Annotated in this window: 213 protein-coding genes, 3 pseudogenes, 1 riboswitch and 2 other annotated features (2 of these 219 only partly in view); of the genes and pseudogenes, 186 read left to right on the plus strand and 30 right to left on the minus strand. The window is 28.2% G+C overall.

The window, feature by feature from the left end; all coding sequences use genetic code 11:
* The 4 genes from BLS77_RS02185 to BLS77_RS02200 form a co-directional block, all read left to right on the plus strand.
* Positions 1 to 873 carry the 3' portion of a YeiH family protein gene (locus BLS77_RS02185; RefSeq protein WP_089966498.1) on the plus strand. Its footprint begins 138 nt before the window's first position, so the window shows 873 of its 1011 coding nt (coding positions 139–1011); its start codon lies beyond the left edge, outside the window; its stop codon occupies positions 871 to 873.
* Positions 874 to 1202: 329 nt separating this feature from the next.
* On the plus strand, positions 1203 to 2411 hold the full coding sequence (locus tag BLS77_RS02190) for an NADP-dependent isocitrate dehydrogenase (protein WP_089965342.1): 1209 nt from the start codon (positions 1203 to 1205) through the stop codon (positions 2409 to 2411).
* Between the two features lie 194 nt (positions 2412 to 2605).
* Positions 2606 to 2782, plus strand: coding sequence for a small, acid-soluble spore protein, alpha/beta type (locus BLS77_RS02195; RefSeq protein WP_089965343.1), 177 nt, complete (start codon positions 2606 to 2608; stop codon positions 2780 to 2782).
* 214 nt (positions 2783 to 2996) lie between these two features.
* Complete coding sequence (locus BLS77_RS02200; RefSeq protein ID WP_167867145.1) at positions 2997 to 3458, plus strand: DUF3284 domain-containing protein; 462 nt, start codon at positions 2997 to 2999, stop codon at positions 3456 to 3458.
* Between the two features lie 138 nt (positions 3459 to 3596).
* Here BLS77_RS02200 and BLS77_RS02205 read toward each other — a convergent pair whose 3' ends face one another.
* Positions 3597 to 4829: an aminopeptidase gene (locus BLS77_RS02205; RefSeq protein ID WP_089965347.1), complete on the minus strand. Its 1233-nt coding sequence runs from the start codon at positions 4827 to 4829 to the stop codon at positions 3597 to 3599.
* A gap of 317 nt (positions 4830 to 5146) precedes the next feature.
* Between BLS77_RS02205 and glsA the strand changes: the two genes are divergently transcribed.
* The 4 genes from glsA (at position 5147) to BLS77_RS02225 (ending at position 9994) form a co-directional block, all read left to right on the plus strand.
* Entirely contained in the window at positions 5147 to 6067 is a 921-nt protein-coding gene (glsA, locus tag BLS77_RS02210) for a glutaminase A (protein WP_089965349.1), read from the plus strand.
* Positions 6068 to 6209: 142 nt separating this feature from the next.
* Entirely contained in the window at positions 6210 to 8819 is a 2610-nt protein-coding gene (polA, locus tag BLS77_RS02215; protein WP_089965352.1) for a DNA polymerase I, read from the plus strand.
* A 14-nt stretch (positions 8820 to 8833) separates the two neighbouring features.
* The gene (gene coaE, locus BLS77_RS02220) at positions 8834 to 9433 is read left to right on the plus strand and encodes a dephospho-CoA kinase (RefSeq protein ID WP_089965354.1); all 600 of its coding nucleotides are present in this window, start codon (positions 8834 to 8836) and stop codon (positions 9431 to 9433) included.
* Between the two features lie 12 nt (positions 9434 to 9445).
* Positions 9446 to 9994 (plus strand): lytic transglycosylase domain-containing protein, encoded by a 549-nt coding sequence (locus BLS77_RS02225; RefSeq protein WP_089965357.1) that lies wholly within the window; start codon positions 9446 to 9448, stop codon positions 9992 to 9994.
* 123 nt (positions 9995 to 10117) lie between these two features.
* Here BLS77_RS02225 and BLS77_RS02230 read toward each other — a convergent pair whose 3' ends face one another.
* A complete protein-coding gene (locus BLS77_RS02230; protein ID WP_089965360.1) occupies positions 10118 to 10993 on the minus strand; it encodes a 50S ribosomal protein L11 methyltransferase in 876 nt (291 codons plus the stop codon).
* Positions 10994 to 11101: 108 nt separating this feature from the next.
* The gene (locus tag BLS77_RS02235; RefSeq protein ID WP_089965362.1) at positions 11102 to 11857 is read right to left on the minus strand and encodes a flavin reductase family protein; all 756 of its coding nucleotides are present in this window, start codon (positions 11855 to 11857) and stop codon (positions 11102 to 11104) included.
* 299 nt (positions 11858 to 12156) lie between these two features.
* On the opposite strand from BLS77_RS02235, the gene BLS77_RS02240 reads away from it, so the two are divergent.
* On the plus strand, positions 12157 to 14145 hold the full coding sequence (locus BLS77_RS02240; RefSeq protein WP_175490742.1) for a methyl-accepting chemotaxis protein: 1989 nt from the start codon (positions 12157 to 12159) through the stop codon (positions 14143 to 14145).
* A 57-nt stretch (positions 14146 to 14202) separates the two neighbouring features.
* Here the strand turns inward: BLS77_RS02240 and BLS77_RS02245 are convergent, their stop codons facing one another.
* Positions 14203 to 15498: a D-alanyl-D-alanine carboxypeptidase family protein gene (locus tag BLS77_RS02245; protein WP_089965367.1), complete on the minus strand. Its 1296-nt coding sequence runs from the start codon at positions 15496 to 15498 to the stop codon at positions 14203 to 14205.
* Between the two features lie 273 nt (positions 15499 to 15771).
* Here BLS77_RS02245 and BLS77_RS02250 point away from each other — a divergent pair, with 273 nt between their 5' ends.
* Positions 15772 to 16515: a polysaccharide deacetylase family protein gene (locus BLS77_RS02250; RefSeq protein WP_089965369.1), complete on the plus strand. Its 744-nt coding sequence runs from the start codon at positions 15772 to 15774 to the stop codon at positions 16513 to 16515.
* A gap of 180 nt (positions 16516 to 16695) precedes the next feature.
* Here the strand turns inward: BLS77_RS02250 and BLS77_RS02255 are convergent, their stop codons facing one another.
* Entirely contained in the window at positions 16696 to 17433 is a 738-nt protein-coding gene (locus BLS77_RS02255) for a type 1 glutamine amidotransferase (RefSeq protein ID WP_089965372.1), read from the minus strand.
* A 12-nt stretch (positions 17434 to 17445) separates the two neighbouring features.
* Positions 17446 to 18804: a Mur ligase family protein gene (locus BLS77_RS02260; protein WP_089966500.1), complete on the minus strand. Its 1359-nt coding sequence runs from the start codon at positions 18802 to 18804 to the stop codon at positions 17446 to 17448.
* A gap of 258 nt (positions 18805 to 19062) precedes the next feature.
* On the opposite strand from BLS77_RS02260, the gene BLS77_RS02265 reads away from it, so the two are divergent.
* Positions 19063 to 19989 (plus strand): alpha/beta hydrolase, encoded by a 927-nt coding sequence (locus tag BLS77_RS02265; RefSeq protein ID WP_089966502.1) that lies wholly within the window; start codon positions 19063 to 19065, stop codon positions 19987 to 19989.
* Here BLS77_RS02265 and BLS77_RS02270 read toward each other — a convergent pair.
* Entirely contained in the window at positions 19979 to 20179 is a 201-nt protein-coding gene (locus BLS77_RS02270) for a hypothetical protein (RefSeq protein ID WP_089965374.1), read from the minus strand. The genes BLS77_RS02265 and BLS77_RS02270 overlap by 11 nt on opposite strands.
* A 282-nt stretch (positions 20180 to 20461) precedes the next feature.
* On the opposite strand from BLS77_RS02270, the gene BLS77_RS02275 reads away from it, so the two are divergent.
* The 6 genes and pseudogenes from BLS77_RS02275 (at position 20462) to BLS77_RS02300 (ending at position 28212) form a co-directional block, all read left to right on the plus strand.
* The gene (locus BLS77_RS02275; RefSeq protein WP_089965377.1) at positions 20462 to 20896 is read left to right on the plus strand and encodes a GNAT family N-acetyltransferase; all 435 of its coding nucleotides are present in this window, start codon (positions 20462 to 20464) and stop codon (positions 20894 to 20896) included.
* Between the two features lie 221 nt (positions 20897 to 21117).
* Positions 21118 to 22467 (plus strand): TrkH family potassium uptake protein, encoded by a 1350-nt coding sequence (locus BLS77_RS02280; protein WP_089965379.1) that lies wholly within the window; start codon positions 21118 to 21120, stop codon positions 22465 to 22467.
* Positions 22468 to 22792: 325 nt separating this feature from the next.
* Complete coding sequence (locus BLS77_RS02285; RefSeq protein ID WP_089965382.1) at positions 22793 to 24523, plus strand: ABC transporter ATP-binding protein; 1731 nt, start codon at positions 22793 to 22795, stop codon at positions 24521 to 24523.
* Positions 24520 to 26301 (plus strand): ABC transporter ATP-binding protein, encoded by a 1782-nt coding sequence (locus BLS77_RS02290; RefSeq protein WP_089965384.1) that lies wholly within the window; start codon positions 24520 to 24522, stop codon positions 26299 to 26301. The genes BLS77_RS02285 and BLS77_RS02290 overlap by 4 nt, the downstream gene beginning before the upstream one ends.
* 127 nt (positions 26302 to 26428) lie before the next feature.
* A pseudogene (locus BLS77_RS02295) lies at positions 26429 to 26752 on the plus strand (AAA family ATPase); the annotation flags it as partial.
* Between the two features lie 506 nt (positions 26753 to 27258).
* The gene (locus BLS77_RS02300; protein ID WP_089965390.1) at positions 27259 to 28212 is read left to right on the plus strand and encodes an L-lactate dehydrogenase; all 954 of its coding nucleotides are present in this window, start codon (positions 27259 to 27261) and stop codon (positions 28210 to 28212) included.
* A 62-nt stretch (positions 28213 to 28274) separates the two neighbouring features.
* Here the strand turns inward: BLS77_RS02300 and BLS77_RS02305 are convergent, their stop codons facing one another.
* Entirely contained in the window at positions 28275 to 29099 is an 825-nt protein-coding gene (locus tag BLS77_RS02305; protein WP_089965392.1) for an RMD1 family protein, read from the minus strand.
* Between the two features lie 227 nt (positions 29100 to 29326).
* Complete coding sequence (locus tag BLS77_RS02310) at positions 29327 to 29836, minus strand: ferritin (RefSeq protein ID WP_089965395.1); 510 nt, start codon at positions 29834 to 29836, stop codon at positions 29327 to 29329.
* Between the two features lie 475 nt (positions 29837 to 30311).
* On the opposite strand from BLS77_RS02310, the gene BLS77_RS02315 reads away from it, so the two are divergent.
* The 19 genes from BLS77_RS02315 to BLS77_RS02405 all read left to right on the plus strand — a co-directional run bounded on the left by BLS77_RS02315 (position 30312) and on the right by BLS77_RS02405 (position 61076).
* The gene (locus BLS77_RS02315) at positions 30312 to 35039 is read left to right on the plus strand and encodes a CehA/McbA family metallohydrolase (RefSeq protein WP_089965398.1); all 4728 of its coding nucleotides are present in this window, start codon (positions 30312 to 30314) and stop codon (positions 35037 to 35039) included.
* Between the two features lie 78 nt (positions 35040 to 35117).
* On the plus strand, positions 35118 to 36260 hold the full coding sequence (locus tag BLS77_RS02320) for a YibE/F family protein (RefSeq protein WP_089965401.1): 1143 nt from the start codon (positions 35118 to 35120) through the stop codon (positions 36258 to 36260).
* A 161-nt stretch (positions 36261 to 36421) separates the two neighbouring features.
* Positions 36422 to 37960, plus strand: coding sequence for an ATP-binding protein (locus BLS77_RS02325; RefSeq protein ID WP_089965403.1), 1539 nt, complete (start codon positions 36422 to 36424; stop codon positions 37958 to 37960).
* Between the two features lie 23 nt (positions 37961 to 37983).
* On the plus strand, positions 37984 to 38673 hold the full coding sequence (locus BLS77_RS02330; RefSeq protein WP_089966504.1) for a response regulator: 690 nt from the start codon (positions 37984 to 37986) through the stop codon (positions 38671 to 38673).
* A gap of 292 nt (positions 38674 to 38965) precedes the next feature.
* A complete protein-coding gene (locus BLS77_RS02335; RefSeq protein WP_089965405.1) occupies positions 38966 to 40387 on the plus strand; it encodes a flavocytochrome c in 1422 nt (473 codons plus the stop codon).
* Positions 40388 to 40436: 49 nt separating this feature from the next.
* Positions 40437 to 40781, plus strand: coding sequence for an FMN-binding protein (locus BLS77_RS02340; protein ID WP_089965407.1), 345 nt, complete (start codon positions 40437 to 40439; stop codon positions 40779 to 40781).
* A 114-nt stretch (positions 40782 to 40895) separates the two neighbouring features.
* Positions 40896 to 40981, plus strand: a riboswitch (cyclic di-GMP riboswitch).
* Between the two features lie 177 nt (positions 40982 to 41158).
* Positions 41159 to 42931, plus strand: a complete 1773-nt coding sequence (locus BLS77_RS02345) for a tetratricopeptide repeat-containing diguanylate cyclase (protein ID WP_089965410.1) — start codon at positions 41159 to 41161, stop codon at positions 42929 to 42931.
* Between the two features lie 88 nt (positions 42932 to 43019).
* Positions 43020 to 43502 (plus strand): flavodoxin domain-containing protein, encoded by a 483-nt coding sequence (locus BLS77_RS02350; protein WP_167867116.1) that lies wholly within the window; start codon positions 43020 to 43022, stop codon positions 43500 to 43502.
* 101 nt (positions 43503 to 43603) lie between these two features.
* Complete coding sequence (locus BLS77_RS02355) at positions 43604 to 44563, plus strand: TRM11 family SAM-dependent methyltransferase (protein ID WP_242873914.1); 960 nt, start codon at positions 43604 to 43606, stop codon at positions 44561 to 44563.
* A gap of 164 nt (positions 44564 to 44727) precedes the next feature.
* On the plus strand, positions 44728 to 45375 hold the full coding sequence (locus BLS77_RS02360) for a DedA family protein (protein WP_089965416.1): 648 nt from the start codon (positions 44728 to 44730) through the stop codon (positions 45373 to 45375).
* A gap of 221 nt (positions 45376 to 45596) precedes the next feature.
* The gene (locus BLS77_RS02365; protein WP_089965417.1) at positions 45597 to 46364 is read left to right on the plus strand and encodes a MerR family transcriptional regulator; all 768 of its coding nucleotides are present in this window, start codon (positions 45597 to 45599) and stop codon (positions 46362 to 46364) included.
* A gap of 56 nt (positions 46365 to 46420) precedes the next feature.
* On the plus strand, positions 46421 to 47101 hold the full coding sequence (locus BLS77_RS02370) for a pseudouridine synthase (RefSeq protein WP_089965420.1): 681 nt from the start codon (positions 46421 to 46423) through the stop codon (positions 47099 to 47101).
* Positions 47102 to 47768: 667 nt separating this feature from the next.
* A complete protein-coding gene (locus tag BLS77_RS02375) occupies positions 47769 to 49505 on the plus strand; it encodes an ABC transporter ATP-binding protein (protein ID WP_089965423.1) in 1737 nt (578 codons plus the stop codon).
* A gap of 15 nt (positions 49506 to 49520) precedes the next feature.
* Positions 49521 to 51293: an ABC transporter ATP-binding protein gene (locus tag BLS77_RS02380; RefSeq protein ID WP_089966506.1), complete on the plus strand. Its 1773-nt coding sequence runs from the start codon at positions 49521 to 49523 to the stop codon at positions 51291 to 51293.
* A gap of 548 nt (positions 51294 to 51841) precedes the next feature.
* The gene (gene ptsG, locus BLS77_RS02385; RefSeq protein WP_089965425.1) at positions 51842 to 53881 is read left to right on the plus strand and encodes a glucose-specific PTS transporter subunit IIBC; all 2040 of its coding nucleotides are present in this window, start codon (positions 51842 to 51844) and stop codon (positions 53879 to 53881) included.
* Between the two features lie 243 nt (positions 53882 to 54124).
* Positions 54125 to 56053, plus strand: coding sequence for a sensor histidine kinase (locus BLS77_RS02390; RefSeq protein ID WP_089965428.1), 1929 nt, complete (start codon positions 54125 to 54127; stop codon positions 56051 to 56053).
* Positions 56054 to 56057: 4 nt separating this feature from the next.
* Positions 56058 to 58073, plus strand: coding sequence for a sensor histidine kinase (locus BLS77_RS02395; RefSeq protein ID WP_089965430.1), 2016 nt, complete (start codon positions 56058 to 56060; stop codon positions 58071 to 58073).
* Positions 58074 to 58263: 190 nt separating this feature from the next.
* A complete protein-coding gene (locus BLS77_RS02400) occupies positions 58264 to 58830 on the plus strand; it encodes a TspO/MBR family protein (RefSeq protein WP_089965433.1) in 567 nt (188 codons plus the stop codon).
* Positions 58831 to 58910: 80 nt separating this feature from the next.
* Positions 58911 to 61076, plus strand: coding sequence for a type IA DNA topoisomerase (locus tag BLS77_RS02405; RefSeq protein ID WP_089965436.1), 2166 nt, complete (start codon positions 58911 to 58913; stop codon positions 61074 to 61076).
* Positions 61077 to 61169: 93 nt separating this feature from the next.
* On the opposite strand, the gene BLS77_RS02410 is transcribed toward BLS77_RS02405, so the two are convergent.
* The 3 genes from BLS77_RS02410 to BLS77_RS02420 form a co-directional block, all read right to left on the minus strand.
* A complete protein-coding gene (locus tag BLS77_RS02410) occupies positions 61170 to 62396 on the minus strand; it encodes a DEAD/DEAH box helicase (RefSeq protein WP_089965439.1) in 1227 nt (408 codons plus the stop codon).
* Between the two features lie 85 nt (positions 62397 to 62481).
* Positions 62482 to 63195, minus strand: coding sequence for an LrgB family protein (locus tag BLS77_RS02415; protein WP_089965442.1), 714 nt, complete (start codon positions 63193 to 63195; stop codon positions 62482 to 62484).
* On the minus strand, positions 63195 to 63569 hold the full coding sequence (locus BLS77_RS02420; RefSeq protein ID WP_089965444.1) for a CidA/LrgA family protein: 375 nt from the start codon (positions 63567 to 63569) through the stop codon (positions 63195 to 63197). Before BLS77_RS02420 ends, BLS77_RS02415 begins: the two co-directional genes overlap by 1 nt.
* 415 nt (positions 63570 to 63984) lie before the next feature.
* On the opposite strand from BLS77_RS02420, the gene BLS77_RS02425 reads away from it, so the two are divergent.
* The 18 genes from BLS77_RS02425 (at position 63985) to BLS77_RS02510 (ending at position 84007) form a co-directional block, all read left to right on the plus strand.
* Positions 63985 to 64947, plus strand: coding sequence for an ABC transporter substrate-binding protein (locus BLS77_RS02425; protein WP_089966508.1), 963 nt, complete (start codon positions 63985 to 63987; stop codon positions 64945 to 64947).
* A gap of 173 nt (positions 64948 to 65120) precedes the next feature.
* Entirely contained in the window at positions 65121 to 65888 is a 768-nt protein-coding gene (locus BLS77_RS02430; RefSeq protein ID WP_089965447.1) for an ABC transporter ATP-binding protein, read from the plus strand.
* Positions 65881 to 66669, plus strand: a complete 789-nt coding sequence (locus tag BLS77_RS02435) for an ABC transporter permease (protein ID WP_089965449.1) — start codon at positions 65881 to 65883, stop codon at positions 66667 to 66669. The genes BLS77_RS02430 and BLS77_RS02435 overlap by 8 nt, the downstream gene beginning before the upstream one ends.
* Before the next feature lie 98 nt (positions 66670 to 66767).
* Positions 66768 to 67637, plus strand: a complete 870-nt coding sequence (locus tag BLS77_RS02440) for a tetratricopeptide repeat protein (protein WP_089965451.1) — start codon at positions 66768 to 66770, stop codon at positions 67635 to 67637.
* A gap of 269 nt (positions 67638 to 67906) precedes the next feature.
* The gene (locus BLS77_RS02445) at positions 67907 to 69667 is read left to right on the plus strand and encodes a tetratricopeptide repeat protein (RefSeq protein WP_089965453.1); all 1761 of its coding nucleotides are present in this window, start codon (positions 67907 to 67909) and stop codon (positions 69665 to 69667) included.
* Positions 69668 to 69788: 121 nt separating this feature from the next.
* Positions 69789 to 70901 carry a hypothetical protein gene (locus BLS77_RS02450; RefSeq protein WP_089965456.1) on the plus strand — a complete coding sequence of 371 codons (1113 nt, stop codon included), beginning with the start codon at positions 69789 to 69791 and terminating at the stop codon, positions 70899 to 70901.
* A gap of 84 nt (positions 70902 to 70985) precedes the next feature.
* Positions 70986 to 71876: an undecaprenyl-diphosphate phosphatase gene (locus tag BLS77_RS02455; protein ID WP_089965459.1), complete on the plus strand. Its 891-nt coding sequence runs from the start codon at positions 70986 to 70988 to the stop codon at positions 71874 to 71876.
* A gap of 294 nt (positions 71877 to 72170) precedes the next feature.
* Complete coding sequence (locus tag BLS77_RS02460) at positions 72171 to 73271, plus strand: 6-phosphofructokinase (protein ID WP_089965461.1); 1101 nt, start codon at positions 72171 to 72173, stop codon at positions 73269 to 73271.
* Positions 73272 to 73523: 252 nt separating this feature from the next.
* Positions 73524 to 74303 (plus strand): serine hydrolase, encoded by a 780-nt coding sequence (locus BLS77_RS02465; RefSeq protein ID WP_089965463.1) that lies wholly within the window; start codon positions 73524 to 73526, stop codon positions 74301 to 74303.
* 235 nt (positions 74304 to 74538) lie between these two features.
* Positions 74539 to 75465, plus strand: coding sequence for an aspartate carbamoyltransferase (gene pyrB, locus BLS77_RS02470; RefSeq protein WP_089965466.1), 927 nt, complete (start codon positions 74539 to 74541; stop codon positions 75463 to 75465).
* Positions 75466 to 75903, plus strand: coding sequence for an aspartate carbamoyltransferase regulatory subunit (locus tag BLS77_RS02475; protein ID WP_089965468.1), 438 nt, complete (start codon positions 75466 to 75468; stop codon positions 75901 to 75903).
* 12 nt (positions 75904 to 75915) lie between these two features.
* Entirely contained in the window at positions 75916 to 77112 is a 1197-nt protein-coding gene (locus BLS77_RS02480; protein WP_089965470.1) for a dihydroorotase, read from the plus strand.
* 11 nt (positions 77113 to 77123) lie between these two features.
* On the plus strand, positions 77124 to 78008 hold the full coding sequence (pyrF, locus tag BLS77_RS02485) for an orotidine-5'-phosphate decarboxylase (protein WP_089965471.1): 885 nt from the start codon (positions 77124 to 77126) through the stop codon (positions 78006 to 78008).
* A gap of 63 nt (positions 78009 to 78071) precedes the next feature.
* Entirely contained in the window at positions 78072 to 78809 is a 738-nt protein-coding gene (locus BLS77_RS02490) for a dihydroorotate dehydrogenase electron transfer subunit (RefSeq protein ID WP_089966510.1), read from the plus strand.
* Positions 78810 to 78950: 141 nt separating this feature from the next.
* Positions 78951 to 79847 carry a dihydroorotate dehydrogenase gene (locus BLS77_RS02495; protein ID WP_089965473.1) on the plus strand — a complete coding sequence of 299 codons (897 nt, stop codon included), beginning with the start codon at positions 78951 to 78953 and terminating at the stop codon, positions 79845 to 79847.
* A gap of 110 nt (positions 79848 to 79957) precedes the next feature.
* The gene (gene pyrE, locus BLS77_RS02500) at positions 79958 to 80518 is read left to right on the plus strand and encodes an orotate phosphoribosyltransferase (protein WP_089965475.1); all 561 of its coding nucleotides are present in this window, start codon (positions 79958 to 79960) and stop codon (positions 80516 to 80518) included.
* 230 nt (positions 80519 to 80748) lie between these two features.
* On the plus strand, positions 80749 to 82749 hold the full coding sequence (locus BLS77_RS02505) for a methyl-accepting chemotaxis protein (RefSeq protein ID WP_089966513.1): 2001 nt from the start codon (positions 80749 to 80751) through the stop codon (positions 82747 to 82749).
* 409 nt (positions 82750 to 83158) lie between these two features.
* The gene (locus tag BLS77_RS02510) at positions 83159 to 84007 is read left to right on the plus strand and encodes a YcdB/YcdC domain-containing protein (RefSeq protein ID WP_089965476.1); all 849 of its coding nucleotides are present in this window, start codon (positions 83159 to 83161) and stop codon (positions 84005 to 84007) included.
* Between the two features lie 39 nt (positions 84008 to 84046).
* On the opposite strand, the gene BLS77_RS02515 is transcribed toward BLS77_RS02510, so the two are convergent.
* Complete coding sequence (locus tag BLS77_RS02515; protein WP_089965477.1) at positions 84047 to 85462, minus strand: alanine/glycine:cation symporter family protein; 1416 nt, start codon at positions 85460 to 85462, stop codon at positions 84047 to 84049.
* A 323-nt stretch (positions 85463 to 85785) separates the two neighbouring features.
* Positions 85786 to 88482, minus strand: coding sequence for a transglycosylase domain-containing protein (locus BLS77_RS02520; RefSeq protein ID WP_089965479.1), 2697 nt, complete (start codon positions 88480 to 88482; stop codon positions 85786 to 85788).
* Positions 88483 to 88588: 106 nt separating this feature from the next.
* Between BLS77_RS02520 and yunB the strand changes: the two genes are divergently transcribed.
* A complete protein-coding gene (gene yunB / locus BLS77_RS02525; RefSeq protein ID WP_089965482.1) occupies positions 88589 to 89251 on the plus strand; it encodes a sporulation protein YunB in 663 nt (220 codons plus the stop codon).
* A gap of 171 nt (positions 89252 to 89422) precedes the next feature.
* Here the strand turns inward: yunB and hpt are convergent, their stop codons facing one another.
* The gene (hpt, locus tag BLS77_RS02530; protein WP_089965484.1) at positions 89423 to 89950 is read right to left on the minus strand and encodes a hypoxanthine phosphoribosyltransferase; all 528 of its coding nucleotides are present in this window, start codon (positions 89948 to 89950) and stop codon (positions 89423 to 89425) included.
* Between the two features lie 97 nt (positions 89951 to 90047).
* Between hpt and hflX the strand changes: the two genes are divergently transcribed.
* The 6 genes from hflX to BLS77_RS02560 all read left to right on the plus strand — a co-directional run bounded on the left by hflX (position 90048) and on the right by BLS77_RS02560 (position 96350).
* On the plus strand, positions 90048 to 91847 hold the full coding sequence (gene hflX, locus BLS77_RS02535) for a GTPase HflX (protein ID WP_089965487.1): 1800 nt from the start codon (positions 90048 to 90050) through the stop codon (positions 91845 to 91847).
* 163 nt (positions 91848 to 92010) lie between these two features.
* On the plus strand, positions 92011 to 92220 hold the full coding sequence (locus BLS77_RS02540; RefSeq protein WP_089965490.1) for a heavy-metal-associated domain-containing protein: 210 nt from the start codon (positions 92011 to 92013) through the stop codon (positions 92218 to 92220).
* A gap of 192 nt (positions 92221 to 92412) precedes the next feature.
* Positions 92413 to 93315 carry a nucleotidyltransferase domain-containing protein gene (locus tag BLS77_RS02545; protein WP_089965492.1) on the plus strand — a complete coding sequence of 301 codons (903 nt, stop codon included), beginning with the start codon at positions 92413 to 92415 and terminating at the stop codon, positions 93313 to 93315.
* 63 nt (positions 93316 to 93378) lie between these two features.
* Positions 93379 to 94782, plus strand: coding sequence for a MocR-like pyridoxine biosynthesis transcription factor PdxR (gene pdxR / locus BLS77_RS02550; protein ID WP_089965496.1), 1404 nt, complete (start codon positions 93379 to 93381; stop codon positions 94780 to 94782).
* Positions 94783 to 95430: a YigZ family protein gene (locus BLS77_RS02555; protein WP_089965498.1), complete on the plus strand. Its 648-nt coding sequence runs from the start codon at positions 94783 to 94785 to the stop codon at positions 95428 to 95430. It abuts the gene before it with no gap.
* Positions 95431 to 95612: 182 nt separating this feature from the next.
* Positions 95613 to 96350, plus strand: coding sequence for a YebC/PmpR family DNA-binding transcriptional regulator (locus tag BLS77_RS02560; protein WP_089965499.1), 738 nt, complete (start codon positions 95613 to 95615; stop codon positions 96348 to 96350).
* A gap of 132 nt (positions 96351 to 96482) precedes the next feature.
* Here the strand turns inward: BLS77_RS02560 and BLS77_RS02565 are convergent, their stop codons facing one another.
* Positions 96483 to 97955 (minus strand): methyl-accepting chemotaxis protein, encoded by a 1473-nt coding sequence (locus BLS77_RS02565; protein ID WP_089965500.1) that lies wholly within the window; start codon positions 97953 to 97955, stop codon positions 96483 to 96485.
* A 218-nt stretch (positions 97956 to 98173) separates the two neighbouring features.
* Here BLS77_RS02565 and BLS77_RS02570 point away from each other — a divergent pair, with 218 nt between their 5' ends.
* The 16 genes from BLS77_RS02570 (at position 98174) to BLS77_RS02645 (ending at position 118166) form a co-directional block, all read left to right on the plus strand.
* Positions 98174 to 99112 (plus strand): polysaccharide deacetylase family protein, encoded by a 939-nt coding sequence (locus BLS77_RS02570; RefSeq protein ID WP_089965501.1) that lies wholly within the window; start codon positions 98174 to 98176, stop codon positions 99110 to 99112.
* Positions 99113 to 99409: 297 nt separating this feature from the next.
* Entirely contained in the window at positions 99410 to 100153 is a 744-nt protein-coding gene (gene sufC, locus BLS77_RS02575; RefSeq protein ID WP_089965502.1) for a Fe-S cluster assembly ATPase SufC, read from the plus strand.
* Positions 100154 to 100177: 24 nt separating this feature from the next.
* Positions 100178 to 101587 (plus strand): Fe-S cluster assembly protein SufB, encoded by a 1410-nt coding sequence (gene sufB / locus BLS77_RS02580; RefSeq protein WP_089965504.1) that lies wholly within the window; start codon positions 100178 to 100180, stop codon positions 101585 to 101587.
* Between the two features lie 11 nt (positions 101588 to 101598).
* A complete protein-coding gene (gene sufD, locus BLS77_RS02585; RefSeq protein WP_089965505.1) occupies positions 101599 to 102705 on the plus strand; it encodes a Fe-S cluster assembly protein SufD in 1107 nt (368 codons plus the stop codon).
* A complete protein-coding gene (locus tag BLS77_RS02590; protein WP_089965506.1) occupies positions 102695 to 103924 on the plus strand; it encodes a cysteine desulfurase in 1230 nt (409 codons plus the stop codon). Before sufD ends, BLS77_RS02590 begins: the two co-directional genes overlap by 11 nt.
* 5 nt (positions 103925 to 103929) lie before the next feature.
* The gene (gene sufU / locus BLS77_RS02595; protein ID WP_089965511.1) at positions 103930 to 104352 is read left to right on the plus strand and encodes a Fe-S cluster assembly sulfur transfer protein SufU; all 423 of its coding nucleotides are present in this window, start codon (positions 103930 to 103932) and stop codon (positions 104350 to 104352) included.
* Between the two features lie 209 nt (positions 104353 to 104561).
* The gene (locus BLS77_RS02600; protein WP_089965513.1) at positions 104562 to 106964 is read left to right on the plus strand and encodes a hypothetical protein; all 2403 of its coding nucleotides are present in this window, start codon (positions 104562 to 104564) and stop codon (positions 106962 to 106964) included.
* Positions 106964 to 107890, plus strand: a complete 927-nt coding sequence (locus BLS77_RS02605) for an ABC transporter ATP-binding protein (protein WP_089965515.1) — start codon at positions 106964 to 106966, stop codon at positions 107888 to 107890. Before BLS77_RS02600 ends, BLS77_RS02605 begins: the two co-directional genes overlap by 1 nt.
* A 14-nt stretch (positions 107891 to 107904) precedes the next feature.
* On the plus strand, positions 107905 to 108774 hold the full coding sequence (locus tag BLS77_RS02610) for an ABC transporter permease (RefSeq protein WP_089965518.1): 870 nt from the start codon (positions 107905 to 107907) through the stop codon (positions 108772 to 108774).
* A 12-nt stretch (positions 108775 to 108786) separates the two neighbouring features.
* Positions 108787 to 110337, plus strand: coding sequence for a pectinesterase (locus BLS77_RS02615; protein WP_089965520.1), 1551 nt, complete (start codon positions 108787 to 108789; stop codon positions 110335 to 110337).
* Positions 110338 to 110426: 89 nt separating this feature from the next.
* Positions 110427 to 111410 carry an AAA family ATPase gene (locus BLS77_RS02620; RefSeq protein ID WP_089965523.1) on the plus strand — a complete coding sequence of 328 codons (984 nt, stop codon included), beginning with the start codon at positions 110427 to 110429 and terminating at the stop codon, positions 111408 to 111410.
* A 3-nt stretch (positions 111411 to 111413) separates the two neighbouring features.
* Complete coding sequence (locus tag BLS77_RS02625) at positions 111414 to 112298, plus strand: DUF58 domain-containing protein (RefSeq protein WP_089965525.1); 885 nt, start codon at positions 111414 to 111416, stop codon at positions 112296 to 112298.
* Between the two features lie 15 nt (positions 112299 to 112313).
* Positions 112314 to 114101 carry a vWA domain-containing protein gene (locus BLS77_RS02630; protein WP_089965528.1) on the plus strand — a complete coding sequence of 596 codons (1788 nt, stop codon included), beginning with the start codon at positions 112314 to 112316 and terminating at the stop codon, positions 114099 to 114101.
* Positions 114102 to 114113: 12 nt separating this feature from the next.
* On the plus strand, positions 114114 to 116933 hold the full coding sequence (locus BLS77_RS02635; RefSeq protein ID WP_089965531.1) for a VWA domain-containing protein: 2820 nt from the start codon (positions 114114 to 114116) through the stop codon (positions 116931 to 116933).
* A 71-nt stretch (positions 116934 to 117004) separates the two neighbouring features.
* A complete protein-coding gene (locus tag BLS77_RS02640) occupies positions 117005 to 117643 on the plus strand; it encodes a hypothetical protein (RefSeq protein WP_089965533.1) in 639 nt (212 codons plus the stop codon).
* Positions 117644 to 117830: 187 nt separating this feature from the next.
* Positions 117831 to 118166, plus strand: a complete 336-nt coding sequence (locus tag BLS77_RS02645; protein WP_089965535.1) for a YddF family protein — start codon at positions 117831 to 117833, stop codon at positions 118164 to 118166.
* A gap of 98 nt (positions 118167 to 118264) precedes the next feature.
* Here the strand turns inward: BLS77_RS02645 and BLS77_RS02650 are convergent, their stop codons facing one another.
* Complete coding sequence (locus tag BLS77_RS02650; RefSeq protein ID WP_089965537.1) at positions 118265 to 119437, minus strand: hypothetical protein; 1173 nt, start codon at positions 119435 to 119437, stop codon at positions 118265 to 118267.
* Between the two features lie 887 nt (positions 119438 to 120324).
* Between BLS77_RS02650 and rpsU the strand changes: the two genes are divergently transcribed.
* The 5 genes from rpsU to trpB all read left to right on the plus strand — a co-directional run bounded on the left by rpsU (position 120325) and on the right by trpB (position 124465).
* Positions 120325 to 120501 (plus strand): 30S ribosomal protein S21, encoded by a 177-nt coding sequence (gene rpsU / locus BLS77_RS02655; protein WP_089965540.1) that lies wholly within the window; start codon positions 120325 to 120327, stop codon positions 120499 to 120501.
* A gap of 328 nt (positions 120502 to 120829) precedes the next feature.
* The gene (locus BLS77_RS02660; protein WP_089965543.1) at positions 120830 to 121369 is read left to right on the plus strand and encodes a flavodoxin domain-containing protein; all 540 of its coding nucleotides are present in this window, start codon (positions 120830 to 120832) and stop codon (positions 121367 to 121369) included.
* A gap of 218 nt (positions 121370 to 121587) precedes the next feature.
* Positions 121588 to 121971, plus strand: coding sequence for a hypothetical protein (locus BLS77_RS02665; RefSeq protein WP_089965546.1), 384 nt, complete (start codon positions 121588 to 121590; stop codon positions 121969 to 121971).
* A 201-nt stretch (positions 121972 to 122172) separates the two neighbouring features.
* Positions 122173 to 122691 carry a DUF6241 domain-containing protein gene (locus BLS77_RS02670; RefSeq protein WP_089965548.1) on the plus strand — a complete coding sequence of 173 codons (519 nt, stop codon included), beginning with the start codon at positions 122173 to 122175 and terminating at the stop codon, positions 122689 to 122691.
* Between the two features lie 130 nt (positions 122692 to 122821).
* Positions 122822 to 123060: a binding site (T-box leader), on the plus strand.
* A 220-nt stretch (positions 123061 to 123280) separates the two neighbouring features.
* Positions 123281 to 124465, plus strand: a complete 1185-nt coding sequence (gene trpB / locus BLS77_RS02675; protein WP_089965550.1) for a tryptophan synthase subunit beta — start codon at positions 123281 to 123283, stop codon at positions 124463 to 124465.
* Positions 124466 to 124571: 106 nt separating this feature from the next.
* Here trpB and BLS77_RS02680 read toward each other — a convergent pair whose 3' ends face one another.
* Entirely contained in the window at positions 124572 to 125750 is a 1179-nt protein-coding gene (locus BLS77_RS02680) for an iron-containing alcohol dehydrogenase (RefSeq protein WP_089965553.1), read from the minus strand.
* Positions 125751 to 126120: 370 nt separating this feature from the next.
* Positions 126121 to 126435: a heavy metal-binding domain-containing protein gene (locus BLS77_RS02685; RefSeq protein ID WP_089965555.1), complete on the minus strand. Its 315-nt coding sequence runs from the start codon at positions 126433 to 126435 to the stop codon at positions 126121 to 126123.
* Between the two features lie 374 nt (positions 126436 to 126809).
* On the opposite strand from BLS77_RS02685, the gene BLS77_RS02690 reads away from it, so the two are divergent.
* From BLS77_RS02690 to BLS77_RS02755, 14 genes are all read left to right on the plus strand, one after another.
* Positions 126810 to 128144: an APC family permease gene (locus BLS77_RS02690; RefSeq protein WP_089965558.1), complete on the plus strand. Its 1335-nt coding sequence runs from the start codon at positions 126810 to 126812 to the stop codon at positions 128142 to 128144.
* A 205-nt stretch (positions 128145 to 128349) separates the two neighbouring features.
* Positions 128350 to 128871, plus strand: coding sequence for a translation initiation factor IF-3 (gene infC / locus BLS77_RS02695; RefSeq protein WP_089966514.1), 522 nt, complete (start codon positions 128350 to 128352; stop codon positions 128869 to 128871).
* Between the two features lie 21 nt (positions 128872 to 128892).
* A complete protein-coding gene (gene rpmI / locus BLS77_RS02700) occupies positions 128893 to 129090 on the plus strand; it encodes a 50S ribosomal protein L35 (protein WP_089965560.1) in 198 nt (65 codons plus the stop codon).
* Positions 129091 to 129120: 30 nt separating this feature from the next.
* Positions 129121 to 129480, plus strand: coding sequence for a 50S ribosomal protein L20 (gene rplT, locus BLS77_RS02705; protein ID WP_089965563.1), 360 nt, complete (start codon positions 129121 to 129123; stop codon positions 129478 to 129480).
* Between the two features lie 292 nt (positions 129481 to 129772).
* Positions 129773 to 130441 (plus strand): potassium channel family protein, encoded by a 669-nt coding sequence (locus tag BLS77_RS02710; protein WP_089965565.1) that lies wholly within the window; start codon positions 129773 to 129775, stop codon positions 130439 to 130441.
* 14 nt (positions 130442 to 130455) lie between these two features.
* On the plus strand, positions 130456 to 131241 hold the full coding sequence (locus tag BLS77_RS02715) for a TrmH family RNA methyltransferase (protein WP_089965568.1): 786 nt from the start codon (positions 130456 to 130458) through the stop codon (positions 131239 to 131241).
* Between the two features lie 117 nt (positions 131242 to 131358).
* Positions 131359 to 131579 (plus strand) — a binding site (T-box leader).
* Positions 131580 to 131653: 74 nt separating this feature from the next.
* Complete coding sequence (gene pheS, locus BLS77_RS02720; protein WP_089965571.1) at positions 131654 to 132673, plus strand: phenylalanine--tRNA ligase subunit alpha; 1020 nt, start codon at positions 131654 to 131656, stop codon at positions 132671 to 132673.
* Between the two features lie 91 nt (positions 132674 to 132764).
* Positions 132765 to 135146, plus strand: a complete 2382-nt coding sequence (pheT, locus tag BLS77_RS02725; RefSeq protein ID WP_089965574.1) for a phenylalanine--tRNA ligase subunit beta — start codon at positions 132765 to 132767, stop codon at positions 135144 to 135146.
* Positions 135147 to 135306: 160 nt separating this feature from the next.
* The gene (locus BLS77_RS02730; protein ID WP_089965576.1) at positions 135307 to 136314 is read left to right on the plus strand and encodes a cell division protein ZapA; all 1008 of its coding nucleotides are present in this window, start codon (positions 135307 to 135309) and stop codon (positions 136312 to 136314) included.
* 206 nt (positions 136315 to 136520) lie between these two features.
* Positions 136521 to 138872, plus strand: coding sequence for a U32 family peptidase (locus BLS77_RS02735; protein ID WP_089965578.1), 2352 nt, complete (start codon positions 136521 to 136523; stop codon positions 138870 to 138872).
* A 114-nt stretch (positions 138873 to 138986) separates the two neighbouring features.
* Positions 138987 to 141344, plus strand: a complete 2358-nt coding sequence (locus tag BLS77_RS02740) for an endonuclease MutS2 (RefSeq protein WP_089965581.1) — start codon at positions 138987 to 138989, stop codon at positions 141342 to 141344.
* 268 nt (positions 141345 to 141612) lie between these two features.
* Positions 141613 to 142062 carry a 2-thiouracil desulfurase family protein gene (locus tag BLS77_RS02745; protein ID WP_089965583.1) on the plus strand — a complete coding sequence of 150 codons (450 nt, stop codon included), beginning with the start codon at positions 141613 to 141615 and terminating at the stop codon, positions 142060 to 142062.
* Positions 142063 to 142064: 2 nt separating this feature from the next.
* Complete coding sequence (locus tag BLS77_RS02750) at positions 142065 to 143033, plus strand: hypothetical protein (RefSeq protein ID WP_089965587.1); 969 nt, start codon at positions 142065 to 142067, stop codon at positions 143031 to 143033.
* A 193-nt stretch (positions 143034 to 143226) separates the two neighbouring features.
* A complete protein-coding gene (locus tag BLS77_RS02755; protein ID WP_242873916.1) occupies positions 143227 to 144375 on the plus strand; it encodes a M15 family metallopeptidase in 1149 nt (382 codons plus the stop codon).
* 120 nt (positions 144376 to 144495) lie between these two features.
* Here the strand turns inward: BLS77_RS02755 and BLS77_RS02760 are convergent, their stop codons facing one another.
* Positions 144496 to 145962 (minus strand): aminotransferase class I/II-fold pyridoxal phosphate-dependent enzyme, encoded by a 1467-nt coding sequence (locus BLS77_RS02760; protein ID WP_175490745.1) that lies wholly within the window; start codon positions 145960 to 145962, stop codon positions 144496 to 144498.
* 214 nt (positions 145963 to 146176) lie between these two features.
* Between BLS77_RS02760 and BLS77_RS02765 the strand changes: the two genes are divergently transcribed.
* The 8 genes from BLS77_RS02765 (at position 146177) to BLS77_RS02800 (ending at position 155472) form a co-directional block, all read left to right on the plus strand.
* Positions 146177 to 146785 (plus strand): 50S ribosomal protein L25, encoded by a 609-nt coding sequence (locus BLS77_RS02765; RefSeq protein WP_089965589.1) that lies wholly within the window; start codon positions 146177 to 146179, stop codon positions 146783 to 146785.
* A gap of 128 nt (positions 146786 to 146913) precedes the next feature.
* On the plus strand, positions 146914 to 148638 hold the full coding sequence (locus BLS77_RS02770) for a phospho-sugar mutase (RefSeq protein ID WP_089965592.1): 1725 nt from the start codon (positions 146914 to 146916) through the stop codon (positions 148636 to 148638).
* Between the two features lie 133 nt (positions 148639 to 148771).
* Positions 148772 to 149860 (plus strand): tetratricopeptide repeat protein, encoded by a 1089-nt coding sequence (locus tag BLS77_RS02775; protein WP_089965595.1) that lies wholly within the window; start codon positions 148772 to 148774, stop codon positions 149858 to 149860.
* Positions 149861 to 150004: 144 nt separating this feature from the next.
* Positions 150005 to 150733 carry a WecB/TagA/CpsF family glycosyltransferase gene (locus BLS77_RS02780; protein WP_089965597.1) on the plus strand — a complete coding sequence of 243 codons (729 nt, stop codon included), beginning with the start codon at positions 150005 to 150007 and terminating at the stop codon, positions 150731 to 150733.
* Complete coding sequence (murJ, locus tag BLS77_RS02785; RefSeq protein ID WP_089965599.1) at positions 150733 to 152268, plus strand: murein biosynthesis integral membrane protein MurJ; 1536 nt, start codon at positions 150733 to 150735, stop codon at positions 152266 to 152268. Before BLS77_RS02780 ends, murJ begins: the two co-directional genes overlap by 1 nt.
* A gap of 10 nt (positions 152269 to 152278) precedes the next feature.
* Entirely contained in the window at positions 152279 to 153556 is a 1278-nt protein-coding gene (locus BLS77_RS02790; protein ID WP_089965601.1) for a glycosyltransferase family protein, read from the plus strand.
* 112 nt (positions 153557 to 153668) lie between these two features.
* Positions 153669 to 154823 (plus strand): glycosyltransferase, encoded by a 1155-nt coding sequence (locus BLS77_RS02795; RefSeq protein WP_089965603.1) that lies wholly within the window; start codon positions 153669 to 153671, stop codon positions 154821 to 154823.
* 1 nt (position 154824) lies between these two features.
* Positions 154825 to 155472, plus strand: coding sequence for a cyclodeaminase/cyclohydrolase family protein (locus BLS77_RS02800; RefSeq protein WP_089965605.1), 648 nt, complete (start codon positions 154825 to 154827; stop codon positions 155470 to 155472).
* 62 nt (positions 155473 to 155534) lie between these two features.
* Here the strand turns inward: BLS77_RS02800 and pdaA are convergent, their stop codons facing one another.
* Positions 155535 to 156317 carry a delta-lactam-biosynthetic de-N-acetylase gene (gene pdaA / locus BLS77_RS02805; RefSeq protein WP_089965607.1) on the minus strand — a complete coding sequence of 261 codons (783 nt, stop codon included), beginning with the start codon at positions 156315 to 156317 and terminating at the stop codon, positions 155535 to 155537.
* 280 nt (positions 156318 to 156597) lie between these two features.
* Here pdaA and ychF point away from each other — a divergent pair, with 280 nt between their 5' ends.
* From ychF to BLS77_RS02910, 21 genes are all read left to right on the plus strand, one after another.
* On the plus strand, positions 156598 to 157695 hold the full coding sequence (gene ychF, locus BLS77_RS02810) for a redox-regulated ATPase YchF (protein ID WP_089965609.1): 1098 nt from the start codon (positions 156598 to 156600) through the stop codon (positions 157693 to 157695).
* A gap of 362 nt (positions 157696 to 158057) precedes the next feature.
* Positions 158058 to 158486, plus strand: coding sequence for a division/cell wall cluster transcriptional repressor MraZ (gene mraZ, locus BLS77_RS02815; RefSeq protein WP_089965610.1), 429 nt, complete (start codon positions 158058 to 158060; stop codon positions 158484 to 158486).
* An 11-nt stretch (positions 158487 to 158497) separates the two neighbouring features.
* A complete protein-coding gene (gene rsmH, locus BLS77_RS02820) occupies positions 158498 to 159430 on the plus strand; it encodes a 16S rRNA (cytosine(1402)-N(4))-methyltransferase RsmH (RefSeq protein ID WP_089965613.1) in 933 nt (310 codons plus the stop codon).
* A 40-nt stretch (positions 159431 to 159470) separates the two neighbouring features.
* Positions 159471 to 159968 (plus strand): hypothetical protein, encoded by a 498-nt coding sequence (locus tag BLS77_RS02825; RefSeq protein WP_089965616.1) that lies wholly within the window; start codon positions 159471 to 159473, stop codon positions 159966 to 159968.
* Positions 159969 to 160013: 45 nt separating this feature from the next.
* Entirely contained in the window at positions 160014 to 162212 is a 2199-nt protein-coding gene (locus BLS77_RS02830; RefSeq protein WP_089965619.1) for a stage V sporulation protein D, read from the plus strand.
* A 106-nt stretch (positions 162213 to 162318) separates the two neighbouring features.
* Positions 162319 to 163761 carry a UDP-N-acetylmuramoyl-L-alanyl-D-glutamate--2,6-diaminopimelate ligase gene (locus BLS77_RS02835; protein ID WP_089966520.1) on the plus strand — a complete coding sequence of 481 codons (1443 nt, stop codon included), beginning with the start codon at positions 162319 to 162321 and terminating at the stop codon, positions 163759 to 163761.
* 14 nt (positions 163762 to 163775) lie between these two features.
* Complete coding sequence (locus tag BLS77_RS02840) at positions 163776 to 165140, plus strand: UDP-N-acetylmuramoyl-tripeptide--D-alanyl-D-alanine ligase (protein WP_089965622.1); 1365 nt, start codon at positions 163776 to 163778, stop codon at positions 165138 to 165140.
* Positions 165141 to 165175: 35 nt separating this feature from the next.
* The gene (gene mraY, locus BLS77_RS02845) at positions 165176 to 166150 is read left to right on the plus strand and encodes a phospho-N-acetylmuramoyl-pentapeptide-transferase (RefSeq protein WP_089965625.1); all 975 of its coding nucleotides are present in this window, start codon (positions 165176 to 165178) and stop codon (positions 166148 to 166150) included.
* Positions 166151 to 166233: 83 nt separating this feature from the next.
* Positions 166234 to 167352: a stage V sporulation protein E gene (gene spoVE / locus BLS77_RS02850; RefSeq protein ID WP_089965628.1), complete on the plus strand. Its 1119-nt coding sequence runs from the start codon at positions 166234 to 166236 to the stop codon at positions 167350 to 167352.
* 151 nt (positions 167353 to 167503) lie between these two features.
* Positions 167504 to 168268 carry a cell division protein FtsQ/DivIB gene (locus BLS77_RS02855; protein ID WP_175490746.1) on the plus strand — a complete coding sequence of 255 codons (765 nt, stop codon included), beginning with the start codon at positions 167504 to 167506 and terminating at the stop codon, positions 168266 to 168268.
* A gap of 170 nt (positions 168269 to 168438) precedes the next feature.
* Complete coding sequence (locus BLS77_RS02860; protein WP_089965634.1) at positions 168439 to 169164, plus strand: DUF881 domain-containing protein; 726 nt, start codon at positions 168439 to 168441, stop codon at positions 169162 to 169164.
* Between the two features lie 15 nt (positions 169165 to 169179).
* Positions 169180 to 169530 carry a small basic family protein gene (locus tag BLS77_RS02865; RefSeq protein WP_089965636.1) on the plus strand — a complete coding sequence of 117 codons (351 nt, stop codon included), beginning with the start codon at positions 169180 to 169182 and terminating at the stop codon, positions 169528 to 169530.
* Positions 169531 to 170238 (plus strand): DUF881 domain-containing protein, encoded by a 708-nt coding sequence (locus tag BLS77_RS02870; protein ID WP_089965639.1) that lies wholly within the window; start codon positions 169531 to 169533, stop codon positions 170236 to 170238.
* 80 nt (positions 170239 to 170318) lie between these two features.
* Positions 170319 to 170975 (plus strand): YggS family pyridoxal phosphate-dependent enzyme, encoded by a 657-nt coding sequence (locus BLS77_RS02875; RefSeq protein ID WP_089965640.1) that lies wholly within the window; start codon positions 170319 to 170321, stop codon positions 170973 to 170975.
* 12 nt (positions 170976 to 170987) lie between these two features.
* Positions 170988 to 171440, plus strand: coding sequence for a cell division protein SepF (locus BLS77_RS02880; RefSeq protein WP_089965643.1), 453 nt, complete (start codon positions 170988 to 170990; stop codon positions 171438 to 171440).
* Between the two features lie 51 nt (positions 171441 to 171491).
* The gene (locus BLS77_RS20705; protein ID WP_175490747.1) at positions 171492 to 171716 is read left to right on the plus strand and encodes a YggT family protein; all 225 of its coding nucleotides are present in this window, start codon (positions 171492 to 171494) and stop codon (positions 171714 to 171716) included.
* Complete coding sequence (locus tag BLS77_RS02890) at positions 171716 to 172486, plus strand: YlmH family RNA-binding protein (protein WP_089965648.1); 771 nt, start codon at positions 171716 to 171718, stop codon at positions 172484 to 172486. The genes BLS77_RS20705 and BLS77_RS02890 overlap by 1 nt, the downstream gene beginning before the upstream one ends.
* Before the next feature lie 17 nt (positions 172487 to 172503).
* Positions 172504 to 173106, plus strand: a complete 603-nt coding sequence (locus BLS77_RS02895) for a DivIVA domain-containing protein (RefSeq protein ID WP_089965650.1) — start codon at positions 172504 to 172506, stop codon at positions 173104 to 173106.
* A gap of 131 nt (positions 173107 to 173237) precedes the next feature.
* Entirely contained in the window at positions 173238 to 174149 is a 912-nt protein-coding gene (locus BLS77_RS02900; RefSeq protein ID WP_089965652.1) for an RluA family pseudouridine synthase, read from the plus strand.
* Between the two features lie 82 nt (positions 174150 to 174231).
* Entirely contained in the window at positions 174232 to 174777 is a 546-nt protein-coding gene (gene pyrR / locus BLS77_RS02905) for a bifunctional pyr operon transcriptional regulator/uracil phosphoribosyltransferase PyrR (protein WP_089965654.1), read from the plus strand.
* Between the two features lie 96 nt (positions 174778 to 174873).
* Entirely contained in the window at positions 174874 to 176031 is a 1158-nt protein-coding gene (locus BLS77_RS02910) for a THUMP domain-containing class I SAM-dependent RNA methyltransferase (RefSeq protein ID WP_089965657.1), read from the plus strand.
* A 94-nt stretch (positions 176032 to 176125) separates the two neighbouring features.
* On the opposite strand, the gene BLS77_RS02915 is transcribed toward BLS77_RS02910, so the two are convergent.
* On the minus strand, positions 176126 to 177865 hold the full coding sequence (locus BLS77_RS02915) for an Rqc2 family fibronectin-binding protein (protein WP_089965660.1): 1740 nt from the start codon (positions 177863 to 177865) through the stop codon (positions 176126 to 176128).
* Positions 177866 to 178097: 232 nt separating this feature from the next.
* Between BLS77_RS02915 and BLS77_RS02920 the strand changes: the two genes are divergently transcribed.
* The 35 genes from BLS77_RS02920 (at position 178098) to BLS77_RS03090 (ending at position 206487) form a co-directional block, all read left to right on the plus strand.
* Positions 178098 to 179081, plus strand: coding sequence for a hypothetical protein (locus tag BLS77_RS02920; protein WP_089965662.1), 984 nt, complete (start codon positions 178098 to 178100; stop codon positions 179079 to 179081).
* Positions 179082 to 179203: 122 nt separating this feature from the next.
* Entirely contained in the window at positions 179204 to 180595 is a 1392-nt protein-coding gene (locus tag BLS77_RS02925) for a GspE/PulE family protein (RefSeq protein WP_242873917.1), read from the plus strand.
* A complete protein-coding gene (locus BLS77_RS02930; RefSeq protein ID WP_089965666.1) occupies positions 180564 to 181622 on the plus strand; it encodes a type II secretion system F family protein in 1059 nt (352 codons plus the stop codon). Before BLS77_RS02925 ends, BLS77_RS02930 begins: the two co-directional genes overlap by 32 nt.
* Positions 181619 to 182113 carry a type II secretion system protein gene (locus BLS77_RS02935; RefSeq protein WP_089965669.1) on the plus strand — a complete coding sequence of 165 codons (495 nt, stop codon included), beginning with the start codon at positions 181619 to 181621 and terminating at the stop codon, positions 182111 to 182113. The genes BLS77_RS02930 and BLS77_RS02935 overlap by 4 nt, the downstream gene beginning before the upstream one ends.
* 22 nt (positions 182114 to 182135) lie before the next feature.
* Positions 182136 to 182594, plus strand: a complete 459-nt coding sequence (locus tag BLS77_RS02940; protein ID WP_089965671.1) for a type IV pilus modification PilV family protein — start codon at positions 182136 to 182138, stop codon at positions 182592 to 182594.
* A complete protein-coding gene (locus BLS77_RS02945; RefSeq protein ID WP_139164807.1) occupies positions 182554 to 183069 on the plus strand; it encodes a PulJ/GspJ family protein in 516 nt (171 codons plus the stop codon). Before BLS77_RS02940 ends, BLS77_RS02945 begins: the two co-directional genes overlap by 41 nt.
* Positions 183060 to 183527 (plus strand): hypothetical protein, encoded by a 468-nt coding sequence (locus BLS77_RS02950; protein WP_089965676.1) that lies wholly within the window; start codon positions 183060 to 183062, stop codon positions 183525 to 183527. The genes BLS77_RS02945 and BLS77_RS02950 overlap by 10 nt, the downstream gene beginning before the upstream one ends.
* A 29-nt stretch (positions 183528 to 183556) precedes the next feature.
* Positions 183557 to 184231, plus strand: a complete 675-nt coding sequence (locus BLS77_RS02955; RefSeq protein ID WP_089965679.1) for a hypothetical protein — start codon at positions 183557 to 183559, stop codon at positions 184229 to 184231.
* The gene (locus BLS77_RS02960; protein ID WP_089965681.1) at positions 184182 to 184598 is read left to right on the plus strand and encodes a hypothetical protein; all 417 of its coding nucleotides are present in this window, start codon (positions 184182 to 184184) and stop codon (positions 184596 to 184598) included. Before BLS77_RS02955 ends, BLS77_RS02960 begins: the two co-directional genes overlap by 50 nt.
* Positions 184588 to 184947: a hypothetical protein gene (locus tag BLS77_RS02965; protein ID WP_139164808.1), complete on the plus strand. Its 360-nt coding sequence runs from the start codon at positions 184588 to 184590 to the stop codon at positions 184945 to 184947. The genes BLS77_RS02960 and BLS77_RS02965 overlap by 11 nt, the downstream gene beginning before the upstream one ends.
* A 159-nt stretch (positions 184948 to 185106) precedes the next feature.
* Positions 185107 to 185664, plus strand: coding sequence for an elongation factor P (efp, locus tag BLS77_RS02970; RefSeq protein ID WP_089965686.1), 558 nt, complete (start codon positions 185107 to 185109; stop codon positions 185662 to 185664).
* A 189-nt stretch (positions 185665 to 185853) separates the two neighbouring features.
* Complete coding sequence (locus BLS77_RS02975) at positions 185854 to 186219, plus strand: CD1247 N-terminal domain-containing protein (protein ID WP_089965689.1); 366 nt, start codon at positions 185854 to 185856, stop codon at positions 186217 to 186219.
* A gap of 215 nt (positions 186220 to 186434) precedes the next feature.
* Positions 186435 to 187397 (plus strand): stage III sporulation protein AA, encoded by a 963-nt coding sequence (spoIIIAA, locus tag BLS77_RS02980; RefSeq protein WP_423231022.1) that lies wholly within the window; start codon positions 186435 to 186437, stop codon positions 187395 to 187397.
* Complete coding sequence (gene spoIIIAB, locus BLS77_RS02985) at positions 187385 to 187903, plus strand: stage III sporulation protein SpoIIIAB (RefSeq protein ID WP_089965691.1); 519 nt, start codon at positions 187385 to 187387, stop codon at positions 187901 to 187903. The genes spoIIIAA and spoIIIAB overlap by 13 nt, the downstream gene beginning before the upstream one ends.
* A 20-nt stretch (positions 187904 to 187923) precedes the next feature.
* Positions 187924 to 188121 (plus strand): stage III sporulation protein AC, encoded by a 198-nt coding sequence (gene spoIIIAC, locus BLS77_RS02990; protein ID WP_089965694.1) that lies wholly within the window; start codon positions 187924 to 187926, stop codon positions 188119 to 188121.
* Between the two features lie 9 nt (positions 188122 to 188130).
* A complete protein-coding gene (gene spoIIIAD / locus BLS77_RS02995) occupies positions 188131 to 188514 on the plus strand; it encodes a stage III sporulation protein AD (protein ID WP_089965697.1) in 384 nt (127 codons plus the stop codon).
* A 9-nt stretch (positions 188515 to 188523) separates the two neighbouring features.
* The gene (spoIIIAE, locus tag BLS77_RS03000; RefSeq protein WP_089965700.1) at positions 188524 to 189762 is read left to right on the plus strand and encodes a stage III sporulation protein AE; all 1239 of its coding nucleotides are present in this window, start codon (positions 188524 to 188526) and stop codon (positions 189760 to 189762) included.
* A 2-nt stretch (positions 189763 to 189764) separates the two neighbouring features.
* Positions 189765 to 190355, plus strand: coding sequence for a stage III sporulation protein AF (spoIIIAF, locus tag BLS77_RS03005; RefSeq protein WP_089965703.1), 591 nt, complete (start codon positions 189765 to 189767; stop codon positions 190353 to 190355).
* 10 nt (positions 190356 to 190365) lie between these two features.
* Positions 190366 to 190974 carry a stage III sporulation protein AG gene (gene spoIIIAG / locus BLS77_RS03010; RefSeq protein WP_089965706.1) on the plus strand — a complete coding sequence of 203 codons (609 nt, stop codon included), beginning with the start codon at positions 190366 to 190368 and terminating at the stop codon, positions 190972 to 190974.
* 38 nt (positions 190975 to 191012) lie between these two features.
* A complete protein-coding gene (locus BLS77_RS03015) occupies positions 191013 to 191612 on the plus strand; it encodes a SpoIIIAH-like family protein (protein ID WP_089965708.1) in 600 nt (199 codons plus the stop codon).
* An 89-nt stretch (positions 191613 to 191701) separates the two neighbouring features.
* Positions 191702 to 192103, plus strand: coding sequence for an Asp23/Gls24 family envelope stress response protein (locus tag BLS77_RS03020; protein WP_089965710.1), 402 nt, complete (start codon positions 191702 to 191704; stop codon positions 192101 to 192103).
* A gap of 332 nt (positions 192104 to 192435) precedes the next feature.
* Positions 192436 to 192840 carry a transcription antitermination factor NusB gene (gene nusB, locus BLS77_RS03025; RefSeq protein ID WP_089965713.1) on the plus strand — a complete coding sequence of 135 codons (405 nt, stop codon included), beginning with the start codon at positions 192436 to 192438 and terminating at the stop codon, positions 192838 to 192840.
* 24 nt (positions 192841 to 192864) lie between these two features.
* Positions 192865 to 193713, plus strand: coding sequence for a tetrahydrofolate dehydrogenase/cyclohydrolase catalytic domain-containing protein (locus BLS77_RS03030; RefSeq protein WP_089965715.1), 849 nt, complete (start codon positions 192865 to 192867; stop codon positions 193711 to 193713).
* Positions 193703 to 194902, plus strand: a complete 1200-nt coding sequence (xseA, locus tag BLS77_RS03035; protein WP_089965718.1) for an exodeoxyribonuclease VII large subunit — start codon at positions 193703 to 193705, stop codon at positions 194900 to 194902. The genes BLS77_RS03030 and xseA overlap by 11 nt, the downstream gene beginning before the upstream one ends.
* Before the next feature lie 12 nt (positions 194903 to 194914).
* On the plus strand, positions 194915 to 195136 hold the full coding sequence (gene xseB, locus BLS77_RS03040) for an exodeoxyribonuclease VII small subunit (protein WP_089965721.1): 222 nt from the start codon (positions 194915 to 194917) through the stop codon (positions 195134 to 195136).
* Positions 195126 to 195995 (plus strand): polyprenyl synthetase family protein, encoded by an 870-nt coding sequence (locus BLS77_RS03045; protein ID WP_175490777.1) that lies wholly within the window; start codon positions 195126 to 195128, stop codon positions 195993 to 195995. Before xseB ends, BLS77_RS03045 begins: the two co-directional genes overlap by 11 nt.
* A gap of 21 nt (positions 195996 to 196016) precedes the next feature.
* Positions 196017 to 197873, plus strand: coding sequence for a 1-deoxy-D-xylulose-5-phosphate synthase (gene dxs / locus BLS77_RS03050; RefSeq protein ID WP_089966525.1), 1857 nt, complete (start codon positions 196017 to 196019; stop codon positions 197871 to 197873).
* A gap of 11 nt (positions 197874 to 197884) precedes the next feature.
* Positions 197885 to 198694, plus strand: coding sequence for a TlyA family RNA methyltransferase (locus BLS77_RS03055; RefSeq protein WP_089965725.1), 810 nt, complete (start codon positions 197885 to 197887; stop codon positions 198692 to 198694).
* 185 nt (positions 198695 to 198879) lie between these two features.
* Entirely contained in the window at positions 198880 to 199731 is an 852-nt protein-coding gene (locus BLS77_RS03060) for an NAD(+)/NADH kinase (protein WP_089965727.1), read from the plus strand.
* A 1-nt stretch (position 199732) separates the two neighbouring features.
* Entirely contained in the window at positions 199733 to 200182 is a 450-nt protein-coding gene (locus BLS77_RS03065) for an arginine repressor (RefSeq protein ID WP_089965730.1), read from the plus strand.
* Between the two features lie 22 nt (positions 200183 to 200204).
* Positions 200205 to 201905 carry a DNA repair protein RecN gene (recN, locus tag BLS77_RS03070; RefSeq protein WP_089965732.1) on the plus strand — a complete coding sequence of 567 codons (1701 nt, stop codon included), beginning with the start codon at positions 200205 to 200207 and terminating at the stop codon, positions 201903 to 201905.
* Positions 201906 to 202075: 170 nt separating this feature from the next.
* Positions 202076 to 203266, plus strand: a complete 1191-nt coding sequence (spoIVB, locus tag BLS77_RS03075) for a SpoIVB peptidase (RefSeq protein ID WP_089965734.1) — start codon at positions 202076 to 202078, stop codon at positions 203264 to 203266.
* Positions 203267 to 203715: 449 nt separating this feature from the next.
* Positions 203716 to 204519, plus strand: a complete 804-nt coding sequence (gene spo0A / locus BLS77_RS03080; RefSeq protein ID WP_089965737.1) for a sporulation transcription factor Spo0A — start codon at positions 203716 to 203718, stop codon at positions 204517 to 204519.
* Positions 204520 to 204836: 317 nt separating this feature from the next.
* Entirely contained in the window at positions 204837 to 205601 is a 765-nt protein-coding gene (locus BLS77_RS03085) for a DeoR/GlpR family DNA-binding transcription regulator (protein ID WP_089965739.1), read from the plus strand.
* A 97-nt stretch (positions 205602 to 205698) separates the two neighbouring features.
* Entirely contained in the window at positions 205699 to 206487 is a 789-nt protein-coding gene (locus BLS77_RS03090) for an HAD family hydrolase (protein WP_089965741.1), read from the plus strand.
* A 116-nt stretch (positions 206488 to 206603) separates the two neighbouring features.
* Here BLS77_RS03090 and BLS77_RS03095 read toward each other — a convergent pair whose 3' ends face one another.
* Positions 206604 to 206798, minus strand: coding sequence for a hypothetical protein (locus BLS77_RS03095; protein WP_089965743.1), 195 nt, complete (start codon positions 206796 to 206798; stop codon positions 206604 to 206606).
* 248 nt (positions 206799 to 207046) lie between these two features.
* On the opposite strand from BLS77_RS03095, the gene BLS77_RS03100 reads away from it, so the two are divergent.
* From BLS77_RS03100 to scpB, 6 genes are all read left to right on the plus strand, one after another.
* Positions 207047 to 207565, plus strand: coding sequence for an NUDIX domain-containing protein (locus BLS77_RS03100; protein WP_089965746.1), 519 nt, complete (start codon positions 207047 to 207049; stop codon positions 207563 to 207565).
* Between the two features lie 451 nt (positions 207566 to 208016).
* Complete coding sequence (gene spoIIM, locus BLS77_RS03105; protein ID WP_089965749.1) at positions 208017 to 208643, plus strand: stage II sporulation protein M; 627 nt, start codon at positions 208017 to 208019, stop codon at positions 208641 to 208643.
* Between the two features lie 81 nt (positions 208644 to 208724).
* On the plus strand, positions 208725 to 209603 hold the full coding sequence (locus BLS77_RS03110) for a tyrosine-type recombinase/integrase (RefSeq protein WP_089965752.1): 879 nt from the start codon (positions 208725 to 208727) through the stop codon (positions 209601 to 209603).
* Between the two features lie 255 nt (positions 209604 to 209858).
* Positions 209859 to 211121 carry a D-alanyl-D-alanine carboxypeptidase family protein gene (locus BLS77_RS03115; RefSeq protein WP_089965754.1) on the plus strand — a complete coding sequence of 421 codons (1263 nt, stop codon included), beginning with the start codon at positions 209859 to 209861 and terminating at the stop codon, positions 211119 to 211121.
* Positions 211122 to 211312: 191 nt separating this feature from the next.
* Positions 211313 to 212059 carry a segregation/condensation protein A gene (locus BLS77_RS03120; protein ID WP_089965756.1) on the plus strand — a complete coding sequence of 249 codons (747 nt, stop codon included), beginning with the start codon at positions 211313 to 211315 and terminating at the stop codon, positions 212057 to 212059.
* Entirely contained in the window at positions 212052 to 212672 is a 621-nt protein-coding gene (gene scpB, locus BLS77_RS03125) for an SMC-Scp complex subunit ScpB (RefSeq protein ID WP_089965758.1), read from the plus strand. The genes BLS77_RS03120 and scpB overlap by 8 nt, the downstream gene beginning before the upstream one ends.
* 102 nt (positions 212673 to 212774) lie before the next feature.
* Here the strand turns inward: scpB and ytfJ are convergent, their stop codons facing one another.
* Positions 212775 to 213269 (minus strand): GerW family sporulation protein, encoded by a 495-nt coding sequence (gene ytfJ, locus BLS77_RS03130; protein ID WP_089965760.1) that lies wholly within the window; start codon positions 213267 to 213269, stop codon positions 212775 to 212777.
* Positions 213270 to 213350: 81 nt separating this feature from the next.
* On the minus strand, positions 213351 to 213953 hold the full coding sequence (locus BLS77_RS03135; protein WP_089965763.1) for a DUF2953 domain-containing protein: 603 nt from the start codon (positions 213951 to 213953) through the stop codon (positions 213351 to 213353).
* A 136-nt stretch (positions 213954 to 214089) separates the two neighbouring features.
* Here BLS77_RS03135 and BLS77_RS03140 point away from each other — a divergent pair.
* Positions 214090 to 215022, plus strand: a pseudogene (locus BLS77_RS03140) (D-alanyl-D-alanine carboxypeptidase family protein); the annotation flags it as partial.
* Positions 215023 to 215319: 297 nt separating this feature from the next.
* Here BLS77_RS03140 and BLS77_RS03145 read toward each other — a convergent pair.
* Positions 215320 to 215637, minus strand: coding sequence for a DUF1540 domain-containing protein (locus tag BLS77_RS03145; protein ID WP_089965768.1), 318 nt, complete (start codon positions 215635 to 215637; stop codon positions 215320 to 215322).
* 351 nt (positions 215638 to 215988) lie between these two features.
* Here BLS77_RS03145 and BLS77_RS03150 point away from each other — a divergent pair, with 351 nt between their 5' ends.
* The 4 genes from BLS77_RS03150 to BLS77_RS03165 all read left to right on the plus strand — a co-directional run bounded on the left by BLS77_RS03150 (position 215989) and on the right by BLS77_RS03165 (position 219600).
* Entirely contained in the window at positions 215989 to 217353 is a 1365-nt protein-coding gene (locus BLS77_RS03150) for an MATE family efflux transporter (protein WP_089965771.1), read from the plus strand.
* Between the two features lie 181 nt (positions 217354 to 217534).
* Positions 217535 to 217690, plus strand: coding sequence for a zinc-ribbon domain-containing protein (locus BLS77_RS03155; protein WP_089965773.1), 156 nt, complete (start codon positions 217535 to 217537; stop codon positions 217688 to 217690).
* Positions 217691 to 217771: 81 nt separating this feature from the next.
* Positions 217772 to 218920 carry an AI-2E family transporter gene (locus BLS77_RS03160; protein WP_089965775.1) on the plus strand — a complete coding sequence of 383 codons (1149 nt, stop codon included), beginning with the start codon at positions 217772 to 217774 and terminating at the stop codon, positions 218918 to 218920.
* A 41-nt stretch (positions 218921 to 218961) separates the two neighbouring features.
* The gene (locus BLS77_RS03165; RefSeq protein WP_089965780.1) at positions 218962 to 219600 is read left to right on the plus strand and encodes a pentapeptide repeat-containing protein; all 639 of its coding nucleotides are present in this window, start codon (positions 218962 to 218964) and stop codon (positions 219598 to 219600) included.
* A gap of 117 nt (positions 219601 to 219717) precedes the next feature.
* Here the strand turns inward: BLS77_RS03165 and BLS77_RS03170 are convergent.
* The 4 genes and pseudogenes from BLS77_RS03170 to BLS77_RS03185 form a co-directional block, all read right to left on the minus strand.
* A pseudogene (locus BLS77_RS03170) lies at positions 219718 to 220230 on the minus strand (FAD-dependent oxidoreductase); the annotation flags it as partial.
* A gap of 36 nt (positions 220231 to 220266) precedes the next feature.
* Positions 220267 to 221901: a recombinase family protein gene (locus BLS77_RS03175; protein WP_242873918.1), complete on the minus strand. Its 1635-nt coding sequence runs from the start codon at positions 221899 to 221901 to the stop codon at positions 220267 to 220269.
* Between the two features lie 198 nt (positions 221902 to 222099).
* Positions 222100 to 222528, minus strand: a complete 429-nt coding sequence (locus BLS77_RS03180; RefSeq protein WP_089965782.1) for an ImmA/IrrE family metallo-endopeptidase — start codon at positions 222526 to 222528, stop codon at positions 222100 to 222102.
* Positions 222529 to 222624: 96 nt separating this feature from the next.
* The gene (locus BLS77_RS03185) at positions 222625 to 223101 is read right to left on the minus strand and encodes a helix-turn-helix domain-containing protein (RefSeq protein WP_175490748.1); all 477 of its coding nucleotides are present in this window, start codon (positions 223099 to 223101) and stop codon (positions 222625 to 222627) included.
* Positions 223102 to 223248: 147 nt separating this feature from the next.
* Between BLS77_RS03185 and BLS77_RS03190 the strand changes: the two genes are divergently transcribed.
* The 15 genes from BLS77_RS03190 to BLS77_RS03250 all read left to right on the plus strand — a co-directional run.
* Positions 223249 to 223494 (plus strand): helix-turn-helix domain-containing protein, encoded by a 246-nt coding sequence (locus BLS77_RS03190; protein ID WP_242873919.1) that lies wholly within the window; start codon positions 223249 to 223251, stop codon positions 223492 to 223494.
* A gap of 44 nt (positions 223495 to 223538) precedes the next feature.
* Positions 223539 to 224024, plus strand: a complete 486-nt coding sequence (locus BLS77_RS03195) for a hypothetical protein (protein WP_089965788.1) — start codon at positions 223539 to 223541, stop codon at positions 224022 to 224024.
* A 25-nt stretch (positions 224025 to 224049) separates the two neighbouring features.
* Positions 224050 to 224247: a hypothetical protein gene (locus tag BLS77_RS03200; protein ID WP_089965790.1), complete on the plus strand. Its 198-nt coding sequence runs from the start codon at positions 224050 to 224052 to the stop codon at positions 224245 to 224247.
* Between the two features lie 40 nt (positions 224248 to 224287).
* On the plus strand, positions 224288 to 224461 hold the full coding sequence (locus BLS77_RS03205; protein WP_242873920.1) for a Com family DNA-binding transcriptional regulator: 174 nt from the start codon (positions 224288 to 224290) through the stop codon (positions 224459 to 224461).
* A gap of 2 nt (positions 224462 to 224463) precedes the next feature.
* Complete coding sequence (locus BLS77_RS19695; RefSeq protein WP_175490749.1) at positions 224464 to 224613, plus strand: hypothetical protein; 150 nt, start codon at positions 224464 to 224466, stop codon at positions 224611 to 224613.
* 122 nt (positions 224614 to 224735) lie between these two features.
* Positions 224736 to 226475 (plus strand): AAA family ATPase, encoded by a 1740-nt coding sequence (locus BLS77_RS03210; protein WP_089965797.1) that lies wholly within the window; start codon positions 224736 to 224738, stop codon positions 226473 to 226475.
* A 9-nt stretch (positions 226476 to 226484) separates the two neighbouring features.
* Positions 226485 to 227582 (plus strand): YqaJ viral recombinase family nuclease, encoded by a 1098-nt coding sequence (locus BLS77_RS03215; protein WP_089965799.1) that lies wholly within the window; start codon positions 226485 to 226487, stop codon positions 227580 to 227582.
* An 11-nt stretch (positions 227583 to 227593) separates the two neighbouring features.
* Positions 227594 to 227812, plus strand: coding sequence for a hypothetical protein (locus tag BLS77_RS03220; RefSeq protein ID WP_089965801.1), 219 nt, complete (start codon positions 227594 to 227596; stop codon positions 227810 to 227812).
* Positions 227813 to 227849: 37 nt separating this feature from the next.
* Positions 227850 to 228734: a recombinase RecT gene (locus BLS77_RS03225; protein WP_089965804.1), complete on the plus strand. Its 885-nt coding sequence runs from the start codon at positions 227850 to 227852 to the stop codon at positions 228732 to 228734.
* A gap of 78 nt (positions 228735 to 228812) precedes the next feature.
* Complete coding sequence (locus BLS77_RS03230) at positions 228813 to 229571, plus strand: phage replisome organizer N-terminal domain-containing protein (protein WP_242873921.1); 759 nt, start codon at positions 228813 to 228815, stop codon at positions 229569 to 229571.
* 18 nt (positions 229572 to 229589) lie between these two features.
* Positions 229590 to 229787, plus strand: a complete 198-nt coding sequence (locus BLS77_RS03235) for a hypothetical protein (RefSeq protein WP_089965808.1) — start codon at positions 229590 to 229592, stop codon at positions 229785 to 229787.
* On the plus strand, positions 229756 to 230064 hold the full coding sequence (locus BLS77_RS03240; protein ID WP_089965810.1) for a pyrophosphohydrolase domain-containing protein: 309 nt from the start codon (positions 229756 to 229758) through the stop codon (positions 230062 to 230064). The genes BLS77_RS03235 and BLS77_RS03240 overlap by 32 nt, the downstream gene beginning before the upstream one ends.
* 90 nt (positions 230065 to 230154) lie before the next feature.
* A complete protein-coding gene (locus BLS77_RS03245) occupies positions 230155 to 230466 on the plus strand; it encodes a hypothetical protein (RefSeq protein WP_089965812.1) in 312 nt (103 codons plus the stop codon).
* The gene (locus tag BLS77_RS19700) at positions 230467 to 230637 is read left to right on the plus strand and encodes a hypothetical protein (RefSeq protein WP_175490750.1); all 171 of its coding nucleotides are present in this window, start codon (positions 230467 to 230469) and stop codon (positions 230635 to 230637) included. It begins immediately after the preceding gene.
* Positions 230634 to 230686: the start of a hypothetical protein gene (locus BLS77_RS03250; RefSeq protein WP_089965814.1), read on the plus strand. It continues 1102 nt past the right edge of the window; only the first 53 of its 1155 coding nucleotides appear in the window; it begins with the start codon at positions 230634 to 230636; the stop codon falls past the right edge of the window. Before BLS77_RS19700 ends, BLS77_RS03250 begins: the two co-directional genes overlap by 4 nt.

Here is a 230686-nt window from a genome sequence, read left to right on the forward strand (position 1 = left end):
AACACTATTTTTCATAAAAAAGTATTTGACTTAGGTACTAAATTTGCAGAAAAAAATTTATTGAATTATTCAATTATTTTAATGGGGGCAAATTTAAATATAATGGAAATAGCAGCATTAGGATTAAATGGAGTAACCTTTATAGTTATTCAAATGACTTTAACAATATTAGTTGCATATTTCATAGGTAGGAAGCTTGGCTTTAACAAGAAGTTTTCGTTGCTAATGGCTTCAGGTAATGCAGTATGTGGTTCCTCAGCCATTGGAGCAACAGCTCCAGTTATAGAAGCAGATGAATCAGATAAAGTAATATCTATAACAATAGTAAATGTTGTAGGAACAATATTAATGGTATTATTACCTTTAATAACATCAGCACTTTATAATAACTCAGTTTTAGAAAGCTCAGCTATGATGGGTGGAGTTTTACAATCTGTTGGACAAGTTATTGGGTCAGCTAAATTCATAGGGGAAGATATAGTTAGGATGGCAACAGTATTTAAAATTATAAGAATTATACTTTTAGTTGCAGTTGTAATTATATTCTCTAAAATAGATGTTAATGAAGATGTGAAAAGTAAAAATAATAATAGTTCTAAAAATGAAAAAGAAGTTAGTGTTGGCATTCCATGGTATATAACTGGTTTTTTCATAGTTAGTATAATTTACACTTTAGGATTAGTTCCGGGAGTGTTATCATCCTTATTTAAATGGATAAGTGGGAACTTTGAAATTATAGCTCTAGCAGGGATAGGTATGAGAGTTAAGATAAAAGACTTAATAAACGAAGGTCCTATGGCTATGCTTTATGGGGGAATAGTAGCAGTTTGCCAAATAGTATTTGCAATAGTACTTATTAAAATATTAATATAGAAAAAATGTGTATAAGGCAATTTCAAAACAAGAACGTGAATGAAAATAAAATAAACTTGCAAAATAAAAGCTTAATCTTAAAAAAAGATTTAGCTTTTATTATCTTATTAAACCATAAAGTGTATAAAACGGGTTAAGTAATGGGGTATATAGGGCTGGATTAATAAAGATAATATATTTATTAAATTTAAAAATGAATAATATATAAAAAAATAATTCAAAAAGTTATTAAATAGAGAAAATTTTCAATATTTTAAATTGATATTAAATGGCTGATAAGTTATAATGTTGATAATAAATTAAAAAAACAATATTAGGGGGGCATAATTTTGAAAAAGATAAAAATGATTAATCCATTAGTTGAAATGGATGGAGATGAAATGACAAGAATACTATGGGGCATGATTAAGGATGAACTATTAAATCCGTTCATTGATTTGAGGACAGAGTATTATGATTTGGGGCTTGAATATAGAAATGAGACTAATGACAAAGTAACAGTAGAATCCGCAGAAGCAATTAAAAAATATGGGGTAGGAGTAAAGTGTGCAACTATAACTCCAAATGCAGACAGAATGAAAGAATATGATTTAAAAGAAATATGGAAAAGTCCTAATGGGACTATTCGAGCTATTTTAGATGGGACAGTGTTTAGAGCCCCAATTACTGTAGATTCAATTAAACCTTATGTTAGAAATTGGGAAAAACCCATAACAATTGCAAGACATGCTTATGGTGATATATATAAAGATGTAGAAATGAAAATTGAAGGCAAAGGAAAAGTAGAATTAGTTTTTACACCTGAAAATGGAGAAGAAAAAAGAGAACTAATCCATAACTTTACAGAAAGTGGTGTAGTTCTTGGTATGCATAACTTAAATAAATCTATTGAAAGTTTTGCAAGAAGTTGCTTTAACTTTGCATTAGATATAAAGCAAGATTTATGGTTTGCCACTAAGGATACTATTTCAAAAAAATATGATCACACATTTAAAGATATATTTAATGACATATATTTAGCAGAATATGATGAAAAATTTAAAAAGATGGGAATTGAATATTTTTATACATTAATAGATGATGCTGTAGCAAGAGTTATAAAATCAGAAGGTGGAATGATTTGGGCTTGTAAAAATTATGATGGAGATGTTATGAGCGATATGGTAGCAACCGCTTTTGGATCACTTGCGATGATGACATCAGTACTTGTTTCACCAGAAGGGAATTATGAGTACGAAGCAGCGCATGGAACAGTTCAAAGACATTATTATAATCATTTAAAAGGACAAGAAACTTCAACAAATTCAATTGCAACAATATTTGCTTGGTCTGGTGCTTTAAGAAAAAGAGGAGAACTTGATAATCTTAAAGAATTAGTTAACTTTGCAAATAAATTGGAAGAAGCATCTCTTCAAACTATTAATGAAGGTGTAATGACTAAGGATCTAGCATTAATATCATCACTTGAAAATAAAATTATAGCAAATAGTAGTGATTTTATTAAAGCTATAAGAGTTAGGTTAGAGAAGTTAGTATAAGGCAACTTCATATAATATAAAAAAATTTAAAATGAGATTATATTATATTAAAGGACTTTAAATCAAGGAATAGATAAAGTTGCCAGCATAAAAAACTAGTTTAAGCTAAAAATACTAAGGTAAGGGACTGAAGAAAAATAGATTAGTTATTTTTTAAAAATCCCTAAGTATTAAAGTTTAAAGGAGTGTTTTAAATGGCTGATAAGGATAAACATAAGAGAAATAAAAAAGTGGGACAAAAGACTAAGGCAGAACTTAGAAAAATGAAAGTAGAAACTGCTGATGAAGTTGGATATTCAAAAGAATCAACTAAGCTAGGTAAGGATAAACCAAGAAGTGAAGATGATAACCATAAAGTAACTAAAGCATAAAAATATTAATTAAGGTATTTAAACCTCACGACTATCCTAAGGGCAAAGACGTGGGGTTTTAAATTTGAAAATATATTAGGCATATTCAAAAAGATAACCTATTAATATTAGTATAGTTTATTATATTAGAGGTTTATATAGAAAATTTAGTTAAAATATGTAATAATCATAATAGGACATGCTAATTAAAATTTTATTTAGGGAGATGAAAGAAATGAGTAAGTTTAAAGAAACAAAAAGTTTTGATTATCCTATTGAAGATGTTTTTAAAGGTTTTATAAAAATTACAAAAAGAGAATTTCCAAAGTTTAATGAAAAAAATCCTATAGGGATTAAACATAGTAGAGTAGTTAAGGATAATGGTAATAGAAAATTAAAAATGTTAATGGAAATAACTAAATTTGAAAAAAACAAGGTTTATGAAATAACAAGTAAAATAAATAATGATAGATATATATCAAGATATACTTTTAATAAAGTAAATGAAGAAAAAACTACGGTTATGCTAGAAGAAGAACAGCATGTTAAAGATTTTATGTCAAAGATTGTAGTTATAATTCAAAGTTTTTTAGGAACAAATAAAATTAAGAAAAAAATAACTAGAATGTCAACTGGAGTTACAGAAGAAATAGAATTGATGAAAAGTAAGATGGAAAAAAATGCGAAGAAATATTAAGGAAGCTTTAAAAAATAACCACTTAGAATTTTTGATTGGTTATTTTTTTAGATCCCTAAGATGATTATAAGAATAAGAAAAAGCTAGGGAATTTATTAATTTCCTAGCTTTAGAGAGGTTTAATAATTTTTTAATGTATTAAAAAGCCCAGTTTCCATTTTTAAATATTGTTACAGAATCTTTATTTTTGGTAATACCTGTTATTTCTAAATCATCAGTACCTATCATAAAGTCCACATGAATTATAGAATTATTTACATTGTTTTTAGCTAATTCTTCATCAGTCATTTCAGTTCCGCCAGCTAAGCAACAAGGGTAAGCTTTTCCAAAAGCAAAATGACAAGCTGCATTTTCATCAAATAAGGTATTGTAGAATACTATACCTGAGTTTGAAATTGGAGAATCCATAGGCACTAATGCTACTTCACCAAGATATTTTGCACTTTCATCACTATCTAAAAGTTGTTTAAGTACATCGCCCCCTTCTTTAGCACTGAAATCTATAACTTTACCATCCTTAAAAGTAAGTGAAAAGTCATTAATTAAATTTCCACCATAACTTAAGGGTTTTGATGATACAACTCTTCCATTAACACCATCTCTTTTTGGCAGTGTAAATACTTCTTCTGTTGGCATATTTGCATTAAACTCTATGCCAGAAGTGCTTTTCTCACCTCCACCAAGCCATAAATGGCCTGTCGGTAATTCAACAGTTAAATTTGTGCCCTTATTGTTTTTGTAATGTAATGTTTCAAAAGAGTTTCTGTTTAAAAATGATATTTTTTGATTTAGATTTTTATTATGATTAACCCAAGCTTCAACAGGATCTTCGGTATCAACACGAACTACACTAAAAATAACACTCCAAAGCTTTTCCATAGCTTCTTCAATAGTTAACTCGGGGAAAATTTTCGATGCCCAAGCTTCTGAAGGAACTGAAAGTACACACCAACGAACTTTATTAGACATTGCCTTTTCATAATATTCTTTTAATGCTAATTGTTTCGCTTTTTGAGTGGCTGCAATTTTTTCAACTGGAACACCTTTAAAGGCATCTGGGTCAGATGAGGATATTGAAATAAAGTTTGCACCGTCTCTTGCATAGGAATTATAAGATTCAGAAACCCAATTAGGAACATCTGATAAAGTTTCGATTGAACTATTATTTAAAATTATTTTTTGCATTTTTTGATCATTGTAATGAACAACTACATTTTTAGCACCCTCTTTGTAAGCAGCTGTTGCAATGGCTCTTGCAAACTCAGAGCAGTCTATTGGAGAATTAATAACTAGAGTATCATGAGTTTGAATATTAACTCCCATTTTAACAGCTAATGTAGCATATTTTTTTAACATTTGATTTTCACTCATTTAGTTCACCTCTTATTTTTAGTCGCTTTCAAAAAAATAGATTAACTTAATAGTCTATTTTATAAAAAAGTGCCTTTTTTATATAGTATTAATTTTCTCACACTTAATAAAGTGTGTCTAGTAGATCTCAAACATTATTTTCCTTGTATATAGGTATTATTATTAATATAATAGTAATACTTACTTAGAAAGTTTCAAAAAATATCAGTCAGATTAGGCTTGTTATTTTTTGTAAGATACCTTAGAGAATAAGCCATATTAATATTAATACTTAAATTAATATGCAAAAACAAAAGATTAGGAAAGAGGTGTATTGCATGTTTAATTTATTAACTACATTAGTAGATAATAATAGAATATATGGAAAACAAGGAAAGTTAGCTTCCTATATACCATCACTTTTAGAGGCTGACCCAGAACATTTAGGAATATGTATTGTTGAACTAAATAGTGGAAGAGAGTTTCATGCAGGAGATTGTGATACAAAGTTTACTATACAAAGTATTTCAAAAGTAGTAAGTTTGATTTTAGCATTAAGTGATAATGGTAGAGAAAATGTATTTAAAAAAGTTAATGTGGAACCAACGGGGATGGGTTTTAACTCAATAATTAACCTTGAAGTTAGAAATAAAAAGATACCTTATAACCCGATGATAAATGCAGGTGCAATTGTAACTACTTCACTTATTTATGGACAAAGCAAAGAAGAAAAATTTGAAAGAATAATAGAATTTTTAAGAAGAGCTACAAATAATCAAAACATAAGTATAAATGAAGAAGTTTATGAATGTGAAAAAATTACTGGAGATCGAAATAGATCATTAGCATATTTTATGAAAAGTAATAAGGTTTTAGAGGGTAATGTTGAAGAAATTTTAGACCTTTACTTTAGACAATGTTCAATTGAAGTAACAGCTCGTGATTTAGCTAGATTTGGGGCTGTTCTTGCAAATGATGGGTTAGCTCCTTGGAACGGTCAAAGATTAATGTCTAGGGATGTTTGTAGAATAGCAAAAACTATTATGGTTACTTGTGGAATGTATGATGCCTCAGGAGAATTTGCAGTAAAAGTTGGAATACCAGCAAAATCTGGTGTTGGTGGAGGAATTTTAGCCACGGTACCTAGAAGTTATGGAATTGGAATATATGGACCCTCATTAGATAAAAAGGGCAATAGTATAGCGGGACTTAGACTTATTAAAGATTTATCAGATGAGTTAGATTTAAGTATATTTTAATACTAAAAAGTTAATATTTATTAATGTATATCAAGATAAATAGTAGTGTGGTAGTATTTATTTCATATAACTAAATGAATAATGATTTTTATAGTTATAAATAGTATAATTAAATTAAATACACTAAACATTGGAGGAAAAAATGGAAAGATTACTTATTTTAGATTCGAACAGTCTTTTAAATAGAGCTTTTTTTGCAATCCCACCACTTACAACAAGTGAAGGGGTAAATACAAATGCAGTTTATGGATTTTTCAATATGTTGTTTAAGATTAAGGAAGAATTAAAACCAGATTACATAGTTGCAACTTTTGATAGAAAGGCGCCAACATTTAGACATAAAGAATTTGACGAATATAAAGCTGGAAGAAAAAAAATGGCTCCAGAACTTGCGGAGCAATTTCCATTAGTTAAGGAGATACTTTCATTATTATCTATTACTATTCATGAAATAGATGGATTTGAGGCAGATGATATAATAGGTTCCCTTGCAAAGAATGCAGAGGAAAATGGAATAGAAGTATTTATAGTAACAGGAGATAAGGATGCTCTTCAATTAGCATCAGAAAATATAAATGTAGTTATAACTAAAAAAGGTGTAAGTGAAACAGCAATTTATGACTACAAAACTTTTGTAGAAGAGTTTGGAGTAACACCAAATCAATTTATTGATGTTAAAGGGTTAATGGGTGATAAATCTGATAATATACCAGGAGTTCCAGGAATAGGAGAAAAAACTGCCTTTAAGTTAATTCAAACTTATGGTTCTGTGGAAGAGGTATTAAATAATATAGATAATATTAGTGGTAAAAAACTTAAAGAGAATTTGGAAACTTATAGAGAACAAGCAATTTTCAGTAAAAAGTTAGCTACTATAATGACAGAGGTTCCTATAGATTTTGATTTTGATGAAATTAAAAGTCAACAAGAGTACAATAGGGAAAAACTTATAAAGTTATTATTTAAACTTCAATTAAAAACATTAATACCTAAATTACCAGAATCAAATAAAGAAGAAAAAGAAGAAGTTATTATAGATGTAAAAGAAGTTAACACGCTTCAAGAATTAAATGATGTAATAAATAATTTAAATGAAAGAAGTTACATTACTTATGAAATAAGTAATGCCTCTAAATACTCAGAAATAAACTTAGATAATATGATGATTTATGATGGCGAAATAGTTTCTTCAATTAATATGAAAGAAATAATTGAAGAAAATAAAGATGGAAGCATGCTAGCTTTAAAAAACTTTATGGAAAATGAAAAAATATTTAAAGTAATAAATGATGGTAAAAATTTAGTTACAGTATTAAATAAAATGGGAATAAGCATAAAAAGTTTTGATTTTGATACTGCAATTGCAGCTTATCTTATAGATTCTGCAAAATCAAGTTATCCAATAATAACTCTTGTAAATGAATATCTAGGAGAAGAAATTACAGGAGAAGGTATTTCTTTAAAGGGTAACATTGTAATTAAAATGAAGGACTTATATGAAGTTTTAAAGAATAGGATAAAAGATGAAGATATGGATGAGTTATATTACACAATTGAACATCCATTAATATTTGTTCTGTCATCTATGGAGACTTTAGGATTTAATATTAATAAAAATAAATTAGATGAATTATCTGTTATTTTTAAAGAAGAGATAAAGAGAACAGAAAAAGAAATTTTTGCATTATCAGAGGAAGAGTTTAATATAAGTTCACCAAAACAACTTGCAAAAATATTGTTTGAAAAGTTGGATTTACCTGTAATTAAAAAAACTAAAACTGGATATTCAACAAATGCAGAGGTTTTAGAAAAATTACAAGATAAACATGAAATAATTCCTAAAATAACTTATTATAGAACTATAACAAAATTAAACTCAACATATGTTGAAGGGTTAAAAAATGTAATTGATAAAGATGGATGTATACATTCAAGTTTTAATCAAACTGTAACAACTACAGGAAGATTATCAAGTACAGAACCAAACCTTCAAAATATTCCAATTAGACAAGAAATGGGAAGAGAAATTAGAAAAGTATTTATTCCTATGTCAGAGGGGGATATATTATTATCTTGTGATTATTCTCAAATAGAGCTTAGAGTTCTTGCTCATATGGCAGAAGAGACTAATATGATTGATGCTTTTAAACATCATACTGATATTCATACTAAAACTGCTTCAGAAGTGTTTAAAGTGCCTATAAATGAAGTTACATCAATAATGAGAAGCAGAGCAAAAGCTGTTAACTTTGGTATTGTTTATGGAATAAGCGATTTTAGTTTATCTCAAGATTTAAAAATAACTAAAAAAGAAGCTTCAGAATATATGGAAATATACTTTGAAAGATATCCGAAAATAAAAGGTTTCTTAGATACAGTAATGGAAGAGGCTAAAGATTTAGGTTATGTTTTAACACTTCTAAACAGAAGAAGATTTATTCCTGAAATAAAATCTTCAAATAGAATAGTTAAGGCTCTTGGAGAAAGGCTTGCAATGAATGCACCAATTCAAGGTAGTGCTGCAGATATAATTAAACTTGCTATGGTTAATGTGTATAACACATTAAATAGTAGAAACTTAAAAAGTACAATGATACTACAGGTTCATGATGAACTTATTTTAAATGTAAAAGCAGATGAACTTGAAGAAGTTAAAAAATTAGTTAAAGAGGAAATGGAAGCGGTACTAAAACTTTCAGTGCCGTTAGATGTAGATATGAATTTAGGAAAAACATGGTATGAAGCTAAATAAGGGGGCTTAATTAGATGATTAAAATAGGGTTAACTGGAGGAATTGGATCAGGTAAAAGTACAGTATCTAAAATATTAAAAGATAATGGGTTTTCTATTATAGATGCAGATATTATAGCAAAAGATGTGCTTTTAAATTTTCCTGAAATTCTTGAAAAAGTTAAAATTGAATTTGGTTCAGGATTTTTTGACTGGAGAGGGGACTTTAGACGTAAGGAATTTGGAAATCATATATTTAGATTCCCAAAGGAAAGAAAAAAATACGAAGCTATGATCATGCCCTATATAAAAAAAGAAATTTATGAGGCGTTAAATAAAGAAAAAAAATTAAAGAAGAAACTAGTTATCTTAGATGCACCAACATTAGTAGAAAATAATTTGCAAGATGAAATGGATTATATAATAGTTGTTTGGGTAGATAATAATACTCAAGTTCAAAGAATAAAGCTTAGAGATAGGCTTTCAAGAGATGAGGCAATAAATAGAATTAATTCTCAATTGTCATTAGATACTAAAAAATCATTTGCAGATATGATTATTGATAATAATAAAGAGTTGGTAGCAACAAAAGAACAAGTAGATGGCTTAGTAGATTTTTTAAAGAAAATTTGTTAGCAAGGAGACGTTATGAAGTTTAGACGAATTTTGATAATTTTAATAGCATTAGTTATAACTTATTTTTCATTAACATTTATAATGAAAGAATATGTTTTCCCTTATAAATACAGTGAATATGTAGAAAAATTTAGTGAAGAATATGACATAGATCCATTACTAGTATTATCGGTAATTAAAACAGAAAGTGATTTTAAAGAAGATGCTTTGTCTATTAGAGAGGCAAAAGGTCTTATGCAAATTATGGATAAAACGGGGGAGTGGGCAGGAAAAGAAATAGGAATGAATTATTTTCTTCCTAATATGCTATTTGATCCAAAGATTAATATAAGGATGGGTTGTTGGTATTTAGCAAATTTAGAAAGTGAATTTACAGATTTAGATTTAGTAATAGCAGCTTATAATGGCGGTAGTGGGCATGTGAAGGAGTGGCTGGAAAATAAAGAATATTCTAAGGATGGTAAAAAATTAGATTATATACCTTTTCCAGAAACTAAGAAGTATGTAGATAAGGTGAAAACTAATTATAGTATTTATAAATATCTATATAGTAAAGATTAGGCATGCAAAAAATAGACCTATATAATTTATTAGAAATATTATGAAAAATAAGTCCTGTGGCAATGGCCACAGGACTTATTTTTATAAGGCACTTTAAAGCTGTACCTTGATCTATTATTTTTGTTAAACATCTAAGTTTAATTTGAATATTGCTGTTACCCATTCATTTGTCTGATGGTTTTCTAGTAAAGTAAATCCATAATTTTTAATTTTTTCTTCCATGGAGTCATAGCTCCATGTTACAAGACCAGATACTAGTATTTTACCATTTGATGATAAATGAGATTTTATGAAGTCCATAAACATTATAGTTTCTTCACCGCCAATGTTTATGTATATCCAATCATATTCATCTTTAACAGTAACTTCGTTAGATAAAGCATCACCTACTAAAACTTCTATGTTGTATAACCCATTAAGAGAAGCATTTAACTCAACTTCATCTTTTACATCTCTAATATCTAATGCAGTAACACTAGATGCCCCTACAATAGCTGATGCTATTGATAAGATACCAGAGCCAGTCCCTATATCTAAAACAGTTTTATCATTTAAATTTAAGGTGTTAAGTAATACTTTAAGTATATCTTGAGTAGTTTCATGAAGTCCTGTACCAAAAGCCCCTTGAGGAATAAAACAAATTTTGTTCTTATTTGGGAAGTCTTCAGAAACACCTGCTAAAACCCAATTATCATCTATATGTACAGCTGGAAATTCATAAGTTGAATAATCATAATTTATTTCTTCAATGTTTACAATTTTACTATTAAGTAAAGTAGAAACTTGTGTTTTAAAACCTTCAAGATCCTTAGACTCTCCTTCAAAAGATACCTTAAAATCAATTATTTCATTTTCCTTTTCTAAATAACCATATCCGAAATCATCTGTTGTTATTTCAAGTGGAGTTTCATAAAAAGTATTGAAAATATCATTAATTTGTAGTAATTCTATTTTTTCATCTAATTCATTTGAATTAATTTTATAAGTTAGTACGTACATTTATATCCCCCTTATTAATGCATATAGGTAATATTTAATTTGCTATTATTCATTATAATACAAAAAAAAATTAAGTCAATGGACAACCCTGTTGTTAAGTTAAGGAAACTAAATTCTGGATTTTTTCTTCTTTGAAGGGAAAGATTTTTTACCAGATTTAACAGTTATATTTGAATTTTTAGGCTTTGTTTTTTTTGAATTTATAGTAGCCTGTTTGTTTATATTATTTGTAGAAGACTTTTCAGTTACATTTTTTATAAGTTTATCTTTGCTCAAAATAGATTTATCTTCTTTTAATTTAGGTTTTGCAACAGAGAAACCAAAGCTTCCAATAGCATTTTTACTCATTGGATAATATTCGCCATGACAATAGGTAATTAAATCACCTTTTTCAAAATGTAGTTTTCCCTTTTCGTCCATAAGATTTTCATTAATATGAGATCCTATAACTTCAGCTACAAACATATCATGAGTTCCAAGTGCAGTTATACTTTTAACTTTGCATTCTATTGCAACAGGACATTCATCTATATAAGCTGCATTTACATGAGTTCCTTCTTTCATGGTAAATCCCATTTCTTTAATTTTATCGAATTTTCTACCAGGTTTAACTCCGCAATAATCAACAGCCTTAACTATTTTTTGACAAGGCATATTTATTATAAATTCCATACTTTCTTTTATATATTCATAAGATAACCTCTCAGGTCTAATAGATATTGAAACCATAGGTGGTTTTGTACAAATAGTTCCCCCCCAGGCGATGGTAAAAACATTATCTTTTCCTTCTTTATTTCTTGAAGTAATTAAAACAACAGGTACTGGATTTAAAACCACACTACCTTTAAAATCAACTTTATTCATATTATTCTCCTTGCGAGTGAACTAAAATAAAATAACAAGTTAAATATTCTAAGAATATTTTGTGTTAAGTGAAGAACCATAACTCAAAACAAACCCAAATATTACTAGTTATTTTTAAAAGCTCCCTAAGTATATTTAATAAAAATTATATCATAATATGATTATTTTTGTTAGGTATGTTATTATAAATTATTAATTGAATTTTTTATGGAAATTATTGCTTTTTAGATATCTATTAAGTTTTAATATAAAAATACGAAAAATATTTATGAAAATATTATAAAAGGGGAGAAATGGTAATGTTAAATAAAGATGGTATTAAGATTAAAAAAGTTAAAAAATTAAAAACTAAGATTTTTTCATTAATGATTATTGTTACATTAATTCCGATTCTACTTATTTACTTTGGTTTATATGCAGTTTTTTCAAAACAAGTTAGTGATGAGTTTATAGTAGAAGGTGATAATTTATCATTAGTAGCTAGTGACAACATAAATAATAAATTGATGGGTATTGAAAGAACACTTAAGGCGTTAGACTCGTATACAACAATTGATAGTGCTAAAAAAAATATTACGAATTTAAAGGATAACAATAAAGATTTACTTAATGGTATATTTGTATCAAATGAAAATAAATTTATTGTGTACCCTGAGGATGATATAAGCAAAGATATAAATTTCACAGAACGTGACTGGTATGTTAATGCTGCTAAAGCTCCAGAATCTGTTTATATAAGTGAAGTATATAATGATGTTGTAACAAAAAAGCCAGTTTTAACTATGTCAAAAGCAGTTGTTAAAGATGGACAAGTTAAAGGTGTTGTTTCAGTAGATTTAGATTTAGCTTCTATTTCAGAAGAAATTTCTAAAATAACCTTTAAAAATGGTGGAGGAATAGTTTTATTAGATAAGAATTCGACTGTTATAAGCCATGTAAATAAGGAACTTATTGGTCAAAATTATAAAGATATAAGTTCTACTGGTTTAGAAAATGAAAATAAAGAAAATGGGTTAATGAAGTACTCTGTAGAAAATGAAAAACTTGTAACATATTATACAGATATTACAGAGTTGAAATTAAAAATATTAATTGAAAAAACTAATAAAGATTATAATGAAATATTAAATACAAATAGGTTAACATGCATTATAGCAAGTATTATAGCTCTTATAATAATTATTATACTTGTACAATTATTTTCTAAAGCTATAGATGTGGCAGTGAGGAAAATTAAAGAAGATACATTAAAAGCAGCTAAAGGTGATTTTACAGGAATGCTTGAGGTTAATACTGGTGATGAATTAGAAGAACTTGCGAGTAGTTTTAATGATATGAAAGAAAATGTAGCTGATTTAATAAATGATGCATACATATCAATTAGTGAGGTTAATTCTTCATCAACAAATTTAGCTACTATGAGCGAAGAAGTAGCAGCGTCTATGGGGCAGGTAGCATCTACAATAGAAGAAATTACAAAAGGAAGTATGCAATCGGCAAGTAGTCTAGAAAATTTATCAACAGATATGGATGAAGTTTCATCATCAATAGATAATATTAACAATGAAATACAACAAGTTAATAATGAAGGTGTAAAGACTAAAGGGTTAAGTGAAGATGGGGTTAAAATAATATCACTGGTTAAGGAAAAATCAAATCAAACTAAAATATCAACTAATAATGTAAATGAAGAAGTTTTACTAGTATCAGTAAGCGTTCAAAAAATAGCTAAAATGAATGAAACTATTGCTCAAATTACAGAACAAACTAATCTTTTAGCATTAAATGCAGCTATTGAAGCAGCCAGGGCTGGAGAGTCAGGAAGAGGTTTTGCAGTAGTAGCTGATGAAATAAGAAAACTTGCTGAAGAAACATCAAAGTCTGCAAAAGAAATTGATGGAGTTATAAAAGAGGTAATGGATAAGGTTATTATAGCTGTTGAAAGTGTTTCAGAAGCTACAGTATCTGTTATGGAGCAAGAAGAATCAGTTAATAAAGCTGAAGAAATATTTAAAGAAATTATTAGTTCTATATTAACAGTAAGCAATAAGGTCGAAAATATAACAATAGATATTAAGGCTCTTGATAAAGGCAAAGATAATATAATAGAACAAATACACAATTTATCTTCTATAGGTGAACAAACAGCAGCAGGATCAGAAGAAGTATCAGCATCTTGCGAAGAGGTTGCAACAGCTACAGATGAGATTGCATCAAGTTCTACATTGCTTAAACAATTAGCTGAACTTTTAGAAGAGAAAATTTTACAATTTAAATTTAAAAAATAGATAAAATTTAATTAAGAAATCTTCAAAAAATAAAAAGTGCCCTAGGGCACTTTTTATTTAATATCTATTTCTATTTCGCTTTCTCTTTCTCATATTAATTATTCGTGAAATAAGAAGGAGTAATACTGTTATAATTACTATAATAAGCAATATAGCTAAATAGAAAGTTAAGTTTGATTTTAGTAAGTCTGATGCAGAAACTTTTACAGTTCCTTTAACTTCTTCTGTGTGACCGATTGTTGTAAATGTTAATGGTACTTCTGTGCCACCAGTAACTTGCCAAGCGTTTTTATCTTCAGCTTTATAAGAAATATTAGCTGTTTTATCATTTAAATCATTCTTGTAATAATTTACATCTTGAGATAAAACTATTGGAGCAGTAATTTTTTTAGAAGGACCAAAGAATCTAAATAATTTATATTCTAAATCAACAGTTCCAACTTCCTCATTAGATTTTTTATATATTTCTTTTTGTGCGTCATAACCGTATTTAGCAATTGCAGAGGTATCATGAAATACATTCATACCATCAGCCCCATATTCTGATCCTAAAACAACAGTAACTAATTGTCTGCCATCTTGTTCATAGTATCCAACAAAGCAATGACCTGCTAGCTCTTCAGTTCCAGTTTTCCCACCTATATTACCATCTATACCAAGGTTTTTATTTCTAGTTTCAAGGGGTACTGGTGAACCTGTTATATTTATTGAAGCAGGAGTAGTTTTTGGTGCTAGTGTTTCTCTAACCCAATCATTTTTAAATGCTTCTTTTGCTATGACAGCTAAGTCATAAGCTGTTGTATAATTAGCATCTGTAACTTGTTTATTTGGATTTAAAGATTCTAATCCGTTTGGATTAATGAAATTAGTATCTTTTAGCCCAAGTTCTTTCACTCTTTCATTCATTAAAGATACGAAGCTTTCTACATTTCCAGATACTGAGTCTGCAATCATATAAGCAGTATCGTTTGCTGAGTATATAAGAAGTGCTTCCATAACATCATCAGCAGTTAATGTTTCTCCAATATTAATTTTTTTATATTTTGCAAGGTTTACACCACCATCTTGAGTTGCAGCAGATGCTGTAAATGGAATCTTATCTGTCTTTGCTTTGCTTTCTGCAAATAATAATCCTGTTAATAATTTTGTTGTACTTGCAAGAGAACTCTTCACATCTGCATTTTTAGAATAAATAACTTCGCCTGTTTCAAGGTCCATAGTTAGTGCCGACTGACCAGTTACATTTGGAGCGGGCACATTATTCGTTTCTGCAGTAACCTTATTAGCTAGTGGTGCTAATAAAGATATGGAAAGAGCTAGTGCTAATGATTTAAGTATGTTTGTTTTTTTCAAGTTCATCTCCCCATCTCTATATAAAATTTTACGCCCAAAGGGCATATGGTATGTTATAGTATAACACTTACTTTACATAATAACAATATTCATAAGAATCCTATTTTACTTGGTACAGAGCTGAAAGAATCTGACTAGTTATTTTTTGGAAATATATTATTTTATTTAAGCTGTAAAAGTGGATGAATTTACTATTATATTAAAAGAATTTAAGGGGCAGAATACTAGTATATAAGTAAAGGAAAATAATTACTTGAAAAGGGAGGTTTGAAAATGAAAAAAAACAAGGGATTTTTAGTTATCCTTACATTGGTTTTAATATTAAGTTGCATAATTTCTAAACCAAGTTATGGAGCAGAAATAGGAAAAGATAAAAAAACAGTTTATCTAACTTTTGATGATGGGGCATCTCCTGCATTAACAAATGAAATAATTAAAGTTCTTGAGAAAAATAATATAAAAGCTACTTTTTTTGTTGAAGGAAATAATGCGAGAACAAACAGCGGAGTAATAAAAAAAATAAATGAAAGTGGAATGAGTATAATACCACATATAGATACACATGAATATAATAAAATTTATTCTAGTGCTAATAGTTACTTTGATGATTTGAAAAACTGTGAAAATACTATTTTGAGTTTAACTGGAAAATCAAATTCAAAATTTATAAGAATTCCAGGTGGTTCAGATAATACAGTAGATAGTCCTAATGTGCTAGCTGAAATTAAAAGCAATATAATTAATAGTAATAAATATTATATAGATTGGACAGTAGATACACAAACTACACAAACAAATATAGATTTTATAGAATCTCATATTAGAGAGTGTGGAGGTTTATATAAAGTTGAAGTAGTATTAATGCATGATTTGCAAAATAAAGTAGCAACAGTTAAATCACTTCAAAATACTATAGATTTCTATAATGAAAAAGGATATGAGTTTAAAAATTTAGATAATATAGAAGAATGCGAAATTAATTATCTTAAAGATATAAGAGTTATTAATAAAAAGTAGAAATTATGGAACTTCAAAAAAATAACTAGTCAAGATGCATTATAAAAAACTCCTCCCTGTAATTTTTAATAAAAATTACAGGGAGGAGTTTTTTTATTTAAACGTCACTAAGATACATGAGTAGTCTCTATTTGTTTTTTGATATGCTTAGGAATCTCAAAGAAACAGACCAAAGTCGGACTACTTATTTTTTGAAGATCCATTAAGTCTATTAATCATAACTTCCTTAGCTTTTAACTCTAAAGTGTCATCTAAAGAAGCTAAAGTAACTTCACCATATTTCTTATCTAAAGCGATTTTCAAGAATCTGTCAGCAAGTTCTGGATTCTTTGCTAGTAGAGAACCGTGAAAATATGTGCAAAATGTATTTTTATAAACACAACCTTCGTATCCATCACTACCATTGTTTCCAAAACCATGCAGGCATTTACCAAAAGGCTTTAAGTCATTTATAAAGGTTTTACCAGAATGGTTCTCAAAACCTACATAGGTTTCATTAAACTCCTTGTTAAAGATAACAGTGTTACCTATAAAACGTGTATCTCCAGCTTCTGTATAAATATCTAAAATACTTAAACCTTCAATTTTTTCACCACTTGGTAATGTATAGTATTTACCAAGAAGTTGATAACCGCCACATATTGCAAGCAACATTTTACCTTCTTCAATATATTTTTCGAGTTCGTTTTTTTTATTTGTTTTTAAATCATCAGATACTATTGATTGCTCAAAGTCTTGACCACCACCAAAGAATACTATATCAGTTTCTTCTTTATTAAAGTTATCATTTAACGAAACATCAATTATATTAACTTTTATGCCTCTAGCCAAAGCTCTATGTTTAAGTATTAGTATATTACCAACATCACCATAAACATTAAGAAGATCAGGATATAGGTGACAAATATTTAATTCCATATTAAAACCTCCTTACCAAAGTTTTTTGATATAACCCTTTGAATAAAGGTGTTTTCTAAAGTTAATCATAGCAGTATAAGTTGCTAAAACATAAATTTTATCACTTTTACTAGTTTTGATTTTTTCAGTTAACTCTTCAAAGGTTTCTTCTAATATAAATAGATCAGGATTTAAACCTGCAACTTTTAATCTAACTGCCATATCATAACATCTCATTCCAGAGATAAGAACTTCATTAATATCTAAAGTATGAAGTTTTTCAAAATCAACATCCCATATCCATGATACATCACGGCCATCAGCATAATTATCGTTTAATAGGAATGCTGCTCCAAATGAATCTTTATTTAAACATAGAGTATCTAAAGCTTGATTATATCCAGCAGGATTTTTAACAAGAATAATCTTTACATCCTTACCATCAATATTTAAAATTTCTTGTCTACCAAAGCTTGAACTTTGATTTTCTAAAGATGATTTAATAACACTATCTTTAATTCCAAGTTCTTTTGTAATTGCATAGGCGTTTAATGCATTATATATGTTATAAACTCCTGATTGGCTTATTAAAATTTCTAAATCACCAAATTTTACAGTAGAACTTTCTGGTGTAAGATCTAAAATTTCATCTACGGAATATTTAAGTTCTGCTCTTTTATAACCACAGCCTGGACAATGAAAATCACCTAAATGATTATAAGTAATGTAGTTGTAGCTATATGGAGATTTACAGAACTTGCAAAATTTTGCGTCTGCATTAACTTCTATAGTTTTATTCTCATTTAATATTGCATTGAAGCCATAAAAAACAGTAGGGTTAGGTAATTTTAAATCACCAAGTAAAGATTCATCACCATTAAGCACAAGAGTAGAAGATGGAACTTTTGGTAGACCTTCTAAAATCTTAGTTAAAGTAGTATAAACTTCACCATATCTGTCAAGTTGATCACGGAATAGATTAGTTACTGTAATAACTTCTGGAGTTATGTGATCTGTAATATATTTTACATTAGCTTCGTCAACTTCAATAATTGCATAAGTATCTTTAACTTTATTAAAGAAACTATAATTATCTATGAAAGTTGTAACAATACCAGAATAAAGGTTAGCACCTGTATTATTTGTAATAACCTTGTGTCCATCCTCTTTTACTATGTTATAAATCATACTTGTAGTTGTAGTTTTACCATTAGTACCTGTAACTAAAACTACTTTATATCCTTTTGAGACCTTAGCTAATATGTTTTTATCTAGTTTTAATGCAACGTGGCCAGGAAAAGTTGTTCCACCTTTTAGCAAGGTTTTTGTTAGAAAAATTGTAAATTTTGAAACGATAATACTTAAAATTGATTTAATACTAATTGTCTTCACCACCTTAATAGTACTCAACATCTTTAGTTTATTATACAATGCCTAAGATGCCTTCCTAAATATTATCTACAATAATATTTAGTGTTAATCATTTATATAAAATAAAATATAAAATCTAATCAATAGTATATCATAAAGTTTAAAAGTAACCAATTAGCTAATAGTCAAATTTTATTCTTTCAGCTCCATAAATTGACAATGTAAAGCTTTAAGAGCATAATATTGATAATAATATTGATGAATGGAGATGAAGAAATTATGAAACAGTTTAGTTTTATAGATTCAGAAGGGTTAAATATTAGTTGTTATAAGTGGGTTCCAGATAACGAAGAGGTTAAGGGCGTAGTGCAAATTGCTCATGGAATGGCAGAAACAGTATTAAGGTATGATGAATTTGCAAAGAAGATATGCGATGCAGGATATATAGTTTATGCTCATGATCATAGAGGACATGGGGGAACAGCAATATCAAAGGAACTTTTAGGATACATAGCAGAGGTAGATGGGTTCAATTGGATGGTAAAGGATATTAAAGAATTGACAGATATAATAAAAAAAGAAAATCCAGGAAAAAGAGTAATATTATTTGGACATAGTATGGGATCTTTTCTAAGCCAAAGATATGCAGAACTTTATGGAAATGAAATAGATGCACTTATTCTTTCAGGAACTAATGGAAAACCAAAGAATTATACAAAGGTTGGTTTAACTGTTGCAAAAATAGAAATGCAAATAAGAGGAAGAAAAGCGAAAAGTACATTAATGGACAAACTTTCTTTTGGTGATTTTAATAGTAAGTTTAAAAATACAAGAACAGGTTTTGATTGGTTATGTTCAGTTGAAGAAGAAGTGGACAAGTATATAAAGAATGAATATTGTGGATTTATTTGCACTACATCTTTTTACTATGATTTAGTAAAGGGTCTTTGGAAAATTCATGAGGAAGAAAACTTGAAGGCAATACCAAAGGAACTTCCAATATATATATTTGCAGGAGATAAAGATCCAGTAGGATATGAAGGAAAAGGAATTGTGAACCTTTATGAAACCTATAAAAGCCTAAATATAAAAGATGTAGAATATAAATTATATAAAGACGGCAGACATGAAATGTTAAATGAACACAATAAACAGGTAGTTATGGATGATGTTATAAAATGGATAGATAAAAAAATTAAGTGGTAGTATTATCTTGTTTTAAGGATAATAGAAGCTGTTGCTGAGCTGCAATAATAAGCATTAAAGATCCTGTTCCTACAAGAAAATTTCCAAGAACATTTATTTCATTAGCATCTTTATCCTTAGAAAGTGAAATAGCTACTGCATTTGATAAAAGTAGTAAATCTTCTGGGCTTAAATTATCTAAACATATCATTAAATAATACACTCCTATTTAAGAAAGAATAATTGTTAAAAGTTCAATTAATATATAATATGATAAGTCTATAGAGATTATGAGTATTTATAATTTGCTACTTATTTATTAGAGGGAATTTAGTTAGCTAGTAAACTATTGCTATAAGAAAATAAATGGTATAATAATATGAAAATAAAATTGATAACATTTTAGTTAGGTAGCCGAAAGAAAATAATAAGTGAAATTTTGAAAATTAGTCATGAAAGTAAATATATTTTGTTAAGTAGAGAGGGAGAACCTATGAGAAGAGTAGAAAAAAAAGATTTTGAAGTTTTATTTAAATGGAGAAATGATGAGGATGTAATAAAGAATTCCAGAGAAGGTAAAGGTAAAAATTTAGAGGAATTTACTAAGTGGTTTGAAAGTGAAATGAATAATAAATTTTCTTATATGTTTATATTAGAAAATAAAAACGAATATATAGGACAAATAAACTTTGAAATAGTAAAAGGGGAAAGTGTTATAAATTACTCAGTGGACAAGAATTTTAGAAACAGGGGATTTGGAAAGGAACTAGTAAAACATATAGAAGAATTTATATATGATAATTTAGAAGAAGTTAAAAAAATAGCTGCATATATAAATACTAGCAATACTTCATCAATAAAAATTTTTGAAAGCTTAGGATATACTAGAGAAATAGATGGAAAATATTTCGTTAAACTAGTGAAATGATAGGTAGGTATTTATAAAAAAATATTTTGCAAATAAATTAATATTTTTTTGGTAAGATATTATCAAAAACAGGGAAAGATAAAGTATAAAACTAATGACAAAGTTAAATCTAAGTTAAATAAGTTGAAAAATAGTGAATAAATGTTAAATAGTGAGTATAATTAAATCTATTACATTTAGGTATGATAATTTATTTTAAAATATTATTTTGGAGTGATTCTATGAAGTTGGAATGGAAAATGAAAGAAAAAAAATTTAGTGAAGTACAAATACTAGCATTGGGATTTGTTGTATTAATTTTCACAGGAGGGCTAGTATTAACTTTACCTATATCATCTGCAAGTGGAGAATGGACAAATTTTTTAGATTCATTGTTTACGGCTACATCAGCATCTTGTGTTACGGGACTTGTAACGCTAGATACTGGAACCCATTGGAGTTTGTTTGGGCAAACTGTTATAATGCTTCTTATTGAAGTTGGTGGATTAGGGTTCATGTCGTTTGCAACATTTTTTGCTATTTTATTAGGTAAAAGAATTACTTTAAAAAATAGATTAATTATGCAAGAGGCTATGAATACTTTTAGTATTCAAGGACTTGTTAAAATGGTTAAATATGTTTTAATGTTTACATTTGCAATACAATTATTTGGAGCATTACTTTTATCAAGTCAGCTAATACCAGAGTTTGGATTTGCAAAAGGGCTGTTTTATAGTGTGTTTCATTCAATATCAACATTTTGTAATGCAGGTTTTGATTTGTTTGGTAATTTTACTAGCTTAACAGGCTATTATAATAATCCAGTAATTCTATTAACAATTGGTGCTTTAATAGTTATTGGAGGATTAGGATTTACTGTTTTAATTGAAATTTATAATTATAATGGTAAAAAGAAGTTCTCTATACATACTAAAGTAGTTTTATTAATGACTACAATATTAATTGTTGGCGGAGCAATTAGTATATTTTTATTAGAATATACTAATCCAGAAACGCTAGCACCAATGGGATTTAGAGATAAGGTTGTAAACTCAGTTCTTGCTTCAATAACTCCAAGAACTGCTGGGGTTAATAGTATATCAACTGATGGAATGACATTAGGCGGAAAATTTTTAACTATTCTACTTATGTTTATTGGAGGCTCTCCAGGATCAACTGCTGGGGGTTTAAAAACGTCAACATTTGGTATAATAATATTTACAGTTATTTCTGTTGTTAAAGGAAGAGAAGATACAGAAATTTTTGGAAGAAGATTTTCTAAAGAATTAGTATATAAAGCTTTTGCTCTATTATTTATAGGTATGACACTTGTAATGGCAGTAACTATGATGTTAACAATAACAGAACCAGGTGAATCATTTATTTCACTTTTATATGAGGCGACATCTGCTTTTGGAACTGTAGGATTAACAATGGGCGTAACTACAAGATTAAGTAGTGCAGGGAAATGCATAATAATTGTTATGATGTATTTAGGCAGAGTTGGACCACTTACAGTAGCGCTGGCTTTAACACATAAACATAAAAAATCTAGATATAAATATCCAGAAGGAAAAGTACTAATAGGTTAAAAATAGATAAGTGTTTTAAAAAAAATATCTTCAAAAACCGTACACTTAAAATTGTGTGCGGTTTTTTTTATAGTTTAGATAAAATAATAAAAAGGTATAAATGTATAATTTTACAATATGTGTGTAATGAAAAATTAAGTTTGTAGATAAAGAAATGGTTTTCATAATAAAAAAAGGATAAATAATTAATAATTATAAAAAAACCATTAGAAATAATAACCAAAGTTGTGTACAATTAAAGATAGATAAGCAAAATGCAACAAATTATAATTTAAAGAATATATATAGAAGTTATAATGAGTTTTTACAGAAGGAGTAAAAAAGAATGAAATTAATATTAAAATATTTAAAGAAATATAAATTGCTTGTTTTATTAAATGTAATATCAGTATTTGGATTTGCATTAGTTGAACTTGGAATACCAACTATAATGGCTAAGGTAATTGATATAGGAATAGTTAATCAGGATATATCCTATATAAAACGAAGTGGACTTATAATAGTAGTAATTTCTATAGTAGGAGTTATGGGAACCATATTACTTGGATATTGTTCTTCAAAGATTTCTAGTAGTATAACACGGGATATTAGAGATGATATATTTGAAAAAACACAAGAGTTTTCTCATAGTGAATATGATAAATTTGGAATATCATCAATGATTACTAGAACAACTAATGATGCTTTCCAATTATTACAGTTTACAAACACACTTCTAAGATTAGGATTACTTACACCAGTTATGTTTACTGTTAGTTTAGTAATGATTCTTATAACAAGTTTACCTCTATCTATAGTATTAGCGGTAACAATACCATTTATATTAATTGGGGTAGTAGTTATAGCTAAAATTTCTCATCCATTATCAGAAACACAACAAACAAGTTTAGATAGATTAAACAGAATATCAAGAGAAAATTTAACTGGTATAAGGGTAATTAGGGCCTTTGGAAATGATAATCATGAAAAAGAAAGATTTGCAGAAACTAATAATAATTATACAGATGTTTCTAAAAAGATACATAAACTTATGGCAGTTTCTCAACCAAGTTTCTTTTTCTTGTTAAATTTAGCAATTATAGCTATATTTTGGGTCTCAAGTAAAATGATAAATACAGGAAGTTTACAAGTTGGACAATTAGTTGCATTTATAGAATATTTATTTCATGCAATGTTTTCTATTATGTTGTTTTCAATGGTATTTATTATGTATCCAAAAGCACAGGTTTCAGCTAATAGAATTCAAGAATTGTTAGATGCTAATCCTCTTATTAAGAATCCTAAAAATGGTGTTAAAGATACAAAGATAAAAGGTGAAGTAGAATTTGAAAATGTTACATTTACTTATCCAGATGGGGAAGTACCTGTACTTAAAAATATATCCTTTAAAGCGAAAAAAGGAGAAACAATTGCATTTATAGGAAGTACTGGTAGTGGGAAAAGTACCCTTATTAATTTGATTCCAAGGTTTTATGATGTTACAGAAGGTAGTATCAAAATAGATAAAGTAGATGTTAGGGATTATGACTTGAAATCATTACGTAAAAAGATTGGATTTATACCTCAAAAAACATTGTTATTTGCAGGAAGTATAGGTAACAATATTAAGTTTGGGAAAAGAAGCGCAAGTAAAGAAGAAATGGAGCATTCCGCAAAGGTAGCGCAAGCTTATGACTTTATTACACATAAACCTAAAAGATTTGATGAATTAATAAGTGAAGGTGGAGCTAATGTATCGGGAGGTCAAAAGCAAAGACTTTCTATTGCAAGAGCATTAGTTAGAAGACCAGAAATATATATATTTGATGATAGTTTTTCGGCCTTAGATTTTAAAACAGATGCAACACTTCGCGCTAAGTTAAAAGAAGAAACATCAAATTCAGTAGTTTTAATAGTTGCTCAAAGAATAGGGTCTATTATGGATGCTGATAAAATTATAGTTTTAAATGAAGGTGAAGTAGTGGGAATAGGTATTCATAAGGAATTATTAAAAACTTGTGAAATATATCATGAAATTGCATCATCTCAACTTACAGAGGAGGAACTTGCACAATGAAAGAAATAAAAAAGACAATAAGAGATCTTGCTCCTTTTGTAAAACCTTATAAAGTACCATTTATGGTTGCTATTTTATTTGTAATAACAGCAGCTGTTTTTACGGCTATTGCACCAAGAACAGAAGGACTTATTATAACTCAACTTACAAAAGATGTACTTAATATTGGAAAAGGGATTGAAAACGCGTCTGTAAACTTTAGTTACATTATAAAAGTATTAATCTTATTATCAGGTGTATATATATTTAGTGCAACATCAACATATATAGCAAGTTTTTTATTAACTAATGCTATTCAAAACACCATGAGAGATTTAAGAAATGCTACTTCAGATAAAATCAGAAGACTTCCAATAAGTTATTTTGATAAAAATAGTTATGGAGATGTATTAAGTCGTATTACAAATGATGTAGATACAATTTCTAATGCGCTTCAACAAAGTTTTGTTCAAGTAGTAAACTCGGTGTTATCTGTAACACTAGCACTTACAATGATGTTTATAATTAATGTAAAAATGGCATTTTTAGCAATGCTTATAATACCAATAAGTTATTTTGTATCTAGATTTATAGTTGGTAAATCACAAAACTTATTTGAAAAACAACAAAAAGCTTTAGGGAAATTAAATGGTAAAGTTCAAGAAATGTACACTGGATTTAACGAAATAAAATTATATGGTAAACAAGAGGATTCTATAAGGGACTTTAAAGAAGTAAATGAAGAACTTCTTGAAAATGGGTTTAAAGCTCAATTTATATCAAGCATAATGTCACCACTAGTATCTCTTGTAAGTTATTTGGGAATTGCAGCAATTGGAGTTGTTGGAGCAATTAATGTTATTGCTGGAACAATTACAGTTGGTAATCTTCAAGCGTTTATACGTTATATATGGCAAATAAATCAACCTCTAAGTCAAGTAACTCAATTATCATCTGCAATACAATCAGCATTTGCAGCAGTTCACCGTGTATTTGAAATATTAGAGGAAGAAGAAGAAACACCAGATAAAGAAAATTCAATTAAACTAGAAAATCCAAAAGGAAATGTTACTTTTGAACATGTTAAGTTTGGATATGGAGAAGATAAAACTTTAATACATGATTTAAGTGCAGAAGTTAAAAGTGGACAGATGGTTGCAATAGTTGGGCCAACTGGAGCTGGCAAAACTACACTAATAAATCTATTAATGAGGTTTTATGATATTCAAGGTGGAGCTATAAAAATAGATGGAGTGGACACTAGAGATATGACTCGTGAGGGTTTACGATCAATCTTTGGAATGGTTCTTCAAGATACTTGGTTATATAATGGAACTATTCAAGATAATATAGAATACGGTAGATTTGGAGCAGCTAAAGAAGAAATAGTAGCAGCTGCAAAAGTTGCTAATGTTCATCACTTTATAAAAACACTTCCAGATGGATACAATATGTTCCTAAATGAAGAAGCTTCAAATATATCACAAGGAGAAAAACAACTGCTAACAATAGCAAGAGCTATAATATCCGATCCTGCAATACTAATACTAGATGAAGCAACAAGTTCAGTAGATACAAGACTTGAACTACTACTTCAAAAAGCTATGAAAAATATAATGAAAGGCAGAACAAGCTTCGTTATAGCACATAGACTTTCAACAATACGTAATGCAGATTTAATTCTAGTAATGGATGAAGGAAATATTATAGAACAAGGAAACCACGAAGAACTAATGAAAAAAGGTGGTTTCTACGAGAATCTATATAATAGCCAGTTTGGAGATAAAGAAGAAGACTAAGGCATCTCCAAATATATTTAGAAATAAGCCAATGATATAAAAATATCATTGGCTTATTTTATAATATTTTATATAAGGCATAGTAAAATAAATACAAAAGAACTTATAGATAATGATTTTGAGGAAGCATCAGATGTTTTTAAGCTTTATAGGAATGTTTAGAAATAAATATTTAGATAGAGAAATAGGTCGTGATTATACTTTTAAATCAGTTATATTAGTAGGAGTATATGATGTGAAAACATTGAAATTAAAGCTAAGACAATCACAAGAATCTAAATATAATTCACCGTGGAATATAGTTATTGATTTTAATGTTGATATGGGCTTTTCGGAAAAAGAAATTTCAACAATGTTAGATGAATATTCAAAAATCAGTAAGATTATATTAGAAGAAAAAAATACTTTGTTTGATTCATTAATAAAAAAACTAGAAAATTATGAAGAATTATATAAGTATATAGAAGATATATTAGGGAAAGGTAGATGTATCAAATAAGATATTTAAAGAATTAATATATAATTATATGGTATCAAAATTAGAAAATACCTATAGTAAAATGGACAGATATAATTTTAAAGATCAGTTTCTACAACCAAATGGAGGCTTAGATATCGAAAAGATACTTAAAAGGTTCCAACAATTTATGAAAGAACAATAATCATTAGATATTAATGATTTAGATAAGGGATATTTAATTGTATTTAATTTCAATAAGGGAAAAGAATTTAAAGAAGAAAGATTACAAGTTAAAGGTAAGGATATTTTTGAGATTTTTGTTTAAATGGATGTAAGATTTGTTAAAAAGAAAAATAATTGTTAAAAAAATAACCTTATCTATTGATAATTATTATTAACTAATATATAATTAAATCATAGTAAAAGGATAAGAATTAAATAAGAAATAAGATGCGTTTAGCAAATATTAAATTAAAACTAAAAGGGAGATGAAGGTAATGATAAAAACTAAAACAAATAAAATTTCTATAATTGGTGCAGGGTTTGTAGGATCTGCTACAGCTTTTGCTTTAATGCAAGATGGAATTGCTTCGGAAATTGTTATTGTTGATATAAATAAAGATAAGGCTGAAGGGGAAGCTATGGATTTAGCTCATGGAGCAGCCTTTGTGAAATCAGTTGATATTAAAGCTGGGGATTACGCAGATACTAAAGATTCGGATATTGTAATAATTACTGCAGGTATAGGTCAAAAACCAGGTGAAACAAGGTTAGATATTATAAATAAAAATCTAAAGGTATTTAAATCAATAGTACCTGAAGTTGTTAAATATAGCCCGAATTCTATATTGCTTGTAGTTTCTAACCCTGTAGATATTTTAACTTACATAACTTATAAATTATCGGGTTTCCCTAAGGAAAGAGTTATTGGATCAGGTACAGTATTAGACACTTCAAGATTAAAATATATGTTATCAGAGCATTTTGATATTGATGCTAGAAATGTACACACTTATATTATTGGTGAACATGGAGATTCCGAAATTACAGCATGGAGTTTAACTAATATTGCAGGTATGGATGCTGATAGTTATTGTCAAACTACTTGCACAAAATGTGATGGTAGCTTTAAAAAGCAAATACCAGAGCAAGTTAAAGATGCTGCTTATGACATAATTAATAGGAAGGGATATACAAATTATGCAATAGCATTAGCTGTTACAAGAATTACAGAAGCAATACTAAGAGATGAAAATTCAATTCTAACAGTTTCATCATTATTTAATGGACAATATGGTATTGAAGATTTATATCTTGCAATTCCTACTATAGTAAACAGAAGCGGTGCAAGAAGAATACTTGATGTTAAATTAGCTAAGGATGAAGAAGAAAAGCTAGTTGAGTCAGCTAAAATACTAAAAGAACATTTATCAAAATCAGAAATCAAATAGAAATCTAAAAACCTAGAAATAATTAAATTTCTAGGTTTTTGATAAATACAGGTAGTTATTTATCAACCTATAAACCAGTACAGAAGCTTTAGTACAGGTTCTTTAAAAGCAAAAACTACTTCTATGAATATTAAGAGTATAACTATAATTTCTAATTCAGTAGCTTTTTTTGAATGACTTAAGTTTGCAAAAACTTCAGTAGTGTTTAAAAGTGCACTAAATTTATCATTAAGATTTTCATATCTATCATTAAGCTCAAAAAGATCCGCAAGATCATCAAAAAGCATCTTTGCTTCTTCATTTTTCCAAGCTACAGCAGGTTTATCAAGTAGCATAATATAAGAAATTGTATTATTTTTAAGAGAAAGTATATGTCCTATTATAGTGGCAGCTTCTCTTTCTTTTATACTTAGCTTTCCCTTTTTTAAAGACTCAGTTACTTTTTCAACTTCATCAAAAATAACATCTATTCTTTTTTCTATGGTTTCAAGCGCTACAGATTTAGCTAAAACTAGGGCAGTAATATCTAAATGATAGACTTCTATATTCTTTAAAAATAAATCGTCATAGGTTAACTCCATTTTTTCTTCTTCGTGGTTTAATAATCTATATTCATCAATACAATTATACTTAATTTCATTATTAACATTTTTAAAGCTACCTTCTATAGCTTTGATAGTTTTTAAAAATGATTCTATTTCATCGTCACTATAATTAACAAAGACAGCAGAACCAAAATGATAGAGATAAATCACTTGGGTGTCATTGCTTTTTATTATTAAGGGTTCTTCCCATTTTATTTTTTTATTTATATTATAGTATTTTGATATAACACTTATATTAAATTCACCACAAACAGACATGGCTTTAAAGTTGAAATTACTCATAGTATATCACTCCTAATAATATCTAGTGTTGACTAAGGGACAGAGGTTTATTCGTCATATTTTATTCGTAAAGACCATATTGAAAGATAACAATTCAATATTGGATGAATATAAAATTATGGATTTAAGCATAATGAAAAAAACGGGGTAAATTACCCCGTCAAAAATTTTCTATAAATATTAATAGATAAATGTAGAGATATTTTAAAAAATAATAAGCTAATATACTAAACTTTTGCTTGAGGAGTGAAAATTCTTGTTGCTAATTCATCATCTAACATATAAAGAGCAGCAGGGTTTCCTTCAACTCTCCTAAGTTTCTTGATTAATGAATTAAAAGTATTTTCTTCTTCAACTTGCTCATCTATAAACCATTTTAATAGGCTAATAGTAGAATGTTCTCTTTCATCATTAGCTATATCAGCTAGGTTATAAATCTTTTTAGTTACTATTTGTTCATGCTCATAACCGGTTTGAAAAACATCTAATAGGTTTTCATATTTTATTTGTGGTTGAGGAATAGTTTCAAGTTTAACCTCACCATTTTTTTGGAATATATATTCATAAAATTTTAGGGCGTGGGAAAGTTCTTCTTGAGCTTGAACTCTAAAGAAGTTAGCAAAACCACTTAAGTCAATTGATTCTGTATAAGCAGCCATTGCTAAATAAGTATATGATGAGTAGAATTCAAAGTTAACTTGATCATTTAAAACTTTTAATAAATTTTCACTTAACATAAAGTTTTCCTCCTAAAAGTAAATTAAACTATTGTTAATAACTATTATAAAATTAATAGTTATATAATTTAAATTATTCTATAATAAGTATTAAACAAAAGTCTTTATATAAATATTATAATAGTTGTTATAAAAATAAGCAAATTATGAGAAAAAAATAAAATAAAATAACTATTCTTGAAAGGTATTAACAACTTAATTTTATTTTATAAGGACGTCTTGCTATATTAATAATAAACTAATATTAGAACATTATATATAAGGAAAAATATGATGTAATTATAAAATAATAACTAAACATATATTTACAAACAAGTAAAAAGTATATATACTTAGAAATAAATACAGATATTATATTAGTTTAATTAAAATTATTTTAATATGTGTATAAGGATAATTATAATATAAAAAGGAGGGAAGGTTACGTATTATAAAAATATTAAATATATTTATATAATCTAAGGGGGAAGTACTAGTGAAAAATAAAAAGACCAAACAAATAAGTTGGCTTTTAGTTTTGTCAATGACTTTTGTAAATGTTTTCTCAACAACTGTTCCAGTTTTTGCAGCAGAGGTTGAAGATGAGGTATTGTTATTTCAAGGTTTTGATGAATTACCTAATGTACCAGCTGGATGGACTTTGAATTTAGGTTTAACAGGAGATAAGCCTAGTGATAAGCCTTATAATTCTGTTACAGGAGGAAGTGAAAAAGCACCTTCATTAGCTATAAAGGGGACAAAAGCTAATGCAATCATTACTCCAACTATAAAAAATGAAGTTGATAGAAAAGCTTCATTTTGGGTAATGGGAAATCCTACAAACAATACGATACCTATGAGTTCAGTGTTGAAAATTCAGGGAATGACAGAGGGAATGACAGTAGAACAAGGAGAAGATTTAAAGGAAATAATTATTTCTAATAATACTCCACAAAAAATAGAAATAGCTTTCCCTAAAAAATATTCTAAAATGAAATTTTCTTACCAAAAAGTTGGTGGAAACATCGCACTTGATGACTTTAAAGTTGTAACAGCAAAAACATTTGAGGTTGTAGAAGTACAAGCAGTAAAATTAGATAAGACTATTGCAGCAATAGAAGCTGGTCAAGAGTCTTTAATTGGTCGTACGTTAGAGCCTGCCAATACTACTCAAACTTCATTGAAATGGACATCTTCAGACCAAACTGTATTAACTGTTGATAATGGAAAAATAAAGGGAATAAAACCAGGAGAAGCTACAGTTACAGTTGAGTCAATAGATAAGCCTACAGTTAAGGATGAAGTTAAGATTGTAGTTAATAAGGCTCAAGATAAAACAGGTCCAGAGGTTATTGAAAAAGTACCAACTGGAAGTTTGAAAAATATTAAGAGACCTGAAATTAGTGGAAAATTTATTGATGAATCAGGAATTGATTTGAAATCATTAAGTATATTCTTAAATGAAAAGGATATCACTAAGGATTGTACTGTAAATGAAGGTGGATTTAAGTTTTTACCTAAAGAAGACTTAAGTGATGCTAGCCATAAGGTAAGTATTAGGCTTGCAGATAAACTTGGAAATAAAACAGATGATAGTTGGAATTTTAGTTTAGGAATAGAAGGGAAAAATCTTTATTTTGGACAATTACATTCACATACAAACCTTTCAGATGGAACAGGAACAATAGATGAAGCCTATGAGTATGCAAAAAATAATGCTAAGGTAGATTTTTTAGCGGTAACTGATCATTCAAATTGGTTTGATAATGATGTAAAGGCAAATATAAACGATGGATCAGCAAGTGCTAAGTGGACTCAAGGTCAAGAAGCTGCAAAGGCACATACTGAAGATGGAAAATTCATAGGTATTTATGGCTATGAAATGACTTGGTCAAAATCTACTGGTGGATGGGGGCATATGAATACCTTCAATACAAAAGGTTTTGAAACAAGAACTAATAGTAAGATGGACTTAAAAACATATTACGATACTATAGGGAAGGTTCCAGAATCTATAAGCCAATTAAATCATCCTGGAAAAACATTTGGGGATTTTGGAGATTTTGCATTTTATTCAAAAGCAGCAGATAAGGTAGTAACGTTAATAGAAGTTGGTAATGGAGAGGGCCCTATTAGAGGTAGTGGATATTTTCCAAGTTTTGAATATTACACAAGAGCTTTAGATAAAGGCTGGCATGTAGCACCTACAAATAATCAAGATAACCATAAGGGTAGATGGGGAAATGCTAATTCAGCTAAGACTGTAATAGAAGCACCTTCATTAAATAGAGATGATTTATATCAATCAATGAGAGATATGAAGGTTTATGCTACAGAAGATGAAAATCTTAAGATTGATATGACAGTAAATGATAGTCCTATGGGAACTGTTTTAAAAGGAGCAACAAACTTAAACTTTAAAATAAATGCAAAGGATATTGAGGCTAATGATAAAATAGCTAAAATATCTATTATATCAAATGGTGGGGTTGTTGTTACTTCAAAGGAATTTGATACTTCAGATGCAACATGGAACTTTGACTTAAAACCTGAGAATTCTTATTACTATGTAAAGGTTGAAGAAAAGGATAAAGATATAGCTGTAACAGCACCAGTATGGACTGGAGAGAATACAGCAGTTGGGCTTACAACATTAGAGGCTGATTCAGAAAGATCAATATTAAATGAAGAGGTTCAATTAAAAGCATCATTATTTAATAATGATACTAAAGATTATAATGATGTTAAAGTAGAGTATTTCCTATCACAAAATGATAAGGAAGAAAAACTAGGAGACGTAGTTATTCCAAATTTAGGCGCAGGAAAAACTGAATTAGTTAACTACAAATGGACTCCAAACAAAACTGGTGATTATACTATCACAGCAAAAACATCTTTATTAGTAAATGGAGAAACTAAAAACTTTTTACTTAGCACTAAACATTCAGTAGTAAATAGTGCTGATCTTATTAAAGTAATGGTTGATGGTTCAAAACAAAATGACTATGTAGATGGAAAATATAAAAATATGATGACAGGATTTAAATCCATGATAGAAAAAAATGGTGGACAATATCTTTTAAATAAGGATGTAATAACAGAAAAAACATTAGAAAATATTAAGCTTTTTGTTATAACCGATCCACAAGGCACTGAATTTAAAGATAAAACAACAGGTAAAATAACTCTTTCACCACAAAAATATTCTGAAGATGAAATAAAAGCTATAAAGAATTTTGTTGATAAGGGCGGAAATCTACTTATATCTGGAAAAGCAGATTATGGTGATGGAATAGGAGAATATAGTAATGATAAACAATTAAATCCTATATTAGAAGCCGTAGGTGCAAATTTAAGAATGAATGATGATCAAGTTATAGATGAGGTTACTTTTAGTAATCAAACATTTAGATTAGCATTTACTAAGTTTAATCCAAGTAAATATGGAATAACAAAGGACATACCAGAAGCACAAAAGTATAGTTTTTATAGTGGGTGTTCTGTTATAACAAAGAAAGATGCAGATAAATCAAAGGTTGAATTTTTAGTATCTGGACATGATACTACTAAAAATTCAGATGCAGATAAGGCTGGAGATGCTGAAATCACTGAGCCAGGAAAAGTGAATGTTCTAGGAGCAGAAGAACTTGCAAATGGTTCTAGAATTATGGTTGCAGGATCATCATTTTTCTCAGACTATGAAGTAACTGGTGATGATGTTAATGCAAATGTTAAAATAGCTGAAAACTCATTAAAATGGTTAGCTCCACAAAAAAAGGCTGAAAAGATATCTATAAAACAATTTAGAGATATTGCAGATAAAGAAAAAGGCCAAAAGTACACTATAGAAGGAACTGTAACATCTCAATCAGAGGCTGTTGCACCAAAAAATTCTTTCTTTGAAGTAATATATATTCAAGACGAAACAGCAGGAATAACAGTGTTTGGAGTTTCTAAAACACCGTTACAAATTGGACAAAAAGTTAGAATTACTGGAATTACGGGATCTTATGAAAACGATTTACAAATAGCTATAGGTAATGAAACTGATGATTTAGAAATAATAGATAATGATATTAAACCAATAGATCCTAAGGTAATGACTACAAAGGATACTATGCTAAAGAGTAATGAAGGGTTATTAGTTAAAACTGTTGGTAAGGTAGAAAAAATTGTAGGTGATAGTCTATATATTAATGATGGTACAGGACTTGCAAGAGTACATCTTAATGGCTATATTTGGGATGGAAAAGATGAAAGTAAAAAGGGTAAATGGGATCAAAATATTAAGGTTGGTGACCAAGTTTCAGCCATTGGATTTGCAGCAGTAGATCCTGAAGGAAATAGAATAAGAGTTAGGAATTCTGGAGAAATAGTTAAGGAACAGGATACTAAACCAGTTGATCCGACTAAGCCAGTTGATCCAACTAAACCAGTTGATCCAACTAAGCCAGTTGAGCCAACTAAACCAGTTAATCCAACTAGACCAGTTAATCCAACTAGACCAGTTGAGCCAACTAAACCAGTTGACACAACTAAACAAGAATATAAAGAAACTGTAAGCAATGGAACTAAGACATTAGTAATAAGTAAAATAGATAAAAAAGATGCGGAAAATGTTATAGATTGTAAAGTAGACTCAAATACTGAAGAAGTAGTAGTTGTGATTGAAGATATACAAGCTATAAAAGAAGGAAAAGGATCTATACTAGTTAACATTGGAAATATAGAAATAAATCTTCCATTTGCAACTATTGATAAGGATTTATTAGTTCCAGGATCAAAAGTAATATTGAAAAATAAGGTTATAGATAATTCTGATATAGTTAAAAACTTAAAAGGCGTTAAAAAAGTATATAGCTTTGATCTTGTTATAAAAGATGGAGACAAAGAAACTGCTATTCATAACTTTAAAGATGGATTTGCAGAAATTACAATTGCATTAAGTGATGATGAATTAAAAGGATTAAATAAAGATAATCTTACAGTATTCTATTACAACGAAGAAACTAAGAAATTTGAAATTATGGAAACAAGAGTAGTTGGTAATAAAGTTATATTTAAAACAAATCACTTCTCACAATATGTAATAGCTGAAAAACAAGATGGTAACAGTTTATTACCTATGACAGGAGGAGTAAATACAACTAATATTATTTTATTAGCACTTGCACTTATTGGAATAGGAGCATTTGCTATTAGAAGAAAAAAAATTCAAGTATAAGGGCTCTGAAAGAAAATAACTAAAGTAAATAGAGCAGAAATTTCTGCTCTATTTTTCAAAAATTAAAAGGAGGAAACCATGAAAAACTTAAAGAACTATTTACCAATAATAGTTGTAACAATAGTCTCAGTAATAATTGTAGCTATATCAAGTTCTATATATGATGGTGGATTCTTAAATGATAAGATGAAAAAAAATGTTTCTTATGAAAAAGCTATTGTGAAAAGCATTCAATCTGAAAAAATGCAAAATGATACAAAGCTAGATTATATAGAGGTTGGTACACAAGATATTTCCTTGGAAATTCAAAGTGGAGAATATAAGGGACAAATATATAATGTGAGAAACTCTGTTAGTAGATTATATAATATGAAAGTAAAGAGCGGATCTGAAGTTGTGGTTACTGTAGCTAAGGAAGATGGACAAATTAAAGATATTTCATTGTATACCCATAAAAAAGACACAGTAATGATAACGTTAATAGTTATATTTGCAATTCTAATAGTAGTAATTGGAAAAATGAAGGGATTAAAGTCGTTAGTAGCATTAATATTTACCTTCATAAATATAATTTATCTTATGGTACCATTAATGTTTAGAGGGGTTAGTCCAATATTAGCAGCTATTTTAGTTTCATTAGTGATAACGATTGTTACATTGTATCTTTTGAATGGTAATAGCAAAAAGACATATGGAGCAATTGCTGGAACCATGATTGGTATAATAACAGCTGGGATAATTGCATATATAGCTGGTAACTTATCTAATTTATCAGGTATTAATATGGAAAATACTGAAAATATACTTTATGTAGCAGAAAATTCAGCGTTAAAAGTTAATGGACTTATGTTTGCTGGTATTTTAATTGCGTCACTTGGAGCTATTATGGATGTTGCCATATCTATAGCATCATCCCTTAGTGAAATATATGAAATAAATTCAAAGCTTACTGCTAAGGATTTATTTAAATCTGGCATGAATATAGGAAAAGATATGCTAGGAACCATGTCAAATACATTAATACTAGCCTTTGCAGGTGGAAGTTTAAGTCTTATTATACTTTTATCTTCTGCAAATATGAATTCACTTCAACTTTTAAATTTAGATGTATTATGTACTGAAGTAATACAAGGGATTAGTGGGAGTATTGGAATAGTTTTAACTGTGCCTTGTACAGCATACATATGTGCAAAACTATTTAAAATATCCTTAAAAAAATAATGAAAATAGAGGTAAAAGATAATAAAGTGATTTTTTCACCTTATTAAAATCTTGAACCTCTATTTTTATGTAGAAAAATAAATATATAAATATTTTTAATTTTATTTCATAGATAATTTGCTATAATTAAAAATGAATAAAATATAATAAGGAATGATTAAATGAGCTTAGAAAAGAAAATTACAAAATTAGTAGTAGGAATATTTATAGCAGTTGTGTTAGTTATAAGTGTTTTTTCACTAGCTGTTATAAATTCTAATTTGACAACTGCATTAAGTAAAAGGCTTACTGATACTGCTTTTGTTATAGCTGCAAATCCAATAATACAGGAAGAACTTTCAAAGGGAACAGATCCTACATATTTAAAAGTGCAAAACTTTGTAGAGAGAATGAGACTAAAGATAGATTTATTATTTATAAGTGTAATAGATATGAATAGCGTTAGATATTCTCATCCTATACCAGATAATATTGGAAGAAAATTTTTAGGTGGGGATGAAAAAAGAGTAATATCAACAGGAGAAGTTTATGTTACAGAGAGTCATGGACATTTAGGAAATTCTATAAGAGCGTTTGCACCAGTATATAAGGATGGGGTACAGGTTGGAGCCGTAGCTGTGGGCATATTAAAAAGAGATTTAAGAGAAGAAGTAAGAGAGTATTTCTTTGAATTAATACCTGTATTTTTAATAGCGTTACTTATTATAATATTTTTAGCAAAAAAGCTAGCGAAGAATATTAAAAATGATATTTATGGGTTGGAACCGGAAGATATAGCAATTCAGTTAAGAGAGAAAGAATCTATTATAAATAATATGGAAGAGGGCTTAATAGCAGTAAATAATTTAGGACAAGTAACTGTTATTAATAAAAAGGCTCTTAATATGCTAAGAATAAAAGATGAAAGGGATATAGATGAAAAAATAATTAGTTTATTAAATAAAGCAATTTATAGAAGAAGTAGAATATTTAATAAAGAAATAAGACTTAGTGAAGACATTATTATTATGGCTAATTTTTATAGTATAGTAGGAGAATATGGGACTGTAGTAGGAGCTATTGCCAGTCTTCAGGATTTTACTAAGGTACGTAACATGGCAGAGGAATTGACAGGGGTAAAAGAACTAACATGGAACTTAAGGGCTCAAAATCATGAATTTATGAATAAACTACATACTATTGCAGGGTTAATTCAATTAGAAGAAAATGATAAAGCAATAGAATACATATTTGCAACAACAGAAAAAAGAGGACTGATTACAGATAATTTAAGTAAAATAAAGGAACCATCAATTCAAGGATTATTATTTTCAAAATATAATAGAGCAGATGAAATGAAAATAAAATTTGAGATAGATGAGAAATCCTATTTAAATAACATAAATAATAATGTGAAAGTTCAAGAATTGCTAACGGTTATAGGCAATATTATAGAAAATTCAATTGAAGAACTAAGAGTACAAAATGATGGCTGGATATATTGTGGTATATTTGAGGAAGAGAAAATTAAAATAGTGGTTAAAAATAATGGTAGAAAAATAGATGAAGATACTAAGAAAAAAATATTTGAAAGAGGTTATAGTACAAAGGGTGAAGGTAGAGGTTTTGGATTATATAATATAAAAACTATCGTAAATAATTTAGGCGGAGAGATTAGATTAACTTCAGATGAAATAACAGTATGGGAAATTATAGTTTAAAGATAGTTAAGGGAGCTGAATGTATGATTAAAGTTATTATAGTAGAAGATGATCCTATGGTAAGAGAAATAAATATTAAGTTTTTAAGTAAGGTAGATGGATTTCAAGTTGTAGGAGAAGCTAGTAATATTGAAGGAGCCAAAAGTATTATTAATAATATAGAAGCAAACTTAATATTATTAGATGTTTTTTTGCCAGATGGAAAAGGTTTGGATTTGTTGAAATGGATTAGACTAAATGAAATACAAGTAGATACAATTTTAGTAACAGCAGATAAGGGAAGAACATCCGTTGATGAGGCCTTTAAATATGGAGCGGTAGATTATCTTATAAAACCATTTAAATATGAAAGATTTAAAGAAGCTTTATCAAAATATAGAGAAAGATTTAATAGATTTAAAAAACTAGATAGTCTAGATCAAGAAATTATAGATGAGTATATTTTTAAAACAGCCCCTGGTAATAAGTTGCAAAAACAGGATGAAGTAGAGATAAATAAGGGTTTGAATATAAAAACATATAATAAAATAGTACAGTTTATGAAAGGTAATAAAGAAGCAAAGTTAACAGCGGAGGAAATTGCAAATGGGAGCGGACTTGCAAGGGTAACAGCAAGAAGGTATTTAGAAAAAATGGGAGAAGAGGGAAAAGTAGATATTGTTCAAGAATACGGAAGAATAGGAAGACCCACTAATTTTTATATAATAAAATAAAAATAGATCAGAATTTTAGAGGCCACTGAAAAATTCTTGTTTTTCAGTGGCCTTGAATTTATTAGTTATTTTTTGAAGTCCTCCTTAGACCAAAAAGACCAAAATAAACAATAAGACCATAATATTGATTGTTTAAAAATTAACGAATATACTATGGTCATAAGCAACAGTATAAAAATTTGGTCTATATGGTCTAAGTCACTTTTGAAAAAATAATATACTGATTTACTAGTATATTATTGTTTTAGAGTGCCTAAAACAAATTAATAATATTAATTAGGAGGATACACTTATGAAAAAGAAAATTTTAGCGTTAGTAATGACAGTTGCAATACTTGTACCAACAGCATTAATTGGTTGTGGTAGCAAGACAGAAACTGCAGATATTGTAATTATAGGAGCAGGTGGTGCTGGTTTATCAGCAGCGGTTCAAGCAAAACAAGATGGATTAGAAAATGTTGTTCTTTTAGAAAAAATGCCGATGGTTGGTGGAAACACTAATAGAGCTACTGGTGGATTAAATGCAGCAGAAACTCCACAACAAAAGGCTAAGAATATAGAAGATTCAGTAGAAGTTATGATAGAAGATACTATGAAGGGTGGATATGAAAAAAATAACCCTGAATTAGTTAAAAAATTAGCTAATGAAGCTAAGGATTCTGTTAAGTGGTTAACAGATTTAGGCGCAGATTTATCAGATGTTGGTAAAATGGCAGGAGCTACAAATTACAGAACTCATAGACCTACAGGTGGAGCTGCAGTAGGAGCACATCTAGTTGATACTTTAAAGATAGCAGCAGAAAAAGAAAATGTAGATTTAAGATTATGGAATGATGCTAAGGAAATAGTTTTAGATAAAGAAGGAAATGTTTCAGGAATCAAAGTAACTAATAAAGATGGTAAAGAATACACTATAAAAACTAAAGCTGTAGTTTTAACAGCTGGTGGGTTCTCAGCTAATCAAGAAATGGTTGTTAAAAACAATCCAGAACTAAAAGGATTTGCAACAACTAACCATAATGGTGCCACTGGTGATGGTATTATTTTAGGAGAAAAAGCAGGTGCTTCACTAGTTGACATGGTAGAAATACAAACTCATCCAACTGTTGTACCAGAAAAGGCAGTAATGGTAACAGAAGCTGTAAGAGGTAACGGTGCAATACTTATAAATAAAGATAGTAAAAGATTCACAAGTGAATTATTAACAAGAGATGTTGTTTCAAAGGCTATATTAGAACAAAAAGATGGCGTAGCATATTTATTCTTTGATGATGGTTTAAGAAAAAGCTTAAAGGCTACAGAAGAATATTTTAATATGGGATTAGTTACAGAAGCAGATACAGTAGAAGAATTAGCAGAAAAATTATCATTAGATAAAGCTACAATGGCTGAAACAGTAAAAAAATATAATGATGCAGTAGTAGCTAAAAATGATTCGGAATTTAAAAGAGATGACCTTCCAAGACAATTAAACGAAGGTAAGGTTTATGCAATACTTGTAACACCAGCAGTTCATCACACAATGGGTGGATTAAAGATAAATACTAATGCAGAAGTATTAAACACAGAAAACAATGTAATTCCAGGATTATTTGCAGCAGGAGAAGTTACTGGAGGCGTACACGGTGGTAACAGATTAGGTGGAAATGCTTTAGCAGATATAGTTACATTTGGTAGAACAGCAGGAAAGAATGCAACAGAATTTGTAAAATAGTAACATTTAAATATTAGAATAGAGATAATATAACTAGGAGTGATTTAATATGAAGAAGATAACTACAATATTAGCAACTATAGCAATATCAGCATCTATGTTAGTTGGATGTGGTGGTGGAAAATATAATGATGGTACTTATACTGGAGAGGGACAAGGTGCTTCAGGGAAAATAAAAGTTGAAGTAACAGTTCAAAAGGGTAAAATAGCAGATATAAAATTAGTTGAACATAATGAAACTAAAACATTAGTTGATGGAGTTAAGGATAACGTAATTCCAGAAATAATAAAAAAACAATCAGTTGAAGGTGTAGAAGCTGTATCAGGAGCTACAAATTCATCAAAGGGAGTAATAGAAGCTGTTAATAAAGCAATAGAAACAGCAGTAAAATAGGGAAAAAAATTTACTATGCCTATAATGGATTTTAAAAAATCTGTTATAGGCATTTTTCATATTAATATTTAGTATATATATTAAATATATGATATAATATATATACTAAATATATAAAACAATGGGCAAATTTAGAGAAATCTAGAGGCGCAAAGCTAAAGGGGCTAAGGGATTTAAAACTATGCCAGCCAGTTGCTAAAGGACTTTTTGCAAGGACTTTATAATAGATATAAACCTATGTAAATATGTTTTTAGAATTACCCTTTATTTTTAATAAGGGGTAATTTTTTATTTTTATAAGAGATATATGAGCTCAGTCTTACTTTAGATAATAAATAACTAAAATAAATTATAAATTTTAAGGGGTATGGTATCTAATGAGTAATTTAAGGGGGAGAAAAAAATCAATAATAGTAATATCAATACTTATAATAGTAATATTAAAAGTATTAGTAGCTAGGAACTTTAAGGGTGAAGTAAATAGCGAAGTAATTAAAAATAACTTAAAAATAAGAATAAATGAATGTAAGTTTGTTTATGAGAATATGGAGGAAAGTGAAGAGAAATATAAAAAATTACTTGAAACAGAGGAAGAATCATTTAAAAAAGGTGTATATTCCTCAGCGTTAGTACAATTTTATATAATGAAAAATGATGATGAAAAAATCATTAAATATGGGAAGGAAGCAGTGGAAAACTATAATAAAGTTAAAGGGGGAGAATATTATTCAATTGAGGAGAAAGAAAATTTAGCATGGGCCCTGTTTAAAACAGGTAAATATTCAGAAAGTTTGCAAAAAACAAGTGAATTGATTCAAATAATTACTTCAAGTGGCAATGAAATTTTAACAACTGATGAACTTAAAGATACAGAAGCATTTGTATATTCAATGCTTTTATGTATATATTCGAAATTAGGAATATTTGATAAAGCAGAACTTTATTATAATAAGCTATGTGAAATAGAATTAACTCCTCAGTTACAAGCTTCAAAAGGCGATAAAATAGCTATGAGTAAAACTATATATGCAGAAGAAATTAGTGATTTAGATTTAATGAAAAAGTATGCAGAAGAATGTTATGAAATACGCTTAATGTATGATAAAGAAAAGGGAAATAAATCAGCAGATTCAGTAATTTTAAATTTAGCAATTGCTAATGTAAAGCTTGGTGAATTTGAAGTAGCTATTAAACAGATAAAAAAATCTGAAGAGTTTTTTATTAGTGTTGGTGATTCTGATGGAATAAGTAACACATATTTTGTTTATGCACAATATTATGCGAAAGTAAACCAAAATGAATTAGCAATAGAATATTATAAAAAAACAATTAACTTATATAATGAATTAGAAGATTATTATAACTTACAACTTAGTGTTTATGAATTTATAAAATTTTTAAAAGAGAATGATAAAAAAGAAGACATTAATAAATACTATGAGATTTTTTATGATATATCAAAGAAAATAAGTGAAAGTAAAGATATAAACGAATTATTATCACAAATTATTAATAAAAATTATGAGTTAAATAATAACGCATTAGAGCTTTTAGAGAATGAATCAAAATCAGATAAAAGGAATATAATTATAGGAGGTATAGTGATAATTGTACTTAGTGCAATGGTTATAAGAATGGATTTTCTAATTAAAAAGAAAGATGAAAGTGAAAAGATACTGGAAAAAGTAGCAAATACTGATTATTTAACTGAAATTAATACTAGAGCTTATGGAGAAAAACTTATTTTAGATGAAATAAATAAAAATAACAAATTTTCTATGGCTATAATAGATATAGATAACTTTAAAAATATAAATGATAGCTATGGGCACATTTTTGGAGATGTTATATTAAAAAAAATCGCAAAAAAACTAAAAGAAAGCATAGATAGTAAGGATATTATTGCTAGGTTTGGCGGAGAGGAATTTATAATAGCATTTGTAGGTAAAGATAAGGATGAAGCAAAAGAAATATTAGATGAAATAAGAATAGATGTTAATAATATAATCTTTGAACATAATGTGAAGGCTTCATTTAGTGCAGGTATTGAAGAATGGGATAAAACAAGTTTTGACTTAGTTATAAAAAAAGCAGATGAATTACTTTATAAAGCAAAAAGAGAAGGAAAAAATAAAGTTGTTAATAGATAATTATTTACTACATCTCTAAACAATAACAAGTTAGTATTCTTGTATTTACTAATATGCCTAATAAAATAAGAATTTAATGGAGGTATTTATGAAAATTACTATTGTATACGGAACAAACTATGGTACGTCTGAAAAGGTTGCTAATATTCTTAAAGATAAATTAAAGGGGCAAGTCACCCTTGTAAATATTAAAACCTCACCTAACGTAGATTTAAGTAAAATAGATAAGCTTATAATTGGAGGATCAATTAAAATTGGACAAATACCTAAAGAGTTGAAAAGATGGATAAACAATAATTTATCTGAAATTATAGCTAAAAAACCTTACTTATATATGTGTGCAGGAGAAGAAGATGAGGAAAAGTTAAAAGCAATATGGGAAATGAATTATCCGAAAAAAATATTAGAAAGTGCAGTATGTAAAACCTTTGTTGGAGGAGAGATGGACATTACTAAGTTAAATTTCTTTATGAAGACATTATTGAAAATAGTTAAAGGTAAATTAGAAAGTAGCTCTAATTTAAAAGATGATTCTATAGAAAATTTATCTAATTTAATAAACAGTAAATAGTATTTAGAGGGTCTTAGTCAGACGAAAAAAATAAGAAAAATAAGAATAGGTTTCATAATTAACGGATTAACTATATAATCTTATATATAAATAAAAAAGAGGTGTTTACAATAGTTAAACAATTAGTAACAAATGATATAAAAGAATATTTTTATAGTGTAAATTATCCAAGTTATGAAAAAGATTTATGTAATATAGAAATGAAATCTTTATTTAATAAAATCCCAGAAAATAAATATATTTTCTCGCATCATTATGTGGACCCATCAAGAAGTCCTTTTGTAAAAGAAAGTATATCAGTAATATATTCAGAAGATACATTAGAAGATATAGTGAAAAAAATTGTAGATAATAAATTAGCTTATGATGACTTTAAGGTGTGTTATATAAAAATTGAAGGTGGAGACATTGGATATAAGGAAAGGCTTAGGAGTGTACGAGAAATAGGATTAGTTGTTATAGGAGAATCAGAAATGTATAAGCCCAAAGTTACCCTTGGAGTAACTAATGTTGATGGCAAATGGATATTTGGAATATACGAAAAAAATAACTGTGAATGGTATAATCATGATAAAAAGCCTTATTCGTATTCTAATTCATTAACTTTAAGAATGTCTAGATCATTAGTTAACATAGCGGTAGGTAATGATTTAAACTGTAGCATAATTGATCCTTGTTGTGGAATTGGTACAGTTGTTATAGAAGCACTTTCAATGGGACTTAACATTAAAGGTTATGAAATTAATAAAAGTATTTCTAATAATGCTAAGAAAAATTTAGAGTTTCTAAATTTTGAAGAGGTTATAACAACAGGGGACATGCATACTATAGAAGAGAGATTTGATATAGCTATTGTAGATATTCCTTATGGCATATTTACACATACAACACTTAAAGATCAGACAGATATTATAAAAACTGCACGAAGAATTGCAGACAAGGTTATTATTGTTACATTTGAAGAAATGGATGATTTAATAATTTCATCTGGATTTAATATTGTTGATAAATGTACGTTAGCTAAGGGAACTTTTATAAGATACATAAATATATGTAATTAGAATAGTGCATTAAAAGTTATTATTACTTTTAATGCACTATTTTTTTATCTAGTATAAGTAGAATATTAAAAATTAAAGTTGAATTTAAGCTGGACTTAAGTTAAAATATCTAAAATGCAATTAAAAAATTACATTTTAGAGTATAGAGAGAGAGGTATGATAAAATGGAAGCGATAAAATGGTTTATTGATGTGTTTATGCATTTAGATATATATTTAGAGGGAATCATAAATACTTATGGAATGTTAACGTATGTATTGTTATTTCTAATAATATTCTGTGAAACAGGATTAGTAATTACTCCTATTTTACCAGGTGATTCTTTAATTTTTGCAGCAGCAGCATTTGCAGGTCTTGGAGTTTTAAACATATTTATCTTAATAGGAGTAGTTGTAGTAGCAGCTATATTAGGAGATGCAGTTAATTATCTTATAGGAAATAAATTGGGTGATAAACTTATAAATAATGGGAATAGATTTATTAAAAAATCATATATAGACAAAACACATTCTTTTTATGACAAGTACGGCGGTAAAACAATTATAATTGCAAGGTTTATTCCAATAGTGCGTACTTTTGCACCATTTGTTGCTGGCGTTACTAATATGAAATATAAGGAATTCTTATTATTTAACGCAATTGGTGGTGTGTTTTGGGGGTTATTAGTATCTGGAGTAGGATATTTCTTTGGAAATATTAAATTTGTACAAGAAAACTTTACAATAGTAGTATTGGGAATTATATTTGTATCTATTTTACCAGCTATAGTAGAAGTGGTTAAACATAAGATGTCTAAAAATACTGAAGTTTAAAATTTATATTAATAAGGCAAGAAAACCCCATGTACAAGTGAAGTACACGGGGTTTGTAATATTGATACTAATTTAAGGCATTTACAGAAAAATAAACCAATCCAATTCGACAGTCTATTTGCTGCCTTGATTAATTATTTTTCAAGTGCCTTAAATTAAAATAAACTGTTGACATTAACCCTACGTAAAGGGATATAGTTATATTATAAGGAGGTGACAGCGTGGAATATACGGTGCAAAAATTAGGAAAGTTAGCAGGTATTAGTACTAGAACCCTTAGGTATTACCATGAAATAGATATTCTAAGACCAGCAAGAATTAATTCATCAGGATATCGTATTTATGGTCAAGCAGAAGTTGATATGTTGCAGCAAATATTATTTTATAGAGAGCTTGGACTAGGATTAAATGATATAAAAAATATAATAAATGAACCGACCTTTGATGGAGGAAATGCATTAGTAGAACATCGCAGGAAGCTCCTAGAAAAAAGAGAACAATTAGATTTGTTAATAGCTAATGTTGATAAAACTATAGTTTCTCAAAGTGGAGGGATTAATATGAAAAATAAAGAAAAATTTGAGGGATTTAAAGAAAAAATGATTTCGGATAATGAAAAGAAATATGGGAGTGAAATACGTAGCAAATATGGTGATGATGCTGTAAATAAATCAAATCAAAAAATAAAAGGTATGACGCAAGAGCAACATGATGAAGTTACAAGACTTGAAGAGGAGATTACTTTAAATCTTAATGAAGCCTTTAAAACTGGAAATCCAGAGAGTGAAATTGCTCAGAGGGTAGCAGAGCTGCATAAAAAATGGTTGTGTTATTATTGGGGAACTTATAGCAAAGAAGCTCATGCAAATATTGCACAAATGTATGTATGTGATGAAAGATTTACAGCTTATTATGATAAAGAAAATCCAGGCGCAGCTGAATTTTTAAGAGATACAATTTTAATTTATACAGGAACGAATCAATCATAAATTAATCAAATAAAATAAGGAATATTTATTGTTCCATAAAGGATTGAATTTTTAACATGAGGATAAATAAACTTTTAAGTAATATGGGTTTTTGTTCAAGAAAAGAAGCTAGTAGATTTATTGAAGATAATAGAGTAATAGTAAATGGAGAACTTTGCATACAGGGGCAATGGGTAGAGGAAGATGATGTTGTTTTTATTGATAATGAACTTATTACTCCTAAGGAAAAAATTTATATTGCATTAAATAAACCCGTAGGGATTACTTGTACAGCAGAAAAGACAGTGCAAAATAACATAATTAGTTTTATGAATTATAAGGACTATATATTTCCTGTAGGCAGACTAGATAAAGAATCTCAAGGATTAATATTAATGACAAATGATGGAGACCTAGCAAATAAAATTTTAGAATCAGAAAATGAACATGAAAAAGAATATATAGTAACTGTTAATAAGCCTTTTGATGATGAATTTATAAAAGGAATGGCTGAGGGAGTAAACATTCTTGGAACTTTAACAAGAGTTTGCAAAGTTACTAGAGTTAATGAGGATACTTTTAAAATTATTTTAACGCAAGGACTTAATAAACAAATTCGTAGAATGAGTAAAGTTTTTGGATATACTGTTATAGGTCTTAAGCGTATTAGAATTATGAATATAAAAATTAATGGTATAGAAAATGGTAAGTGGAGAAATCTTACAGAGGAAGAAATATTAGAACTTAGAAAGTGTTAATACAAATCTTTCATTATCTTAAAGGACATGTATCTGTGAGTCAAGTAGCTATTTTTTTGAAGATTTTTTAATAGGAAATGAAAGTAGCATATCTGAAAAGGTTGAAAATAGAATATCATAAATATGGAATTAGATGAGTTATATATTTTTATAGACTTTTCGATACTGCTACTATGCAATTAAAATAAAAATATAGAAAATATAGAAAATATATTGACAAAATACAATAATATACAATATACTAAGATAGTAGTTTGAAATATAAAAATTACAAAAAATAGTAAGGAGGTAGGATTATGTTGGATTTAATGTTTGGAATTAAAAGAACAAACAATAAAAATAAAAAATTATATAATGTGAGAAATATTTATAGCCCTATCTCAATAGTAGAGTATAAAGCTAATTAGCTTTAGGTTTTATTATAATTTAGCTTTTGAAAAAACAAAGGTTATGGGCTATTGCTCATGACCTTTTATTATTTTATATTTTAAGATGTATATTAAGTGATTCTTGGCTTTAGATGAAATTTACTTGAAATGAAAATATACTCTTTAATATAGTTTAAGGTCATGGTGAATCCATGACCTTTTTTGATTCTAAGTAGAAAATAGGTTGTTTCAAAAAAATGACTTATAGAAGTAAACAGAATAAAGAGGGGGAAGAGCGTATGTTTAGAGTATTAAAATATGTCTTAAGACATAAGGTTAGTTTGATAATTGGAAGCTTATCTATGATATTAATAATTGGGATAGATTTATGTGTACCATATCTTCAAAAAATATTTTTAGATGAAGGTATTACAGGTGGAGATACCACTGTTATTATACCAATTATAGTAGCTTTTTTATTAATATCAATAGTGAAAGCTATACTTGGGTATTTAAAAGAGTATCTTTACGATATTACTAGTAGTGAAGTTCACGCTGAAATAAAGAAAGATATTTTTAATCATATTCAAGGGTTAGAATTTAAATATTTTGATGAAATGAATACTGGAGAGTTAATGACAAGAATTGGAGAAGATGCAGAAAATATATGGCAAACAATTGGATTTGGATTAAGGTTATTTGTAGAAAATATATTATATTTTGTTTTATCTACAATAATTCTTTTTTATCTTAATTGGAAATTAGCATTAGCTTGTGTTGTAATTATGATACCAATAGGATTTATTGCAATTAAACTTGAAAAAAAGTTTGGTGAGTGCTATGGGAAAATAAGTGATAAAACAGCAGAAATAAATACTACTGCACAAGAGAATATAGCAGGGGTTAGGCTAGTTAAAGCCTTTGCAAGAGAAAAACATGAAGTAACAAAGTTTTTGAAAATGAATAGATCCTATTATGATTTAAATATTCAACAAGCAAAGATCGTAGGAAAATATTTTCCACCTATAGAGTTTTTAACAAATATATCTCTTGTAATAATGATAATTTTAGGTGGGTATTTTGTAATAAATGAAGAAATTACATTAGGGGTGTTAGTGGCTTTTAGTGGATACATTTGGAACTTAATTTGGCCAATGAGGATGTTAGGATATTTAACAGATATTTTATCAAGAAACTCAGCATCAGCTAAAAAAATATTTGCCATAATAGATAGAGAATCAAAAGTTGTAAGTAAGAAATATGGATATGAGGCAAAAAGTATTAAAGGTGAAATAGAATTTAAAAATGTAACATTTAAATATAATGATATAGATGTTCTAAAAGATATAAATCTTATTGTACCTAGTGGAAGTACAGTGGCTATTATGGGTACAACGGGTTCTGGAAAATCTACTTTGATAAATTTGATTGGAAGGTATTATGATGTATACAAGGGTGAGGTTTTAGTTGATAAGGTAAATGTTAAAGATTATAACTTAAACATGCTAAGAAGCCATATGGCAATTGTTCCTCAAGATACATTTCTTTTCTCAGATTCTATAATAAATAATATTAAATTTAGTAGTGATAAAGCTAGTGAAGAAGATGTGATTAATATTTGCAGAGCAGCTTGTTGTTTAGATTTTATAGAAAATCTTGAAGAAGGTTTTAATTCAGAAATAGGAGAAAGAGGTCTTGGATTATCGGGAGGACAAAAACAAAGAATAGCTATTGCAAGAGCTTTGCTTAGAGATGCATCTTTGTTAATTTTAGATGATTCAACATCTGCATTAGATACAGAAACGGAACAAACTTTATTAACTAATTTAAATAATAGAGAAAAAACTTGTACAACATTTATTATAGCTCATAGAATTTCAGCAGTGAAAAATGCGGATATAATAATATATATTGAAGATGGACAAATAAAGGAAAAAGGAAATCATAAAGAGTTGCTTCAAAAAAAGGGAGCATATTATGATATATATTGTGAACAATTTAAGGATTTTGAGACAATTAAAAAAGAGGTGATATAATTGGGTAAAAATACAATGAATTCAGATGAAAAGATTACAAGAAGAGGCAAAGGCGAACTTATAAAAAGACTATTAGTATATCTTAAACCATATAAATGGAAATCGATAGTAGTAATATTTTTAATGTTATTTGTAATACTTTGCGGAGTAATAAACCCATATTTGTTAAAAATTGCTATAGATAGCAATGTAGCTAATAATGATATAAGAGGACTACTTAAAATTGGGTTCTTATTAGTAGTTATTAATTTAATATCTTGGGTAATTTCAAGAATAAGATGGAAAATGATATCTGAAATAACAAATAATATATTAGTTAATATAAGACATGAACTATATTCGCATATACAAAAACTCTCTTTTGATTTTTTTGATAATAGACCTGTAGGGAAAATATTAGCAAGGGTAGTTGGGGATGTTAATACTCTTAAGAACCTATTTGATCAAAGTATTCAATCTTTAATACCAGAATTATTAAATTTAGTTTTTGTAGCTATAGTAATGCTTATATTAAATGTGAAACTAGCACTTGCTTGTATAACATTACTTCCATTTTTAGCTTTGGCTATGTTTGTAATAGAAACATATTCAAGAAGAAGATGGGAAGTGTATAGAAACAAACGTTCAAATTTAAATGCATTTACTCATGAAGAATTCTCAGGGGTTAAAGTAGTTCAATCTTTTGCTAAAGAAGATTACACAGAAGAAAAATTTGCAGAATTAGTTAAAGATCAACAAAAATCATTTAATAGAGCTGTAAGACTTAATGATTTATTTTGGCCATTAGTTGAATTATCTTGGGGAATGGGAATTGTAATAGTCTTTGCAGTGGGATATAAATTAATTCTTAGTGGAGAAATACAAATAGGTACATTAATTGCATTTTCTATGTACACGGGAATGTTTTGGAGACCTATAATGAATTTATCTAACTTTTATAATACTTTAATAACAAACTTTTCAGCAGCAGATAGAATATTTGATATTTTAGATATAAATCCAGATATTGAGAATGTTGAAGGTGCAGAAAAGATGTCTGAAATTAAAGGGGATGTTGAATTTAAAAATGTAGCTTTTTCTTATAATAAGAATTCAGAAGTTTTAAGAAATATTAACTTTAAAGTTAGTTCAGGGGAAAAGATAGCCTTAGTAGGTAGTACAGGGGCTGGGAAGTCTACAATAGTTTCTTTATTAAGTAGATTTTATGATGTAACTTCTGGTGAAATTTTAGTAGATAATAAAAATATAAAAAATGTTAATTTAGAGTCTTATAGAAGCCAAATGGGAATAATGCTTCAAGATACATTTCTATTTTCATCAACTATTATGGAAAATATAAGATATGGAAGGCTTGATGCTACTGATGAAGAAGTTATTTTAGCGGCAAAAGCCGTGAATGCCCATGAGTTTATAAGTAAATTAGAAAATGGATATAACACTGAGGTTAATGAAAGAGGCTCAAGGTTATCATTAGGTCAAAGACAACTAGTTTCATTTGCTAGAGCACTTTTAGCTAACCCAAGAATATTAATACTTGATGAAGCAACTTCTAATATTGATACTCAAACTGAGAAATTAGTTCAAAGGGGAATAGAGAAATTACTACAAGGGAGAACCTCTTTTGTTATCGCTCATAGATTATCAACTATAAGAGATTGCGATAAAATAATGGTTGTAGAAGATGGTGAAATTGTAGAAGCTGGAAGCCATAATGAATTGTTAGAAAAGAAAGAACTATATTATAATCTTTATATGGCTCAATATAAATTTTTAAATGAAGGAGCTTAAAGTATAGTAAAATAAAGTTTGGCACTCATACTATTTAAATATGAGTGCTTTATTTTTTTAGTTGAGAATAATAAAACAATTGATACATATAATTAAACATAATAAAAAAAATGAAGACTAAGGAGAGATTTTATATGAGTATATATGTATTAATTGATTATGTTGAAGAATGTTTTAATAGAGGTGTTGAGCCAACATTTGAAGGATTACATAACTTTAAAAAAATAATTATTAATAAAGTATAAAAATAAATAGAGTTAAGTCACTTGAAAAAAATAACAAACTAGCAAGTTGATTTATTATTTTTTCCAATTGCCTAAAATAAAATACCTAAGCCTACTATATTTAATAGTAGGCTTAGGTATTTTTTTATGTTTTAAGATAGTAGTGCAAAATATTTCTATTATTTACAAGTAGAATTTAAGGTTATTATAAAGAAAATTAGAGAAAATAGTAATGTATATAAGATATATACGGAAATATATCAAAAAAACAAGCTATCATAATAGTTGTTTTTAAGAAGAATTAAAGAAAGGAGTATTAATAATATGGGAAAAAAACTTTTTGGCGTTTTACAAAGAATAGGTAAAGCTTTAATGTTACCAGTTGCATTATTACCAGCAGCAGGGCTATTACTTGGGATTGGTACAATGTTTCAAAATCCAGATTTTTTAGTAAGAGTTCCAGCATTGGGAGCAGATTGGTTTCAAACTGTAGCCACAATAATGGCACAATCAGGGGATGTTATTTTTGGTAATCTACCTCTGATTTTTGCAGTTGGCGTAGCTATTGGATTAAGTGATGGAGATGGAGTTGCGGGGCTTGCAGCAATAGTTGGGTTTCTAATTTTAAGTGTAACTATGGGTATAGCGGCAGGTGTTACTGCAGACGTAGTTAAAGGAAACCCAATGTATGCAATGGTACTTGGAATTCCAACACTGCAAACGGGGGTATTTGGTGGTATTATTATAGGTATTATTGCTTCGGCATTATATAAGAGGTTCTATACTATTGAATTACCGGCATTTTTAGGATTCTTTGCAGGTAAAAGATTTGTACCAATTGTAACAGCAGCATCAGCAGTTATATTGGGAGTGGCTATGACATTTATATGGCCACCAATTCAAAATGCATTGTTAGGTTTTTCAAGGAGTATGATAGATACAAATCAAACATTGGCAGCATTTATATTTGGATTAATTGAAAGAGCATTAATTCCATTTGGATTACATCATATTTGGTATAATCCATTCTGGTATCAATTTGGAGAATACACAAATAAGGCAGGACAATTAATTCTTGGAGATCAAAACATATTTATGGCTCAATTAAGGGATGGAGTACCATTTACAGCAGGTACATTTATGACAGGTAAATTCCCTTTTATGATGTTTGGGTTGCCAGCAGCAGCAGCAGCTATGTACAGTGAAGCGAAAACAGAAAATAAAAAAGTTGCAGCTGGAATATTATTCTCAGCAGCATTAACTTCGTTTCTAACAGGAATTACAGAACCGATAGAGTTTGCATTCCTATTTGTTGCACCTTTATTATTTGCAGTTCATTGTGTATTTGCAGGGCTATCATTTATGATAATGCAAATATTAAATGTAAAAATAGGGCTAACTTTCTCCGGAGGTATAATAGATTATGTTCTATTTGGAGTAATTCCAAATAGAACAAGATGGTGGCTTGTTATACCAGTAGGACTTGTATTTGCGGTACTTTATTATTTCGGATTTAGGTTCTTTATTAGGAAGTTCAATTTAGCAACTCCTGGTAGAGAAGATGTATTAGAAGATGATACTATTGAAGATACAATAAAAAATTCTTTAGCAGTTAATGTTCTTGCAGCTTTAGGGGGAAAAGAAAATATTAATAATTTAGACGCTTGCATTACCAGACTTAGAGTTATAGTAAATGATAAGGATAAAGTTAATAAAGATAGGCTTAAAAAACTTGGAGCTGCTGGAGTTATGGAAATTGGGAATAATATTCAAGCGATATTTGGTCCAAAATCAGATATTCTAAAGGGTCAAATTAAGGATGTTATGTCAGGAAAAACACCAGTTATTTTGGCAGAAGATATAGTAACATACAAAGAACAAGCAAATAAAGGACTTGAAAAAATTCCAAGTAATATAATAGCACCTTTAACAGGAAGAATAGTGAAACTAGAAGAAGTTCCAGATAAGGTGTTTGCAGAAAAAATCATGGGTGATGGTTTTGCTATTGAACCAAAAGATAACATAGTAGTGGCACCAGTAGATGGAGAGATAGCGATACTGTTTCCAACAAAACATGCAATTGGTATGGTAACAGCTGAAGGATTAGAACTATTAATTCATGTTGGTATAGATACAGTTAAATTAAATGGAGAAGGATTTAAGGCTTTTGTAAAACAAGGAGATAAAGTAAAAGCTGGAGATAAACTTTTGGAAGTTGATTTTAAGATGATTAAAGAAAAGGTGCCATCTATTATCACTCCAATAGTATTTTCAAATTTAAATGAAAATCAAGTTGTTCAGATAAATTTAGGAGATGTAAAAGCTGGAAAAGATGTGGCATGTATTCTAAGAACTAAAAAGTAGACTAGAGAGACAGGTTATTTTAGAAATTTAAAAAGAATAACAAGTAAATGATTAAATATATTAACATATTAGATTGATATTTTTTTTAATATACCTTATATAATTGAATAAGTAAGTAAGATAGAGTGCTAATTTTATAAATAGCACTCTATTTTTAATTATATATATATATAATTAAAAAAAATGTCGAAAATCTTCATTTTATATAGAAAATAAGGTAAAATATACAATGAGGGGGGAGTTATGGATACAGAATGCGATGGATATAAAATTCATTATCAAGAAAAATGTGAATTTATAAAAAGTATATTTGCCTGGAATTTATTTTTGATAGCTGTTATTATGCTTTTTATAAAAAAATGGGAATTATATAATATGATTCTACAAGTTATAAAGTTGTTAGTTGTTATAACTTTATTAATATTTATAACTCATAGCGATAATATAAATCCAAAACCTATACAAAAAATTGTTAAAATTAATATTATAATAATGATAAGTGTATTTGTGTTGCAACTTGTTCCCTTAGTGGATTTGAACTTAATAAACTATTTATTAAGTTTTTCAGCTGAAAATAATAATGTGGATCAGGGGAGTATTTATATATATATACTTTATTATATATTATCTAAATATAAATATAAAAATAGTAGATCAATTATAATTGAATATAAAATAATTCTAACTATTATAATATTGTTAAATTTATTAAGTAACTTTTGGTTTAAAAATAATATAACTATTTTAATAGTTTATAATGTTATTGTAGAAATAATGTTATTTATGGCCATGAAAAATACTTTTAAAGAGAAATTAATAATAAATAAAAAAATAAATATATTTAAAGTCAATATTATAGTTTGCTTTATTTGCGTTAATGCAATGAAGATATTAAAAGTTTTTAATTTTAATATACTATATTCATTTGTAGAGGCAATAAAATTTGCTGTATTCATAGTATTTATAACAGAAATAATAAATAATATAGCTAAAAATATGTATAGTTTTATTTTTAAAGATATACATAGTATAAATAAAAGATTAGAAGAAATTAATTATGAGATAATAATTAGAAATGAAGAATTAGAAAAATCTGAAATAGAGATGGAGAAAAAGCAAAAAAAATATAGAAATCTTTTAAATTCATTATCTAAAGCTATAATAATAGTAAGTACAGCGAATAATAGAATTATGTATTGTAATGCTGATTTTCAGAAGTTAATAGAGGTTAATAATATTAGAAAGATATTAAATAAAAAAATACAAAATGTTGTTAACCTATATTTTAATTATGAAGATTTAAATAATCTTAATAGAGAGGAGTTGTATTTTGGAAATACCATTTTAAATAGTGGAAAGCAATTAGAAATAAGATTAAGTAATTATAGTAAAAACAAAGAAGAGATTACAATGATTTTTGAAGATATAACGGAAAAAATAAAAATAGAAAAAATCAAAGATGAAATAGAAAGAAAAAAAATTAATGATAATATTAAAAAGAATTTTTTATCAAATGTATCTCATGATTTTAAAATACCAATAAATGTAATATATTCAGCTACACAATTAGAAAATTTACTAATTATAAATAATGATATTGAAGGTGTTAAAAAGTATAACTCAATATCAAAACAAAATTGTTTAACTCTAATAAAGTTAACTAACAATATAATAGATATAAGTAAAATAAGTTCTGAATATGTAAATCCAATACTGACATTAGGAAATATAGTAGAATTCATAGAGGATAGAGTAGCTTCATTAGTAGAATATGCAAAACTAAAAAAAATAAATATTATATTTGATACATATGAAGAGGAAGTATATATGAAATACGATGGAGAACTTATGGAAAGGATAATATTAAATTTAGTTTCAAATGCTATAAAATTCACTCCAGAGCAGGGATATATTAATATATCAGTAAATAATAATGAAAAAAATATATTTATAAGTGTAGAAGACACGGGTAGTGGAATGGATGAAAAGTTTGCAAAACAAGCATTTGATAAATATTCTATGAAACTACAAGCATCATATGCAAATGTGCAAGGGACGGGGGTTGGATTATATGTAGTATATAATTTAGTTAATTTACAAAAAGGAGAAATTTGGGTTGATAGTAAACTTGGAAAGGGAAGTAAATTTACTATGAAATTTTGTAAGGAGTAATTTTATGGAATTACATAAAAAAACTGTGAAAAGGGACAAGGTTTTAGATAAGGGGCTATTAAATAATTTATGGATACTTGTAATTATAATGTTATCGATTTTATATTTTAAAGGAGAATCAAAAAATGATTTTAGTACCTTAATAAAAATAATATGTGCTACATTGGCATTATTGATAAGTATAATAGTTTATTCTAAAATACCTAATATAAAAAATGATTTTGTTAAATATATAGGAATAGGCTTTTTATATTTAGGAATTATTAATTTTGTTGAGATATTTTTAAAGGCAACTAATGTATCATCCAGTCTACAATTAAAAGTAAGCATTACTATTAGTTGGTTTGAGTTTGTAATTATAATATATTCAGTAATATTATATAAAAAAAAATTGGGGTTTTTATTAAGCAATATTATTTTTTTAGGAAGTCTAATTATATTATTTATACTATCAGACGTTATAATAGAAAAGAAAATCATAGAATATTTAAGTAGTGAATATAGGTATGTAATAATTATATCGATTATATGTTTAACTATAGTTACTATAGGGTTAATATTAAGAGATAAAAATATAACATATAAGGAAGACAAGCGGTGGTTAGTTAAAATAACATTATTTATTCCCGTTTATAATATAAAAAAATGTTTAGGAATTGTTTTAGTTACAGATATAAGTTATCTACAAAGTATATGCAGAGTAATAATTTATTGGTTAGCATATAGATATGTAGAAAAAAAGTTGTTAAGTAATAGTTATAGAGAGACTTTAGATAAGCTTATAATTATTCAAAAAACTAGAAAATCTATGAATAATAGCTTAATGAAAAAAGAGAGACGGTTAAGAGAATCTAGAATGAATATTAAAAAGAGTGAACAAAGGTATGAAGAGATAATAGAAAGTATATCTGATGGAATATTAATTTTTGAAAATAATATTTTAATGTATATAAATGAAAATGGACGAGAATATGTATTTCATGAATTAACTGGAGAAGTTATAAAAAAAGAATTAAAATATATATTGAAATTATTAACAAATGTAGGAATAGAAGATCATAAAATAAATGAAGGATTTATTAAGGATTTTATTATTGCAAATAAAGAAAAAGAGGAAAATAATATTACTTTAACCTTGAAAAATACAAGTGATACAGGAAAGGTATTGCTAATTAGTAATATAACGGGATTAGATGAACTGCAACAACTTAGACAAAAGCGAGATAAAGCAAAGGATATGGAAACTATTAAAGATGAATTTTATTCTAATATATCTCATGAATTAAGAACTCCGATTAATGTTATTAATTCAGGGTTGCAATTAAATAATCTAATGCTTAATGATAATAAATTAGAGAAAATGATTCGAAATAATAATATTATTAGACGAAATTGCTTAAGGCTTATAAGGACTGCAAATAATTTTATAGATACTAATAGGATATCAGAAGGTTTTTTGGAACCTAATATAAAAGTATATAATATTGTTGGTATTGTTGAAGCGGTAGTTTTAGCCTGTAATAAATATATGATTTTAATGGATAATAAATTAGTATTTGATACGGATTTAGAAGAGATATACATAGCATGTGATAAGGAACATATTGAAAGAATAATGTTAAATATACTTTCAAATTCTTTAAAATATGGTAAAGTTGGCGGCAATATTGATGTTATAATCAAAAGTGGTAGGCGTGGAGTTAGAATTTTTGTTAGAAACGATGCACCACCAATTCCTGAAGAAAAAAAGAAAATTATTTTTGAAAAATTTACCAAGTTAGATAGTTCTTTAGCAAGACCATCAGAGGGAAGTGGACTTGGTTTATACCTTACTAAGAAACTAGTTGAATTAAATGAAGGAACTATACAAATGAATTCCAATGTTAAAAGTGGGAATATGTTTGATATAAGATTTCCTTTTAAATTTTCAGGAGAACCTTGGGAGGTTAAGTTAGATAACAATGAACAAAATTTACAAGAAAAAGTTAATATAGAATTCTCTGACATATATTTCAATTAGGAATAAGGGAGACAAATGAAAATAATAAGACAATATGCATACTCTGCAAAGTGTTAACATATATATGTGTTAAGGTATCTAAAAAACAATTAGTCTATGCCTATGTAAAGGTTATGGTGATAAGGCGTAAGCCAAAACAGACCAAAATCTGACTAGTTATTTTTAAAAAGATCCATTGTTGAGGTGAAGTATGAAAAAACAAAATAAAGATAAAGTAAAAATACCTAAAGTACCAAGGCCCCTTAAGAAAAAAAGAAAGTTTAATATATTTAAAGTAAATGGAGAATTTAAAATAATCCCTCTTTTAATAAATATTTTAATTCCTGTTTTAGGTGGATTTGTTGTAGGATATTTAAATAGGAATACAATAGATACATATGAAATGTTAAAAAAACCATTTTTTACTCCAACAGCAATAGTTTTTACCATAGTTTGGACAATGCTTTATATATTAATGGGAATTGCAGCTTATAGAATATTTATGAGAAACAAGCAAGGAGCAGATGATAAGGGGGGGTATTTCTTTTATTTACTACAGTTAATGATTAATTTTCTGTGGAGCTTTATATTTTTTACATTTAGGTTATATGGAATTTCATTTATAGTACTTATAATTTTACTTGTTCTCATATTAATAACTTTTATAAAGTTTATAAAAGTTGATAAAATAGCAGGACTTTTACTAATACCATATTTAATATGGGTAGCATATGCTGGAGTATTAAACTTTTTTATCTGGGTTCTTAATGAAATGTAAGAAAAAATATAGTATAATAAAGTAAGCCTTCTTTTTAGAAGGTTTATTTTATTGTTAAGAGCGAATGGGGGTAAGTGCTAATGAAAAAAGTTATAATCGCAGAAAAACCTTCTGTTGCCAAAAATATTGCAGATGCTTTTAAAATTAAGAATAGAAAAGATGGATATTTTGAAGGTGAAGAATATTTAATTACTTGGGCCTTTGGTCATTTATTACAATTATTTGATGCTAAAGATTATGATGAAAGTATGAAGGGGTGGAGAATGGATAAGTTTCCATTTATTCCTGAAGACTTTAAATATAAAATAAAGCAAGATAGTAGCAATAGAGCTACTGTAGATAAAGGTGCAGAAAAACAATTAAATATTATAAAAGGGTTAATTGATAGAAATGATGTAGATGGAATAATTTCTGCAACAGATTTTGACCGTGAAGGGCAAGTTATTTCAGATGAATTATTTATACATTATGAAGTGAAAAAACCTATATACAGAATACTTCTTAATGAGTGGACTGAAGATGAGGTTAAAAAGGGCATGGCAAATTTAAAGCCTAATAGTGAAATGCAACCACTTCAAGATGCCGGAATTGGAAGACAATTAGCAGATTGGATTATAGGGATTAATTTAACTTCTGTTGCCACATTAAGATATGGATTTGGAGATAATAAAATAATAAATATTGGAAGGGTTTTGCTTCCAACATTAAAAATTATTTATGATAGAGATAAAGAAATAGAAAATTTTGAAGCAACTACATATTATAAATTAGCAGTTAATTTTAAGTCTAAAAGTAATATAGAATTTGAAAGTTTATATTATGAAAAGAATAGTGAAAAATTTGATGAAAAAGAATATCTAACTTTAATTAGCAAGGAGCTAAAAGAAAAAAGCGGAGTAGTCATTGATAAAGAAATAGAAAAAAAGAGAGAATATCCATCAGCGCTATTTAACCTTTCAAATTTACAGGGTTACATAACAAGTAAATATAAAGGATGGACTTCAGATAAGGTTCTTAAAGTAGCACAAGTACTATATGAAAAGAAATTTATAACATATCCAAGAACTGCAAGTGTTGTTTTAGATGAGAGTTTAGAAGACAAAGCTAAAAAGGTTTTAAACACCTTAAAGAAGGGGTTACCTTATGAGGATCAAATTAAGTTTGTAAAAACCAAAAGAGTTTTTGATAGTTCTAAGGTTGAGAGTCATAGTGCTATTACGCCAACTTATGTTAAACCAAATAATTTAAGCAAAGAAGAAGATCAAGTATATACTGCTATTAAAAATAGATTTATAATGCAATTTATGCCTGTGGCAGAGTTTGAAGAAACTAAAATAGTATTAAAGGTTCATAATGAAAAAATACCAGGTGAATTTATAGCAAAAGGTAAGGTTCAGATAGTAGAGGGATGGAGAGTAGTTGAAAAAATAGAAACTAAAGATACTATATTACCTTTAGTAGAAAAAAATGAAAGCCTTTTAGTTACAAATAGTAAAGTAAACACAGTAACTAAGAAACCACCTAAAAATCATACTGAAAAAACATTGCTTAGAGTTATGGAAACCTGTGGTAAGAGTTTTAAGGATGGAGAAGATTCAGATTCAGAAGAAATGATGAATGCTATATTAAGTGGATTTAGTATAGGAACTCCAGCAACTAGAGCAGAAACAATAAAGAAACTTAATGATATAGGATATATAAACACAAAAGGGAAAAATTTAATTACTACAGAACTAGGTAGAACAATAGTAGAGATTTTTCCAGCAAAAGAACTTTTAGATTTAGAATATACAGGTAGACTTGAAAAGACATTATCTGATATAGAAAGAGGTAAGTTTAAGAAAGAAGATTTTATGAACTTAATATGTGAATTTACAAGAAGTTCTGTTGAAGCAATAAAAAATGATAATTCACTACTTCATAAATTTAAAGTAGAACTGCCAAAAGGTGCAGAAGAAATAGGGAAGTGTCCAATTTGCCAAAATTCTGTTATAGAAGGCGAAAAAAGTTTTGGATGCTCTAATTGGAAAAACGGATGTAAATATACCATTTGGAAAGATGATAAGTATATAACTTCATTTAATAAAACCGTAACCAAAGAAATGGTTGAGTTGCTTTTGAAAAATGGAAAAGTAGGATTTAGAAATTTAAAAAGTAAAAAGGGAAATACCTTTAGTGCATATTTTAGGTATGAGAAAAATGAAGAAAGTGGATATTTTAATTGGAAAATAGAATTTATACAGTAAAAAAACTTAGGTGCTTGAAAGAAAATATCTGAGTAAGGAATCTGAAAATAAATAAGACTAGAAGTTAGAAAAATCTAACTTCTAGTCTTATTTTTATTCTACACATTTAGTAGCTTCAACTGATTCTATATTTTCAGTAGAATTAGTAGTTTCAACTGATTGTGTTGTTTGAGCAGTTTCAACATATTGAACTGATCCTCCAAATAATTTAATTGGTTTTATTTGAATGTTAAATTCTCTTTCATAAACTCTAATTGCTGCAACTTCTTTGTTGTTTGCGATACAAACACAGCTTCCGAAGCCATAGCCTCTAGCACATCTTCCAGCTCTATGTAGATAATCATTTGCACTAACAGGGAAATCAAGATTAAATACATGAGTAATTCCTGGAATATCTAGACCTCTTGCTGATAAATCAGAAGAAACTAATATTTTAATTCTGCCGGATCTAAAGCTTTCAAGAGCTCTTTGTCTTTCTTCCTTTGAAACATGAGAAGAAATATTAAAAGCTGCTCTATCGTGATAATTTAATTTTTGTGTAACAATTTCTAATTCAGTACTGTTATTAACAAAAACAATTGATTTTTCTGCATTTGCAGCAGCTAGTAGCTTTCTAAGTGTATCAAACTTATCTCTTCTATCTGCAACAATATATGCATGATTAATGTTTGGGTTAAGTGATGCTGTGCCTTCAGCTTTAAAAACAGCAGGTTCCTTCATTAATAAAGTAGCTAGCTCTAAAGTCTTTTGGCTTACAGTTGCTGAAAATATCATTAATTGTCTATCTCTCATTGTAGTTTTTATTATATCTTGGATTACTTGAGAATTATTTTTATCAAGTAAATTATCAGCTTCATCTATAACAATAGTTTTAATAGTATGGGCTGTTATTTTTTTCTTTCGTATAAGATCTAAGACTCTACCTGGAGAACCAACAATTATATGAGGTTTAGTATCTCTAATTTTTTTAATTTGTTTATCGATATTTACATCACCAATAATACTTAATGTAGTAACTGGCATCCCTGAGTTTTCTGCAAGTAACTTAACTTCAGCTTCAATTTGCATAACAAGCTCATGAGTTGGAGCTAAAATTAATGCTTGCATTTCTCTTTTTTCTGTATTGACTTTTTCAAATATAGGTGTAAGAAAAGCTAGAGTTTTACCGCTACCTGTATGGGATTCTGCAATAACATCTCTATTTTCTAAAGCAGCTGGAATAGCTAAAGTTTGAATATCTGTTGGGATGGTTATTCCTTGCTTTTCTAATCCGTTTATTAAGTTTTGATTTAAATTTAAATCTTTAAATGAAGTATTCATATATTTCTCCTTTGTTTTGAATTATTATAATACTCATAGTATCTTTAATTATAACCTTAAAAACACCTTTTACGCTAGTTAAAATTTATTTTGCAAAAAAAGGTAAGATGTTCATAAGTTTAAAGCATAAAGGTGCTAAGAATACTGTTGTAAGACCTGCAATGCCAATTGAAAGTGAACTCATTGCACCTTCTGTTTCCCCAAGTTCTAGTGCTTTTGTTGTTCCAACTGCATGAGCGGCAGTACCTATTGAAATACCAACAGCTATTTTGTTTTTAATTTTAAATAGTTTGCAAATTGATGGTCCAACTACTGCACCTACAATACCTGAAATAATAATTGAAAGAACAGTTACAGGAACAAGTCCTCCTAGTTGATTTGTTATTTCTATTCCTATTGGAGTAGTGACGGATTTTGCAAGTAGAGATATTGTTAATATATTTTTAAGTCCGAAAATAAAGCAAAGAAATATTGCAGAGATAATTCCAACTAAGCTTCCTATTAAAACACCTATAATTATAGGTAAAAAATTTTCTTTTAAAAGGTTAATTTGTTTATAAAGTGGAACTGCAAGAATTACTGTAGCAGGTCCTAAAAACATATTAATAAATTTAGCACCACTATTATATTTATCAACATCTACGTTAAATATTACTAGGAAAGTAATTATCATTAAGATAGAAATTAACAATGGATTGAAAAGTGGGAATTTAGTTTTTTTAGAAATATATAAACCACATTCAAAAGCTAATAGGGAAATTACAATTCCGAAGAATAGGTTGTCTGTTAAAATATTCATTAATTATCACTTCTTCCTAATTTAGATTTATTACTACGGTTAACTAGGCATTGAACTATTAATCCTGTAACTGCAATTATAATTGATGTTGAAATAATACAAATAAGCAATATTTGTATTAAACTAGATTTAATAATATCAAAAGATGTTAAAAGACCAACTCCGGCTGGGATAAAGAAAAAAGCAAGGTGATCTAAAAAAAATGATGATATTGTTTCTATTTTTTCAAGTTTAATAATATTACTGCATAATAGTGTTAATAATATAATCATACCTATAATATTACCTGGAACAGGTAAACTTAAACCCTTTGAAATGATTTCTCCTATTAGATAAATAGACAGAATAATAAGTGCTTCTCTAAAAATTTTCATAAAAAATATCCTCCTTAGTATTATATACTAATTTAGCACTTTTTCTTTTAATAGTAAATGATAGATAAATAAATTATGTTAAGTAATCATTTACTATTTATTAAATATTAGAATTGCTTCAAAAAATGAATTTTTAATTAGATAAACATAGTGAAGTTAATAGAAAGTTTATAAAAACACGTACGTTAGATAAAAGTACGTGTTTTTTGCATACTTAAGAATGGACAACGTTTTATATAGCAAATTAGCTTAAATTTATAGTAGTGAGGAAATATCGATTTTTATAACATTTTAAGTAGTAAAAACATAGTATGAGTAATATAAACAATTTATTACACGAAAGTGGTAGGAGGAAAGTGTGAAAAAAAAATTAACTAAAATAACTGCAGTTATAGCGCTTATTGGAGTGTTAACTATGAGCTTTATATCCTGTACTAAAGATAAAAGTGGAGAATTAACGAAGGTTAAGTTAAATGAAGTTGTTCGTTCTGTATTTTATGCGCCAATGTATGCAGCAATAAATAAAGGCTTCTTTGAAGAAGAAGGACTAGAAATTTATCTTTCAACTGGACAGGGTGCTGATAAAACTATGCAACAAGTACTAAGTAAAAATGCAGATATTGGTTTTTGTGGACCAGAACAAGTAATCTATATAAATAATCAAGGTAGAGAAGATTATCCAGTTTTATTTGCAAAGTTAACTCAAAGAGATGGAGCATTTTTAGTTGGAAGAACTGAAGAATCGGATTTCAAATTTGAATCTTTAAAAGGTAAAGAACTAATTGGGGGAAGGCCTGGTGGGATGCCACAAATGTCTTTTGAATATGTATTAAAACAACATGGATTAAATCCCAAAACGGATGTTAACTTAGTTACTAATTTAGATTTTACAGCAACAGCAGGTGCTTTTAAAGCTGGAACTGGCGAATACGTTACTTTGTTTGAGCCTACAGCTTCAATGCTTGAAAAAGAGGGCACTGGTAAAATAGTAGCATCAATTGGAGATGAGGTAGGAGAACTTCCTTATACATGTTTCTTCTCAAGTAAATCTTACATGGATGAAAATCCACAAATAATTGAAAAATTCACAAAAGCTATTTATAAAGGGCAACAATGGGTTATTGAAAATAGCAACGAAGAAATTGCAGATGCAATAATAGAATATTTCCCGGGAACTGAAAAAGATATTATAGTAAAGGTTATTTCAAATTATAAAGAAATTAATGCATTAGCAACTGAGCCAAGAATTGAAGAAGAAAAAATTAGTAAGTTAATGGATATTATAGAAAGTTATGATGAAAAATTAATTCCAAAAAGACCATCCTTTGAAAAAATAGTTAATAATAGCTTTGCAGATAAAGCTACTAAAAATAAATAATATTAAATTAGGCATTTAAAAAATAATGAGTAAAAATACATGTATATTTTTGAAGGTGCCTTAAGGCTAAGCCTTTTCTACATTAGGGAGATGAAAGAAAATAGATAAGAATCTAATTAGTTGTTTTTTGAATCTCCCTTAGTTACATACAATATAGAAAGGTGGTGTAAAATTTGAGTTTAATAGAAATAGAAAATATTAATTTAATATATCATTCTCTCAAGGGAGAAACAGAAGCAATTAAAAATTTAAGCTTTTCCATTGAAAAAGGGGAATTTGTAAGTATTATAGGGCCATCAGGTTGTGGTAAATCTACTTTGTTAAACATTATAAGTGGTCTTTTAACTCCATCAAGTGGGAAAATAATTTATAATGATGAAAATGTAAAGAATAGATTAGATAAAATGGGATATATGTTTCAAAAGGATTATTTATTTGATTGGTTAACAGTTTGGCAGAATGTTCTACTAGGTCTTAAAATTAAAAAAGTATTAACTAGGGAAAATATAAAGAGGGCAGATGAACTATTAACTAATTATGACTTAGCTAAATTTAAAGGTCATAAGCCAGCAGAATTATCTGGTGGGATGCGGCAAAGAGTAGCTTTAATTAGAACTCTTGCTTTAAACCCAGAAGTATTACTTTTAGATGAGCCCTTTTCAGCTTTAGATTATCAAACTAGACTAAAAGTTTGCGATGAAGTAAGTGAAATTATTAAAAAGGAAGGTAAAACAGCAATAATGGTAACCCATGATTTAGGGGAAGCCATAGCAATATCTAGTAGAGTGATTTGTTTAACAAGTAGACCTGCTGAAATTAAAAAAGACATAGATATAAAATTCGAAAATATAAATGCAACTCCATTCGGAAAAAGGAAAGAGCCTGAGTTTAATAAGTACTTTAATGAACTATGGAAGGAGCTTGATAATTATAATGGGTAAAGAACAAGAAGCTTATATAAAAAGTGTTAAAAGAGAAAAAATAAAACTTACAGTTTTTAGAGTGACTATTTTAGCGGTGTTTATAATTTTATGGGAAGTTGCAGCAAGAACTTCTTTAATAGATCCATTCCTTACTTCAAGTCCTACAAGAATAGTTAATTCATTCATGAAGTTTGCACAAGAAGGAACTATAGTAAATCATATATTGGTTACTTGTTATGAAACTATAATCGGATTTACATTGGGAACAGTACTTGGAACAGGTATAGCTATAGTTTTATGGTCCTGTCCATTTACTGCAAAAGTATTAGATCCATATTTAGTTGTTTTAAATGCATTACCTAAAATAGCACTTGCTCCAATTGTTATATTTTGGGTGGGGAATGGAACAACTGCAATAATTGTTATTACATTACTAATTTCTATAGTAACAACAATTATAAGTATCCTTACTGGGTTTAATGAAGTGGATAAAGGCAAAATATTGTTAATGAAGACTTTTCAAGCAAAAAAATATCAAACATTAAAATATCTTGTAGTTCCAGCAACAATACCTGTTTTAATATCTGCACTTAAAATAAATGTAGGATTATCTTGGGTTGGAGTAATAATGGGGGAATTTTTAGTTGCAAGAGAAGGTCTTGGATTTTTAATTGTGTATGGAGGACAAATATCTCAATTAGATATGGTTATGATGAGTATAGTTATCTTATCTTTTATAGCATTTATTATGTATAAGTTAGTTGCAATATTAGAACAAAAGGTAGTAGACAAGAATTGATTTAGAATATTTACTAAAACCATTACAAAACTTATGTTATTTATAGTATAATACTGTATAAGTGGAAATTATACTAATAATATAGGGGAGTGATAGGTATGGGGAAAAAAATTGAGCTGAAGAAGTATCTAACTTTAGATTATATATTTGCAGCAATATGTATTATAGTTTTTGTAATTGAGCCAATTCTTGGTGGGATGTTTATGTGGGGGTATTGGATTTACTTAATGGTAGCACATCGTGATTTCTTATGTGGATTCATGGGTAACCTTGGAGTAAGTAATAATCATCCAAATAAAGCAGTAAGTTGGTACAAAACTGCAGCTAAAGTAACTAATTCAAAAGTGAAATATATAAGAAGTTATGTATATTGCGAAATTAAATATGGTTATGTTGAGGATGCAGATCGAGTTTTAAATAAAATTCTTAAAAGAAGAGAAAAATACAAACCATTTAATGGACAAGACTTAGTTGACATTCAAATGATTAAATCTTTGATTGAATGGAAAAAAGGTGACGTAACTAAAGCAATTGAAATTTTAGAAGTACCTTTTGAAAAAGATAAAAGTAATACTTTATATACAACAATAGCTTATATGAAGACTATTAAAGGAGATATAGCTGAAAGTTTAGAATTTTCAAAGGAAGCTTATGATAAATTTGAAGAGGATATTCTAGTAAAATCAATTTATGCTATAAATCTTTATAAAAATGGTCAAAAAGAAGATGCAGGAGCTATTTTTGAAGCTTTAGCTAAAGGTCTTTCTAATATTCCGGATACTTTATATTTCTATTCTTTACTGTTAATAGAAAGAGGAGAAAATGAAGAAGCGATTGTAATGCTAAAAAAAGCCATGAGACTACTAAAAACAACTATTATAACAATTGTAGAACCGGAAGATTACGTAGAACTTTTAAAAAAGTTAGAAAATCAAGAAGTTCAGGAAGCTATTCAATTACAAGCTTAATATGATATAAGGGAGCTTGGAAAAAATAACAAGTCAAGATGCGATGTATATTTTATACTACAATAGCAGATTGACTTGTTATTTTTTTGAGAATAAATAGTTTTAATTAAGCCGAGTTTTATGGGGTTATATTAATAAAAATAGTGTTAAATAGTATTTTTTAGTAAATAAGAAAGAAATCATAATTGTAAAAGTAAAATATATTTGATACAATAAATAATTATGTGAAAGTTTTAAGTAAAATCGAGTAGGGAGCTAAGGAGGTAGGTATGGATAAATTTAAATTAATTATTAAGAGAATAGGGAGTAAGGTAAAAGCATGCTATAATGTGGTTTGTAAGAAATTGCCATATATAGAACCGACTTTAATAATATTCGGATCTTTATTAGTAGTGTTAGTTATACTGGTATCAATTAAAGGTGCATTAAATGGAGATGTTACTACTATTGAAGCTAATCAAGCAGAAGTAGCATTTTATAATAATAATTATGAACAAGCTATAACAGAATATGAAAAGTTACAAGAGGGTGAAGAATGGCCATTTTGGCAGGTGAAGATTGCAGAAATACATTCGATTAAAGGTGAAATTGAAAAATCTAATGAATTATTAAGAAAGGCAACGCTTAAGAGAAATAAAATTTTATCAAGTAAGGATAGAAAAAAGTATGAAACTCAAGATAAAGAATTTATTAATTATGTAGTGTTTACATATTTTATGAATGAAGAATATGAACAAGCGTTAAGTCTTGGAGAACAATTTATAAAAGATAATGGAAAAGATAAGACATTAATGAGAACTATGTACACTGTTTATATGGTAGATGGACAAAAAGATAAAGCTAAAGAAATGATAGATAATTATGAAGTAGATAATGAATCTGCATATGACTTAGCTTTGATAGCTAAAATGAATATGTTAAGTGATAATTGGGATGATGGTTTTAAGTTATTAAATGAAGCTTTTAATAAAGATAAAAATGAAATAAAGGTCTTTGATGTTATAACTCAATTTGCAGCTTATGATAGGGATGGAATATTAACTAAGTTAACAGAACTAGTTAATGATAATCCAGAGGAACTAAGTTATAAAATGTGGTTAGCGAAGGTTTACTCAATGTTACCTGAAACTACAAATCTTGCAAATGATATTATAGAAGAAATTAAAAATGAAGATGTGGGAGAAATTCCACTTAAGGTTATGATGTCAACTGTATATAAAAATACGGGAAATGAATTAGAAGCAAATTCTATTTTAGAAAATATTATAAATAATGATAAAAATTCATATGCTAGTTACCATATTGCTGCATGGCAAAGTTTTGAATCTGAAAACTATGATAAAGCTTTTGAACTTTGTAAAAAGAGTATATTAGCCAATAAAGATTACCCTGATAATTATGGATTTCTAATGCCAAAAATAATGATGGCTAAAGAAAAAAATAAAACATCCGAAGGTTACTTTATAACAGCTCTTCAAAAAGAACCATTTAACTACAATATAATGATTAAAATTGCAGAATATTATGAGGGCAACTCTATAGATAATGAAAAATCCAGAAGATATTATAGGTTAGCAGCAGCAATGAATCCTAATGATTCTGAAATATATTATAATTTAGCAACATTAGATTTGTTAGATAAAAATATAGATAGTGCAATAAAATATTTAAATAAGGCAATAGAAATAAATGGAGCTGTTTCTAAATATCACAGAACACTTGGAACTATCTATCTAAACCAAGGGCAAAATGATAAGGCTATTGAAAGTATAAGAATTGCTTATGGGGAGGATAAAAGTGATGCATTAACTTTAAATAATGCAGGCTGTTATTATATTTCGATAGAAGGGGATATAGAAAGAGGTATGGATAATATCAAAGGTGCTTATGAGGGGATAAATAATAGTATGGATGAAGAAACAAAAAATACAATAATAAAAAATTATCATAAAGCAAAGACTTTATATGATGAATATAACATAGAAAATGAAGCGAAATTAATAGTTCCAGAGTTTTCATTTTTCGATTAGGCAACTGAAATAAAATAACAAGTCAAAAGAGACTAAAACATGACTTGTTATTTTTAGAAAGATATTTTATATTACTTAAGACTTCTATTATTTTAGAAGTCTAAAAAAGGGGAATAAATTTATGAGAAAAAAAGGTAAAGCTTTAAAAATCATTATATTATTAACAATATTAATAATAGCAGGGGTGTTTTTTATAAATAATAGAAATAAACCTAAACTGGAAATTAAAGTATGGAATAATATTTATAATGAGAATAATATCAATATGTATTATGGAGAAAAAAAAGATGCTAAAGTAAAGGCATTAGATAATGTTTATAAAGCAAATGAATTAGTATCAACTGAAGAAGGCGAAGTAAATAAAGTACTAAAGGTTATTGATATTGTAAATACCGTGGTAGAGTTTGATGATGTTTCAGATTCAAAGGGAATTAATGCTTTTGATATATTACAGGAAAAAGCTAAACTTAAGAAGGTATCACAAAGGGATATGGCAATAATAACTAGAGATTTACTTTTAACAATAGATATAAAATCTAGAGTTGGAAAATTTGAAAAAGTAAAGAAAGGCTCTGATGAAGAAGCAAGTTATTATGTGGTTGAATACTGGTCTAATGAAAATAGTAAATGGGTAATGATAGACTTTAGGAATAGAGGATATATAGAAAAGGACGGAATCCCATGTAGCTCTATAGAAGTAATGACAAAACTAGATAAAAGTATGCTATACAAAGGAAATACAAAGAGTAAAGAATATATAAAAGATTTAAAAAAGGTATTAGATACATATACTATAAATATAGATAACTCTATTGAAATGAAAAAAAGCAATAGCTATATTACATATATAAAAGATAAGGGAAATATAAATATAAAATTAAATAATAGCTATATTCCACCAACAATATTTACAGAAAATGAAGAACTGTTTAAAAAAGATCCGATGAATACTAAAATTGGAGTAGATGAAAAAACATATATTATTTTAATGAAAAAAGAAAATAATAAAGAAGATAGCGAAGTGAAATCTGAAAACTATATTGTTGGTGGGTTTAAAGATGGAAAGATAATGAATAAATACTATATAAGAGAAAATAATGGAGAATTTAAAGAAGTTGAAAAATACTATGAGCTACAATTAGTAAATGGAGCTAATATTATAGAACTATCAATAGATGGAGCAAATATAATAAGCTCTATTGAAATAGAGTATGTAGAAGAAAAAAGTAAATAATGGATGGACAGTATATAATATTAAATGTATAATTATATATGTTTTAAAAATACCTAATTAATTTGAAAGAGAGGTTTTTAATATATGGGATTAGATTTAATTTATATACTTAAAGCTATATTTATAGCTATAGTAGAAGGGTTAACAGAATTTGTACCTGTATCATCAACAGGACATATGATATTATTTGGAAGTTTAATAGGTTTTCATAATGGGGGGCCTGGGGCTCAAGAATTTGCATCTATGTTTGAAGTTGTTATACAATTAGGAGCAATTTTAGCAGTTGTAGTTTTATATTGGAAAAAGCTGAGTGGAGCTATATCTGAATTTTTCATTTTTATATTTACAGGCGGAAAAAAAGGACAAACGGGATTTAAATTTGGAATTAACGTAATAATAGCATCAATGCCAGCACTTATTATGGGATTATTATTTTATAAGTCTATAAAATCACTATTTAAACCTTCAGCGGTAGTTGTTGGGTTTATAGTTGGGGGTATATTATTATTAGTTATAGAAAATAGATTTAGAAATAAAACATCAAAAAGCGGTAAGAAACCGACAGTAGATGTTTTTGATCTAACTCCAATGCAATCTTTAAAAGTTGGATGTTTCCAAGTTTTGGCTATGTGGCCAGGGATGTCAAGAAGTGCTTCAACAATAATGGGAGGATGGATTTCAGGAATATCAACTCCAGTAGCAGCTGAGTTTTCATTTTTCCTAGCAATACCAGCTATGATAGGTTCGTCAGGTTTAGATTTATTTAAATTTGATTATTCAATTATGAACCCAACTTATGCAGTAGCATTAATTGCAGGTTTTGTAGTTGCATTTATAGTTTCACTTGTAGTTATGGAAATGTTCATAAGCTACTTACAGAAGAAGCCAATGAGAATATTTGCTATTTACAGGATTATTGCAGGTATAGTTTTATTAGGGTTATCACTAACCGGAATAGTAACACTTACAATGTAAGTTATTTTCAAATCACTAAATTATAAATAAGGTTTCGCATTTTATGCGAAACCTTATTTGCTATCTATTGGGCAAATTACCAAAAATTAAAAAAAGATAAATAAAAAGTGGAATCTACTTTTCACTTTTAAATCTTTATGATATCATATATTAGAAGAGTTAATCAAAATTTTTGAAAGCAATTGCATTAGGTTGTCGAAAAATATTATCTTTTAATAGAGAAAATAGACAGAAAATTTAAAAGATAAAATTAATTCGAAAAACTTTTATATTGGGTAAAGGGGGAATTCTGAAATGACACAAAAAATTAAAAAAATAGCCTTATTAACAGGTGGTGGTGACTGTCCAGGACTAAACGCAGTAATTAGAGCAATAACAAAAACAGCAATAGTAAATTATGGCATGGAAGTTATTGGTTATAAATTTGGTTATAGAGGATTATATAATAATGATTATGTTTCTCTAACTCTTGATAGCGTATCTGGAATACTTCATAGAGGTGGAACTATTTTATATAGTTCAAATAAAGATAATTTATTTGATTATCAAGTAGAAGAAAATGGAGTTAAGATTAAGAAAAATGTATCGGATATAGCAGTTGAAAATATGAAAAAAGAAGGCGTTGATGTTTTAATTGTCATAGGCGGAGATGGAACCTTAACTTCGGCTAGAGATTTTGCGCGAATGGGCGTTAAAGTTATAGGGGTCCCTAAAACAATTGATAATGATTTAGCTTCAACAGATGTAACATTTGGATTTAACACAGCAATTGATGTTGCAACAGAAGCTTTAGATAGACTGCATACTACAGCAGAATCACATCATAGAATTATGCTTTGTGAAGTTATGGGAAGAAATGCAGGTTGGATAGCTTTAGAATCAGGTATTGCAGGTGCAGCTAATGTTATTCTTTTACCTGAAATACCATATGATATAAATAAAATTGTAAAAAAAATTAAAGATAGAGAAGACAATGGCAGAGAATTTAGTATAATAGTTGTTTCTGAAGGAGCAAAACCTAAAAATGGGGAAGTTGTAGTTTCTAAAATTGTAGCTGATAGCCCAGATCCAATAAGACTTGGGGGAATAGGTAACAAGCTTGCAGATGACTTAGAAAAATTAATGCCAGAGAAAGAAGTAAGATGTACAGTGCTTGGTCATATCCAAAGAGGTGGAAACACTTCAACCTTTGATAGAATATTATCAACAAGATATGGGGTAGGTGCTGTAGAATTAATAAATGAAGGTAAGTTTGGACAAATGGTTTGTCTAAAGGGAAATGAACTTTCAAGCGATAGTTTAGAAAATGTTATAGGTCAAAAGTCTAAATTAGTTGATCCAGAAGGCGAGTTAGTTAAAATAGCTAAGAAAATAGGAATTTCATTTGCAGATTAATATAATAAATCAAAAGAGAATTACGTTAGTAGTTCTCTTTTTTTTAGGCGGTTGCAAAAAAAACAAGAAGAAAAGGTGATGTGAATGTTGATTTATTATTCTTTTAAGATAACCTAAGTAGAGTGTTAGAAATTATAAAATATAGATTTAAAGTATTAATAAAAAATTTTTGCTAATACTTCAAAATTTTCTGACAATATGATATAATTTAATTACAGAGAGAGTATGAGATAAAAATTGGAGGGTATTATTATGAAAGAAATAAAAAGATACTTAGAATCAAGAATAGGAACTTACGGATTTTTCTTTGAAGATTTAAAGAGTGGCTTTATTTATGGATATAATGAAAACGTTCAAATGGTAGCAGCAGGATGTATGAAATTACCTATATCTATTTCTTTAATAAAAGCTGTTGAAAAGGGCAAAGTAGATTTTATGGATAAAATTAAAATTAATGGGGAAGATAAAGTTTACGGAACAGGGATAATTCATGAGTTTAACGAAAGAGAATACACTGTATTTGAACTTTTAGTTGCCATGCTGATTCAAAGTGATAATACCGCTACAAATAAGATTATTGATATAGTTAGTATTAAGCAAATAAATGAAGATCTTAAGGAAATGGGACTTAGGAATACAATTTTAAATAGAAAAACAACTGATGAAAGAAACAATAATAGTGATATTGAAAATATAACTACAGCTAGTGATTTATCAAAAATATGGAGACATTTATATAAGGCTTCATATTTAAATAAAGAAAATAGTGAGATGTTAGTTGATATATTAACAAGACAACAAATTAAAAATAAATTAGCACTTTATATTCCAGATGATTTAAAGTATGAGATTTCAAGTAAAACAGGAGATAAAAAAGGAGTGGAAAATGATACTGCATTAATTAGGCTTTCTAAAGGCACATTTACCTTTAGTGTGTTATCAACTAATATACCAAATAGTGTGTATGGAACTGTTACGCTTGCCAAGTGCGGGAAAATGATGTGGGATAATATAATGAATAATTGGCATTAATTTACATTGACAATAAATGATAGAAATGTTATTCTTACAAAAATAGAATAGCCTTTAAGTTAATACGAGATATTAACAAGGAAGTTACATTAATGAGATACCGTTGTAATTATTATGCCTTCCTTTAAATAGGGAGGCATTTTTTTTATAAATAAAATTAAATCGGGATGTGACTTGTTATTTTTTAAAAGCCTTTATACCTTTAAAGTTAACACCGCGATGTTAAAAAGGAGAGATGAAAATGATAAATAAACATTTAATAGACCCAATGGATTTTTCAATTTATGAATTAGATGAAATATTTAAATTGGCGCAGGAAATAATTGCAGAGCCAAAAAGATTCTCGCATATGTGTGATGGGAAAATACTCGCAGCATTATTTTATGAGCCTAGCACAAGAACAAGATTTAGTTTTGAAGCAGCTATGATGAGACTTGGTGGAAATATTCTTGGCTTTTCAGAACCAAATTCAAGTTCAGCGTCAAAGGGAGAAACACTAGCAGACACAATTAAAATGGTATCAATATATGCAGATGTAATTGCAATGAGACATCCAAAAGAAGGATCAGCAAGAGTTGCTAGTAAATATTCATCAGTACCAGTTATAAATGCAGGAGATGGTGGACACCAACATCCAACTCAAACATTAACAGATCTATTAACTATAAAAATCTTAAAGAAAAAGCTAACTGGTCATACAATAGGTATTTGTGGAGATTTAAAATATGGTAGGACAGTACATTCCTTAATAAAAGCAATGTCAAGATATGAAAATATAAAATTCATATTAATATCACCAAAAGAATTAAAGATACCAGAGTATATTAAAGAAGAGATATTAAGTAAAAATAACATAGAGTTTAAAGAAGTTGAAAGGCTAGAAGAAGTTATAAGTGAGCTTGATATTTTGTATATGACAAGAATACAAAAAGAAAGGTTCTTTAATGAAGAAGAATACTTAAGACTTAAAGATAGTTATATATTAGACCTGGAAAAAATGAATGTGGCTAAAGACGATATGATAGTTATGCACCCACTTCCAAGAGTAAATGAAATAGCAATGGAAGTAGATTATGATAGTAGAGCAGCTTATTTTAAACAAGCAGAGTATGGAATGTATGTAAGAATGGCTTTAATAGTAAAACTTCTGGGGGTGATGTAATTGCTAGAAATAACAAGTATAAAAAATGGGTTGGTTATAGATCATATAGAAGCTGGAATGGGAGTTAAAATATTTAGATACTTAAATCTAGATAAAAGGTGTAACCAAGTTGCATTAATAATAAATGCAGAGAGTAAAAGACTTGGAAAAAAGGACATAATAAAAATAGAAGATTGCATGGATATAGATTATACAATACTTGGTCTTTTATCACCAAACATTACTATAAATGAAGTAAGAAATGAAAAAAGAACTAAAAAGATTAAACCTGAGTTGCCAAAGATAGTTGAAAATATTTTAAAATGTAATAATCCAAGATGTATTACAGGGGATGAAAAATATGTACCACATACATTTAAACTAGTTAATTGTGAAAAAGGTACTTATAGGTGTGAATATTGTGATCATATAATGAAATTATCAGAAGTCATAAGCTAAAGAGGTGTAAAAATGAATTTACTTATTAAAAATGCACAAATTGTAGATTGCATTCAAAATTTCCTTGGAGATATTTATATTGAAAATGGAATAATAAATCAAATAGGAAAATCATTATCTAAAGAAGGGGTAAAAGTTATAGATGCAAAAGGATTAACTTTAATGCCTTCATTTATAGACACACATGCTCACTTTAGAGAACCAGGCTTAACTCATAAGGAAGATATAGAAACAGCATCTAGAGCAGCTTTAAGAGGGGGATATACAGGGGCTTGTTTAATGGCAAATACAGTTCCTATATGTTCAAATAAAGAAGTTCTAGAAAATGTTAGAAATAGAGTGAAAGAATTGAACCTGATAGATGTACACCAATGCATATCTGTAACAAAAGGTTTTGAAGGAAGAGATTTAACACATTTAGATCAGTTTAAAGATGACAGAGGAATTAAAGCGATATCAGATGATGGTGTTGGAGTAATGGATTCTGGAATAATGTTTAAAGCAATGGAAAAGGCTAAGGAAAATAATTGGATAATAATGTCTCATGCAGAAGACCATAAATTTTCAAAAATAGATATGAGACTAGCAGAGAATATGATGACACTTAGAGACATAGCCTTAGCAAAGGAAACGGGGGCAAGGCTTCATATGTGCCATGTAAGCACAAAAGAAGCAATAGAATATATTACTGAAGCTAAAAAAGAATATGAGAATATTACTTGCGAAGTAACACCACATCATATTTACTTAACCACAAAGGAAAGTAATTATAGGGTGAATCCGCCTATAAGAGAAAGAGAAGATGTAGATTCAGTAATTAAAGCAATTAAACTTGGGTTTGTAGATTGTATTGGAACAGATCATGCACCACATACAGAGGAAGATAAGAAAAAGGGATCACCAGGAATGGTTGGACTTGAAACCGCGTTTCCTATTTGTTATACAGCATTAGTTAAATCAGGTGTAATAAATTTAAATAAATTAAGTGAAATAATGTCTGAAAAATCAGCTGATATACTAGGAATGAATAAAGGGAAAATCAGTATAGGAATGGATGGGGATTTGGTTCTATTAGATTTAGATAAAAAAATTAAGGTTAATTCATCAAAATTTCATTCCAAGGGAAAAAACACTCCTTTTGAAGGTATGGAATTTTATGGGGAAGTAGTTTCTACAATTAAGGGCGGAAGAATTTTATATAAAAGATAGGGGTGTTTATTATGAAAATAAATATAATGGATAAACTATTTAGTAGGGTAGAAGAAAGAGGGGTGGTATGTCTTGGTCTTGATACAGCACTTGAATACATACCAGCACATGTTTTTGAAGGAAGATGTGAAGAAGAAGCAATATTTCAATTTAATAAAGAAATTATAGATGCAACATTAGATGTAGTAGCTTGTTTCAAAGTTCAAATAGCCTATTATGAAGCGTTAGGATTAAAAGGACTTATGGCATATAGTAAAACTTTAGCTTACCTTAGAGAAAAGGACGCTATAATTGTAGCAGATATAAAAAGAGGAGATATTGCAGCAACTGCAACGCAATATGCAAAGGCTCACTTTGAAGGGGATTTTGAAGCAGATTTCATAACATTAAGCCCATATATGGGAATGGATAGTATAGAGCCCTACCTTCCTTATATGGAAACTGGCAGCAAAGGAGTTTTCTCGTTAGTTAGAACTTCAAATAAAGGTGCAGAAGATATAGAAAACTTGGACACAATAGATGGAAGAAAGGTTTATACAATAGTTGGGGATAAGCTTACAGAAATGAGTAAACATATGATTTCAGATTGTGGATATTCACCAATTGGTGGAGTTATAGGATGTACTCATGTTGAAGAAGGCAGAGAAATAAGAAAAAGATTTAATAATATGTTCTTCTTAATACCAGGATACGGAGCTCAAGGTGGAAAAGCTTGCGATGTAGCAATGTATTTAAATAATGGAAATGGTGGAGTAGTAAATTCTTCAAGAGGAATACTTCTAGCTTATAAAAAAGAAGGAAGAGATAAAGAATTTGCTCTTTGTGCAAGAGAAGAATCAATTATAATGAGAGATGAGATTAAATCAGAAGTTGAATCAATTTTAAGAAATAACTAGAAATTATTAGAATTGATGTGAAATTTTACACCCAAGGGGTGGTAAAAGGGGGAACTTATAATGATGAACTATAATAAGGCTAGAGTTATTTTAAATCAAGAAATATCAGATGGAATTTTCAAATTAGTAGTTGAAGATAAAAATGAAATTAAAGCAGGACAATTCTATATGTTAAAGATTAATGGATCAACACTTCTTCCAAGACCAATAAGCATATGCGAAAAAGGAATTGAAACAATAACATTCCTTTATGCAGTTGTTGGAAACGGAACTAGAGAATATGCAAAACTTGTAGAAGGTGACTATATTAATTTAATAGGTCCTCTTGGAAATGGATTTAATATAGAAGAAGATTTAGGGAAAGTTGCTTTAGTATGTGGTGGAATTGGTACAGCTCCAATGTTAGAGCTTGCTAAAAAATTAAGAGAGAAAGATAAGAATAGTAAAATAGATCTTTATGCAGGGTTTAGAGATAATATATACTTAATTGATGAAATAAAAGAATATGTAAATAAAGCTTATGTAAGCACGAACACAGGAAAGCATGGACATAAAGGTTTTGTGACAGACTTGTTAAAAGCAGAAGAATACGATACAATCCTTTGCTGTGGACCAGAAGTTATGATGAAGAAAGTAGCTGAAATATGCAAAGAGAAAAATGTTAAAGTATATGTTTCAATGGAAAAACATATGGCTTGTGGAGTTGGAGCTTGTTTAGTATGCACATGTAAAACAAAAGATGGTAATAAGAGAACTTGCAAAGATGGACCTGTATTTGATGGGGATTATGTAGAATTTTAGGTATATTAATTGAAATGACTAGTTAACATGTAGTTTATTTTGGGCTTTGGGTTGGTATTTTTCAAATGACTTAGGTACAGGAAAGAATCTACCTAGTTATTTTTTCAAACTACCTTAATAAATAGAAGGGGGGCAATTGTTGTGTTAAAAGTAAATATAAATGGCGTAGACTTCAAAAATCCGGTAATTGGAGCCTCGGGAACTTTTGGGTTTGGAGCCGAATATAATAAGTTTTATGATGTAGGAATACTTGGAGGAATATCATCAAAAGGGTTAACTTTAAATCAAAGGGATGGTAATGATGGGATAAGAGTTTATGAAACACCATCAGGAATGATGAATTCTGTTGGGCTGCAAAACCCAGGAATTGATGGGTTTATAAAAAATGAACTTCCTAATATGAGAAAGCTTGGAACTAATATAATTGCAAATGTTGGTGGCGGTTGCATTGAAGATTATATAACTGCAATAGAGAAGTTAAGAGGAACAGATATTGATATGATAGAACTTAATATATCATGTCCAAATGTAAAATCGGGTGGAATGGCATTTGGAATAAAAGGTAACGTAGCTTATGATATTGTAAAAGAAATTAAAGCTATGGCAGATAAACCTCTTATGGTTAAGCTTTCACCAAATGCTGAGGATATTGTAAATATGGCATTAATGTGTGAAAAAGCAGGAGCTGATTCCATTTCATTAATAAATACATTAAAAGGTTTTGCAATAGATCCATATAAAAGAAAGCCTATATTCAATAATATTTATGCAGGTCTATCAGGGCCGGCAGTTAAACCAATAGCTTTAAGAATGGTTCATGAAGTAGCAAAAGCTGTTAACATTCCAGTTATAGGGCTAGGTGGAATTTCAACTGGTATAGATGCTATAGAATTTATGATGGCTGGAGCTACTGCAGTGCAAATTGGAACAATAAATTTTTCGAATCCAATGGCAGGAAAAGAAATTATAGCAGAAATGGAAGCTTTCTGTAAATCGCAAGGAATTAAAAATATAAATGAAATAATTGGATGTGTTTAATAGTTATATTTAGGATTATATTAAAAGATAAAGATATTTAAAAAATAACTAGTCAAATATATTATATAGAATATATATATAAATAATTCGAATTTTAGGAGGATATTATTATGGTAGTTGAAATATTAAAAGAGGTGGAAGCATTACTTGAAGGTCACTTCTTATTATCATCAGGAAAACATTCAAATGGATATTGCCAATGTGCAAAGGTTCTACAACATCCAGATAAAGCTGAAAAAGTATTAAGGGTTGTTTGTGAAAAGTTAAAGGATATAGATTTTGATATAGTTGTTGGGCCAGCTATGGGTGGCGTTATAGTGGCTTATGAAGTTGGTAGACAACTTGGAAAACCTGCTATATTCACAGAAAGAGAAAATGGCGTTATGACATTAAGAAGAGGGTTTGAAATAAAACCAGGTCAAAGAGTCATAATAACAGAAGATGTTGTAACTACAGGAAAATCATTTAAAGAAGCTGCAAAGGTTATAGAAGATTTAGGTGGTATTGTAGTAGCTGTAGCATGTTTAGCAGATAGAACACCTGGTAATGTATGTGATTATCCAATGTATAGCTCAGTTAAATTAGAAATAGATACATATGATGCTGATAATTGTGCTTTATGCAAAGAAGGAACTCCATATATTAAACCTGGTAGTAGAAATATTAAATAAGTTAAATTTTAAATTACTTAATAAATAAAAGGTAAGTACATTTTATTATGTACTTACCTTTTATTTTAGGTATTTACTTTTAGCGAGATAGTACATATGGTAGAATAAAATATACATAATTTAAGTGTAAAATTAATATATGTACTATTTAATGGATTTTTTTAATTATATTAATTATATTAATTAAAAAGTGTTTTATAGTATTATAAGTTTAAAAGGTGGAGATTAAAATTAAATTTAAAAATTTAAAACTAAACAGTATTCGTAGTAAATTAGTTATTAGCTTGGTAGGAATTTGTGTGATTCCACTAATGATAACAGGATTTGGGTCATACACTCAGTCAAAATCAATTCTTAGCAAAAAATTGACTGTCACAAGTACACAAACACTTACGGAAATAAATAATGGATTATCTGATTATTTTAATGGATTTTCTAATATGATTTCAATAGCAGCAAATAATTATAATATCGTGAATGTTGATACAGATGATAATATCAAATATATACCTGAAGTATTGAAAGGCTCAAAAGAAAGTAACAAAGATATACTTGCTGTGTATTATGGAAGTGTTTCAGGTAAATATGCTAATTATCCTGTTGAAAAAATGCCTGACAATTTTAAAGCAAATACAAGGCCTTGGTATAAACAAGCTTTAGAGAATAAAGGTAAAGTTGTAATAACTGCTCCGTATAAAGATGTTATAACTGGAAATAATGTTGTTTCATTTATAAAAACGGTAGAAAAAAATGGACAAGTAGTTGGAGTTGTGGGAATGGATTGCACATTAACTACACTTGCAGAGCGAATATCTACAAAAAAGATAGGTAATACAGGATATGTGTTTATTTCTGATGTATCAGGTAATATTCTAGCTCACCCACAAGAGGAGCTTATTAATACAGATACAGCATCTAAATTATCTTTTTGGGATAAAGCAAAATCACAGGATAGTGGTTTTATTAATTATAATGATGATGGTGAGAAAAAGTTTGGAGTATATGAAACAAATGAATTAACAGGTTGGAAGTTAGTGGCCACATTAGATGAAAGTGAACTATCTAGTGATACAAAGTCTATATTGAAAACAACATTATTAATAATATTAATAATGGGATTAATTTCAGTAGCTTTATCATTGTTATTAAGTAAGGGAATAGCTCATAATATACAAAAATTAAAAGAAGTATTTAATAAGGCTTCAAATGGAGACTTAACGGTGTCTATAACCGCTTCAACAAAAGATGAATTTGAAGATTTAGCTATATCATTTAACTTAATGATAAAAAATATATCAGAGCTTATGCATAGTGTTACAAAGTCATCTAAAACGGTATTAGAAACATCGGAAAATCTTGCAAGTAGGTCACAGGAAGTAACAGCTTCTATAAATGAAGTTGCAAATGCAATAGAACAAGTTGCCATAGGTTCAACTGAGCAGGCTCAAAATGCTCAAAATGGTGCTTCTCAAATGGATGACTTATCAAACAGATTAGATAAAATTAGTATCAACTCTAATGAAATGGACAAAATTTCAAGCAATACTAAAGAATTAGGATCAAAAGGATTATCAATGATAAACACCTTAATTGAGAAATCAAATAAAACTAAGACAGCTACTACAGAAGTTAACGAGATAGTGCAAGATATGAATGAAAGCACTAAGCAAATAAATGAGATATCTGAAACAATAGCCAATATAACAGCGCAAACTAATCTTTTATCATTAAATGCAAGTATTGAATCTGCACGTGCAGGTGAAGCAGGTAGAGGATTTGCTGTAGTTGCAGAAGAGATAAGAAAACTTGCTGACCAATCAAAAATTTCAACAGAAGAAATAAAGATAATTATAGCAAGCATACAGAAAAAATCAGACTTAGCGGTAGAGGCTATTAGATCCACTGAGACTGTAGTGAATGAACAGGACTTAGCTGTAGGTCAAACTCAAGAGATATTTAGTGAGATTTTAAAAGCAATTGAAATAATGATTACTAAAGTTGATGAAGTAAAAATATCTATTATTGATATAAATGAGAAAAAACAATCTACAATATCAGAAATTGAAAATATTTCAGCTATATCTGAAGAAACAGCCGCCTCTTCAGAAGAAGTTAATGCTTCAACAGAAGAAATAACAGCTGCAATGGAAGAGTTTGCAAAAGATTCAAGTGAACTTCAAATATTAGCAGAGAAGTTAGGGACTGAAATAAATAAATTTAAAATTAATTAAGGCACTTGAAAATAAATAATAGACCAAAGATGCGACGAATATTTTGTGTAAGACAAGGAAGTAAATCCGCAGATACTGGGGCTATCTAAGGATTTAATGACGCAGTATTACACAAAATAGGCTAGCATACTGGTTTATTATTTATTTGATTGTGCCTAATATAGGAACAAGAAAGCAAATCCATTTCTTATTTTCCTTAAAAGAGACATCCTAGCAATAATATACTTATACATAATCATATTTAATTACTATAAGTAATTTTAGTAATATATCTTCAAAAAAATAATATTAATATATATTAAAAACTTTATATTAATGATAAAATATTGTAGTATAGTAAGTAGTACAAGTTAAATGATTATGAATATAAGATATTAATTTTATATTTAAATCAATAGGAGGAAAATAAATGAAGGGTAAAAAGAAAATTATAGCATTTACTTTGCTTATAATATCATTACTTATAGCTATAGGGTTTACTATAGTTTCGCTTTTGGACAATAAAGCAAAAGAAGTAAAGGTAGCAAAAAGATTTGTTGAGAAACTTCAAAAAATGGATATTATTGATACGAAATTAAATGTAGAAAAAATAGAATTTAAATCAGTGGATAAAGTAATAAATAAAAATTCTAAAACGCAATATATAGTAGTAGGAGAAAATTTAGGAATAAATTTAGATAGTAAATATGTTGTTACTGGATTTTCTGAAAAAGTGAAAGAAGATATATCTCCGGATTCAATTATTGATAAAGATAATGCGAAAATATTAGCTGAGGAATATGTTAGCAAAATTACTAATGAAAAATTTGAATTTAAGGAAGTAAGAGAAGTTAAAGAGGAAGAAAAAAAGTCTAATACATATACTATAGCTTTTTATAAATATGTTAAAGACTACCCATGTTATGATAACGAAATAGTAGTTAATATTAATAGAACTTCAGGTAAATTACAAAGTTATACAAATCAAAGTATTAATAAAGTTAAATATAATATTAAAAAAAATATTGATTTAGAAGAAGCTAAAAATATTTCAATAGAATATTTTAGTAAATTAAATATTAAATTGCAAATAGTTAAGGAACCATTACTTTCAGTTACATTAAGAGTAGATGGAGAATTTGAATTATCATATGTAGTAGATCTTAATGTTATAACTAATGATGGTAAAATAGACAAGTATAAGTTATTTATAAATGCAGAGTCAGGAGAAGTTGTTAATAGAACATCAGAGTTAATACAAGATTCAACAAGCAATTAAAAAAAGCGCCTAAGCGCTTTTTTTTGTTATATTTAATATTTATTCAAATACTTTATCTTGCCATTCTTCAACTTCTGGTCCAAGTTCTGGTATTGATGAAGCGTAGAATATAGGATCTTTTATACCAGATTTTTTTTGCTTATTATAGTCATTAAGAGCCTTGATGGCAATGTTACTAAGTAATACTATGGCTATTAAGTTTGTAATTGCCATAAGCCCCATAAATAAATCAGCTAGGTTCCAAACGATATCCACACTTGCAATTGAACCGAAAAATACCATAAGCCCTACAATAACTCTATAAATTTGCAAATAAATTTTCTTTTTAGTTATAAATTGGATATTACATTCTCCATAGTAGTAGTTACCAACTATTGAGCTAAAGGCAAATAGTAATATACATACGGATATAAATATTCCACCCCATGAACCAACTTGGGAACTTAAGGCTGCTTGAGTAAGTTCAATACCTTTAATTTTACCATCAAGAGGTACACCAGATAATATAATTATAAAAGCAGTACAACTACATATTATTAATGTATCTGTAAATACTCCAAGTGTTTGTATAAAACCTTGTTTAACAGGGTGAGATACTGTAGCTGTTGCTGCTGCATTTGGTGCAGAACCCATACCAGCTTCATTTGAGAATAGACCTCTCTTAATACCCTGCATTAAGGCTGCTCCCATACCACCACCAACTAATTGATTTATGCCAAAAGCATTTTCAAAAATCAATGCTATTACTCTAGGAATTTCAGTAAAGTTTTTAAATACTACAAATAGTGCTACTAAAATATATGCTATAGCCATTATTGGGACTAAAACACTAGAAACTTTAGCAATTCTATTAACTCCACCAAATATAATAAAAAGAGTAAGTGCAGTAATAATTAAACCAATTGAGGTTCTATTTATTCCAAAAGAATCATTAAATGCAAGTGTAATTGTATTTGCTTGAACTGAGTTAAATACAAGTCCAAATGATATTATAATAAGTACAGAGAATAAAACTCCCATCCATCTTTTCTTTAGCCCTTTTTCCATATAGTAAGCAGGACCACCTCTAAAAGAACCGTTATCCTTTACTTTATAGATTTGAGCTAAAGTAGATTCTATAAAACTTGATGCGGCTCCAATTAATGCAATTAACCACATCCAGAAAATTGCTCCAGGACCACCAATAGCAAGGGCGGTAGCAATACCAGCTAAATTACCAGTCCCAACTCTAGAAGCTGTACTAATACAAAAGGCTTCGAAAGATGATATAGAATTTTTATCGGTATCTTTACCTCCTGCATCACCTAATAATCTAAACATCTCTTTAATGTTTCTAAATTGTACAAATTTAGTTCTAAAGGTAAAGTAAATACCTGTTGTTATTAGCATACCTATTAATATATAAGTCCATATAAAATTATTTGCTTCCATAATTAATTTGTTTAAAAAATCCATTATTATCCTCCTTGTTCTTCTTAAGTAAATTATTTCATAATTATACTTTGTATAGTTTACAATAATCATATAATATTTGCAAGTAAAAAAAAACTAGTTTCATATTTTGAAGTTGTCACTTGCTGAATAACTAGTGATAGTATGAAACTAGCTTATATTAAAAGTTGATATATGAATTTTATTATAAGTATTTATGCAATAATAAAGAAGGTAAGAAAAAAATAGAAGCCAAAAGTGAAGTGTAAATTCACTTTTGGCTTCTAAGGGAGTTTCAAAAAATGCTAGGCAGATTATGGTCTGTTTTATTTCAGCAACTTAAGGTGCTAACTACCAGTTACTGTTATAATTTTTTGTTTAGTAATTGTTTTATTCTTACTATCTGTAACAGAGTAGTTAACTTTGTATGAGCCAGGGGCGGTTGTATCAACAGTTCCGCTTATAGTAATCTTACTTGTTAAATCTCCATCTTCTTTATCAGTTGCAGTTACTCCAACTATTGGATCAAAAGTTTCTCCAACTTTAATTGATCTATCAGCAATACCATTAAGTTCTGGCGCTGAGTTCCCATTAGATTGATCAGGTTTTGGAACATCTGGCTTGGGAGCTTCAGGTTTTGGAGCTTCTGATTTTGGAGCTTCTGATTTTGAATCATCCCTTTGTGTTGGAAGAGTGTATTTATAATCAGAAGCGGCTGAACTAGCATTTGGCTTCCTTATAAATACTCTGTCTTCTATAAGCCACTTTGGAGTATTGTCACTAGCAAGTTTATTGTTGCTTTTATTAACCTTAGCAGTAACATGAATATCACATACTGCAGTTGGTTCAGTTCCAGCTATAAACATTTCAGTGGTTACTCTTCCTCTAGGGTCATGGCTACAAAGATTAGTAGGTTTCTTTCCAGAATCTTTACATACACTTGCAGTAACTATTCCATCTGGTTTTTCTATTTCAGTTACTTCAAGGCCCTCATGGGCTGGAGCCATAATTTGGGCCCATAGCTTACCTGCGGCACTACTATAACCATTCATTTTATATTTATTATCATATCCTACCCATACAGAAGCTGAGTAATAAGGGGTTAGCCCTGAGAACCACCAATCTGTAGTAGAATCAGATGTTCCAGTTTTACCTGAAATAGGCATAGTATTGCTAAATTTAGCAAAGCGTCCATCAGCTTTATCAACTGGTCCTTTTAAAATATCATACATTATATATGCTGCTTGTGGAGAAAATACAGGGATTTGTTCTGAGTTACTTTCAAGTAAAACCTTACCTGTAGAATCTTCTACTTTTGTATAGAATACTGGTTCACTACGATTACCGTTATTTCCAAAGGTTCCAAAAGCAGAGGCTAAGATAAGTGGATTTCCACCATCTAAATCATCAGCTGCATTGTTCTGTTCTCCAAGGGCTAAGGCAGCAATTGAACTAGCAGAGGCTGCATTATATTTTATCCCAAGTTTTTCACCATAGGCAAGGCCCGTTTTTAAACCAATAGTATGTTCTGTAATAACAGAAGCAATATTTTTAGACCAAGTTATAGCATCACGAGAGGAAATAAAACCGTCTAATTTATAATCATAATTATGAGGATCCCATCCTGGCTGATATTGGTTAGCAATAGATGTAGGCAAAGGTGAATCATCTATTGGGGTAGCTGCTGTCATTATTTTAGTGTCGATAGCAGGGCCATAAACAGTTAAAGGCTTAGTGTTAGAAGCTATTGGTCTAAGTGCATCACTAGCTCTGTTTAAAGAGTGCGCTGGCTGAGTGCCTCTGCCACCAATTAATGCTTTAACATAACCAGTTCTATAATCCATAACAACAGCGGATGATTGAAGAAGTGGAACGCCATTTGCATCAAATGCATCAACACCACCATTATCATTATTTGCAATGTTTGATCTTTCGTTTAAAATATTTTGAGTGCTATCTTGTAGTTTTTTATCCATAGTTGTATGGATTTTCAAACCACCGTTTAGCATAAGTTTTGAGACTTCATCGTCAGTATATTTATATTTTTGTTTCAAATCTTTTTTGACTTGTTCAACTGCAGGTAAAACAAACCATTCATATTTTAATCTATAATCTACTACAGTTTGTGAGAAAACAAATTTATTTTCATTAACCTCTGCATAAGCAACATTATATTCTTCTAATGTTATAAATTTTAAGTCTCTCATTTTCATAAGAACAGTTTTAGTTCTATCTAAATATTCTACTGGGTCTGCAATATTATTTTCATTATATGCACTATAGAAAGATGGGGCTTGAGTTATACCAGCAATATATGCAGATTCTATTAAAGTTAAATCTTTAGCAGATTTATCAAAGTAATATTTTGCGGCTTCCTCAACACCATAGACTTTTCCACCAAGTGGAATAGTGTTTAAATATTGAGATAAAATTTGATCTTTAGAAAGCTTCTTCTCAAGTTTTAAAGCAAGATAAATTTCTTTAACCTTTCTGTTAATAGATACTTCATTAGTTAAAACAGTATTTTTAATTACTTGTTGAGTAAGCGTTGAAGCTCCGTGAAGATTTTTATTACCATTAACTATATTTATAACATCACGGTAGGCAGCACCTAAAATTCTTTTAATATCGATACCTTTATGTTTATAAAAACGTTCATCTTCAATAGCGATATAAGCATTTTTCAGATTATTTGGCATAGCCGCTATGTCTATTTTGGTTCTTATTTCTTCTGTGGGAAGATTATCAATTAAATTTCCACTACTGTCTAGTAATATAGATTGCTCACTTAAGTTAGCAATAGCATTTACATCAAGTTCAGGAGAAGTTTTTATAATTGCAAAAACATATCCAAGAGCTACAGTAACAGTAAGTATTCCTACTATAAAAATTATCAAAAACATTTTCTTTAGAAATTTCATAAATTTGGATTGTTTTTTATTTTTTTTAGAGCTGGATATATTAGTATTATTTTTTAAGTCAGTTTTTATATTTTTAACATTAGCTTGGCTTTTTTCTTGGTTGAAATTTTTTTTGTCCGCCATTTGTTCCTCCCTTTAAAAAAATAATAAATGGATATAAATATGATATAATATAAAACATTATATCATATTTATATTAAGAGTAAAATAATAACTATTAAAGGTGACTATGAACTATTATACTAAAAAACCTAAAATTCGACTAAAAATTAAACATAAATCTTTTATATTGGTTATTATTACCATTTTGATTCTTTTTAATTCAATTTTATACTTTTTTGATAAAAGTATTTTACCAGCAATATTACAAATTGCTGAAACTAAGATGACATCAGAGGCGACTAAAATTATTAACGAAACTTCTTTGAAAGTCTATTCAAATGATTTTGATTACTCTGACATAATTTTAATAGAAAAGGATAACTTGGGGAATATTACAATGGTGAGAGCTGATACTGTGAAGTTAAATTATTTAGCAGCACAGTTAATGCTAGAAAGTAATAAAAGATTAGAGGAATTAGAGGAGCTTGGAATAAAAGTTCCAGTTGGCTATATTACAAAGCAATCAGTAATTTATAATTTGGGACCTAAAGTCACTGTAAGAATGGAACAGATAGGAAATGTTGAAAGTCATTATGAATCTATATTTGAAAGTGCAGGAATAAATCAAACAAGACATAAAATATATTTAAATGTAAAAATGAAGTTGAAAGTTATAGTGCCACTAAATATTAAAGAAATAGAAGTAACATCTCAAATACCAATATCAGAAACAATAATAGTTGGACAAATACCAGATACATCAATTGATTTAGGAAATAATAAAAAATAGAAAACCTAAAAAAGCCTAAGAATTTGAAAAAATAACTAGTTATTTTCTGGTTTATTTTGCGCTATGATTTATCATGAAAACCTGTGAATAGCTAACTATTCACAGGTTTTGGTTCCACACCTAGCAGAAAATATACTCAAAATATTTAATTTGTTATTTTTTTCAGATCCATTAGTTATCTTGCCAGTTAAATACATAAGGGATATTTCTATAGAAACCCTCATAATCTAATCCGTAACCAACTACAAATAAATCTTCAATTTCAAAGCAACAATAGTCAGGTTTTATGTCAACCTTTCTTCTTGAGGGCTTATCCAGTAAAACACAACTCTTAACTGATGCAGCTCCAAGATTTTTAACATGGTTTATAACGTAATCCATAGTTGTACCAGTGTCAACTATATCATCAACTATTAAAACGTCCCATCCTTTAATGTCGTCTGGAATATCATTTATAATTTCTATAGTTCCAGTACTTGTTTCAGAATCGCCATAGCTTGAAGTTGTCATAAATCCAACTTTAGCCTTGCAGTCAAGTTCACGGAATAAATCAGCTCCAAATATAAAGCTTCCTCTTAATAAAGGAAGAACATAAAGTTTTTTACCTTTAAAATCTTCTGTTATAATCTTACCGATTTCTGCAGTTCTAGTTTTGATTTGATCTTCTGTGAAAAGTATATTACGTTTTTTGTTTTCCATAAATTAAACCTCCATTTAGTTTGCCTTATTTACTTTTTTGTATTAATAGTATAAAATTATATGAAAGTTGTCAAGATAAAGATAATGAGGTGAAGTTATGATATATGGAAATGTAGATGGAGTTAAGAATTCATTCTTAGAAGAATTAGAGAATTTATATAAGGTTAAAAATCCAAAAGATGAGATGTGTAGCGTTGAAGTAATTGAAACAATTTCAAGAGTGTCATCAATTATTGAAAGAGAAGTAAGTATTGCTATAGATAGAAGAGGAAAGGTGGTATCAGTAGCTGTTGGAGATTCAACATCAGTTGAAATACCAATGCTTGATATAAGAGAAAAAAGATTATCAGGAGTTAGAATAATACATACCCATCCAAATGGATTTTGTAATTTTTCAGCTTTAGATTTAACAGCTTTAATAAAGCTAAAGTTAGATGCAATAATGGCTATAGGAGTATACAAAGGTAAGATAATAGACTTTGCTGTAGGTATGATAACAATAAATAATGATGTTTTAGATTATGAAGAACAAAGTAATCTTTCAATGGAAGAAGTTTTATCAGAGAATATCATTCATAAGATACAATATATTGAAAGTCTTATAAGAGAAAAAGATATTATAGAAGATGATGGTGAAAGAGCTATTTTAGTTGGTTCAGACACTAAAGAAAGTTTAGAAGAATTAAAAGAATTAACTAAAGCTTGTGAAATACCAGTTTTAGAAATGATATTTCAAAGTAGAAATAAAATTGATCCAGCATTTTATATAGGCAAAGGAAAAGTTTTAGAAATAGCAAGTTTAAGACAAACAGAAAGAGCAAATGTAATTATATTTGATGATGAACTATCAGGGTCACAAGTAAGAAACCTAGAAGCTGCACTTGGAGCTAAGGTAATTGATAGAACTACGTTAATACTTGAGATATTTGCAAGAAGAGCTAAAACAAGAGAAGCTAAAATTCAAGTAGAGCTAGCTCAACTTAAATATAGAATGAGTAGGCTTCAAGGCCTTGGGACAATGCTTTCAAGAACTGGTGGAGGTATTGGAACAAAAGGACCTGGAGAAAAGAAATTAGAGACAGATAGAAGAACTATAAGAGAAACTGTTTATGATTTAAATGATCAGTTAAAGAAAATTAAAAAGGTTAGAGAAACACAAAGAGAAAAAAGAAATAAAGAAAGTATTCCAAGAGTATCACTAGTTGGTTATACTAACTCTGGAAAATCTACTTTAAGAAATAATCTTTGTGACATTGCAGCTCAAAAAGATATTCAAGGAAAAGAAAAGGTATTTGAAGCAGATATGTTATTTGCAACATTAGATACTACAACTAGAGCAATTACATTAAGCAATAAAGGAATAATTACATTAACTGATACAGTTGGTTTTGTTAGAAAGCTTCCTCATGATTTAATAGAAGCATTTAAATCAACATTAGAAGAAGTTATATTCTCAGATCTTTTATGCCATGTTGTAGATACATCTTCAGAATATGCACTAGAACAAATAGAAGCTGTTGAAGGTGTACTTGAAGAACTTGGAACAAAAGAAAAAAAGACAATGTTAGTATTAAATAAAATAGATATAGCTACAGAAGAACAAAAAAAACTTATATACGAAAATGTTAAAGATTATGAAATAATAGAAATATCAGCAATGGAAGGTTGGAATTTAGAAAAGTTATTAAGCTTAATAGAAGAGAACTTACCTTATAAATTTAAAAAATGTGAATATTTAATTCCTTATGATAGAAGTGATATATCTTCTTACCTTCATAGAAATGGAAGAATTTTAGAAGAAGAATATAAAGATAATGGAACTTATATGAAGGTTGAAGTAGATGATGAAATCTATAATAAATCAAAGGAATTTGTAACTAATATAATAAATGTATAATTAAATTCAAAAAAAAGACATTAAATAGATTTATGAAAAATCTATTTAATGTCTTTTTAATATTCATATATAATAACTAGTTATTTTGAAAAGTATCTCTAAATCATGGATAGAGGTAGATGTTGAAGGAAATACTATTTTAATGAAGAGGTGATTTATTAAAATGATGAAAAAAATTAAAATTGAAGGTATGAGTACAGGGATTAGCGTAAATAATGTTAAGGATGTTTTAGCATCATTAAATAATTCGGGAAATATACAAGTAAGTTTAGAAGGAAAATATGGAATGGTTGGAACTTTATCTTCAAATCAAGAAATAAAAGAGAAAATTGAATATGAAGGTTACAATGTAGTAAGTATAGAAAATATGTAAACAAAAATTAAATTGGTTATTTAAAGAAACTCCCTTATGAAAAAGCACAGAATAAAATAATTCTGTGCTTTTTTTAGTCGTATTCTAAATCATAAATAAGTTTTAATATTTAAGAATATAATAAATAGTGGAAGATTAGTGAAAAAGTATGTATAATTGTAATAATACAATTAGTGTAAGGGAGGATTCTGAATGGCAAGAGCTATAATAGATTATCAAAAGGCATTTTTGGAAATTACTGAGGGACTAAAGAAAAACAGTAATATATTAGCTATATTTATTTTTGGAAGTATGGTGACTGGAGATTTGTGGGAAGGCTCAGATATAGATTTGTTTGTAATTTGTAATGATGAATTTCATGAAGTAAGAGATGTTTACACAGAAATTTTAACAATTCCAGTTCATTCAAAGTTTATAAGTAAAAGATCTTTTATAGAAGCATATAAAGGTGAGGGTATAAAGGGGACAATAAAGAATACATTAATATCATCTAAATTAATATTCTCAAAAGATGATGATATTTCAAATATAGATAGCAATACGCGTTATTCAATAAATCTAGATAGAAAAAAATGGAATTTGGTTTACCTAGGTAATTTACTTAAGGACATAGGGGTATGCAAAAAATATTTGCATAATGGCGGAATTTATACCTCTTATGAAGTTTTAATAAGGGTTCTAGATAATTTCTCAAAGCTTTATTTAAATATGAAAGGATACATAGTTAGTAAAGATTCATTAAAGATGGCTTGCAATTTAAGTGATAGTTTTGAGAGTTTAATAGGCGAATTGTTTACAAGTCCGGTAAATAAAGAAATGATTGAAAAAGCATTGGTGTTTATAGAAAATTATTTAAATTACACTATAAAGGATACTGTAGATCCACTTTCAGAATTTTTAGAATCTAAGGAGGAATATTTAAGTTCTTATGAAATTGAAAGAGATGATTTATTTGTTAATTTTAATATAAAAATTGAGTATATATTAAAATATTTATATAAAAAAGATTTAGTAAATAGAGAATTTAGAGATTTTAAAGATCCTTTTGGCAATAAATTAAGTGAAGAAAGTGTATATTCATATAAAGGTTTTTAGTGATTTGAAAACCATAAAATATTTTTTGAAAAGTGAATTGATTAATTTGTATGGGGTGAATTGATGGAAGAAAAATTTTTAATAACCTTTGAAGAAGAAGTTCCTAAATATATTCAAATTGCAAATAATATAAAAAAACTAATAGATAATAAAGAGATAAAAGATGGTGAAAAATTACCAACTATAAGAGCATTAGCAAAAGTTATAGGGGTGAATAATGTTACTATTGTTAATACTTATAAAAAATTAAAGAATGAGGGGTATGCCTTTCAGAAGGTAGGATCAGGAACCTTTGCAAAAAGAAAGGATATAGTCCCTATATTCAATAGGGAATACTCTAAATATTTTAAAAAGATAAAACAAGATGAACTTTTTAATATAATAGATTTTGCAGGAGAAACTCAATCAGAAGTATATTTTCCTATAGAGGAGTTTAAATCAATTATAAATATGGTTTTAGATAGGGATGGAGCAAATGCTTTAATAATGCAGGAACCTCTTGGATATGAGGAACTTAGAAAAACCATAAATAAAGAATTTTGGAAAAATAGACTTAGTATTGAGAACATACTAATAGTGTCAGGAGCTCAACAAGGAATAGATATTGCGTCAAAAGCAATAATTAATATTAATGATAATGTAATTGTTGAAAAACCAACCTATGGGGGAGCACTTTCGGTTTTTAAGTGGAGAAGAGCAAATATATTTGAAGTGAATCTCGAAGAAGATGGAATAGATATTGTTGCCTTTGAGGAAATTTTAAAGAAGAATAAGATAAGATGCTTTTATACTATGAGTTATTTCCATAACCCAACAGGGATAAGCTATAGTAAAGAAAAGAAGTTGAAACTTTTAGAGTTAGCAGAAAAATATGATTTTTATATTATAGAAGATGATTATCTTTCAGAGCTGATTTATGAAAGCGAAATAGTTCATGAGCCTTTTAAAAAACTTGATAAAAATGATAGAGTAATTTATATTAAGAGTTTCTCTAAAATATTTTTGCCAGGAATAAGACTTGGGTATATAATTACACCAGATATTTTTAGAGAGTCACTTCAAAATTCAAAAATAAATACAGATATTGCAACTTCAACACTAATGCAAAGAGCATTAGAACTTTATATTAAAGAAGGTTACTTTAAAGGCCATATTGGCTTTTTAAAAGATGAATATAAAAAAAGATATGAATTAATGGGAGAGTTAATTAAACAGGAATTAGGAGAGTTTGTAAGGTTTATTGATCCTAAAGGTGGGCTAAATTTTTATCTTTCATTAAAAGAAAAAAATATAACCTCTAAAAGCTTATTTTACAAATTAAAAAGCAAAGGTGTTTATATCACCCCAGGGGTAATATTTTATAGGTATCCAAAAGATGGTGATTATTCATTTAGAATAGGGTTTGCTCAAGTAAATGAGGAGAAAATAAAGCAAGGGATAAATTTAATTAGAGAGGAGTTAAGTTAAGTGGCTTATCTAACTATAAGAGAATTTGGAGAAGATGAATTTATAGAAAAGAAATCTCGGTTTATAGGATATGCAAAGAGGTGTGAAACTGAAGACGAGGCAAAAGCTTTTGTTGCAGAAATAAAGAGTAAACATAAGCAAGCAAGACATAACTGCTTTGCATATACAGTAGGTGAAAATATGGGCATTCAAAGATATAGTGATGATGGCGAACCTCAAGGAACAGCAGGAATACCAATACTAGAAGTTATGAAAAAAAGTAATGTTACAGATTGTGCAATAGTAGTAACTAGATATTATGGCGGAATACTTCTTGGAACAGGAGGACTTACAAGAGCTTACACTAAAGGATCATCTATTGCACTAAAAGCTGGTGGAGTAGTTGAAAAAATAGATGGAGCAAGGCTTTCATTCCATATGGAATATGATATGCTTGGGAAAATACAATATATTTGTGGTCAAAACCTTTGGCATATAGAAGAAGTACAATACTCAGATAAAGTAATAGTACATGTTTTAGCAGAAGAAAACCAAATAGAAGAAATAGAAAAAAAGATGATAGAAGTTTCAAGTGGTAAAATAGAAACTAGTAAAAGTGAAGAGGGGATATATTTTAAAGAAGAAAATAGATTATTTAAAGTGATATAGAGTATAAGGAACATTTAAAAAAATAAGTAGTCAGATTCTTTAAGATGCCTAATTGAAAACTGTAAACGGTTATGTTATAATTTTATATATTAATTAGAATATATAATTATATATTTAGAGTGGGGATTTAGCTCCTTTAGGAGTGAATAAAAATTTATATTAAATGTTGGGAGGGCGTACAAATGTCAGGACATTCAAAATGGAAAAACATTGCAGGCAAAAAAGGTAAAGCAGATGCTCAAAGAGGGAAAATATTTACTAAAATAGGTAGAGAAATAATTGTTGCAGCTAAAAGTGGGGGCCCTCAGCCAGAGGATAATCCACGTTTAAGAGATGCAATTTCAAAGGCAAAATCAGCTAATATGCCAAATGATAATATAGAAAGAGCAATTAAGAAAGCAACTGGAGAACTAGCTAATGTTGATTATCTTGAAATAGTATATGAAGGGTATGGACCAGCAGGAATTGCAGTTATAGTTGAAACTTTAACTGATAACAAAAACAGATCAGCAGGTAGTGTAAGAAATGCATTTACAAAAGGTTTTGGAAATATGGGAACGCCAGGTTGCGTAAGTTTTATGTTCCAAGAAAAAGGACAAATTATTATAGAAAAAGAAGATAAAGATGAAGATGAATTAATGATGCTTGCCTTAGATTCAGGAGCAGAAGACTTTGAATCAGAAGATGAAGTATTTATAGTAACAACTTCACCAGAAGATTTTGGAGCAGTAAGAGAAGCCTTAGAAGGTGCTGGAATACAGTTCCTTGAAGCGTCAGTAACAAAAATTCCAGACGTTATGACTGAAATAGATGAAGAGGCAGCTAAGAAATTTCAAAAGATGTTAAATTTACTTGATGAGGATGAGGATGTTCAAGAAGTTTATCATAATGCTGAATTCCCTGAAGGTTGGGATGAGTAAGAAGTAACACTTGAGGTCAAAATATCTTAAAACCACAATGGAGTATTTTACTTTATTGCAGTTTTTTATTGTAGCACCAAAATAGAAAAAAGAATCTGTAACTTAATGAGTTACAGATTCTTTTTTGTTTTTTTATGTATGTAGTAATGAATTTAAATCATTTGTTATAAGTGATAATTCTTCTATGAAATTTTTAGCGTCTTTAGTATCAACTAAGTAGTTTTCTACTGTTGCATAAGTTTCCTCAGAATTTGCAAGAGTTTCTTCAGAAACAGCAGATAAATTAATTATTGATTTAGTAATTTCTTCATTAGATTTTAATGTGCTATTAATTTTATTATTTATTAAATTGATATTATCACTTAAGCTATCTAATGTTGATGATAACATATTTATTTTATTTTCAGTAGCACCTATAAGTGATACTGATTCGGTATTGGTTTTTGATAATGAAGCTATTTCATTAAATACAAAGTCGACCTCTTTGTCTAGTTGAATTAAAATATTGCTAATATCAATAGTAGATTCTTTGCTTTGATCCGCTAACTTCCGTATTTCAGATGCAACTATTGAAAAACCTCTACCAGCCTCACCTGCTCTTGCAGCTTCAATAGCCGCGTTTAATGATAAAAGATTAGTTTTTTCTGAAATAGATGAAATTATAGATATAATACCTAACACTTCTTTAGATTTATCCTTTAAATTCTGGAAAACATAAGTTAAAGAAGTGTTTTTTTCATTAACCTCATTAGATTTTTTTGATAAAATTGTAATGGTTTCTAATGTGTTATTAAAGATTTCTTTACTTTGCATTGAATAATTTTTAATATCATTTGATAAGGTAGCAGTTTCATTAATCTGATTTTGTATTGAATCTGACGATTTTCTTTGGTTATCAATATTGCCAGTAGTAGATTCACAGCCATTAGAAATTTCACTAATAGCAAGATGTATAGTAGCAGAACTAGATTCAATAGAATTAATAGAGTTACTTAAACATTCAGTATTAGTATTTAAAAGTTCAACAGCTCTTTGAATTTCAAAGAAAGTTTTTTCTTGTTCAATTTTTGCAATGGTTACTTTTTCTGATTCTATATTAACAGAAGTTCTAATGCTTTCAGAGAATTTTGTTACGCTATATACAGTATATATAACAAGTAAAACTACAACTGTTTCCAAAAAAATCATAGAAGAATTATCTTTATTTATATGGGTTATTGTCCAAATACTTATTAAGATTAGTGTTCCTATCGACATTCTTCTTTGAAAATTTAAATCTAAGTAAGTACTTGAAATTATTAATAGTGGGGCTATAAGTAATGGTGCAATAATTGTGTTTGAATAAAATAATAGTATTGAATATGCAATAGCAAAAGGAGTAGCGCATATACGACGTATAAAAATATTACTTTCATCCTGTTTATGTTTAATAGTTGAAATTATAACTGGAATAATCATAAGAAAAATTGCTAAAATACCAGGTTCTATGGATATTGTTCCTCTTTTAAGCATGCTTAATAAACCTATTGTATATGTAATAGCTAATATCCAAGAAAGTTTTATAAAGTTTTTATTTGTTTTAATTAATATAATTTGTTCGTTCATAATTTACCTCCAATATTTTAGATATTAATACTTTCGATAGGAATAGCCAAAACTTTATGGCTTATAAGAATTAAATAGAATAATGACTAAAGAGTGGTAAAAATATAGCAATAGTAGGAGGGAAAAGGTTAATATTTCAATTTGATGTCAGTATATATATTTACACCGGAATAGATTAAAAGTATAATTAGAATATATTAGTACAATTAGGAGGAGTTATGAAAGGCTTAATTAAAATTATAATTTTTGTAATAGTAATAGTAATAGTAATAGTATTTATAGGGATTTTTATGAAGAGTACATCTAAAAATTCTACTTATGCTAATGAGAAAGAAACACAAGCTGAGAAAGATAAAAATACTAAAGAAGATAATATAAAAGATCAAGAAAACGAAGCTAATAAAGAAGTCATGAAGATAGCGGAAATAAATAAAGAAGCTATGAATAAAAAAGAGAAAATTAAGTATGTAAATCTAACTCCGGGAGAAGTCTATATACCAATTCTTATGTATCATTCTATTTCAGATAGTGATAGTAAAAATAATTTATTGATCCCAGTAGCGCAATTTACTGCGGAAATGAGTTGGTTAAAAAAAGAAGGCTTTACACCTATGTTAATGGGTGAGGTTATTTCAGCTTTGAAAAGTGGAAAGGTACCTAAAAGACCAGTTGCGATTACCTTTGATGATGGATATGCAGATAATTATACAGCTGGGTATAAAGCTTTAATTGATAATAATATGAAAGCTACATTTTTTATAATAACTGATACAACAGATGTTGATTCTTCGTATATGAGCTCGGTAATGCTTAAAGAAATGGCTAGCAAAGGTATGGGAATAGAAAATCATACATCAAAACATATGGAGTTAAATAAATTAAGTAGAGCTGATAAAGTAAATATTATTAAAGCAGGAAAGGATTCCTTAAAAGCAAAGTGTGGGGTAGATAGTAAATATCTTTGTTACCCTGTTGGGAGATATGATGATGAAACAATACAGGTGGCAAAGGAATTAGGGCTAGAAGGTGCAGTGACAACAGAGGGTGGGCTGGCTAATATTAAAAATGGTGAGTTTGCATTAAAAAGAATAAGAATGTCACCTATGAAATTAGAAAATTTTAAAGCTATATTTGAAAGTTTTATGACAAATAATTGAGGGATATTCAAAAAAATAATAAGCCAATACAATAGTTTGTTTTTTTCTTGATTTATTATTTTTTTTGAATATCTAAAATACCACCTATTATTACTTTATGTAATAGTAGGTGGTATTTTTATGCGGAAATATTAGAAAAACATAGATAATTAAGAGCCATCCTTTATTAATAATGATTTTCGTTTAAAATGATGAAAATAAAACTTTGCCTAAACCAGAGTATTATGCTAAGATATAAATAGTTAAAGCCGAGCAAAGTAATCGGAATTATTTTTTTAGATAAAGGAGAGTTTAATTATGAATAATAATTTATTGAAAATAGAGAACTTAAAGACAATGGTAGAGGAAAAAGAAATATTAAAGGGGTTAAACCTTGAAATAAATAAAGGGGAAATACATGTAATAATGGGACCAAATGGAGCAGGGAAGTCAACATTAGCAAATGCTCTAATGGCTCATCCAAGATATAGACAAGTTAATGGAGAAATTATATTTGATGGAGAAAATATAAATAATCTTAAAACTGATGAAAGAGCAAGACGTGGATTGTTTTTATCTTTCCAATATCCAGAAGAAATACCTGGAATTACAGTGGAGAATTTTTTAAAAACTGCTAAAAATTCAATTGATGGAAATTTACTTAAGTTCTTAAAATTCAGTAAAGATTTAAAAACAAATATGGAAGATTTAAAAATTAATACAGAATATGCAAAGAGATACTTAAATGTAGGTTTCTCAGGTGGAGAAAAGAAGAAAAATGAAATATTGCAAATGCTTATGTTAAAACCTAAACTTGCAATATTAGATGAAACAGATTCAGGATTAGATGTAGATGCTATTAAAATAGTTTCACAAGGTATTAAAATATTTTCAAATGAAGAAACAGCTGTATTAATTATTACTCATAATACAAAAATATTAGAAAACTTAAAGCCGGACTATGTTCATATTTTAGTAGATGGAAAAATAGTTAAAACTGGAGATAGTACATTAGCAGATGAAATAGAAAAAAATGGATACGAATCATACAAAAATAATTAATTTATAAATTGGAGGTGAAAAAGTATGGAAATGAAAAAAAGAACAGAAGTTGATGAAATGGATAGAGGTATATATGATGTTAAAAATGAAGATACCTTTAGTTTTAAAACTGAAAAGGGATTAAATAAAGAAACTGTAGAAACTATATCTAAGGAGAAAAATGAACCTTTATGGATGAGAGAATTTAGATTAAAATCCTTAGAAGTTTATAATAAAATAGCAATGCCATCCTGGGGTCCAAATTTAGATGATCTTGATATGGATAATATAGTAACTTACGTACGGCCTAAAACAAAATTAGCTGAAAAATGGGATGATGTTCCAGATGATATAAAGAAAACTTTTGATCTACTTGGAATACCAGAAGCTGAAAAAAAATCTTTAGCAGGTGTTGGAGCTCAATACGATTCAGAGGTAGTTTATCATAGTATAAGAGAAGATTTAGTTAAACAAGGTGTAATATATACTGATATGGAAAGTGCGGTAAGAGATTATGAAGATATTGTAAAAGAATATTTTATGAAATGTGTTACACCAAATGATCATAAATTTGCAGCCCTGCATGGAGCAGTTTGGTCTGGAGGATCATTTGTATATATCCCTAAAGGTGTTGAAGTGGATATTCCTTTGCAATCATACTTTAGATTAAATTCACCAGGAGCTGGACAATTTGAACATACACTAATAATAGTAGACGCGGGAGCTAAACTTCACTTTATAGAAGGATGCTCTGCACCAAAATATAACACTACAAATTTACATGCCGGATGCGTTGAGCTTTTTGTAAAAGAAGGAGCAACTTTAAGATATAGTACAATAGAAAACTGGTCTAAAAATATGATGAATTTAAATACTAAAAGAGCTTTAGTAGATAAAAATGCAACAATAGAGTGGGTGTCAGGTTCATTTGGATCTAAAGTATCCATGTTATACCCAATGAGTATATTAAGAGGCGAAGGGGCTAGAGTTGAATTTACAGGAGTTTCTTTTGCAGGAAGTGGACAAAACTTAGATACAGGAGCAAAGGTTATTCATGCAGCACCTTATACTTCTTCAACAATTAATTCAAAATCAATTTCAAAAAATGGTGGAAAAGCAACTTATAGAGGTGTGGTTAAAGTAAATCCAAATGCTCATCACTCAAAATCTATGGTTTCTTGCGAATCTTTAATGCTTGATAATATATCATCATCAGATACAATACCAGTTATTGATTTAATGAATGATAATATTGAAATTGGACATGAAGCTAAAATAGGAAGAATTAGTGATGATGCTATTTTCTATTTAATGACTAGAGGAATAAGCGAAGAAGAAGCAAAATCTATGATGGTAAGAGGGTTTGTTGAACCTATATCAAAGGAATTACCATTAGAATATGCAGTAGAAATGAACAATTTAATTAAACTTGAATTAGAAGGAAGTATAGGATAGGGGTGAAGGATATGAATAAGATACAATTTAATAATTTAAATAAAACTCCTGTAAGAACAAAATCATGGCTTAAAGTAAATGATGTAAGCCTTGGTGATTATGAAATGCCAGAAATAGAAGCTTTTAACAATGTGGAGTTTATTAATGCAGATTCACAGGTAGTTAGTATAGAAAAATTAAAAAGAGAAGATATATTTCCTTTAAATAAAAAATTTATCTATGGGGCAAGTGAAGAACTTGTAAACCAAGGAGAAAAGGAATTTAATGAAGGATATTTAATAAAGATAGAAAAGAACTCAAAGGTTATTGAACCTATAATAATTGAATTTAATATGGATAGTGAAAAGAAAACTTTAGTTGATAATATAATTATTGTAGCAGAAGAAAATTCTAAAAGTAAAATAGTTCTTAAATATAAATCAATGGATAATAGCGAAGGATATCATAATGGAGTTTGCAAAATATTTGCTGAAAATAACAGTGAAGTACAAGTTATTAAGGTTAATTTACTAAATAAAAATAGTGCTAATTTTGATTCGACTTTAGCAGATATAAGCTATGGAGGTTTAGTTGATTTTGTATCTATAGATCTTGGTGGAAAATATAGTGTAACAAATTATCATGGAGATTTAATTGAAGAAAACGCAAAATCTACATTATCTTCAATATATTTAGGTGAAGATAAAAAAGTTATAGATATGAATTATGTTATGACTCATAGAGGGAGAAGAACTAATTCAGAAATAATAACTAAAGGGGCTTTAAATCATGAAGCTAGCAAAATATTTAGAGGAACTTTAGATTTTAAAAAAGGAGCATCTAAAAGTGTTGGGGCAGAAGATGAATATTGCATGATGCTGTCACCTAAGGTTAAAGCAAAGGCATTACCATTATTACTTTGTGCAGAAGATGATGTTTCAGGACAACATGCTGCATCTTCAGGAAAAATAGATGAGGATAAACTTTTCTACTTAATGACAAGAGGAATAAGCTATGATGATGCAAGAAGAGTAATAATTGAAGCTTCATTTAATCCTATAATAGATAAAATAAAAGATGACTGTATTAAAGATGAAATACTAATTGAAATTAAGGAGAGGTTAGCAAATGGAAACTAGAGATTACTCCAAAGATTTCAAAACTTTAAATATAGAAGTAAATGGGAATAGGTTAGTTTATTTAGATAGTGCAGCAACAACTCAAAAACCAAATGTAGTTATAGAATCTATTAAAAATTATTATGAAAATATTAATGCAAACCCTCATAGAGGAGCTTATTATTTAAGTGTTGAAGCTACAAAGGCCTATGAAGAATCAAGAGAAACTGTTAAGTGTTTTATTAATGCAGAAACTTCAAAAGAAGTAATTTTCACTAAAAATGCAACTGAAGCCTTTAATCTTTTAGCTTTTTCATATGGAATGGATAGTGTTAAGGCTGGAGATGAAATTGTTATATCTATTGCAGAGCATCATTCAAACCTTATACCCTGGCAACGAGTTGCAAAAGATAAAGGTGCAACACTTAAATATATGTACACAAATGAATTTGGAGAATTAACACTTGATGAAATTAAAAGCAAAATTACTGAGAAAACAAAAATAGTAAGTGTAGCTCAAGTATCCAATGCTTTAGGAACAATAAATAACATAAAAGAAATTATAGATTATGCACATTCAAAGGGTTCTATAGTTATAGTAGATGCAGCTCAAAGCATTCCTCATATGAAGGTAGATGTAAGAGAACTTGATGTAGATTTCTTAGTGTTTTCTGGACACAAACTTTTAGCACCAATGGGAATTGGAGTGTTATTTGGAAAAGAAGAATTATTACAAAAAATGCCACCATTTATGTTAGGTGGAGATATGGTTGAATATGTATATGAGCAAGAAGCAACTTTTGATGAGTTACCTTTTAAATTTGAAGGTGGAACCCAAAATGTTGAAGCTGCAATTGGGCTTAAAGTAGCTATAGATTATTTAGAAGAAATAGGTATGGAAACTATTGCTAAAATAGAAAAAGAACTTATGACTTATGCTATGGATGAAATTAAAAAGCTTCCTTATGTAACAGTTTATGGGCCAAGTAAAATAGAAAATAGAAGTGGAGTAATATCCTTTAAAATAGAGGGAGTTCACCCACATGATGTTGCATCAATATTTGATAGTCATGGAGTAGCAATTAGAGCTGGAAATCATTGTGCTCAACCTCTTATGAGATATATGGGTATAAATTCAACTTGTAGAGCTAGTTTTTATCTTTATAATAAAAAAGAAGATGTAGACAAATTAATAGAAGTAATAAAAAGTACCTATAATATGTTTTCAAAATGGAGGTAAGTTAAATGGATTTAAATTCAATATACACAGAACTTATAATGGAGCACAGTTCATCAAAGCATAATAGAAGAAGCTTAGAGAATCCAAATGTATGTGAAAAAGGTCATAATCCAAGTTGTGGAGATGAGATATCATTAGAATTAAAATTTAATGGAGATATTATCGAGGATATGGCATTTACAGGCCAAGGTTGTGCTATATCACAAGCATCAACATCTATTATGATAGATTTAATAAAGGGAAAAAATAAAGAAGAAGCAATGAAACTAGTAGAAACTTTTATTGGAATGATAAAAAGAGAAATAACAGATGATGAGACGCTGGAAGTTTTAGAAGATGCATTTGTATTTAAAAATATATCAAATATGCCAGCTAGAGTTAAATGTGCAGTAATTGCATGGCATACTTTAAAAGAAGCTATTAAATAAGTTTAGAATGCTTTCAATGTAGATATACTCATGAATGAGTAACTATATTGAAAGCATTTTTTTTTGTAGCATAATAAGAAGAAAAAATATAAATATAAACATAAAGAGAAAAAATAAGAAAATATTAAGAAATTGTTAAGGATATATTTGGATAAATACTTTATAATATACATATAAAGTTAAAAAAATGTAACTTAGGGGGATTAAAAGTGAAGAAATTTATTGAAAAAAATTTATTTACTGCTTTAACATTAATTTTAGCCTTGGCTTTAGTTTTTCCAGCCTTAAATGTTAGTGCAAAAAATAAAGAGATAGGAAAATATGAAGTTAAAGTTAGTTATGGTATTGATGGAAAATATAGAGCTATGAAATTTGTACCAGTTACTGTTGACATGAAAAGTTTAGAAAAAGATTTTAAAGGTGAGATAGAAATAAGAGTGCCTAGTAGACTTCCAGGATCATATGATTCATATAGCAGGTCAGTAAATATAGCTAAAGGTGAAAGTGGCCAGGCAATAATTCCAGTTAGGATGCCTGAAACTGACAGTAAATTTACAGTGAATATTATGGAAGATGGTAAAAGTGTCTTAGAACAAAAAATAATTTTTTCAAATGGTAGAGTAAGCGAAGGGAATTTATTTGCAGGCGTGCTTACAGATGATTTTACTTCTCTTGGATATTTAAGTTATGTTAATTATGGTGATATACAAAGTGGGAGAACCGGTGCTTTAGATACGGTTAAGTTAGATATTGATAACATAGGGGATAATCATTTAAATATAGATGGGTTAGATTTAATATTTATTAATAATTTTAATATGGGTAATTTTAGTGAGGAAAATTATAAAAGTTTAAATGCTTGGGTAAATAAAGGTGGAACTTTAATTATTGGTGCTGGTGTTAATGAAAGCAAGACAGTTAAAATAATTGATAAATCTTTACTGGAGATTAAATCAAATGGAACTTCAAATAAAAGTGTAAAACTAGTAAATGACAGCTTGGATTTAACATTATCAAGTTTAGAAATTAAAAATTCAAAGGTTAAGATTGGAAGTCAAGGACAGGAACTAGTTTACTCTGTAGAAAAGGGAAAAGGAGAAATATTAGTTACTACTTTTGATTTAGGAACAGAACCTTTAATATCTTCAAAAGATGCATCAGAAATCTGGAATAAGCTTTTAGTTAGTAGTTTTGGTGATATGAGAGATAAATATAAGAATGGTGGTATGAACTACAATTATCAAACAGAAAATTTAATTAAAAATATTCCAGTAGATAAAGTGGTAAATGTTTTGACTTTAGCTATAATAATTGCAATATATGCTTTAACTATTGGAATAGTTCTATATATAGTACTTAAAAAAATGAAAAAGAGAGATTTGATTTGGGTGGCAGTTCCAACACTTGCAGTAGGATTCGCTCTAGTTATATATTTAACTGGAAGTTCTACAAGAGTTAATGATTTAATAGTTAATCAAGTAAATATTATTGATATAAATAAAGATGGAAAAGGTCAAGTGAAGGGATGTGTAGGGGTTGGAACTAAATATAAAGATGATGTCACTATAGAAAAGCCACAAAATATAGTAATGAATTTTATGGATGCTAGTAATGGTTATTATGGAATGCCAGAAGAACAAGTGTTAGATAAATTAAGAGTTAAAACTGCGTATAAAAATAATAATTCCTACTTTGAATTCAAAGATAGTAATGCTCTTGAAATGAAACAATTTGAAATATCTGGGAAAGAAGAAATTTTACCAAAAATAGAATCTACCTTTAATTATGATGGTGGAAACCTAAATGGAAAAATTAAAAATAATTTAGATAGTAATATAAATAAATTAATACTAGTATCAGGAGAAAATGTTTGGGATTTGGGAACTGTAAAAAAAGGTGAAGAATTAAGTATAGATAAATTGGAAATATCTAAAGCGTCAGGAGTTAGTATGTATGGAGATGAACTCGCAAGCAAATATGTAGATGTAAAGTATAATAAAAAAGGTGATGTTAGATCAGAAGAATTTAAAAATATTACTAGGTATGGAAATGTACTTCAAATGTTAAGTAGTGAAATTATATTTAATGCGGAATCTAAATTAATAGCAATAACAGATATGGAAGTAGATTATGGAATTGAGTTTGGTAAAAAGACTTTATCTAAGTATGATACTACAGTTTTAGTGCAGGGGTCAGAAATCGATTTTAAAGATAAGGATGGAAATACAAATTTCCCTCAAGGGTATTTTAAAGGTGTAGTTGAAAGTACTGCAGGAAGTGCTAATGAAGATAAGCATAGTGGACTGATTTATGGTGATGGTGAAATGATTTATAGTTTTAAAGTAAATGATGAAACTACAATTTTAAATATAAATGTTAATAAATCAGAAAGTAGATATGGAAATCAAGGAAATAAAGGTAGTGCAGAATATTATGTTTATAATTATAAAAACAGTGAGTATGAAAAAATTGCCTTGGATTCTTCAAAGGAAATTACTTTATCAAATGAAATAGATTACTCAGTTGATAATAAAATAAAAGTAAAGGTAGTTCTTAAGGATGCTACAGAAGGCCAAATTCCTAAGTTAACTATTAAGGGGAAGGTGAAATAATGCTAGTTATTAAAGATCTTGAAAAGTCTTATGGTAAATTTAAGGCTCTAAATAAATTGAATTTAGAAATTAAAAAAGGCGAAATATTTGGGTTTATAGGTCCAAATGGGGCTGGAAAAAGTACAACAATGAAAATAATATCAGGATTACTTTCACCAGATAGTGGCGAAGTTTATGTAGATGGCATTGATGCTATTAAGAATAATAAAGCTTTAAAAGATAAAATAGGATATATGCCAGATTTTTTTGGTGTATATGACAATTTAAAAGCTATAGAGTATTTAGAGTTCTATGCCTCTATTTATGGAATTGTAGGCATTGATGCGAGAAAACTTGGAATGGATTTATTAGAACTTGTAAACCTTCAAGATAAATATGATTGCAATGTTGATGGGTTATCAAGAGGAATGAAGCAAAGGCTATGTTTAGCTAGATGCTTAGTGCACAATCCTGAACTTCTAATATTAGATGAACCAGCATCGGGTATGGATCCAAGAGCGAGATTTGAAATGAAGGGAATTCTTAAAAATCTTAAAGACATGGGGAAAACAATAATAGTTTCATCTCATATACTTCCAGAACTTGGTGAAATTTGTACTAATATTGGAATAGTTAAAAATGGAACAGTGGTATGTCATGGAACTGTTGATGAAATAATGTCAAGAGCAGCAGGCTTATCTCCATATATTATTACAGTTATGGATAATGTAGAAAAAGCTATTGAATCATTAAGAGAAATTCCAGAAGTTGGAGAAATTTCAGTGGATGGAAATAAAATAACTGCAAATATATCTGGTGGAGATAAAGAAGGAAAAGACCTTTTAAAAGCTTTAGTTCTTAAAGATGTATCTGTAATAGGCTATGCTAGGGCAGTTGGAAACCTAGAGGATGTATTTATTCAAATAACTGAAGATGATAATAATTAAAGGGGTGAAAAATTATGAGAATAAATCCAGTTTTAAGAAATGAAAGTAAACTAGCAGCTAGGACTCCAAAGTTTACAATATTACTATTTATATATATAGCTATATTATCAGCAGGGGTATTAGTGTTTTATAACTTATATTCAGAAACATTTTATGCAAATGGATTAGATTTACAAAGTTCGGTAATGCTATATTTTGGAATGGCTATTGGGCAAGCAGTATTATTAATGTTTATAGTACCTGCATTAACATCGACAGCTATATGTTCAGAAAGAGAAAAACAAACTTTAGATATGCTATTATCAAGTAAACTAACACCGTTTCAAATAATAATTGGTAAACTATCATCATCTTCAATTAAGGTAATAATGCTTATAATATGCACTATGCCTATTTATGTAGTTTGCGGATTAACAGGTGGAATAAGAATATCTAATATAATACAATTAATAATGTTCTTTGCAGTGACTACAATTTTTGTGGGTTCGATTGGTGTATTTATATCAACCTACACAAAAACTTCAAAAGTTGCAACAGCCTTAACTTATGCATTAGTGTTATTTATATTTATAGGAACATTAATAATTGCATTTATAATTTTAATGGTTGAAGGAATGAAAGGTAATGGAGCAGATCCAGGGATACCATGGATAGTTTACTTAAGTCCTGCAACAGGGTTTATGAGTATGCTTAGTAATCAAGTTGGTATGGTAGGCCAAATGGGTTATATGGTGCCTAGTATGGATATTTCAAAATATGCAGAATATATATCAATAGCAATTCAATTAGGATTAAGTGTTGTATTTATATATTTATCAGTAATTAAACTAAATCCATTAAATACAAAAAGAAATTTAAAGATTTTTAAAAGAAAAAAATCATAAAGGGGTAAGAGTATGAATTCTTTAGATAAAGCTATTTCAAGTTTTGTAGATAAGGCATCTAAAAGAATAAAGGTAAATTTCTTACTGAATTTGAGCATAGTGGGATTAAAACTCCTACTATGCTTAAGTCTTTGTTTATTATTAATTTCATTATTTATTACAATTCCATATATAGAGGAAATTTTAATAATAATAGTTGTAATTGGAATGATTGCTACTTTGATTTATGGGTTTATTAAAGCACCAAATAAAAGTAGAGTTGCACTAATTGTAGATTCAAAAGGGCTAAAGGAAAGGGTTACTACTTCCTTAGAATTAATTGGAGAAGAGGATAATATTTCAGTGGCTCAAAAAGAAGATACGATAAATGCTATTAAAAACTATAATTTGAAAGATAATCTAAAAATAAAATCTGATAGAAAACAGCTATATTTAATAGTTGGATTAATTGCTATGTGTTTTATGACTTCAATAATACCTACAGTAGCAAAAAAAAATGCAGATAATATTAAAGAATTTAATAAATATAAAAGTGAAGTTGTTAAAAAAATAGATAAAGAAATGAAAGAAGTAGATAAACTTGAAAATCTTGATGAAGAGGAAAAGAAAGAGATTAAAAAGATTTTAGAAGATGCTAAAAAGGAATTAAAAGAGGGCACTAAAAAAGCAGAGCTTAATAAAACTTTAGAAAGATTAGAGAAGAAATTAGATGATAAAAAAGAAAAAGTAAAAAGTGAGGAAGGAAAAAAATCATTAGATGAAGTTAAGAAGAATTTATTAGAGGATTTTAATAAAAAGAAAGAAGAAGAAGCAAAAAAAGATTTAAATAAAATAGTAAATGAGTTAACTAAAAAGGAAGAAAGTAAAAAATTAGCAGAAGCTTTAATGTCTGATAATAAAGATGAGATTGCAAAGGCTTTAGGTGAAATGAAAAAGTCACTATCTAAAATGAGTAGCGCACAAAAAAGTAAATTATCTAATTCATTAAAAAATGCCACTCAAAACATGTCAGATGAAGATTTGGCAAAAGCTTTAGAAGAAGCTTCAGATTCAGTTTTGGATGGAGACCTTAATGAGGAAGATTTAGAAAAAGCATTAGCTTCACTTAAGAAAAGTTCGCAAAAAGGGAAAAAGCCTGCTGAAGGTAAACAACCAGGAGCAGGAGCAGGCGAAGGCGAGGGTGAAGGAAGTGGTTCGGGTCAAGGCAAAGGTCAAGGTCAAGGTCAAGGTCAAGGTCAAGGTCAAGGAAGTGGAGCAGGTGGAGGCTGGAATACTGGAAGTACAAATGGCACAGAAAAAGAGTCTGAGAAAAAAAGTGGAGAACAGATTTTTATTCCAGGTAGAGATGTGGGAACTGATGGTAATTTAACAGGAAATAAAAATGAAAATGGTGACACTCAGCAGGTTGAAACTAAAACTGGATTAAACTTAGATGGGTCAAAAGCAAATTATGATAAAGTTATTGGTGACTATACAAATAGTGCATTAGAAGGTGCAAATAATAGTAATTTGCCAGAAAGTTTAAAAGACTTAATAAAAGAGTATTTTGAAGGGTTGAATTAGTGCTTGTGTTTAGATCTCACATATAGAATATAAAAAAATACTGACTTGTTATTTAGATTTACAAGAGATATTAGATCGGAGGAATAATAATGGATATAAATGAAAACATGTTAAAAGAAGTTGCAGAAAAAATAAGGAAATGTGAAGAGGAAATTGGAAAAGGAATTATAGGACAAAAAGAGGTTATAAGAAATGTTTTAGTTGCAATTTTTGCAGATGGAAATGTTCTTTTAGAAGGTATGCCTGGAATGGGTAAAACACAGCTTGTTAAAACTATAGGACGTGTTTTAAACCTTGATTTTGCAAGAATTCAATTTACACCAGATTTAATGCCTGCAGATGTTGTTGGAACAAATTTAGTAGTTAAAGAAAATAATAATACTGTATTTAAATTTGAGAAGGGACCTATATTTACAAATCTTTTACTTGCAGATGAAATAAATAGAGCAACTCCAAAAACACAATCTGCTCTTTTGGAAGCTATGGGAGAAAAAACAGTAACAGTTGGAAAAACAACTTATGAAATGTCAAAACCATTTATGGTTCTTGCAACTCAAAATCCAATAGAACAAGAGGGGACATATCCCTTACCGGAAGCTCAATTAGATAGATTTTTATTTAAAATAAATGTGGATTTCCCAAATTTAAATGAGCTTAAAGCTATTATGGATTTAACTTTAAGTAATAACAAAGTTGAAATAAAGAACGTTTTAGAAGGTAGTGAAATTTTAGAAATTAGAGAAATAATTAGAGAAGTTAAAATCGCAGATGCTGTTAAAGAGTTTGCACTTAAATTAATTCTTGGAACTCACCCTGAAATAGAAGATGGACATGACCTTGCAAAACAATATGTGGAAGCTGGAGCAAGCCCAAGAGCGGCACAAGGAATAATAAGTGGAGCTAAAGTTTTAGCAGTTATGGATGGTAGGTTCAATGTTTCTTTTGATGACATAAAAGCACTTTCATACCCAATTTTAAAACATAGAATAATACTAAATTTTGATGCAATAACAGAAGGTATAACAGAGGAAAGTATTATAGATAAAATACTAGAAGACTTAAAGGTTGTGTAAAAAATGAGTGTGAAAATATTTAATGAGGACTTCTTTAAAAAGCTAAACAAAATTAATATGCATATTAATTTTAAACTTTCAAGTGGAACCCAGGGAGGAAGAAAATCTAAAGCTAAAGGAGTTTCTGTTGAATTTTCAGATTATAGAGAATATGCAGCTGGTGACGATTTTAGAAGAATTGATTGGAATGCCTATGGAAGGTTTGATAAGTTTTTTATAAAGGTATTTATGGAAGAGAGAGAAGGTGTGTTTAATTTCTTTATAGATAAAAGTAAATCTATGGATTATGGTGAAGTAAACAAAAAAGATACAGCACTAAAAGTAGTTGGAGCTTTAAGTTATATTGCACTAAATAATTTAGATAGAGTAAATATAAATACAATGGAAAGTGGGACTGTTAAATCTTTAAAAAGTGCTACAGGAAATAAGGGGTTTCAAAGAATATTAAAAGAACTAGAGTCTATGGAATTTGATGGATCTACAGATTTATCTCAAAGTATTAAAAAAAGAAATTTAAACTCAAGAGGAATATCAATTGTAGTTTCAGATTTTCTAAATAATAATGGACTAGAAACTTTAGAAGAGGGACTTAAATATTTAGCTTTTAAAAAGCAAGAAATTATATTAGTTCAAATATTAGCAGAAGAAGAGATAAACCCACAGTTTAATAATGAAATAACATTTATAGATTCTGAAACTAATGAAAACTTAAAAATGAGTTTAACACCAAGTATAATTAAAGATTACAAAAATTCTTTAAAGAAATATAACAAAGAAATAGAATCTTTAGTGAAAAAATATGGGGGAAAGCTTATAAGTGTAAGCTCATCTAAATCTATAGAAGAAATAATATTAAATGATTTTAGCAAAAAAAGAGTACTTTATTAGGGGAGGAATTGATTTATGGGATTTACAAGTCTTTGGCCATTATTTTTATTAATAACAGTTCCTCTACTTATAATGCTTTATATATTGAAGAGGAAATATAAAGAAGAAGTTATATCTTCATCTTTATTATGGAAAGAAGTTTATAAAAACACTAGAGCCACTACACCTTGGGAAAAGTTTAGAAAAAATATAATGTTTTTATTGCAATTATTAATATTACTACTAATAATATTTGCATTAATGAAACCATTTTTAAAGTTTGGTGGAGAAAGTTATAAAAATGTAATTATAGTTCTAGATAACACTGCAAGTATGAGTACAATTTATAATGAAAAAACTAGACTTGAAAATGGTAAAGATTTAGCAAAAGAATTTTTAAATTCTGCAAAAGATGGGACAAATGCTTATATAGTTAACTTTGATGGAAGTGGAAATTTATTATTAAGCGGAGAACCTAGCAAAGATATATCCACTGAAACGATTAATAAAATAACACAAAGTTATGGTTCTGGTGATATAAATGATGTTGTATCTTTAGTTAAGGCTGTTGGAGAAGGTATTGGAGAAGAATACGAAACATTAATATTTACAGATAAAGATGTTAGCTTAGGTGATGTAAATGGGAAGGTAGTTTCGCTGGGGAACATTGGAAGCAATGGATCTGTAGATAATATATCACATAAAGTTATTGGAGAAAACATGAAAATTATAGCTACAGTTTCAAATAGAGGAACTGGAAGTTATGAAGGAGATTTTTCACTTTATAATGGAGATGATCTAATAAAGGTTGAAACTTTATCTTTAGCAGAAGGTGAAAAGAAAACTTTAAGTTTTGAGTTAGAACAATTTAAAGGAGAATATTTAAAGGGAGAGCTTTCAAGAAAAGATATAAATTTAGAAGATAATTTATATTATCATGTTATAGGTAATACAAAAATAAAAAAAGTATTAATCGTAACTACAGAAAATGTATTTTTAGAAAAAGCTTTTGGTAGCATTCAAAATACAGAAGTATTTAAAACTAATGATGTATCAAACTTAAGTGCGGGAGATAATTACGATCTTTATGTATTTGATAATGTTAAACCAGAGGTGATGCCAAGCAAAGGAAGTATCTTATTTATTAATCCAACTTCAAATAATTTTTTCAAGGTTTTAGAAGGTGGAGAAATAGGAGAGGCAACAGCTGTGCAAGGAGAATTATCAAATTACTTAGAATCCATAAAATTCACATTATCTAAATATGGTAAATTAGAAGTACCTTATTGGGGTAGAGGATTTTTATCTGTAGATGAAAGTGCAATTGGATTTAAAGGCGAATTTGAAGGAAGACAAATAGCAGCATTAACCTTTGATCTTCATAATAGTGATTTAGCTTTAAAAAAAGAGTTCCCAATTTTAATATATGAATTAGGAGAAGACTTAATTTCCAGTGGAATGCTTTATAAAAGTAATTTTAAATGTGGCGAAAAAGTTGTAGCTAAGGGACGTTCTTTAGATGAAGAACTTAAAGTAACTTATCCAAATGGAGAAGTATTAGCCATAAAATCTGGAGATGAAATAAAAGAAGAAAAGAATTTAGGATTATATAAATTAAACTTAGGGGAAGAAAAAGAATTGTTTTCAGTAAACTTCCCAAGTGAAAAAGAAAGTAATACAAATTCGGAAGTAGCAGGTGAAACAGAAAGCTTAAGTAAGGTAAAGGGTGACTTAAAAAGAGGAATAAACATTGAACCTTTTATAATACTTTTAGCAATGTTGATAGTAGGTTATGAATGGGTTATGTATAAAAGAGGAAATTAGGAGGTAGGTTATATGAATTTAGAAATAGGAAACTTATATGCTTTAATATTAATTCCGATAATTTTTGCCTTTATGTATTCTACCTTTAAGAAACATAAACCAGCAAGCAAAAATGACTGGGTAATATTAATAAGCAGAATAATAATATTTACACTTTTAGTAGGCGCTTTTACAAATATTAGTTTAAATTTCAAGGGAAGAAATGTTTCAACAGTATTTATATTAGATGTATCAGAAAGTATGGGAGATTTTAAGGAATCTGGAGAGTTATTTATAAATAATGCCTTAAAAGAAATACCAAAGGGAAATAAATCAGGAGTTGTTATTTTTGGAGATAACTCTAAAATAGATAAAGTTTTAAATAAGAAAAAAGAATACAAATCAATAAATGAAAACCCAGTAGTTAGTGCAACTAATATACAAGAGGCTGTAGAATCGTCATTAGCTTTATTTAAAAAGGGAACCTCAAAAAGAATAGTTTTAATTACTGATGGTGAAGAAAATCAAGGGGATATTTTAAAATCTATTCCTCTTATAAATGAACAAAATATAGAATTGAAAGTTAATAAAGTAACCTCAAAAGGTGGAGATGAAGTTTACGTTGATAATGTAAAAGTTCCAGATAATATTTCAGTTGGAGAGGAATTTTCAGTTCAAATAGATCTACAATCAAATTATGCAGCAAAAGCAAAACTTATACTTTTTTCAGGAAGAGATAAAGTAGGCGAGCAGGATGTTCAAATACAAAAGGGAAAAAATGCTTTTGTATTTAAAGATAAGCAAACAAGCGGAGGGTTTAAAGGTTATAGAGTTTTAGTTGAAGCCGAAGGTGATACATCTAAAGTGAATAATGAATTTAGTGCTTTTACTAATGTAGTAGATAAGGCTACAATTTTATTAATTAACGGAAAGCTTGGAGAATCAGAAGCTTTAGAAAAAATTCTAAGTGAAGCTGGAGCAAATGTAAAGAAAATAGGGTCAAAGTCAGCACCAATGAAGTTAAATGAATTTTTAGAGTATAAAACAATTATTTTAAATAATGTTCATAAAGATGATTTGAATAATGGATTTATGGATAATGTAGAAACTTATGTTAAAGATTATGGTGGGGGGCTTGTATCCTTTGGTGGAGAAGAAGCTTATGCACTTGGAGGTTATAAAGATACTAGCTTAGAAAAAGTTTTACCCGTTAACATGGATAAAACCGGTAAAAATGAAGTTCCAGGAATAAGTTTAAACTTAGTTATTGATAAGTCAGGAAGTATGAGTGGAGAATCGGGTGGAGTAAGTAAATTAACACTTGCAAAAGAAGCTGCAATGAAAGCTTTAGAAAATTTAAGAGAAGTAGATGAAATATCACTTATAGCCTTTGATGATACCTTTGAAGAAGTTGTACCACTTCAAAAAGTAGGAGATAAAAATGCTATAAAAGAAAAAATAGCAGGAATTCAAATAAGAGGAGGTACATCTATATATCCAGCTTTAGATGCAGGCTATAAGATTCAAAAAGAAAGTAATGCGAAAATTAAGCATACAATTCTTTTAACAGATGGAGAAGATGGAATGCCATATGCAGCTTATGCAGAACTTTTAGCTGGGTTTAATTCAAGTAATATAACACTTTCAACAGTAGCAGTAGGAGAAGGTGCAAACCAAACACTTTTAGGAGACCTAGCAACTGTAGGAAAAGGGAGAAGTTATTATACAGATATGTACACTGATATTCCTAGAATATTTGCAAAAGAAGTACTACTATCTGTAGGTACTTATATAATAAATGAAGAATTTACACCAAGTATTTTAAGTAACCATGAAATTTTGTCGGGAGTAAAAACTTCAGAAGGAATCCCAAGCTTATTTGGATATATAGGAACATCAATAAAAAAAGATGCTATAGAAATATTAAGATCAAATCATGATGAGCCAATACTAGCTGCAAGGCAATATGGTCTTGGAAAAACAGTATCTTGGACATCCGATATAAGTGGACAATGGAGTAGAAACTACTTAACTTGGGAGTATGGAGCTCAATTAGTTAAGAACATGATTTTCTATACAATACCACAATATGGAGAAGAGGGAAGACTTAGTGTAACACAAGAAGGAAATGAAGCGAAAGTTGAGTTCTACAATGATAAAATTAGTAAAGATGCTAAAGTTAAGGGTTTATACAATGGAGAAAATGATAAAAAAGGAGACTTTGAATTAACGCAAACACAGCCAGGTAAATTTGAAGCAAATATTCCATTAGAAGATTTAGGATTTTATAATTTTAGCATAAGAGAAGAAGAAGAGGGTACAGTTAAAAACAACTATAAAGGGGGATTTGCACTTCAATACTCACAAGAATTTAAATTTAATAACAATGTACAAAAACTAGATACTGTAGTAAAAGAAACAAAAGGGTCATTTATAAACAAACCAGAAGAAGTGTTTACAGGAGATTTAGAAAAAGAATATAATAAAATTAACACAGTAACACCACTTCTAGTAATTAGCATTATTTTATTTATGTTAGATATAGCTTATAGAAGATTGAATTTAGACTTTAGCAAATACTTTAGAAATAGAAAGAAAAACAAATCTAAAGTTTATAAAGAGAAGACTAAGAAAAAAAGCATGAATAAAGAAGCAAGTATAAATGAAGATTTAAAGATAAAAACTGAAGAGGCTATAGACTTAGAAGTTAATGAGCATACGCCTAGAAAAAATAATAAAAAATATAAGAAGCAAGATAATAATGTAACTATAGATAGTGAGAAAATTGGAAAGAAAGAGACACTAAATACAGGAATGCTTTTAAAGAAAAAGAGTGATAGAAAAAAAATATAAGGGAGGGAGTGAGCTGAAAGAAAATAGCGAGTCAAAGATTTTGACTTGCTATTTTAAAAAAGCTCTATTATATGACTATAAAAAAAATATCCTTATTAATTATTTTTTCAATAATTATATTGAATATAGCTGGTTGTAGTAGTAAAAGTTCTAATGACTTATCTAAAAATGAAGAAAATATTCAAGAAGAGCAAAAGGTTGTAGAGGAAATACCAGAAGTAATAACTTCATTTGTGGCTCTTGGCAAAATATATACTTCAAGCAAAAATTTAAGTGAAGTTAAAGCAAATACAGATATTTATGATGATCAACTTTCAAAATCATATGTTCCTGGGGAATATAAAGAATTAGATTTTGCTAATGATTTATTATATGCTTATGTAAATCAAAATCAAGAAATTTATAATAACTTAATATCCTTTGATGAAAAAAGTGAATCAGGAATAGCACCTATAACAGCAGAGGATAAAATTAAATTGCAAAGTGATTTGAAATATTTAAGAGAGCAAATGAAACTATTAGATGGTGAAACTATGGTATTAAAATTAGATAAGGTAACTTATAGGGGAAAAAGTTCTAAAACAAATAAGGGAGCATCCTTTAAAATAAGAGTTGCAATATCAGCTGCTGGTGATTATAGCGCTGCTTGGAATTCATATAACGTTGAAGTATATGAAGAGGGAAACAAGTTAGTCGCTCACTTATTTTAGAACGTTATTTAATTAGAGATTTTAAAGAATATTACTAGTTATTTTTAAAAAGCTTTCTTAATAACAAATTATTTGGAAAAAATTAAAAGTAGAATTTTATATCAGAAAAATTCAAAAGATAATATTTCTACATATTGTAACAAATGGTATAATATAAAGAAAGAAAGTAAAGAGGAGCATATAGTTTATGAAAAATGAGGATTTACCTGTTGGATTATTTAATGGAACAGTCGCTACTACAAATGGATTATATAGTATAAAAGATATAGATCTTGATACTGCTAAAAGATATATAAAACAAAAGGGTTTCATATCAGCAATTGGTCATGAAGCTACGGCAGAAATTATGTCGGATTTATTTGGAATGAATATTCCAATGAATAGAATTCAATTTCATCAACAAATAGGACAGATTGGCATTGTTTTTAAATTAAATGAAAGACCGCCTGAAGGAGAAGTATTAGATAGAGCAGAGCTTGAACGAGTAGGCTATTGCTTGAAGATTATGGAAAGATTTGAATAAGCAGATAATTAAACATAAAAAACAACCTTCAATATAATAACTGAAGGCTGTTTTTATGTGTGAAAATTTATTTGTTAGTGATTAAATAAATATATTATTTAAGGTAGATATTGAACTTCAATTTTATATACTTTACTTGTTTCTTTAGAAATAAAAATAGATATTTCTTGTAGAACAGTTTTAGTATAAGTATAAGAAATATAGCTTGGATCATCTTCTTTAACAACTTCTAAATTAGAGAAAGCAGATTCCACATCCTGCTGAGTAGAACCAACTTTTATACCTTTAGGCAATTCTATGGGCAATTTAGTATCAGTGTCATTTGAAATAAAAGATGTGACTAAACAGTTTTTATAACTAGTTGAAGTATCTAGTTCATTATATAAATTCGTATCTAATGAAATATTACCTTTTCTTAAGATAAACCCAAAGGCTGTATCTTTAGCATCTATTTTTTCGTAAGGAGCACTCTCAATTACCCAACCATCTTTTTCAAGTTCAGCAAATGGAACAGGTACATTATATAAAACACCATCGTATTTAACATTAAAACTTAGTAAATCATCAGTTAGTTCCTTAGGAACTTTATAGGTTGATGATTTACTAATTGATTCATTAGAATTAGCAGATTCGGATGAATTAGTTTTATCTGGTGAATCATTAAAATTTCTTAAATCAATTTGTGAAACCTTGTTTGTTTCAATATCTATCATGATATCAATAGTTTTATAAGTATTAACTTCGTAAGTGAACTTTGTATAAAGTTCAGATTCATAAGAATCAGTAGGTTCTCCGTATGCTGAAAGCACCTCTTCTTTTGAGCTTCCTAAAGTTATGCCTTTAGGTAAAACTAGTTTTAATCCATTTTCTGCATAATATTCATCTATAGCAATACCACCAACTATACATTTATCAGCTGATTGTACGTTTTCGCTAGAGTTAAATATATATGAATTTATTTCTTTATCTCCATTTTTCAGTATTGTTCCTAATGTGTGTTGAGAAGGTTCTAGATTAATTAAGTCAGCTTCTTTAATTACCCAACCGTTTTTTTCTAATTCTGAAAATGCAATAGGTAGATTATAATCTACACCATTTAATACTATTTCAAAACTATATAAATCATCTGATTTTGGTGAAGATATTTTATCCGAATTGACATCTTCTTGAATAAGTTTTTTATCTTGAATATCTTTATTAGTTTCGCCTTTAGAACATGAAAATAGTGATACGCTAGTAACTAAGCATAATATTAATAATAATTTTTTCATTTTATTCTCCTTTTATAGTTCTAATAATTTTTATTAAATAGAATTAATTTATATATGTATATAGTTGCTTAAGAAATATATCCAACAGATATTAACATAAAATAGGTAAACAATACAATGTTTTTAAATAAAAGGGAGTAATAGAGGTGAAATTTACTCCTATATTTTTTATGGCTCACTTAAATATATGAAGTAATTAATTTTTTTAAAAAACTTTATAAACTTTTTTAGTTACTAATAATAAATTTTAATTTTTATAATTAGTATTATTTATGTTGTTGTAAATAATATAATTTTAATTGTATTATTTAGTTATATTATTTACTTTCTTGTTTTGAAAACACCCTCAATGTGTTTTCAAAATACCCCTTGTTTATTTTCATAATAATTAATTTAACTTTACATAATACTTAAATTTAATAAGCCGAAAAAATATATAACCTATATTTATTTCTTCTACGACCTTGGATGTCGCTGGTTTTAAAAGCAAACGTATTTTCAGTTAAGAGTAACTGCGACTTGGTGGAAATAGTAAGAAACAAATAACACTTTAATAATATCCACATGCTATATTTTACATAAATTCAAATGTTTTTAATGCGAGTGCATCTTTTTTAGAGCGTCTTGTTTAATAGAAATTGCTTTTATTTCCTTAATAATAAAGAAGATTTTATGTATTTAGCACAGTCTAAAAAGATATTTTAAAGAAGTAATTATCTAAAATATGAATAGGAAATATTACATCTTGAGAAAATTATATTCAGCTATAAGTAAATATAGTATTTACAGTAGCATAGTTTATAATGTATAATCAATATAGGCTGAATTCAGCAAACAAAAGTTGTGAATTAGATAATGATTTACGCTAATGTAGGGAGGGATATAGAATGTCAGAAATTAAAGTTGGAGCAAATGAAACAATAGAAAGTGCATTAAGAAGATTCAAGAAAAACTGTGCAATGACAGGAATTCTTGCTGATTTTAAGAAAAATGAGCACTATGAAAAGCCAAGTGTTAAAAAGAAAAAGAAATCAGAAGCTGCTAGAAAAAGAAAGTTTAAATAGTAGTTGGCTATAGAAAACTAAAGCTATACAAAAAAGGGTGTCGATTTTATCGACACCCTTTTGTATTTTTAAATATGTTAGCTAAAGGTATGGATAAGATATATATATTTCAGAAATATTAGATTATAGTATAGTTATTTAGTTATTTAGTTATTATATAAGTCAGAGCAATATAGAATGGTTCAATAAATTTACAAATATTGTATTGAAAGTGAGGGTAGAGTATAATTAGAGTAAATGAACCATCAAATAAGCCAGAGCATAGCATGATAATAAAAGAAAATTAAAAATAATAGGCTAATATTGAGGGTGTAAAAGGGGTTTTAAAATGAGTAAAAGTGTTATAGTTTATAAATCTAAGTATGGTAGTACAAAAGTTTATGCTCAGTGGATAGCTAAGAAATTAGAAGCTGATATTTATGAGGTTAATGAAGTTAAAGTGGATAAACTACTAGAATATAATAATATTATATTTGGAGGCGGTCTTTATGCTGGGGGCATAGGTGGCTCAGCCATAATTTCTAAGAATTTTCATAAGTTGAAAAATAAAAATATTATTGTATTTACAGTTGGATTATCACCTACTGAAGATAAGAGTATTTTTAAACCGGCAATAGATAAAAATTTTTCTGCAGATATACAAAGAGAAATTACTTTTTTTCACTTAAGAGGTGGAATTGATTATAAAAAGTTAAGTTTAATACACAGAGTAATGATGGCAATGCTAAAGTTAGGAATTGCTAAAAAGAAACCAGAAGAACTATCAGATGATGATAAGCTTATGTTAAAAACATATGGTGATAAAATTGATTTTGTTAATATAAATACGGCTACAAAAATAATAGAATATGTAAAAAATATAAAATAAAGTAACTTTTAACAAGAAAAAAGTGATGAGCTTAAAATTAAATCATAGTTAATTTGCTCATTTTATCCATTAGATATTTTAAAGAAAAAGTTTGAATTATGTAAAGTATTGGTAATTGAATTATAATAATAAAATTGAAGGGTGATTATGAATAGATATATAAAGCATAAGAGAAACTATAATAATGGATAATATGTAAAGAAAGAAGGTTGTCTTTTATGGATGATATAATGAAGGATGCATATAAAATAGCTGACAGATATGAGGTTATTCTTAAAGGAAATATAAAGATAAATGGTGATGTTAATTGTTTAGTATTTGCACATTACTGTGAAGATACATTATTTTACAAACATTTATTTAAAGTATCCAAAGATATTTTAAAGGTTAATAGAAAATCTAAAAACAACCTTAAGGAAATAAAAGAGTTAATAAAAATATCAGGATATAAAAAGGTTTGGACTAAAGGCGTCTTTTCAGTTTACGGTGACCTACGTCCTTTAGCAGTTGAAGCTAAATTGGGAACGTGGGGAAACAATGGGATTATTGAAAATGAAGAATATGGATCTAATTTTCTGATATCTGCTATATTTTATAAGTAGACTTATATGAGATGTAGTTAATTAATTGAGCAAACGTATCATTCAAGCTATATTATTTACGCTCTTGTTTTCATAATACCTGAATTTAATTAACATTTATAGAATAGGTCATAAATATTCCCTATATTAATATTTTATGTTAATATATAATTGTAAAGGTTTTCCAATTATATTATTATATTTAGGGAGGTATGAGTAGGGATGGATGAAGAAAAAGGGGAATATGAAGAAAGTGCACAGGCAGTACAAAATAAAAGGAAACTAGTTAAAGTAGTTGTGATAGTAAATAGTGTTTTACTTATAGCTGTTATAGGATTTTTTGCTTATAATTTATTTAATAAAAATTTTGGGTCTGTAAATGAGGCTGCCAAAGAAACGTTAAGTGAAATTAAAGATATAGAAAGTAAGGAAGAACAAAAACAGATTGTTAAAGATTATGATTTTGTACATCAGATGAGTAACAATTTAATTGTTTCATCTGATGGAGTTAAATGGGGAGAACAAGCGGTAACTTTAGAAAATATTGATTTAGGAATTGAGATGTTGAAAAATGATTCATATATAGTTTCAGAATTAAATAGGTGGAAAAAAGGAGAATTTAAAAATTCTGTTGAAGTACATAATTATTGTTGGAGAATTCTTGAAGGAAATGTAGGGAAAGCAAAAGGTCTTTATCAAGAAGGCATTGATGTAGCCTTAAAAGCTATAAAAAAAGAATAAATAGGAAATTATAATAGAGAGTATATGAGAGTATTATGAAGTAAAGATAATATAGTTATTTGATATAGATATATATGCTTATAAATGAATGTAGCCATAATGTATATATACCCATATAATTATATTAAAGTTAAAATCTATGATAAGAGATAGTAGTTAATGGAGTTTAGTTCCAGCGAATTTGGGTAGGTGTGAGCCAAATACTGTAGCCGTTAATGAATGGGTCTTTGAGATGATATTCCGAAAATTTTGTAGGGATATACGGAAAGTCTACCGTTAAAAGGACAGGATATCGATTTTAAAAAGTCTGTATCTTATTGAGAATATGTACATGGGTGGCATAACGAAATTTTACATTTCGTCCTATAAAGGGCGAGGTGTTTTTTATTGTTTAAAAATGCTTAGTTATGCTATAAAAAATTAATGTATATATATAATATGGGTGGCAACACGAGTCATTTCGTCCCATTATCTAATGCATAGCTATTGGATAATGGGTTGGAGTGGCTTTTTTTTCGAATTAAATGGTTAGTTTGAAGATCCTGTAGAGTAAAATAAAAAAATTAATTAAGAAAGTGAGGAAAATAATATGAATGGAAAATTTAATGGGTTTGGTGGACAATATGTACCAGAAAAACTAATGAATGCATTAATAGAATTAGAAAAAGAATTTTATAAAGCTAGCAAAGATGAGGTGTTTATGGAAGAATACAGATATTATCTTAAGGATTATGTAGGGAGACCAACATCTTTATATTATGCGGATAATATGAGTAAAACCCTAGGTGGTGCAAAGATATATTTAAAAAGAGAAGATTTAAATCATACAGGAGCTCATAAAATAAATAATGCATTAGGACAAGTGTTATTAGCAAAAAGAATGGGTAAAAAGAAAATAATAGCAGAAACAGGAGCAGGTCAACATGGAGTAGCAACTGCAACAGTAGCTGCAAAGTTTAATATGCAATGCGAAGTTTTTATGGGAGAAGAGGACATGCATAGACAGTCTCTTAATGTTAAGAAAATGGAAATGCTAGGAGCTAAGGTTACAGCAGTTACAAGTGGTTCAAAAACTTTAAGTAATGCTGTAGACGAAGCCATAAGCAGTTGGGTTGCAAATGTGGAAGATGCTTTTTATATAATTGGATCAGTAGTTGGGCCTCATCCGTATCCGACAATGGTTAGAGATTTTCAAAGAGTAATAGGAGATGAAGCAAGAAAACAAGTTTTAGATAGAGAGGGGAGATTGCCTGATTATATATTAGCTCCAGTTGGTGGTGGAAGTAATTCAATGGGAATATTTTATCCATTTATAGAAGATAAAAATGTGAAATTAATTGGAGTTGAAGCTGGGGGGCTTGGGGTTGAAACAGCTTATAATGCAGCAACTATGGAAAAGGGCAGAAAAGGAATAATTCATGGAATGATGACTTATGTGTTAAGAGATGAAGCTGGAGACGTATTACCAGTGTATTCAATATCAGCTGGTCTTGATTATCCAGGAGTTGGACCAGAACATGCTTATTTAAGAGATGTAAGTAGAACGAGCTATGTATCTATAACAGATAAAGAAGCAATAGAAGGATTTCATTTCATAACAAAAGAGGAGGGCATAATCCCAGCTTTAGAATCAGCGCATGCAATAGCTTATGCTATGAAGTTAGCACCTATTTTAGATAAGGATAAAATTATTATTGTGAATTTATCAGGTCGTGGAGATAAAGATATGGACACTATAATTGAATTCGATAAATTATCTTCAAATAATGATTAATCAAAATGAACAACAGATTATAAAATTATTTTGTAGGTAATTAATATAAAATACCAAGTTTAGGACTACTAAACTTGGTATTTTGTTTATTATAATAAATGAATTATTATTTATAAGCATTTTTTATAATTTCTATTGTTTCATCTAAAGATAAAGTATATCTATCTAAAGTGAAAAGTCCACCCATTGTATTTCTTGCATTTTCAGCTATTTTAGGTATTTCATCTTCTTTAATTCCAAAGTCAGACATTTTTAAAGCTTCAACATTACAATTTTTTATTAATTTTTTCAAAGCGGTAATAAATGAATGGGGACGTTTGTGTTCAGGTAATGAATCTACGTCTTCCCCCATTGCTTTAGCCATATCAATAAATTTTTCAGCAACTTTATCTTCGAAGAAGCTATAATAACTCTCGCATAGCATAATAAGCCCCGCTCCATGAGGCAATTCTGGATGATAAGCACTTAATGCATGCTCCATAGAATGTTCAGATGTACAACTAGAGGTGGATTCTACCATTCCGGATAGGGTATTCGCTAAGGCTACATTTGTACGAGCGGTTATGTTTTCACCATTTTTAACAGCTTTGGATAAGTTTTGTGAAATTAATTCAATACTTTTTAATGCAAATATATCACTTAAAGGAGTCGATATATTTGCTATATATCCTTCGGTTGCATGGAATAATGCATCAAAACCTTGGTAAGCAGTTAAATGTGGAGGAATAGAAGTCATAAGCTCAGGATCAACTATGGATAAAATAGGGAATGTATCTTCGATTCCAAAGCCTATTTTTTCATTAGTATCTTCTTTAGTTATAACGGTCCAAGGATCAGCTTCAGTGCCAGTACCGGCAGTTGTAGTAATTGCAACTATAGGTAAGGCTTTCTTAGAAACAGGCTTATTACCTCCGCTACCACCGGAAATATAATCCCAATAATTGCCTGGGTTTATAGCCATTACAGCAATGCTTTTAGCAGCGTCTATACTACTACCACCACCAAGTCCAACTACAAAATCGCAGCATTCCCTTTTAGCTATGGAAGCGCCCTCCATTACACTTGATAAGACAGGGTTTGGGAGTATTTTATCAAAGACTAAGCTTTGAACACCATTTTCTTTAAGTAAACATTGAACTTTATCTAAATAACCATATTTTCTCATGGAATTACCGCCAGAAATTACGATTAGTGCCTTGGTGCCAGGTAATTTTACCTTTGATAATTCATTTAGTTTACCAGGACCAAAAAGTATTTTTGTAGGAATAAAATATTGAAAATCCATTGATATACCTCCATGTATTTATTTTTTAGAATTAATCCTATACAAATTAGTTTAGACTAAAAAGTAGAATATTATAATCAATAAGGGTATAAAAATAAAAATACCTATTAACTTTTATTAATTTAAAAAGTTAATGGGCATTTATTAAGACAGTTTAAAAATAACAATACAATAGCTAGTCTATTTTAAATGTTGACTTGTTATTTTTTGAATCTCTAATAATCTTTATAATCTTTGTGTTCTTCTTTTTCTAGCTTTTTTTCTTTGCATCTGTTTACAATAGTCGAAATTAATAAACAAATTGATCCTAAAATAATGATTGCATAGATTAAAATAATAAGGAGTATAATAAAAAACATGTGAGGAACAACTACTCGATTACAACGGCAGTACCGTAAGCAACCATTTCACAAGATCCAGGTGTGATGGAAGATGACATAAGTCTCATTGCAACAATGGCATTTGCGCCTTTGGCAGTAGCATCATCAACCATTCTTCCAATAGCAATTTGCCTAGCTTCAGTTAACATTTCAGTGTAGCCAGTCATTTCTCCTCCAACAAGGTTTTTAAAACTAGCACCAATATCTTTCCCTATATGTTTACACCTAACAGTACCACCTTTTACAAGTCCCTTAACTTCTATAATTTCCTTTCCGGGAAAAGTTTCAGTAGTTAAAATTAACATAATATACCTCCTAAAATTTGTATGTTTAAACGTTATCATAATAAAACTTGAAATTCAATTAAATTTCAAGTTTTACAGTATATTTGTTTGAAAGAAATATAGCAGTTTATTAAGTTTGCTACATATCATTATAGAAGTTCTATTACAATAAATAGTAAAGGGTATTGAAAAAAATGTATATAATATTAAAAATTACAAAGAATAAACAATAAAGAATAAAAGTATGGTTTAACAGGGGATTTATATTAAATTATTGAATAACTGATAAAAAACACAATATATATTTAAAATTATGACAATTTATGATATATTAAATATTATATAATTTAGGCATATTAAAATAAAATTTTACTTAGGATGAGGAGGAAATGTACATGAAAAAAAATGAGTACGGTTTATTTACTACAGTAGGTATGATTGTAGGAGTTGTTATTGGATCAGGAATATTTTTTAAGAGTGATAACATACTTGTCGCAACAAATGGAAGTATAGCACTTGGTGTGCTATTATTTTGTATTGCTGCAATCGGAATTGTATTTGGAAGTCTTACAATTTCAGAACTTGCAGCAAGAAGCAGTAAAGCTGGTGGGATAATAACATATGCAGAAGAATCATATAATAAATCTATTGCATGTGCACTTGGGTGGTTTCATACCTTTTTATATTATCCAACTATAATTGCAGTAGTTTCTTGGGTTTCAGGAATATATATATGCATGTTATTTGGATTTAATAGTACACTAGAGATACAAATTTTAATTGGATTATTTATAATGACTATTACATATATAATGAATATATTATCAGCAAAGCTTGGTGGGATTTTTCAAAATGCATCAACTATAATTAAAATAATTCCATTAATAGTAATCGCAATTGCAGGAACATTATTTGGAGAGACAAGTACAGTTATACTAAGTGATATAACTAGTATGAAATCATTTGGATGGATAGCAGCTATAGCTCCAATTGCATTTTCATTTGATGGATGGATAATGGCAACATCAATAGGTCATGAAGTTAAAGATTCTAAAAGAAACTTACCAAAGGCACTAGTTATGGCGCCTTTATTTATACTTGTAATTTATTTATTATATTTTGTAGGGATTAGTATGTATATTGGAACAGAAACTATAATGAACCTTGGAGATGCTCATGTAGCATTAGTGGCAAATAATTTATTTGGACCATTTGGTGCTAAGATAATACTTACATTTGTAGTTATATCAATACTTGGAGCAGTTAATGGTGTTATAATGGGACACACTAGATTACCATATTCTTTAGCAATTAGAGGGATGTTCCCTAAATACAAAACATTTTCGAAAGTAAATGATAAGATTGGAATGCCGGTACAATCTTCTGTTATTGCATTTTTAATATCATTAATTTGGTTATTAGCCCATTATATAATTTTAAAATCAAAGATACTTAATAACTCAGATATATCAGAAATATCAATTACAATTAATTATTTATTATACATAATTTTATATTTTAAGGTGTTTAAAATGGGTATAAGTGGTGAAATTAAAGGCCTATGGAGAGGAAAACTCAATCCGATTTTAGCAACCGTTGGTTCATTAATAATTTTAGCTGGAAGTATCCAAAATTCATTGTTTTGGGTTTATGCAAGTATATCACTAAGTGTACTTATTGCAGCTATTCTATTTTGGAAATATCAAGAAAAGAATATAAATATAGAATAATAAAAAAAGGTTGACAACAATTTAGTATCATGATAAAATATATTTTGTTAAGAGGAAACACAGCCGTTTCTCACCTTACGGCATTATGCTTAGTTAGGTAATTATTTTAAAATGTAACTGAATTAATTTCAGTTAAATATAGAATAATGGGGACGGCGGAAGCTGTCCCCATTATGTTGTGTTTTTATTTAAAAAATTTATGGAGGTGGAACATATTAGTAAAAAATTTATTTGTAACGATGACATAAGAGAGAGAGAAATTAGAGTTATAGGTCATGATGGAAGCCAATTAGGAATAATGGCAACTAATGATGCTCAAGAAATTGCAGATGAAAAAGACTGTGATTTGGTAATGATTTCTCCAACTGCTAAACCGCCAGTATGTAGAATAATGGATTTAGGTAAGCATATCTATGAGCAAGCAAAGAAAGACAAAGACGCAAAGAAAAGTCAAAAAGTAGTTGTTCTTAAAGAAATCAGATGTAGTCTGAATATTGAAGAAAACGACATTACTATTAAGGCTAAAAATGCTAGAAAATTCCTACTAGATGGGGATAAGGTTAAAATCACTGTTAGGTTCAAAGGTAGAGAAGCTACACTTGGCCATATGGGTAAAAAAATTCTTGAAAACTTCTTTGAAAAGTTAGAAGATATTTGCATAATTGAAAAATATCCAAGACAAGAAGGTAGAAACATGACAATGATTGTAGGCCCTAAAAAAGCATAATCTGAGAGGAGGATTATTATCATGCCAAAAATGAAAACGCACAAAGGTGCAGCAAAAAGATTTAAGAAAACAGGTACAGGTAGACTTAAGAGAGCTAAAGCTTTCAAGAGCCATATCTTAACTAAGAAAAGTTCAAAGAGAAAGAGAAACTTAAGAAAATCTGCTTTAGTTTCAACAACTCAAGAAAAAACAATGAAGAAATTATTACCATATCTATAAAATAGATATGTATATAGGAGGAATTGAAACATGGCAAGAGTTAAAAGAGCCGTCAACAGTCGTAAAAACCATAAAAAGGTTTTAAAAGCTGCAAAAGGTTATTATGGTGGAAAAAGTAGACTATTCAAAACTGCTAACGAATCAGTAATTAGAGCTTTAAGAAACGCATACGTGGGTAGAAGATTAAAGAAGAGAGATTTCAGAAGTTTATGGATAGTTAGAATAAATGCTGCTACAAGAATGAGCGGTATGTCATACTCAACATTTATGAATGGAATGAAATTAGCTGGAATAGACATAAACAGAAAAATGTTAGCTGAAATAGCTATAAATGATCCAAAGGCATTTGCTGACTTAGTAGAAGTTGCAAAAAGCCAATTAAATAAGTAACATATTAAATGCGACTGTAAAGTCGCATTTTCTTTTATATTTTAATATAAGTCATTAAAATATATACTAGCATATTAGCTTGTTATTTTAAAAAAAATATGTAAAAAATCTACAAATAGAACCCTTCACCATAAGTGCAGGGTTCTATTTATATAATATGGAGAGAATGTAAAAAAATGATATGAATTTATGAAAAATATCTTATACTTTTCATAATATAGTGTATAATAAATAAAGTAAGGAAATTTAAAAAATAACTAGAAAATATTAATAAGTCAGGAGATAGGATGATATGGCAAACAAACAATTTGTAATAATAGGATTAGGTAGATTTGGATTATCAGTTGCTAAAACTTTATATGCATTAGGTAATGACGTATTAGCAATAGATATGAATGAGGATTTAGTACAAGAAATTTCAGATAATGTAACACATGCTGTTCAAGTAGATGCAACTGATGAAAATGCATTAAGATCTCTTGGAATAAGAAATTTTGATGTTGCAATTGTAACTATAGGATCAAATATTCAGGCAAGTGTAATGGTTACATTATTAGTTAAAGAACTTGGTGTAAAATATATAATTGCAAAGGGACATAGTGATTTGCATGCAAAGGTATTATATAAAATTGGAGCAGATAGAGTTGTATTACCGGAAAAGGACATGGGGGTAAGAGTTGCTCATAATCTTGTTTCAGAAAGTATTCTTGATTACATTGAGCTATCACCAGATTATAGTATAATGGAAATAAGAGCTTTAGATGAGTGGCAAGGTAAGAACTTAAATGAATTGAGACTTAGAAGCGAATATGGAATAAATGTAATGGCTATTAAAAAAGGTGAAGAAATTAACATATCTCCTTCAGCAGAAGATAAAGTTGAATCAGGTGATATAATTGTTGCCATTGGATCAGCAGAGGAACTTAGAAAGCTAGAAGGCATGATAGTTAAACTTAATTAATGAGGTATAAGACTTTGATAAATATAGAAAGTAAAGATAACAATTTATTTAAGGAAACTAAAAAGTTAAAAGAAAGAAGAAATAGGACAAAAGAAGGTAAATATATAATTGAAGGCTTTAGACTTATTCAAGAAGCTTTTAAAGCTAATATGGAAATAGAATATCTTATAATTAACGAAGGATGCGAAGAAAAGTTAAATGAATACTTAGATAGGTATATTGATACTAGTAATATTTATATAATTAAAAATAATTTATTTGCTATGTTAACATCAACAGAAACACCTCAAGGGGCTATTGCTGTTGTGAAAGATAAAAAGGTGCAAAAGAACATAAAAGGAGAATTTTTTCTTTTATGTGATAAGGTTCAGGATCCTGGAAACTTAGGGACTATAATTAGAACGGCTCATGCAGCAGGAGTAGATGGAATTATTTTAACTAAAGGAACAGTAGATATATATAACGATAAAGTTATAAGGTCAACTATGGGGTCATTGTTTTATGTACCTATAATACAAGATGATGAGAATCTATCTTTTATAAAGAAATTAAAAGAGGAAGGGTTTAGTCTAGTTGCTACATCACTTCAGGAATCTAAAGATTTTTTTGAAGCGGATTTAAAGGGGAAAATAATATTATCAGTTGGGAACGAAGGTAATGGTATTAGTGAAGAAGTATTTTCGCTAGCAGATAAAAAGGTTAAAATACCAATGCCGGGTGGTGCGGAATCATTAAATGTGGCAATTGCAACATCTATAATATTATTTGAAAAAGTAAGACAAAATTTATCAAAGGTATAAAAATTAAAATTGGTATTGAAATTAACTACCTTTGTTTGTATAATAAGTTATAAGGTAGCTATAACTTATTACATAAATCAGTATTTATTATTTAGTTTCAGCTACCTAAAAGAATATTAAAAGACTGTGAATGAGAGAGTAGATATAAGGAATTTTTCAGGGATAAGAGGCCTAAGACTGAAAGCCACTTAAAATGAACTATATTGAAGTTCACTCAGGAGTCCTAGCTTTGAAGTAATAGTAGTAGCTAGCGGTTTTACCGTTATTTAAATCAAGTTGGGTTTCTAAATTTAATTTAGAACCAATTAGGGTGGTAACGCGGATACTCCGTCCCTTTTTATAGGGATAGGGGTTTTTTTATGTAAAAAAGATTAATAATATTCAAAAGTGAATAATTAAGGAGGGAATAAAAATGCAACAAAAACTAATAGATATTAAGGAATCTGCATTTAAGGAATTAGAAGTAGTTTTAGAAGGTACTATACTTGAAGAAATAAGAGTTAAGTATTTAGGTAAAAAGGGAGAGCTAACTACAATTTTAAGAGGTATGGGGGCGTTATCTGCTGAAGAAAGACCTTTAGTTGGAAAGTTAGTTAACGTAGTAAAAAAAGATGTTGAGGACAAAATTGAATCAATATCTAAAGAAATCAAAGAAACAGAAAAAAATGCTAAATTATCTTCAGAGGTAATTGATATATCAATGCCTGGTAAGAAAAATATTATAGGTAAAAGACATCCCCTAGATTTAACATTAGCTAGTATGAAGGAAATATTCGTTTCAATGGGATTCACAATAGAAGAGGGACCAGAAGTTGAACTTGATCATTATAACTTTGAAGCTTTAAATATTCCAAAGGATCATCCGGCTAGAAGTGAACAAGATACTTTCTACATAAATGAAAATTTAGTGTTAAGAACACAAACATCACCAGTTCAAATAAGAGTTATGGAAGAACAAAAACCTCCGATAAAAATGATAGCTCCTGGAAAAGTTTATAGATCAGATGCTGTAGATGCAACGCATTCACCTATATTCTATCAAATGGAAGGGTTAGTTATAGATAAGGGTGTAACATTTGCAGATCTTAAGGGAACTTTAGAATTATTTGCAAAGAAAATGTTTGGAGATAAGGTTAAAACTAAGTTTAGACCACATCACTTTCCGTTTACAGAACCGTCAGCAGAAATGGATGCGACTTGCTTTGTTTGCGAAGGCAGCGGATGTAAGGTATGCAAGGGTAGTGGATGGATAGAACTACTGGGGTGTGGAATGGTTCATCCACAAGTTTTAAGAAACTGTGGAATAGATCCAGAAGAATATAGCGGATTTGCTTTTGGGTTTGGTGTTGATAGAATGGTTATGCTTAAATATGGTATAGATGATATAAGATTATTATATGAAAGTGATATGAGATTCTTAAATCAATTTTAAAGTGAATTATGATTTTTAAAATTGAGAGAAATAATTTATACAACTAAATTCTTAGATTCAAATTCTCACTTAATAGTAGGAGGTAATATATATGAAGGTGCCATTTAATTGGTTAAAAGATTATGTTGAAGTAAATATAGATGCAAAGGAACTTGGGGATAAATTAACATTATCAGGTTCTGCAGTTGAGGAGGTTATAATACAAGGAGATATAATTAAAAATATAGTTACAGGTAAAATTGTAGAAATAACTAAGCATCCAGATGCTGAAAAGTTAAATGTATGTCAAGTTAATATAGGAGCAGAAGAACTAATACAAATTGTAACAGCTGCAACTAATATGAAGGAGCAAGATATTGTGCCAGTAGCACTTCATAAATCAATACTTGCAGATGGAACAGAAATTAAAAAGGGTAAATTAAGAGGTGTAGTTTCAAATGGTATGTTCTGTTCTGAAGAAGAACTAGGAATAGCTGGAGAAGAAGAAATTCATGGCTTAATGATATTAGATACTAATGCTCCACTTGGAGTTTGTATGAAAGAATATTTAAATTTAAATAAGGCAATATTAGATTTTGAAATAACATCTAATAGACCAGATTGTTTAAGCATTGTTGGTATGGCAAGAGAAACAGCAGCAACAATAAGAACAACTTATAAAATGCCAAACTTCAAATATGAGGCTAAAAATTGTGCTAACATTAATGATGAGTTAAAAGTTGAAGTTAGAGATGATTTATGTAGAAGATATATGGCAAGAGGAGTTAAGAACGTTAAAATAGAACCATCACCAAGTTGGATGCAAGAAAGGCTTTTAGAAGCTGGTGTAAGGCCAATAAATAATATGGTTGATATAACTAACTTTGTAATGCTTGAACTTGGGGAACCAATGCATGCATTTGATACTAGAGAAATACAAACTGGAACAATAGTTGTAGAAAGAGCGAAAGACTCTGAAAAATTTACAACTTTAGATGAAATTGAAAGAACTTTAGATTCAAATGTCCTTTGTATTAAAGATTCTGAAACAATTATTGGCTTAGCGGGAATTATGGGTGGATTAAATTCACAAATAAAAGAAGATACAACTAGTGTTGTTTTTGAATGTGCAAACTTTGAAGGAACAAACATAAGAGTTAATTCAAAAAAATTAAATCTTAGAAGTGAAAGTTCATCAAGATTTGAAAAAGATATAGATCCAAACCTAGCTGCACTTGCAATAGATAGAGCTTGTGCTTTAGTTTGCGAGTTAAACTGCGGAGAAATCATGGAAGGAACAATTGATGTTTACAACCATAAAAAAGAAGAAAGCAAGTTAACAGTAAGTAGCACTTGGATAAATACATTCCTTGGCACAAAGATCTCTAAGGAAGAAATGAAGAAATATTTAGATTCATTAGATTTAAAAACAGAAATTAATGGAGACCTGTTAGAAGTAATAGCTCCTACTTTCAGAATTGATATATCTATAAAAGAAGATATAGCAGAAGAGGTAGCAAGAATATATGGATACGATAATATTCCAGCTACAATATTTAAGGTTTCAACTGAAAGAGAACCAAAATATAGAAATGAATTATTAAGTGAAAATGTTATAGCGTCAATGATTGCTAGTGGCGTTAGCCAATCAATTAGTTATTCATTTATATCACCTAAGGTATTTGATAAAGTTAAGTTATCAGTAGATAGTGAGCTCCGAAATGCAGTTAAAATAAAGAACCCACTTGGAGAAGATTACTCAATAATGAGAACAACAACACTTCATTCAATAATGGAATGCTTAGGTAGAAATTATTCAAGAAGTAATGATATTGTACGATTATTTGAAGTTGGTAAAGTATATATACCAAATGAAGATCAAAATAAATTGCCTACAGAAAAGAATATTTTAACTATAGGTATATATGGTGATTGTGATTATCTAGACTTAAAGGGAATAGTTGAAAATGTAATAGCTGGACTTGGTATAACTAAGAGCAGTTATCTGCGTGAAAGTGAAAACACAAGCTACCATCCAGGTAAAACTGCAAGAGTTACAGTAGGAAAAGCACAAAATTCAGGCGTTCTTGGAGAAATACATCCAGATGTTTCAGATAACTATGGAGTAGATGTACCATGTTTTATTGCTGAAATAGATTTAGATGTATTATTTGATAATGCAAAATTAGAAAAGAAATATAAAGCATTACCTAAATTTCCGGCAGTAACAAGAGATATTGCAATGCTAGTTGAAGATGCAGTGCTAGTTCAAGATATAGAAGATACAATAAAAAGAGCTGGAGGAAACCTAGTAGAAAAAATCAAATTATTTGATATATACAAAGGTGCACAAATCCCAGAAGGTAAAAAGAGCATAGCATATGCAATAGCATATAGAGACGAAAAGAAAACATTAGTAGAAAAAGACGTAACAAAAGTACACGACAAGATACTAAGATCCCTAGAACATAAACTAGGAGCAGAACTTAGGTAGAGATTTAGTAAAACATAGAAATACGGTATAGATAGTATACAAATACACTATCTATACCGTATTTTAATTTGTAAAGTTTTATATTATTCCATATCTATTTATTTTATGTTAAAATATAGATAGAGAATATATTATTATATTTTGATTAAGAGGTGTAGATATGAATACTGTTACAGTTAAGATAAATGGAATGGAATATAATTTAAAAGGAAAAGAAAATCAAGAATATTTATTAAAATTAGCGGGATATGTAGATGGAAAAGTTAGAGAAATAATGACTAATAATAGCAAGCTAAGTTCTACAGCAGTTGCAGTGCTAGCAGGTTTAAATATAGCTGATGAACTGTTTAAAGGTGATAAAGAAGCTGAAGATCTGATTAAAAAGAAAAATTTATTAGAAGAAAGACATTTAACATTAAAAGAAAGAATAAAAGAGATTAGGGAAGAAATGGATAAGACCTCAAATATTAAAGATGAAGAAATTAATAGCATAACAAAAGTAATGAAAATAATGGAAGAAAAGGTTTTAGGCGTTAATAAACTAAGTGAAAAGGTTAATTTATTAACTAATGAATTAAAAGAAATGGATACTTTAAAGAGTGAAGTGGAAAAGCTAAAGGGACAAACTATATATTATAAAGAACAATTAAAGATTAAGAAAATACAATGTGAAGATTATAAAGAAAATGTTGTTAAATTAAACAACGAAATTATAAAAATTAAAGATGTGAAGGATGAGGAATATAGGAGGATTAAAAGAGAGGTAGTATTGCTTAATAGCGGAAACGATGATTTAAGATCAGCTGTTGAAGATAGTTACTCTAAAATATCTACGTTAGAAGATGAAAATAATAAATTATTAGAGGAAAAATATAAACTATCTAAAGAAATATTAGATAAGGAAAAAGAAATAGTACAATCTATAACTAGTGAAGAAAAACATGAATATAAAGAAGAAATAGAAAGTTTAGGAGAGCAAATTACAATTATGGAACAGGAACTAAAATCTAATATTGAAATGAAAGAAAAAATTAAAATTAGAAGCAAGGAAATGCATTTCCAACTACAAAATTCTAAATTTAAGGTTTTAAATTTAGAGAAAAAGTTAATAGATGTACAAATAGAGTTGGCAAAATCAAAAAAAGACAAAAGTCCATTTCTTAAATAAATAGAGGACTCATACGAGCTTAGAGAAGTTAGTGTGAGTTCTATTTTATTATACATTGTTGATAAAATAGAAAATTATAGCGATACTATTAGTATGAATAATAGAAAAAAAATTAAATTTGTGGTATATATAATTAGTATAGTTACATTTAGATAAATAAATAGGAATGTTATTATAAATAGAAAACATAGAATAGGAGAAAATACATGGAAAAAATAGAATTACTGGCACCGGCAGGTAGCATGGAGAGTCTTTTCGCAGCAATAAATAAAGGGTGCGATGCAGTTTACTTAGGTGGAAATAAATTTTCAGCTAGAGCATATGCTTCAAACTTCGATAATGATAATATGATTAAGGCTGTTGATTATGCACATAGTTATGGTGTTAAGGTTTATGTAACAATAAATACTATATTAAAGGAAAATGAAATAGAAGAGGCTGTTAAATATGCAGGTTTTTTATATGAAATTGGAGTAGATGCAATACTTATTCAAGATTTGGGTTTATGCAAAAGAATTAAAGAGGATTTCCCAAAAATGGTGCTTCATGCATCAACTCAAATGACAATACATAATGGTGAAGGAGCTATGTTCTTTAAGGAAAGAGGGTTTACTAGAATAGTTTTATCTAGAGAACTATCCCTTGAAGAAATTAAATATATTTCTAAAGATCTTGAAATTGAAACAGAAATATTTGTACATGGTGCTTTATGTATATCTTACTCAGGCCAATGTTTGATGAGTTCAATGATTGGTGGAAGAAGTGGTAATAGAGGAAAATGCGCTCAGCCTTGTAGAATGGAATATACTCTTAAAGGAAATGTTTTGGGAGAAAAAAAGGCTCATTTATTAAGTCCGAAGGATATTTGCACAATAGATGATATGAAAGAAATTATAGATTCAGGAACATCATCTTTAAAAATAGAAGGAAGAATGAAAAGAGCTGAATATGTAGCAGGAGTTGTTGATAACTATAGAAAATCAATAGATGAGGTTTTATATAATAAAAACTTTGATAGTAATAAAGGTAAAAGAGAGCTACTACAATTGTTTAATAGAGAAGGTTTTTCAAAAGCATTTCTTATAAAAGATACTGGCAAAGATATGATGAGTTATAATTCTCCAAAAAATACAGGGGTGCCACTTGGTAGAGTCGAAAGTAATGGAGAAATTATAATCCAAGATGAATTATCTCTTGGTGACGGTATAAGATATAGGGATGATGGAGGTCCTGTAAGTAAAATTATCCTTAATGGTGAAGAAGTTGAAAGCGCAAATATTGGGGATAGGGTTAAAATTTTCCCGATAAACTATAAAAAAGGTGATGAACTTTTCAAAAGTTTAAATAAGAAATTATATGATGAATTAGAAGATTACACTAAACCTTATATTAAGAAAATAGGTGTAAATGCAAAAGTTATATTTAAAATAGGTGAACCTCTTGGAATTTTAATTAAGTATAATGGAAAAGATTATGAATTTTTTGGGGAAACTGTACAAAAAGCAGAAAAGAGGCCTTTAGATAAAGAAAGAATAATTGAAAGCATGCAAAAGGTAGGAGAGACTCAATTTAAATTTAATAAAATTACATTTGAATGTTATGAAGAAGGCTTCTTAAGAATAGCTGATTTAAATACACTTAGAAGAGATGCCTTTGAAGGACTTAAGAAAGCTATTTGTAAGAGTTTCAGAAGAAAGAGACCTGAAAAAACAATAGCAAAGGAAGTTAATTATTCAAATGAAAGTGTTGAATTATTATATCAATGTATAACTAAACCTCAATTAAAGGCATTAGTTGAATGTGAATGCACTGATATAACTGTAGATTTATTTAGTAGGGATAAAGAAGCGTTAAGAGATAAGGATATAAAAATTTTAGTAGAAGAAAATAAAAATATTAACATATATCTAAAAATACCAAATGTAATAAAAAGTGAATTTAATCAAGTTATTAAGGTGATAGAAAAAGTTAAACCTTATATTAAGGGAATAGTTACTGTAAATGTTGGAATTATTAATAAATACAAAGATGAATTATATATAGTTGGAGATTATAAGTTAAATATTATTAACTCAGAAGCATTAAAGTTTTATCAAGATATTATTGATACGCCAACTCTTAGCATTGAATTAAATAGAAAAGAAATAAAAGCTATTACTAAGGCTTCAAAAGGTAATATTCAAAGTATAATATATGGTAAAACAGAATTAATGATAAGTGAGTATTGTCCAATTGGGAGTACTTTTGGGGGAAAATCATCTTGCAAAGATTGTAATATAGCTTGTTCAAAAGATGAATTTGTTTTAATTGATAGAATGAATGAAAAACTTAGAGTTATGACTGATCTTTATTGTAGAAGTTATATTTTAAATCCACTTCCAATTAATATAATTGCAGAAGTTGATGAATTAAAGAACTTTGGAGTAAATTCATTTAGAGTTGAGTTTAGAGATGAGACTTACTTAGAAGTTAAGAGAGTTATTGGAATGGTAAAAGGAATAGAAGAAATTGATAATAATTTATATACTAAAGGTCATTATAGAAGAGGAATAGAATAAGGGATAATAAAATATAAAAGTCCTAGGGAAGCATGAAATAAAAAAATGCTAAATAGTTATTTATTTTGCTATAATTTATTTTAAGCTTCCTAAAGGTCAATAAAGGAGAATTATATGCAGGAAAAATCTCTAAGAGTATTAGAATTCAACAAAATAAAAGAGAAACTAAAATTTTATGCTGTAACTTCAGGTGGAAAAGAGTTAATTGATAATTTAATGCCATATAATACTTGTTTTGAAGTTAGAAATAAGCTTAAGGAAAGTAATGAGGCTTTAGATATATTAATAAAAAAAGGATCTCCTCCTTTTGAAGGACTGTATGATGTAAGAGATGGTCTTAATAGAGCTGAAAAAGATGGAGTGCTTACAGCGGAGCAATTACTTAGAATTGGAGCAATGCTTAGATGTGCCCGAAGATTTAAAGATTATATTCCAAAGGAAGAAGATGAAATATCGTATCCAAAACTTAAAGATTTAGCTTATATACTAACTCCTATAAAAGCATTAGAACAGGAAATAGAAAATGCAATTGTTTCTGAAGAAGAAATAAGTGATAGAGCAAGTGCAACTTTATTTAGAATTAGAAAAAGTTTAAAAGAAAAAAATGCTTCTGTTCGTGAAAAAATAAATGGAATAGTTAGAGCTAATTCTAAATTCCTTCAAGATAGTCTTTATACTATGAGAGGGGACAGATATGTACTTCCTGTAAAGACTGAATATAAAGGAGCAGTACCAGGTCTTGTTCATGATCAAAGTTCATCTGGTGCAACTTTATTTATTGAGCCTATGAGTCTTGTAAATTTAAATAATGAAATTAAAGAATTATTTTTAAAAGAAAAGGCTGAAATAGAAAGAATATTAACTGAGTTATCAGGAAAGGTATCTGATAATATAGAGGAATGTGTTAATAATAGTAAAATATTATTAGAACTAGATTTCATATTTGCAAAAGGGAAATATGCATCTTCATTAAATGCAATTTGCCCTGAGATAAGTGAAGATAGAAGTTTTGATATTATTCAAGTAAGACATCCATTAATAGACCCAAAGATAGTGGTACCTTCAGATATTTATTTAGGAAAAGAATTTACAGCTATTATGATTACAGGACCTAATACTGGTGGTAAAACTGTTATGCTAAAAACAGTAGGATTAGTTCATTTAATGGCATTAAGTGGTCTTTTGATACCAGCAAGAGATGGCTCAACTGTAAGTTTCTTTAAAGAAGTTTTTGCGGATATTGGAGATGAACAAAGTATAGAACAATCACTTTCAACTTTCTCATCTCATATGACTAATATTGTTACTATAATGGAAAATGCAGATGAAGACTCATTGGTTTTATTTGATGAACTTGGATCGGGAACAGACCCGGTAGAAGGGGCAGCATTAGCAGTATCTATTATAGATACATTAAGAGATAGAGGAACAAGGCTTATTGCTACAACTCATTATAGTGAACTGAAAGGGTATGCTCTTAAAACTGAAGGAATAGAAAATGCTTCAGTTGAATTTGATTTAGAAACACTTAGACCAACTTATAGATTATTAATTGGTGTTCCGGGTAAATCTAATGCATTTGAAATTTCGAGAAGGCTTGGGCTTAGTAATGATGTTATAAGTAAAGCTAAGGATTATATGTCAGATGAAAATTTACAATTTGAAGATTTAATTAGAGAACTTCAAGAAAAAAGTATATTAGCTAATAGAGATGCAAGAGAAGCTAAAAAAATCAAATTAGAGGCTGAAGACATTAAAAAGAAATATGAAGAAAAACTAAATAGGTTAGAAGAAGTAAGAGATAAAGCCTATGAAGAGGCAAGACGTGATGCTAGGGATATTGTAGCAAACGCTAAGGATGAGGCCGATGATATACTTAAAGCAATGAGAGAACTTGAAAAGCTTGGGATAGAACAAGGTGGTAGGAAGAGGCTAGAAGAAGAACGAAAGAAACTTAAGGATGGTTTAGAAGAGCGAGAAAATTCACTTTATAAAATGAAAGAAAATCAAGGGGAAGTTATGGAAAAAGTTACTCTTGGAATGGAAGTGTTTTTACCTTCTCTAAATCAAAAAGTAATAGTTATATCTATGCCAGATTCTAGAGGCGAAGTTCAAGTTGAAGCTGGAATTATGAAAATAAATGTAAAACTAAAAGATCTTAGAAAATCTAATGGAGTTCCAGAGAAAAAAGAGAAAAAAGCAAGAGAAGTAAAGATTAATTTTAGATCTATAGAAAGTAGAGTAGATTTAAGGGGGATGGATTCAGAGGAGGCTTGTTATACAACAGATAAGTACCTAGATGATGCTTACCTTGGGAATTTATCAGAAGTAGTAGTAGTTCATGGAAAAGGAACAGGAGTACTTAGAAATGCAATTAACAATATGTTGAAAAGACATCCTCATGTTAAATCTTATAGATTAGGAGTTTATGGAGAAGGTGGAGATGGAGTAACAATAGTTAATTTAAAGTAGGCGTATAAATATCAGTATTTATATATTGGCTATTTTAAAAAATGGATACTGAAAAGCAAATAGCAATAGTTTTAGGCTATATAAATCGCTTTTTAGTATCCTTTTTTAGTTTATAAAGTTTAATGTGAAAAAAAGATGTAATAATTACATCAAAATAGGAATATGTAGTGGCTAGTTATTTTTAAAAACATGTCTTATAATAGGGGGTAATAATAATAATTATAAGAACTGTTTATTTTAGAAAAACAAGTTGTAAAAGGGGTGGAGAATGTATTTAATTAGTGCATGTTTATGTGGTGTTAATTGTAAATATAATGGGGGTAATAATTTTAATGAAAAGTGTTTAGAATTATTTGAAAGTGGAAAAGGCATACTGATTTGCCCAGAAGAGATAGGTGGATTAAGTACCCCAAGACTTCCCGCAGAAATAAAAGGAGAAGTTAGTGGAATACTAATAGAGAAGAGTAAGATTATAAATAATAAAGATGAAGATGTTAGTGGAAATTTTATAAGAGGTGCTAAAGAGGTCTTAAAAATAGCTAAAGAGAAAAATATACATAAAGCTATATTAAAAGACGGAAGCCCATCTTGTGGAGTTAACTTTATATATGATGGAAACTTTAATGGAAATAAAATTAATGGCTGTGGATTAACAACATACATATTAAAAGAAAATGGTATTAATGTTATAAGTGAGGAACAATTAGGAGGGGTATAAAAATGGGAATTTTAAGTATATTTAAAAAGAAACAAGTGAAAAGAGCTTCGGTTAAAAGAGAAGAAAATGGTGAAAAAGAAGAACTATTAGAGAAAGTAGATAAATATAATGATAATTTTATTAATTTAAATAAGGAAATCGAAGAATTAATTATAAGAGAAGTTTTAAATGTGGTTAAATATCACGATAAATTTGAAGAATTAAAGATTAGAGCAAAGATTGCATCACATAATATAGGCGAAGAACATATTAATTTATTACCAGAATATTTAGCTTGTAAAATAGAAAAACCAGATGAACTAAAAGGGAAGTATGAAGAATTAGGAGAATGGCCAATGGTAGTTGAAAATTCAATTTTAATGATAATTTTTAGCTATAAAGAGAGCGGCGTAGATATATTAACTAAAATAGCATATGGAAATACATCACTTCAATTAAAGGCTATAAATATTCTAGTAAGACTTGCGAAGGAAGAAGTCTCTACTGAAAAAATCATTGATGATATAATGAACAACATAATTAAGTTCAATGATATGGATAAAATAGTTATTTTAGGGTTTGCGTCACAAATAAAAGGAAATAATAAAATAATTGCACTTATTCAACATTTCTATAAGGAATTTTTAAAAGATGGAGATGTTGAAAGTGCTTATGAAACTTTAGTACATCTTATAAATGCAGCTCAAAGATGTACAACTGGTCATTTGAGTTTCTTGAAATTTCTTGCAATGGATAGTGAAAAAATAGATTTAAAAAAAGTAATTGATATAAAAGAAGGAGATAAAGACTTTATTGATGTAATAAACATAAATGAGTTTACTAAAATAAGAGCAACATTAACTTTTTATAATATGAATCAAGAAGATAAAGATATAAATAATATTCTTATTTACTTGAGTAAAAATTATAGAGATGAGGAAGTTAGAAATGAAATAAAAAGATTGTTTGAAAGTAAGAAATGTAAAATTTAATGATTTTTTTAAATTTACAGGTATATTTAATTAAATAGTAAGTGAATTGTAATTTATTTTCTCGTTTAATATAGTATAATAGTCGAATAACAATAATTTAAGAATAGGATTAAGTTAGTAGAGAAATATATAGATTTTCTTTTGGTAGAAAACTTAATATAATGTGAAGGTACTATTCAAAGGAGAGATAATTTTGAATAAGAAAAAAAATCAAAAAATTAATATAAAAAGAATAAAAAGAATAAGAAGAATAAAAAAATCAATAATAACTATGGTACTATTGGGAGTTGTCTTAGGATTAATGGCATATATACCAATTAATATAAAAAAGAAGGCGCTTATAGCGAGGGATGTAGTAGCAAGCGAAAAATTTAAGGATGACATTAATGTTTTAGGAACGTTTAATAGATTAAGAGAAGATAATAAAAGTATTTATGCTTCAGATGAGGTTAGTATAAAAATAAATAGTGAAATAGAAGAAATTTTAGAAGAACTTAAAAATGGAGTTACTGATAAAGTTAAGGAATTGGTGGACAACCTAAATAGTTTATTAGTAGATGTAAGTGCTGGAAATCATAGTGAATTAGAACAGTTATTTAATAAATTAAATGAAGATAAGATGACGGGTTTTACACAGGAAGAGGTCAAAAAAGTTAATACACTAATGGATGAATATAATTTATTAATAAAAGAACAAAAGTATAGTGAAGCAAAGGTAGATTTAGAAGATATTAATACTTATGTTAAAGAGGTCAAAAAAATAGTAGAAACAAGAATAACTAAAGAAGAATATGATAAAAAATCCACTGAAGACGAAAAAAGTAGAAAGGCTACATATATTAATGGGATTTTATTAGTTAATAAGAAAAATGGATTACCAGATTCCTTTGGAGATGCTGAAGACCCAAAGGCTAGAGAAGCCTTTGAAGAAATGAAAAAAGCTGCTGGAAAAGATGGATTATACATTAATGCATTTTCAACATATAGAAGTTTTTGGACACAAAATAGATTATATTGGAACTATGTGGCAAGCTTTGGGCAAGAACCAACTGATACATTCTCAGCTAGGGCAGGTTTTAGTGAACACCAAACTGGTTTAGGATTTGATGTTGGGGGGGCAGATAGATCCCTTTGGGCAAATCAAGAATTTCAATACACAGCTGAAGCTGAATGGTTAAAAAATAACTGTTATAAATACGGATTTATTTTAAGGTACCCAGAAGGTAAAGAGTGGAAAACTGGATTTGTTTATGAATCATGGCACTTTAGGTATTTAGGGGAAGAACATAGTAAAAATTTTAATAATAATAATTTAACTTTAGAAGAATATTTAGGAGTGTAGCCCTAAATGAATATACAAATATAAAAGAGGCAAAGTTTTAAAACTTTGCCTCTTTTATTTTAGGAATATTCAAAGAAATAAGTAATATATAATAAATTGACTTGTTATTTTAAAAAATATTTAATTTATTATAACTACTTTTAAATTTGAAACAGTAGGGTCTTCTGTGCCTTGCACGTAGAGATTAGCACTCTTTAAATCTTCAACATAATCAAGTATATCTTGAGTAACTTCTTCTCCAGGACAAAGTAATGGAATACCTGGTGGGTAAGCAAGCAGAAATTCACCTGAAATTTTGCCAAGACTTTCTTTTAGTGGAATAGAAATTTTATCACTATAGAAGGCTTCTCTTGGATTTAAAATTTTCTTTGGAATAGAAGGAATATCTAAAAAGTCTTGTATATATTTTTTTGTTCCAAAGTGCTCAGAAGATATTTCTTTAAGCGCCTTTAATAATCTATCCATCCCCTCTTTTGTATCACCAAATGAACCAACAGCTAAAGTATTATAGAAATCAGATAATTCCATTTGAATATGATATTTATTTGAAAGTATCATATCAAGTTCAAAACCTGTAATTCCAAGTTCTCTTGATGAAATTGTAAGTTTTGTTGAATCAAAACTATAAGAACCAGGTGAGCCAAGAACCTCTTCTCCAAAACAATATAATCCAGGGATTTTATTTATTTCATCACGAGTATAAACACAAAGTTCAATAGTACTTTGTAAAAGTTCTTTTCCGTGTAATGCTATTTGGCGTCTTGAGCAATCCAAAGAAGCCATTAATATATAAGAGGGTGAAGTTGTTTGCATAAGATTAAGTATTTGCTGAACTCTTTTTGGGTCTATGTATTTACTCTTTACATGTAAAAGCGAAGCTTGAGTTAAAGATCCAATTATTTTATGAGTACTTTGTGCACATATATCAGCTCCAGCCTCTAAAGAAGATAATGGAAGCTTATCTGAGAAAGCTAAATGAGGACCATGAGCTTCATCAACTAATAGAGGGATATTGTGACTATGAACTATTTCAGCAATTTTTTTCAAATCTGTTGCAACACCATAATATGTCGGATTAATAATTAGAACTGCTTTAGCATCTGGATGTTCTTCTAAAGTTTTTTTTACAGTTTCTGGAGGAACACCATGTGCAATTCCCAATTTTTTATCAAGTTCAGGTTGCATAAATATAGGGATAGCACCACTTAAAATAATTCCAGCAGTTATAGATTTATGAACATTTCTTGGAACAATAATTTTTTCGCCATCATTAACAGCAGCCATTATCATTGCTTGGATTGCACCAGAAGTTCCGTGAATTGAGAAAAATGAAGCATCCGCACCATAAGCATCGGCTGTTAATTCTTGAGCTTTTTTTATTGGACCAGTAGGATGATGTAAACTATCTACTAATTTAAAAACTGTAACATCTATTTTAAATGGATTTTCGCCAATAAATTTTTTAAACTCTGCATCTATGCCTACTCCTTTTTTATGACCGGGAACATGAAGTGGCAGTGTATCTCTATCTACATACTCCATTAGTGCACTAAAAAGTGGAGTTTCTTGTTGATTCATTTTATACAATATAGACACCTTCTTTCTTTAGTATTTTCTTGAAAATTATTTTTTTTAATACAAACATTACTATTATATTTTATTAGTAGGAACTATGCAATAAAATACGTAAAAAGAAAAAATAATATAGAAAGAAATATAAATTAATGTATAAAATATCCTCCTTATGCGAATAATATCAGAAGATACTGTAAAAACATTTTAATAATTAGGAGGCTTATCTGTGATAAATTTAGAATTTAAAAAAAGAAATAACATTATTTCGAATAGTGCAAAGAAGGTAAGAAGATCTGGTAAAATTCCAGGGATTTTATATGGAAAGGTAATGAATAACTTTATGTTTGAAGTTGGTGGATTAGAGCTAGGAAAAGAAATTTCAAAGCAAGGAGAACATGGAGTTTTAAATTTCAATATAGATGGAGAAGGTCATAAAGCTTTAGTTAAGCATGTTCAAAGAGATCCTGTAAGTCATAAAATAATTCATTTAGACCTTGAAGAACTAGAAGGTAATCAAACAATTATATCTTCAGTTCCAATTCACTTTGTAGGTGAAGATATGTTAACTAAAAAAGGTGTAGTTATTCAAAAAGAAAAAGATACTGTTAGAGTTGAATGTTTTGCTGATTCACTTCCGAAATATTTAGAAATTAATATTAACCAAGGAATGGTTGGGTCAGTTTATAAATTTGGAGACTTAGAAGTTGCATCTGAAATTTCAATTATAGATGATTTAAACTCAGTTATTGCATCTATTAGCTATGAAAGAAAAACAGTTTCAGATGATATGGTAGCTATAGTAGAAGAAGCTAAAGAAGAAAAAAAAGCAAAATAGAATAAGTTTTGTAGAATTAAGAGTTATAGTGAGGATTTTTATCACTATAACTCTTAATGTTTTATTTCATAATAGTGTGATTTAGTGTATAATATATTATGGTAATTATGTTATTAGGAGGGGAAAATATGTATAAAGAAAAATATGATAATTGGATAAACTCATCAATAATAGATGAAAATATAAAAGAAGAATTAAGAAACATATCAGATGAAAAAGAAATTGAGGATAGGTTCTATAAGGATTTAGACTTTGGTACTGGGGGCCTTAGAGGGATAATTGGTGCTGGTAGTAACAGAATGAACATATATACAGTATCTAAAGCTACACAAGGGTTTGCTAATTACTTAAATGGAAGGTTTAAAAACCCATCAGTATCAATAGCATATGATTCAAGAAATATGTCAATGGAATTTTCAAAATCTGCAGCTTTAACACTTTGTGCAAATGGTATAAAAGTATATCTTTTTGAAGAATTAAGACCAACTCCAATGCTTTCATTTGCGGTAAGATATTTAGATTGCACAGGGGGTATAGTAGTTACTGCATCACATAATCCAAAGCAATATAATGGATATAAAGTTTATGATGAATTTGGTGGACAAGTAACAGATGAAAAAGCTGATATAATTATTAATGAAGTTAATAATATTAAAGATTTTAAGGAAATTAAGACAATAACTGAAGAAGAAGCTTTAAAGAAAGAATTACTTGTTTACATTGGAGCTGAAGTAGACACCGCATATATTGAACTTGCAAAGGGTTTAACTATAAGAACTAATTTAGTTAAAGAAAAGGCAAGTAACTTAAAAGTTATATATACACCTATTCATGGATCAGGAAATATACCAGTAAGAAGAGTTCTAAGTGAACTTGGTTACACTGGAGTTAAAGTTGTTTCAAAACAAGAATTACCAGACGGTAATTTTCCAACAGCATCATATCCAAATCCGGAAGATCCAGCAGTATTTAAGCTTGCATTAGATATGGCTAAAACTGAAAATCCAGATGTTATATTTGCAACTGATCCAGATGCAGATAGAATAGGGGTTGTTGTTAAAGATAGCACTGGAGAATATAAAGTATTAACAGGAAACCAAACAGGTTTATTATTAACAGAGTATATGTTAGAATCTTTAAAAGAAGAAAATAAACTTCCTGAAAATGGAGTGTTAATAAAAACAATAGTTACTACTGAAGGTGCAAGAAAAATTGCTGAAGCTTATAATATAGAAATAATTGATGTATTAACTGGATTTAAATATATAGGTGAAAAAATAAGAGAATTTAAAGAAGCTGGAGATAAAACTTATTTATTTGGGTTTGAAGAAAGCTATGGTTATTTAGCAGGAGACTTTGTCCGCGATAAGGATGCGGTTATAGCAGCTATGTTAATTTCAGAAATGACTCTTTATTATAAAGAAAATGGGAAAAGTTTATATGATGCATTAATAGATTTATATGAAAAATATGGTTACTTCAAAGAAACTTTAGTTTCAATTGAACTAAAGGGAAAAGAAGGACAAGAAAAAATTGCTAGTTGTATAGAGGCTTTAAGAAATTCAATATTAACAGAAGTAGATGGAGCATTAATAGAAACTAAGCTTGATTATAAATTAAGTACAGAAGAAAACATTATAAAAGCTACAAAAACTAAAATTAATCTTCCAAAATCAAATGTTTTAAAATTCATTTGTGAAAATGGATCATATTTTGTGGTAAGACCATCTGGAACAGAACCTAAAATGAAGGTTTATTTATCTATAAAAGGAAGTAGCCTAGAGGGAGCTGAAAAAGATTTAGAAGCTTTTAAAATTAAGGTTATGGAAATAATAGAAGCAAAACTTAATTAATTATTAATGAATTTTCTTAAGAACTCAGCAAAGCTGAGTTCTTTTTGCTTAAATGTAAGTAAATATTATTTGAAAGATGACTAATTATGAGTTATTATAAAAAGATAAAATTAAAACCAAAGGAGTGTAAAATTTGGATTATAAAACTATTTTCAAAGAAAAAATTTCTAAAATGCTATTTTTGGAAATTAATGAAGAGGGATTTAAGAAAAGTATTCAAATGCCAGGGAATATAATTTTGAAAAATAAGGATTTATATATACCTATAAGCTCAGAATACATAACTTCTAATATAAATGATGAAATAAAAATAAAGAATCTGCCTATTTATTACTTTATAGAAGGAATGTTCTTTGCATTAGGTGCAGATGAAAATCTGAGATTTAATGAAGATTATAAAATGATTTTACCATATATAAAGGATACTGATGCTTGTATAAAAACTATTATATCAAAAAAAATAAAAGAAGAAAAATTAGAAGATGCATATTTACTTTTAAAAGGATTATATAGATACTCAAAAGAAACTGAAGTAATGAAAAAACTTTTACTAGTAGGGGAAACTCTAAGAGAAAAAGATAGTGCATTTGAAAGTATATTGTTAGAGGATATTGAGTGTTGTGAAAAAAATCTAATGAAAATACCAGAGGCAGATTTGTATAAAGCTCTTATATTAAAAGATGGAGAAGATTTTCAAGGGGCTAGAGTAGCTTTAAATGAGTATATAAATAAAGGCGGAGAGTTAACAGAAGATGTGAAAAGAGTTATGGTAGATATAAATAATATCTCTGATTATGAAAAGGCTCTTGAGTGTTTAAAGGATGAGCCTGCAAAAGCTATTGGAATGTTATTATCTTTAATAGAAAAATTTGAAGATAATCCATTGATGTATTATTATTTAGCAATTGCGTATAGAAAATTAGAAAATTATGAAAAAGCCATTTATTATTTAACAGAAAGTATTCAAAGAGAAAGTGGGATTTTAGAAGTTATAGTAGAACTTGGCGTAAATTATGCTTGTCTTCAAGATTTTGAGGGTGCAATTAAATACTTTAAAAAAGCCTTTGAAGTTTCAAGAGAAGTTGAAATATGTACTAATATAATTATGTGTTATATTCATTTAAATAAATTAGAAGATGCAAAACTTCATTTAGAAATCGCTAAAAATTTAAAACCTGAAGATGAAATTGTATTAGAGCTAGAGCAAATGCTTAAAAAATAAAAAATAACCTATTTTTCATTATGGAAATGAAAAATAGGTTATTTTTAAAATGTCTAATTATTATAAGTATAGTTACTTTTAACTAAAATAGAAATATGATATTATATTATTGAAGTAGTTTACAATTAGGATAAAGGAGTTAATATGGGATCAAATGATTTTATTAATATATTAGGTTATAAAATTTATAAGAAGACGTTAAAAGAGTGTATGGAAAAGATAAAAACCTTTGAAAAGGTTCATATAATATCAGGAAATCCAGAGGTACTATATACGGGGTTACATAACAAAGTATTATTAGAGAATTTCAAATCAGATAAAGCACTTATAATACCAGATGGTGTAGGGATTCAGATATCTGCTAAAATTTTAAAAACACCTGTAGAGGAAAAAATAGCAGGTATAGAACTTATGAGAGAAATATTAATAGATTGCGAAAACACTGGTAAAGGGATATATTTGCTTGGATCCTCTGAGGAAAACTTAAATGCTTGTATTGTAAATTTAGTTAGGGATTATCAAAAGTTAAATATAGTTGGATATAAAAATGGCTTTTTTGATATGGAAAATCCTAAAGAAATTTTAGAAGAAATAACAATGAAAAAACCTTATGTAGTATTTGTAGCAATGGGGTGTCCAAGACAAGAAAACTTTATTGTTAAATATATGGATATATTACCTACAAAAGTATTTATGGGTGTTGGAGGTAGTTTTGATGTTATAGGAGAAAAAGTAAGCAGAGCTCCAAAATGGATGATAAATATAGGTATGGAGTGGTTTTATAGAGTAGCAAAAGAACCCTGGAGAATAAAAAGACTTGGAAGTATTCCAAGGTTCTTATATTTGGTTATAAGTAAGAAAAGGGTGAAATAATGAGTAAAAATAAAATATTTAAAGCCACATTTATAATTATGATAGTAACAGTGTTTACTAGATGTTTAGGGTTAATAAGAGATAGATTAGTAGGATCGACATTTGGAGCAGGGATGGAAAGTGGGGCATATATTGCAGCAGTTTCTGTATCAGAAGTAGTTTTTACAATAGTAGGACTTGCAATTGCAACTACGTTTATTCCAATACTTAGTGAAATAAAAAGTAAACAAGGTAAAAATAAAATGTTTGAGTTTTCAAACAATATAATTACTATAATAGCTATAATATGTATTTGTCTATCAGTTTTAGGATTTCTATTTACAAAGGAAATAGTAGGTTTAATTTTTTATAATCTTAATTTAGAGACAATGGAGCTAACAATATTGCTTACAAAAATAAGTATTGTTAATATATTACTATTATGTTTAAAAGCTTGTTTTGCATCTGTACTTCAAGTTTGTGAAGATTTTATAATGCCATCTATTTTAGGGTTGTTTTTCAATTTACCAATAATTCTATACCTTATATTATTTACTAATGTAGGTGTTATTGGACTAACAATTGCAAATGTAATAGGAAATCTATTAAGTGTTCTTGTACAACTTCCATCTTTGTATAAGCATGGATTTAAAATAAAACCATTTATAGATTTAAAAGATGAAAGAATAAGAAGAATACTTATACTTATATTACCTGTACTTATAGGGGCAGGAGCAAATTCATTAAATTTAATAGTAGATAAAAGTATTGCAGCAGTCTTTAATGAAATTGGAGGAATAACCATAATAGATTTTGCGCAAAAATTAGTTGTTTTCACTAATGTAGCTATAACAACGTCTATAGTCTCTGTAATGTATCCTTTAATGGCAAATAAACTTAATTCAGGTGATAAAAAAGGATTTTTAGAACATTTATCAAAGGGAATTGTTGTTATATCATTATTTTTAATACCAATAATGATGGCATTTGTATTTTTAAGAGTAGAAGTTATAAGCTTAATATTTGGTGCTGGTGAATTCGATACCCCAGAAACAATATTAATTACGTCAACAGTATTTGCAGCATATGCCTTGCAACTACCTTTTTCCGGCGCAAGAGATATTTTAAACTCGTCATTATTTTCAATGCAAAAAACTAAAATAACTGCAATAAATGGAGTTATTGGTGTTTCTATAAATATAATTCTAAGTTTGATATTATCTAAATATATTGGGGTATCTGGTATTGCAATAGCCTCTTCAATAGCGGCAGCTGTAACAGCTATACTATTATTTAATTCAACAAGAAAATTAATAGGTGATTTTAATGCGAAAAATATGATTATAAAACTTTTAAAGATTGCATTAGCATCAACTATAATGATAAGTACGCTTTATATAATTAATAAAATTATAGTTGTTAATAGTGATTTTATTATTTTAGCAGTTAACGGAATAATAGGAATAATTATTTTTGCAATAGTGTGCAAATTTATGAAAATAGAAGAGTTTGATGAAGCTACATTAATGATTACAAAGAAACTAAGAAAAAGGTAGGAGAAAAAATATGAAAATACTATTTATAGCCTGTTATTCGCCACTAATAAATAATTCAGCATCTATAGAAACTCTTCAATATTTAAATAACTTAGCAAAAATTAAAGATAATGAAGTTCATTTATTAACTGTGAATTTTCCAAGGGAATCTATATATTATGATGAGTATATTTTAGGAATGTTAGATAAAAGGGTTAAACTTCATATTATTTCAGGTGGAAAGTTATTTGAAAAGATTATGCCTAAAAAATCAATTAATAGTGAAGAGAAAAAAGCTCGCAATAAATATTCGAATATAAAGAAATTATTAAGACTGGCAAAAAGAATTTTAGGGGTACCTGATATGTATTTATATTGGGCATATAAAGCTTCTAAATATGGAAAAGAACTTATGGAAAATGAAATGTTTAATGTTATTTTTTCAATGCATGAACCACCATCTAGCCATATCTGTGCTTATAATATAAAAAAAGAAAATAAAAATGTAACTTGGGTAACTTATTGGAGTGACCCATGGCTTAAGGATTCTACAAGGGAAGATGTTGGATTTGTTAGAAAAAAAATAGAAGGATATTTTGAAAAAAATATTATATCTCTTTCAGATAAATTTGTATTTGTAACTGAGGCTAATAGAGATGATTATATCTTAAGTTATAAAATTCCAAAGGAAAAGACCTACTTAATTACAAGAGGATATGATGATAAAACTTATAGAGAAATTGAAAAAGAAGATAAACCAGAATTAATTAAAGAAAACAGTGTAAACATAGTTTATACTGGAGAAATATTCTCCAAACTAAGAGATATAAAACCTTTCATTAATGCTTTAGATAAAATAAAGAAAAAAGATATTATATTATACAATAAGCTTAATGTGCTTTTCTTTGGAAATATAGATGATAATAATATAAAAGAAGAGCTTAAATCAATAGAAGTTGCAACGGTATCAAATAGAATTCCTTATAAAGATGCTCTAGGATATATGGTTAAAGCGGATATATTACTTCTTTTTGGAAATAAAAATTCTAAACAAATTCCAGCAAAAATATATGATTATTTTGGATGTAGTAGCTATGTTCTAGTTATACTCGGTGACGAAGATGATCCAATAATAACTGTTGTAGAAAATTTAGAAAAGTGTAGTGTTATTTTAAATAATGAAGAAGATATAGTAAATGCATTAATTGATTTAGTAAATAAAGTAGATAGTGGAATAATATCAGAGCCAATAAAGGAATATGAGTGGGAAAACATCTCTAAAAAATTAAATAAAATATTGAGTACATAATGCATATTTACTTGTTGCTTTTTCAAATGGCTAAAATAGACTAACATATTGGTTTGTTATTTTTAAAAGATGCTTTATATATTTTAGAATTATTTAAAGGAGTTGATTATCTATGCATATAATGTTTATACCTTCCTGGTATTCAAATGTTAGAAATAAGGTTCATGGAAGTTTTTTTAAGGAACAAGCTTTAGCACTTCAGGAATCTGGAATTTCTGTGACAGTCGCTTATAATGAAATTTGGCCATTAACATTATTAGGTAAAGTTAATGAAAAAGCTGGAATGAACTTCGAAATAGAAGGTAGTTTAAAAACTTATAGATATAAGAATTATAACTTTATACCTAAAAGCCCTTTAATGTTTAAGGTATTTAATAAAAGGATGGATAAATTATATAAAGAAATAGTTAAAAAAGAAGGCAAAGTAGATCTTATACATGCACAGTCATCATTATGGGCAGGCATAAGCGCAGCGTATATATCTAAAAAGTATAATATTCCACTAGTTATTACAGAGCATTCTTCAATTGAAAGAGGATCTTATGTTAGAGAAAGTTATAAACCTTTAATAAAAGAATCCTATAATGTTGCTAAAAAAGTAGTAGTTGTTGGAACTGGGCTTAAAAAAGAAATTGAGGAATTTAGCGGAAGAAATGATATAAAAGTAATTCATAATTTAGTTCCGCTAGAATTATTTGAAAAAAAAGAAGAAAAGAATAATGAAGAGTTTACATTCTTTTCATTAGCCTTTTTAGAAGGCGAAAAAGGAATGGACACACTTATTAAGGCTTTTTCAGATGGATTCAATGGTAGAAATTGCAAACTTAAAATAGGAGGCGATGGTAGCCAAAGAAAAGGTCTGGAAATTTTAGCTAATAATCTTGGTATAAAGAATCAAGTAGTATTTTTAGGGGCATTATTAAGAGAAGAGGTTGCTAAAAATATGAATGAGTGCAATGCTTTTGTGTTAGCATCTAGATATGAAACTTTTGGTGTTGTGTACATTGAAGCATTAGCTGCAGGAAAACCTATTATAGGAATGTATAATGGCGGGGCTGAAGATATTATTAATGAAGTTAACGGCAAAATTGTAGCTATAGATGACATAAATGGCCTAAAAGATGCAATGATAAATATAAAAGAAAATATTAATTCTTATAATAGTGATGTAATTAGGGCAGATTGTATTAAAAGATTTACTAAAGAATCTATTGTAGAAAAAATTATAGAGGTATATAAAGAAATAAGTATAGAAGGAGAAATTTAAAATGGAATTTAAAGACTATAGTATAGAACAATTTCTAATGGAACTATCATCAGATGCACCAAGCCCCGGAGGAGGAAGTACTGCTGCATTAGTTGCTGCATTAGCATCAAGTTTAAATTCAATGGTGTATTCATTAACTGTAAATAAAAAATCTTTTGAAAACCTAAGTAATGAAAAAAAAGAAGAAATGATAAAATTTCAAGAAAAAGCAATTAATTTTACGAAACTTGCACAAACTTTTATGGAAAAAGATAGAGCGGATTTTACAAGATTAATGGATTCATTTAAACTTCCTAAAGATACAGAAGAAGAAAAATCTATTAGAAGTAAAATAATAAAAGAAAATACATTTAAAGCTATGGAATCGCCTTTAGACCTTGCAAAAGAATCTTTAGGATTTTATGAAAATATTTCTTTTGCAGTAGAGTTTGGAAATAAAAATTTAATTTCAGATGCAGGAGTTGCGGCAATATTACTTCACAGTGCTATAGAGAGTGCTATTTTAAATGTTAAAATAAATCTTAATTCACTTAGAAAAGAAGAGTATGCAGGAAAAATTGAAAAAGAGTGTGTAACTATTTTAGAAAAGTCATTAGAAGGTAAAAATAAAATAAGTTGTAATGTAGAGAAAGTAATTTACCCAAATTAAATATTAAAAGAATAGCAGACAAATATAATAGTCTGCTATTTTTTATAGGACTTATAAATAATTTAGCATTTTAATTCTTCAAGAGATTTAAATTCATAGCCTTCGGCTTTTAGTTGCTTAATTACAGTTTTTAATACTTTTGCATTAGTATTTGAAACTGCATGAAGTAGAATTATCCCTCCAGGATGGGCCCCATCTGTTATTTTCTTTATTGCAAACTCTTCTGTAGGTTGCTGATCTACTAGCCAATCTTTATATGCAAAACTCCAAAAAATTGTTTTGTAACCAAGCTCTTTAGTTTTCTTTAAAGAATTTTTAGAATACTTACCCATTGGTGGTCTGAAAAATTTAGGCATATCTTTTCCAGTTATATTTTTATATTCTTCTTCAACAGTTGTAAATTCGCTTGTAAATTTAGCTGGATCTGTAATTTTAGCCATGGATGGATGATGATTACTATGGTTACAAACTAAATGTCCTTCACTCTCCATTCTTTTAATAATATCTGGACAACTTTTAAGATAAGGCTTTACCACGAAAAAAGCTGCAGGCACTTGTTCCTCTTTTAAAATATCAAGTATTGTAGGAGTATTTCCATTTTCATATCCTTCATCAAAGGTTAAATAAAGGACTTTTTCTTCTGTAGTACCTAAAAAGTATGCATCGTAATCAGATATGAAGCCTATAGATTCTTTTGCACCTTCAGGTAAATTTCCTTTTCCTCTAGAGACAAAATACCAATTTAATTCACCCTCGTCACTTAAAGTAGATGCCGATACAAATAGTGGACTAATAACTAAAAGTGAAATTAGAATAGTAGAAATAATTATTTTTAATTTTTTCATATAGTCACCACCTAATAATTTATTATACTTATTTATTATTAGCAAATTTAGTCTATATACACTTAGTAATTCAATGAAGTATATGAAGTATATGGATGATTATAATATTTTTATGAAATAGTTAATGTTGAAAAAAATTTATTCATAGAGTATAATTTTAAAGATATAATATTAAAATTATATTTAAGGCATCTTCAAAAAAATAACAAGCCAATATACATGGTAGATTGACTTGTTATTTTTTCAAATGCCTAATTAAGATAAGAGAGGATGTACATAGATGAATTTAGGAATCGTAGGTTTACCAAATGTAGGTAAGAGTACTTTATTTAACGCCATAACAAAAGCTGGAGCAGAATCAGCAAATTACCCATTCTGTACAATTGAGCCAAATGTAGGTGTTGTTAGTGTACCTGATAAGAGATTAGATGTTTTAGAAAAAATGTATAACACAAAAAGAAAAATTTATACAGCTGTAGAATTTTATGATATAGCAGGGCTTGTAAAAGGAGCATCAAAAGGTGAAGGGCTTGGAAATAAATTTTTATCTCATATAAGAGAAGTTTCTGCAATTGTTCATGCGGTTAGGTGCTTTGAAGATGAAAATATTATTCATGTGGAAGGTTCAGTAGATCCAATAAGAGATATTGAAACTATAAACTTAGAATTAATATTTGCAGATTTAGATGTTCTAGAAAAAAGAATGGAAAGAGGAGCTAAGGCATCAAGGTCAGGAGATAAGAAGTCTAAGGATGAATATGCTTTAATGGAAAAAATTAAGGCTCACCTTGAATCTAATCAGCCAATAAGAACAATGGAAGTTACAGAAGATGAAGATGCTTATATAAAGGGGCTATTCATGATAACTTCAAAACCAGTTCTTTATGCATGTAACATATCTGAAGATGATATGATAAGCGGAAACCTTGATAATGATTATGTTAAAATAGTTAAAGAACATGCGGCTAAAGAAAATTCAGAAGTTGCAGTTGTTTGTGCAAAGCTTGAAGAAGAACTTTCTGGCCTTGAAGATGAAGAAAAAGCTGAAATGTTAGAAGAATATGGTTTAACAGAATCAGGATTAGATATATTAATAAGGGGAAGTTATAAATTACTTGGACTTATGAGTTATTTAACAGCGGGAGTACAGGAAGTTAGAGCTTGGACAATTAACGAAGGAACAAAAGCACCAGCAGCAGCTAGTAAAATTCATTCAGATATTGAAAGAGGATTTATTAGAGCAGAAGTTGTTGGATATGATGATTTAGTAGCATGCGGTTCAGAGGCAGCTGCCAAAGAAAAGGGTCTATATAGATTAGAAGGAAAAGAATATATAATGAAAGATGGAGATGTTGTAAACTTCAGATTTAACGTATAAATTATATATAAAGAATATTAGAAAAATAATAGACTAATTTACTAGTCTATTATTTTTTTTCAAGACCGTAAAAAGGAATTCACAAACTGTGGGTTTTTTTTTTGTTAAAATAATAAATTTTTCATAATATATTTAATTAATGGATACCATTTTATTCCAATAAATACAGCGAGAATATTACATATTTATGAAGAAATTTAGGAATAAATGTCTGAAAATTTAATTATGTAAAATAAATTTATTAAAATGACAAATAACACTTGAAGGTTTTTGCAAAGTTTTATACAATATATAGTATGAAGTGGTTGGAAGTGGTGAGAAGTGGAGTGAAAAGTATTAATAATCAAAGGTAGGGATGCAAAATGTTTATAGGGGAATATCAACATGCTCTTGATACAAAAAATAGAATGATAGTACCTGTTAAACTAAGAGAAGAACTTGGTAATAAATTTGTTGTTACTAAAGGGCTTGATGGTTGCCTATATGCATATCCAATCTTGGAATGGAGAATATTAGAAGAAAAGTTAAAAACATTACCAATTACAAATAAGGATGCTAGATCATTTGTTAGATTTTTTTTCTCAGGTGCATGTGAAGTTGAAACGGACAAGCAGGGTAGAGGATTAATTCCTCAAAATTTAAAAGAATATGCAGGGATAGAAAAGGAAATAGTAAGTATAGGAGTATTAAGTAGAGTTGAAATTTGGAGCAAGGAAAAATGGGTAAAATATAATGATTCAGATATAGACTTTGATTCAATAGCCGAAAAAATGAGTGATTTAGGAATATAAGGAGAAAGATTATGGAATTTAAACATGTTTCAGTACTTTTAAATGAATGTATTGATGGATTAGATATAAAGCCTGATGGTATTTATGTAGATTGTACACTTGGTGGAGCAGGCCACTCATCACATATTGTACAAAAATTATCAGAAAAAGGAAGACTAATAGGAATTGATCAAGATAAAGATGCTTTAAAGGCAGCTGGGGAAAGATTAAAAGAATTTAAAAATGTAACGTTAGTTCACAATAACTTTTATAATATCGATAGTATTTTAGAAAGTCTAGATATTGAAAAGGTAGATGGAATTTTAATGGATCTTGGAGTTTCGTCATATCAATTAGATCAAGGTGAAAGAGGATTTAGTTATATGAAAGATGCACCTCTAGATATGAGAATGAATAGAGAAGATTCATTATCTGCGTATGAAGTTGTTAATGAATACTCAGAGGATGAAATAACTAGAATAATTAGAGATTATGGAGAAGAAAAATTTGCTAGAAGAATTGCTAAATTTATTTTGGCAAGAAGAGAAGATAGACCTATAGAAACAACCTTTGAGCTTGTAGAGTTAATAAAAAATGCAATACCTGCAAAAGCAAGAAGAGAAGGACCTCATCCAGCTAAAAGAACCTTCCAAGCAATAAGAATAGAAGTTAATAGTGAATTATCAATATTAAACAAAACTATTGAGGATGGAGTAAAAAGGTTAAATAAAGATGGAAGAATGGCAATTATAACATTCCATTCATTAGAAGATAGAATAGTGAAATTAAAGTTTAGAGAACTTGCTACAGCTTGTACGTGTCCTAGAGAATTTCCAATATGTATTTGTAAAAATACAGCAAAAGTTAAGCTTGTTAGTAGAAAACCTATAGATCCGACTGAAAAAGAGGTTGAAGAAAATCCAAGAAGTAGAAGTGCAAAATTAAGGGTAGTAAATAAATTATAATAAAATTAAATAAAAAATAGGTAGGGGTGTGAATAAAATTATGGAAAAAGAATATGATTATATAAGAGGGAATATGGCCATAAATCCAGACAGAAAATATGAGGACTTTAATGATGATCAAAGGAAGAAGGATCTTGAAAGAGCGGAAAAAGAAAAAAGAAAAAAAATAATGGCTCTAAGAGATAAAAAAACTAAGAATATAATTCAAGTTGCATTAGTAATATGTGTATTAGGTGTTATTACAGTTATGCGCGATGGTAAAGTTTATAAAACACAAAAGAAATTAACTGATATGAGATATGAAGTGAAAAATGCAGTAGCGGCTAATGAGGCTTTAAGAGTTGATTTTCTTAAATTTTCATCATTAGATAATGTAAAAGCTGCAGCTAAAAGCATGGGAATGACTAATCCGAATAATAATGAGGCTATAACAGTAGATATGACTAAAAATTATTTTCCGGAATTAACAGAAAATTCAATAATAAAAAAAGAAAAAGATACTTTATTTTCAAAATTAATGGGTGCAATAAAAAAATAGTTGCATCCTAGATCCGTTTTTTAGCAATTATATGGAGGAATAGAAGTGAGTAAAGGGAATTATAGGGATAAGGCGGTAATGAAAAAAAGAATGTCATTAGCCCTTATAGGATTAACTTGTATTTTCGCCCTATTAATAATTAGGTTATCCTACATAATGATAGTAAAGAGGAAAGATTATTCAGCAAGAGCTGAGGAACAATGGACAAGTGAAGTTAAAATTGATGCGAGAAGAGGAAAAGTTTTAGACAGAAATGGAGTAGAACTTGCAGTGTCTGCAAATGTTTATAGAGTAGATTTTGATTTAAATTCTATTAGATCATATTTAAAAAAAGAAGAGACAACAAATGAAGTTATATCACCTTTAATAGCAGAAGCTCTGGGTCTTGATAATGAAATAGTTTTGAAAAAAATAAGAACTAAATTACCAAGTGGTGCAGATGCAGGATCAGTTACGTTAATTAGAAGAATAAATAAAGAACAAGCTGATAAAGTTAAAGACTTAAAAATCCATGGTGTAATTGTATCTCCAGATACAAAAAGGTACTATCCAAATGATAACTTTTTAGCACATGTACTTGGAAGTACTAACATTGATGGCCAGGGGTTAACAGGAGTAGAACTTCAATATAATAAATATTTATCAGGCACTCCAGGAATGAGGATTTCAGAACTGGGTAGAATGAATAACGAACTTCCTTATACAATATCAAAATTCACACCACCTATAGATGGTAAAGAAGTTACACTAACTATAGATAAAAATCTTCAATATTTTGCGGAAAAAGCAGCACAACAAGGATATATAGATAATAAAGCATTACAAGTATCTGTAATGATAATGAATCCAAATACAGGGGAAATATTAGCAATGGCTAATAAACCAGATTTTAATCCTAATGAACCACAGTTAGGTTTTGAAAATTTTGCCGGGGCTACAGATGGAGACAAACTTCAAAAAATGTGGAGAAATAGGCTTGTAAATGATACTTTTGAACCAGGTTCTATATTTAAGGTTGTAACAATGATCGCAAATATGGAGGAAGGTTTAGTTAAAGAAACAGATACGTTTAATTGTGGAGGAAGCAAAAAAGTTGGTGGACATACAATTAAATGTTGGAAAACTTCAGGACATGGCACACAAACATTACCTGAAATATTGCAAAATTCATGTAATGTTGGATTTATGGAAATTGGAGCTAGGATTGGGGGAACAAAACTTACTGAATGGATTAGAAAAATGGGATTTGGTAAAGTAAGTGGTGTTGATTTACCAGGCGAAGCTAAAGGGATTATTAAAAAAGCAGAGGATATAACAGAATCGGATTTAGCGACTATAGCTTTTGGACAAACAAATACAGTAAATGCATCACAATATATGGCTGCATATAATGCTATTGCTAATGGTGGAACGTTAATACAGCCACATGTAATGAAAGAAGTATCACATATTGATGAGAGTGGAGATCGAGTAGTTGATGAAACTTTCGTTCCTGCTAAAAAGGAAAATATAATAAGTAAAGAAAATGCGGCAATTCTTAGGGATTATTTAGAAAGAACTGTAAATTCAGGTGGGTCAAGTAAATCCTATGTTGAAGGGTATCATATAGGAGCAAAAACTGGTACAGCGCAAAAGGTTAATCCTGAAAATGGGACTTATGGAGCTGGAAAGTATATTTCTTCAATGGGAGGGATGGCACCAGTTGATAATCCTCAAATTACTTTCTTTATATCAGTAGATGAACCAAATAATGGTGCATATTATGCAGGTCAAATTGTAGCTCCTATAGGTAGGAGTTTATTAACTAATATATTTAATTATATGGAATCGGGATTTGATAAGGAATATACAGAAGGAATTATAAAAGATATAATAATTCCTGAGATTAGAGGATTAGAAATACAAGAAGCTAAAAAAATTCTAAAAGAGAAGAATTTAGAGTATAATATAGAAGGAAATGGCAATATAATAACAGATGTGAAACCTTATCCTGGATACTCTGTTAAAGATGGTTCAAAGATTGTACTTTACACAGGAGCTGGAGGGTCTTATAATAAAACTATTGCAATGCCAGATTTAAAAGGACGTTCCATGGAATCTGTAGAAAAAGTTTTATCTGGGTTAGGTATCACTTATAAAGTTGAAGGTGAGGGTGTTGTTATAAAACAAAGCATACCTAAAGGCGAACTTATAAGTAGTGACACCGAGGTCAAATTAACACTTAATGCAGAATACGGTGATTAATAAATTGCCTTTAATTTAGCATGTGGGATATCACATGCTAAATTTTTATACAATTACCATTACAAAAAAACAAAGAAATTCAAACAATATAAAAGGAGATGGTGAGATGAAACTATTAGAATTATTAAATGGAGTTAAATATGAGGTAGAAGGTGGATCTTTAAAAAGGGAGATAAATAATATTCAATATGATAGTAGAAAAATACTTGAAGGGGATATGTTTGTTTGTTTAAAAGGATTTGAAGTTGATGGACATGAATATGCTCAAAAGGCTGTAGATCTTGGAGCTAAGGTAATAGTATGTGAGGATGATGTAGAAGTTAAGGGTAATGATATTACTATTATAAAAATTAAAGAAGGAAGAAAGATTTTAGCTATTATGGCTGCAAATTATTATGGACATCCAACTAAAAAACTTAAGTTAATTGGAGTAACAGGTACAAATGGAAAAACTACAACAGTTTATATTTTAAAATCTATATTAGAAAAAGCTGGATTTAAAATAGGGCTAGTAGGAACCATTGCAAACTATATTGGGGAAGAAAAGGTTAAATCTGAAAGAACAACGCCAGAATCTCTAGAACTTCAAAAACTATTTAGTGATATGGTAAGTGCTGGTTGTGAATATTGTGTTATGGAAGTATCTTCACATTCATTAGAATTAGATAGAGTTTATGGATGCGAATTTGAAACAGGCATATTTACTAATTTAACTAGAGATCATTTAGATTTCCACAAATCTTTTGATAACTATTATAATGCTAAATTTAAATTGTTTATGAGAAGTAAAACCGCAATTATTAATATAGATGATAATTATGGATATAGAGTTTTAAACGATGCTAAACAAATAGAAGGCAAAAAAATAATTACTTATTCGATTAATAACGAAAGTGACTTTAGAGCAACTGATATTCAATTAAAGAAAAGTGATATTCATTTTGTAGTAAACGGAACTGAATTTAATTCTGCCCTTCCAGGTAAATATAATATATACAACACATTAGGAGCTATTGCTGCACTAAAGTCGTTAGGAATTAAAAACGAGTTTATAGCTGAGGGACTAAAAAAGGTTGTAGTGCCAGGTAGATGTGAGAGAATAGGTCATAAATATGATATACCTTATGAAATAATTATAGATTTTGCACATACTCCAGATGGATTAAAAAATATATTAGAAACATTAAAAGAATTCACAACTAATAGGCTTATTGCTGTTTATGGTTGTGGTGGGGATAGAGATAAGGTTAAACGTGCAGAGCTTGGTCGAGTAGGAAGTGAAATAGCTGATCTTGCAATTATAACGTCAGATAACCCAAGAAATGAAGATCCTATGTTAATTATAAAAGAAATTATTTTAGGAATTAAAAAAACCAATTATTTAGCTATAGAAAATAGAGTTGAAGCTATAAAGTTAGCTTTAAGTATGGCTGAAGAAGGCGATGTTGTAGTTATGGCTGGAAAAGGCCATGAAAACTATCAAATAACAAATGAAGGTGTAATAGACTTTGATGAAAGAGAAATAGTTGATCAAATTTTAAGAAAATAATCTGAGGTGATATTTTGGAACTAAATTTTTTAGAGATAGTAAAAGCAATTAATGGTGAAGTTTTAGTGGACAGTAAGAACAATAACTTTAATTCACTTTGCATAGATACAAGAAAAATAGAAAAAGATAATATATTTTTAGCAATTAATGGTGAGAATTTTAATGGTAATAGTTATGTAAAAGAGGCATTTGAAAAAGGTGCATCTATAGTAATTATTGATGAAATACTTTTTGATATTGAAGAATTAGAAGATAAAGGAACTATAATAAAGGTTAATAATACTTCCGTGGCATTATTATCTCTTGCAAACTATTATAGAAAAAAATTAGGAATAAAGGTTGTAGGAGTAACAGGATCAACTGGGAAAACTTCAACAAAAGATTTAATTGCATCATTTTTAAGCGATAAATATAAAGTGTTTAAAACAAAAGGTAATTTTAATAATCAAATAGGATTACCACTTATGATACTTGAACTTGATAGTAGTTATGATGTAGCAGTATTAGAAATGGGAATGAGTGACCTCGGTGAGATCCATACACTAGCAGAAACAGCAATTCCAGATATTGCAGTTATAACGAATATAGGGCTTTCTCATATAGAAAATCTTAAAACAAGAGAAAATATATTAAAAGCAAAAATGGAAATAATAGATTTCTTTAATGAAGATAATGAACTTATCCTTAATGGAGAAGATAGTAATTTGAAAAATATTAATTCTAAATGTTTTAAAATTACAAAAACAGGATATAATCATGAATATGAAGTCTATGGGACTAATATTATACTAAAGGAAGAAGAAACTGAGTTTGAAGCTCATTTAAATGGGAAACATCACAAATTTACGTTGCCAATGGCAGGTAAGCATAATGTATTAAATGCAATGCTAGCTATAAGTGTAGCAAACAAACTTGGAGTAACCTTCGAAAGTATGGAAAAAGGTATAGCTAATCTAGAAGCAACATCAATGAGATTACAACTTATAAAAAAAGATAAGTTTATAATTATTAATGATTGTTATAATGCAAGTCCAGATTCTATGAAATCATCATTAGATGTTTTAAATACTTATAAATCTGGAAGAAGAATAGCTATTCTTGGAACCATGAACGAGCTAGGACATGAAGCCTTTAACGCTCATAAAGAAGTAGGCGAATATGCATCTGATAAAGTAGATAAATTAGTTGTAATAGGAGACTATAAAGATAGCTTTAAAGAAGGATTTAATGGTGAGGAAATTGAGATTTATACTACAAAGGAAGAATTTATTAGCAATGTACAAACACTAGTTAAAGAAAATGATATATTACTGGTTAAGGCTTCAAGAGGAATGAAGTTTGAGGACATTGTAAATTCTATTAAACAAATCTCAATATAACGAAGGAGGTGAACTGCCTCTTTAGGCAGTAAAACATGGGGGAGAAATTAACCGAAATAATAACATCAAACTTAGCGATAGCATTAGTACTAGGATTTATTTTTGCACTAATACTTGGACCTATTACAATACCAATACTTAGAAAATTAAAATTTGGTCAAAATATAAGAAAAGAAGGACCTCAAAGTCATTTGAAAAAAGCAGGAACTCCTACAATGGGAGGAATAATATTTATTTTATCAACTGCAATTGTAATGCTAATTATGAGATTTAAGCCTTCAGACGAAGCAATGATAGCTTTATATGCATTTATAGCATTTGGAATAATCGGATTTCTAGATGATATTTTAAAAATTATAAAAAAAGATAATGAAGGGTTAAAATCATGGCAAAAAATGGCTTTGCTTTTAATTTTTTCAGGAGCTATAGCTTGGTATGGATACATTTATTTAGGAACTACTATAATAATACCATTCGTTAATAAGGAAGTGCCACTTGGTTTATTATACATACCTTTTGTAATATTCTATTATGTAGGTACAACTAATGCTGTAAACCTAACAGATGGTTTAGATGGGCTTGCAGCAACAGTTACTGTTTTAGTACTTACATTCTTTGGAGTAGTTGGGTTTATGATGAAACAAGAATCTATAGCAGTATTTTCATTAGCGTTAGCAGGTGGGTTACTTGGATTTCTAAGGTATAACGCCTACCCAGCAAGGGTATTTATGGGCGATACAGGTTCACTTGCATTAGGTGGCGCCGTAGCAACTATTGCACTAGTGCTTGAATTACCATTAATACTTTGTATTGTTGGTGGAATATATGTTATAGAGACAATATCTGTAATATTACAAGTTGGGTCATATAAGTTAAGAGGTAGAAGACTATTTAAAATGGCACCAATTCATCATCATTTTGAACAAGAAGGATGGCGTGAAACTAAAATAGTTACAGTTTTTGCAGTTATAACAGTTTTATTATGCTTTATAGGCTTTGTTGCCCTTTAAGGGATCTTCAAAAAAAACTAGTCAAAATTTTTGACTTGTTATTTTATTTTAGCTCCCGAATCAATTAATTTGGAGGAGTTTTTATGAGGAAAAAAAGGCTTAAAAGTAAAATGGGTGAAATAGATTATGGTGTATTTTACTCAGTTTGTATACTTTTAGCAATCGGAGTAGTTATGGTTTACTCCGCAAGTTCGTACTATGCCATGTTTAATGAAGGAGATAGTACTTACTATTTAAAAAAACAACTAGTCTGGAGTGTAGCTGGAATTGTAAGTATGGTTTTTATGATGTCTTTTGACTATCATAAATTTAAAAAGATAACACCTTATTTATTGTTAATAACACCTGTGTTATTAATAGCCGTACATTTTTTCCCGTCAGTTAATGGAGCAAAAAGATGGATTGTACTTGGTCCATTAAGTTTTCAACCTTCAGAACTTGCAAAATATGTAGTTGTATTATTTTTAGCATTGAGCATTGATTTAAAGGGAGATAATATTAAGAAGTTTACAAAAGGGGTATTACCTTGTTTATTAATAGCAGGTCTTTTTTCAGGACTTGTTTTAGCTCAAAAAAATTTAAGTATAGCAACTATAATAATGATAGTTACATTAATAATGATTTTTGTTGGTGGAGCAGATATTAAAGATTTATTTTACAAAATTGCACCAGTATTAGGGATAGCAGTGGTTGGATTTATATTTGGAGAATCATATAGACTTAGAAGATTAATGAATTTCACAAATCCATGGAAAGATCCTGCAGGTGATGGATATCAATTAATACAATCATTTTATTCACTAGGTGCAGGAGGATTAAATGGATTAGGGCTTGGACAATCAAGGCAAAAGACATTGTATATGCCAGAACCACATAATGATTTTATATTTGCTATTATTGGCGAGGAAGTAGGATTGATCGGATGTCTTTTCATAATTTCACTCTTTATATTTTTTATTTGGAGAGGAATTAATGTAGCTATGAAGGCAAAGGATAGTTATGGAACATTATTAGCAGTTGGAATAACATCTATAATTGCAGTTCAAGCAATTATAAATATTGCAGTTGTAACTGGTTCAATGCCAGTAACTGGTGTGCCCATGCCATTTATTAGTTATGGAGGAAGCTCTCTTGTAATTAATATGATTGCTATGGGAATACTTTTAAACATATCACGACAAACAGAAGGAAAAGAAATTTAAATAATATAAGAAAGAACATTTTTTTAGCTAAAGACTAAAGAAATGTTCTTTTTATGTAGAAATGTTAAAATTAATAAATTTATAATGAAAAAAAATAAAAAAAGTGGTATTATTAATAGTAATTAATATGTTTAGAAAAAATAGGAGAATTATGAATAAAGCGCAAGAATTTAGAAGGTTAAAAAAAAGAAAAAAAATTATTAAAAGATTAGTTATATCATCAATAATAATCGTCACGGCAACTATAGTTTTTATTTATAAAGCACCAATATTTAATGTTAAGCAAATAAATTTTACTGGTATTACAACAGTTAATGAAAAAGAATTACAAGATGGATTAAAAGATTACTTAGGAAAAAATATATTTACTGTAGATTATAAAGAAATACAAGAAAAAATATTAGCAAATCCATATATAAAAGAGGTTAAAATTAATAAAAAAAGTAATGCTATTTTAAATATATCAATTAAAGAAGGTAAAGTAGCTTACTATATACAAGAAGGTGAAATTTATAAAGCTATAACTAATGATGGCTTTTATGTAGAACAATTAAAAACATTAGAGGGTAGAAATCTAGTTAGTATAATTGGTGCAAAGGATAATGGAAAAGAAGTTGGACAAAAAATAATAGATGATGAAAATACAAGTAAAATTTTAAATGCCTTTCATCCAATTATTAAATCTGATATTTCAGAGCTTAGAATTGAAAGATTAGATATATCGGATATTTTAAATATAAAAGGATATATTAAAGGGGTAGAAATATTATTTGGAGATGATGAAGATTTAGTAAGAAAGAATGATAAAGCTGGGAAGATTGATAAAGTACTTAGTATTTTAGAACAAAAAAATATACAAAAAGGATACATAGATGTAAGTTTTGATGGACCACCAGTGGTGAAAATTGAATCTTAGGAATCTGAAAAAAATAACAAATCAAATATTCTGAGGATATTTTATGATAGGTGACTAACTTAACCTTGGCATAGATAGTTTAGGTAAAGGTTGGTTTGATGAAGAATAGTACAAAATAGACCAGAAGTTGATTAATTATTTTTTAACACTCACTTAGTAAGGGGGAGAAAATGAGAAAATCTACATCGCAAATTGTTGTTGCAATAGTGTGTGCGCTACTAGGGTTTTTGCTAGCGTATCAATTTAAGTTATTAAATAAAAGTGAAAAAAATAATTTGAATCAACCCAATTCAGATATTATATCAGAAATAGAAGGTCTTAAAAAACAAAAAGAAGAACTTGTGGAAAATAATACTAAGCTTTTAGATGAACTTAAAAAAATAGAAGAAGCTGCATCTGAAAATGGGAAAGTAGAAGGCGAAATAAAGAAAAATCTTGATAATTCTAGAATGCATTTAGGTGTTGTAGATGTAATAGGACCTGGAATTATAATAACACTTAAGCCTAAAACTGATATATTTGGGGGAAATGCAAATGATACTAGTAAAGGAATAAGTAATATTGAACTAGTTCACATTGTAAACCTTATGTGGTCTTCAAGGGCAGAAGCTATTTCAATAAATGATTTTAGAATAACACCACAAACTGGAATTATATTATCAGGTAATTTAATTAAAATAGGCTCAGCTGGACAACAAATAAATCCAAAAGAGCAAATTGTTATAAAAGTTATAGGTGATAAAGGTAATTTAAATGCAGGAGCAACCTTTGGAGGAGCACTTGATTTTGGGCAACTAAAAATTTATAATAGTGATATAAAACAAAGTGAAGATATATTAATAAATAAAACTACACAATCATTAAGAACTGATTTTGTAAAACCTGTAAAAGAATAGGGGAGGGAAGATATAATGATTGCATTTATAGGCCTGTTAGTAGGAATCCTTTTAGGGTTATTAGTAGATATAAATATACCAAATGCATTTTCACCATATATGTCTGTTGCTATTTTAGCATGTTTAGACTCTGTGTTTGGAGCAATGCGTGCATCAATATCCAAAAATTTTCAAGCTGACATATTTTTATCTGGATTTTTTGGTAACGCAATACTTGCAGCTGGGCTTGCATATTTAGGTGATAAACTAGGAATACCGATATATATTGCAGCGGTAATAGTTTTTGGAGGAAGAATTTTCAATAACTTTGCAGTTATTAGAAGATTAATGATAGAAAAGGCGAGATCACATAAGAGAGGTGATTAAGTGAAGAATATAAGTGGGAAAATAGTAGCGTTTATAGCAACCTTAATTATAGGTTTTATAATTGCAATAAATATAAAACTAAATAAATCACCTGCCATTAAGCAATTAAGTGCCAAAGAATATAAAGATACAATAGATGAAAGAAATAAATTGTTTAAAGACTTAGAAACATTAAGAACTGAAAATGATTATAGTAAAGATAAGATAAATAGTTATACACATGATGATAAGAAACAAGAAAAATTAGTTAAAGATATGTTAGCTCAAGTAAATGATTATGGGATGATAACAGGACTTTTACCTGTAAAGGGGCAAGGGATAGTTATTAAAATAGAAGAGGCTTCATATAAAATTTCAAGGGATATATTTCATAATATTGATGCAGCTATGGTGTTAAATGAAATTAGAGCGGCAGGAGGGGAAGCTGTTGCTTTAAAAAATCATAGAATAATACCAACTACATCAATAATATGTGATGGGCCTTTTCTTGAATTTGATAATAATGCAACAGAATATTCTCCATTTTGTTACTATGTTATAGGAAATCCAGAACAGTTAAAGTTAAAGTTAACTAAAGAAGGAAGCTATATAAATGAACTAATAATTCGCAAATTGAAAGTAGAGATTGAAGTGAAAGAAGAGATTATTATTCCGTCATCTACTCAAAGTTTTGATCCTGCATTTATGAAGGAAAATAAAATTAAATAAAAACTTAAAAAAATAAAGGTAAATCGGTTTTTTTGAAGAATATAAACAATAGCAAATATTTCTTTTAAGGAGGAGATGCTTTGGGTATTAAAAAAAATATACAAAACATACAAAAAGAAATACCAAAAGATGTAACATTAATAGCAGTATCAAAGACAAAACCCTTAGAGGATTTATTAGAAGCATATGATTTTGGCATTAGAGATTTTGCCGAAAATAAAGTTCAGGAATTAGTATTTAAAGAAGAAAATTTTCACAAAGATGTTAGATGGCATTTTATAGGTCTATTACAAACTAATAAAGTAAAACATTTAGTAAATAAGGTTCACTTAATACATTCGCTTTCAAGTATTAGTCTTCTTTTAAAGATAGAAAAGGAATTTCAAAAAGCAGATGAAATTGCAAATACTTTAATTCAAATAAATATTGGTAAAGAAGAAAGCAAAAGTGGAATATTAGAAGAAGAATTGTTAGATTTTATAGATATAGTTGAGAAGTGCAAGTTTGTAAAAGCAAAAGGATTAATGGTTATCATCCCAAAGGGGAATGATGAAATTAATAAATGTTATTTTAATAAAACAAAAAAAATATTTGATGAGCTTAAGGAAAAAAAATATAAAAATATATCAATGGAAATATTATCAATGGGAATGTCTAATGATTATAAGGCAGCTATTGATGAGGGCTCAACACTGATAAGAATTGGAACAGGAATATTTGGAACAAGAAACATTTAGGGGGAAGTAAAAATGGCAAATATGTTTGGAAAATTTAAAGACATTATAGGATTAGGTGAGTACGAAGAAGATTTTGATGATGTAGACGCTGTAGAAAATGATGAGAATATAGATCCTGTTGAAACAATGATACAGTCTCAATCAACAAAGGGAAACAAAGTAGTTAACATACATTCAGCAGCAACAGCTAAAGTAATGGTAACAAAACCAACTAATTATGATGATGCAAGAGAAATTTCAGAAGCTATAAAAGGCAGAAAAATAGTAGTAGTAAATGCAACAGGCCTAGAAACTAAAGTAGCTCAAAGATTAGTAGATTTCATAAGTGGATCATGTTACGTATTAGGAGCACAATTACAAGAAATTGAGCAAAGAGTATATTTATTATCACCATCAAATGTTGAGGTTACAAGTGAATTGAAAAATGAATTAAGTTCAAAAGCATTATTTAACTGGAATAAGTAGGAGGCGTTTATTATAAATATAATAGTCATATTTGTACAGTTATTAAGTGGATTGGTAGAAACAACAATATTAGTTGAAATAATATTGTCATATATTCCAAGCATTAGGGAAAAATCTTTATTTCAATTACTAAAATCTTTTAACTTTCCTATTTTAGAACCTTTTAGAAGATTACAACAAAATTTATTTGGTATGAATAGAATAGATTTTTCTCCTATACTTGCAATATTATTTATAGGCTTTGTTAGAAAATTTATATTTAAGATGCTATTATAATGATAAGTCGAGATTATGTAATTAAAGCTTTCTCTAAGGATGAAAGCATGGAAGCTTTAAGAGTATATGATAAATTTAGATTAGCTAGTGAAAAGGATATTACTGTATTTACTAATTCATTTTTGCCACCAAATATTTGGAAATATTACTATGGAAATTTCAATAGTAATACATTTAAAGTGGAGACAAATGGCTTTTTTCAAGAGTGTGAAAGAAGAGTAATAGCATTTAATAATTTATATGAAGCTGAGTATCCTGTAGTAATGTTATTAATAGAAAGTAATTCAAACTTCAGCGAATTGAATCATAGAGATTATTTAGGCTCAATTCTTTCCTTAGGAATAGAAAGAGAAAAGATTGGTGATATAGTTATAGATAAAAATAAAGCATATGTACCTGTAATGGATGATATATGGACTTATATTTACAATAATCTTACTACAATAGGAAAAACTCCAGTTACAGTAAGTGTTATAAAAAAATATGATGATGTTCCAATAGTTAAGTTTCAAGAGATTGTAATTATAGTCTCCTCTTTGAGAATAGATAATTTTATTTGCAAATTAGCGAAAATATCTAGGGGGAAGGCTATAGATCTTATTGAGACAGGTAAAGTTTTAGTTGACTATGGTAAAGTGAAAAGTAAAAGCCAAGAGATATCAAAAGACACAAGAATAACTATTCGAGGAATTGGAAAGTTTATTGTGGGAGATGTTATAGGCGAAACTAAAAGTGAAAAACAAAGAGTTATAATAAAAAAATACACATAATTTATAGAGGTGATAGTATGAAACTTACTCCAATGGATATTAATAATAAAGAATTTAAAAAAGTTTTAAGAGGCTATAAGTCAGAAGAAGTAGATGAATTTCTAGATGAAGTAGTTGAAAATTACGAAGAAGTTTTTAAAGAAAACTCAAGATTAAAAGAAAGTCTATCAAGATCAACAGAGCAAATAGAACATTATGAAAAAATAGAAAATACTATTCAAAATACACTTTTATTAGCACAAAATGCTGCAGAGCAAGCAAGAGAAAATACACAAAAAGAGGCAGATATAATACTTAAGAGTGCTAATGATACTGCACAAAAAATATTAGATAAATCTCATAGTGATGTAATTCAAATTAATGATGAGTATGAGAAGGTTAAACAAGAATTTATTAAATTTAGAGCTAAGTTTAGAAATTTTATGAATACTCAAACTCAAACATTTAATGAATTAGAAAGAGAATTAACTAAAAATTATAATGTTTCTAAACCAATAGAAGAATTAGAATTAATTGAAGAAAAAGGTATTGAACTTTCAAATAGCAATATAGAATATATTAAAGAAGAAGTTTATACAGATGATATGGACGAAATAAAAAGCTTTTTTGCAAAGAAATAATACATAAAAAAAATCCGTATTTTACGGATTTTTCTTTTTGAGCATATAATATATTTAATGTATTGAGTAACTTTGATTAATATATTATAATGTGTTGAGAATTAAAATATTAAGAATTGGAGATTTAACATATGGAAGAATTAAATTTTATAATAAATGAAGAAAATAAAGGGGAAAGAATCGATAAATATATTTCTAATATAATAGACGGAAAATCAAGATCATTTTTAAAAGGGCTTATAGATAATGGATCAGTAACTGTTAATGGAAAGGTTCAAAAGAGTAATTATAATGTGAAATGTGGAGACAATATAACTGTTGTTATGCCAGAGCCAATGATTTTAAATGTAACCCCTGAAAATATTGAGCTAGACATAGTTTATGAAGATGAAGATCTAATAGTAATAAATAAACCAAAGGGAATGATTATTCATCCAGCTCCGGGAGTGTATACTGGAACATTAGTTAATGCATTACTATATCATTGCAAAAACTTATCTGGCATAAATGGGGTTATAAGACCTGGAATTGTACATAGAATTGATAAAGACACTACAGGTATAATAGTAGTAGCTAAAAATGATGAGGCTCATGCTTTTCTTTCAGATCAATTTAAAGAACATACTATTAAAAGAGAATATTATGCTTTAGTAGAAGGAAAATTTATGAAAACAGAAGGTTCTGTAGATAAGCCTTTAGGAAGACACAAAAGAGATAGAATAAAAATGGCTATAACATCAGATGGTAAAAGAGCAGTAACTCATTATGAAGTTTTAGAACAATATGATAATGGAACATCTCTTGTAAAGTGTAGCTTAGAAACAGGAAGAACACATCAAATAAGAGTACATATGGCATCTATAAGTCATCCTGTAGTTGGAGATACTATTTATGGACTAAAAAAACCAAGATATAAGTTAGATGGGCAAGTATTACATGCTAAGACACTAGGGTTTATACACCCAACTAAAAAGGAATACATGGAATTTAATTCAGAATTACCAAGTTATTATGAAGACATATTAACTAATTTAAGAAAATAATAAGGTATATTAAAAAATAATAGTCCGAGGTGAGCTGTATATTGATTAGCTATTTTTTGAAGGTGCCTAAGGGGGAGTTATAATGATTTTAAAAGCAAATCTTCTAGATGAAAAAGCAGTTAGAAGAAGTTTAGTAAGAATTTCACATGAAATTATTGAAAAAAATAAGGGCGTTGAAGAATTAGTTCTAGTTGGAATTAAAAGAAGAGGATACCCACTTGCAGAAAGAATAGGAGCTCACATTGAAAGTATTGAAGGTGTTAGTGTGCCTGTTGGTTATGTTGACATATCTTTATATAGAGATGATATAACTGAAATAAAAGATATGCCAAAAGTTAATAACAGTGACCTAGGGGTCCCTATTAAAGGGAAAAAAGTAATTTTAGTTGATGATGTACTATTTACCTGTAGAACAGCACGTGCAGCTATTGATGCTATTATTGATGTCGGAAGACCACAATCAATACAACTTGCTGTACTTATTGATAGAGGGCATAAGGAACTACCTATAAGAGCTGATTATGTAGGGAAAAATATACCAACATCAAAATCAGAGATTATAGCAGTTGAAATAGAAGAAATAGATGGAGTAGATTCAGTTAAAATTTATGAAGGTACCGTAATATAAGGCACTTTGTTTAATTACTGCTTATTATTTTAAAAAGTGTAAGGGAGCTTCAAAAAAAACTAGTCAGCTCCCAAATCAACATAAAAGGAGTAAAAAATGGAATATAATTTAATTGCAACAACTACCTTTGGATTAGAGGCTATAACAGCTAAAGAACTTAAGGCTTTAGGATATGAAAATTTACAAACGGAAAATGGAAAAGTTTATTTTTCAGGAGATGAAATGGATATTGCAATCGCGAATATTCATGTAAGAACTTCTGACAGAATATTAATAAAGATGGCTCAGTTTGAAGCTAGATCATTTGAAGAATTATTCCAAGGAACTAAAAAAGTTAATTGGGGTGGTTTAATACCAAAGGATGGAGTAATGCATGTTGTTGGTAAATCAATAAAATCTACTTTACATAGTGTTCCAGATTGTCAATCAATTGTAAAAAAAGCTATTGTTGATAGTATGACTAATTCTTATGGAATAGAGCGATTTGAAGAGTCAGGTCCAGTATATAAAATAGAAGTTGCTATTTTAAAAGATGTTGTTACATTATCAATAGATACTTCAGGACCTGGACTTCATAAAAGAGGGTACAGAGAAGTTGCAGGAGCCGCACCTCTTAAAGAAACATTAGCAGCCGCTATGGTGCTAATATCAAGATGGAAGGAAAGTTTTACTCTTATAGATCCATTTTGTGGTTCAGGTACTATTTTAATAGAAGCTGCAATGATAATGCAAAATATTGCACCTGGATTATGCAGAAGTTTTGTATGTGAAACTTGGCCAACTATGGGGAAAGAAATGTTTGAGCAAGTTAGAGATGGTGCAGAAAAAGCTATAAAGAAAAAGGATATTAAATTAATTGGTTATGATAATGATGAAAATGTATTAAGAGTAGCTAGAAATAATGCTATGAAAGCTGGAGTAGCTAATTATATAGATTTCCATAAGAGAGATTTTGAAACATTCTCAAGTAATGATAAATATTCATTTATAATTACTAACCCTCCATATGGTGAAAGACTTGGAGAAAAGAGTGAGATAGAAGAACTTTATAGAATATTTGGAATATATAAAAATAAGTTAGATAATTGGGATTTCAATATATTAACATCACATGAGAGTTTTGAAAATATATTCGGAGTTAAATCATCAAAGAATAGAAAACTTTATAATGGAACTATAAAATGTTACTATTATCAATATTTTGATAATAAACTTATTAAAAATAATGGTGATATGGTAATTAATAATATTTAATTATAATTTAAAAACAGAAAAAATATTTAGGCAGTTAGAAAGTGATTAGTTCACTTTCTAACTGCCTAATTTTTAGTATATAATAAAAAAATGATTATATTTGAGTTAATGTTTCTATTAATTTAGTATAGTAACTAGGTTCAGTATAAAGACTATAGTTGGTATGATAAATAACCATACCAGGTTTTGAACCATTAGGTTTTTTTAAATTTTTTACTAAAGTGTAGTCAACAGGTACTTTAGTAGAATTTTTAGCTTTACTATAAAAGGCGGCAAGTATTGCAGCTTCTTCTATAGTTTTATCAGGAACATGTGGGGCAGAAACTATAACATGAGATCCTGGAATATTTTTTGTGTGAAACCATAGATGATTATTACTTGCAAACTTCAAACTTAAATAATCGTTTTGAAGGTTGTTTTTGCCAACATATATATCTAAACCATCAGAAGATATAAAATGAAGAGGTTTAGATGATCTATCCTTTTTACCATTTTTATTAGTTTTCTTAAATCTTACATAACCAGTTTCTATAAGTTCATTTTTAATATCATTTATTTCAACGTAGTTATCACAATTTTGAATATTAGTAAAAACAGAGTTTAGATATTGGAGCTCACCATCATTTTGCTCTAACTGATAAATAGCAGATTCTTCAGATTTTTTATATTTATTATATTTTTTATATAATAATTGAATGTTTTCAGAAGGGGATTTAAATTCATCCAATGGAATTGTTAAATATTCCTCTTCTTCACTATAAAAATTAAGAAGATTAGCTTCTTTGTCACCTTTCTTGAGAGTATAGATATAGGAAGTTAATAAGTCACCCTTTATTTTAAAAGATTCTTTTTCTTCACATTCTTTTAACATATTATAAAGTTTTTTAGATTTTTTATTACACCTATCTATATTAGTTTGAATTAATCTTTGCAAATCTATAGATTTACTATTTAAACGTTCTTGTTTATCGCGAATAAGAAAAAATTCTTCTAAAAGTTCACTAGGGTTCTCAAAAGTTAAAACAGAATAAGTATTTTCTAAAGTATCTAATGGAAGACAATAAAAATCTTTATATAATGAATCTGTTTTATAAATCCTGTATGAAAAATTAGTTTCTAAACTTGAAATAAAATTGTTAATAAAATTATAAAGTTCATCAATAGAAAAATTTTTATTTTCTTTTGATAGAGAATTATAAAGATTGTAGGATAAAGGTTTACTTATTCCAGTAAATACGTTAGTAAAAACTAATTCAGACATACATATATCATTAGTAGAAAAATAGTCTTTTAAGTTATCTAATGTAAAATCAAAAGGATTAAGTCTTGATGAAGCTGGTGGATAAACATAATTTACACCAGGATAAAGGACTCTAAAACTATTTATATCAGGTGTTATATGTTTAATGCATTCCATAACTTTATTATCACGCTCTCGAATAAGAGTTATATTACTATGTCTACCCATAATTTCTACAATTAAAAAGTATTTACTATCAAAACCTAATTCATCAGTAGACTCTATATTAAGCTTTAATATACGATCTCCACTTAGTTGTTCAAAGGAAGTTATTTTTCCGCCAATTAGATATTTCCTTAAAACCATAGTAAAAGTTGAAGCCTTAAGAGGATTAACTTTATTTGTGTTTGTAATATGAATTCTTGGAAATTTAGAAGATGCAGAAATTAATAATTTTAAATTCTTTCTATCTTTTCTAAAAGTTAGAATTATTTCATCCTTTTCAGGTTGATTTATCTTATCGATTTTGGCATTTAAAACTAAATTTTTTAGATTATAGACCAAGCCATGCAAATAGATACCATCTAAAGCCATATTTATCACCCTTTCGTTAGAAATTAACTAAGGCTAGTATAACATTTAATTTGTATATTTATCAATGGCAGGATGTCTATAGGTAATATAAAAAATAGAAGTAATATAGACTATTGTGTTAGTATAAAATGAGATATATAATATAAAAGATAATAATAATATAGATGGGGATTTAAAGTCTATATTATGAAGAAAATTAAAGGATGTCTAATGTTAGGAAAGAGGTAATGAGATGAAGATTAATAGCAAATATGTACTACTAATAAGTAGTATGTTATCTTCATGGTTATTTATAAGTGGGTGTAGCAATACTTTGGAGGCTCCAAGTGGAAAAATTATATTGCTAAAGGGAGCAATAGCTAGAGAAGAAAATGGTAATCATACAAATTATAATTTAACTGAAGGTAAGTATAATAAATTAGAAGTTGATAAATCAGTAGCAGCATATGATATAATTAGTGGGAATTATATCTATGAAAAAGAAGGTAGTGCCTTTATACATTATAAAGATGAAGATATGAAGATATTGGATAAAAACATTATCAATCCTAAATTATCTTCAGGAGGCGATTATTATTCGTATTTTAAAAAAGATAAATATATGCAATTAGTTGTTAAAAGTCTTAAAGATAATAAAGAAATAGAAATTAATACTAATGTTGCAATTTCAGGTAATTTAATGGATTGGAGTAATAATAATATTATCTATTATGGAATAGATGAAAATAAAACAAATGGAATATTCTCTTATAATATAAGTAATGGAAAAGAAGAACTTATTTACAAATTAGAAAGTGGATATTTAGAATTTTTAAAAGCTTCAAAAGACGGTATAGTATTTTTACAAGGGTCATTATCTGGTAAAAAAATTCTTAAATCAATTGATAAAGAAAAAAAAATTAAGGTTATAACAGATGAAATTGTTGAGTTAAAAGATATAGAAATTAGTGAAAAAGGAATATTCATATTAGGTAAGATGAAGGATAATAATCATTCAATTTATGAAGTTAAAGACGGCAAAGTTAATAGAATAATTTATGATTTTCCAAATATAGTTCACTTAGAAAAAGGTTTATCTTCAGATGAGAATGGAAATGTACTTTTTATAGGGAGTACGGATAGTTTTGAAAAAGAAAAAATATATATCTATGAAGATGGATATGTTAAGGTATTAACTAATGACAATTTTAAATATTACTTTGTAGATATTAAATAGATTATAAGAGCTAGAGGTTAGTTTAACCAATAGCTCTTATTTTTTTATATTATTTTTTAAAAAATGAAAATAAATGTATTTAAATTGATTAAATGGTAAATAATTCATAAGAGGTGAATTAAGTGAAAAATAACAAAGTAGAAATTAAGGACATTGATTTAAATACTGCAAGAAAAGTTAATAAAGAATTAGCTTTAGAAGAAATGTTTTTACCTATAAAAATTGAAGGAAATAATTTAATAGTAATTGGGGTTGAAAGTAATGAAAGGATAATAGAATACTTGAATTTTATCTTTGCCTTAGAAATAGATTTTATAAAAATAGAAAGTGAAATTATACAAAATATTATAGATGGGGTTTTTAGTGGTGAAAGTCAAAATCTACATGAAAGTTTTATAGAAAAGGCAATAAAATTAAAGGCATCAGATGTACATGTTGAACCAATGGAAAATGAAGTTCTAATTAGAATTAGAACAGATGGTAAGCTTAGTTTAGATAGAAAAATTAAGCATTCAGAATATAAGGTGTTATTATCTAAAATAAAAATAATAGCAAACATGGATATTACAGAGAAAAGAAGACCTCAAGATGGCAAATATAACTTAAAGTTAAATAATAACTCTTATGATTTAAGAGTTTCTACTATATTAACAGTTTATGGTGAAAAACTAGTTATAAGAATTTTATATGGAATGAGATTTAATTTTAGTCTAGATAAAATACATTTAACAGAATATCAATTAAAAAAATTAATGAGAATAATATCTTTTAAGAATGGATTAGTAATTATAAATGGTCCAACTGGAAGCGGAAAATCGACAACGTTATATTCTATACTCCAAACTATAAATAATGAAGAAATAAATATCACAACTCTAGAAGATCCTGTGGAAGTTATTATTCCTGGAATTAATCAAATAAGTTTAAATAGAAAAGCTAATATTGACTTTGCAACAGGGCTTAGAAGTATTCTGCGCCAAGATCCTGATGTGATAATGATAGGAGAGATTAGAGATGAAGAAACTGCATCTATGGCTGTAAGAGCTGCCCTAACAGGACATAAGGTATATGCCACGATTCACACTAAAACACCTAGGGAAGTCTATTTAAGGCTAGATGATATGGGGGTTAAACCATATTTTTTAAAGGATTCAATTGTAGGGATAGTATCTCAACGGTTAATTAGGACTTTATGTGAGAAGTGCAAGGTTTATAAAGAAGATATTTGTTTTTGGGGAAGAAAAATAAAAAGCTATGAAAAAGATGGATGTATAGAATGCAACAATACGGGCTATAAAGGAAGAACAATGGTGTCAGCAGTAGAATTAATAGAAGGAGAGTATAAAGAATCCATCTCAAGTATTTTCCAAGAAATAAATTTACTATCAAATGTTGAAATGATAGAATCTCTAATTTCTTTATTAGAAAGAGGGTTAATTTCAATAAATGATTATAGAAAATTTATTTTAGAGGAGGGAATTAATGAAAAACTTTATAAAGAGAGTAATGCTTAGACCAAATAATGATAGTTTAGCTATTATAGCAGAAAATATAGGAAGTCTTTATTCTGAGGGTATACCATTTCTAACTATATTAGAACTATTAAGAGAAATGCCATTAGCTAATGGCTATAAAGACAGTATTTATAAAATTCAATATGATATAGAAAATGGAGAATCTTTTGAGAATGCATTAAAGAAACATAAAGAGTTATTTCCACAATTTTTTATTTCTATGGTTTCAATTGGAGAAAAAAGTGGACGTTTAAATGAATCTTTAAAAGGGATTAAAGAATATTATACTAAAATTAGTTCGATTAAAAAAATTGTAGGCAATGCATTAGCATATCCATGTGTTTTATTAGTAACAATGATAAGTCTTGGTTTATTTTTAGCACTGTTTATAATACCAAGTTTTTTTGATCTTTACAGTTCAATGGGAACTGAGATGCCTAAAAGTTGTTTGGTTATATATGAATTTGTACAAAAAGCAAAAGAAAATCCATTAATTATAATTATCTATGCTATAAGTTGGGGAATAGTGATTCCGAGCTTAGTAATAAAGCATGGGATTAAGAAATATGTAAGAATACCTTTTGAAAAAATTTCTATTATAAGAGATTTTTATGAGTATATATCTATCTCCTTACTATCTATCATAGTAAAGAGTGGTATCAACTTATCTTTGGGACTTAATTATTGTGCGAATAGTTTTTCTAAGGGAGTTTTAAATCATAAATTCGTAAATATAAATTCAGCTATAATAGATGGAAAAACATTATCAGAAGCACTACAAGGAATTGATGGATATTCTAAATATACTATATCAATAGTGAAACTTGGTGAAGCTAGTGGTTCTATGGATGAAAGATTGGAATTATTAAGTAGTTATTTAGAAAAGAAATCATTAGAAAAAATAAATAAAATACTAGCTGGACTACAGCCAGCCTTAATATTAGTTATGGCAGCAATTGTTTTAATATTTATAATGATATTTGTTATTCCTTTATTTGGAGCAATGATGACAGGGGCTGAAGGATGAAGAAAAAAGGATACACATTAATTGAACTTGTAGTTGTGATGGCAATACTATCAATATTACTTGGAAGTGGATTTGCAATAATAAAAACACTAAAACATATAAAAAGTCAAGTAGAAGTAGAAGCTGCAATATATGAAGTTCATAGCATTTTGAGTTATGCTAAAACCTATTGTAGGAAAAATTTATGTGATGGAGAGGTAATTATAGATACAGTTGAAAACAGTATTGGATTTAAATATAGGGATAAAAATAATATAAATAACAAATTGGTAGGAAAAAGTGAAAAATTTCCTGATAATATTAAAATTTCAGCTAATTTTAAACCAATAAACATTGTGAATGTTAGCGATATGGGATATTTGAAAAATTCAGGAACTATATTTATAAATGATGGAGAAAAGCAGTATAAAATAACTATAGCCGTAGGAAATGATACTGTAACAGTCAAAGAAGACAAAGAGATAATAGATGAAATAGAAAAAAGTAAATAGAATTTTGATATAAGGGGACAAAATGAAGAGAAAACATAATGGAAGTATGTTAATAGAAGTTTTAATAGCATTAATGATTTTGATGATAGCATCAATGATGGCAATGACTTCTGCAATAGCGGCCAATAAATCTAAGATTAGAAGAAATAAGCATGAGGAAGCTAATAGAGTAGCTTATTGTATTATGAATGAAATAAAATATAATTACTCTTATAATCAACTCAATACGGAAATATTAAGGTGTAATACAGGTGCAGAAAAGACCAATTATATAGGTTTTAAATATACAGATAAAATATTAGAAAATTTAATAACAACTAATATTTTTCAATTAGAAAGAGGAAATGATATAAAAATAGAGGTTATTAATGATGACAGTAATAATAAAATAATGAAAATGAAAATAGCAATTAGTTTGTCTGGAGGCGTAGGAGAAGTTAATGTTGAAAGAGAATTCAATAAGTCTTGGTGGATGGAATAGAAAAATAGATAAAAGAGTAAAAGGATATACATTAATTGAGACAATTGCAGTTATATCTATATCAACAATAGTTATGGTAATAGGGTTTACTCTCATAATTAGTACTTATAAAAATTATGTAAATATAATTGAAGAAAGTACAAGAATAGATGAAATAGATAATGCTTTGCTTAGTATAGATAGATTACTTACTGGTAATATGATTACAGAAATAAAACCTGATATTGTAAAGAATGAAATAGAGGTTAATTATTTAAGAGATCATGAAAAAACACTTGTGAAGACTAAATTAATAAGACGTCAAGGCGAGAGATTAGTAGTAGAGACACACAATAAAGGTCAACCTGACAATTCACTATTGGTAAGAAATACTATTTTAAAAAATGTAAAGACATTTACTATAATACAAAAAGAAAAATTATATTATTATAAAATTACTCTTAAAACAGGAGATGAGATAATACAGTGCATATAAAAATAGGTAAAAGGATTAATAATAAAAAAAGGGGATATGTACTTTTAGAAGCAGTAGTAATCCTTATGGTAGTAGCCTGTATATGTATGCTGTTAAATAAGATAGTTATAAATAATTATCTGAAATCTTCAGTAATACATACTAGAGATGATATAAAAACTTTAAGTGGATTTGAAGAGTACCACTTACTTGAGGCTGAAAAAGAATTTAGTACTGATAAAACAAAAAATAAATATATTAGAAAAAATCCAAGCCTAGAAATTAAAAAAGTAATAATTAATATAAATGGAACCTCGGGTACTTTAATAAAACAAGATATCAATGGTAACCATGATCACATTGAATTAGAGTGTAAAAAAAATACTGCAGATGGAAAGGAATTAGTTAAACTAGTTCCTAAATTCTATAGGACGGACTATATTCCAAATTGTAAATGTGGATTAGAAAAAGATGCTTAGATCTAATTAATTTTAAGGAAGGTAATATTATGAAAAATATAGTTGGCGTAGAAAAGCAGGGGTATATATATAAAGGTGCTTTATATGATTACACAGACCATATGAAGCTTAATGAGAAGCTAGGTGGCAACAGAGAAGCTGTTATAATGGAAGAACCTCTTTTGGTTAAAGTGTATAATTTTGAAGAAAGTAAGGTTTCACTAGAAAAATTTGTTGAAGATATTATAATAAAGGATTTTTCAGTTGGAGATGATTTACTATTTCATTATGACTTTATAAAAGGAATAAATAAGATTTATATATATTCAATTAAAAAAGGTATTGCAGTAGAAAAAATTGCATATGGTGCTAACATCCTCTCGGTAGTTCCAATTCAATTTAAAATAAAAGATTTTATAAACAATAAACTTAAAAGGTATAGAAATTTTATTTCAGTAACAAAAATAAGAGGCATATATTATTTAATAAATGTTGAAGATGGATTTATTATAAATGGATTCGTTAATAAAGACATAGATAGTGTTTTTAAGGAATTAGATAAATATATAGAAATAAATAAGGAAGTTATTTTTGATATAAGTATTAATATAAATGAAAAAAATAAAATTGGAGATCTAAAAGAAATTCAATATTTAAAAATTGGAGAGACAATAAATGAAAAATTATTTAAAAAACAAAAATTTTATACCAAGAAACTATGTTGAAAATTCAGAAAACATAAAAAATAAAGGAAATAGGAAAGGCGTAATATATTTAATAATAATAAATTTATTTATTATTCCTGTAACTATTGAAAGGGTATTTGAAAAAGAAAAACCAAAGGAAATTGAAGTAGCTAAACCTATTGAACAAGAGGTTTCTAAGGAATCAATTATTAAGTGGATAAATGAAATAGATAAAGATGTAGAAGAATTAACTGTTAAAAATAATAGTGGAACAATGATGATAAAATCTATAGAAAAATTATATTCATTGGAAGAAAGAGAAAGTATGGCTATTGATAATATAACTCAAAATGAAAAAAAATATTATATTCTAGGAATAACGAGGAATGAAAAAGGTGAAAAATAAAAAAAACTTTATAATAACATTAACAATATTAATTACATTTATGCAAGGCATAATATTATTTATAGTAAGAAATAATAAAATAGAAGAAAGTAAGCCAGTTATAAGTTCAGCAGAAGTAGACCCTATATACATTAAAGATATTGATAAATCATTAAGTAATTTAAAAAATTATAATTTAACTAATATAAAAAGAGAGGGTACTGGATGGATTATTAATATAAAAATAAATGGTGCAAAAGAAGAAGTATTATATGATTTAAAATTGTTAGAAAATTTTATTATTAAAAGTTACAATATGACTTTTAATAATAATAGAGTAGAGCTAGAATTAGAGTTAAAAAGTAAATAATTATTTTAAAGATAAATTAAGTTTATTTAAACAATTGCATTTATCTATTAATTTTGATAAAATATCTTTGTTATGTTTTAAACTACATACTGTTTATAACATTAATAACAATATGTTATTATAAATAATTAATAAAAGCTAATTATGGAGGGAAATTTTATGATTTCAGCAGGAGATATAAGAAAAGGTACAACATTTGAGCATGATCACTCAGTTTTTACAGTAATTGAATTTTTACATGTTAAACCAGGTAAAGGGGCCGCATTCGTAAGAACAAAACTTAGAAATGTTATATTAGGAGGGGTTACAGATAAAACTTTTAACCCAACTGAAAAATTACAAGAGGCTGTAATTGAAAGAAAAGAAATGCAATATCTTTATTCAGATGGAGAATTATACTATTTTATGGATCAAGAGACTTTTGAACAAATTCCTTTAAATTTTGAAAAAGTTGAAGAGGCTATAAAGTATATTAAAGAAAATATGTTTGCAGTAATTAAGTTCTATAAGGAAGAAGCTTTCTCAGTTGAAGCTCCAAACTTTGTTGAATTATTAATAACTCAAGCAGATCCAGGAGTTAAAGGGAATACAAGTACAAATGCTCTTAAACCAGCCACACTTGAGACAGGAGCTATCGTTTATGTACCTATGTTTGTTAACGAGGGTGATGTTATAAGAATTGATACAAGATCCGGAGATTACATGGAAAGAGTGTAACCTCAAATTTATGCTAAGTTCTTAGGAACTTAGCATTTTTTCAAATAACTAATTAAATTAGTTACAGAAAAATGTAAATAATGATATAATGAAATTATAATTTAAATTAAAGTATCGGAAGATCCCTTATGGGAATATATTGACTAGTTATTTTATGGAGATGACTAAGATGCTAGAGGAAGTGTTAAAATGATAGAGATTCAAGAAATATTAGAGTGTTTAAAAGATAAAATTAACAAATTGGAAAATAAAGAATATAAGGAAATATTTGGTGATATGAACGCTTTATTAGAAGGTATTTCTAATAAAGTAGAAGAAACATTAGTAAAACAAGAATCCATAGAAGAAAATATTCAATTTATTGATGAGGATTTAACAGATTTACAAGATGAATTATTTGAGGAAGTATCATTAGAAGATTTAGAAGATTTTGAAGATGAATATGTAGAAATAAAATGCAATAAATGCAATAAACCGCTATTTGTTGAAAAAGAGGCTTTAGAAAATAATAAAAGTATTCCTTGTCCATTTTGTAATGAAAATTCAATAGACTAGTTATTTTTTTGAGAATCCATTATACATATTGACTAGTTATTTTTGAATATATCTAAATAGAATAAAAGTTATTATTTTAATAAAAAATAATAAAAAATCTCAGTTTAAAGTAAGCTGAGATTTTTTTTGCGTTAATTTTAAATAATTTACATATTTAATTATTGTTATGAATATTAATTAAGTATGTGAAACAAAGTTTAGTTATTTATTTGGAGATAAAGTATAAGAGAACTATAGAAAAGGAAGTGAGGAATATTATTTATGAAGATGAAATATTAAAAGTTTTGCCATTAAAAATTAGTAGCGAAATTAGAGGGTATTTTCAAAGTGATAAAATTCAAGAAATTAGGATAAAGGTAGGAAAACCTATAATACTAAACTCCTTTAAAGGAGAACGGATACTTAAGTACACAGTAACTGCAGAAGATATAAAGCAAATATTAGTTAAGATATCTAACTATTCACTCTACGCATATGAAGAAGAAATAAAACAGGGGTATATTACTATAAAGGGTGGTCATAGAATAGGTATTGCAGGTGAGTGTGTAATAGTAGGTGGAATAATTAGGACTATAAAAAATATATCATCTCTAAATATTAGAATATGTAGAGAAGTTATAGGGTCATCTAATGAGGTAATGAAATATATAGCAAAGAATAATAGGATATACAATACATTAATTGTGGCCCCGCCTAAATGTGGAAAAACAACCATACTTAGAGATATAGCAAGAAATGTATCTTATGGAATGAATATTATTAATTTAAGTGGTAAAAAAGTTTCAATAATAGATGAAAGAAGTGAAATTGCTGCTTGTTTTAATGGTGTACCACAAATGGATGTAGGTGTTAGAACAGATGTATTAGATAATTGTCTTAAAAGAGAAGGCATGCTCATGGCTATTAGAAGCTTATCACCAGAAGTTTTAATATGTGATGAAATTGGAACAAAGGGAGACATTGAAGCCCTTCTTATGGCTTTTAATTCAGGAGTTAACGTAGTTGTTACTCTTCATGGGTTTAGTATAGATGATATTTACAAAAGAAAGGTGTTTAAAGAACTCCTTGATAATTCAATATTAGATAGAATAGTTATTTTATCTAATAAAAATGGAGTTGGAACAATAGAAAATATGTATGCGGTTGGACTGGGGGGGGAGGTTAAATGCTTAAAATGATTTCGATAGGCATAATATTTTGTGCAAGTACTTATATAGGGTTTTATTATGGAGAAAAATTTAAAGGTAGGTATAGAGATTTAAATGATATACTAAATTCCCTTTTAATACTTAATAATGAAGTTATTTATGGTAATACTCCAGTACCACAAGCTCTTCATTACGTCTCTGAAAAAACAAGTTGCCATTTAAGAAATCTACTTTTAAGAGTTTCAGAAAAACTAATAAATGGTGAAAGCAAAACAGTTTATCATGCATTTAAAGATGAGTATAGAAAAATGAAAGAAAATTTTTTTATTATAGAGGAAGATGAAAAAATATTATCTGATTTTACTAGAGAACTAGGAGAATCAGGTGTTTTTGGACAAGATAAAATTTTTAATTTAACTATAGAGAATATAAAACTAAATTGTAAAAAATCAGAAACTATAGCAAATAAAAATACAAAGATGTACAGATCCTTAGGAATATGTATTGGAGCTATGCTCGCTGTATTCTTAATGTGAAAAAGAGGGGGGAATTTATTATGCTAAATGTAGATATTTTATTTAAAATAGGAGCCATGGGAATTTTATTAATAGTATTAGATAAGGTTCTTGAAAGCAGTGGGAAAAAAGATATTGCGGTAATTACTAATATTGCAGGAGTTGTTATTATACTTCTAACAGTAATAGGGCTAATTGCTAATTTGTTTGATTCAGTTAAGACTATGTTTATGTTGTAGGTGAAGAATATGGAAATATTTAAAATAGTAGCTTTTGCATTTGTAGCCTTATCTATATTTTTATTATTTAAGGATAGAAGAAATGATTTATCAATATTAATAGCATTAGTAGCAGGAATTATAATTTTTCTATTTATAATTGGTCAATTAAGTGATGTAATATATTTTTTAAAAAATATAGCTGATAGAGCAAATATCGATAGTGTTTATATAGGCATAGTATTTAAAATATTAGCTATAGCATATTTAGCCTCCTTTTGTAGTGAAATATGTAAAGATGCAGGTGCTTCAAGCATAGCGTCAAAGGTGGACTTCTCTGCCAAGATATTAATACTTGGCTTAGCAATACCAATTTTAATGGCAGTATTAGATACTATACTGCAGATGTTGTAGGTGGTAATTATGAAAAAAATAAATAAAGTTGTTTTTATAATAATGGTTACAGGTATGATTATTTTTACTGGGGTATTAATAAATCCATATAGAGTTGTTTATGCAGAAGAACATACTAGTAAAAAAAGCGTATTTAATGAATATAAAAATAATTTAGAAAATAGTGAATTAATGAAAGATGAGGAAATTAAAGATAAAATAGATGGTTTATATGAATATATAAATAATATGAAATCAGATGTGGAATTAATGAATGAATTAGATCCAATTGAGTATTTTAAAAGCTATTTAGAAAGTGGACAAGGTAATTTATCCTTTGAAAAAGTTGGAGGAGCAATAGTAAGCTTTCTTTTTAAAGAAGTAAAGACAGTATTATCACTTTCTATATCAATAGTGGTAATTGCCATAATATGTTCATTACTTAAAAATTTGCAAGCATCATTTTCAAATGAAAGCATATCTAATATTGCTTTTTATGCTTGCTATTGTATGTTAATAGTTATTTTAAGTAAAAGTTTTTTAGTTTCGTTAACTATAGCAACAGATGTTATAACTAAAATATCAGATTTTATGTCGGCATTATTACCTATATTGGTAATAATGTTAGGCTCGGCAGGTGGTTTTACTCAGGCAGCTACAATGGATCCAATTATACTTGGAGCTACCTTAATAATTCCTAGAATTTATTTAAATGTTATAATACCACTTATTTTAATGAGCTTTGTATTACAATTTGCAAATAATATGTCTAGTGAACATAAAATAGATAACCTTTGTAAATTGCTAAAACAAATAACATTATGGTTACAAGGCATTATCTTAACCGTATTTATAGGATTGCTCACAGTTAGAGGAATAACATCTTCTACAATAGATGCAGTAACTTTAAAGACGGCTAAGTTTGCAATAGATAATTTCATACCAATAGTAGGGAAATCATTCTCAGATGCAATTGCAGCGGTTGCAGGATATTCCTTAATAATTAAAAATGCAATTAGTTCAATTGGGCTTATTGTAATAATACTACTTATGCTATATCCAGTTTTAAAACTTATTTTACTGGCATTAGTATATAAATTATCAGCAGCATTAATAGAACCAATAAGTGATAAAAGAATTACAAGTTCTATAAACGCTGCGGGAGAATCTCTTATTCTCATAATGTCTTGTGTTTTATCTGTAAGTCTTATGTTCTTTATATTGTTAGCTATAATGGCATCAGCAGGAAAATTTGTTATAGGGGGATAAATATGGAGAGTATATCTGCATTTATAACAACACTAGTAACAACAATAATTTTAATGACAGCAGTGGAATTAATAGCTCCTGATAACAGTATTAAAAAATATATAAATTTTGTTCTAGGACTAATACTTATTTCTGTTATGCTAACTCCAATTGTATCCTTATTTTCAAAAGGAGAAACTAAAGTAATAAACGAAATCAATAGATATGAAAAAGAGTTCGTTAAAATGGATAAAAATGAGGATAAAGGAAGGGTAGATAGAAATAGAGAGGAGTCATTTAAAAATAACTTAAATAAAAACTGTAATAAATTACTTGAAGAAGAATTTAAGGGAAGAGAGTTTGAAAGTGACATAAGCTGTAATATCGATATTAAAAACATGACATATGACATAGATAAAGTGAAAATAGGAGTTAAGGATGATAGTATAAAAAAAATACAAAAGATTGAAATAAATAGGTCAGATTCAAGTGCGGTTATAGGTTCACAAACTAAAGAAGAGGAAGTTAATGGAGAAACAGAAATTAAAATTTACCTAGAACAAATTTTAAATATAAAAGCTAAAAATATAGAAATATATAAGCAGGAAAAATAGGAGTGGTGAGATGAAAAGAGAGGATCTAAAAAAAGATATAAGAAATATCCTTAATAATAAAAAAATTAAAGATGCTGTAGTTGTTGTTTTAATATTAGCTTTTTTATTAATTGTAATTAGTTTTTTTACAGATAATAAAAAAGATAAATCAAAGACAACAAATAGTTCAGTTACAGTTGAGGAAACAAATACAAATACTAAAAATATTAATATAGAAACTCAAAAATATGAAGAAAAGCAAAGAAGTGAACTTGAAAGTATACTTAAAAAGATTGAGGGGGTTGGAGAGGTTGAAGTTATGATGCATTTCAAAAGTGGAGAAGTTAAGATTCCTGCTGTAGATAATAATAATCAAGTAGCAGTTACGGAAGAAACAGATAGGGAAGGAGGAACTAGGCGTAATGATCAAAAAACAGATGGAAGCAAGGTTGTTATGAAGAGCTTAGATGGAGACAATGAACCTGTAATTCTTCAAACTAATAATCCTACTATTACAGGGATAATAGTAGCAGCAGAAGGTGCTGGGAACAGTAAAATAAAATATGATATTCAAATGGCAGTATCGAGGCTTTATGAAATATCTTTAGATAAAGTTAATGTATATCTTATGGAAAGTTAGCATATAATTCAATAGAAAGTAGATGGGGGGAAAAAATTATGACAAAAAAACAATTTGGAATTATCTTTACGCTAATGGCTCTTATAGTATGTGTAGGAGTGTTATCAGCAAAATTAAACACTAATGGGTTAACTGATCCAACTGATTTAAGTCAAGTTTTAGCCGGTGAGGGAGAACAAGCAGACAAGAAGGCTGATGCAAAGGTACAAGAAAAGGAAGCAAAGGAAAAAGAAAAAGCAGATAAAAAAGCAGAGAAAAATGAAAAGAAAAGTGATAAGGAAACTTTAGCAAGTCAAGATTACTTCTTTTCACAAAGAAGCACTAAGGAACAACAAAATGCAGCTACAACTCAAGAATTAAAATCTATAAGCGAGGATAAAAATATTTCGCAAGAAAAGAAAGATATTGCAACAACAGAATTACAAGAAAAAATAATGATAAAAGATAAAGAAGGAAGAATAGAATTAAATGTTAAGAATAAAGGGTTTGAAGATGTTCTTTGTTTTATCGAAGGAAATAAGGTTAGAGTAGTTTTGAAAGCAGAAGAACAATTAACAGAAGATCAAACTTGTGCAATTCAAGAAATAGTTGAGGACGTTTCTAGTATGAGCGAAGTTATAATAGAGCCTAAGAAATAATTTATTGTAATATAATAATGTGTTTGATATAATAAACATAAGAAAAAGGAGTTTTGTTTGTTACAAAACATCAAGGAGGGAAAAAGAAAATGGAAAATTTGAACAATGATGTAAATATTGGAATTGTTAAAATTTCTGATGAAGTTGTAAGTGTGATTGCAGGTATTGCTACTGAAGAAATTCAAGGGGTAGTAGAGTTTCAACAGGGTGTTGGTAATAATATATCAAATTTATTAAAGTCAAAAAAGAGCTCAGGCAAAAGTGTTAAAGTTACCTTAGGTGAAAATAGCGCTACTATTGATTTAAATGTATCAGTGCAATATGGCTTAAAAATTAAAGAAGTTGTTGAAGCTGTTCAAGAAAATGTTAAAAAAACAGTTGAGGCAATGACAGGGTTAAAAGTAGATTTTATAAACGTAAATGTTCAAAGCATTTATCAAGCGAAAAAAGAAAAAAAAGAAGACAAAGAAGAAACTAAAGAAAATAACTAGACTTTTAAGTTTTAAACATAATTTTTAGTTTAAAAATCAATATAGTTTAAATAATATTAACGTTAATATTGGTAAAGGTAGGTTAAAGATAATTCTTTGACCTACCTTTTTAATTTATACAGCATATATATAAGGTATATTTACCGCAAATGACTAGATATAAGAAAAAATAAAATTCAGTTAATTGATAATTAAGCGCTTATGTGTTACTATCTACTATGGCAAGGTATGGTACCTTGTGTTAAAATATATTATAATAATAATACACAAATGATTATTATACATTTCAAAAGTGCATAATAACATTAAAACCAGTTACGCAGGAGGATATTATGAATAGAAAAAAATCAAGAGAAATAGCAATGGAATTACTTTTTGGTATGACTTTAAGTAAAAATACTTTAGAGGAAACAATAGAGCATTTTATAGAAGAGTACGAAATGAAACTTAAAACAATAGATGTTGAATACATAAAAAATATTTTAGAGGTTGTAGAAAAAAACAAAGAAATAATAGATGAAAAAATTACTGTAGCCTTAGTTAATTGGAAGCTAGATAGAATATCTAAAGTTAATTTAACTATATTAAGATTAGCTGTAGCAGAAATGTTATATTTAGAGGATGTTCCAGAAAAAGTTGCAATTAATGAGGCTCTAGAGCTTACGAAAATATATTCAGATGAGAAGAGTGTAGCATTTATAAACGGAGTATTAGATAATACATTTAAAAAAATGTAAAGTCATATAAAGGGGAAATGAAAAATGGGGCAAATAATAAATGGTAGAGAAGTTGCGAGTGTAATAAAAGAAGAAATAAAAACTTTCATTAATAAAAGAAATAAAAGTGGGCTAACTATTCCTAAAATAGCATCTATATTAGTTGGTGAAGATGGTGGATCTATTTACTATCTAAACAGTCAAGAAAAGGTAGCTACTTCTCTTGGATGTAAATTTGATAAAATATTACTTGAAGAAACTATTTCTGAAGAAGAGATAATAGACTTAATACATAAATTAAACAAGGATAATAGTATTCAAGGAATAATGTTACAAGTGCCACTTCCAAGAGGCTTAGACGAAAAAAAAATTATTTCAACAATTTCTCCATATAAGGATATAGATTGTTTAACATTTGAAAGTCAAGGTAAGCTTTATACTGGTGGAAACAGTTTTCTGCCATGTACACCAAACTCAATTATAACTTTGTTAGAAAGCTTAGATATAACTATAGAATCAGCTGAAGTTGTAGTACTTGGTAGAAGTAATATAGTTGGAAAACCTGTAGCTCAATTATTACTTAATAAAAATGCTACAGTAACTATATGTCATTCAAGAACCGCTAATATTAAAGAGGTTTGTAAAAGAGCAGATATACTTATTGTTGCAATAGGGAAACCTAAGTTTATAAACTCTGAATATATAAAAGAGGGTGCAGTGGTTATAGATGTTGGAACATCTTCCTTTGAAGGTAAAATAACAGGTGATGTTGATTTTGATGATGTAATAAATAAAGCATCTTTTGTAACACCAGTACCCGGTGGAGTGGGAGCTTTAACTACAACATTACTAATAAAAAATGCATGTGAGGCTTTAGAAAAACATGAGAATTAAGACGTTATCAGTTTCAGAAGTAAACAATTATATAAAGAAAATTTTAGATAATGATTTTATTTTAAATAATCTCTCTGTAAAAGGGGAGATTTCTAATTTGAAATATCATACAAGTGGACATATATATTTTTCATTAAAAGATTCTAATGGTAAAATTAATTGTGTTATGTTTAAAGGAAAAGCTTATGATCTAGATTTTAGGCTTGAAGAGGGTATGGAAGTTGTAATAAGCGCTAGCTGCTCTATTTATCCAATGAATGGATCACTTCAATTATATTGTAATGATATAAGAAAAGAAGGACTTGGAGAACTACACATTAAATTTGAAAAGCTAAAAGACAAATTGTTAAAAAAAGGATACTTTGATCAAGAATATAAAAAAGCTATTCCAGTTATGCCAATGAGAATAGGAGTAGTCACATCAGAAACAGGAGCTGTTATTAAAGATATAATTAACGTAACGCGCACTAGAAGTTCCATAGTGGACATTGTTTTATATCCAGCTAAGGTTCAAGGTATAGGAGCATATAAATCAATAATTAAAGGTATTAAATACTTCAATAGTGAAAAAAGTGTAGACTTAATAATTATAGGACGTGGAGGAGGCTCCATTGAAGAATTATGGAACTTTAATGAAGAAGAACTAGCGCTGGAAATATTTAAGTCTAACATTCCTATAATATCAGCAGTAGGACATGAAGTTGATTTCACTATATCAGATTTTGTATCTGATTTACGTGCATCAACACCATCACAAGCAGCAGAACTTGCAGTTCCTTTGGAAAGTGATATGTTGCTAGGTTTAAATCAAATAGAGCGAAGAATAAACGAATTAATTAACAATAGAATTTCAGAAGAAAAAAATAAGGTTAATAGTTTAAGTAGAATACTAAAGCTAAATAGCCCTTTAAATAAAATAGTAAACAGTTATTTAGAAGTTGATGGATTAAAAGAAAGATTAAGTAGAACAATGGCTAATAAAATAGAAAAAGAAAAGATAAAAGTAATATCTCTAAATGATATATTACAAGCTTATAACCCAATGAATATATTATCTAAAGGATATGCAATAGTCCAAGATAATAATAAAAATGTAATATCTGAAAAAGAAAAGCTAAATAAAGAAATTCAAATAAATATAATTTTAAAAGATGGCTTTGTTAAAGGGGTATTTAACCCTTTGGATTAAGGAGAGGTTAAAATGGCAAAGAAAGATAAGTATAATGATATGGTAATTAATCTTCAAGAAGTATTGAAAAATCTAGAAGAAAAAGAACTCAATTTAGAAGATGCAATGAAAGAATATGAAGTTGGGGTAAAACTAGTAAATAAAATTTACAAAACACTAAATACATTAGAAGGAAAATTAACTACCATTAAAGAAAATGTAGAAGTGGAGATTGATAATGGAAATGATAATTAATGAGTGCAAAGAAGAAATAAATAAATATATTAAAGATTATTTTGAAGGCAAAGGCACATACAATAAAATAATTTATGAGGCCGCAAGCTATAGTTTAAATATAGGTGGAAAAAGAATACGCCCAATATTAACATTATTAACCTATAATCTATATAAAGAAGATTGGCGGGATGTAATAGATATGGCTTGTGCCATTGAAATGATTCACACATATTCATTAGTACATGATGATCTACCTTGTATGGATAATGATGATTTAAGAAGAGGGAAACCTACAAGTCATAAAAAATTTGGAGAAGATATTGCAGTATTAGCTGGAGATGCATTACTAAATGAAGCTATGATGCTAATGATGGATTATTCTTTAAAAAATGGGGAAAGAGCATTAAAGGCAAGTAGAGAAATTGCAAAAGCAGCAGGCCCAGAAGGTATGATTGGAGGGCAAGTTGTTGACATAATAAATGAGGGTAAAAAAATTTCTAAAGATGAATTAGAATATATGCACTTAAAGAAAACTGGGGAACTTATAAGGGTTTCTATAGAAGCTGGAGCAATACTGGCAGAAGCCTCAGAGTATGATTCTCATATTTTGAGTGAATTCGGTAAAAAATTAGGATTAGCATTTCAGATAAAAGATGATATACTAGATTTAGTAGGTGATGTGAAAAAACTTGGTAAAAACATTAAAAGTGATGAAAATAATCATAAATCAAACTTTGTAACAGTATTTGGATTAGAATATTGTGAAGAAAAATGCAACTCACTTACAAAGGAGAGTTTAGAATTATTAAATAAGATTTCAGTAGATACTAAGGTTTTAAAAGAACTTACCCTAGAATTATTAAATAGAGAATTTTAACGTAAGGAATGATAAAATATGATTAAGTTATTAGATAGAGTAAATTGTCCAGATGAAGTTAAAAAGTTATCTAATGAAGAATTAGAAACTTTATCAGTTGAAATAAGAGAGTTTTTAATAGATAGTTTATCTAAAACAGGTGGACATTTATCATCAAATTTAGGAGTTGTAGAGCTAACTTTAAGTTTATTTAAAAGCTTTGATCTAGAGAAAGATAAAATAGTTTGGGATGTTGGTCATCAAAGTTATATTCATAAACTATTAACAGGAAGAAAAGAGATGTTTAACACACTTAGACAATATGGTGGGTTAAGTGGATTTCCTAAAAGATGTGAAAGCAAATATGATTCGTTTGATACAGGTCATAGTACCACCTCACTATCAGCAGCTCTTGGAATGGCAAGAGCTAGAGATATTAAAGGTGAAGATAACGAAGTTATTGCAGTTATAGGTGATGGAGCGTTAACTGGTGGGATGGCTTTTGAAGCTTTAAATGACGTAGGGTTTAATAAAACTAAAATGATAATTATTTTAAATGATAATCAAATGTCCATTTCTAAAAATGTAGGTGGATTATCTAGTTATTTTAATAAAATAAGAGTTGATCCTAAATATAACAAATTGAAATCAAACATAAATACCTCGCTAAAATTATCAAATACAGGAAAACGAGTAGCTTATTATTTAAGCAAAATTAAAGACGGAATAAAGCAAGTTGTTGTTCCATCTATGCTATTTGAAGATATGGGTATTAAATATATTGGCCCAATTGATGGACATGATATAGATATGATGAACGAAGTATTTAAAAAGGTTAAACAAATAGAAGGACCTGTAATTATCCATACTATAACTCAAAAGGGTAGAGGTTATGAACTAGCCGAAAAAAATCCAGGTAAATTTCATAGTGTAGGAGCTTTTGACTTAGAAAGTGGAGAAGTAATTAGTTCAGCCAGTGAAAATTATTCAAAGGTTTTTGGGGATACTATGATAGAGTTAGCAAAGGAAGATAATAGAATAGTTGCAATAACAGCGGCAATGCCAGATGGAACTGGGCTTAAAGACTTTGCTAAAGAATTTCCAAATAGAATTTTTGATGTAGGAATAGCAGAGCAACATGCAACAACATTAGCAGCTGGAATGGCAAGTCAGGGATTAAGACCTGTATTTGCAGTATATTCAACATTTCTGCAAAGAGCTTTTGATCAAGTTATACATGATGTATGTATTCAAGAAATGCCTGTAACATTTGCAATAGATAGAGCTGGTATAGTTGGTGAAGATGGAGAAACACATCAAGGTATATTTGATATTTCATATTTAAATCAAATACCTAAAATGAATATATTAGCACCTAAGAGTTTAGGTGATTTACAAATAATGCTTAAATGGGCTGTAAATTCAAATATGCCAGTTGCAATAAGATATCCAAGAGGTGGAGATATTTTAAAAGATATTAAGCCACTAACTGAAATAAAATATGGGAAATGGGAAAAGATAATAAATGGAGAAAAAATTGCAATAATAGCTGTAGGAAAAATGGTACAGCATGCAATTCTTGCAAAAAAAAATCTAGAAAAAAATGGAATAAATCCATTAATAATAAGTGCAACTTTTGTCAAACCACAGGATACAGAGTTATTAAAGGAACTTGTTGATAATAAATACAATATAGTAACTATAGAAGATAATATGATAAGTGGTGGTTTTGGTAATTCAGTTTTAATGAATTTAGTAGAACTTGGATTTGAAAATAAGTTTAAAGCTTTAGGGTTTAAGGATGATTTTATTACTCATGGAGCAGTTAACATATTATATAAAGAAGCAAAACTTGATGGGGATGGAATAGCAGAAACAATTATAGAACTTCAAGGATAAAGGAGATTATCATGTCAATTAAAAAAGAAAGAATAGATATACTTTTAGTAGAGAAAGGTATAATTACATCAAGAGAAAGAGCAAAAACTAATATAATGGCAGGTAAAATCTTTGTAAATGGACATAGAGTGGATAAAGTCGGAGAAAAAGTTGATGTAGATGCTGAGATAATATTTAAAGGGGAAGAGATTCCTTATGTAAGTAGAGGTGGACTTAAGCTTGAAAAAGCTATGAAGTCTTTTAATATAATATTAGAAGATAAGGTTTGTATGGATATTGGTGCTTCTACTGGAGGATTTACAGATTGTATGCTACAAAATCATGCAAGTAAGGTTTTCGCAGTAGATGTTGGATATGGACAATTTGCTTGGAAACTTAGAACAGATGAAAGAGTAGTATGTATGGAAAGAACTAATATAAGATATGTAACTCCAGAAGAAATAGGAGAAAAATTAGACTTTGCATCTATAGATGTTTCATTTATATCTTTAAAAACAATAATGCCAGCAACTGTAAATCTTTTAAAGGAAGATGGAGAAATTGTAGCTTTAATTAAGCCCCAATTTGAAGCCGGAAGAGATAAAGTTGGTAAAAAAGGTGTTATACGTGATATAAATGTTCATAAAGAGGTAGTAACTAAAATAGTTGATTACTTAATATCAAAAGAATTAAATATACTTGGGATAAGCTATTCTCCAATTAAAGGGCCAGAAGGCAATAGAGAATATCTTGTTTATTTTACAAAAAATAAAGAAAAACCATCAAATTTCAAAATAGAACAAATTGATGAAATAGTAGAAATGTCACATAATCAATTATAAACTTAAATAGTAAGGGATCTTTAAAAAAATAAATAGTGAGATTCTTATATATTATGTACTATGCTTAATCGAAATAACCCTTAAATGCTCAATGTGAGCAGATGTGGATCTTGGGCTAGTGCAAAATATCCTAAGAATCTTTTACTTATTATTTTATTTTAGCACCCCTAAGTGTTGGAGGAGTTATGAAGAATATTATAATAGCTATAAATCCATTAAAGGATAAAGGAAATAAAATTCTAGATTTAGTTCTAGAAAAAGTTAAAAAAGTATTTACAGATTCTAAAATAGTAGTTTTAGATAGTTATAAAATTTCTGATTATGACTTTAAAGAAGAAATAGATATTATTATGGTCCTAGGTGGAGATGGAACAATTTTAGGTGTAGCTAGAGAACTAATAGGAAGAAGTAATGCACCTATAATTGGAATTAATATTGGAAACCTAGGATTTTTATCAAGTGTTGAAATATCAGGATTAGATATGGCTATGGATAAGTTGAAAAATGGAAAATATAAAATCCAAAATAGGATGATGTTAGAGTGCAACTTAGCAATAAAAGAAATTAAAAATAGTCGTAATGCACTTAATGATATTGTTGTTGCAAGAGGAACTTTATCTCGTATGGTTAAGTTTCAAGTTTTTATAGACGGTAAACGATATTATACTTTTAAGGGTGATGGAATTATAATTGCAACGCCAACAGGATCTACAGCATATTCTTTTTCAGCGGGAGGACCATTTGTATATCCAGATGTAGATGTAATTACAGTTACTCCTATATGTGCACATACAAAAGGAATGCAGACTATTGTATTAAATAGTGATAGTGAAATAGAAATTATGGCTGAAAATGGGGAAGAGGAAATATATATAACCTTTGATGGACAAAAAGCCATTAAATCAAATAAAGAAGCTCTAATAAAAATCAAAAAATCAAAAGAATATGCAAAAATTGTATTATTTGATGATTATGATTATTTTAAAGTTCTAAGAACAAAAATATTAAATAATTCTAAAGAATGTGAAGGTGATTAAATTGAAACCTAGAAGACATAGTAAAATTTTAGAGATAATTAATGATAAAGATATAGAAACTCAAGAAGAATTAGCAGATGAATTGAAAAATGATGGGTTTGATGTAACTCAAGCTACAGTATCAAGAGATATAAAAATATTAAAATTAATAAAAATGCAAAGTTCTTCAGGAAGTTATAGATATATAGCATCCTCCACGGAACAAAGAGATATAAACAATAAACTATCTAGTATTTTATCAAATGCAGTTGTATCAGTAGAAAATGTAGATAAGTTTGTAGTTGTAAAAACATTAACTGGAGCCGCTAATGCAGCGGCAGAGGCTATAGATATATTAATTCCTACAGAAATTGCAGGAACTATAGCTGGAGATAATACTATATTTATATTAGTTAGAAGTATTGAAAAAGCAGAAGAATTAGTCTGTAAAGTAAGAAAAATGATTTTATAAAGGATATGAAGGATGGGATAGAATGTTATTGCAATTAAACATTAAAAATTTTGCTTTAATTCAGGAGTTATCTGTTGAGTTTGGAGAAGGTTTTAACATACTATCAGGTGAAACAGGAGCAGGTAAATCTATATTAATTGATACTATAGATTATGTTCTTGGGGGAAAGTTTTCTAAAAATTTAATCAGATATGGAGAGCAGAAAACATTTGTAGAGGCTGTTTTTTCTATAGAAAATGAGGATGTTTATGTACCACTTAAAGAACTTGAAATTCAAGCTGATGACATACTAATAATATCTAGAGAAACTACAATTTCAGGAAAAAGTATAATAAAAGTTAATGGTAAATCAGTAGTGCTTAGTTGTATAAAGAAAATAAGAGAAAAATTACTTGATATACATGGCCAAAATCAAAATCAAAATTTACTACACAAATCTTCTCATATTGGTTATTTAGATAGTTTTTGTGGAGAAAAAATAGATGCTTTATTAGAAAAATTTATTGTTTTAAAAGATGAATATAATAGTATAAAAGATAAAGTCGAAAGATTAAGAGGAAATGAGGATAGGGAAAAACTTATAGATTATATAAAATTTCAAATAGATGATATTGAAAAGGGAAAATTAAAAGTTGGAGAAGATCAAGAGTTACTTGAAGAGTTTAATCGTCTTTCAAATGCAGAAAAAATTTCTCTAGCTCTTGGAAATTCCTATGCTCATTTGGATGAACCTAAAGAAGGTGTATCTGTTTTAGAAGGCTTATCTAAGGTTATAAATGAATTGTCTTTTGTAGAAGAACATTTTGAAAAAATTAAAGATAAAAGAGAACAAGTTGAAGGTGCTTTTTATGTAATTGAAGAAGTATCAAGAGAAATAAGAGATTTTATGAGTGAAGTTTATTATGATGAGGATACGTTAGAAAAAATAAATTCAAGAATATATGAGATAAGTATTTATAAAAAGAAATATGGAAAAACTCTTGAAGATGTACTTGAATATTATACAAAACTTAAGAATCAATGTGATGAATTAGTTAATTCAGAGCAAATAATTATAGAATTAAAAGAAAAAGCAAATAATATCATTGAAAAAATGAGGGTTTTAGGAGAGAAAATGCATTTAATTAGAAATGAAAATGCAGAAATTCTACAATATGAAATAAAACAAGAATTAGCTTATGTAGGGTTAGAAAAAGCTATTATTAAAATTGATGTTAATTTAATAGATGAGTTTAATAGCAAAGGCTATGATGATGTAACTTTCCTAATTTCTACTAATCCAGGAGAACCTTTAAAATCATTAGAGAAAGTATTATCAGGTGGAGAATTATCAAGAATAATGCTTGCATTAAAATGTGTATTTGTTGGAAAAGATAAAATACCTACTTTAATATTTGATGAAATAGATACAGGAATAAGTGGAACTATCGCAAAAAGAGTTGGAGAAAAAATGTATCAAGTATCTACCAAACATCAAGTGCTTTGTATAACTCATCTTCCTCAAATATCAGCCTTATCAGATTGTCATTATTTTGTATCTAAAAAGGTTAAAGATAGTAAGACTTTTACCCAAATAAGGACTTTATCTAAATATGATAAAATTAAGGAAATTGCAAAAATGATTGGTGGAGATGAAATAAGTGAGGTAACCTTAGAAAATGCATCTGAAATGGTTGAATTTGCTGAATTAAAGAAAAATGAAATAAGAAATTTATATAATTAAATACATAAGAATTATATATAATGTAAACAATAGAACCATGGTAATTTACCGTGGTTCTATTTTTTTTATTTAAATTAAATATTAATATTTAACTATTATAACAATGTTCCTACAGCATATAAAAAACTCTAAAAGGGAAACTTAAAGACAGAAGCAAAGGAGGAGATAATATGTCATATAAGCGTTTAAGTAAATACAGTATAGTAGTGACTCCAATATTGATTCTGGGATTAATAATTTTCCTTAGTTTAAGGGATATACCAGAAGTTGTTTATATTAATAATTCGGTTCAAACTTCCGATATTTGTTTCCCGAAAATTAGTACATTCAATAAACTAAAATATACAAAAGATAAATTAAAAGTAAGTTTTTTAGGGTTAATACCATTAAAGTCAGTATCTGTTCAAAAAGTAAATGATTTAGAAGTTTATCCAGGTGGTAGTAGTGTAGGTGTTAGGCTATCTACAGAGGGAGTTTTGGTTGTAGGACACTTTGAAATGCAAACAAAAGAAGGTGAAGTTTCTAGTCCAGGTCAAAATGCAGGTATAGAACTTGGAGATGTAATTTTAAAGGTTAATGGAGAAGAAATTCAAGGTTCTAAAGATTTATCTAAAAAAATAAAAGATAGTGAAAGCCAAAAGGTAAATATGGAATTGATGAGAGATGAAAAAATAATTTCTAAAGAAGTGAATTTATTAAAAGAAGAAGAAGAATATAAATTAGGTTTATGGGTAAGAGATTCTACTGCTGGAATTGGAACATTGACTTTTTATCACAAAGAAACATCAACTTTTGGAGCGTTAGGACATCCAATTACAGATGGTGATACTAATAAAGCATTTAGAATAAAAACAGGAGAGTTATTATCTTCATCAGTATTAAGTGTAAGAAAAGGAGAAAAGGGAACACCAGGAGAGTTAAAAGGTTTATTTATAAATGATAAAATAAGTATAGGATCAATAGATAAAAATACTAAATCAGGAATTTTTGGAAAAACAGAAAATTCAATAATAAATGAATCATATAGTAAACCAATGAAAGTTGGATTTAGAAGCGAAATTAAAGAAGGACCAGCAAAAATAATTACTTCAATAGATCAAAAAGGTCCTAAAGAATATGATATAGAAATAGTAAAATTATTATCTCAAGATGAACCAGGACCTAAAAGTATGGTTATAAAAGTAACTGATCAAGAATTGTTAGAAAAGACTGGGGGAATAGTTCAAGGAATGAGTGGAAGTCCAATTATACAAAATAATAAATTAGTTGGTGCAGTTACACATGTTTTAATAAATAAACCAGATGTAGGATATGGAATTTATATTGAATGGATGTTAAAGGATGCTGGAGTTTTAAATTAGTTTAAATATAAATATTCAATTATAAAATAAATAACTAGTCAAAAATCCTAAGGATATTTGACTAGTTATTTATTGTAATAAATGTTATTTGTAAGTGTTATTATATTATAGAAAAAATTTAATTTATTGGTAAATATGTTTAAATATAGATAAAAATAAATTTTAAAACACTAATTAAGTAAAAAAATATATAAAATTATTATTAATTTAAACACAATTATGAAATAAAGAGATAAAATAAAATAATTTCAAAATAATGTAAAATATCTATCTTTCATATATTATATGTGTTATAATAATATTAAATTATTACTTATAACAAAATATACAAAAAAACTTATGAAACTAAGGTTTATTTTGAAAAATACTTCGAAATAAAAGGAATAATTTAACTTTAATAGAATTAATTAATTAGGGAATTGAAAAAAAGGGAATAAGGGGAGAAAAATATGAATGGATCAAAAATATCAGTACTAATAGCTGATGATAACAAGGAATTTTGCAGTATTTTAAATGATTATCTTTTAAATCAAAGAGACATAGTTGTTATAGGGATTGCTAAGGATGGAAGAGAAGCATTAACTCTAATTGAGGAAAGAAAACCGGATTTAGTAGTGTTAGATATAATTATGCCACATTTAGATGGTCTTGGGGTATTAGAAAGATTGAATATTATGGAATTAGAAAAGATGCCGAGAGTAATTGTTTTATCAGCAGTTGGGCAAGATAAGATTACTCAAAAAGCAATAACATTAGGTGCTGATTATTATGTGGTAAAACCATTTGATATGGATGTATTTACTAAAAGAATAAGAGAAATGTTTACTGGATCTACAACAAGTGAACCAGTAAGAAGACAATCTGGAATGATGAGAAGTGAAATGCCAACTAAAGAGCCTATGGATTTAGAAACTGAAATTACAGCTATAATTCATGAAATAGGAGTGCCAGCACACATCAAGGGATATATGTATTTAAGAGAAGCTATTATGATGGTTGTAAATGATATGGAGTTACTGTCAGCAGTAACAAAAGAATTATATCCATCAATAGCTAAAAAATATAACACAACTGCTTCAAGAGTTGAAAGAGCGATAAGACATGCAATTGAGGTTGCTTGGGGTAGAGGACAAATTGAAGCTATAAATAAATTATTTGGATATACAGTTCACACTGAAAAAGGAAAGCCTACTAATTCAGAATTTATTGCAATTATTGCTGATAAATTAAGACTTAAAAATAAAGTTAGCTAAACTCGTGTAATTCTTATTCTTCATAGAATCCATATCTATAAACAAAATAAAAATATCTATGAGATCTATGAACTATATCAATGAGTTAGAATAATTAAAATTATGAAAACACCTTTTATCTATTGCTTTAAATATCAATAGATAAAAGGTGCTTTTTTATATAAAATATTAAAATTTAATTTTTAATATTTTAATTATATATTGAAATATTCTATAAAATGTTATAAAATGATAACAAGTGATAATAAACAATAGAAAGTAATTTGAAATTCACTATTAAATTAATTAATAATAGAAATTAAAGGGGTGAAAAACAAATGTTCATGGAAGAAAGATTAGAGGCAATATTACAATTACTAAAATTAGAAGGGAAAGTGATTGTCAAAAGTTTAAGTGAAAAATTTAATGTTTCAGAAGGTATGATTCGTAAGGATCTTCAAAAATTAGAATGTGAGGGTCTTATTAAGAGAACTTATGGGGGAGCTATATTAGAAAGAAAAATATTGAATAATGAGAACACTACAGCAAGAGTTATAAGTGACTTAGATGGAAAAGAAAAAATTTCTAAGGTAGTATTTAATGAAATAGAAGAAAATGATGTTATATTTTTAGATATATCTAGTACAAATTATGCAATAGCAACAGTCTTGGAGAAAATTCAAAAAAATATTACTATAATAACAAATATGAATCGAATATGTATGTTGTTCGATTATAGCCCAAATGTTGATGTTATTTTTGTTGGTGGAAATTATAATAAGAAGCTTGGAGGAACAATAGGATCAGAAACAATAGATGCTATTAGAAAATTTAGAGTTAATAAAGCATTTATTGGAACAGGTGGAATAAATATAGAGAGAAATTTTATAAGTAACTTTAACTTAGATGAAGCAAACACTAAAAAGGCTATTATGGAAATAAGTAAAAAAAACTATTTAGTAGTCACAAATGAAAAATTCTATAGAGATGGGTCCTATAAGTTTGCTAGTTTGAAAAATATAAATTTTATAATTACAGATATCAAACCTGATGAAAAGTTAATGGAAGGTTTGAAAAAATATGAAGTAGAAGTAATATATTAATAATGTAAAAAACAAAAGTTCAAGATGAGATAGTTTTAAAAAAACGACTAATTAAGAATACATATTATAAAAATTAAAAAGGTAGGGATAGGTACATATGATAAAGTTAATTGCAACTGATATGGATGGAACATTATTAAATACAAATAATGAAATTAATCCAGAATTTTATAAAATTTTTAAAAAACTTAAACAAAAGGGGGTTATTTTTGCAGCAGCAAGTGGAAGACAATATTATAATCTTTTAAAAAGGTTTGAAGATATTAAGGATGATATGATGTTTATAGCTGAAAATGGAACGTTTGTGGTCTATAAAGGTGAGGAATTACTAGTTAATGCATTAGATAAAACTTCAGCTAAGAAGTTAATAGAGGTAGGAAGAACAATAAACAATGCTTATGTTATTGTATGTGGCAAAAAATCAGCTTATATTGAACAAGCTGATAGTAGATTTATAAAAGAAACAGAAAAGTATTATGAACAATATGAAGTGGTTAAAGATTTAACTAAAGTTCAAGATGATATATTAAAAGTAACAATATGTGATTTCTCGGGTTCGGAAAATAACAGTAATAACTATTACGAAGAATACAGACAAGCTTTCCAAGTAACTGTTTCAGGTAAATTATGGTTAGATATTACGGCTAAGGGTGTAAATAAAGGTATAACTATAAATAAAATACAAGAACTTCTAAATATAAGATATGAAGAAACTATGGTGTTTGGAGATTATTTAAATGATTTAGAAATGATGGAAAGTGCTTATTATAGTTATGCTATGGAAAATGCTCATGATAATTTGAAAAAAGTATCAAGGTTCATAGCTGAAAGTAACGATAATAATGGAGTAGTTAAGGCTATAAAGGAAGTACTGAGATTAAAATAGAACGAATATATACAAATAAAAGGTGATTTCTACATTGTTAGAAATCATCTTTTATTTTAATAATATATTTTTTAATATGACTAAGATACTTTTTTACAAAATCGTTTTCAAATAAATTAGCATTGTAATCCGTTTAGTCGTTCTTGTTCTTCTAATTCCTTATATTCTATATCAAAAATTTCTTGTTCAAGTAATTTAATTTTATTAGTTAACTCTTTAATTTTATCTTCTCTATAAATTGATTTATGATCCCTATTCCACATTACTAATTCCCTTTTGCTTTCTTTTAATTGCCATTGTAATTCGTTCATTAATAAGCACCACCTTTATAATAATATATTTCTACAATAATTATTAAATTCCTTTATTTTTTGAATATTTTTAATTTTCTTTTAAAGTATATCATTTCTATTTATATTAGTATAGCTTTACTGGTGAAAAATATATTAGATTCTACCGATATATTATTTGTTTATAGTCACTATTTAAGTTAATCTATAAATACTTATATTGATTAATCATATGCTATAATAAAAATAAAGTTAAAGGAGAGTTTTGAATGGAGTTGTATGAAAAGACTATAACTGAAACAATTATACATAAGGGGAATTTTATGACTTATATTAATGTTGATGTTGAGCTTCCAGATGGTAAAATAGGAAATAGAGATATAATAAAACACCCAGGAGCATGTGCTATTATTCCATTTATAGATAATCAAACAGTTATATTAGTTAAGCAATTTAGAAAGGCTTTAGAAAAAAATATTTTAGAGATTCCAGCGGGAAAATTAGAAAAAGGCGAAGATCCAAAGCTTTGTGCAATTAGAGAATTAGAAGAAGAAACCGGGTATAGAGCAGAGAATGTAACTTTTCTTGGTACAATAGCTACAGCCCCAGGATTTTGTGATGAATTAATACATCTATATAAAGCAACAGGCTTATTTCAAGGTGAAAAAAGTTTGGATGAAGATGAATTTACAGAAGTAAAAATATTTACTATTGAAGAAATAAAGTCAATGATAAAGAATGGAGAAATAATAGATACTAAAACAATAAGTTCACTTATGTATTTATAAAATTTGAGAAAGTTAAAGTAAAGGGTAGAAATCTAAAATAGATTTTCTAGTCTTTATTTTTATATATAGAGTATAAAGAAATATTAAGTTTAATATATTTTAGAAATAGAGAACAAAAAAGATTATGTAATTGATAAGTTATGTTTATATAATTCAGAAATTATAGTATTAAGTAAATTAATACTATGCAATTACTTAACATTACTTGTAATAGTATTAATTATGTAAAGATGGAGACTGATGTTTTATAACAGCATATATTGCTGAAATTATATGTATATTTTAACCGGAAATAAATGAAGTACTGTATAAAAAAAATGAAAATGTTAGATAAGGATAGAATAATAAAAAAAATGTCTAACATTTCTATATGTTACATATATTTAATTGTGAATATATGTAATGTAATTATCATAAGTATTATCTATAGCAACTATTGAGGAGGGAAAACATGAATATTGTAAACAAGTTAAATTCAAAATTTAGAGAAAATAAAATGCTTTATATATTAGTATTAGTTTTTTTCTGTATAGGAATAGTTTTGGGTACGTACACAATAAAATATATGAATACAAGTGATACAACAGATTTATCTAACTATTTTACTACATTTATAAATAGCTTAGGGGACAAGCCAATAGATAAAAAAATATTATTTATTGATATTTTAAAAAAGAACATAGTAATTATAATTTTAATTTTAATGTTATCATTTACGATTATCGGATCGCCTATAATTTTATTAGTAGATTTATTTAAGGGATTTACATTAGGATATACATTTAGCTTTTTGATAACTACATTTAGTGGAAAGGGAATTTGGATAGCTCTTGCATCTATAATACCTCAAAATATATTTTATATACCATTTTTCATTGGTATAAGTATTATATCAATTGAAATGTCATCAATAAAATTAAAAGAGAAGTTTTTAAATAAAGGAACAAAAAACAATATTTTTTCTAATGAATTATTAATTAAGTTAGGGTTTCTGTTTTGTCTCTTTGTAGTAGGCGTTATTATTGAAACCTTTATTTGCCCAAATTTAATTAAATTTATATCTAGTAAGTTGTATTAATTATTGAGGCTAGGCTAAAAAATAAAGGTAATATAAGTTTTTTGTCGAATAGAAATAAGTATAATGGGATAGGGGAGAATTATGAAAGAAATTGTGAATAACTACAGAGAATCATTATTGATAAGTCACAAGAGTGAAAATACTGTTTATGCCTATGTTACAGATGTTAATCTTTATATTAAACATCTAAATACTAAAAATTTAGATGTTATTGAAACAGATAATATTGCAGTGCTTGCATATATACAACATCTATTAAGTGAAGGAAAATCGGAGAGATCTATAAATAGAATTGTTATTAGTCTTAGAAGTTTCTATAATTATTTAAAGGATTCAAAAGTAGTTACAGAGATTCCTAAAATATATTATAAAAGTACATCCACAACTAAAAAACTACCAGAAGTATTAACAATTGAAGAAGTGGATAAAATAATAAGAATAGTAGATAAGGATTGTAACAAGGGAATAAGAGATACTGCTATTTTAGAATTAATGTATGCAACTGGCATGAAGGTTTCAGAAGTTATTGGAATAAGAACCTGGGATATAAATTTGGATTTATCTTTTGTGAAGTGTCATGATAATAAAAATTTTGAAAGGCTAATTCCAATTGGTAGAAGCGCAGTAGAAGCTATAAAAGAGTATTATAAAGTAAGAGAGCATATAGCATCCGCAGGAGTAGATACGCTTTTTGTAAACTTAAATGGAAACCAGTTAACAAGACAAGGAGTATGGAGAATTGTAAAGGAATACTCCCATAGAGCAGGAATAAAAAAAGATGTTAATTTAAACACTTTTAGACATTCTTTTGCGGTTCATTTATTGCAAAATGGAGCTAATGTGAGAGCGGTTCAAAAACTATTAGGTAATCAAGTTCTTACTTATATGGATACTTATTATGAAATAATAAATAATGATAAAATAAATATAGTTTATAAAAATTTTCATCCTAGAGCATAATAAGTGATTTAGAGCTGAAAGTAGATATTTAAATTAAGAAAGTAATATTAGATAGTTTAGGAGTAGGATAATTGTCCTTGGGAAACTATTGATAAACTAGAATGTTTTAAGGGGTTTTCAGTTTAACTAAGTCAACAAGCATTTATAAAACTATATAGTAAATAAATGAAAAAATATGATAAAAAGAAAATTTATTTCTTTTTATCATATTTTTATTTATATTGGTAATAATAAGCTTGAAGGGAGGTAGTGAAAATGAATAAAAAAACAATTAAAAGATTTTCAGTAATAGCTTTAAGCTTATTTTGCCTAAATACAGTAAACGTAAAGGCAGACACAGATCCATATAACACATGGTGGAATGCAGAGGTGAATGCAGAAAAGGAATCTCAAAATGTAATTGAAAATTATGATGATTTTACAAAAGCGGTAAATGCAGAAGAAGGAATAAACGTAGAGGCTAAATCTGCAATACTTATGGAACCTACAACGGGGAAAATTCTTTATGAAAAAAATATAGATGAAAAATATGCCCCTGCATCAGTAACTAAGGTTATGACCATGTTACTAACTATGGAAAATATAGATAGTGGAAAAATAACACTACAAGATAAAGTTACCTGTAGTGAAAATGCTAAAAATATGGGCGGTAGTACAATGCTGCTTGATACAGGTGAAATTAGAACTGTAGAAGAATTATTAAAAGGGGTAGCTATAGCATCAGGTAATGATGCGGCAGTTGCACTTGCAGAGTTTCTTGGTGGAACAGAAGATGCTTTTGCAGAAATGATGAATAAAAGGGCTCAAGAATTAGGTATGACAAATACAACGTTCAAGAACTGTAATGGATTGCCAGCAGTGGGACATGAATCAACAGCAAGAGATATTGCTAAAATGTCATTGGAATTATTAAAACATCCTACTATTCTTAAATATACAGGTACATATATGGAAACAATATCTGAAGGGCGAAAGAGCCCTATAGAACTTGTTAATCATAATAAACTTGTAAGATTTTTTGAAGGTTGTGATGGGCTTAAAACAGGATTTACAGATGAAGCTAAATATTGCATAACAGCAACAGCAACAAAAAATAAAGTTAGAATGCTTTCAGTTATAATGGGAGCTCCGACATTCAAAATAAGAAATAGAGATGCCAGCATGCTTATGAACTATGGTTTCTCTAAATACGAAGGAAGAAAATTATTAGCTAAGGATGAAGATGTAGAAACAATCTATATGAGCAAGCAAACAGATAGATTTTTCATCGCAAAGGCTAAAGAAGATTTAGTTGTAGTATTACCAAAAGGAACAACTGGAGAACTTGAAAAACGAGTAGTTATAGAAGAATTACAAAAAGAATATAAATCTGGAGATGTAGTGGGTAAATGTGAAGTTTACTTAGGTGAAGATAAGGTCGGAGAAGTACAACTTTACTCTGATAGAGATATTAAAAAGGGAAATATATTAGATAACTTTAAATATAATGTTAGAAACTTATTCAAAAAAGGGATCTAATTATCGTTAAAGAATTATTTATAATATATTTAACTTAAATAGACCTAAAAAAGTCAGCTAATTATAGCTGGCTTTTTTATGTAGATAATTAGTATGAAACTCATTTAGATTTTTTGTTGTTCTTTCTTGTTAAAATTGATATGATATAAGATGGATAATAAGTATAAAAAATATGAGGTGGGATGACAAGTATGGAAATGCCAAAAGTGAAAGTGGCAAATTTCGAAGGACCCTTTGATCTCTTATTGCATCTAATAAGAAAGCATGAAATGGACATATATAATGTCGAGATATATAAGATAACAAATCAATATTTAAAGTATTTAGATGATATGAAAGTTATGGATTTAGAAGTTACATCTGAATTTATTGTAGTTGCAGCAACATTAATTGAAATAAAATCTAAAAAGCTTCTTCCAAAGGTTAAGGAAGAAGAGGAAAGTGAAGAGGACATTGAAAAGAATTTATTGGAAAAATTAATAGAATATAAAAAAATCAAAGGTGTCTCAGGATTTTTTAGAGAGCGATATATAAGTGCAGGGGATGTGTATCCTAAGAAAGCTGAAATTATAGAAGAAACAGAAAGTGAAACAAATAATGATGATATTTTTAAAAATACCACTTTATTAGATTTATATAGTATTTATAATAGTCTTTTAGAAAATTATACAAACAAACAAAATACAGCAAATATTATACAAAAGAAAATATATGTTGATAAATATAAAATAGAAGATAAGATGGAAAGTTTATTAAATTTATTTAATATTAAAGAAATAATGGAGTTTGATGATTTGGTAAATGAGTGTGAATGTAAACTAGAAGTTGTAGTAACATTTTTAGCATTACTCGAACTTATAAAGATAAGAATGGTTAAAATATATCAAGATGATAATTTTGGTAACATACTTGTAAAGAGGAGAAAATCGGATGGATAGTTTATATATAAAGCAGTATGAATTTGAAGAAACAGCTAGGACTACAGCAATAAAATCAGTGATTGAGTCATTACTATTTGTAAGCGGAGAGCCATTATCTATAAGGGATTTACATAATAATCTTGAAATTTCAATTAAAGTAATTGAATCGGTAATAAAGGAAATGGTTCATGATTATGAAGAAGATAATAGAGGGATTAAATTAATTTCTATAAATGGAGAGTATCAATTAGTTTCTAAGCCTCAGAATAGCGATAGTATTCAAAAATTACTTAAGAAAAATAAGAGACAATCCCTTTCACAGGCATCATTAGAGAGTTTAGCTATAGTTGCATATAAGCAACCTATAACAAGAATCGATATTGATGAAATTAGAGGGGTAAAGTCTGATAGTGCTCTTCAAAGATTAATCGAAAGAGAATTAATTAAAGATATTGGAAGATTAGAAGTTCCTGGTAGACCAATTATTTTTGGAACAACAGAAGAATTCTTAAGACAGTTTGGATTAAAAGATTTAGATGAATTACCTTCGCTAGATTTATATGATGAAAAAGATGATGATGAAATAGAAGGATCTATTGATTTATTAAATAAAGCAATGGAAACACTTTAAGTAAATATATAGATAAAAAACGCCAAATAAGGATTGTTAAATATCCTTATTTGGTGTATTTTTTAAAATTATATTAGTTAAGAGAACTTCAAAACAAATAAATTATTTTGAAAAATCATTACCCATTGAAGAACTACTGTCGTCGCAACAATAATCGTCAGCCTGTTTGTTATTGTTTTGATTAGAGGAATCAGTATGACATTTATTTTTTATAATGTCATTATAAAAACCTTTAAACATATCAAGAACTTGAGGAACAGAATCTACAATTCTATCATATGTATTATCTTGATCTACAGGAAGTAACCTAACAGAATCTTCTTTAACAACAAGGAAGGCTACAGGTTTAACTGTAACTCCTGCACCAGAGCCTCCTCCAAAAGGTAGTTTACTATCTTTATCTGCTGAGGGTTTTGTTGCATTACCAAATTCACTTCCGCCAGATGCAAAACCAAAAGTTACTTTAGATATTGGCACTATGTAGCTACCATCTCTTGTCTCAACAGCATCACCAACTACTGTATTAACATCAATCATATCCCTTAAATTTTCCATTGTACTTTTCATCAAATTTTCTACTGGATGTTCATTATTCATAAAATTCCCTATAAAGTTATATTAAAATAAATAGAAATTCATTATTAATAAGTTTTCAGAAAAATATTTATTTTAATATTACTAAGGGTCCACCTCCTTTTTATTTTTAAATGATTTAATAGTTAAAATTAATATATATATAATTTTAGCAATATTGAAAGAAATTATACTAGTAATTGTGAAATTTAATAAATTTTTTCCTGTAAAATGGGGATTTATTTGTAAAGACAAATCTTTCACCTTGAAAATTTTTGAAAAACTAAAATATAGTAATGGAATTAGATTAGAAGCAACACCGTAGGTAATTGCAGTTATTGCTTCATCTTCTAACTCGAAATTAACATCGCCTCTAAGTTTAAATTTAGGTTTGAATGTATTAGTAGTTAAATTTTTATATAATTTAAAAATAGAAAGTTTTTTATTTTTTAGTTTTTTAGATAAGGGGTTATGCCGTTGCTTTTGATACTTTTCTTTTTTTTTATTAGCTTTCTTTGAATATTTAGAAGAAATTTTAATAGAAAGCTTTTTTATTAATATATTTATTTTATCTTCTTCAGAAGAAAAAAGTAAAATCTTATAAAACTTAATATAAAAACAGTTTTTTGAAAAATGTATAGTTAACTTAATTGGTATTGGAACTAATAGTATAGATAATAAAACTAGAAAAACTAACAATATAGACATAAAATTCCTCCTATATAAACTATTAATAGTATTACCATAAATAAATAAAGTAATCTAATTTTTTTTTATTAATAGTGAGTAAAAATTTTTTTTTTGAAGAAACTACACTTAGATGGTTGATATAGAGGGTGATTTTATGAAAAATGTAAAAAAAATAATTTTAATGCTTTTAATATTATTATTAACAACTCAAAGTTTTACATGTTATCCTAAGGCATATGTTGATGAAGATAATATAGAAAAAGAAGAGGAAACAATTGATTTTAAAGAAGAGGAAATTGATGTTGTTGATAATAAACAAGTTAAAAGTCCAGGTAAACTTAGAGTAAGTGCCCACAATGCAATTGCTATAGATGCTGAAACAAGAGAAGTCCTTTTTGAACAAAAGGGATATGAAGTAGTTCCTATGGCTAGTACCACTAAAATATTAACAGCTTTAGTTGCCATAAGTTATGGGGATTTAGATAGAAAAATAACCATCAGTAAAAATTCAGCATCAGTTAGAGGATCAACAGTAGGGTACAAAGCAGGAGAGGAAATTGCGATGAGGGAGCTTCTTTTTGGGTTAATATTTAAATCTGGAAATGATGCAGCCATTGCAATTGCAGAAGAAATCGGAGGTTCAATTGAGAATTTTGCAAATATTATGAATGATTTTTCAAGAAGTCTTGGGCTTTTGAATTCTCATTTCGAATCGCCTCATGGGCTAGATAGTGCAAATCATTATTCATCAGCCTATGATTTAGCTATTTTAACATCAAAAGCAATGGAAAATGAAATATTTAGAGAAATTTGTGGAGAGAAAACTATATCTAAAGAAAAATATAATTTTACAAGGGAATATAATAATATAAATAAAATACTATGGCAAATTCCCGGAGCAAATGGAGTAAAGACAGGTTATACAGGTCAAGCAGGAAAGTGTTTGGTATCGTCTGTAAACCATGAAGGCAGAAATATTATAATGGTAGTGCTAGATTGCACGGACAGATGGAATCAAACAGCAAAGATTTTCAAAGAAGTTACAGATACAAATGCATTTCAAAAAACAACTGTTAAAGATTTAGTAAATAAAGAAGGCTATATGCAACTTGGATCATTAATTCAAGATGAAGAGTTTAGTTATGGATATAAAGATGATGATGAAATAGAAATAGAAGTATTTCATCCTATAGATGATATAAAAGAAGGAGATGTCCTAGGAAAAATTATTTTAAAGGAAAAAGATAAAGAAAAACTTAGAAAGGCATTAAGAAGTGCTTCAAATATTAATAAATCAGAATTTGAAAGAATGACTCTTGTAAAATAACAACAAAAAGGTCAATCCAATTTGGGTTGACCTTTTTGTTATTTACTTTAATATGCCTTATTTAGAATTAAAGCTAGCGCAATTTGTTTCAGAGTAGATTTTAGCATTTTCACCTGAAACATTAATTGAGTTAAGATTGCATAAATTATTATAGTTATGCTCGCAACTTTCAACTTTACATATAAGGCAATCGCAATAACATTGGGTATTTACGTTATTAGTTAAATCACTATATAGTTTTTTATCTAAGAATGAGCCACAACAAGTATCGCATTCTTCGTTTGCAGTTTTACCACCAATATTGACACGAGTTGAATAACAAATATCTGACTTATTATAAGAACAGTTATTTACAACACAATTAATTTTATTCATTTAAGACACTCCTTCATTTATTAAAATCATTTGATAATTAAAGTATTACCTATTAATAAAGAATATATTTAGATTATATAAAAATAGTTTTTTTATATAATTATTTAGTTCGTATTTATTGTGAAATAGCCAAATCACAGTATTGATAAAATTTAGATGTTTTATTAAAAAATCTATATACACAAAAAAATTGCAATAATAACTAATTGTATATATAGTAGAAGGAGAATCTTTGGGCAATATAAAATATGAATCTTTAGAAATACATATTACTTGAAATTATATAATTTACAGATATAAAACAAAACAATAAGTTAAATAAAAAATGATAATATAAGATAGGAGCAAAAAATGAATAAACAAGATTACTTAGGAGAAGCACCAATATATAAATTGTTAATTAAATATTCAATACCTGCAATTATAGGAATGATGGTAAATGCATTATATAATGTTGTAGATAGGATGTTTATTGGTAGAATTCCCGACATTGGAAAATTAGCAATGGCAGGACTTGGAGTAACTATGCCAATAGTTACTATAATGTTAGCTTTTGGAATGTTGGTTGGAATAGGTACTGCAGCAAATATCTCTATTAAACTCGGACAAGGAAATAGGGAGGATGCAGAAAAAATTATAGGAAATGCATTGACATTAGGGGTGGTAATAGGAATTGGTATTACGGCTATAGGAATAATATTTGGAGGAAAGTTATTGTTATTATTTGGTGCAAGTGAAAGCACATTACCATTTGCTAAAGCATACATAAATATTATTCTATTAGGATCAATATTTAATATTGTATCTTTTGCATTAAATAGTTCAATAAGATCAGATGGAAATCCAAAAAAATCAGCAATTATAATGGTAGTTGGATGTTTAGTTAATATAATTTTGGATGCGTTGTTCATATTTGTTTTTGGATTTGGAATTGAAGGGGCAGCATTTGCAACTATAATTTCACAAGCTATAACAGCAATTTGGACTGTTTTATATTACACTAAAGGAAGTTCTAATTTGAAATTAAAAAAAGAAAATCTAAAATTAGATAAAAGATTAGTAAAAATGATATTTGCAATAGGGTCAGCACCTTTTGCAATGCAATTAGCTTCGAGCTTAGTTCAAGTTATTGCAAATAATACATTGAAAACTTATGGTGGTGATTTAGCCATTGGAGCTATGGCCACAATTTCAGCAATATCAATGATGTTTTTGATGCCTATATTTGGAATAAATCAAGGAGCACAGCCTATTATAGGTTACAATTATGGGGCTAAAAAATATGATAGAGCAAATAAAACATATTTACTATCAATGGGAGTGGCTATGGTAGTATTAGTAGTAGGGTTTATAATAATTCAAATTTTCCCAAGAGCTATACTTGGATTATTTAATAAAGATGAAGAGTTAATGAAAATTACAATAATAGGGGTTAGAATATACTTATCTATGCTACCTATTGTAGCTATATCAATAACCGGTTCAAATTATTTTCAATCAATAGGATCAGTAAAAAAAGCAATGTTCCTAAGTTTATTAAGGCAAATAATACTTTTAATGCCATTACTTATAATTTTACCAAAATGGATAGGTTTAAAAGGGGTATGGTTAGCTCAACCAGTATCAGATGTTTTAGCTGTTAGTATAACACTAGTATTTTTGATAAATGAATTTAAAAAACATAAGAGTGGAATATCACAAATTTTAAATTCTTAATGAACTTAAAAAATAAACTTGCAAAAATAGAGTTATTATGTTATTCTTAATGAGTTGCAAAAGCACATTGATTTAAAATATGTAAATGAGCAATAAATATGAAGATAGATAATTATAAGATACTTTCTCCATTAAGAGATATGTTTTTATATGAAAATCTTTAAGGATGGAGGAATTTATAATGGAAGATAAGAAAATAATCTGTAGAGATTGTAGCAATGAATTTGTTTTCACAACTGGAGAACAAGAATTCTACAAAGAAAAAGGATTCGACAACGAGCCAGTAAGATGTATCGATTGTAGAAGAGCTAAGAAAGAACAAAACAACAGAAGATAATTCTATTGTGTAAAAGAGCTGTAAGAGTTTTACTCTTACAGCTTTTTGTTCATATTTAAAAATAAAGAAAAGAGGTAGCTAATGAAAATTAACTGGAATATTAAATATACTACTATATGTGTGTACACATTTATTCTATTAAGCTCACTTGGAATATTGTATTTATCAATATCACACTTAGGAGAGCTTATAAATAAAGTTGATGATATAGTAAAGATTTTACAACCATTTATAATAGGGTTTGCAATTGCATATCTTTTAAATTTTATTTTAAAATTCTATGAAAATAAGGTGTTAAAGAAGGTTAAAATAAAATCTAAAAGGGGAATAGCTATTTTATTAACATATATAACTCTATTTTTTATTTTGAGTTTGTTTATTAAATTTGTATTACCTCAGCTAATAGATAGTGTAGTTGGGCTAATAAATGACATTCCTATATATATAAATAATACAAGTATATATGGATATAATTTATTGCAAAATTTAAATATAGATGAAGAGTATTTAAATATTATAATGAAAAATTTTAATGGATTTGTAGATTTCATAATTAAGTTCACAACAAATTTAATTCCTGTATTAGGGAGATTACTCGCTACAATTGCATCAAGTATTTGGAATGTAATTTTAGGTCTTATTATTTCAATTTATCTATTAATAGATAAAGATAAGCTTTGTGCATTAAATAAAAAAATGACTTATGCTATATTGCCAGAAGTTGCTGCAAATAAGGTTATAGAAATAACTCATATGAGTAATGTTACTTTCGGTAAATTTTTAAGTGGAAAGATATTGGATTCATTTATTATAGGTGTATTAACATTTTTAGTATTAACTATTTTTAAAATGCCATATATTCTTTTAATATCAGTTATAATAGGTATTACAAATATTATTCCGTTTTTTGGACCATTTATAGGTGCAGTTCCAGCATTTATAATAATTTTATTTATTTCACCAACTCAAGCTTTGTGGTTTTTACTAATTATATTAGTAATCCAACAAATAGATGGAAATATAATTGGACCTAAAATACTTGGAAACTCAATTGGTATATCTGCCTTTTGGATACTATTTTCAATATTAATAGCTGGAAAAGTATTAGGTGTATTAGGAATGATTATAGGCGTGCCTTTATTTGCAATTGTATATTCAATAATAAAGGATGTTATTGAAGTGTCGTTAAAGAAAAAAGGTTTGAAAAGTGAAACTAAAGATTATATGTAAATACAAATTTATAAATAAAAATATTTTAATTGGAGGTAATTATGGCAAAGAATCAAAGTGTTAAGGGAAATTTTAATTACAATAATATAGAGAAGAAAGATAAGAATTTTATGTATAAAAACCTTAGAAGAAGTAATTGTTATAACTGCAATTTTTCAAATTCAAATTTTAATTTTGCAAGTTTTAGAGGTGCACATTTTAAATCATGTGATTTTTCAAAATGCACATTTACATGGGCTGAGTTAATTGGAACTAATTTGAAGGGTAGTAATTTAAAATTCGCTAAATTTGAAAATACTGTATTTGATGGGGTGAACTTAGATGGTGCTGATTTTAAAGACGCAGAGTTTAAGAACACTATATTTTTATCAACGAATACTGAAAAGGCTGAAAATTTAAATCTGAATGATCCTGGAATAAAAATATTTAATGAAATGCCTCAAATAGATATTAGCGAGGAACTAAGAACTTCTGTTATAAATTCAATGGAAAATAAATATGTAAAAGAGTCAAGAGTCTTAGATACAAAAGATGGATCACTTAATCTATTAAACTTAATGATTTTATTAGAGAACTTTAATGAAGAAACATTAATTAAAGGCTTAAATATAATTGGAAATGAATTGGATAAAGAATTTTGTACATTAAGTTATATAATTAAATTTATAGAGAAGTGCTAATAATAACATATCAGGTACTTGAAAAAATAAATCAAGATGAGTCGTATATTTTACACTCTGAATTGTTATTTATTAAAATAATTAAAGAGACCAATCCTAAAAGGATTGGTCTCTTTTTTATAATAATTTTTGCGCGAAAATATCATTAAGGTTTAATTTTTTAATTCTATTTAGAATTTCGGATTTATCTGTAGTATAAAGACCTAATTCTTTCATTCTTTTAAAATAATCTGAACCAGCAAAGGTAAATCTTTGCTTTCTACCTTCACGTGTAGTTGATTTTTCGTTTGCATAAGAAATTATATCGCCTATCGCAAGTGAAGATGGAAGAATTAGAAGATGCATTCCCATTGAAAGTCTTACAGCATTGTGACCAGCTAAGCTACCAGTAACAATGGCTTCCGTATGGCCAACAAATAGTCCTGACTTTTCACCAGCACAGAATAAGTTATCTACTCCATTTACTTTTAAGTCATTAGTTCTTGGAGCTACTGATAAATATCTAATTGAATTGCCTTTACTTCCAGCATAGGGATCTACATATTTTGCTTTTTCTAATCCTTTAATTTTTCTTAGCTTATGAAGGGGATAATATGTTGTCATAAGCTTAGCATGTGCTAGGTGGACAAGAGTGCAACATTTTACCAAAGTCCACCATATCAATATTTATTTTTTTTTACCAGTATCAGATCCTATCAAATTCATTTCAGCCTCACCGATACTTCCATCATATAGAATATCAATTATAAGGACATCAATTATCTGTTTTTGTTCTTCTTTGGATAGATCTCTAATGTTTACACATCTATTAAGTACACTTTCTATAAAACTAATGTTAAATTCTTCAGTATCAGAAATTTTTATATCATTATTCAATTTTTCTAAATCTTCACTGATAGATGCAGTTTCTTTCTTTAAAGATTTTATTTTAACTATTAATATATCTGCTATATCATCATCTAAAGAAAGCTTATTAACTAAATTATCAATTTGTTTTTGTTTTTCTAATAATTGTTTTTCAAGTAATAGCTTTTTAGATTTAATGTTTTTAGTGGAAAGGGTATAGTTATTTTTCTTTTTAAGAGTGCTTAAGAAATTTAATTTTCTTTCAGCTAAACTTTCTAATTCGTTTATAGTAGATTCTTCTATATCAAATGCTCTTAAGTTTTTAGTGTTACATACTTCGCCTTTAGATCTCTTTTTCATTGAGCATATATAGTAGAATAGTTTTTGGCCTGTTTTTACTGAAACTGTTCCATGTTGAATTATCATATTGCTTCCACAGTTTTTACATTTTAATCTGCCAGTTAGTATTCCATTATGAGTTTTCCCAAGATGAGGGAAGGTATCTTTATTTTTACTAAATTGCTTTTGAACTGCTAACCACATTTCAGGATCAATTACACCTTCACAAGAACTTATGGCTGCAATCCATAGAGATTTTTCTTTTGCTCTTTTAGTTTTTTTACCATTAACTCTAACAGCTTCTGTTTTATTGTAACTTAGAAGGCTATGAACTCCATCCGGTTCACCGTATACATTCCATTGTTCTTTCTTCATAAAATCTACAACTTCTTTATTAGCTTTTACATAAACAGGGTTTTGTAGTATAACCTTAAGTGAAGTTTTTTCTAATAAAATATCTGCGTTTGATTTTATACCTTTTTGAGTAAACCATACCTCGGTCTTATGTAAGCTGCCCTGTTCTAAATAAGTTTTATATATTAAATTAACTAATTCTAATTCTTTATCACTTTTTATCAGTTTAACAACTTTTCTTTCATTGCCTTCAGCATCAATATAAGATTCATATTCACTCTTATATCCTAAAGGCATTCTACCACCACTCCAACGACCATTTTTAGCAAGTTCAAGCATGTTATCCTTAACACGTTCTGCAATAGTCTCACGCTCCAATTGAGCAAATACAGAGGCTATGTATATCATGGCTCTACCCATAGGAGTAGATGTGTCGAATTGTTCTTTTATACTTACAAAATCACAATTATGTGAATCTAAAATTTCAAGAGTAGAGGAGAAGTCACTTACTGTACGAGATATTCTATCTAATCTATAGCATATTAATACATCATATTCTTTAAGCTTAGACATTAGCATTTTAAATTTAGGTCTATTAAGATTTTCCCCTGTGAATCCTTCATCTTCATATATATCAAATTCTAAATTTTTATCATTAAAGTGTGTGTTAGCATAATCCTTACACATTTGGACCTGGTTTTCTATTGAATCACCTTTGCCAGTGAATTTTGATTTTCTTGAATATATAGCTATCTTTATCATTTATTTCACCTCATAGTTATTCTATATATGTATTTATAAAAAATATACTGTTAATTTATAGTATTAAAGCCTAAACAACAGTATGTCTAGGCTTTTTATTGCTTATATCTTATTTTACTTATTGGGGGAGTTAAAAAACTCATTACTTATTATTGAGGATTGGTGCTCGATGGCTCTCAAATATGGGCAATTTTATTTTTATTTATTAAATTTAAAGTTTAAATATTTTAATGGTATTTGTTCACAATTAGATATTACTTCTAATGGAAAACCTTCATAATTAGATAGCAAGTTATCATTTAATATTAATTCAGCTGCAAATTCATCTGCTTCATTCTCATGTCTAAATTGATTGAAAAATGTGCGAGAATTATTAAAATAGACATTACTCTTAGTATGCAAAAGGGCATGTCCTAATTCGTGAGCACAACATAGCAATCTATCCTGTTCAGATAAGTTACTGTTTATAAAGAAAACTTTCTTTCGTTTAGCATACATGTAGTGACCTTCGATATTCCCCAAATCTGTTTCATAGATCCAAATACCTAGCTCTTCGGCCATTTCAAATGGATCTCTAGTTTTATATTTATTGATTAGTTTATTGACTGTATTTTTTATTTCACTCATACGTATCTCCCCATAATGCCCACTAACCCTTATTTATATTAAACAGCTCTAATTCCATAATATAGATTAGGAATTAGAGTTTGTTTATTGCAGTTATTATTTTTTATATTTTTTAGGAGTATATTTTTGTTTGTTATAAATCCTTACATCTGTAAGAAATCTTTCGTATGCCATCCTTAAAAATTCTTTATCTTCATCATCGGCAGGCGTTCCACAGAATTCTACGGTCTCAGCTTTATCTATATTAACTATCATCTGTTCAGACTCTTTTGTTATATCTAATTTATCTTTATGAGTTATGACAGGTTGCCATTCAACTTCTGTCATAGGGATGGTTAAATCTGTGCTACCATTAAAAAAATTAGTTGAATTTTCATTTCTACCTAATAAATAATCTATAGATACATTGAAAAAGTCAGCTATTTTTTGAAGTAGTTCATTTTCAGGTAACTGAGTATTATTTTCATATCTAGAAACAGAACTTTTATTTAAATAGAATTTATCAGCTAATTGCTGTTGAGTTAATCCTTTAGTTTTTCTTAATTGTTTTAGTTGATCACCAAAACTTATCAATAGTATCACCTCCTAATATTATTATATAGTAAGTTGCGTCAGATAAAACAAAAGTTGTGCAACGAGAAACTTTTTTTATTAAAAAGCTTGACAAGTTTCGTTAAAAGCAATATTATATAGATATAAGGTTGCTTTAGACGAAACGAGGTGATTAATATTAATACAAATATATTAAAGTCGGAGAGGGTTAAAATTGGATTTACTCAAAAAAAAGTAGCAAACATTTTAAAAAAAGATATATCAACCTATTCAAAAAAAGAAAATGGAATAATCGAATTTACAGCTAGTGAAATCAATATATTAAAAAATCTATTTTGTTTATCGCCAGAAAAAATTGATGAAATTTTTTTTAATGAGAAAGTTGCTTTTAACGAAACTATATCGATAGCATAATTATAGTTTGTCCAAATAATAAAAATATATGAAAGGAGATAAAGATGAGTAATGAATCCTATAAAGCAGGAATTAGATATGTTTTTGGATTAGTTGAAGAACATTTAAAAAATGAAGATGACGAGTTTATAAAAGGATTACTTGAAAATCTAGTAGATAGTAGTGGAAAACATGAAAAAATGGAAAGTGTGATATTCATATTAAAGGATCAACAAGAGTCACAAAAGATATTAAGTTACATTATATCAAATAGAATGACTGCTGGAGCTATATCTACGGATAGGAAAGTTTCAAATATTATTTATAAATTTAATATAGAAGAAAAAATGAGAACAATATTTTATAAAGATATGAATAAAGGTGATTTTAGATATTTATCAATAATTATAGATGTTCTAACGGATGAAAAGATTAAAGAAATATCAATGAATAGAAAACCATATTTAGAAATGATAAAAAAATCATTGGAGTCATCTAAAGAGATACAGTCAAGCTTACTAAGTAGAGAGTTAGGCTTATGCCTAGGTTAATAAATTTTAAGGGGGAAATAACTTTATGGAAGATATTAATAAGATTATTTTAGAGCACACAAAAGTAGCACTAAAGTGTTCAGAGTATATGACTAAGTATAGAATTGCATCATTTACTGGTGAAGCTGAAGAATCTGAACGTTATTTTAAATTAGTTGAAAAGTGTTTAGAAGAAATAGATGTATTAAGAAAGAAAAGAGATTCAATTTTAAATAAAAAGTAATTTTAAGGGGAGTGAGGGCATGAAAACGGAGGTAATTAATATGAAAGTTTTTAGGTGTCCAAATTGTAACAAGTTAATTATAAAGTATAAGGTTATAGGTTATGTATCATTAGAAATTAAATGTCCTAGGTGTTCAGAATTAATTGTAACAAATTTAACAAGTAATGAATACATTGGAATAAAATTCACAAAGAGAAAATTAAAGGGTGATTAAAAATGATAAAGATGAAGGTGAATTATCCAGAAGATATGACAGAAATTAAAGCTATATTAATTGATAAATTAACTGACTTTGCATTGAAGAATTGCACTCAAAAAGAAATAGATGGAATGATTAGATACTATGATAGTTTAGAAAAAAAGTAACTTAGGATGGAGGGGCTTTAAGCCTTAATAAAAAACTTAACATAAGTAATTAATAGTTGAGCCAGCCAAATAAAACACCAGTTGCTGGGCTAAGGTGAAAATGAAAATAAGGAGGAATTTTAATGTCTAAGATAAGTTTTTTAAAGATTTCTAATTTCTTAGGAATTGATGAACAGGAATTAGAAACTAGTAAGATTAATATTTTTAGAGGGCCTAAAGGGAAAGGTAAATCAAGTGTACTGGAAGCTATTGAAAAGGGCTTTACTAATAAGAACAGAAGGACAGAAGTAGTTAAACATGGATTTGATGAAGCTACTATATATGTGGAGCTTGACGATGGATTAGAAATAGATAGAAAAATAAGAACTGAGAGATCTGATTATTTAAAAGTAAGGAAAGTCGATGAAGGAGTGCCGAGTACTGAAAAGTTTCTAAGAAGTTTAGTAAATGGAGATATATTTAGACCTATTGATTGGGTAAACCTTTCGGTAAAAGAACAAACTAAATCACTTTTAAGTATGCTTGAAATTGGTTGGAGTGAGCAGGATATCATTAACTGGTTTGGAGACCTTGTGGACGATATCGACTACTCACAACATATTCTAATCATTCTTAAGAATATAGAACTAAAATACTATAAAGCGAGAGAGGAAGTCAATAGGGAGGTTAAGGAGTTAAAGGCTAGGATTGATGCCTTATATGAAGAATTACCTGCTGAATATGATGGAGAAGAGTGGAGAAGCAAGAATATCCAAGAATATTATAAAAAGGTCAGTGAAGCACAAGAAATTAACAAATGGATAGTTAATGCTAAGTCAATACAAGAAAACTTTGACTCTAAGATATCAGCTATTAAAGCTAATTGCGATGCTACTAAAGCTAAAATAACTCTTAAATATAAATCAGAAAATGAAGATATTAAAGATATTATAGAACTTTCAAAATCAAAAATAGAGAGATCAAAAGAATTTTTAAATAGGTCAGATGAAATTTTAGAGAATAAAAAACAATCTGTAGATAGTAAATATAGAGAAGAAATTGTTAATGAAAAAAACAACTATAGCAATAGTCTTAGAACATTAGAAATTGAGTTTGAAAAGAATAAGACTATGTTATTAGAAAAACATAATATCCAATTAGAACTAGCTGAGGATAGTAAAAAAAATGAGTTTGAAAATATTGTTAAAGATAACTTAATAGAAAAGGAAAATCAAACAGATTTTATGGCAATACAAGAAAATAAAATACTGATTAAAGAACAGGAATTGTTGACTTTAGATAGTAAAAAACAATCAGAGATTTTAGCAGCAGAAGAAAATAAGAAAGCCGAAATAGAAAAAGAGCAAATAAGAATAGGCAAAACTTTTGATTATTTAGAACAAAATGAAGAAGTATTAATAGAACCATTGCAGAAAGAAGCTGAATTAGTAGTAGAAATGGTTGGATATTTAAAAGATTGGGATAGAATAGCAGAAATTAGAGATGGGATATTAGCGGGCAAAGAGGCTTACTCTAACGAGTTAACTACTAAGATAGATAAAGCTAGGTCATTACCACAAGAACTTCTTAAAACAGCTAAGATGCCAATTAAAGGTATAAGCGTAGATGTAGAAGGAAATGTAAGAATAGGTGGAATGTTAATTGACAATTTATCTGATGGAGAAAAACTTGAACTTGCAATGAGGGTTGCCAAAGCTAGTTGCGGCGAATTAAAAGTTATATGTATGGACCGTTTTGAATCACTAGATAAGGATTCACAAGATGAACTTTTAATAGAAATGGAAGCTGATGAATATCAATATTTTGTTACAGAAGTTGCTAAGACTGAAAGTGGTGAGATAGAAATAGAAAAGATAGGGTAGGTGGATTGAATGATTATTAACTTAGATGGAATAGGAACTTTATTAACTGGAGAAGGTCCAGTTAAGGTTATAGAAAGTAAGGAACTATTTAAACAAACTGCAACAATAGTATTTGATACTAGGGAAGATACAGAGGATAGAGAACAATGGCATAATCAAAGGTCGACTACAATTGGTGGAAGTGAAATAGGAGCCATAGCAGGGTTTAGTAAATATGGTTCGGCTCTTACAGTATTTAATGAAAAGTTAGGTTTATCAGAAAAATTTAAAGGTAATGTTCATACTCAATTCGGTAATAGGTTAGAACCTTTAATAAGAGAATGGACCATAGAAGATTTTAAAAAAGAAACAGGAATAACATTAACCAATTATGAGTATCCGTACATGATGATTGATAAAGAATTAAACTTCTTATCAGCTAATATTGATGGAATTGGAGTAATGGAAGAGGATTATATATATCAAGAAAATAGAGATACTGGAGAGGTTAACTATATTCCTAAAAGCGAAATCTTTGGATTAGAAATTAAAACTGGTTCTGAGTTTTTAAAGAAGATGTGGGCCGGTGAAGAAATTCCAGATAGTTATTATACACAGGTTCAACATTATATGGGAGTTACAGGATTAAATTACTTCTTAATGATCTATATGTTAGGTAAAGAAATAAAGTGGAAAGTGGTAGCAAGATGTGAAGACGATATTAAAGCATTAAGACAAATAGGGAAAGACTTTTGGGAGAATAATGTTTTAAAAGAAATTCCACCAATGCCAAGTGGATTAGAGTGTGAAACTAAGGAGATATTAGCTAAACAATCAATCACTAATGATGAGGTTAACATAAATAATGATAAGTTAACTAGATATTTAGAAATTGGAGAAGAAGAAAAGGCTCTTAAAAAAGAAAAAGAAAAAATCAAACAAGAGGTTTACTTGGAAATGGGCAATGCAAATAAAGCTACAGATGGGTTATATAAAGCAAGTAGAAGCGTTTCATTTAGAGAAAGTGTAGATAATAAGTTATTAAAGGAAAAGTGGCCACAAACTTATGCAGCTATTTTAAAAAGTAAAACAGAAATAGTTACATTCAGAGTTAATAAGGCAAAATAGGAGGGCTGATTATGGAACAATTAGCTGAAATGAAGGAAGTTAAAGACATTTTAGATTCTGAAAATACACAGTATATATCGCTTGATAACTCAATAATTATTAAGCAAAAAAACATCAATGATAAAGAAGTAATAAATATAAGAAATTATTTTATAGATGGAACGTGTATAAGTACCTATTGTTATTTTGAAGAATTTAAAGAAAAAATAGAGGCACTTATAAATGGGTGAAAGTAATATATATCATCATTAATTGGAGGAGATATAAATGGCAAATGTAAATGGTGGCTTAGTAGCCAATAAACAAGCAGAAAAACCTAAGGTGCAAATAACACCTCAAAAGAAAATGAGTAATGCTTTAGAAAAAATGTTGCCAGAGATAAAAAAAGCGGTAGGAAAGGCAATGACACCTGAAAGGTTCTCAAGAATAGCACTTAGTTTATATAACGGTAATCCTACATTCTGGCAAGCAGATACAACAAGTTTTCTAAGTGCATTAATGCAATCAGCTCAATGTGGATTAGAACCTAATACCGTGCTTGGTGAAGCATATGTAATACCTTATAACAACAAGAAAAAAGGAATAGTAGAAATAAACTTTCAAGTGGGGTATAAAGGTGTATTAAAAATGGCTTTCAACACTGGTGATTATGAAGCTATATATGCTCATGAAGTTAGAGAAGGCGATAAGTTTGAATATGAATATGGACTTCATAAGAACTTAATTCATAAGCCAGCAGATGTTCCAGTAGATAAAATAACTCATTATTATGCAGTATATAAATTAAAAAATGGTGGATATGATTTTGTTGTATGGTCCCGTGAAAGAGTAGAACAACATGCAAAAGATTTCTCTAAAACGTATCTATATCAAGGCAAAGTTAATCAAAGTTCAGTTTGGTTTAAGAATTTTGATAGTATGGCCAAGAAAACAGTTTTAATAGATGTTTTGAAGTTTGCACCTAAGTCAGTTGAAATGGCAAAAGCGTTAGATACAGATTATAAGTCTGAAGCTAAAGAAGAGAAAATAAGCAATTTTAATTACGTAGATGTAGATACAGAACCAATAGAAAATGCTGATGTAGTAATAGATACAAATTATACAGAGAATCAAGAAGATATATATGAAGGTTCACCATTTGCAACTGAATAAAAAATTGGGGGATTTATCCCCCAAAATAAACTGAGGTGAATAAGTATGTCGGACAACAAGAAGTACTATTATCTAAAATTGAACGAAAATTTTTTTGAAAGTGAAGAAGTAAGAATAATGGAAGCAATGCCTAATGGAATGTATTATTCAAACTTATTATTAAAACTTTACCTTAAATCACTTAAAAGAGAAGGTGAATTAAGATTTAATGATTTTATACCATATAGTGTAGAAATGATATCTACAATAACAAATATGAATATAGATATTGTTAGAAGCGGAATACAAGTTTTAGAACAAATGAAACTTATAGAAATGCTTGATGATGGTTCTATTTATATGATGAATATACAAAACTTTATAGGTCAATCAAGTACAGAAGCAGATAGAATCCGAGAATATAGAAACAAAATAGATAATAAAAAGAAATGCTTGTCAGATGAGGCTAGTCCTAACTTTGTACAAATGTACGACAAACGTACACCAGAGACAGAGACAGAGACAGAGACAGAGTTAGAGACAGAGCTAGAGATACAACAACAGCATAATGTTACAAATGTACTAAGTGAACTAACCAAAGAAGAAGTTAAGTCGATTGTTAAATACTGTAAAGAAAATGTTGTTCCTGTTGATGTTGTTGTTGAAAAGTGGGAGATAGTTAAAAAAATGAAATCTGTTAGGAATAGGGTTGGAGCATTAATAGCAGCTATAAGCAATGATTGGGATAAACCTAAAGGTCATACAGGAAATACTTTTGTAGATGGTTGCTCTAGCAGAGATTATGACCATGATGCTATAGAGAAAAAATTATTAGGCTGGGATAAGGATGAAGATTAAAAGTCGGAGGTACGGTGATTGGGTTTAGATATAAATAAGTTATGCAGTTCATTAGACAATGAAACTATGCTGGTAAGAGCACTAGAACTAAGTAATTTGGCAGTTAAAAAGTATGAAGAAGGAACTAGTGCTAAAAATGCAATAAGATCAGTAATCGTAATAGCTATTAGTGAGGGGATTCTAAATGAAATTGAAATTAATGATATTAAAGAATAACAAGATAACAGGTGAGAGCAATCAGAATGACTCCTGGGAGAAAATAAGCAATAAACTTAAAGAAGAATACCTTGAATTACAAGAAGCTATTAAAGAGGGTGATAGACCTCATATATCAGAAGAAGCTTTTGATGTTCAACAGATGATTATTAGAATTATGGCTTTGCTAGAGAAAGAAAATTTAGATTTAGAACAATTAGGGAAGAGACATAACAGAAAATTAGTAAAGAGAGGTTGGACACATTCTGAAATAATAAGGATATTTTGGGACAAGTAAGGCTTGTTTACAAGTACAAGCAAGGATGTCCATAAGTACAGGCATAGCTTGGACAATGAGACAAGTATTAAAAATAAGGGGAGATTAATTATGAAGAGTGAAATAACTTTAGATATAAATTTTAGACAGGCTTTAATATTTAAGCATAGCTTGGAGAAAATGATAGCAGGTAAGGAAGAAAGATTATATTTATTGATTAGAAAAGATAACAAGTCAATAGATGAAGCGAAAGAATCCTTTAAATTATCAAAGGATATTTATGAAGAAATAGAAACATTAAATATAGTTAAACAGGGATTAGATAGATTAGGTAATGAAAGAAGAAGAAGAGAAGTAAGTAATTATGCTAAAAATTTACCGAAATTATTAGAAGAAGCTGAAAGAAATAGTAAGGCTATATAAATGGTTGAAATTAGTGTTGAATCAGTAGCGATGATTATTGAAGGAGCATTAGAGGGAGACATAAGAAAAGTTAAGGCGTATGCAATAATGATAGCTGGAAATTTAGAATATGACGGTGAAGAAGATGCAGCTAAGGTTATTAAGGATAGATTAGATGGAGGGGAATTATGAAGGGATATTTGTTTAGTATAAATAAGAGCTCATTTAGTTTTAGTTTTGT

It is taken from the genome of Clostridium gasigenes (assembly GCF_900104115.1).
GTDB lineage: Bacteria > Bacillota > Clostridia > Clostridiales > Clostridiaceae > Clostridium > Clostridium gasigenes.

What these genes read in the sequence shown, in the direction of transcription:
- BLS77_RS02445 (WP_089965453.1), top strand. Translation starts at nt 67,907, where the DNA reads ATGGATAAATTTAAATTAATTATTAAGAGAATAGGGAGTAAGGTAAAA.
- recN (WP_089965732.1), top strand. Translation starts at nt 200,205, where the DNA reads ATGTTATTGCAATTAAACATTAAAAATTTTGCTTTAATTCAGGAGTTA.
- BLS77_RS02435 (WP_089965449.1), top strand. Translation starts at nt 65,881, where the DNA reads ATGGGTAAAGAACAAGAAGCTTATATAAAAAGTGTTAAAAGAGAAAAA.
- efp (WP_089965686.1), top strand. Translation starts at nt 185,107, where the DNA reads ATGATTTCAGCAGGAGATATAAGAAAAGGTACAACATTTGAGCATGAT.
- BLS77_RS03240 (WP_089965810.1), top strand. Translation starts at nt 229,756, where the DNA reads ATGAAATTGAAATTAATGATATTAAAGAATAACAAGATAACAGGTGAG.
- BLS77_RS02520 (WP_089965479.1), bottom strand. Translation starts at nt 88,482, where the DNA reads ATGGCGGACAAAAAAAATTTCAACCAAGAAAAAAGCCAAGCTAATGTT.
- BLS77_RS02745 (WP_089965583.1), top strand. Translation starts at nt 141,613, where the DNA reads ATGTATTTAATTAGTGCATGTTTATGTGGTGTTAATTGTAAATATAAT.
- rsmH (WP_089965613.1), top strand. Translation starts at nt 158,498, where the DNA reads ATGGAATTTAAACATGTTTCAGTACTTTTAAATGAATGTATTGATGGA.
- BLS77_RS03160 (WP_089965775.1), top strand. Translation starts at nt 217,772, where the DNA reads ATGAAAATTAACTGGAATATTAAATATACTACTATATGTGTGTACACA.
- BLS77_RS02395 (WP_089965430.1), top strand. Translation starts at nt 56,058, where the DNA reads ATGGAATTACATAAAAAAACTGTGAAAAGGGACAAGGTTTTAGATAAG.
- BLS77_RS03085 (WP_089965739.1), top strand. Translation starts at nt 204,837, where the DNA reads ATGTTCATGGAAGAAAGATTAGAGGCAATATTACAATTACTAAAATTA.
- BLS77_RS02320 (WP_089965401.1), top strand. Translation starts at nt 35,118, where the DNA reads ATGAAAAACTTAAAGAACTATTTACCAATAATAGTTGTAACAATAGTC.
- xseB (WP_089965721.1), top strand. Translation starts at nt 194,915, where the DNA reads ATGGCAAAGAAAGATAAGTATAATGATATGGTAATTAATCTTCAAGAA.
- pheS (WP_089965571.1), top strand. Translation starts at nt 131,654, where the DNA reads ATGCAACAAAAACTAATAGATATTAAGGAATCTGCATTTAAGGAATTA.
- yunB (WP_089965482.1), top strand. Translation starts at nt 88,589, where the DNA reads ATGAACTATTATACTAAAAAACCTAAAATTCGACTAAAAATTAAACAT.
- BLS77_RS02975 (WP_089965689.1), top strand. Translation starts at nt 185,854, where the DNA reads ATGATAGAGATTCAAGAAATATTAGAGTGTTTAAAAGATAAAATTAAC.
- BLS77_RS02230 (WP_089965360.1), bottom strand. Translation starts at nt 10,993, where the DNA reads ATGTACGTACTAACTTATAAAATTAATTCAAATGAATTAGATGAAAAA.
- polA (WP_089965352.1), top strand. Translation starts at nt 6,210, where the DNA reads ATGGAAAGATTACTTATTTTAGATTCGAACAGTCTTTTAAATAGAGCT.
- sufU (WP_089965511.1), top strand. Translation starts at nt 103,930, where the DNA reads ATGGATTTAAATTCAATATACACAGAACTTATAATGGAGCACAGTTCA.
- BLS77_RS02835 (WP_089966520.1), top strand. Translation starts at nt 162,319, where the DNA reads ATGAAACTATTAGAATTATTAAATGGAGTTAAATATGAGGTAGAAGGT.
- spo0A (WP_089965737.1), top strand. Translation starts at nt 203,716, where the DNA reads ATGAATGGATCAAAAATATCAGTACTAATAGCTGATGATAACAAGGAA.
- glsA (WP_089965349.1), top strand. Translation starts at nt 5,147, where the DNA reads ATGTTTAATTTATTAACTACATTAGTAGATAATAATAGAATATATGGA.
- BLS77_RS02665 (WP_089965546.1), top strand. Translation starts at nt 121,588, where the DNA reads ATGGATGATATAATGAAGGATGCATATAAAATAGCTGACAGATATGAG.
- BLS77_RS02825 (WP_089965616.1), top strand. Translation starts at nt 159,471, where the DNA reads ATGGAAAAAGAATATGATTATATAAGAGGGAATATGGCCATAAATCCA.
- BLS77_RS02305 (WP_089965392.1), bottom strand. Translation starts at nt 29,099, where the DNA reads ATGAGTAATTTCAACTTTAAAGCCATGTCTGTTTGTGGTGAATTTAAT.
- BLS77_RS03210 (WP_089965797.1), top strand. Translation starts at nt 224,736, where the DNA reads ATGTCTAAGATAAGTTTTTTAAAGATTTCTAATTTCTTAGGAATTGAT.
- BLS77_RS02750 (WP_089965587.1), top strand. Translation starts at nt 142,065, where the DNA reads ATGGGAATTTTAAGTATATTTAAAAAGAAACAAGTGAAAAGAGCTTCG.
- spoIIIAF (WP_089965703.1), top strand. Translation starts at nt 189,765, where the DNA reads ATGGAGAGTATATCTGCATTTATAACAACACTAGTAACAACAATAATT.
- BLS77_RS02325 (WP_089965403.1), top strand. Translation starts at nt 36,422, where the DNA reads ATGAGCTTAGAAAAGAAAATTACAAAATTAGTAGTAGGAATATTTATA.
- BLS77_RS02895 (WP_089965650.1), top strand. Translation starts at nt 172,504, where the DNA reads ATGAAACTTACTCCAATGGATATTAATAATAAAGAATTTAAAAAAGTT.
- ychF (WP_089965609.1), top strand. Translation starts at nt 156,598, where the DNA reads ATGAATTTAGGAATCGTAGGTTTACCAAATGTAGGTAAGAGTACTTTA.
- BLS77_RS02945 (WP_139164807.1), top strand. Translation starts at nt 182,554, where the DNA reads ATGTTGAAAGAGAATTCAATAAGTCTTGGTGGATGGAATAGAAAAATA.
- BLS77_RS02640 (WP_089965533.1), top strand. Translation starts at nt 117,005, where the DNA reads ATGACTATAAAAAAAATATCCTTATTAATTATTTTTTCAATAATTATA.
- BLS77_RS02650 (WP_089965537.1), bottom strand. Translation starts at nt 119,437, where the DNA reads ATGAAAAAATTATTATTAATATTATGCTTAGTTACTAGCGTATCACTA.
- BLS77_RS02340 (WP_089965407.1), top strand. Translation starts at nt 40,437, where the DNA reads ATGAAGAAGATAACTACAATATTAGCAACTATAGCAATATCAGCATCT.
- pyrB (WP_089965466.1), top strand. Translation starts at nt 74,539, where the DNA reads ATGAAAATGATAAATAAACATTTAATAGACCCAATGGATTTTTCAATT.
- mraZ (WP_089965610.1), top strand. Translation starts at nt 158,058, where the DNA reads ATGTTTATAGGGGAATATCAACATGCTCTTGATACAAAAAATAGAATG.
- BLS77_RS02680 (WP_089965553.1), bottom strand. Translation starts at nt 125,750, where the DNA reads ATGGATTTTCAATATTTTATTCCTACAAAAATACTTTTTGGTCCTGGT.
- spoIIIAD (WP_089965697.1), top strand. Translation starts at nt 188,131, where the DNA reads ATGGAAATATTTAAAATAGTAGCTTTTGCATTTGTAGCCTTATCTATA.
- BLS77_RS03020 (WP_089965710.1), top strand. Translation starts at nt 191,702, where the DNA reads ATGGAAAATTTGAACAATGATGTAAATATTGGAATTGTTAAAATTTCT.
- BLS77_RS02380 (WP_089966506.1), top strand. Translation starts at nt 49,521, where the DNA reads ATGAATTCAGATGAAAAGATTACAAGAAGAGGCAAAGGCGAACTTATA.
- BLS77_RS02290 (WP_089965384.1), top strand. Translation starts at nt 24,520, where the DNA reads ATGAAAGAAATAAAAAAGACAATAAGAGATCTTGCTCCTTTTGTAAAA.
- BLS77_RS02440 (WP_089965451.1), top strand. Translation starts at nt 66,768, where the DNA reads ATGGGGAAAAAAATTGAGCTGAAGAAGTATCTAACTTTAGATTATATA.
- BLS77_RS03155 (WP_089965773.1), top strand. Translation starts at nt 217,535, where the DNA reads ATGGAAGATAAGAAAATAATCTGTAGAGATTGTAGCAATGAATTTGTT.
- BLS77_RS02425 (WP_089966508.1), top strand. Translation starts at nt 63,985, where the DNA reads ATGAGCTTTATATCCTGTACTAAAGATAAAAGTGGAGAATTAACGAAG.
- BLS77_RS02350 (WP_167867116.1), top strand. Translation starts at nt 43,020, where the DNA reads ATGAAAATTACTATTGTATACGGAACAAACTATGGTACGTCTGAAAAG.
- BLS77_RS02955 (WP_089965679.1), top strand. Translation starts at nt 183,557, where the DNA reads ATGAAAAATATAGTTGGCGTAGAAAAGCAGGGGTATATATATAAAGGT.
- BLS77_RS02710 (WP_089965565.1), top strand. Translation starts at nt 129,773, where the DNA reads ATGGCAAACAAACAATTTGTAATAATAGGATTAGGTAGATTTGGATTA.
- BLS77_RS02360 (WP_089965416.1), top strand. Translation starts at nt 44,728, where the DNA reads ATGGAAGCGATAAAATGGTTTATTGATGTGTTTATGCATTTAGATATA.
- BLS77_RS02420 (WP_089965444.1), bottom strand. Translation starts at nt 63,569, where the DNA reads ATGAAAATTTTTAGAGAAGCACTTATTATTCTGTCTATTTATCTAATA.
- spoIVB (WP_089965734.1), top strand. Translation starts at nt 202,076, where the DNA reads ATGTCATATAAGCGTTTAAGTAAATACAGTATAGTAGTGACTCCAATA.
- mraY (WP_089965625.1), top strand. Translation starts at nt 165,176, where the DNA reads ATGGGGGAGAAATTAACCGAAATAATAACATCAAACTTAGCGATAGCA.
- trpB (WP_089965550.1), top strand. Translation starts at nt 123,281, where the DNA reads ATGAATGGAAAATTTAATGGGTTTGGTGGACAATATGTACCAGAAAAA.
- BLS77_RS02370 (WP_089965420.1), top strand. Translation starts at nt 46,421, where the DNA reads ATGAGGATAAATAAACTTTTAAGTAATATGGGTTTTTGTTCAAGAAAA.
- BLS77_RS03175 (WP_242873918.1), bottom strand. Translation starts at nt 221,901, where the DNA reads ATGATAAAGATAGCTATATATTCAAGAAAATCAAAATTCACTGGCAAA.
- BLS77_RS02390 (WP_089965428.1), top strand. Translation starts at nt 54,125, where the DNA reads ATGGATACAGAATGCGATGGATATAAAATTCATTATCAAGAAAAATGT.
- BLS77_RS03110 (WP_089965752.1), top strand. Translation starts at nt 208,725, where the DNA reads ATGAAAGAAATTGTGAATAACTACAGAGAATCATTATTGATAAGTCAC.
- BLS77_RS02660 (WP_089965543.1), top strand. Translation starts at nt 120,830, where the DNA reads ATGAGTAAAAGTGTTATAGTTTATAAATCTAAGTATGGTAGTACAAAA.
- hflX (WP_089965487.1), top strand. Translation starts at nt 90,048, where the DNA reads ATGATATATGGAAATGTAGATGGAGTTAAGAATTCATTCTTAGAAGAA.
- BLS77_RS03115 (WP_089965754.1), top strand. Translation starts at nt 209,859, where the DNA reads ATGAATAAAAAAACAATTAAAAGATTTTCAGTAATAGCTTTAAGCTTA.
- BLS77_RS02790 (WP_089965601.1), top strand. Translation starts at nt 152,279, where the DNA reads ATGAAAATACTATTTATAGCCTGTTATTCGCCACTAATAAATAATTCA.
- BLS77_RS03245 (WP_089965812.1), top strand. Translation starts at nt 230,155, where the DNA reads ATGAAGAGTGAAATAACTTTAGATATAAATTTTAGACAGGCTTTAATA.
- BLS77_RS02345 (WP_089965410.1), top strand. Translation starts at nt 41,159, where the DNA reads ATGAGTAATTTAAGGGGGAGAAAAAAATCAATAATAGTAATATCAATA.
- BLS77_RS03165 (WP_089965780.1), top strand. Translation starts at nt 218,962, where the DNA reads ATGGCAAAGAATCAAAGTGTTAAGGGAAATTTTAATTACAATAATATA.
- rplT (WP_089965563.1), top strand. Translation starts at nt 129,121, where the DNA reads ATGGCAAGAGTTAAAAGAGCCGTCAACAGTCGTAAAAACCATAAAAAG.
- BLS77_RS02200 (WP_167867145.1), top strand. Translation starts at nt 2,997, where the DNA reads ATGAGTAAGTTTAAAGAAACAAAAAGTTTTGATTATCCTATTGAAGAT.
- BLS77_RS02615 (WP_089965520.1), top strand. Translation starts at nt 108,787, where the DNA reads ATGAATTCTTTAGATAAAGCTATTTCAAGTTTTGTAGATAAGGCATCT.
- BLS77_RS03135 (WP_089965763.1), bottom strand. Translation starts at nt 213,953, where the DNA reads ATGTCTATATTGTTAGTTTTTCTAGTTTTATTATCTATACTATTAGTT.
- BLS77_RS02865 (WP_089965636.1), top strand. Translation starts at nt 169,180, where the DNA reads ATGATTGCATTTATAGGCCTGTTAGTAGGAATCCTTTTAGGGTTATTA.
- pdxR (WP_089965496.1), top strand. Translation starts at nt 93,379, where the DNA reads ATGGAAGAAAAATTTTTAATAACCTTTGAAGAAGAAGTTCCTAAATAT.
- nusB (WP_089965713.1), top strand. Translation starts at nt 192,436, where the DNA reads ATGAATAGAAAAAAATCAAGAGAAATAGCAATGGAATTACTTTTTGGT.
- BLS77_RS02490 (WP_089966510.1), top strand. Translation starts at nt 78,072, where the DNA reads ATGAACTATAATAAGGCTAGAGTTATTTTAAATCAAGAAATATCAGAT.
- BLS77_RS02740 (WP_089965581.1), top strand. Translation starts at nt 138,987, where the DNA reads ATGCAGGAAAAATCTCTAAGAGTATTAGAATTCAACAAAATAAAAGAG.
- BLS77_RS02400 (WP_089965433.1), top strand. Translation starts at nt 58,264, where the DNA reads ATGAAAAAACAAAATAAAGATAAAGTAAAAATACCTAAAGTACCAAGG.
- BLS77_RS02465 (WP_089965463.1), top strand. Translation starts at nt 73,524, where the DNA reads ATGAAAGAAATAAAAAGATACTTAGAATCAAGAATAGGAACTTACGGA.
- BLS77_RS02880 (WP_089965643.1), top strand. Translation starts at nt 170,988, where the DNA reads ATGGCAAATATGTTTGGAAAATTTAAAGACATTATAGGATTAGGTGAG.
- sufB (WP_089965504.1), top strand. Translation starts at nt 100,178, where the DNA reads ATGGAAATGAAAAAAAGAACAGAAGTTGATGAAATGGATAGAGGTATA.
- pyrF (WP_089965471.1), top strand. Translation starts at nt 77,124, where the DNA reads ATGAAAATAAATATAATGGATAAACTATTTAGTAGGGTAGAAGAAAGA.
- BLS77_RS03150 (WP_089965771.1), top strand. Translation starts at nt 215,989, where the DNA reads ATGAATAAACAAGATTACTTAGGAGAAGCACCAATATATAAATTGTTA.
- BLS77_RS03220 (WP_089965801.1), top strand. Translation starts at nt 227,594, where the DNA reads ATGGAACAATTAGCTGAAATGAAGGAAGTTAAAGACATTTTAGATTCT.
- ptsG (WP_089965425.1), top strand. Translation starts at nt 51,842, where the DNA reads ATGGGAAAAAAACTTTTTGGCGTTTTACAAAGAATAGGTAAAGCTTTA.
- BLS77_RS02590 (WP_089965506.1), top strand. Translation starts at nt 102,695, where the DNA reads ATGGAAACTAGAGATTACTCCAAAGATTTCAAAACTTTAAATATAGAA.
- BLS77_RS03060 (WP_089965727.1), top strand. Translation starts at nt 198,880, where the DNA reads ATGAAGAATATTATAATAGCTATAAATCCATTAAAGGATAAAGGAAAT.
- BLS77_RS02920 (WP_089965662.1), top strand. Translation starts at nt 178,098, where the DNA reads ATGAAGATTAATAGCAAATATGTACTACTAATAAGTAGTATGTTATCT.
- BLS77_RS02620 (WP_089965523.1), top strand. Translation starts at nt 110,427, where the DNA reads ATGGATATAAATGAAAACATGTTAAAAGAAGTTGCAGAAAAAATAAGG.
- BLS77_RS03045 (WP_175490777.1), top strand. Translation starts at nt 195,126, where the DNA reads ATGATAATTAATGAGTGCAAAGAAGAAATAAATAAATATATTAAAGAT.
- BLS77_RS02855 (WP_175490746.1), top strand. Translation starts at nt 167,504, where the DNA reads ATGAATAAAGCGCAAGAATTTAGAAGGTTAAAAAAAAGAAAAAAAATT.
- BLS77_RS03215 (WP_089965799.1), top strand. Translation starts at nt 226,485, where the DNA reads ATGATTATTAACTTAGATGGAATAGGAACTTTATTAACTGGAGAAGGT.
- BLS77_RS03205 (WP_242873920.1), top strand. Translation starts at nt 224,288, where the DNA reads ATGAAAGTTTTTAGGTGTCCAAATTGTAACAAGTTAATTATAAAGTAT.
- BLS77_RS02300 (WP_089965390.1), top strand. Translation starts at nt 27,259, where the DNA reads ATGATAAAAACTAAAACAAATAAAATTTCTATAATTGGTGCAGGGTTT.
- BLS77_RS02900 (WP_089965652.1), top strand. Translation starts at nt 173,238, where the DNA reads ATGGAAGAATTAAATTTTATAATAAATGAAGAAAATAAAGGGGAAAGA.
- pyrE (WP_089965475.1), top strand. Translation starts at nt 79,958, where the DNA reads ATGGTAGTTGAAATATTAAAAGAGGTGGAAGCATTACTTGAAGGTCAC.
- spoIIIAG (WP_089965706.1), top strand. Translation starts at nt 190,366, where the DNA reads ATGAAAAGAGAGGATCTAAAAAAAGATATAAGAAATATCCTTAATAAT.
- BLS77_RS02890 (WP_089965648.1), top strand. Translation starts at nt 171,716, where the DNA reads ATGATAAGTCGAGATTATGTAATTAAAGCTTTCTCTAAGGATGAAAGC.
- BLS77_RS19700 (WP_175490750.1), top strand. Translation starts at nt 230,467, where the DNA reads ATGGTTGAAATTAGTGTTGAATCAGTAGCGATGATTATTGAAGGAGCA.
- BLS77_RS03225 (WP_089965804.1), top strand. Translation starts at nt 227,850, where the DNA reads ATGGCAAATGTAAATGGTGGCTTAGTAGCCAATAAACAAGCAGAAAAA.
- BLS77_RS02270 (WP_089965374.1), bottom strand. Translation starts at nt 20,179, where the DNA reads ATGATATGTTTAGATAATTTAAGCCCAGAAGATTTACTACTTTTATCA.
- hpt (WP_089965484.1), bottom strand. Translation starts at nt 89,950, where the DNA reads ATGGAAAACAAAAAACGTAATATACTTTTCACAGAAGATCAAATCAAA.
- BLS77_RS02940 (WP_089965671.1), top strand. Translation starts at nt 182,136, where the DNA reads ATGAAGAGAAAACATAATGGAAGTATGTTAATAGAAGTTTTAATAGCA.
- BLS77_RS02935 (WP_089965669.1), top strand. Translation starts at nt 181,619, where the DNA reads ATGAAGAAAAAAGGATACACATTAATTGAACTTGTAGTTGTGATGGCA.
- BLS77_RS02560 (WP_089965499.1), top strand. Translation starts at nt 95,613, where the DNA reads ATGTCAGGACATTCAAAATGGAAAAACATTGCAGGCAAAAAAGGTAAA.
- BLS77_RS02225 (WP_089965357.1), top strand. Translation starts at nt 9,446, where the DNA reads ATGAAGTTTAGACGAATTTTGATAATTTTAATAGCATTAGTTATAACT.
- rpsU (WP_089965540.1), top strand. Translation starts at nt 120,325, where the DNA reads ATGTCAGAAATTAAAGTTGGAGCAAATGAAACAATAGAAAGTGCATTA.
- BLS77_RS03095 (WP_089965743.1), bottom strand. Translation starts at nt 206,798, where the DNA reads ATGAACGAATTACAATGGCAATTAAAAGAAAGCAAAAGGGAATTAGTA.
- rpmI (WP_089965560.1), top strand. Translation starts at nt 128,893, where the DNA reads ATGCCAAAAATGAAAACGCACAAAGGTGCAGCAAAAAGATTTAAGAAA.
- BLS77_RS02460 (WP_089965461.1), top strand. Translation starts at nt 72,171, where the DNA reads ATGACACAAAAAATTAAAAAAATAGCCTTATTAACAGGTGGTGGTGAC.
- BLS77_RS02480 (WP_089965470.1), top strand. Translation starts at nt 75,916, where the DNA reads ATGAATTTACTTATTAAAAATGCACAAATTGTAGATTGCATTCAAAAT.
- BLS77_RS02685 (WP_089965555.1), bottom strand. Translation starts at nt 126,435, where the DNA reads ATGTTAATTTTAACTACTGAAACTTTTCCCGGAAAGGAAATTATAGAA.
- BLS77_RS03030 (WP_089965715.1), top strand. Translation starts at nt 192,865, where the DNA reads ATGGGGCAAATAATAAATGGTAGAGAAGTTGCGAGTGTAATAAAAGAA.
- BLS77_RS02630 (WP_089965528.1), top strand. Translation starts at nt 112,314, where the DNA reads ATGGGATTTACAAGTCTTTGGCCATTATTTTTATTAATAACAGTTCCT.
- BLS77_RS02780 (WP_089965597.1), top strand. Translation starts at nt 150,005, where the DNA reads ATGGGATCAAATGATTTTATTAATATATTAGGTTATAAAATTTATAAG.
- BLS77_RS02330 (WP_089966504.1), top strand. Translation starts at nt 37,984, where the DNA reads ATGATTAAAGTTATTATAGTAGAAGATGATCCTATGGTAAGAGAAATA.
- BLS77_RS02625 (WP_089965525.1), top strand. Translation starts at nt 111,414, where the DNA reads ATGAGTGTGAAAATATTTAATGAGGACTTCTTTAAAAAGCTAAACAAA.
- spoIIIAC (WP_089965694.1), top strand. Translation starts at nt 187,924, where the DNA reads ATGCTAAATGTAGATATTTTATTTAAAATAGGAGCCATGGGAATTTTA.
- BLS77_RS02795 (WP_089965603.1), top strand. Translation starts at nt 153,669, where the DNA reads ATGCATATAATGTTTATACCTTCCTGGTATTCAAATGTTAGAAATAAG.
- BLS77_RS03100 (WP_089965746.1), top strand. Translation starts at nt 207,047, where the DNA reads ATGGAGTTGTATGAAAAGACTATAACTGAAACAATTATACATAAGGGG.
- BLS77_RS02540 (WP_089965490.1), top strand. Translation starts at nt 92,011, where the DNA reads ATGATGAAAAAAATTAAAATTGAAGGTATGAGTACAGGGATTAGCGTA.
- BLS77_RS03145 (WP_089965768.1), bottom strand. Translation starts at nt 215,637, where the DNA reads ATGAATAAAATTAATTGTGTTGTAAATAACTGTTCTTATAATAAGTCA.
- spoVE (WP_089965628.1), top strand. Translation starts at nt 166,234, where the DNA reads ATGAGGAAAAAAAGGCTTAAAAGTAAAATGGGTGAAATAGATTATGGT.
- BLS77_RS02415 (WP_089965442.1), bottom strand. Translation starts at nt 63,195, where the DNA reads ATGAATATTTTAACAGACAACCTATTCTTCGGAATTGTAATTTCCCTA.
- BLS77_RS02455 (WP_089965459.1), top strand. Translation starts at nt 70,986, where the DNA reads ATGGGATTAGATTTAATTTATATACTTAAAGCTATATTTATAGCTATA.
- scpB (WP_089965758.1), top strand. Translation starts at nt 212,052, where the DNA reads ATGGATAGTTTATATATAAAGCAGTATGAATTTGAAGAAACAGCTAGG.
- pheT (WP_089965574.1), top strand. Translation starts at nt 132,765, where the DNA reads ATGAAGGTGCCATTTAATTGGTTAAAAGATTATGTTGAAGTAAATATA.
- BLS77_RS02255 (WP_089965372.1), bottom strand. Translation starts at nt 17,433, where the DNA reads ATGGAATTAAATATTTGTCACCTATATCCTGATCTTCTTAATGTTTAT.
- BLS77_RS02610 (WP_089965518.1), top strand. Translation starts at nt 107,905, where the DNA reads ATGAGAATAAATCCAGTTTTAAGAAATGAAAGTAAACTAGCAGCTAGG.
- BLS77_RS03200 (WP_089965790.1), top strand. Translation starts at nt 224,050, where the DNA reads ATGGAAGATATTAATAAGATTATTTTAGAGCACACAAAAGTAGCACTA.
- BLS77_RS02195 (WP_089965343.1), top strand. Translation starts at nt 2,606, where the DNA reads ATGGCTGATAAGGATAAACATAAGAGAAATAAAAAAGTGGGACAAAAG.
- BLS77_RS02265 (WP_089966502.1), top strand. Translation starts at nt 19,063, where the DNA reads ATGAAACAGTTTAGTTTTATAGATTCAGAAGGGTTAAATATTAGTTGT.
- spoIIIAB (WP_089965691.1), top strand. Translation starts at nt 187,385, where the DNA reads ATGCTTAAAATGATTTCGATAGGCATAATATTTTGTGCAAGTACTTAT.
- BLS77_RS02280 (WP_089965379.1), top strand. Translation starts at nt 21,118, where the DNA reads ATGAAGTTGGAATGGAAAATGAAAGAAAAAAAATTTAGTGAAGTACAA.
- BLS77_RS02275 (WP_089965377.1), top strand. Translation starts at nt 20,462, where the DNA reads ATGAGAAGAGTAGAAAAAAAAGATTTTGAAGTTTTATTTAAATGGAGA.
- BLS77_RS02735 (WP_089965578.1), top strand. Translation starts at nt 136,521, where the DNA reads ATGGAAAAAATAGAATTACTGGCACCGGCAGGTAGCATGGAGAGTCTT.
- BLS77_RS02570 (WP_089965501.1), top strand. Translation starts at nt 98,174, where the DNA reads ATGAAAGGCTTAATTAAAATTATAATTTTTGTAATAGTAATAGTAATA.
- BLS77_RS02800 (WP_089965605.1), top strand. Translation starts at nt 154,825, where the DNA reads ATGGAATTTAAAGACTATAGTATAGAACAATTTCTAATGGAACTATCA.
- BLS77_RS02545 (WP_089965492.1), top strand. Translation starts at nt 92,413, where the DNA reads ATGGCAAGAGCTATAATAGATTATCAAAAGGCATTTTTGGAAATTACT.
- sufD (WP_089965505.1), top strand. Translation starts at nt 101,599, where the DNA reads ATGAATAAGATACAATTTAATAATTTAAATAAAACTCCTGTAAGAACA.
- BLS77_RS02235 (WP_089965362.1), bottom strand. Translation starts at nt 11,857, where the DNA reads ATGAATAAAGTTGATTTTAAAGGTAGTGTGGTTTTAAATCCAGTACCT.
- BLS77_RS02510 (WP_089965476.1), top strand. Translation starts at nt 83,159, where the DNA reads ATGAAGGGTAAAAAGAAAATTATAGCATTTACTTTGCTTATAATATCA.
- pyrR (WP_089965654.1), top strand. Translation starts at nt 174,232, where the DNA reads ATGATTTTAAAAGCAAATCTTCTAGATGAAAAAGCAGTTAGAAGAAGT.
- BLS77_RS02690 (WP_089965558.1), top strand. Translation starts at nt 126,810, where the DNA reads ATGAAAAAAAATGAGTACGGTTTATTTACTACAGTAGGTATGATTGTA.
- BLS77_RS02645 (WP_089965535.1), top strand. Translation starts at nt 117,831, where the DNA reads ATGAAAAATGAGGATTTACCTGTTGGATTATTTAATGGAACAGTCGCT.
- BLS77_RS03015 (WP_089965708.1), top strand. Translation starts at nt 191,013, where the DNA reads ATGACAAAAAAACAATTTGGAATTATCTTTACGCTAATGGCTCTTATA.
- BLS77_RS02405 (WP_089965436.1), top strand. Translation starts at nt 58,911, where the DNA reads ATGAAAAAAGTTATAATCGCAGAAAAACCTTCTGTTGCCAAAAATATT.
- BLS77_RS02960 (WP_089965681.1), top strand. Translation starts at nt 184,182, where the DNA reads ATGAAAAATTATTTAAAAAACAAAAATTTTATACCAAGAAACTATGTT.
- BLS77_RS02860 (WP_089965634.1), top strand. Translation starts at nt 168,439, where the DNA reads ATGAGAAAATCTACATCGCAAATTGTTGTTGCAATAGTGTGTGCGCTA.
- BLS77_RS02565 (WP_089965500.1), bottom strand. Translation starts at nt 97,955, where the DNA reads ATGAACGAACAAATTATATTAATTAAAACAAATAAAAACTTTATAAAA.
- spoIIM (WP_089965749.1), top strand. Translation starts at nt 208,017, where the DNA reads ATGAATATTGTAAACAAGTTAAATTCAAAATTTAGAGAAAATAAAATG.
- BLS77_RS03120 (WP_089965756.1), top strand. Translation starts at nt 211,313, where the DNA reads ATGGAAATGCCAAAAGTGAAAGTGGCAAATTTCGAAGGACCCTTTGAT.
- BLS77_RS02375 (WP_089965423.1), top strand. Translation starts at nt 47,769, where the DNA reads ATGTTTAGAGTATTAAAATATGTCTTAAGACATAAGGTTAGTTTGATA.
- coaE (WP_089965354.1), top strand. Translation starts at nt 8,834, where the DNA reads ATGATTAAAATAGGGTTAACTGGAGGAATTGGATCAGGTAAAAGTACA.
- xseA (WP_089965718.1), top strand. Translation starts at nt 193,703, where the DNA reads ATGAGAATTAAGACGTTATCAGTTTCAGAAGTAAACAATTATATAAAG.
- sufC (WP_089965502.1), top strand. Translation starts at nt 99,410, where the DNA reads ATGAATAATAATTTATTGAAAATAGAGAACTTAAAGACAATGGTAGAG.
- BLS77_RS19695 (WP_175490749.1), top strand. Translation starts at nt 224,464, where the DNA reads ATGATAAAGATGAAGGTGAATTATCCAGAAGATATGACAGAAATTAAA.
- BLS77_RS02915 (WP_089965660.1), bottom strand. Translation starts at nt 177,865, where the DNA reads ATGGCTTTAGATGGTATCTATTTGCATGGCTTGGTCTATAATCTAAAA.
- BLS77_RS02770 (WP_089965592.1), top strand. Translation starts at nt 146,914, where the DNA reads ATGTATAAAGAAAAATATGATAATTGGATAAACTCATCAATAATAGAT.
- BLS77_RS02910 (WP_089965657.1), top strand. Translation starts at nt 174,874, where the DNA reads ATGGAATATAATTTAATTGCAACAACTACCTTTGGATTAGAGGCTATA.
- murJ (WP_089965599.1), top strand. Translation starts at nt 150,733, where the DNA reads ATGAGTAAAAATAAAATATTTAAAGCCACATTTATAATTATGATAGTA.
- pdaA (WP_089965607.1), bottom strand. Translation starts at nt 156,317, where the DNA reads ATGAAAAAATTAAAAATAATTATTTCTACTATTCTAATTTCACTTTTA.
- BLS77_RS02335 (WP_089965405.1), top strand. Translation starts at nt 38,966, where the DNA reads ATGAAAAAGAAAATTTTAGCGTTAGTAATGACAGTTGCAATACTTGTA.
- BLS77_RS03195 (WP_089965788.1), top strand. Translation starts at nt 223,539, where the DNA reads ATGAGTAATGAATCCTATAAAGCAGGAATTAGATATGTTTTTGGATTA.
- BLS77_RS02730 (WP_089965576.1), top strand. Translation starts at nt 135,307, where the DNA reads ATGAATACTGTTACAGTTAAGATAAATGGAATGGAATATAATTTAAAA.
- BLS77_RS02450 (WP_089965456.1), top strand. Translation starts at nt 69,789, where the DNA reads ATGAGAAAAAAAGGTAAAGCTTTAAAAATCATTATATTATTAACAATA.
- ytfJ (WP_089965760.1), bottom strand. Translation starts at nt 213,269, where the DNA reads ATGAATAATGAACATCCAGTAGAAAATTTGATGAAAAGTACAATGGAA.
- BLS77_RS02605 (WP_089965515.1), top strand. Translation starts at nt 106,964, where the DNA reads ATGCTAGTTATTAAAGATCTTGAAAAGTCTTATGGTAAATTTAAGGCT.
- BLS77_RS02930 (WP_089965666.1), top strand. Translation starts at nt 180,564, where the DNA reads ATGAAAAACTTTATAAAGAGAGTAATGCTTAGACCAAATAATGATAGT.
- BLS77_RS02670 (WP_089965548.1), top strand. Translation starts at nt 122,173, where the DNA reads ATGGATGAAGAAAAAGGGGAATATGAAGAAAGTGCACAGGCAGTACAA.
- BLS77_RS02515 (WP_089965477.1), bottom strand. Translation starts at nt 85,462, where the DNA reads ATGGATTTTTTAAACAAATTAATTATGGAAGCAAATAATTTTATATGG.
- BLS77_RS02205 (WP_089965347.1), bottom strand. Translation starts at nt 4,829, where the DNA reads ATGAGTGAAAATCAAATGTTAAAAAAATATGCTACATTAGCTGTTAAA.
- BLS77_RS02635 (WP_089965531.1), top strand. Translation starts at nt 114,114, where the DNA reads ATGAATTTAGAAATAGGAAACTTATATGCTTTAATATTAATTCCGATA.
- spoIIIAE (WP_089965700.1), top strand. Translation starts at nt 188,524, where the DNA reads ATGAAAAAAATAAATAAAGTTGTTTTTATAATAATGGTTACAGGTATG.
- BLS77_RS03055 (WP_089965725.1), top strand. Translation starts at nt 197,885, where the DNA reads ATGTCAATTAAAAAAGAAAGAATAGATATACTTTTAGTAGAGAAAGGT.
- BLS77_RS02410 (WP_089965439.1), bottom strand. Translation starts at nt 62,396, where the DNA reads ATGAATACTTCATTTAAAGATTTAAATTTAAATCAAAACTTAATAAAC.
- BLS77_RS03180 (WP_089965782.1), bottom strand. Translation starts at nt 222,528, where the DNA reads ATGAGTGAAATAAAAAATACAGTCAATAAACTAATCAATAAATATAAA.
- BLS77_RS03090 (WP_089965741.1), top strand. Translation starts at nt 205,699, where the DNA reads ATGATAAAGTTAATTGCAACTGATATGGATGGAACATTATTAAATACA.
- BLS77_RS02310 (WP_089965395.1), bottom strand. Translation starts at nt 29,836, where the DNA reads ATGTTAAGTGAAAATTTATTAAAAGTTTTAAATGATCAAGTTAACTTT.
- BLS77_RS02240 (WP_175490742.1), top strand. Translation starts at nt 12,157, where the DNA reads ATGTTAAATAAAGATGGTATTAAGATTAAAAAAGTTAAAAAATTAAAA.
- BLS77_RS02285 (WP_089965382.1), top strand. Translation starts at nt 22,793, where the DNA reads ATGAAATTAATATTAAAATATTTAAAGAAATATAAATTGCTTGTTTTA.
- BLS77_RS02250 (WP_089965369.1), top strand. Translation starts at nt 15,772, where the DNA reads ATGAAAAAAAACAAGGGATTTTTAGTTATCCTTACATTGGTTTTAATA.